At 63.3% G+C, this 229,290-nt stretch carries 203 protein-coding genes, 1 tRNA gene and 2 other RNA genes (2 of these 206 cut by a window edge); 102 read left to right on the plus strand and 104 right to left on the minus strand.

Annotation, left to right across the window (positions count from 1 at the left end):
- On the plus strand, positions 1-1,185 hold the 3' portion of the coding sequence (locus AC1DDS_RS13910; RefSeq protein WP_477479440.1) for an HPP family protein. The gene continues 18 nt to the left of window position 1, outside the view; only the last 1,185 of its 1,203 coding nucleotides appear in the window; its start codon lies beyond the left edge, outside the window; its stop codon occupies positions 1,183-1,185.
- A gap of 244 nt (positions 1,186-1,429) precedes the next feature.
- Here AC1DDS_RS13910 and AC1DDS_RS13915 read toward each other — a convergent pair whose 3' ends face one another.
- A complete protein-coding gene (locus AC1DDS_RS13915; protein ID WP_477479661.1) occupies positions 1,430-2,005 on the minus strand; it encodes a BA14K family protein in 576 nt (191 codons plus the stop codon).
- A gap of 212 nt (positions 2,006-2,217) precedes the next feature.
- Between AC1DDS_RS13915 and AC1DDS_RS13920 the strand changes: the two genes are divergently transcribed.
- The 8 genes from AC1DDS_RS13920 (at position 2,218) to AC1DDS_RS13955 (ending at position 10,810) form a co-directional block, all read left to right on the plus strand.
- Positions 2,218-2,586, plus strand: a complete 369-nt coding sequence (locus AC1DDS_RS13920) for an EF-hand domain-containing protein (protein ID WP_477479441.1) — start codon at positions 2,218-2,220, stop codon at positions 2,584-2,586.
- 332 nt (positions 2,587-2,918) lie between these two features.
- Positions 2,919-4,034 carry a transporter substrate-binding protein gene (locus AC1DDS_RS13925; RefSeq protein WP_477479442.1) on the plus strand — a complete coding sequence of 372 codons (1,116 nt, stop codon included), beginning with the start codon at positions 2,919-2,921 and terminating at the stop codon, positions 4,032-4,034.
- Complete coding sequence (locus AC1DDS_RS13930; protein WP_477479443.1) at positions 4,031-4,636, plus strand: ANTAR domain-containing response regulator; 606 nt, start codon at positions 4,031-4,033, stop codon at positions 4,634-4,636. The genes AC1DDS_RS13925 and AC1DDS_RS13930 overlap by 4 nt, the downstream gene beginning before the upstream one ends.
- Complete coding sequence (locus AC1DDS_RS13935) at positions 4,614-5,513, plus strand: ABC transporter permease (protein WP_477479444.1); 900 nt, start codon at positions 4,614-4,616, stop codon at positions 5,511-5,513. Before AC1DDS_RS13930 ends, AC1DDS_RS13935 begins: the two co-directional genes overlap by 23 nt.
- Positions 5,510-6,430, plus strand: a complete 921-nt coding sequence (locus AC1DDS_RS13940; RefSeq protein ID WP_310416016.1) for an ABC transporter permease — start codon at positions 5,510-5,512, stop codon at positions 6,428-6,430. Before AC1DDS_RS13935 ends, AC1DDS_RS13940 begins: the two co-directional genes overlap by 4 nt.
- A gap of 18 nt (positions 6,431-6,448) precedes the next feature.
- On the plus strand, positions 6,449-8,086 hold the full coding sequence (locus tag AC1DDS_RS13945; RefSeq protein ID WP_477479445.1) for an ABC transporter substrate-binding protein: 1,638 nt from the start codon (positions 6,449-6,451) through the stop codon (positions 8,084-8,086).
- The gene (locus AC1DDS_RS13950; RefSeq protein WP_477479446.1) at positions 8,076-9,020 is read left to right on the plus strand and encodes an acetamidase/formamidase family protein; all 945 of its coding nucleotides are present in this window, start codon (positions 8,076-8,078) and stop codon (positions 9,018-9,020) included. Before AC1DDS_RS13945 ends, AC1DDS_RS13950 begins: the two co-directional genes overlap by 11 nt.
- Positions 9,017-10,810, plus strand: coding sequence for an ABC transporter ATP-binding protein (locus AC1DDS_RS13955; protein ID WP_477479447.1), 1,794 nt, complete (start codon positions 9,017-9,019; stop codon positions 10,808-10,810). The genes AC1DDS_RS13950 and AC1DDS_RS13955 overlap by 4 nt, the downstream gene beginning before the upstream one ends.
- Positions 10,811-10,968: 158 nt before the next feature.
- Here the strand turns inward: AC1DDS_RS13955 and ugpC are convergent, their stop codons facing one another.
- The 4 genes from ugpC to ugpB form a co-directional block, all read right to left on the minus strand.
- Positions 10,969-12,021, minus strand: coding sequence for a sn-glycerol-3-phosphate ABC transporter ATP-binding protein UgpC (ugpC, locus tag AC1DDS_RS13960; protein ID WP_477479448.1), 1,053 nt, complete (start codon positions 12,019-12,021; stop codon positions 10,969-10,971).
- Complete coding sequence (gene ugpE / locus AC1DDS_RS13965; protein ID WP_477479662.1) at positions 12,021-12,869, minus strand: sn-glycerol-3-phosphate ABC transporter permease UgpE; 849 nt, start codon at positions 12,867-12,869, stop codon at positions 12,021-12,023. The genes ugpC and ugpE overlap by 1 nt, the downstream gene beginning before the upstream one ends.
- A gap of 40 nt (positions 12,870-12,909) precedes the next feature.
- Entirely contained in the window at positions 12,910-13,821 is a 912-nt protein-coding gene (gene ugpA / locus AC1DDS_RS13970; RefSeq protein WP_477479449.1) for a sn-glycerol-3-phosphate ABC transporter permease UgpA, read from the minus strand.
- A gap of 163 nt (positions 13,822-13,984) precedes the next feature.
- On the minus strand, positions 13,985-15,295 hold the full coding sequence (gene ugpB, locus AC1DDS_RS13975; RefSeq protein WP_477479450.1) for a sn-glycerol-3-phosphate ABC transporter substrate-binding protein UgpB: 1,311 nt from the start codon (positions 15,293-15,295) through the stop codon (positions 13,985-13,987).
- A gap of 330 nt (positions 15,296-15,625) precedes the next feature.
- Here ugpB and AC1DDS_RS13980 point away from each other — a divergent pair, with 330 nt between their 5' ends.
- Both AC1DDS_RS13980 and AC1DDS_RS13985 read left to right on the plus strand, forming a co-directional pair.
- Positions 15,626-16,720: a branched-chain amino acid ABC transporter substrate-binding protein gene (locus tag AC1DDS_RS13980; RefSeq protein ID WP_477479451.1), complete on the plus strand. Its 1,095-nt coding sequence runs from the start codon at positions 15,626-15,628 to the stop codon at positions 16,718-16,720.
- Positions 16,721-16,813: 93 nt separating this feature from the next.
- Positions 16,814-19,267 (plus strand): adenylate/guanylate cyclase domain-containing protein, encoded by a 2,454-nt coding sequence (locus tag AC1DDS_RS13985; protein ID WP_477479452.1) that lies wholly within the window; start codon positions 16,814-16,816, stop codon positions 19,265-19,267.
- A 303-nt stretch (positions 19,268-19,570) separates the two neighbouring features.
- Here the strand turns inward: AC1DDS_RS13985 and acs are convergent, their stop codons facing one another.
- The 6 genes from acs to AC1DDS_RS14015 form a co-directional block, all read right to left on the minus strand.
- Positions 19,571-21,526 (minus strand): acetate--CoA ligase, encoded by a 1,956-nt coding sequence (gene acs / locus AC1DDS_RS13990; protein ID WP_477479453.1) that lies wholly within the window; start codon positions 21,524-21,526, stop codon positions 19,571-19,573.
- Between the two features lie 13 nt (positions 21,527-21,539).
- Positions 21,540-22,301 carry an ABC transporter ATP-binding protein gene (locus AC1DDS_RS13995; protein WP_310416042.1) on the minus strand — a complete coding sequence of 254 codons (762 nt, stop codon included), beginning with the start codon at positions 22,299-22,301 and terminating at the stop codon, positions 21,540-21,542.
- Complete coding sequence (locus AC1DDS_RS14000; protein WP_477479454.1) at positions 22,298-23,071, minus strand: ABC transporter ATP-binding protein; 774 nt, start codon at positions 23,069-23,071, stop codon at positions 22,298-22,300. Before AC1DDS_RS14000 ends, AC1DDS_RS13995 begins: the two co-directional genes overlap by 4 nt.
- Before the next feature lie 11 nt (positions 23,072-23,082).
- On the minus strand, positions 23,083-24,225 hold the full coding sequence (locus tag AC1DDS_RS14005; protein WP_477479455.1) for a branched-chain amino acid ABC transporter permease: 1,143 nt from the start codon (positions 24,223-24,225) through the stop codon (positions 23,083-23,085).
- A 6-nt stretch (positions 24,226-24,231) separates the two neighbouring features.
- Complete coding sequence (locus AC1DDS_RS14010) at positions 24,232-25,260, minus strand: branched-chain amino acid ABC transporter permease (RefSeq protein ID WP_477479456.1); 1,029 nt, start codon at positions 25,258-25,260, stop codon at positions 24,232-24,234.
- A 197-nt stretch (positions 25,261-25,457) separates the two neighbouring features.
- On the minus strand, positions 25,458-26,801 hold the full coding sequence (locus tag AC1DDS_RS14015) for a substrate-binding protein (protein WP_477479457.1): 1,344 nt from the start codon (positions 26,799-26,801) through the stop codon (positions 25,458-25,460).
- A gap of 143 nt (positions 26,802-26,944) precedes the next feature.
- On the opposite strand from AC1DDS_RS14015, the gene AC1DDS_RS14020 reads away from it, so the two are divergent.
- On the plus strand, positions 26,945-28,468 hold the full coding sequence (locus tag AC1DDS_RS14020) for a helix-turn-helix domain-containing protein (RefSeq protein ID WP_477479458.1): 1,524 nt from the start codon (positions 26,945-26,947) through the stop codon (positions 28,466-28,468).
- Here the strand turns inward: AC1DDS_RS14020 and AC1DDS_RS14025 are convergent.
- From AC1DDS_RS14025 to AC1DDS_RS14065, 9 genes are all read right to left on the minus strand, one after another.
- Positions 28,465-31,209, minus strand: coding sequence for an ATP-binding protein (locus AC1DDS_RS14025; protein WP_477479459.1), 2,745 nt, complete (start codon positions 31,207-31,209; stop codon positions 28,465-28,467). The genes AC1DDS_RS14020 and AC1DDS_RS14025 overlap by 4 nt on opposite strands.
- The gene (locus tag AC1DDS_RS14030) at positions 31,206-31,439 is read right to left on the minus strand and encodes a hypothetical protein (protein ID WP_477479460.1); all 234 of its coding nucleotides are present in this window, start codon (positions 31,437-31,439) and stop codon (positions 31,206-31,208) included. Before AC1DDS_RS14030 ends, AC1DDS_RS14025 begins: the two co-directional genes overlap by 4 nt.
- A gap of 55 nt (positions 31,440-31,494) precedes the next feature.
- Complete coding sequence (locus AC1DDS_RS14035) at positions 31,495-31,890, minus strand: response regulator transcription factor (protein WP_310416063.1); 396 nt, start codon at positions 31,888-31,890, stop codon at positions 31,495-31,497.
- A 514-nt stretch (positions 31,891-32,404) separates the two neighbouring features.
- Positions 32,405-32,480 (minus strand) — tRNA-Lys (locus AC1DDS_RS14040).
- A gap of 246 nt (positions 32,481-32,726) precedes the next feature.
- On the minus strand, positions 32,727-33,644 hold the full coding sequence (locus AC1DDS_RS14045) for a PhzF family phenazine biosynthesis protein (RefSeq protein ID WP_477479461.1): 918 nt from the start codon (positions 33,642-33,644) through the stop codon (positions 32,727-32,729).
- Between the two features lie 255 nt (positions 33,645-33,899).
- Positions 33,900-35,003: an endonuclease/exonuclease/phosphatase family protein gene (locus AC1DDS_RS14050; protein ID WP_477479462.1), complete on the minus strand. Its 1,104-nt coding sequence runs from the start codon at positions 35,001-35,003 to the stop codon at positions 33,900-33,902.
- A gap of 206 nt (positions 35,004-35,209) precedes the next feature.
- Positions 35,210-36,430 (minus strand): aminotransferase-like domain-containing protein, encoded by a 1,221-nt coding sequence (locus AC1DDS_RS14055; protein WP_477479463.1) that lies wholly within the window; start codon positions 36,428-36,430, stop codon positions 35,210-35,212.
- Between the two features lie 138 nt (positions 36,431-36,568).
- A complete protein-coding gene (locus tag AC1DDS_RS14060; protein ID WP_477479464.1) occupies positions 36,569-39,145 on the minus strand; it encodes a putative bifunctional diguanylate cyclase/phosphodiesterase in 2,577 nt (858 codons plus the stop codon).
- 127 nt (positions 39,146-39,272) lie between these two features.
- Positions 39,273-39,827 carry an RBBP9/YdeN family alpha/beta hydrolase gene (locus AC1DDS_RS14065; RefSeq protein ID WP_477479465.1) on the minus strand — a complete coding sequence of 185 codons (555 nt, stop codon included), beginning with the start codon at positions 39,825-39,827 and terminating at the stop codon, positions 39,273-39,275.
- 157 nt (positions 39,828-39,984) lie between these two features.
- Here AC1DDS_RS14065 and AC1DDS_RS14070 point away from each other — a divergent pair, with 157 nt between their 5' ends.
- A complete protein-coding gene (locus AC1DDS_RS14070; RefSeq protein WP_477479466.1) occupies positions 39,985-40,785 on the plus strand; it encodes a DUF2189 domain-containing protein in 801 nt (266 codons plus the stop codon).
- Positions 40,786-41,380: 595 nt separating this feature from the next.
- Here the strand turns inward: AC1DDS_RS14070 and ilvC are convergent.
- Positions 41,381-42,400: a ketol-acid reductoisomerase gene (gene ilvC / locus AC1DDS_RS14075; protein WP_477479467.1), complete on the minus strand. Its 1,020-nt coding sequence runs from the start codon at positions 42,398-42,400 to the stop codon at positions 41,381-41,383.
- Positions 42,401-42,445: 45 nt separating this feature from the next.
- A complete protein-coding gene (locus AC1DDS_RS14080; RefSeq protein ID WP_477479468.1) occupies positions 42,446-43,132 on the minus strand; it encodes a TetR/AcrR family transcriptional regulator C-terminal domain-containing protein in 687 nt (228 codons plus the stop codon).
- 157 nt (positions 43,133-43,289) lie between these two features.
- On the opposite strand from AC1DDS_RS14080, the gene AC1DDS_RS14085 reads away from it, so the two are divergent.
- From AC1DDS_RS14085 to AC1DDS_RS14095, 3 genes are all read left to right on the plus strand, one after another.
- The gene (locus AC1DDS_RS14085) at positions 43,290-43,526 is read left to right on the plus strand and encodes a hypothetical protein (RefSeq protein WP_477479469.1); all 237 of its coding nucleotides are present in this window, start codon (positions 43,290-43,292) and stop codon (positions 43,524-43,526) included.
- Positions 43,527-43,702: 176 nt separating this feature from the next.
- On the plus strand, positions 43,703-44,086 hold the full coding sequence (locus tag AC1DDS_RS14090; protein WP_477479470.1) for a BRA0787 family protein: 384 nt from the start codon (positions 43,703-43,705) through the stop codon (positions 44,084-44,086).
- Between the two features lie 309 nt (positions 44,087-44,395).
- Positions 44,396-44,605 carry a cold-shock protein gene (locus AC1DDS_RS14095; RefSeq protein ID WP_192245584.1) on the plus strand — a complete coding sequence of 70 codons (210 nt, stop codon included), beginning with the start codon at positions 44,396-44,398 and terminating at the stop codon, positions 44,603-44,605.
- Between the two features lie 173 nt (positions 44,606-44,778).
- Here AC1DDS_RS14095 and AC1DDS_RS14100 read toward each other — a convergent pair whose 3' ends face one another.
- A complete protein-coding gene (locus AC1DDS_RS14100; RefSeq protein WP_310416786.1) occupies positions 44,779-45,243 on the minus strand; it encodes an Lrp/AsnC family transcriptional regulator in 465 nt (154 codons plus the stop codon).
- 176 nt (positions 45,244-45,419) lie between these two features.
- On the opposite strand from AC1DDS_RS14100, the gene AC1DDS_RS14105 reads away from it, so the two are divergent.
- Entirely contained in the window at positions 45,420-46,142 is a 723-nt protein-coding gene (locus AC1DDS_RS14105; RefSeq protein ID WP_477479471.1) for an aspartate/glutamate racemase family protein, read from the plus strand.
- Positions 46,143-46,303: 161 nt separating this feature from the next.
- Here the strand turns inward: AC1DDS_RS14105 and AC1DDS_RS14110 are convergent, their stop codons facing one another.
- On the minus strand, positions 46,304-47,056 hold the full coding sequence (locus AC1DDS_RS14110; RefSeq protein ID WP_477479472.1) for a pyridoxine 5'-phosphate synthase: 753 nt from the start codon (positions 47,054-47,056) through the stop codon (positions 46,304-46,306).
- A gap of 334 nt (positions 47,057-47,390) precedes the next feature.
- On the opposite strand from AC1DDS_RS14110, the gene AC1DDS_RS14115 reads away from it, so the two are divergent.
- On the plus strand, positions 47,391-48,494 hold the full coding sequence (locus tag AC1DDS_RS14115; protein ID WP_477479473.1) for a hypothetical protein: 1,104 nt from the start codon (positions 47,391-47,393) through the stop codon (positions 48,492-48,494).
- 211 nt (positions 48,495-48,705) lie between these two features.
- Positions 48,706-49,380 (plus strand): MerR family transcriptional regulator, encoded by a 675-nt coding sequence (locus tag AC1DDS_RS14120; RefSeq protein ID WP_477479474.1) that lies wholly within the window; start codon positions 48,706-48,708, stop codon positions 49,378-49,380.
- Positions 49,381-49,513: 133 nt separating this feature from the next.
- On the opposite strand, the gene AC1DDS_RS14125 is transcribed toward AC1DDS_RS14120, so the two are convergent.
- Positions 49,514-50,641, minus strand: coding sequence for an ATP-dependent DNA helicase (locus AC1DDS_RS14125; protein WP_477479475.1), 1,128 nt, complete (start codon positions 50,639-50,641; stop codon positions 49,514-49,516).
- A 254-nt stretch (positions 50,642-50,895) separates the two neighbouring features.
- Between AC1DDS_RS14125 and AC1DDS_RS14130 the strand changes: the two genes are divergently transcribed.
- The 4 genes from AC1DDS_RS14130 to AC1DDS_RS14145 all read left to right on the plus strand — a co-directional run bounded on the left by AC1DDS_RS14130 (position 50,896) and on the right by AC1DDS_RS14145 (position 53,768).
- On the plus strand, positions 50,896-51,918 hold the full coding sequence (locus AC1DDS_RS14130) for an AbrB family transcriptional regulator (protein WP_477479663.1): 1,023 nt from the start codon (positions 50,896-50,898) through the stop codon (positions 51,916-51,918).
- A gap of 134 nt (positions 51,919-52,052) precedes the next feature.
- Entirely contained in the window at positions 52,053-52,427 is a 375-nt protein-coding gene (locus AC1DDS_RS14135; RefSeq protein WP_477479476.1) for a COG4315 family predicted lipoprotein, read from the plus strand.
- A complete protein-coding gene (locus AC1DDS_RS14140; protein WP_405030185.1) occupies positions 52,411-52,989 on the plus strand; it encodes an RNA polymerase sigma factor in 579 nt (192 codons plus the stop codon). The genes AC1DDS_RS14135 and AC1DDS_RS14140 overlap by 17 nt, the downstream gene beginning before the upstream one ends.
- Positions 52,986-53,768 (plus strand): anti-sigma factor family protein, encoded by a 783-nt coding sequence (locus AC1DDS_RS14145; RefSeq protein WP_477479477.1) that lies wholly within the window; start codon positions 52,986-52,988, stop codon positions 53,766-53,768. The genes AC1DDS_RS14140 and AC1DDS_RS14145 overlap by 4 nt, the downstream gene beginning before the upstream one ends.
- Before the next feature lie 13 nt (positions 53,769-53,781).
- Here AC1DDS_RS14145 and AC1DDS_RS14150 read toward each other — a convergent pair whose 3' ends face one another.
- Entirely contained in the window at positions 53,782-54,375 is a 594-nt protein-coding gene (locus AC1DDS_RS14150; protein WP_310416120.1) for a LysE family translocator, read from the minus strand.
- A gap of 119 nt (positions 54,376-54,494) precedes the next feature.
- Between AC1DDS_RS14150 and AC1DDS_RS14155 the strand changes: the two genes are divergently transcribed.
- Positions 54,495-55,337: an aldo/keto reductase gene (locus AC1DDS_RS14155; protein WP_477479478.1), complete on the plus strand. Its 843-nt coding sequence runs from the start codon at positions 54,495-54,497 to the stop codon at positions 55,335-55,337.
- 22 nt (positions 55,338-55,359) lie between these two features.
- Here AC1DDS_RS14155 and ilvN read toward each other — a convergent pair whose 3' ends face one another.
- Positions 55,360-55,932 carry an acetolactate synthase small subunit gene (gene ilvN, locus AC1DDS_RS14160; protein ID WP_310416127.1) on the minus strand — a complete coding sequence of 191 codons (573 nt, stop codon included), beginning with the start codon at positions 55,930-55,932 and terminating at the stop codon, positions 55,360-55,362.
- A gap of 22 nt (positions 55,933-55,954) precedes the next feature.
- Positions 55,955-57,733, minus strand: coding sequence for an acetolactate synthase 3 large subunit (locus AC1DDS_RS14165; RefSeq protein WP_477479479.1), 1,779 nt, complete (start codon positions 57,731-57,733; stop codon positions 55,955-55,957).
- Between the two features lie 331 nt (positions 57,734-58,064).
- On the opposite strand from AC1DDS_RS14165, the gene AC1DDS_RS14170 reads away from it, so the two are divergent.
- A complete protein-coding gene (locus tag AC1DDS_RS14170; protein ID WP_477479480.1) occupies positions 58,065-60,116 on the plus strand; it encodes an ATP-binding protein in 2,052 nt (683 codons plus the stop codon).
- Positions 60,117-60,163: 47 nt separating this feature from the next.
- Here the strand turns inward: AC1DDS_RS14170 and miaA are convergent, their stop codons facing one another.
- Positions 60,164-61,072: a tRNA (adenosine(37)-N6)-dimethylallyltransferase MiaA gene (gene miaA, locus AC1DDS_RS14175; protein WP_477479481.1), complete on the minus strand. Its 909-nt coding sequence runs from the start codon at positions 61,070-61,072 to the stop codon at positions 60,164-60,166.
- Between miaA and serB the strand changes: the two genes are divergently transcribed.
- On the plus strand, positions 61,071-61,973 hold the full coding sequence (serB, locus tag AC1DDS_RS14180) for a phosphoserine phosphatase SerB (protein WP_477479482.1): 903 nt from the start codon (positions 61,071-61,073) through the stop codon (positions 61,971-61,973). The two genes, miaA and serB, sit on opposite strands and share 2 nt — an antisense overlap.
- On the plus strand, positions 61,970-62,554 hold the full coding sequence (locus tag AC1DDS_RS14185) for a GNAT family N-acetyltransferase (RefSeq protein ID WP_477479483.1): 585 nt from the start codon (positions 61,970-61,972) through the stop codon (positions 62,552-62,554). Before serB ends, AC1DDS_RS14185 begins: the two co-directional genes overlap by 4 nt.
- A 106-nt stretch (positions 62,555-62,660) precedes the next feature.
- Here AC1DDS_RS14185 and AC1DDS_RS14190 read toward each other — a convergent pair whose 3' ends face one another.
- From AC1DDS_RS14190 to AC1DDS_RS14225, 8 genes are all read right to left on the minus strand, one after another.
- A complete protein-coding gene (locus AC1DDS_RS14190; protein WP_477479484.1) occupies positions 62,661-64,211 on the minus strand; it encodes a DegQ family serine endoprotease in 1,551 nt (516 codons plus the stop codon).
- Positions 64,212-64,382: 171 nt separating this feature from the next.
- A complete protein-coding gene (locus AC1DDS_RS14195) occupies positions 64,383-64,568 on the minus strand; it encodes a DUF2065 domain-containing protein (RefSeq protein ID WP_310416148.1) in 186 nt (61 codons plus the stop codon).
- A 10-nt stretch (positions 64,569-64,578) separates the two neighbouring features.
- The gene (gene hflC / locus AC1DDS_RS14200) at positions 64,579-65,496 is read right to left on the minus strand and encodes a protease modulator HflC (protein WP_477479485.1); all 918 of its coding nucleotides are present in this window, start codon (positions 65,494-65,496) and stop codon (positions 64,579-64,581) included.
- On the minus strand, positions 65,493-66,602 hold the full coding sequence (gene hflK / locus AC1DDS_RS14205) for an FtsH protease activity modulator HflK (RefSeq protein WP_310416155.1): 1,110 nt from the start codon (positions 66,600-66,602) through the stop codon (positions 65,493-65,495). The genes hflC and hflK overlap by 4 nt, the downstream gene beginning before the upstream one ends.
- A gap of 168 nt (positions 66,603-66,770) precedes the next feature.
- Complete coding sequence (locus AC1DDS_RS14210; protein WP_477479486.1) at positions 66,771-67,292, minus strand: dihydrofolate reductase; 522 nt, start codon at positions 67,290-67,292, stop codon at positions 66,771-66,773.
- The gene (locus tag AC1DDS_RS14215; protein ID WP_477479487.1) at positions 67,293-67,889 is read right to left on the minus strand and encodes a glutathione S-transferase family protein; all 597 of its coding nucleotides are present in this window, start codon (positions 67,887-67,889) and stop codon (positions 67,293-67,295) included.
- A 28-nt stretch (positions 67,890-67,917) separates the two neighbouring features.
- Entirely contained in the window at positions 67,918-68,712 is a 795-nt protein-coding gene (locus AC1DDS_RS14220) for a thymidylate synthase (RefSeq protein ID WP_477479488.1), read from the minus strand.
- A gap of 101 nt (positions 68,713-68,813) precedes the next feature.
- On the minus strand, positions 68,814-69,125 hold the full coding sequence (locus AC1DDS_RS14225; protein ID WP_310416167.1) for a DUF2853 family protein: 312 nt from the start codon (positions 69,123-69,125) through the stop codon (positions 68,814-68,816).
- A 145-nt stretch (positions 69,126-69,270) separates the two neighbouring features.
- Here AC1DDS_RS14225 and ssrA point away from each other — a divergent pair.
- From ssrA to AC1DDS_RS14245, 4 genes are all read left to right on the plus strand, one after another.
- Positions 69,271-69,628, plus strand: a transfer-messenger RNA (tmRNA) gene (ssrA, locus tag AC1DDS_RS14230).
- A gap of 169 nt (positions 69,629-69,797) precedes the next feature.
- On the plus strand, positions 69,798-70,316 hold the full coding sequence (locus tag AC1DDS_RS14235; protein WP_477479489.1) for an SspB family protein: 519 nt from the start codon (positions 69,798-69,800) through the stop codon (positions 70,314-70,316).
- A 15-nt stretch (positions 70,317-70,331) separates the two neighbouring features.
- The gene (locus tag AC1DDS_RS14240) at positions 70,332-70,526 is read left to right on the plus strand and encodes a DUF4169 family protein (RefSeq protein WP_477479490.1); all 195 of its coding nucleotides are present in this window, start codon (positions 70,332-70,334) and stop codon (positions 70,524-70,526) included.
- 105 nt (positions 70,527-70,631) lie between these two features.
- Positions 70,632-70,877, plus strand: coding sequence for a ribbon-helix-helix domain-containing protein (locus tag AC1DDS_RS14245; protein WP_477479664.1), 246 nt, complete (start codon positions 70,632-70,634; stop codon positions 70,875-70,877).
- Between the two features lie 61 nt (positions 70,878-70,938).
- On the opposite strand, the gene AC1DDS_RS14250 is transcribed toward AC1DDS_RS14245, so the two are convergent.
- On the minus strand, positions 70,939-74,652 hold the full coding sequence (locus AC1DDS_RS14250; protein WP_477479491.1) for an AsmA family protein: 3,714 nt from the start codon (positions 74,650-74,652) through the stop codon (positions 70,939-70,941).
- Between the two features lie 130 nt (positions 74,653-74,782).
- Positions 74,783-76,195 carry an FAD-binding oxidoreductase gene (locus AC1DDS_RS14255; protein WP_477479492.1) on the minus strand — a complete coding sequence of 471 codons (1,413 nt, stop codon included), beginning with the start codon at positions 76,193-76,195 and terminating at the stop codon, positions 74,783-74,785.
- A gap of 175 nt (positions 76,196-76,370) precedes the next feature.
- Here AC1DDS_RS14255 and AC1DDS_RS14260 point away from each other — a divergent pair, with 175 nt between their 5' ends.
- The gene (locus AC1DDS_RS14260) at positions 76,371-76,616 is read left to right on the plus strand and encodes a dynamin (RefSeq protein WP_477479493.1); all 246 of its coding nucleotides are present in this window, start codon (positions 76,371-76,373) and stop codon (positions 76,614-76,616) included.
- A gap of 101 nt (positions 76,617-76,717) precedes the next feature.
- Here AC1DDS_RS14260 and AC1DDS_RS14265 read toward each other — a convergent pair whose 3' ends face one another.
- On the minus strand, positions 76,718-79,900 hold the full coding sequence (locus tag AC1DDS_RS14265) for an efflux RND transporter permease subunit (protein ID WP_477479494.1): 3,183 nt from the start codon (positions 79,898-79,900) through the stop codon (positions 76,718-76,720).
- Positions 79,900-81,087: an efflux RND transporter periplasmic adaptor subunit gene (locus tag AC1DDS_RS14270; RefSeq protein ID WP_477479495.1), complete on the minus strand. Its 1,188-nt coding sequence runs from the start codon at positions 81,085-81,087 to the stop codon at positions 79,900-79,902. The genes AC1DDS_RS14265 and AC1DDS_RS14270 overlap by 1 nt, the downstream gene beginning before the upstream one ends.
- Before the next feature lie 172 nt (positions 81,088-81,259).
- Here AC1DDS_RS14270 and AC1DDS_RS14275 point away from each other — a divergent pair, with 172 nt between their 5' ends.
- From AC1DDS_RS14275 to AC1DDS_RS14290, 4 genes are all read left to right on the plus strand, one after another.
- On the plus strand, positions 81,260-81,667 hold the full coding sequence (locus AC1DDS_RS14275) for a carboxymuconolactone decarboxylase family protein (RefSeq protein ID WP_477479496.1): 408 nt from the start codon (positions 81,260-81,262) through the stop codon (positions 81,665-81,667).
- 229 nt (positions 81,668-81,896) lie between these two features.
- Positions 81,897-82,613, plus strand: coding sequence for a L,D-transpeptidase (locus tag AC1DDS_RS14280; protein ID WP_477479497.1), 717 nt, complete (start codon positions 81,897-81,899; stop codon positions 82,611-82,613).
- A 160-nt stretch (positions 82,614-82,773) separates the two neighbouring features.
- Positions 82,774-85,374, plus strand: coding sequence for an ATP-dependent helicase (locus AC1DDS_RS14285; RefSeq protein ID WP_477479498.1), 2,601 nt, complete (start codon positions 82,774-82,776; stop codon positions 85,372-85,374).
- A 145-nt stretch (positions 85,375-85,519) separates the two neighbouring features.
- Positions 85,520-85,954 carry a hypothetical protein gene (locus AC1DDS_RS14290; protein WP_310416200.1) on the plus strand — a complete coding sequence of 145 codons (435 nt, stop codon included), beginning with the start codon at positions 85,520-85,522 and terminating at the stop codon, positions 85,952-85,954.
- Positions 85,955-86,175: 221 nt separating this feature from the next.
- On the opposite strand, the gene AC1DDS_RS14295 is transcribed toward AC1DDS_RS14290, so the two are convergent.
- The 3 genes from AC1DDS_RS14295 to AC1DDS_RS14305 all read right to left on the minus strand — a co-directional run bounded on the left by AC1DDS_RS14295 (position 86,176) and on the right by AC1DDS_RS14305 (position 89,518).
- Complete coding sequence (locus AC1DDS_RS14295) at positions 86,176-87,360, minus strand: DUF2778 domain-containing protein (RefSeq protein ID WP_477479499.1); 1,185 nt, start codon at positions 87,358-87,360, stop codon at positions 86,176-86,178.
- 413 nt (positions 87,361-87,773) lie between these two features.
- On the minus strand, positions 87,774-87,977 hold the full coding sequence (locus AC1DDS_RS14300) for a DUF1059 domain-containing protein (RefSeq protein ID WP_477479500.1): 204 nt from the start codon (positions 87,975-87,977) through the stop codon (positions 87,774-87,776).
- 119 nt (positions 87,978-88,096) lie between these two features.
- Positions 88,097-89,518 carry an amidase gene (locus tag AC1DDS_RS14305; protein ID WP_477479501.1) on the minus strand — a complete coding sequence of 474 codons (1,422 nt, stop codon included), beginning with the start codon at positions 89,516-89,518 and terminating at the stop codon, positions 88,097-88,099.
- Positions 89,519-89,696: 178 nt separating this feature from the next.
- Between AC1DDS_RS14305 and AC1DDS_RS14310 the strand changes: the two genes are divergently transcribed.
- Positions 89,697-90,446, plus strand: a complete 750-nt coding sequence (locus AC1DDS_RS14310) for a copper homeostasis protein CutC (RefSeq protein WP_477479502.1) — start codon at positions 89,697-89,699, stop codon at positions 90,444-90,446.
- A gap of 64 nt (positions 90,447-90,510) precedes the next feature.
- Positions 90,511-90,996 carry a CreA family protein gene (locus tag AC1DDS_RS14315; RefSeq protein WP_477479503.1) on the plus strand — a complete coding sequence of 162 codons (486 nt, stop codon included), beginning with the start codon at positions 90,511-90,513 and terminating at the stop codon, positions 90,994-90,996.
- 55 nt (positions 90,997-91,051) lie between these two features.
- Here the strand turns inward: AC1DDS_RS14315 and AC1DDS_RS14320 are convergent, their stop codons facing one another.
- The 3 genes from AC1DDS_RS14320 to AC1DDS_RS14330 all read right to left on the minus strand — a co-directional run bounded on the left by AC1DDS_RS14320 (position 91,052) and on the right by AC1DDS_RS14330 (position 92,864).
- Positions 91,052-91,546 carry a hypothetical protein gene (locus tag AC1DDS_RS14320; RefSeq protein WP_477479504.1) on the minus strand — a complete coding sequence of 165 codons (495 nt, stop codon included), beginning with the start codon at positions 91,544-91,546 and terminating at the stop codon, positions 91,052-91,054.
- A gap of 78 nt (positions 91,547-91,624) precedes the next feature.
- Positions 91,625-92,257 (minus strand): bifunctional nicotinamidase/pyrazinamidase, encoded by a 633-nt coding sequence (pncA, locus tag AC1DDS_RS14325; RefSeq protein ID WP_477479505.1) that lies wholly within the window; start codon positions 92,255-92,257, stop codon positions 91,625-91,627.
- A 142-nt stretch (positions 92,258-92,399) separates the two neighbouring features.
- A complete protein-coding gene (locus AC1DDS_RS14330) occupies positions 92,400-92,864 on the minus strand; it encodes a chemotaxis protein CheW (RefSeq protein WP_310416219.1) in 465 nt (154 codons plus the stop codon).
- Positions 92,865-93,153: 289 nt separating this feature from the next.
- Between AC1DDS_RS14330 and AC1DDS_RS14335 the strand changes: the two genes are divergently transcribed.
- The 6 genes from AC1DDS_RS14335 to AC1DDS_RS14360 all read left to right on the plus strand — a co-directional run bounded on the left by AC1DDS_RS14335 (position 93,154) and on the right by AC1DDS_RS14360 (position 99,105).
- Positions 93,154-93,312 carry a hypothetical protein gene (locus tag AC1DDS_RS14335; RefSeq protein WP_477479506.1) on the plus strand — a complete coding sequence of 53 codons (159 nt, stop codon included), beginning with the start codon at positions 93,154-93,156 and terminating at the stop codon, positions 93,310-93,312.
- Positions 93,313-93,446: 134 nt separating this feature from the next.
- On the plus strand, positions 93,447-94,046 hold the full coding sequence (locus AC1DDS_RS14340; protein ID WP_477479507.1) for an SCO family protein: 600 nt from the start codon (positions 93,447-93,449) through the stop codon (positions 94,044-94,046).
- A gap of 12 nt (positions 94,047-94,058) precedes the next feature.
- Positions 94,059-95,189, plus strand: a complete 1,131-nt coding sequence (locus AC1DDS_RS14345; protein ID WP_477479508.1) for an FAD-dependent oxidoreductase — start codon at positions 94,059-94,061, stop codon at positions 95,187-95,189.
- A 94-nt stretch (positions 95,190-95,283) separates the two neighbouring features.
- A complete protein-coding gene (locus AC1DDS_RS14350; protein WP_477479509.1) occupies positions 95,284-96,162 on the plus strand; it encodes a 50S ribosomal protein L11 methyltransferase in 879 nt (292 codons plus the stop codon).
- Between the two features lie 617 nt (positions 96,163-96,779).
- Positions 96,780-98,621 carry an aminopeptidase P family protein gene (locus AC1DDS_RS14355; protein WP_477479510.1) on the plus strand — a complete coding sequence of 614 codons (1,842 nt, stop codon included), beginning with the start codon at positions 96,780-96,782 and terminating at the stop codon, positions 98,619-98,621.
- Positions 98,622-98,661: 40 nt separating this feature from the next.
- Positions 98,662-99,105, plus strand: a complete 444-nt coding sequence (locus AC1DDS_RS14360) for an acetyltransferase (RefSeq protein ID WP_477479511.1) — start codon at positions 98,662-98,664, stop codon at positions 99,103-99,105.
- Positions 99,106-99,167: 62 nt separating this feature from the next.
- On the opposite strand, the gene AC1DDS_RS14365 is transcribed toward AC1DDS_RS14360, so the two are convergent.
- Both AC1DDS_RS14365 and AC1DDS_RS14370 read right to left on the minus strand, forming a co-directional pair.
- Positions 99,168-99,482 (minus strand): AzlD family protein, encoded by a 315-nt coding sequence (locus AC1DDS_RS14365; protein WP_310416240.1) that lies wholly within the window; start codon positions 99,480-99,482, stop codon positions 99,168-99,170.
- Position 99,483: 1 nt separating this feature from the next.
- Positions 99,484-100,194: an AzlC family ABC transporter permease gene (locus AC1DDS_RS14370; protein WP_477479512.1), complete on the minus strand. Its 711-nt coding sequence runs from the start codon at positions 100,192-100,194 to the stop codon at positions 99,484-99,486.
- A 140-nt stretch (positions 100,195-100,334) separates the two neighbouring features.
- On the opposite strand from AC1DDS_RS14370, the gene AC1DDS_RS14375 reads away from it, so the two are divergent.
- Complete coding sequence (locus tag AC1DDS_RS14375; RefSeq protein ID WP_477479513.1) at positions 100,335-100,589, plus strand: DUF2164 domain-containing protein; 255 nt, start codon at positions 100,335-100,337, stop codon at positions 100,587-100,589.
- Between the two features lie 6 nt (positions 100,590-100,595).
- Here AC1DDS_RS14375 and panB read toward each other — a convergent pair whose 3' ends face one another.
- Positions 100,596-101,426, minus strand: coding sequence for a 3-methyl-2-oxobutanoate hydroxymethyltransferase (gene panB / locus AC1DDS_RS14380; RefSeq protein ID WP_477479514.1), 831 nt, complete (start codon positions 101,424-101,426; stop codon positions 100,596-100,598).
- Positions 101,427-101,439: 13 nt separating this feature from the next.
- The gene (panC, locus tag AC1DDS_RS14385) at positions 101,440-102,303 is read right to left on the minus strand and encodes a pantoate--beta-alanine ligase (protein ID WP_477479665.1); all 864 of its coding nucleotides are present in this window, start codon (positions 102,301-102,303) and stop codon (positions 101,440-101,442) included.
- A 296-nt stretch (positions 102,304-102,599) separates the two neighbouring features.
- Between panC and AC1DDS_RS14390 the strand changes: the two genes are divergently transcribed.
- Complete coding sequence (locus tag AC1DDS_RS14390) at positions 102,600-104,648, plus strand: DEAD/DEAH box helicase (protein ID WP_477479515.1); 2,049 nt, start codon at positions 102,600-102,602, stop codon at positions 104,646-104,648.
- A 220-nt stretch (positions 104,649-104,868) separates the two neighbouring features.
- On the plus strand, positions 104,869-105,600 hold the full coding sequence (locus AC1DDS_RS14395; RefSeq protein ID WP_477479516.1) for a PAS domain-containing protein: 732 nt from the start codon (positions 104,869-104,871) through the stop codon (positions 105,598-105,600).
- Positions 105,601-105,620: 20 nt separating this feature from the next.
- Here AC1DDS_RS14395 and ligA read toward each other — a convergent pair whose 3' ends face one another.
- From ligA to AC1DDS_RS14435, 8 genes are all read right to left on the minus strand, one after another.
- On the minus strand, positions 105,621-107,774 hold the full coding sequence (ligA, locus tag AC1DDS_RS14400) for an NAD-dependent DNA ligase LigA (protein ID WP_477479517.1): 2,154 nt from the start codon (positions 107,772-107,774) through the stop codon (positions 105,621-105,623).
- Between the two features lie 312 nt (positions 107,775-108,086).
- Complete coding sequence (gene recN, locus AC1DDS_RS14405; RefSeq protein ID WP_477479518.1) at positions 108,087-109,757, minus strand: DNA repair protein RecN; 1,671 nt, start codon at positions 109,755-109,757, stop codon at positions 108,087-108,089.
- 20 nt (positions 109,758-109,777) lie between these two features.
- Positions 109,778-110,641 carry an outer membrane protein assembly factor BamD gene (locus AC1DDS_RS14410; protein ID WP_477479519.1) on the minus strand — a complete coding sequence of 288 codons (864 nt, stop codon included), beginning with the start codon at positions 110,639-110,641 and terminating at the stop codon, positions 109,778-109,780.
- A 162-nt stretch (positions 110,642-110,803) separates the two neighbouring features.
- On the minus strand, positions 110,804-111,754 hold the full coding sequence (gene lpxC, locus AC1DDS_RS14415) for a UDP-3-O-acyl-N-acetylglucosamine deacetylase (RefSeq protein ID WP_477479520.1): 951 nt from the start codon (positions 111,752-111,754) through the stop codon (positions 110,804-110,806).
- Between the two features lie 310 nt (positions 111,755-112,064).
- Positions 112,065-113,804 carry a cell division protein FtsZ gene (gene ftsZ, locus AC1DDS_RS14420; RefSeq protein WP_477479521.1) on the minus strand — a complete coding sequence of 580 codons (1,740 nt, stop codon included), beginning with the start codon at positions 113,802-113,804 and terminating at the stop codon, positions 112,065-112,067.
- A 104-nt stretch (positions 113,805-113,908) separates the two neighbouring features.
- Positions 113,909-115,240, minus strand: a complete 1,332-nt coding sequence (gene ftsA, locus AC1DDS_RS14425) for a cell division protein FtsA (protein WP_477479522.1) — start codon at positions 115,238-115,240, stop codon at positions 113,909-113,911.
- Positions 115,237-116,169, minus strand: coding sequence for a cell division protein FtsQ/DivIB (locus AC1DDS_RS14430; RefSeq protein ID WP_477479523.1), 933 nt, complete (start codon positions 116,167-116,169; stop codon positions 115,237-115,239). The genes ftsA and AC1DDS_RS14430 overlap by 4 nt, the downstream gene beginning before the upstream one ends.
- On the minus strand, positions 116,157-117,080 hold the full coding sequence (locus AC1DDS_RS14435; RefSeq protein ID WP_477479524.1) for a D-alanine--D-alanine ligase: 924 nt from the start codon (positions 117,078-117,080) through the stop codon (positions 116,157-116,159). The genes AC1DDS_RS14430 and AC1DDS_RS14435 overlap by 13 nt, the downstream gene beginning before the upstream one ends.
- Positions 117,081-117,816: 736 nt before the next feature.
- Here AC1DDS_RS14435 and AC1DDS_RS14440 point away from each other — a divergent pair.
- Entirely contained in the window at positions 117,817-119,127 is a 1,311-nt protein-coding gene (locus tag AC1DDS_RS14440; RefSeq protein ID WP_477479525.1) for an MFS transporter, read from the plus strand.
- A gap of 77 nt (positions 119,128-119,204) precedes the next feature.
- On the opposite strand, the gene murB is transcribed toward AC1DDS_RS14440, so the two are convergent.
- The 12 genes from murB to mraZ form a co-directional block, all read right to left on the minus strand.
- On the minus strand, positions 119,205-120,179 hold the full coding sequence (gene murB / locus AC1DDS_RS14445; RefSeq protein WP_477479526.1) for a UDP-N-acetylmuramate dehydrogenase: 975 nt from the start codon (positions 120,177-120,179) through the stop codon (positions 119,205-119,207).
- A complete protein-coding gene (gene murC / locus AC1DDS_RS14450) occupies positions 120,176-121,591 on the minus strand; it encodes a UDP-N-acetylmuramate--L-alanine ligase (protein ID WP_477479527.1) in 1,416 nt (471 codons plus the stop codon). The genes murB and murC overlap by 4 nt, the downstream gene beginning before the upstream one ends.
- The gene (murG, locus tag AC1DDS_RS14455) at positions 121,588-122,712 is read right to left on the minus strand and encodes an undecaprenyldiphospho-muramoylpentapeptide beta-N-acetylglucosaminyltransferase (RefSeq protein ID WP_477479528.1); all 1,125 of its coding nucleotides are present in this window, start codon (positions 122,710-122,712) and stop codon (positions 121,588-121,590) included. The genes murC and murG overlap by 4 nt, the downstream gene beginning before the upstream one ends.
- 6 nt (positions 122,713-122,718) lie before the next feature.
- Positions 122,719-123,873, minus strand: a complete 1,155-nt coding sequence (ftsW, locus tag AC1DDS_RS14460; protein WP_477479529.1) for a putative lipid II flippase FtsW — start codon at positions 123,871-123,873, stop codon at positions 122,719-122,721.
- Positions 123,874-123,883: 10 nt separating this feature from the next.
- The gene (gene murD, locus AC1DDS_RS14465) at positions 123,884-125,284 is read right to left on the minus strand and encodes a UDP-N-acetylmuramoyl-L-alanine--D-glutamate ligase (protein ID WP_477479530.1); all 1,401 of its coding nucleotides are present in this window, start codon (positions 125,282-125,284) and stop codon (positions 123,884-123,886) included.
- Between the two features lie 4 nt (positions 125,285-125,288).
- A complete protein-coding gene (mraY, locus tag AC1DDS_RS14470; RefSeq protein WP_477479531.1) occupies positions 125,289-126,389 on the minus strand; it encodes a phospho-N-acetylmuramoyl-pentapeptide-transferase in 1,101 nt (366 codons plus the stop codon).
- Between the two features lie 209 nt (positions 126,390-126,598).
- Positions 126,599-128,032 (minus strand): UDP-N-acetylmuramoylalanyl-D-glutamyl-2,6-diaminopimelate--D-alanyl-D-alanine ligase, encoded by a 1,434-nt coding sequence (locus tag AC1DDS_RS14475; RefSeq protein WP_477479532.1) that lies wholly within the window; start codon positions 128,030-128,032, stop codon positions 126,599-126,601.
- Complete coding sequence (locus tag AC1DDS_RS14480) at positions 128,029-129,480, minus strand: UDP-N-acetylmuramoyl-L-alanyl-D-glutamate--2,6-diaminopimelate ligase (protein WP_477479533.1); 1,452 nt, start codon at positions 129,478-129,480, stop codon at positions 128,029-128,031. Before AC1DDS_RS14480 ends, AC1DDS_RS14475 begins: the two co-directional genes overlap by 4 nt.
- A 68-nt stretch (positions 129,481-129,548) precedes the next feature.
- Positions 129,549-131,300 carry a peptidoglycan D,D-transpeptidase FtsI family protein gene (locus AC1DDS_RS14485; protein WP_310416304.1) on the minus strand — a complete coding sequence of 584 codons (1,752 nt, stop codon included), beginning with the start codon at positions 131,298-131,300 and terminating at the stop codon, positions 129,549-129,551.
- Positions 131,300-131,695, minus strand: a complete 396-nt coding sequence (gene ftsL, locus AC1DDS_RS14490; protein WP_477479534.1) for a cell division protein FtsL — start codon at positions 131,693-131,695, stop codon at positions 131,300-131,302. The genes AC1DDS_RS14485 and ftsL overlap by 1 nt, the downstream gene beginning before the upstream one ends.
- A 3-nt stretch (positions 131,696-131,698) precedes the next feature.
- Complete coding sequence (rsmH, locus tag AC1DDS_RS14495) at positions 131,699-132,724, minus strand: 16S rRNA (cytosine(1402)-N(4))-methyltransferase RsmH (RefSeq protein WP_477479535.1); 1,026 nt, start codon at positions 132,722-132,724, stop codon at positions 131,699-131,701.
- A gap of 14 nt (positions 132,725-132,738) precedes the next feature.
- Complete coding sequence (gene mraZ, locus AC1DDS_RS14500; protein ID WP_477479536.1) at positions 132,739-133,179, minus strand: division/cell wall cluster transcriptional repressor MraZ; 441 nt, start codon at positions 133,177-133,179, stop codon at positions 132,739-132,741.
- Here mraZ and AC1DDS_RS14505 point away from each other — a divergent pair.
- The gene (locus AC1DDS_RS14505) at positions 133,178-133,324 is read left to right on the plus strand and encodes a hypothetical protein (RefSeq protein ID WP_477479537.1); all 147 of its coding nucleotides are present in this window, start codon (positions 133,178-133,180) and stop codon (positions 133,322-133,324) included. The two genes, mraZ and AC1DDS_RS14505, sit on opposite strands and share 2 nt — an antisense overlap.
- 261 nt (positions 133,325-133,585) lie before the next feature.
- On the opposite strand, the gene rnpB is transcribed toward AC1DDS_RS14505, so the two are convergent.
- The 4 genes from rnpB to AC1DDS_RS14525 form a co-directional block, all read right to left on the minus strand.
- Positions 133,586-133,981: RNase P RNA component class A (gene rnpB / locus AC1DDS_RS14510), an RNA gene on the minus strand.
- 111 nt (positions 133,982-134,092) lie between these two features.
- Complete coding sequence (locus AC1DDS_RS14515) at positions 134,093-134,614, minus strand: lytic transglycosylase domain-containing protein (RefSeq protein WP_477479538.1); 522 nt, start codon at positions 134,612-134,614, stop codon at positions 134,093-134,095.
- A 314-nt stretch (positions 134,615-134,928) separates the two neighbouring features.
- A complete protein-coding gene (locus tag AC1DDS_RS14520) occupies positions 134,929-135,702 on the minus strand; it encodes an N-acetylmuramoyl-L-alanine amidase (RefSeq protein WP_477479539.1) in 774 nt (257 codons plus the stop codon).
- Positions 135,699-136,412 carry a TerB family tellurite resistance protein gene (locus AC1DDS_RS14525; protein WP_405030188.1) on the minus strand — a complete coding sequence of 238 codons (714 nt, stop codon included), beginning with the start codon at positions 136,410-136,412 and terminating at the stop codon, positions 135,699-135,701. The genes AC1DDS_RS14520 and AC1DDS_RS14525 overlap by 4 nt, the downstream gene beginning before the upstream one ends.
- Positions 136,413-136,567: 155 nt before the next feature.
- Here AC1DDS_RS14525 and AC1DDS_RS14530 point away from each other — a divergent pair, with 155 nt between their 5' ends.
- The 4 genes from AC1DDS_RS14530 (at position 136,568) to AC1DDS_RS14545 (ending at position 140,642) form a co-directional block, all read left to right on the plus strand.
- Positions 136,568-137,539 carry a DMT family transporter gene (locus AC1DDS_RS14530; protein ID WP_477479540.1) on the plus strand — a complete coding sequence of 324 codons (972 nt, stop codon included), beginning with the start codon at positions 136,568-136,570 and terminating at the stop codon, positions 137,537-137,539.
- A 114-nt stretch (positions 137,540-137,653) separates the two neighbouring features.
- Positions 137,654-138,868 carry a pyrophosphate--fructose-6-phosphate 1-phosphotransferase gene (locus AC1DDS_RS14535; RefSeq protein ID WP_477479541.1) on the plus strand — a complete coding sequence of 405 codons (1,215 nt, stop codon included), beginning with the start codon at positions 137,654-137,656 and terminating at the stop codon, positions 138,866-138,868.
- Positions 138,869-138,965: 97 nt separating this feature from the next.
- Complete coding sequence (locus AC1DDS_RS14540; RefSeq protein ID WP_477479542.1) at positions 138,966-139,601, plus strand: LysE family translocator; 636 nt, start codon at positions 138,966-138,968, stop codon at positions 139,599-139,601.
- Positions 139,602-139,736: 135 nt separating this feature from the next.
- Positions 139,737-140,642, plus strand: a complete 906-nt coding sequence (locus tag AC1DDS_RS14545) for a lytic transglycosylase domain-containing protein (protein WP_477479543.1) — start codon at positions 139,737-139,739, stop codon at positions 140,640-140,642.
- 6 nt (positions 140,643-140,648) lie between these two features.
- On the opposite strand, the gene AC1DDS_RS14550 is transcribed toward AC1DDS_RS14545, so the two are convergent.
- The gene (locus AC1DDS_RS14550) at positions 140,649-142,031 is read right to left on the minus strand and encodes a serine hydrolase domain-containing protein (RefSeq protein WP_477479544.1); all 1,383 of its coding nucleotides are present in this window, start codon (positions 142,029-142,031) and stop codon (positions 140,649-140,651) included.
- A gap of 178 nt (positions 142,032-142,209) precedes the next feature.
- Between AC1DDS_RS14550 and AC1DDS_RS14555 the strand changes: the two genes are divergently transcribed.
- The 6 genes from AC1DDS_RS14555 to AC1DDS_RS14580 all read left to right on the plus strand — a co-directional run bounded on the left by AC1DDS_RS14555 (position 142,210) and on the right by AC1DDS_RS14580 (position 148,457).
- On the plus strand, positions 142,210-143,457 hold the full coding sequence (locus AC1DDS_RS14555; RefSeq protein WP_477479545.1) for a BtaA family protein: 1,248 nt from the start codon (positions 142,210-142,212) through the stop codon (positions 143,455-143,457).
- On the plus strand, positions 143,457-144,134 hold the full coding sequence (locus AC1DDS_RS14560) for a class I SAM-dependent methyltransferase (protein ID WP_477479546.1): 678 nt from the start codon (positions 143,457-143,459) through the stop codon (positions 144,132-144,134). The genes AC1DDS_RS14555 and AC1DDS_RS14560 overlap by 1 nt, the downstream gene beginning before the upstream one ends.
- A gap of 140 nt (positions 144,135-144,274) precedes the next feature.
- A complete protein-coding gene (locus AC1DDS_RS14565; RefSeq protein WP_477479547.1) occupies positions 144,275-144,931 on the plus strand; it encodes an outer membrane protein in 657 nt (218 codons plus the stop codon).
- Between the two features lie 163 nt (positions 144,932-145,094).
- Entirely contained in the window at positions 145,095-145,871 is a 777-nt protein-coding gene (locus AC1DDS_RS14570; RefSeq protein WP_477479548.1) for a glycoside hydrolase family 25 protein, read from the plus strand.
- 135 nt (positions 145,872-146,006) lie between these two features.
- The gene (locus AC1DDS_RS14575; RefSeq protein ID WP_477479549.1) at positions 146,007-147,221 is read left to right on the plus strand and encodes a lytic murein transglycosylase; all 1,215 of its coding nucleotides are present in this window, start codon (positions 146,007-146,009) and stop codon (positions 147,219-147,221) included.
- A gap of 288 nt (positions 147,222-147,509) precedes the next feature.
- The gene (locus AC1DDS_RS14580) at positions 147,510-148,457 is read left to right on the plus strand and encodes a DMT family transporter (protein WP_477479550.1); all 948 of its coding nucleotides are present in this window, start codon (positions 147,510-147,512) and stop codon (positions 148,455-148,457) included.
- A 547-nt stretch (positions 148,458-149,004) separates the two neighbouring features.
- On the opposite strand, the gene metF is transcribed toward AC1DDS_RS14580, so the two are convergent.
- From metF to AC1DDS_RS14600, 4 genes are all read right to left on the minus strand, one after another.
- Positions 149,005-149,922 (minus strand): methylenetetrahydrofolate reductase [NAD(P)H], encoded by a 918-nt coding sequence (gene metF, locus AC1DDS_RS14585; protein ID WP_477479551.1) that lies wholly within the window; start codon positions 149,920-149,922, stop codon positions 149,005-149,007.
- Position 149,923: 1 nt separating this feature from the next.
- Positions 149,924-150,937 carry an ArsR/SmtB family transcription factor gene (locus AC1DDS_RS14590; protein ID WP_477479552.1) on the minus strand — a complete coding sequence of 338 codons (1,014 nt, stop codon included), beginning with the start codon at positions 150,935-150,937 and terminating at the stop codon, positions 149,924-149,926.
- A gap of 415 nt (positions 150,938-151,352) precedes the next feature.
- A complete protein-coding gene (ettA, locus tag AC1DDS_RS14595; protein ID WP_477479553.1) occupies positions 151,353-153,002 on the minus strand; it encodes an energy-dependent translational throttle protein EttA in 1,650 nt (549 codons plus the stop codon).
- Between the two features lie 193 nt (positions 153,003-153,195).
- Positions 153,196-153,930 carry a ribonuclease T2 family protein gene (locus AC1DDS_RS14600; protein ID WP_477479554.1) on the minus strand — a complete coding sequence of 245 codons (735 nt, stop codon included), beginning with the start codon at positions 153,928-153,930 and terminating at the stop codon, positions 153,196-153,198.
- A 212-nt stretch (positions 153,931-154,142) separates the two neighbouring features.
- Here AC1DDS_RS14600 and AC1DDS_RS14605 point away from each other — a divergent pair, with 212 nt between their 5' ends.
- From AC1DDS_RS14605 to AC1DDS_RS14620, 4 genes are all read left to right on the plus strand, one after another.
- Positions 154,143-155,102, plus strand: a complete 960-nt coding sequence (locus AC1DDS_RS14605; RefSeq protein WP_477479555.1) for an alpha/beta fold hydrolase — start codon at positions 154,143-154,145, stop codon at positions 155,100-155,102.
- Positions 155,099-156,052 carry a DMT family transporter gene (locus tag AC1DDS_RS14610; protein ID WP_477479556.1) on the plus strand — a complete coding sequence of 318 codons (954 nt, stop codon included), beginning with the start codon at positions 155,099-155,101 and terminating at the stop codon, positions 156,050-156,052. The genes AC1DDS_RS14605 and AC1DDS_RS14610 overlap by 4 nt, the downstream gene beginning before the upstream one ends.
- Positions 156,053-156,184: 132 nt before the next feature.
- Positions 156,185-157,393, plus strand: a complete 1,209-nt coding sequence (gene caiB / locus AC1DDS_RS14615) for a succinate--glutarate CoA-transferase (protein WP_477479666.1) — start codon at positions 156,185-156,187, stop codon at positions 157,391-157,393.
- A gap of 32 nt (positions 157,394-157,425) precedes the next feature.
- Positions 157,426-159,075, plus strand: coding sequence for a thiamine pyrophosphate-binding protein (locus AC1DDS_RS14620; protein WP_477479667.1), 1,650 nt, complete (start codon positions 157,426-157,428; stop codon positions 159,073-159,075).
- 297 nt (positions 159,076-159,372) lie between these two features.
- On the opposite strand, the gene AC1DDS_RS14625 is transcribed toward AC1DDS_RS14620, so the two are convergent.
- Together AC1DDS_RS14625 and AC1DDS_RS14630 are read right to left on the minus strand one after the other, a co-directional pair.
- Positions 159,373-159,711, minus strand: a complete 339-nt coding sequence (locus AC1DDS_RS14625) for a protein tyrosine phosphatase family protein (protein ID WP_477479557.1) — start codon at positions 159,709-159,711, stop codon at positions 159,373-159,375.
- 91 nt (positions 159,712-159,802) lie between these two features.
- Positions 159,803-160,657, minus strand: a complete 855-nt coding sequence (locus AC1DDS_RS14630; RefSeq protein WP_477479558.1) for a DUF4432 family protein — start codon at positions 160,655-160,657, stop codon at positions 159,803-159,805.
- A gap of 205 nt (positions 160,658-160,862) precedes the next feature.
- Here AC1DDS_RS14630 and AC1DDS_RS14635 point away from each other — a divergent pair, with 205 nt between their 5' ends.
- The 9 genes from AC1DDS_RS14635 to AC1DDS_RS14675 all read left to right on the plus strand — a co-directional run bounded on the left by AC1DDS_RS14635 (position 160,863) and on the right by AC1DDS_RS14675 (position 172,807).
- Entirely contained in the window at positions 160,863-162,503 is a 1,641-nt protein-coding gene (locus tag AC1DDS_RS14635; RefSeq protein ID WP_477479559.1) for an amidohydrolase, read from the plus strand.
- Positions 162,504-162,567: 64 nt separating this feature from the next.
- Positions 162,568-164,163 carry an ABC transporter substrate-binding protein gene (locus AC1DDS_RS14640; RefSeq protein ID WP_477479560.1) on the plus strand — a complete coding sequence of 532 codons (1,596 nt, stop codon included), beginning with the start codon at positions 162,568-162,570 and terminating at the stop codon, positions 164,161-164,163.
- Between the two features lie 190 nt (positions 164,164-164,353).
- A complete protein-coding gene (locus AC1DDS_RS14645) occupies positions 164,354-165,289 on the plus strand; it encodes an ABC transporter permease (protein WP_477479561.1) in 936 nt (311 codons plus the stop codon).
- Between the two features lie 4 nt (positions 165,290-165,293).
- Complete coding sequence (locus AC1DDS_RS14650; protein WP_477479562.1) at positions 165,294-166,115, plus strand: ABC transporter permease; 822 nt, start codon at positions 165,294-165,296, stop codon at positions 166,113-166,115.
- Complete coding sequence (locus tag AC1DDS_RS14655) at positions 166,112-167,092, plus strand: ABC transporter ATP-binding protein (RefSeq protein WP_477479563.1); 981 nt, start codon at positions 166,112-166,114, stop codon at positions 167,090-167,092. The genes AC1DDS_RS14650 and AC1DDS_RS14655 overlap by 4 nt, the downstream gene beginning before the upstream one ends.
- Positions 167,085-168,047, plus strand: a complete 963-nt coding sequence (locus tag AC1DDS_RS14660) for an ATP-binding cassette domain-containing protein (RefSeq protein WP_477479564.1) — start codon at positions 167,085-167,087, stop codon at positions 168,045-168,047. The genes AC1DDS_RS14655 and AC1DDS_RS14660 overlap by 8 nt, the downstream gene beginning before the upstream one ends.
- Positions 168,048-168,425: 378 nt before the next feature.
- Entirely contained in the window at positions 168,426-169,793 is a 1,368-nt protein-coding gene (locus AC1DDS_RS14665) for a L,D-transpeptidase family protein (protein ID WP_477479668.1), read from the plus strand.
- A gap of 434 nt (positions 169,794-170,227) precedes the next feature.
- Positions 170,228-170,938 carry an AAA family ATPase gene (locus AC1DDS_RS14670; protein ID WP_477479565.1) on the plus strand — a complete coding sequence of 237 codons (711 nt, stop codon included), beginning with the start codon at positions 170,228-170,230 and terminating at the stop codon, positions 170,936-170,938.
- Between the two features lie 345 nt (positions 170,939-171,283).
- Positions 171,284-172,807: a methyl-accepting chemotaxis protein gene (locus AC1DDS_RS14675; RefSeq protein ID WP_477479566.1), complete on the plus strand. Its 1,524-nt coding sequence runs from the start codon at positions 171,284-171,286 to the stop codon at positions 172,805-172,807.
- A gap of 136 nt (positions 172,808-172,943) precedes the next feature.
- On the opposite strand, the gene AC1DDS_RS14680 is transcribed toward AC1DDS_RS14675, so the two are convergent.
- Entirely contained in the window at positions 172,944-174,344 is a 1,401-nt protein-coding gene (locus tag AC1DDS_RS14680; protein WP_477479567.1) for an MFS transporter, read from the minus strand.
- 68 nt (positions 174,345-174,412) lie between these two features.
- On the opposite strand from AC1DDS_RS14680, the gene AC1DDS_RS14685 reads away from it, so the two are divergent.
- On the plus strand, positions 174,413-174,838 hold the full coding sequence (locus AC1DDS_RS14685) for a helix-turn-helix domain-containing protein (protein ID WP_477479568.1): 426 nt from the start codon (positions 174,413-174,415) through the stop codon (positions 174,836-174,838).
- 112 nt (positions 174,839-174,950) lie between these two features.
- Here the strand turns inward: AC1DDS_RS14685 and AC1DDS_RS14690 are convergent, their stop codons facing one another.
- From AC1DDS_RS14690 to AC1DDS_RS14720, 7 genes are all read right to left on the minus strand, one after another.
- The gene (locus tag AC1DDS_RS14690; RefSeq protein WP_477479569.1) at positions 174,951-176,096 is read right to left on the minus strand and encodes an iron-containing alcohol dehydrogenase; all 1,146 of its coding nucleotides are present in this window, start codon (positions 176,094-176,096) and stop codon (positions 174,951-174,953) included.
- The gene (locus AC1DDS_RS14695; RefSeq protein ID WP_477479570.1) at positions 176,093-177,478 is read right to left on the minus strand and encodes an aldehyde dehydrogenase family protein; all 1,386 of its coding nucleotides are present in this window, start codon (positions 177,476-177,478) and stop codon (positions 176,093-176,095) included. The genes AC1DDS_RS14690 and AC1DDS_RS14695 overlap by 4 nt, the downstream gene beginning before the upstream one ends.
- A gap of 180 nt (positions 177,479-177,658) precedes the next feature.
- On the minus strand, positions 177,659-179,023 hold the full coding sequence (locus AC1DDS_RS14700; RefSeq protein WP_477479669.1) for a glutamine synthetase family protein: 1,365 nt from the start codon (positions 179,021-179,023) through the stop codon (positions 177,659-177,661).
- Between the two features lie 106 nt (positions 179,024-179,129).
- Positions 179,130-180,197 (minus strand): TRAP transporter substrate-binding protein, encoded by a 1,068-nt coding sequence (locus AC1DDS_RS14705; RefSeq protein ID WP_477479571.1) that lies wholly within the window; start codon positions 180,195-180,197, stop codon positions 179,130-179,132.
- Positions 180,198-180,325: 128 nt separating this feature from the next.
- Complete coding sequence (locus tag AC1DDS_RS14710; RefSeq protein ID WP_477479572.1) at positions 180,326-181,654, minus strand: TRAP transporter large permease; 1,329 nt, start codon at positions 181,652-181,654, stop codon at positions 180,326-180,328.
- The gene (locus tag AC1DDS_RS14715; RefSeq protein WP_477479573.1) at positions 181,651-182,163 is read right to left on the minus strand and encodes a TRAP transporter small permease subunit; all 513 of its coding nucleotides are present in this window, start codon (positions 182,161-182,163) and stop codon (positions 181,651-181,653) included. The genes AC1DDS_RS14710 and AC1DDS_RS14715 overlap by 4 nt, the downstream gene beginning before the upstream one ends.
- 109 nt (positions 182,164-182,272) lie before the next feature.
- Entirely contained in the window at positions 182,273-183,043 is a 771-nt protein-coding gene (locus AC1DDS_RS14720) for an N-formylglutamate amidohydrolase (RefSeq protein ID WP_477479574.1), read from the minus strand.
- A 180-nt stretch (positions 183,044-183,223) separates the two neighbouring features.
- Between AC1DDS_RS14720 and AC1DDS_RS14725 the strand changes: the two genes are divergently transcribed.
- The 6 genes from AC1DDS_RS14725 (at position 183,224) to AC1DDS_RS14750 (ending at position 189,152) form a co-directional block, all read left to right on the plus strand.
- Entirely contained in the window at positions 183,224-184,096 is an 873-nt protein-coding gene (locus AC1DDS_RS14725; RefSeq protein ID WP_477479670.1) for a MurR/RpiR family transcriptional regulator, read from the plus strand.
- A gap of 125 nt (positions 184,097-184,221) precedes the next feature.
- Positions 184,222-185,328 carry an ABC transporter substrate-binding protein gene (locus tag AC1DDS_RS14730; protein WP_477479575.1) on the plus strand — a complete coding sequence of 369 codons (1,107 nt, stop codon included), beginning with the start codon at positions 184,222-184,224 and terminating at the stop codon, positions 185,326-185,328.
- A 116-nt stretch (positions 185,329-185,444) separates the two neighbouring features.
- The gene (locus AC1DDS_RS14735; RefSeq protein WP_477479576.1) at positions 185,445-186,320 is read left to right on the plus strand and encodes an ABC transporter permease; all 876 of its coding nucleotides are present in this window, start codon (positions 185,445-185,447) and stop codon (positions 186,318-186,320) included.
- Complete coding sequence (locus AC1DDS_RS14740; protein WP_477479577.1) at positions 186,317-187,108, plus strand: ABC transporter permease; 792 nt, start codon at positions 186,317-186,319, stop codon at positions 187,106-187,108. Before AC1DDS_RS14735 ends, AC1DDS_RS14740 begins: the two co-directional genes overlap by 4 nt.
- A 13-nt stretch (positions 187,109-187,121) precedes the next feature.
- Positions 187,122-188,183 (plus strand): ABC transporter ATP-binding protein, encoded by a 1,062-nt coding sequence (locus AC1DDS_RS14745; protein ID WP_477479578.1) that lies wholly within the window; start codon positions 187,122-187,124, stop codon positions 188,181-188,183.
- 171 nt (positions 188,184-188,354) lie between these two features.
- Positions 188,355-189,152 (plus strand): DUF1194 domain-containing protein, encoded by a 798-nt coding sequence (locus AC1DDS_RS14750; protein ID WP_477479579.1) that lies wholly within the window; start codon positions 188,355-188,357, stop codon positions 189,150-189,152.
- Here AC1DDS_RS14750 and AC1DDS_RS14755 read toward each other — a convergent pair.
- The 5 genes from AC1DDS_RS14755 to AC1DDS_RS14775 all read right to left on the minus strand — a co-directional run bounded on the left by AC1DDS_RS14755 (position 189,129) and on the right by AC1DDS_RS14775 (position 192,790).
- Entirely contained in the window at positions 189,129-189,842 is a 714-nt protein-coding gene (locus tag AC1DDS_RS14755) for an LssY C-terminal domain-containing protein (protein ID WP_477479580.1), read from the minus strand. The genes AC1DDS_RS14750 and AC1DDS_RS14755 overlap by 24 nt on opposite strands.
- 180 nt (positions 189,843-190,022) lie before the next feature.
- Positions 190,023-190,751 carry an RNA polymerase sigma factor gene (locus AC1DDS_RS14760; protein ID WP_477479581.1) on the minus strand — a complete coding sequence of 243 codons (729 nt, stop codon included), beginning with the start codon at positions 190,749-190,751 and terminating at the stop codon, positions 190,023-190,025.
- A 37-nt stretch (positions 190,752-190,788) separates the two neighbouring features.
- The gene (locus AC1DDS_RS14765) at positions 190,789-191,118 is read right to left on the minus strand and encodes a cupredoxin domain-containing protein (protein ID WP_477479582.1); all 330 of its coding nucleotides are present in this window, start codon (positions 191,116-191,118) and stop codon (positions 190,789-190,791) included.
- A gap of 9 nt (positions 191,119-191,127) precedes the next feature.
- Positions 191,128-191,649, minus strand: a complete 522-nt coding sequence (locus AC1DDS_RS14770) for a DUF4142 domain-containing protein (protein WP_477479583.1) — start codon at positions 191,647-191,649, stop codon at positions 191,128-191,130.
- Between the two features lie 166 nt (positions 191,650-191,815).
- Positions 191,816-192,790: a GlxA family transcriptional regulator gene (locus tag AC1DDS_RS14775; protein WP_477479671.1), complete on the minus strand. Its 975-nt coding sequence runs from the start codon at positions 192,788-192,790 to the stop codon at positions 191,816-191,818.
- 111 nt (positions 192,791-192,901) lie between these two features.
- Here AC1DDS_RS14775 and bcoG point away from each other — a divergent pair, with 111 nt between their 5' ends.
- The 12 genes from bcoG to AC1DDS_RS14835 all read left to right on the plus strand — a co-directional run bounded on the left by bcoG (position 192,902) and on the right by AC1DDS_RS14835 (position 207,220).
- Positions 192,902-193,804 (plus strand): 3-dehydrocarnitine:acetyl-CoA trimethylamine transferase BcoG, encoded by a 903-nt coding sequence (gene bcoG / locus AC1DDS_RS14780; protein ID WP_310416458.1) that lies wholly within the window; start codon positions 192,902-192,904, stop codon positions 193,802-193,804.
- Positions 193,805-194,023: 219 nt separating this feature from the next.
- Complete coding sequence (locus tag AC1DDS_RS14785; RefSeq protein WP_477479584.1) at positions 194,024-195,514, plus strand: carnitine 3-dehydrogenase; 1,491 nt, start codon at positions 194,024-194,026, stop codon at positions 195,512-195,514.
- Between the two features lie 249 nt (positions 195,515-195,763).
- On the plus strand, positions 195,764-196,924 hold the full coding sequence (locus AC1DDS_RS14790) for an acyl-CoA dehydrogenase family protein (RefSeq protein ID WP_477479585.1): 1,161 nt from the start codon (positions 195,764-195,766) through the stop codon (positions 196,922-196,924).
- Between the two features lie 8 nt (positions 196,925-196,932).
- Positions 196,933-198,987: an acetate--CoA ligase family protein gene (locus tag AC1DDS_RS14795; protein WP_477479586.1), complete on the plus strand. Its 2,055-nt coding sequence runs from the start codon at positions 196,933-196,935 to the stop codon at positions 198,985-198,987.
- A 4-nt stretch (positions 198,988-198,991) separates the two neighbouring features.
- Entirely contained in the window at positions 198,992-199,774 is a 783-nt protein-coding gene (locus AC1DDS_RS14800) for a carnitinyl-CoA dehydratase (protein ID WP_477479587.1), read from the plus strand.
- A gap of 295 nt (positions 199,775-200,069) precedes the next feature.
- Positions 200,070-201,659 carry an ABC transporter substrate-binding protein gene (locus tag AC1DDS_RS14805; protein WP_477479588.1) on the plus strand — a complete coding sequence of 530 codons (1,590 nt, stop codon included), beginning with the start codon at positions 200,070-200,072 and terminating at the stop codon, positions 201,657-201,659.
- Between the two features lie 95 nt (positions 201,660-201,754).
- On the plus strand, positions 201,755-202,786 hold the full coding sequence (locus tag AC1DDS_RS14810) for an ABC transporter permease (protein ID WP_477479672.1): 1,032 nt from the start codon (positions 201,755-201,757) through the stop codon (positions 202,784-202,786).
- Positions 202,783-203,610 (plus strand): ABC transporter permease, encoded by an 828-nt coding sequence (locus AC1DDS_RS14815; protein WP_310416474.1) that lies wholly within the window; start codon positions 202,783-202,785, stop codon positions 203,608-203,610. The genes AC1DDS_RS14810 and AC1DDS_RS14815 overlap by 4 nt, the downstream gene beginning before the upstream one ends.
- On the plus strand, positions 203,603-205,234 hold the full coding sequence (locus tag AC1DDS_RS14820; RefSeq protein WP_477479589.1) for an ABC transporter ATP-binding protein: 1,632 nt from the start codon (positions 203,603-203,605) through the stop codon (positions 205,232-205,234). The genes AC1DDS_RS14815 and AC1DDS_RS14820 overlap by 8 nt, the downstream gene beginning before the upstream one ends.
- A gap of 71 nt (positions 205,235-205,305) precedes the next feature.
- The gene (locus AC1DDS_RS14825) at positions 205,306-206,277 is read left to right on the plus strand and encodes a threo-3-hydroxy-L-aspartate ammonia-lyase (protein ID WP_477479590.1); all 972 of its coding nucleotides are present in this window, start codon (positions 205,306-205,308) and stop codon (positions 206,275-206,277) included.
- Between the two features lie 120 nt (positions 206,278-206,397).
- Positions 206,398-206,784, plus strand: coding sequence for a lipocalin-like domain-containing protein (locus AC1DDS_RS14830; protein ID WP_477479591.1), 387 nt, complete (start codon positions 206,398-206,400; stop codon positions 206,782-206,784).
- Between the two features lie 37 nt (positions 206,785-206,821).
- Positions 206,822-207,220, plus strand: coding sequence for a cupin domain-containing protein (locus tag AC1DDS_RS14835; RefSeq protein ID WP_477479592.1), 399 nt, complete (start codon positions 206,822-206,824; stop codon positions 207,218-207,220).
- Between the two features lie 10 nt (positions 207,221-207,230).
- Here the strand turns inward: AC1DDS_RS14835 and AC1DDS_RS14840 are convergent, their stop codons facing one another.
- Positions 207,231-208,025 (minus strand): helix-turn-helix domain-containing protein, encoded by a 795-nt coding sequence (locus AC1DDS_RS14840; protein ID WP_477479593.1) that lies wholly within the window; start codon positions 208,023-208,025, stop codon positions 207,231-207,233.
- Between the two features lie 122 nt (positions 208,026-208,147).
- Here AC1DDS_RS14840 and AC1DDS_RS14845 point away from each other — a divergent pair, with 122 nt between their 5' ends.
- The 3 genes from AC1DDS_RS14845 (at position 208,148) to AC1DDS_RS14855 (ending at position 212,577) form a co-directional block, all read left to right on the plus strand.
- Complete coding sequence (locus AC1DDS_RS14845; RefSeq protein ID WP_477479594.1) at positions 208,148-209,737, plus strand: ABC transporter substrate-binding protein; 1,590 nt, start codon at positions 208,148-208,150, stop codon at positions 209,735-209,737.
- Positions 209,738-209,763: 26 nt separating this feature from the next.
- On the plus strand, positions 209,764-211,764 hold the full coding sequence (locus AC1DDS_RS14850; RefSeq protein ID WP_477479595.1) for a CocE/NonD family hydrolase: 2,001 nt from the start codon (positions 209,764-209,766) through the stop codon (positions 211,762-211,764).
- Positions 211,765-212,118: 354 nt separating this feature from the next.
- A complete protein-coding gene (locus tag AC1DDS_RS14855) occupies positions 212,119-212,577 on the plus strand; it encodes an SRPBCC family protein (protein WP_477479596.1) in 459 nt (152 codons plus the stop codon).
- 71 nt (positions 212,578-212,648) lie between these two features.
- On the opposite strand, the gene AC1DDS_RS14860 is transcribed toward AC1DDS_RS14855, so the two are convergent.
- Positions 212,649-213,062, minus strand: a complete 414-nt coding sequence (locus tag AC1DDS_RS14860; RefSeq protein WP_477479597.1) for an ACT domain-containing protein — start codon at positions 213,060-213,062, stop codon at positions 212,649-212,651.
- Between the two features lie 86 nt (positions 213,063-213,148).
- Positions 213,149-215,755, minus strand: a complete 2,607-nt coding sequence (locus AC1DDS_RS14865; protein WP_477479598.1) for an AMP-binding protein — start codon at positions 215,753-215,755, stop codon at positions 213,149-213,151.
- Between the two features lie 150 nt (positions 215,756-215,905).
- On the opposite strand from AC1DDS_RS14865, the gene AC1DDS_RS14870 reads away from it, so the two are divergent.
- Positions 215,906-216,814, plus strand: coding sequence for a LysR family transcriptional regulator (locus tag AC1DDS_RS14870; protein WP_310416502.1), 909 nt, complete (start codon positions 215,906-215,908; stop codon positions 216,812-216,814).
- Positions 216,815-216,859: 45 nt separating this feature from the next.
- Here the strand turns inward: AC1DDS_RS14870 and AC1DDS_RS14875 are convergent, their stop codons facing one another.
- A complete protein-coding gene (locus tag AC1DDS_RS14875; RefSeq protein ID WP_477479599.1) occupies positions 216,860-217,453 on the minus strand; it encodes a CatB-related O-acetyltransferase in 594 nt (197 codons plus the stop codon).
- A 260-nt stretch (positions 217,454-217,713) separates the two neighbouring features.
- Between AC1DDS_RS14875 and AC1DDS_RS14880 the strand changes: the two genes are divergently transcribed.
- The 6 genes from AC1DDS_RS14880 to AC1DDS_RS14905 all read left to right on the plus strand — a co-directional run bounded on the left by AC1DDS_RS14880 (position 217,714) and on the right by AC1DDS_RS14905 (position 224,082).
- On the plus strand, positions 217,714-218,874 hold the full coding sequence (locus tag AC1DDS_RS14880; RefSeq protein WP_477479600.1) for an ABC transporter substrate-binding protein: 1,161 nt from the start codon (positions 217,714-217,716) through the stop codon (positions 218,872-218,874).
- Between the two features lie 281 nt (positions 218,875-219,155).
- Positions 219,156-220,154, plus strand: coding sequence for an ABC transporter ATP-binding protein (locus AC1DDS_RS14885; protein ID WP_477479601.1), 999 nt, complete (start codon positions 219,156-219,158; stop codon positions 220,152-220,154).
- Positions 220,151-221,101, plus strand: a complete 951-nt coding sequence (locus AC1DDS_RS14890) for an ABC transporter permease (protein WP_477479602.1) — start codon at positions 220,151-220,153, stop codon at positions 221,099-221,101. The genes AC1DDS_RS14885 and AC1DDS_RS14890 overlap by 4 nt, the downstream gene beginning before the upstream one ends.
- Positions 221,091-221,903 carry an ABC transporter permease gene (locus tag AC1DDS_RS14895; RefSeq protein ID WP_310416516.1) on the plus strand — a complete coding sequence of 271 codons (813 nt, stop codon included), beginning with the start codon at positions 221,091-221,093 and terminating at the stop codon, positions 221,901-221,903. Before AC1DDS_RS14890 ends, AC1DDS_RS14895 begins: the two co-directional genes overlap by 11 nt.
- A gap of 31 nt (positions 221,904-221,934) precedes the next feature.
- Complete coding sequence (locus AC1DDS_RS14900) at positions 221,935-223,362, plus strand: gamma-aminobutyraldehyde dehydrogenase (protein WP_477479603.1); 1,428 nt, start codon at positions 221,935-221,937, stop codon at positions 223,360-223,362.
- A gap of 213 nt (positions 223,363-223,575) precedes the next feature.
- Complete coding sequence (locus AC1DDS_RS14905) at positions 223,576-224,082, plus strand: hypothetical protein (RefSeq protein WP_477479604.1); 507 nt, start codon at positions 223,576-223,578, stop codon at positions 224,080-224,082.
- 35 nt (positions 224,083-224,117) lie between these two features.
- On the opposite strand, the gene AC1DDS_RS14910 is transcribed toward AC1DDS_RS14905, so the two are convergent.
- On the minus strand, positions 224,118-224,696 hold the full coding sequence (locus tag AC1DDS_RS14910) for a cysteine hydrolase family protein (protein WP_477479605.1): 579 nt from the start codon (positions 224,694-224,696) through the stop codon (positions 224,118-224,120).
- Positions 224,697-224,812: 116 nt separating this feature from the next.
- Between AC1DDS_RS14910 and AC1DDS_RS14915 the strand changes: the two genes are divergently transcribed.
- Positions 224,813-225,259 carry an Lrp/AsnC family transcriptional regulator gene (locus AC1DDS_RS14915; protein WP_477479606.1) on the plus strand — a complete coding sequence of 149 codons (447 nt, stop codon included), beginning with the start codon at positions 224,813-224,815 and terminating at the stop codon, positions 225,257-225,259.
- Between the two features lie 104 nt (positions 225,260-225,363).
- Here AC1DDS_RS14915 and AC1DDS_RS14920 read toward each other — a convergent pair whose 3' ends face one another.
- The 4 genes from AC1DDS_RS14920 to AC1DDS_RS14935 form a co-directional block, all read right to left on the minus strand.
- Positions 225,364-226,908, minus strand: a complete 1,545-nt coding sequence (locus AC1DDS_RS14920) for a trimethylamine methyltransferase family protein (RefSeq protein ID WP_477479607.1) — start codon at positions 226,906-226,908, stop codon at positions 225,364-225,366.
- 40 nt (positions 226,909-226,948) lie between these two features.
- Positions 226,949-228,178 (minus strand): aromatic ring-hydroxylating oxygenase subunit alpha, encoded by a 1,230-nt coding sequence (locus AC1DDS_RS14925; protein ID WP_477479608.1) that lies wholly within the window; start codon positions 228,176-228,178, stop codon positions 226,949-226,951.
- A 90-nt stretch (positions 228,179-228,268) separates the two neighbouring features.
- Complete coding sequence (locus AC1DDS_RS14930; protein WP_477479609.1) at positions 228,269-229,099, minus strand: isocitrate lyase/PEP mutase family protein; 831 nt, start codon at positions 229,097-229,099, stop codon at positions 228,269-228,271.
- Positions 229,096-229,290, minus strand: the end of a protein-coding gene (locus AC1DDS_RS14935) for a GcvT family protein (RefSeq protein WP_477479610.1). The gene runs 2,253 nt beyond the window's last position; only the last 195 of its 2,448 coding nucleotides appear in the window; the start codon falls outside the window, past its right edge — the gene reads right to left on this strand; the stop codon is at positions 229,096-229,098. The genes AC1DDS_RS14930 and AC1DDS_RS14935 overlap by 4 nt, the downstream gene beginning before the upstream one ends.

Below are 229,290 nucleotides of genomic sequence, written 5' to 3' on the forward strand. Positions count from 1 at the left end.
TTTCTGAAGCGACTGATCCCCTCCCTCGCTCCTGTCAGCCATACCGAAAGGCTTCGCGCCTCGCTGGGCGCGCTGACCGGCATTCTCCTGACCGGCTTCGTCAGCACGATGGTTCTCGGCTCCAGCATCAGCCTGCCGTTGCTGATCGCTCCGATGGGCGCTTCCGCGGTGCTGCTCTTTGCGGCACCCGCAAGCCCCCTGGCCCAGCCCTGGTCGATCCTCGGCGGAAATACCGTCGCGGCCTTCATCGGCGTGACCTGCGCGCTTTTCATCGGCGACGCGATCATTGCCGCGGCTGTCGCCGTTGCGCTCGCGATCGCCGTCATGATGCTGCTCGGCTGCTTGCATCCGCCGAGTGGCGCGGTCGCTCTGACCGCCGTTCTCGGCGGCCCGGCAACGCATGAGGCAGGATACTGGTTCGTCCTGACGCCTGTCGGCGTCAACTCCGCACTGCTTCTGGCGGTTGCGCTGCTCTTCAACAACGCGACCGGCCGCCGCTATCCCCATCTGGCACCCGCAGCGCCGGCAAATCCGCATCACACGGCCGACCCGGTTCCCACGCAGCGCATCGGTGTCGCACCGGACGACCTGCAGGCGGTCCTTGCGCAATATGACGAAGTGCTGGACGTCAGTCCCGACGTACTCGACGCGGTCCTGCACCAGGCGCAAATCCGCGCCTACCATCGTCTTTCCGGCGAGATTACCTGTTCGGACGTGATGTCGCGCGACGTTGCAGTGGTATCACCGGAAGACACGCTGCGGGACGCCTGGGCGCTGTTGCTGGCGCACCGGATCAAGGCGTTGCCGGTGGTGACGAAGGCCGATGGCCTGGTCGGGATCATCACCCAGACCGACTTCATGCACCGCTCGGTTCTCGGCAGCCACGGCAGCTTGCGCCTGACGTTCGGAGACAAGGTTCGGGTCGCGCTTGGCGGACGCACGAAGCCGCGCATCGTCGCCGACATCATGACTAGGCGCGTTCATTCGGCGATGCCCGAAACCATGATCGCCAAGCTTGTTCCGCCGATGGCGGATTTGGGCCTCCACCATATGCCGGTGGTCGACGAACGCAATCGCGTCGTCGGGATCGTGACGCAGTCCGACCTCATCGCTGCGCTCTTCCAGCGCGGGCTCAACAGCACGCCAAATTCTGGTGATGAGCCAGATCGGGCCAACGTCGCCTGAATCGTGTAGCTGCGAACGGCGCCGGAAATGAAAAAGGCCGGGCGAAATCGCACCGACCTTCTCAGTCACATCCTGTCCCTGCCAGTACATCCGTGGTCAAGGACTCCGAGTGACGTAACCTCGCGAGCATTTGCAAATAAAGATCATGCTCAAACAGCGAGGCTGATGACCAATATATAGGAGTGCAATGTGTTGAAAACAAGCCCCGCTTGCTCAGGTCGGCACATACACTGTCACCTGCCCCCTAATAGGGCGCAATGCATTGCCGGCGCGGCCCGTAGTACGGCTGGAAAGTGTTGTCGTATGCCCGATACGAGCGATAGCGCGAGTAGCACCAGCTGGCGTGACTGTCTGTGCCATAGTAGCGCGGCGCGCCGTAGTACCTCGGCGCATAGTATCCGGGCGCATAGTAAGATCCATAATAGGGCTGCGCTAACAGGCCGCCGATGATCGCACCTGCCGCCAGCCCGCCGAAAACGGCACCGAAGTCATCATCGTGGTAATGATTATTATAATGACCGTAGTAGCCACCGTAATGACCACCGTAGTGCCCACCATACCAACCGCGGCCGCCATACCAACCACGGCCACCACGACCACCGACCCAGTATCCGCGGCCACCATCGTTGTCGCCCCGGTTAACGTATCGTCCCATGTTGCCGCGGTTCCAGCCGTGTCCGCGGTACCATTTATATTTCACCTGCTGCACATCGACCGAAGCCTGCAGCCCTGGGTCTGGAATCGGAGGGAAAGCCTGCGCCGGGGCAATACCCGACACCGCCGCTGTCAGCGAAAGGCCAATGATTGCAAGGGTCTTCATTTGCATCACCACTTCCTTTGTACAGCATAACGCATCGCGCGATTTTTTGTGCCGCACCGCAGGTTGGGTAACAGAATTGTGAATGCCCCACGCATCGGTTCGAAAAGGTACTGACCGAAAGCAAGGTGGGCGGCGTCGATCTGTGCTACCTTTTTGGGCGCAAAATGGATTGCTCACGCCACCCAATTCCGGAACCGATAGGAGAATGGAAAATGGCCCCGGCAAAACTGGCATGCATGGCAACGGCTGCCATGGTCCTTTCGATCAGCCCAATCAACCCGGTCCTCGCCCAATCGTCCGACAGCACGGCGCAACCCCAAGCTGAGCAGCCGGACCAGAGTGAAATGCCCGACGCCATGATGGGTGGCGGGGGGCATCGCATGATGGGCAGGATGGGGATGGGGCCGATGCGCGGTCAAATGATGAAGATCATGTTTGCGGTGGCCGACACAGATGGAGACGGTGCCTTGTCGTTCGAGGAAGTGATGGCCGTCCACAAGCGCATATTTGACACCGTGGATGCAAACAAGGATGGCAAGGTGACATTGGACGAGATGCGGACCTTCATGCAGGGGCAGTAGCCGCAGGAAGAATGCACATTCCTCCCCAGGCGCGCCCCTCGACGGCGGCGTACGGATTCGGACGGCTTGCGTGTGTCGCGACCTTGTGAGCGCCCTGCTCTCTTCCTGGCGGTTCGAACGGGCGCAGGCCGGTGCTGTTTGCGCGGCTTGTTCGTGGATAACCGGCGCCCGGCGACGCCCGGCGCAGGTTCGGCCGCTATCCCCACTTGACTGCACACGTTAACTGACTAGTCTTACAATTAAATATCGGCTTGGTTTGCCGAGCGGCAATAGTGCCTCGTAGCTTCGCCCCCGGGCGAGCCTGCGGGGTTTTTTCATTTTTGGGGGACGGATTGAAGCGCCGCATCGAAATCGGCATTCTCTATTCGCGTTCCGGCAATTATCGGCTCGTCTCCGATGCTTGCCGCAATGGCGCGCTGTCCGCCATCGCGGATATCAATGCCGATCCTGCAAGGCCCGTCGCTTTCGTCCCGGTGGAGTATGATCCGGAGGGCAACGCCGACGGCTATGCGGCCGGATGCGCCGACATCCTGCAGAAGAGCAGCGCCCGGCACATCGTCGGCTGCGTCACCTCCTGGAGCCGCAAGGAAGTCATTCCCGTGCTGGAGCGGGCCGGCGGCACCCTCTGGTATGCCTGCCCTTATGAGGGCTTCGAGACGAGCGATCACGTCGTCTACATGCATGCCTGCCCCAACCAGCAATTGCTGCCGCTGTTTTCCCATGTCGTGCCGCGGTTCGGGCCGAACGGTTTCCTTCTCGGCTCCAACTACATCTGGGGATGGGAGATGAACCGGGTGGGGCGCGACCTCATCGCCGATGCCGGCGGAGAGGTGCGCGGCGAGCGTTATCTGCCACTCGGCGAAACGGACGTGGCCCGCCTGATCGAGGAGATCCGGGCGACCCGCCCCGATTTCGTGTTCAACAACCTGATTGGCTCCTCCTCCTATGCCTTCCTCCGCGCCTATGCGGCGCTGGGGCAGGAAGACGGGCATTTCCTGCCGCAGAACTGCCCCGTCGTCTCCTGCAACCTGACGGAATGCGAGCTTGAGGCGATCGGCGCCGCCGGCAAGGGGCACCTTTCGGCCGGTCCCTATTTCCACGAGGTCGGCGGCAAGGCGGCGCGGGGCTACAACCCACGCAGTTCGTTCGAGGCGGCCGCCTATGCGAGCGTTTGCGTGCTGGCCGATATCCTCGCCGACAATCCCGATGCCGGCTGGGAAGACCTGCCGGGAGCTTTTGCCGCCCGCCGCTTCGAAACCCCGTTCGGCTCCACGGCCATCGATACACGCACCCAGCACGCCACGCTGCCGGTGGTCATCGGGGAAATCGACGGCGACGGCTTCCGCATCGTCAGCCGGGAGCGGGAGGTGGCGCCCGATCCCTATCTGTCCCGCTATGACCGTACCACCCAGTTCGGCAAGGCGCGTTTGCGGGTGGTGGGACCATGAGCCGCCGTGCGCGCATTCCCAATCTCGGCGGCGCGACCGCCTATGTGCTGCACCGGCCGCATCCGACGGCGCAGACACTGGTGCGGCAATTGTCGGCCATCGGGCTGACGGCGATCGATTGTTGGCCGGAACTGCCGCCGGCGGCGCTTTCGGCGGATTTCGTGTTCTTCGACGTCGACCTCGGCTTCGACGAGCAGTTCCCGTGGCGCGCAGGCGAGGCGCCGATGCCAATGATCGCGCTGATCGGTTCGGAAGCGCCGGGCCGCATCGAATGGGGGCTGTTCACCCACCGGGCCAACGCGCATGTGGTCAAGCCGGTCGGTACCGCCGGGATCTACAGCAGCCTGTTGATCGCAAGACAGAATTTCGAGGAACGCAAGCAGCTTGCCGCCCGCATCGACGCGCTGCAGATGCGCGTGGCCGAGCGCCATACCATCGTGCGCGCGGTCGCCGCACTCGCCAGGGACAGCGACCACGAACAGGGTTTCGCGCGGCTGCGCCTGTTGGCCATGAACTGGCAGGTGAGCCTCGAGGAGGCGGCCGGACGCGTCGTCGCCATGGCGGAAAATGAGGACGGGAATGACGAACGCCACCACGCCTGACATCCAGCCGGTCGCGAGCCGGCCGCGCAACGGAGCCCTCGGCAAGCTGCTGAAGCGGCCGCTGGCGCTCATCGGCCTGGCGCTCATCGCCATCGTCGTCGGCGGAGCGGCGCTGGCGCCCTATCTCACCAATTTTCGCCCGGACGAGCAGATCTTCGATGGCCTCACCCTTTCGGGCGAGCCGCTGCCGCCCAACGCGACCTACTGGCTCGGCACCGACCTCTTGGGGCGCGATCTGCTGACGCGCATCCTCTATGGCGCACGCACCTCGCTGTTCATCGGCATTATCGCCAATGGCATCGCGCTCGTGATCGGCACGCTGGTCGGTGTCGTCGCCGGCTACTATCGCGGCTGGATCGGCGGCGTGCTGATGCGCTTCACCGACCTGATGATGGCCTTTCCGGCCCTGCTGCTGGCCATCTGCCTTGCCGCCGTCTTCCAGCCGAGCCTGTGGATCGTGGCCCTGGTCATCGCCCTTGTGAACTGGGTGCAGACGGCGCGCGTCATGTATACGCAGACCAGTTCGCTTGCCGAGCGCGAATTCATCGACGCCGAACGCACCATCGGGGCGAGCAGCGCGCGCATCCTGTTCCTGCACATCCTGCCGCATCTCGTGCCCACCATCATCGTATGGGGCACGCTCGGCATCTCCACTACCGTGCTGCTGGAGGCGACCCTGTCCTATCTCGGCATCGGCGTGCAGCCGCCGACGCCGTCGTGGGGCAACATCATCTTCGAAAACCAGACCTATTTCCAGGCGGCCCCCTGGCTGGTCTTCTTCCCCGGCATCGCCATCCTCGCGCTGGCGCTGGCCTTCAACTTCGTCGGCGATGCCCTGCGCGACATTCTCGATCCGACCCAGCGGGGGCGTTCATGATCTCCTATCTCGGCCGCCGGCTGATCCAGTCCGCGCTGATCCTGCTCGGCGTTTCCCTCATCACGTTTGCGCTGCTCTATCTGTTGCCGGCCGATCCCGTGCGCCAGATCGCCGGCCGCAGCGCCACGCCGGCGACGGTCGAAAGCATCCGCCGCCAGCTCGGCCTCGATCAGCCCTTCCTCGTGCAATACGGCCGCTACCTGATGAGCCTGTTGCAGGGCGACCTCGGCCGCTCCTACATCCAGCGCTCGGAAGTCTCGCAACTGATCGTCGCCCGCCTGCCGCCGACCCTGCTGCTGATGGCCGGCGCCATCGTGTTCGAGCTGCTGATCGGCCTGACCATGGGCCTCATCGCCGCCGTGCGGCGCGGCACCCGCACCGACCAATCGCTGATGGTGGTCTCGTTCATCGGCGTCTCGGCACCGCAATTCGTCGTCGGCCTGCTGCTGCTCTACGCGTTCGCCGTCAAGCTCGGCTGGTTCCCGATCGGCGGCTACGGCACGTTTTCGCATCTCGTGCTGCCCTCGCTCACCGTCGCGGTGATGAGTTCCGGCTGGTATGCCCGCATGATGCGCTCGTCGATGATCGACGTGCTGCGCCAGGACTATATCCGCACCGCCCGGGCCAAGGGGCTCGGCCGCGCCGCGGTGCTGCTGCGGCACGCGCTGCCCAACGCCATATTGCCGATCATCGCGATGATCGGCATCGACATCGGCATCCTGATGGGCGGCATCGTCGTGGTCGAGAGCGTGTTCGGCTGGCCCGGCATCGGCCAGCTCGTCTGGCAGGCGATCCAGCGCGTCGACATTCCGATCATCATGGGCGTGACCCTCGTTTCGGCGTTCGCCATCGTGCTCGGCAACCTGCTCGCCGACATCATCGCGCCGCTCATCGATCCTCGCATCAAACTCCGATAACCAACGAAAGGGAACAATATGAAGACCTATCTCGCTTCAACCGTAGCCGTAGCGGCGCTGGCACTCGGCCTGTCGCAGGCTTCCGCGCAGGTCGCGGCCGATCCGGACGCCAAGCAGGGCGGCTCCATCACCATCACCTACAAGGACGACGTCGCCACGCTCGACCCGGCGATCGGCTACGACTGGCAGAACTGGTCGATGATCAAGAGCCTGTTCGACGGCTTGATGGACTATGAGCCGGGCACGACGAACCTGACGCCGGATCTCGCCGAAAGCTACGACATTTCGGAAGACGGCAAGACCTTCACCTTCAAGCTGCGCCCGGGCGTGAAGTTCCACAACGGCCGCGAGATGACCGCGGAAGACGTGAAGTACTCGATCGACCGTGTCGTCAATCCGGTCACCCAGAGCCCCGGCCAGGGCTTCTTCGCCTCCATCAAGGGCTATGACGAGGCCGCGGAAGGCAAGGCCGACGGCGTATCCGGCATCACCGTCGTCGATCCCCTAACCATCAAGTTCGAGCTGACCCGCCCCGACGCCACTTTCCTGCATGTCATGGCCATCAACTTCAGCCATGTCGTGCCGAAGGAAGAGGTCGAGAAGCACGGCGCCGACTTCGGCAAGAACCCGGTCGGCACCGGCGCCTTCAAGCTGGGCGAATGGGCACTCGGCCAGCGCGTCGTGTTCGAGAAGAACGCGGACTACTGGAACAAGGGTCTGCCGCATCTCGATGCCATCACCTTCGAGATCGGCCAGGAGCCGATCGTGGCGCTGCTGCGCCTGCAGAAGGGCGAGATCGACATTCCCGGCGACGGCATCCCGCCGGCAAAGTTCCAGGAAGTGATGAACGACCCCGAGCAGAAGGCCCGGGTGGTCGAGGGCGGCCAGCTGCACACCGGCTACCTGACGATGAACGTCAACATCCCGCCCTTCGACAACGTGAAGGTGCGCCAGGCCGTCAACATGGCCATCAACAAGGAGCGTATCGTCCAGCTCATCAACAACCGCGCGGTGCCGGCCAATCAGCCGCTGCCGCCCTCCATGCCGGGCTACGCCAAGGACTATCCGGGCTACGCCTATGACGCGGAGAAGGCCAAGGCGCTGCTGGCCGAGGCCGGTGTTGCCGACGGCGTCGAGACCGATCTCTACGTCATGAACACCGATCCCAACCCGCGCATCGCGCAGGGCATCCAGCAGGATCTGGCCGCCATCGGCATCAAGGCAAACATCCAGGCGCTGGCGCAGGCCAACGTCATCGCCGCCGGCGGCGAGAAGGAAGGCGCGCCGATGATCTGGTCGGGCGGCATGGCCTGGATCGCCGACTTCCCGGATCCGTCGAACTTCTACGGCCCGATCCTGGGTTGCGGCGGCGCGGTTCCGGGCGGCTGGAACTGGTCCTGGTACTGCAACGCCGAGCTCGACAAGAAGGCCGAAGAGGCCGACTCCATCGTCGATCCGGCCAAGGCCGAGGAGCGCAACAAGCTGTGGAGCGACGTCTATGTGAAGATCATGGAAGAAGCCCCGTGGGCGCCGATCTTCAACGAGCAGCGCTTCACCATGAAGTCCACGCGCATGGGCGGCGCCGACAACCTCTATGTCGACCCGGTCCATATCCCCGTCAACTACGACCATGTGTATGTGAACGATGTGCAATAACTGCAACTACACCATCCACGGACGCCATCACCATTTTGGCTGGGACAACTCGTTTGTCCCGGCCGAGAAGGTCGCGCCCGGCTCGACGATCTTCTTCGAATGCCTCGATTCCTCCGGCGGACAACTTTCGCCGGAGAGCACGGTCGAGGACATCGCCAAGCTCGACTTCGCCAAGATCAATCCGGTTACCGGACCGATCTTCGTTGATGGTGCGGAGCCTGGCGATGCGCTGAAGGTGACCATCGAGGATTTCAAACCGTCCGGCTTCGGCTGGACGGCGAACATTCCGGGCTTTGGCCTGCTCGCCGACGACTTCAAGGAGCCGGCGCTGACGATCTGGAAATACGACGCCTCGACGCTGGAGCCGGCCCTGTTCGGCAAACACGGCCGGGTGCCGCTGAAGCCGTTCGCCGGCACCATCGGCAATGCGCCGGCGGACAAGGGGCTGCACTCCATCGTGCCGCCGCGCCGGGTGGGCGGAAACCTCGACATCCGCGATCTTGCCGCCGGCACCACGCTCTACCTGCCGGTGGAAGTGGCGGGCGCGCTGTTCTCCGTCGGCGACACCCATGCTGCACAGGGTGACGGCGAGGTCTGCGGCACGGCCATCGAGAGCCCGATGAATGTCGTCCTGACCCTCGATCTGGTGAAGGGGGCGAACCTCAAGACGCCGCGCTTCACCACGCCGGGACCGGTCACGCGCCATCTCGATGCCAAGGGCTACGAGGTGACGACCGGGATCGGGCCGGACCTGATGGAGGGCGCAAAGAGCGCCGTCGCCCAGATGGTCGATCTTCTGGCCGGCCGCTACAACCTCGATCCGGTCGACGCCTACATGCTGGTGTCGGTCTGCGGCGACCTGCGCATCAGCGAGATCGTCGACATGCCCAACTGGGTCGTGTCCTTCTACTTCCCGCGCTGCGTCTTCGAATGAGCGCGGGCGGCATCAACACGGCGGCGGGAGCTTCGGCCCCCGCCGCGTCACGCGAGCCAGTCCTGACCGTTTCCGGGCTGACGATCAGCGTGCGTGGCGAGGACGGCGGGCGCGACGTGGTGCGCGACCTGTCGTTCACGCTGGCGCGCGGCGAAACACTGTGCATCGCCGGCGAGTCCGGCTCCGGCAAGTCGATGACGTCGCTGGCAGTGATGGGCCTCCTGCCGCAACCGGCCGCCTATGTCTCGGCCGGCTCGATCATGCTGGGCGACCTCGACCTCGCCCGCCTTGGTGAGGACGGAATGCGTCGCATCCGCGGCAATCGCGTGGCGATGATCTTCCAGGAGCCGATGACCTCGCTCAACCCGGTGCTGAGCATCGGCCGGCAGCTCGTCGAAGCCATCGAGACCCATACGTCGCTGTCGCGGGCGGAAGCGCGCGAAAAGGCGATCGAAGCCCTGCGGGCCGTGCGGATTTCCGAAGCCGAAACCCGCATGAAACAGTTTCCCCACGAGCTCTCCGGAGGCATGCGCCAGCGCGTCATGATCGCCATGGCGCTTGCCCTCAATCCCGACGTGCTGATCGCCGACGAGCCGACCACCGCGCTCGACGTGACGGTGCAGGGAGAGGTTCTCGAATTGCTGCGTGACCTGCAACGCAGCCGCGGCACCAGCATCATCCTCATCACCCACGACATGGGCGTCGTCGCCGAGATGGGCGACCGCGTCATCGTCATGCGCAATGGCGCCATGGTCGAGGAAGCGCCGGTGGCGCAGATCTTCGAGGCGCCGCGTACGGATTATACGGGCGCCCTGCTGGCCGCCGTTCCGCGCATCGGCGGCGGCGCCGGGCGGCAGGAAAGTCGGCCTACCACCAGTGCAGAACCGATCGCGGCCGTCAGCGACCTGCGGGTGCGGTTCGACCTGCGCGGCGGGCTGCTCGGCCGGGTGCAGCGCCGCGTCCATGCGGTGGAAGGCGTCTCCTTCGCCATCCGCCCCAACGAGACGCTGGCGCTCGTCGGGGAATCGGGTTGCGGCAAGTCCACCACCGCCAAGGCGCTGGCCGGGCTGGTCCCCTATGCGGGCAACATCAGCGTCGGCGGGCGCGATCTCGCCGGCCTCGACAAGCAGGCGCGCAAGACGGTGCGCCGCGACGTGCAGATGGTGTTCCAGGACCCCTTCGCCTCGCTCGATCCGCGCATGCGCATCGGCGACCTCGTGGCCGAACCGCTGCTCATCCACAAGATCGCCACCAAACGCGAGTGCCGAGACCGGGTCGCCGCCCTGTTCGAGCGGGTCGGCCTGCCGGCCGATGCGATGGAACGCTATCCGCACGAGTTTTCCGGCGGCCAGCGCCAGCGCATCTGCATCGCCCGCGCGCTCGCCCTGCAGCCGAAGCTGGTGATCGCCGACGAGAGCGTTTCGGCGCTCGACGTGTCGGTGCAGGCCCGCGTGCTGGAACTGCTGCGCGAGTTGCAGCAGGAATTCGGCATGGCCTATCTGTTCATCTCGCATGACATGGCGGTCGTGGAGAACATCTCCGACCGGGTCGCGGTGATGTATCTCGGCCAGATCGTGGAAATGGGTACGCGCGACCAGGTGTTTTCCAACCCGGCGCATCCCTATACGCGGCGCTTGATCGAGGCGGTACCAACGCCCGATCCGGCGCAGCGGCGCACGAATTTCGCCCGCATGGATGGCGAAATCCCGAGCCCCACCCGCGCCGTTGGCGACGAGCCGCAGCGCGTCACCCTCAAGGACATCGGCGGCGGCCATCTGGTCGCCGCCTGACGGAGGAACGGGCGACCTGGGAAAAGGAGTCCTGTGAATTCGCAGAACGAAGCAGCCGCGCTCCAGTTCGAGTGCGGGGACGCTAGGCGCTACAGGCTGGCCCCAAGCGTCCCTCGGCTTCGTTCAGATCGCAACGATCACGGGTATGCCCACACGGCCTAGACCCTTTTGCCGTCACTGCCGAAGAAATGCAGCTTCTCGCACCGGGCGAACACCGGCAACTGGTCGCCGGGCTGGAGTTCGGTGCGGCCGGGCACGCGCACGACGATGCGCCCGCCGGCAGCCCGGCAGTAGAGGAAGCTCTCCGCCCCCACCGGCTCGACGCCTTCGACCTGAGCCAGCAGGCGCAGCGCGCCATCTGAGGCGACGCCGTAGGCCTCGATACGCACCTCGCAATCTTCGGGACGGAAGCCGAGCGTCTCGGCATTGGCGGGGACGGCCGGCAGCGTCACGGCACCTTCGAACTGGCCGTTGCCGAGTGGCAGGAGGTTCATCGGCGGCGCGCCGATGAAGGAGGCCACGAATGTCGAGGCCGGCTTCTCATAGATGTCGAGCGGCGCGCCCGACTGCTCGACCAGGCCGGCATTCATCACCACAAGCACGTCGGCTAGCGTCATTGCTTCCAACTGGTCGTGGGTGACATAGACCGAGGTGACGCCGAGATTGCGCTGCAGGTTCTTGATCTCGACGCGCATCTGGCCGCGCAGCTTTGCATCGAGGTTCGACAGCGGCTCGTCGAACAGGAAGACCTTCGGATTGCGGACGATCGCCCGGCCCATGGCGACGCGCTGGCGCTGGCCGCCCGAAAGTTCGCGCGGGCGGCGTTCCAGCAGGTGCTCGAGTTCCAGTGTCTTTGCGGTGGCGCGCACCCGCTTGTCGACCTCGTCCTTCGGTGTGCCGCGGTTGCGCAGGCCGTAGGCCATGTTGTCGTAGACCTTCATATGCGGATAAAGCGCATAGTTCTGGAACACCATGGCAATGTCGCGCTCGGTCGGACCGACGGCGTTGACCACCTTGCCGCCGATCGCGCAGCTGCCGGCCGAAATGGTTTCCAGGCCCGCGATCATGCGCAGAAGCGTTGACTTTCCGCAGCCTGACGGGCCGACCAGAACGCACAGCGCCTTGTCAGGAATGGCGATGGAGACGCCTTTCACGGCTTCGACGCCGCCGGCATAAACCTTGCGGACGTCCTTGAGATCGACGGTTGCCATTATTTCTCCGTTTCGACGAGGCCGCGGACGAACCAGCGCTGCATCAGCACCACGACGATGATGGGGGGCACGATTGCAAGCATGGAGGTGACCATCACCAGATGCCACTCGGTGTCGGCATCGGCAAATGAGATCATCTTCTTGAGCGCAATCACGATGGTGTTCATGTCATTGCGGTTGGTGACGAGCAGCGGCCAGAGATATTGCGTCCAGCCATAGATGAAGAGGATGACGAAGAGTGCTGCGATGTTGGTGCGCGACAAGGGCAGCAGGATATCCTTGAAGAAACGCCAGGGGCCGGCGCCATCCACACGTGCCGCCTCGACCAGTTCGCCGGGTATGGTGAGGAAGAACTGGCGGAACAGCAGCGTCGCCGTGGCCGATGCGATCAGCGGCACGATCAGGCCCGTGTAGGTGTCGATCAGGCCGAGATCGACCATCACCTTGTAGGTGGGCAGGATGCGCACCTCGACCGGCAGCATCAGCGTGATGAAGATCAGCCAGAAGAAGAACATCCGGCCGGGAAAGCGGAAGAAGACGATGGCATAGGCCGACACGATCGAGATGATGATCTTGCCGACGGCGATGCCGAGAGCGACGATCGTGGTGTTGATGAGCAGCGTCGCGACGCTGACCCCGCCGATGCGGCCGACACCGCCGAACAGCGCCTCCGAATAGTTCTCGATGAAGCGGTCGCCGGGCAAAAGCGGCAGCGGCGGCCGCAGGATCGTCTGCAGCGAATGTGTCGAGGCGACGAAGGTGTAATAGATCGGGAACGCCACGATCAGGATGCCGAGGATCAGGACGGCGTGCGCCAGCCAGATGCCGGCAGCCGACTGGCCGATCATCAGCTTGTCATGGCCGCTTGCGGGCGGAAGCGTTGACGGCTCAGCCATAATGCACCTTCCTCTCGACGTAGCGGAACTGGATCGCGGTGAGCGCTATGACGATGGCCATCAGGATCACCGACTGGGCGGCCGAATCGCCGAGGATGAGATTGACGAAGCCGTCGTTGTAGACCTTGTAGACCAGCGTCTCCGTGGCCTTGCCCGGCCCGCCGCCGGTGACGGCGTGGATGATGCCGAAGGTGTCGAAGAAGGCATAGACGGTGTTGACCACCAGCAGGAAGAAGGTGGTCGGCGCGAGCAACGGGAAAACGATCGTCCAGAAGCGCTTGTTCTCGCCGGCGCCGTCAATGGCGGCAGCCTCGATCAGCGTCTTCGGGATCGCCTGCAGCCCGGCGACGAAGAACAGGAAATTGTAGCTGATCTGCTTCCACGATGCGGCCGCGACGACCAGAACCATCGCCTGGTTGCCGTTGAGCAGCGGATCCCACCTTATGCCGAGCCAGCGCAAGCCATAGGCGAGCGAGCCGATCGAGGGATTGAACAGGAACAGCCACAGCATGCCGGCAATCGCCGGCGCCACGGCATAGGGCCAGATCATCAGCGTGCGGTAGAGCCCGCGGCTGCGCACGACCTTGTCGGCCATGACGGCGAGCAGGAGGGCGACACTCATGGCAACCGCCGCGGTGGCGACGGAGAAGACGATCGTGACGTGAACCGAATTGAGGTAGTTCGGATCCGACAGCACCTTCCTGAAATTGGCGAACCAGACGAATTTGGAGGACAGCCCGAAGGGGTCCTCCCGGAGCATCGACTGGTAGAGCGCCTGGCTGGCCGGCCAGTAGAAGAACACCAGCGTGATCGCCAGCTGCGGCGCGACCAGCAGATAGGGAAGAATCTTGTTGGGAAAGACGACGCGTGGGGACAATGCGAGCCTCTTCGGCGGCTGGGTCATCGGCTTGTTCGTGGAGGCCCACACCGCAGCTCGGTGCGTGCAGCACCCTCGCCCCGGCCGATCGGACGAGTGACGATGCCATGCTAACGTTGCGATGCCTCTCTCCGCGGAAAAAGGTGGTGAGCGCGGCGAACCCGATTCAGGGGCCGCCGCGCCCACGGCATCAGTTGTTGATCGCGTCCTGGATCGCCTTGTTGCCACGCTCAACGGTATTGTCGAGCGCCTGCTGGGCGGTCTGCTGGCCGGCGAGCATCTTCTCGAGCTCCTCGTTCTCGATGTCGCGGACCTGCGGCAGGTTGACAAGGCGGACGCCCTTCGAATTCTCGGTCGGCGCCTTGCCCATCATCTGCTTGATCGGGATCTCGCGGGCCGGGTTCTTGTCGTAGAAGCCCGACTTCTTGGTCTCCTCGTAAGCGGCGAGCGTGACCGGAAGGTAGCCCGACACCTGGTGCAGGCGTGCCTGGATCGGCGTCTGCGACAGGAAGTTGAAGAAGGTGGCGACGCCCTTGTACTGCTCGTCCGGCAGGCCGGCGAAGACCCACAGCGATGCACCGCCCGGGATGGTGTTCTGCGGCGCGCCCGCTGCATCCGCCTCGTAGGGCAGCTGGCCGGTGCCGTAGTTCATGCCCGACTTGACGATATCGCCGAGACCGCCGGAGGATTCGGTGAAGATGCCGCATTCGCCGGCGAGGAAGATCTGCTTGGCTTCCGACGTGCGGCCGCCGTACTTGAACGTTCCGTCCTTGGCGAGCTCGGCGAGTTCCTGGAAGTGCTTGACGAAGGTCGGGGCATTGATCTTTAGCTCGACGTCCGTGCCGCCGATGCCATTCTCGTTGGTGCCGTAGGACAGGTTGTTCCAGGCGGCGAAATTCTCGGTGTGGATCCAGGTCAGCCAGGTCGAGGTGAAGCCGCAAGGTGCGGCACCGCTCGACTTGATCTTCCTGGCCGCATCCCAGACCTCGGACCAGGTCTTCGGCGGGTTGTCGACGTCGAGGCCGGCCTTCTGGAAGATGTCCTTGTTGTAGTAGAGGATCGGCGAGGACGAGTTGTACGGGAACGACAGCATCGTGCCATCGGGCTTGGAATAGTAGGAAACGATGCCCGGCAGGTACTGGCTCTTGTCGAAGGCCTGGCCGCCCATCGACAGGATCTCGGCAACCGGCTTGATGGCGCCCTCGGCGGCCATCATCGTGCCCGTGCCCGCATCGAAGACCTGCATGATCGCCGGCGGTTGCTTGGCGCGGAAAGCGGCAATACCGGCATTCAGCGTCTCGGGATAGGTGCCCTTGAACACCGGAACGACCTTGTACTCGCTCTGGCTCTCGTTGAACTCCTTGGAAAGCTGCTCGACCACCTCGTTGTTGGCTCCCGTCATGGCGTGCCACCACGAAATCTCGGTGACCGCGAATGCGGAAGTGCTGGATAGCAACGTGAATGTGGCGGCAACTCCGGCCGCGAAGCCTACGATCTTCATGTCTCGCTCCCGTTCTGGTTGGCGAAAGGTTTAGTCTCGCGGAGAGCAGTATTGTCAGTTTATGACAGCCATACAACAGTTTTGTATCGCCACATGAAAGTCGCATGCGAAGCTTCTCGATGGTGATTTCAAGTTGCAGCGTTATACCCATACCGTATAGCAAACCCATGCGCTCAACATCCGCGCCGCCCGCAACCCGTATTTGGTTGTCCTGATGTCACCCCTCCAGGTGTCCCGTGCTTGTGGCGGATGCACACCCACGGCTCCTTTGGGCACAGACAAGTAGCCGCACCTGTTGATCCAGAGTATATTGAGAAAAGGAGGTGCGTCATGCGCCGACCTTTCCCATTAGCAGTCGCTTTGGCATCGCTGATCGGCTTTCACGCTCAGGCCGAGATTCTGATCGGGGCCGCCGGCCCGATGACCGGCAAGCTGACCTGGATCGGCGAGCAATTGCAGCGAGGCGCAGAGCTTGCGGTTCACGACGTCAATGCTCAAGGGGGCGTGCTCGGCCAGTCGGTTCGGCTCATCATTGCCGATGATTTTTGCGACCCGGATCAGGCCACTGCAGCGGCCAAAAAGCTGGTGGCCGACAGAGTCGTCTTCATCGTCGGGCACTACTGTTCCGGCGCATCGATTCCGGCGTCTGGGGTCTACGAGGCGGCAGGAGTGCTGCAGATATCTCCAGGTTCCACAAATCCACTCCTGACGGAGCAGGGTCGTGCCAATGTCTTCCGCGTCATTCCACGCGACGATGCGCAGGGTGCGACCGCAGGGGACCTTCTCGCCGACCGGTGGGGCGGGAAGAAGATTGCGATACTTCATGACGGGACCACCTATGGCAAAGGCCTGGCGGAGCAGACGAAGAAGCGGCTGAACAGCCGCAACGTGACCGAAGCAATCTACCTTCAATATGAACCGGGCAAGAGCGACTATGCAGCGGAGGTTGCCAAGCTCAAGGAACAAGGCATCGACGTGATCTATGTGGGCGGGTACCATACTGAGGTCGCATTGATGGCGAGCGCCGCTCGCGATGCCGGTTACCCGGTTCAGTTCGTGTCCGGCGATGCCATGGCGACCGAGGAACTGGCGCTGATCGCGGGGCCTGCCGCTGAAGGCCTTCTTTTCACCTTTACACCGGATGCGCGCCGAAACGCCGAAGCCGCTGCGGTCGTCGCCCGCTATCGCGCGGAAAATTATGAGCCCTATGCCTATACCCTGCTGACTTACGGCGCCATCCAGGTCTGGGCCCAGGCTGTCGCCAAGGCCGGTTCGCTGGAGATCGGACGGGTGATCGACGCACTCCACAAGGGCGAGTTTTCGACCGTGCTCGGACCGATCGCTTTCGACGACAAGGGCGATCTGACGCGGCAAGTCTGGGCGTGGTACGTCTGGAAGAATGGGGAGTATGTGCCCGTAGAATAGGCCCAGGATCAGGATTGGCAAACTGCTGGCGGGCCGGCGAATTTTGAGCATCCGGCGCGACAGAGGCGAGCCGCATCAGCCGGAATGGAGGCGATGCATAACCGTCTCGGCATACGTGGCCGCTTGTTGCTTGCATTCTTCGCTCTCAGCGCCATCAGCATGCTGTCGAGCGCCGCTGCGATCTATGCGCATCGGGAAGTCGGCTCCGTCGTCGCGCACATCACGCAAAGGCGGATGCCCTCTGCCCTTGTTGCGCTGCAATTGTCTCGACAAGCCGAACGGGTAGCGGCCGCCGCGCCGTCCATGCTCGCCGCAACGAGCGCGATAAAGCGTGCCGAGGTGTCCGCCGCCATCTCGGTCGAGATGGCACGTCTCGAAACGCTGCTCGGGTCACTCAAGGGCAGCACGCTTGGAACCGAGTCCGCAGAGATCGAAAGTGCGGTCCTTGGCCTGGAACGAAACCTGCGGACGCTCGACGATCTGGTTGCGACGAGGCTGACGGTTGTCGACCGGAAGCAAGAGCTGTTGCGCCGGTTGGGTGCTGCGTCGACGGCGGGCCTGCGTCTGATCAATGCCGGCACGCTGGTTGCGAACTCGAAAATGGCGGCCTGGCAAAAATTGGTCGCTGGCTCTGACGCACCGCCCGAGCAGCGCGCCGCAGCGGCAGAGAGCGCCTTGCTGGCGATCGTAGGTTATCTTCCCCAACAGAAAGCCCAACAGGAGATTGCCGCGGTCAATGATGCGCTGCTGAAGGCCGCCAATACGCCAACGTCCGGCGATCTTGCGCTGAGCATCTTTCCACTGCAGCGTTCCCTAAACAGCCTCGAGGCGATCGTCCAGCAGATCGAAGCCAAGTTGCAGGCCCGCTTTCGGGATCGAGTCGCCGAGTTCAGGGCATTGGCCGAAGGCGACGCCGGAATTCCGGCCGTTCGCGGACGCGAGCTGGCCATTCTGGCCGAGGGCGAGAAGCTCGTGGCCGAGAATGAGAGGCTTTCCCGGGACCTCACCGCTGCGGTTGATCGTCTTGTAACCGCTGCTCACCGTGAGATCGCCGATGCCGGACGAGAAACGTCGGCCGTACAAGCTTTCGGGACGGGGGTCGTTCTCGGCTCCGCCCTGCTGACGCTCGTCAGCTCGATCATGGTCGTCTGGCTCTACGTCGACCGCAACCTTCTCGCCCGGCTTGCGAGCGTCAGTCAGAGCATGCTGGCCATTGCCGGGGGCAATCTGCGAGTGCAGCTGCCCAGGCCGGCGAGCGACGAGATTGGCCGCATGGCCGAGGCGCTGCGGCTCTTTCGCGACACTGCGATCGAAGTGGAGGAGAAGAACCTGCGCGAAGTCGCCGAAGCCCGCCAGCACCTCGTCGACGCGATCGAAAGCATTTCCGAGGGTTTTGCTCTCTACGATTCGGAGGACATGCTCCTCCTCTGCAACAGCCGCTACCGCGAAATTCTCTATCCGGACATGGATGATACCGTCATTTCGGGCGCCCGGTTCGAGGCAATCATCAGGGCGGCTGCGGAGCGCGGGCTTATAGAGAATGCGGTTGGTCGCGAGGAGGAATGGATCGCCGAGCGCCTGCTCGCGCATCGCAATCCAACCGGAACGCATGTCCAGCGCCGCAGTCCGGACCGCTGGATCCAGATCAGTGAGCGCCGGATCTCGGGCGGCGGGACGGTTGCGGTCTATTCCGACATCACCGAGCTGAAGCGTCGAGAGCAGGATCTGTCCGAAAAGTCGATCGCCCTCGAGGCGCTTTCGAGCAAACTGGCCAAGTATCTCGCACCTCAGGTTTATAATTCGATCTTCAGCGGCCAACAGGACGTGAGGATTGCGAGCCAGCGCAAGAAGCTGACGATTTGCTTTACCGATATTGCCGGTTTCACCGAAACAACCGACAAGATGGAGTCGGAGGAACTCACGCAGATCCTCAACCAGTACCTGTCCGAAATGTCCAAGATCGCCTTGGAGTTTGGCGCTACAATCGACAAATATGTCGGCGATGCCATCATGATGTTCTTCGGCGATCCCGAGACGCGCGGCATCAAGGAAGACGCCATTGCCTGTGTCTCGATGGCGCTTGCGATGCAGAAGCGAGTGGGCGAACTCGGCGAGATCTGGCGCAGCGTCGGAATAGAAACGCCGCTCCGCTGCCGGATCGGTATTCACACGGATTATTGTACCGTCGGCAATTTCGGCAGCGAAGACCGGATGGACTACACGATCATCGGGGGTGCCGTGAACCTGGCCGCAAGGCTGGAGCAGGAGGCAGCCCCCGGCTCCGTCCTTATCTCCTACGAGACCTTCGCGCAGGTGAAGGATGTGATCCATTGCGAGGAGGTTGGCCCGATCCAGGTCAAAGGCATTGCTTATCCAACTGCCGCCTACCGTGTCGTCGCTTCCAAGGCAAATCTTTCAAGAGCAGAGGAAATTCATAAGGACATGCCGCATCTAAAGCTCGATTTGGAGCCAGAACTCATGTCGAGCGGCGAGCGTGAGAGTGCAGCTGCCGCCCTTCGCGACGCGCTCGATCGGCTTGGCCACTAAGGTCGGGAACGATGGAGGATGAGTTCCGGGCTGACGGCGGTCGTGGTCTCTCGTCTCACATGCCGTGGCCGGCGCTTGGCCGATGCTCCGGTAAATGCCGCCACAGCTTAATCACGTGGCCGGATGACGCTCTCGGTTTCCGGCACTCATGCTCGTGGTTGCTGGCACTGCTCTCCGTCATCGCCGTTTCGGCTCGCCCTGGGCGTTTGCAGCGCAGGCCCGGCCTGTAGGGGCATCAGAAGTTCAAGTCGCTGACGGGGCGGCAGCGAGGCTCCAAAGGTCTCCTCGCGGCCGCGCTTGCTTTCAGGCTTTCCTGTTTTGCCGGTTTGCGATGAGGTCGTCGACGACCGAGGGGTCGGCGAGCGTCGAGGTGTCGCCGAGCGCGGAGAAGTCGTCCTCGGCGATCTTCCGCAGGATGCGGCGCATGATCTTGGCCGAGCGTGTCTTCGGCAGCGCCGGCGCGAATTGGATCTTGTCGGGGGCCGCGATCGGCCCGATCTCCTGGCGCACATGGGCGATCAGATCCTTGCGCAGCGCGTCGCTCGGCTCTTCGCCCTCCATCAGCGTGACATAGCAGTAGATGCCCTGGCCCTTGAGGTCGTGCGGGTAGCCCACCACCGCCGCTTCCGACACCGTCTCATGCGCCACCAGCGCCGATTCCACCTCTGCCGTGCCCATGCGGTGGCCCGACACGTTGATGACGTCGTCGACCCGCCCGGTGATCCAGTAATAGCCGTCTTCGTCGCGCCGGCAGCCGTCGCCGGTGAAGTATTTTCCCTTGTAGGTGGAGAAATAGGTCTGGATGAAGCGATCGTGGTCGCCGAACACCGTGCGCATCATGCCCGGCCACGGCTGCGCGATGCACAGGTTGCCCGAGCCCACCCCCTCGATGACCGCGCCGTCATTGTCGACGATCTCCGGCACCACGCCGAAGAAGGGCCGGCTCGCCGAGCCCGGCTTCAGGTCGGTGGCGCCCGGCAGCGGGGCGATCAGGATGCCGCCGTTCTCCGTCTGCCACCAGGTGTCGACGATCGGGCAGCGGCCCTCGCCGACGACGTTGTAGTACCATTCCCAGGCCTCCGGGTTGATCGGTTCGCCCACCGAACCCAGCAGGCGCAGGCTCTCGCGCGAGCTCCTCTTCACCCAGTCGTCGCCCGCCCCCATCAGCGCCCGGATCGCGGTGGGCGCGGTGTAGAAGATGTTGACCTTGTGCTTGTCCACCACCTGCCAGAAGCGCGAGGCGTCGGGATAGTTCGGCACGCCCTCGAACATCAGCGTCGTCGCGCCGTTGGCCAGCGGTCCGTAGAGGATGTAGGAGTGGCCCGTCACCCAGCCGACATCGGCCGTGCACCAGTAGATGTCGCCGTCATGATAGTCGAAGATGTATTCATGCGTCATCGACACATGCACCAGGTAGCCGCCGGTGGTGTGCAACACCCCCTTGGGGCTGCCGGTCGAGCCGGAGGTGTAGAGGATGAACAGCGGGTCCTCCGCATTCATCGGCTCGGCCGGGCACACGGGCGAAGCCGCCTCGGCCGCCTCGCCCAGCCACACGTCGCGCCCGTCCACCCAGTTGATCGCTCCGCTGGTGCGGCGCACCACCAGCACCTTATGCACCGGATTGCCGGCCGCCGCGGCGATCTCGGCCGCCTTGTCGGCATTGGCCTTCAGCGGCACCTTGCGGCCGCCGCGCAAGCCTTCGTCGGCGGTGATCACCACATGCGATTCGCAGTCGACGATGCGCCCGGCCAGCGAATCGGGCGAGAAGCCGCCGAACACCACCGAGTGAATCGCCCCGATGCGCGTGCAAGCCAGCATCGCGTAGGCGACCTCCGGGATCATCGGCATGTAGATCGTGACGCGGTCGCCTTTCTTCACCCCCTGCGTCTTCAGCACGTTGGCATAGCAGCACACCTGCCCGTGCAGCTCGCGGTAGGTGATCTTCCGGTCCTCGGCGGGATCGTCGCCCTCCCAGATGATGGCGACCTGGTCAGCGCGCGTGTCGAGATGCCGGTCGATGCAGTTGTGGGAAAGGTTGAGCTCGCCGTCCTCGAACCACTTGATCGACACCTCGCCCTCGAACGAGGCGTTTCTGACCTTGGTGTAGGGTTTGAACCAGTCCAGCCGACGCCCGTGCCGACCCCAGAACCCGTCCGGGTCGCGAACGCTCTCCGCATACCAGGCAAGATAGGTCTCGTTGTCGATCAGAGCATCCTTCTTCCAGGCGGCCTGAACAGGGTGAACAATTTCCTTCGACATTCTCTCCCCCGCCTCAGATCGCCAGATACTCGTTGCGGAGGTCCTCGCTTTCGAGAAGCTCCTTGGCCGACCCGGCAAAGACCAGCTCGCCGGTGTCGAGGATGACGGCGCGATCGGCGAGCCGAAGTGCGGCGACGGCGTTCTGCTCGACGATGATGGTGGTGATGCCGCGCTCCTTGATCTGTTCGACGATGCGCTCGATCTCCTTGACGATGACCGGCGCCAGTCCCTCATAGGGCTCGTCGAGCAACAGCAGCTTCACCTCCCGCGCCAGCGCCCGGGCGACGGCCAGCATCTGCTGCTCGCCGCCCGACATGGTGACGGCCTCCTGCTTGCGCCGTTCGGCCAGTCGCGGGAAATGCTCGTAAAGCTCGTCGAGCGACATGCCGTGGCCGGGCGCCACCTGCGCCAGCACCAGATTCTCCTCTACCGTCATGCCGGGGATGATCCGCCGGTCTTCCGGTACCAGCTGGACGCCGGCCTGCGCCGCCTGCCAGGACTTCATGGCGTGCAGCGGCTGCCCCTCCAGCCAGATTTCGCCGGAGCGCAGGGCGGGATTGTCCATGCGGGCAATGGTGCGCAAGGTGGAGGTCTTGCCGGCCCCGTTGCGGCCGAGCAGCGCCAGGATTTCGCCCTTCTTCACGTCGAGCGTGACGCCTTGCACGATGTAGCTCTCGCCGTAATAGGCGTGGACATCGCGCACCGCGAAAAAGGCCTTGGAGGGATCGGCCTCCGTGGCGGCCGAAATCGCTTCCCGTTTCATCGCAACGTTCATTGCACGCTCCCGCCCAGATAGGCTTCCTGCACGCGCGGATCTTCCTTGATCTCCTGGGGAAGACCCGACGCGATGATGCGGCCCTGCGCCAAGACGGAAATCCTGTCGGCCAGCGAAAAGACGACATGCATGTCATGCTCGATGATGACCTTGGTCATGCCGCTGGACTTGATCTTGCGCAGAAGCTCGATGGTGGTGTTGGTGTCGTGCCGGCTCATGCCGGCCGTCGGCTCGTCGAGCAGCAGCAGGCGCGGCCGCTGGATCAGGCACATGGCCAGTTCCAGCCGGCGCTTGTCGCCGCGCGACAGCGAACCGGCATGATCGTCGCGGCGGCCATGCAGGCCGATATCGTCGAGGATGTCTTCCGCCTCCTGGCGGATTTCCCGCTCGGAATCGATGCTGCGCAGCATGTTGACGCGGAAGGCGCCGTCGCGCCGCGCAAAAGCGGGCGCCATGACATTGTGCAGCACCGGCAGGTCCGGAAAAATTTCCGGCGTCTGGAACACGCGCGAAATGCCGAGCTGGTTGATCTCGTGCGGTGCCTTGCCGGTCAGCACGGTGCCATCGAACACCACCGCACCGCTGCTGGGCGGAATTCGGCCGATGATGACATTGAGCAGTGTCGACTTGCCGGCCCCGTTGGGGCCGATGATGGCGTGGGTCTTGCCCTTCTCGATCTGCAGGTCGATGTCCGAGAGGGCACGCAGGCCACCGAAATTCTTGTGAACGTCGGCCGCGTGCAGGATGATGTTGGGCGTTGCTTCAATCATGACGCGTTCTCCTATTCCGCCGGCTGGACCGAGGCGACGCCGTCAGACGCCGCCTTTCGGCGTTTCAGACGTGCCATGAGGCGATGGAAGCCCTCCACCAGACCGCCGGGCAGGAAAACGACGATCAACACGAACATCAGGCCAAGCGTGAGATGCCAGCCCTCGCCCACGAACTTCGACAGCACCGTCACGACGACGTTCTGCAAGCCATCGGGCAGGAACGACAAGGCACTGTTGAGCATGTTGGTGTTGATGGCCGAGAAGATGTTTTCGAAGTATTTGATCAGCCAGGCGCCGATCACCGGCCCGAACAGGGTTCCGACACCGCCCAGAATGGTCATGAGGACCACGTTGCCGGACTCGGTCCACTTCATGCGCTCGGCACCCGCTAGCGGATCGGTGATGGACAGCAGCGCGCCCGCCAGACCGGCGAACATGCCGGAGATGACGAAGGCCGCCAGCATATACGGCCGCGTGTTGAAGCCGGTGTAGTTCATGCGCGTCTGGTTGGACTTGATGCCACGCAGCGCCATGCCGAAGGGCGAGGCGAAGATCTTCTGGGAAATGTAGAAGGCCAGGATCAGCACCGCGGCGCACAGATAGAAGCCTGAATAGCCGCTGACCGAACTGCCGAGCAGCGTCGGCTGCGGCAGGCCGGCGACACTGGCCTGTGCGCCAACGATCGCATCCAGATAGCGCGGATCGTTTCGCGCCAGCAGCAGGCCCGTTTCGCCATTGGTGATCGGTGTCAGCACCGAATAGGCGAGGCTATAGCTCATCTGGGCGAAGGCGAGCGTGAGGATGGAGAAATAGATGCCGGTGCGGCGCAGGCTGAAATAACCGATCAACAGCGCGAACAGGCCGCTGACGAGGACGGCGAAGACCATGGCCGGCATGATGTCCATCGTCAGCAGCTTGAACGACCACACCGTGGTGTAGGATCCGACCCCCAGGAAGGCGGCATGTCCGAAGGACAGATAGCCCGTGAGGCCGAACAGGATATTGAAGCCGATGGCGAAGATCGCATAGATCGCGAACTTCTGCATGAGGCCGGGATAGGCGGCGCCAAGGGGCGACAGCCAGATCGGCATGGTCAGCACGATGGCAGCGAAGACTGCGAGTGCTGCGAGGTCCTTGCGAGAAAGCGAGAACATGGTGGATCAGCTCTCCATGATTCCGCGCCGTCCCATCAGGCCGCGCGGACGCACGAGCAGGATGACGACTGCGACGAGATAGATGATGACCTGGTCGATGCCAGGGATGAGGGATTTGATCCCGGTCATCGACGCGAAGGACTGCAGGATGCCGAGCAGGAAGCCGGCCGCGACCGCGCCGGGCAGCGAGCCCATGCCACCGACCACGACGACGACGAAGCTCAGGACCAGGAAGTCCATGCCCAGGTGGTAGTTGGGCGCCAGGAGCGGCGTGTACATGACGCCGGCCACACCCGCCACCACCGCCGCCAAGCCGAAGACGATGGTAAAGCGCCGGTCGATGTCGATGCCCATCAGCCCGACCGTCTCCCGATCGGCCATGCCGGCGCGCACCACCATGCCGAACGTGGTGAATTGCAGGAACGCGAACACGCCGCCGATGACCAGGGCGGAGAACAGCAGGTAGATCAGGCGCCACCACGGATAGGTCAGCGTATGGGCCGCCATGCCGAACCAGACGCCGATGTCGGCCGCGCCGCGCAGGTCGGTCGGGATCGGCTGCGGCACCGGATTGGCACCGAAGAAGCTCTTGACGATCTCCTGCAGCACGATGGCGAGACCGAAGGTGACGAGGATCTGCTCGGCGTGGCTGCGCTTGTAGAAATGCTTGATGAGACCGCGCTCCATGGCGATGCCGATGAGCAGCATCACTGGAATGGCGAGCAGGATCGAGATCGGCACCGAATAGTCGACCAGCACGGCGCCGAAATCGCCGAACCAGTTCTGCACCAGTGGCGTGCGCACCTCGACCGGCGAGCCCCAGGGCGACAGCTTCTCCGGATCGAAGGTCACCGTTTCAAGGGTGATGAGATAGCGGAAGGTGACGGCGCAGAAGCAGCCGAGCATGAACAGCGCGCCATGGGCGAAATTGACGACGCCCAGCGTGCCGAAAACCAGTGTGAGGCCAAGGGCGATCAGCGCATAGGCGCCGCCCTTGTCCAGCCCGTTCAGCAACTGGGCCAAGAACACGTTCATCTAAGTAATCCTTCGATGCGAGACGGTGCGCATTGCAAACGTCCTTGACCGCCCGCGTCCCGCTGGACGCATGCTGGCGATCTCTCTGCTTGATCGGGCATCGCACCATTCGCTTTTAGGTGCGATGCCCTGAGTGGGCAGGCAAAGGGCTGCGCCCCGCCCGCTGCAATCAGGCGAGGCGCGATGCCGCTATGTCTTCAGCACGCGTTGGGCTCGTAGGGCCCAAGCTCTCCGCCGAAGATCGAGGCGTCATAGGTGACGTCCTCGCGCGTCGTCTTGCCGATCACGTTGAGCACGTCGAAGCGGCTGGTCGGGTTCTCGTTGCCGCGCACGACCAGAACCTCCTTGAGGCACTGGTGGTCGGTGTCGCGGTAGACCGTATGGCCGTTGCCCATGCCGTCGAACTCGAAGCCTTCCAGCGCCTTGATGACTTCCGGCGGATAGAAGGTGCCGGCCCGCTCCACAGCGTCGGCGTAGAGGATGGCCTGCACGTAGCCGGTGTGGGCCGACTGGGACGGCGGTTGGCCATAGGCCTCGCCATAGGACTTGGTGAAGGCCTTGGTGCCCTCGTCGTCCAGCGACCACTGCCAGTTGGAGGTGCCGATGATGCCCTTCACCGCTTCACCCGCGCCCACCGCCATCAGTTCGGAGAACATCGGCACGACGATCTCGAAGTTCTTGCCGTTGGCCTGCCGCTCGCGCAGGCCGAACTGCACCGCCTGCGGCAGCGAGTTGACCATGTCGTGGCCGTAGTGGTTGAGGATGAGCACGTCGGCGCCCGAGTTCAGCACCGGGGTGAGATATTGCGAGTAGTCGCCGAGGCCGAGCGGGGTGCGCACCGTGGCCACCGTCTCCCAGCCGAGCGCCTCGGTGGCGTTCTTGATCGATTCTTCCTGCGTCCAGCCCCAGGTGTAGTCGGCGGTCAGGTGATAGGCCCGCCGGTCGGTGCCGTATTCCTTGGCCAGGAACGGCGCGATGGCGACGCCCGACTGATAGGCATTGAAGAAGTGCCGGAAGCCATAGCGGCGCTTGTCCTTGCCGGTGGTGTCGTTGGAGTGGGTCAGGCCGGACATGTAGATGACGCCCATTTCCTGACACAGGCTCTGCTGGGCGATCGCCTCGCCGGAGGTAACCGAACCTGTGACCATGATGGCCTTGTCGCGTTCGATCATGCGTCGCGCACCGTCGCGGGCCGCGTCAGTGTTGGTCTGGGTGTCGCCGGTCACGTATTCGACCTTGCGGCCGAGCACGCCGTTGCCCTTCAGCGCCACGGGCTTCAGGGTCTGGAGCAGGCCACCATCCCCCTCCCCGTTGATGTGCTTTACGGCCAGTTCGTAGCCCTTGAGCTGCTCCATCCCCTCTTCGGCATAGGAACCGGTCTGCGGCACGTTGAAGCCGAACACGATCTTGCCGCTGGTCGGGTCATTGCAGAAATTCTGCGCCCAAGCTCCCTTGGTGAAAATATGAGGCGTGCTGAGCGCAACGATGCCAGCACCGGCCCCCTTGAGCAGGCTTCGCCTGTTGGTACGAAAAATGGTCATTTCATCTCCTCCACGCGGCCAAGTCGTTGGGTCGCGCAAAGAGACTGTCACAGAATGTTATATTCTCAATAAGTATTTGACATTACATAGATTTTTTGTTACAAAATGGAATTTGGTAAATTCACATTTGTAAAGAATTTACAATGGTCAAGTTCAGGACGCCGATCGGGGCGCGCATAAGGCGCAAGCGTGTCGCCGCAGGCCTGTCGCAGGTGGCGCTGGCGCGGACGCTGGGGATTTCCGCCAGCTATCTCAATCTCATCGAAAGCAACAAGCGCAGCATCGGCGGCAAGCTCCTGCTGCGCATCGGCGAGCGGCTCGGTATCGACCTCGAGCACCTGTCGGGCGAGAGCGAGGCCCGCACCATCGCTGCACTCGGTGACTTGATGGCGGAGCCGCTGATGCGCGGGATCGAGATCGAGCCTCAGTCGATCCGCGATCTCGTGGCGCGATTTCCGGAAGCCGGAACCGCGCTGGCGCGCCTACACCGGGCTTATGCGGACGCCACGATGGAAATCGAAGTGCTCCGCCAGCGATTGAAGTCGGATCCGCTGCTGTCTGAAATCCTGCACGAGATCCTGAACCGCATCGCAGGTATCAAATCCGGCGCGGAGATCCTGGCCGATATCCCGGACATTACGGAGGATGAACGCAGGCGCTTCATCACTACCATCAACACCGAGGCGCGCGAGCTGGTTCCGACCACACAGAGCCTGCTCGCCTACTTCGACCAGACCTCCGCCCGCCAACGGCCGGTTTCGCCGGTGATGGAAGTAGACGAGGCGCTCATCACCCATAACAACCATTTTCCGGAGTTGGAGACGATCGCCGAGGCCTTACGTCGAGAACTCGCCGGGAGCGGTCCGATCGATGAAAGGCAGCTCGCTGCGGCACTGGAGCGACGGTTCGGCATCTCGTGCCGTATCGGCAACGCCGCTGCGGCATCGGCAGACGCGCCCGAGCTCGTGTTTTCAGAGACGATACCCCGCCCGGCCCGGATTTTCCGCATGCTGCGCGCCTACGCCTCGAAAGCCTCTGCCTCCAGCCTTGCGCAAACCACGGAGCAGCTCGAACTGTCGACCGAGGAAGCCAGAGGGTTAGCGCTGCGCGCGCTTTCCTCCTACGTCGCCGGGTCCATCATGATGCCCTACGACGACTTCCTGCGCATGGCGGAGGACAACCGTTATGATGTCGAGCTGCTGAGCGGCATCGCCGGTGTCAGCTTCGAGCAGGCCGCGCATCGGCTGGTGACGCTGCGTGCCAGAGGGCGCGAAGGCCTGCCTTTCGGCTTCCTGCGCGCCGATCGCTCGGGCCGCCTCACCAAACGCTTTCCCCTGCCCGGCCTGACCATACCGGGCTTCGGACATGGCTGCCCGCTCTGGCCGATCTATGATGCGTTCTCGACCGGGGGCGTGGTGCGGCAGGTCTCTGTCTTTCCCGGCGGCGGCCGCTTCCTGCTGGTCGCGAAGACGGTATCCAAACAGGCCGCCCGGTTCGGGCAAAAGCCGCTGACCTTCTCCATCATGCTGGCCTGCGATGTCGTCCATGCGGACCGCACCGTCTATGGCGATGGCCTCGACCTCAGTGCCGCGCCGGTCGAGGTCGGGCCGTCCTGCGCCCCCTGCCCGCGCCTGAGCTGTGCCCACCGGCAGGAGATACCGCTCTAAGCCTGCTCCGGGACCGCGGCGGTGTCCGCCGGCTGCCAGATCGGCAGGACGATTCGGAAGCATGCGCCCGGCAGCACGCCCCTGGTTAACTCAAGCCGCCCGTTCAGCTTGCCGACGATCTTGTGGCTGATGTTGAGACCAAGGCCAAGACCTTGGGAATCGTGCATGCCGTCCGGCTCGGCGCGCACGAACTTGTCGAAGATCTTGTTGTGATAAACCGCCGGAATGCCGGGGCCGTTGTCGGAAATAGCGACAATGTAGCCCTCCTCGGATCGGCCTGAGGAAACGTGGACCACGGGGTTCTTCGCATCATTGTGCGAGATCGCATTGGCGATGATGTTGATGAATACTTGGCTGAGCCTGCCGGTATCGGCCAGCACAATGCAGCTTCCGGCCCGCACGCCGTTTTCGATCGAAACGAAGCGCTTGCGCGCCAGCGCCTCGCAGACAGCAATGGCCTGCTCGAGAACCTGCTCCGCATCAACCGGCACATTCTCCCAGTCGCGCTCCCCTTGCTCGAGCGCGCTGAGGTCGAGGATTTCATCGAGCAGTTTGGTCAGCCGCACGCTTTCGTTGTGGATGGTGCTGACGAAGCGGACCCGCTGTTCGGGTGTGAGGTCTTCGGGCACCATCAGGATCTCGGCGAAGGAACGGATCGAGGTCATCGGCGTGCGCACTTCATGGCTGACCTGCGACAGGAATTCGTCCTTCTGCTGATGCAGTTCCTTCAGCAGTGCGTTCGCCTCCTTCAGCTGCTGGGCGGTGAAATGCAGTTCCTGCGACTTCAACTCCAGCGCATGGGAATACTCGATCGCCTGCTGCGTTTCGTCTGCGATCTGCATCATCTCCTCCAGCGAGATCGCATCGCCGGCAATGGCCTTGGTGAGCAGGATATGCGCTGATGCCGAGCCGATCGAGCCGGCCAGCTCGCGCTCCAGCCGGGCAATGAAATCGGCCGGAACCCCTTGCTGCGGCGCCGTCTGCCGGTGCGGCACGCCGGCCGAATCGAACAGTGCCCGCGCCCGGCTCCAGCCCAGGACCCGCTCGGCCACGAAGAACAGTTCGCTGGTGGTGGCCGAGCCTCGCAGGATGCGCGGCTGGAAAGAAGCGGAGCGCCGGAACACATCGACGAAGAGCGCTGCCTGGATACGCTCCAGGGCGTTCTGCCTGGTCAGCGCCGAGACACACAGCAGCATCGAGACATTCGCCAGCATGCTCCAGAACACGGAGTGAACCAGCGGATCCATGCCTTCCATGCCGAACAGGGCCTCTGGCCGCAAGGCCCTGATACCCCAGGTTCCGTTGGCCACGACGTCGGCGACGATCGGGCTGAACGTAGCGAAGGACGGCAGGAACAGTGTCCAGGCCCAGACGACAAAGCCACAGGAGATCCCCGCCAGCGCCCCCTTCATCGTGGCCGTGCGCCAGTAGAGCGCTGCCAGCATGGCGGGCAGGAACTGGGCGACGCCGCCAAACGAGATCAGTCCGATCGGCGCCAGCGCATCCGAACCTTGCGTCAGCCAGAAGTAGAGAAAGCCGAGCAGCAGCATCAAGGCAATCGAGATGCGGCGGCTGCGCAGCAGCAGCCTGGCGATGCCGCGATCCCCGGCCTCCTCTCCCAGTGAGGCCGCCCGCAGCGCCAGCGGCACGACGATATGGTTCGACACCATGATCGACAGCGCGATGGAGGCGACGATAATCATCGAGGTGGCGCTGGAAAAGCCGCCGATGAAGGCGAAAAGCGCCAGCGCGTCATGCCCGGTCTTCATCGGCAGGGTCAGCACGAACATGTCCGGGTTCGATCCCGCCGGCATGGTCGACTGACCATAGAGAGCGATCGGCAGGATGAATACGCTCATGGCGAGCATATAGCAGGGAAAGGCCCAGCTTGCGGTACGCAGATGGTCCTCGTTGGAATTTTCGACCACGGTGATCTGGAACTGGCGCGGCAGGCAGATGACCGCGCAGGCGGACAGGAACAGCACGGCGACCCAGCGGCTGCCAAACGGCTCGTTTTCATGGATGCGCACGCCGGCCTCCACGGCGCGCACATAGATGTCGGAGATGCCGCCGCTGACGCCAAAGACCACGAAGATCCCGACCGCGACCAGTGCTAGCAGCTTCACCACGGCCTCGAAGGCAATGGCCGCCACGACGCCGGGATGGTGCTCGCGCGCGTTGACGTTGCGGGTGCCGAACAGGATGGTGAACACCGCCATGCCGATGGCGACGCCGAGCGCCAGCGTGACCTCGTCGAGCGTTGCCAGGTGATCGGTTCCACCTCCCTTGGCGACCGACACGGTCTGGATGGAGGTGGTGATCGCCTTGAGCTGCAGCGCGATATAGGGGGTGATGCTGACCACCGCGATCAGCGTGACCAGGACCGCCAGCCGGCTCGATTTGCCGAAGCGTGACGACAGGAAGTCGGCGATCGACGTGATGTGCTGGCTGTGGGCGATGCGGATGAGCTTGCGCAGCAGGAACCACCAGCCGACGAAGACCAGTGTCGGGCCCATGTAGATTGCCATGAACTCCAGCCCGCTGCGGGCCGCGGTGCCCACGGCACCGTAGAACGTCCAGCTCGTGCAGTAGACCGAGATCGACAGCGTGTAGACGACGGGCGAGCGCAGGAAGCCGGCATTGCCCGCCTTGGCCCGCGCATCGGACAGATAGGCGAGCAGGAACAACAGCCCCACATAGCCGACCGCCGTCAGGATGACGAAATCGGGCGACAGCATCATGCTTGGCGGCCCGGTGGCTCTAGGGGCGGTGGGGAGGCCTGGTCCGCTTCTGCTGCGGGCGTCGCTTCGCGAAACTGATGGCGGCGCGAGAGCAGCACCGCCGCTGCGATGACAAGGAGCCAGACTCCGAACAGGTACAGCACTTCGACCGGCACGCCGAATGCGGTGCGTAAATCCCCGAACAGGTTCAGAAGCGGCGGCAGCAGCAGGACGACGCCGAAAAAGGGCACCAGAAACGCGACGTCCTCACGCTCCGCGTGCTCCTCCTTCGAAGTGCCCGGTGGACTAGGCATGGGCGACCGAGGCGGGGCGTGGCCGGCTGTCGAGAATGCGGCGGACGGCGTCCACCACGTCACCATTTGCATAAGGCTTGGTGATGAAACCGTCCGCTTTCAGATCCATCGCCGCCTGCCGGTCATATTGCTGACCGCGCGCGGTGAGGATGAGAACGGCGGTCGACGCCAGCGCCGCGTTGGAGCGCAGTATCTTCAAGACGTCGAGACCGCCGCGCTTGGGCAGCATGATGTCCAGCAACACGAGGCGCGGCCGGAAATGCAAGACCGCCTGCAACGCGGCCTCGCCGTCGCGCGCGACACCGACGGACCAGCCACAACGGGTCAGGATGAATTCAAGCGATTCCAGAATCGCCTGTTCATCTTCGACAATGAGAACGTCCGTCATCACAGCAGCCCCTCCCAAAGGCTGTGAACGGTTTTGCCGCGCCCCCCCCAACAGACTGCGGCTGCCGGAACCTGAAAATGTCCGGTCTTCTTCTTGTAGGCCCCTATCCCAGTCCAAATCGGCCGCTAAATCAAGCCATCATAGGCGCAAGCCCGGCAGGACGAGCCCGCCGCGCGGTCAATCCATCCAGCAAGTGCGCGTAACCATGTCTTATGCCGTGGTTGTCAAGTGCGCGATTCGCCCGCGGGCGGCCGACATAACGCGCGAGAGCGGCCGCCGCCTCGAGCTGCGCCTCTCAGGGCTCCAGGTCGATCGAGCGTGATGACACGCGTAACCGGCTGACGCCCATCGGGGTATCAATGCAGCCGTTGCTCGATGCGCAGGGCCGGATGCTAAAGGCTGTCGAGAAGGACCGTTACCAGGTCGAAAGAAGCCGCGTCTCGTGCGACTTCCGGAAAGCCTCACGGGTCCCAAAAAGAAGATTGGGAAATCGTGAATTGAAATTGAAAGTGTTTGGTGGGTGATCACGGGCTCGAACCGTGGACCCGCTGATTAAGAGTCAGCTGCTCTACCAACTGAGCTAATCACCCGTCCAGAACCGCGTCGCTGCGGTCTGGTGCGGCGTATAATGGGGTTCACCGGGCTTGTCTAGCCACTCTCCGAATTTTTCTTCGGCACAGCAACATTTTTTTGATGCGGCCCGCCGGCGGCATGTTTTTCGATGCAGATGCCAGGACATGACGTGGTCGGGCGACCGGACAAGAGATTGAATTGATGCGGAAACCTGCCTGGCGGGAGTTGAAACAACGCAGCCACGGCAGCCCGTCCCCCGGCCGCTACAGTTCCAGGACACCGGAGGCGATGCGAATGGCCTGTCCGCCGATCCGCGCTCCGGCGATCTGCCCCGCGGCAATGTCGAGATGCAGGTGGATGAGCGAGGGGCGGCCCATCTCGACCCCCTGCTCGACAAGGATCGGATGATGTCCGTCGACCATCTGGTCGAAGAACTGGATGGCGCCGGACAGCGCGGCCACCGCCGCCCCGGTCGCGGGATCTTCCTTTATTCCCATCTCAGGGGCAAACATCCGCGCATGGAAACGGGCGAGATGATTGACCCCGCCGCGGCAATAGAGATAGGCCGCCGCGAGCCGCCCCTCCGCGAACGGAACGCAGCGCTGCCAAATCGCCGGGTCAAACTCCGCGTCCGACGCGGCGAGAAGATCGTGGACCGGTACCATCACGAACGCGACGCCGGCACTCCACAGAGAGGGCACGTGGTTCTCGAAACCGATCTGCGTCGGCTTCAGGCCGAACGCTTCGGCGATGCTCTGGCGCTCCAGGACGGCGTCCAGGTGCACGGACTTGCGCGGCAGGTCGAACTCGGCGAAGGAGGCTCCCGTCGCCGGGATCGTCACTGCACAGCGTACCGGGCCGATCTTCTCCTCCAAAACACTGACCAGATCGAGCGGTCTGGCGTCACCGCCGTTCAGCATCTCCGCGATCGCGATGGCCGCACCGACCGTTGGATGACCGGCGAAAGGCAGTTCGTAGCCGGCCGTAAAGATACGCACCTTCGCGGTATGGGCCGGATTGTTCGCCCGCTGCACGAAAACCGTTTCGGACAGGTTGAATTCGCTTGCAATCGCCTGCAATTGAACATCGTCCAGCCCATCGGCATCGAACACGACGGCAAGCGGGTTGCCTGCAAGCCGACGGTCGGTGAAGACGTCATAGATGGCGTATCGGCGCGACACCAATTGCTCCTTGGACGATCGTATCGCCCGGCAAACTGCACGAGCTTTCCGCTCGCGGCAAGGGTAAATCACCCACCGCCCATGCTCGAAGGACCAGCCGCGACCAGCGGCTGCCCGCGAGTTCGCTTCGATTGGGGACACCCGCTTCAGCCGAAAGGGACGCGACTTTCTCACGTCCTGGATGCACACCTGCAAGATAGTGAAGGCCTCCCCGTTCCGCGAACGCTCCCGGACGTTTCGAAGGGGGCTCACGCGTCATATGTCGAGGGTCATGACGACCGGGCAATGGTCGGACGCTTTCGGCCGGTCCCAGCCGATGCGTGGATAGCGCTCGACCGCCTGCCCTGGCGGAAAGGGTGTCCGAAATGGCTGTCCGGCGCGGATGATCTCCGGAACCCTTGTATGGTTGCGGCGCGACAGCGCCGGCGAGAGCAGGATGTAGTCGAGCTGGCAAAGATGCCGGTCAGCCGGCCCCATGTTGTGGAAGAGCGTCCAGCGATCGTCTTCCGCCCGGCGCAGCACCGGGTTTTCGACGAAGCCGTCCCAGGTGAAGGCATCGATGCCGCTCCGCGCCTCCTCGACCCGCCTGAACGTGTAGCCGTTGCGGCGGTCGCCCTCGACGGCGAGTTTTTCCTGGTAGTCGTTCATATCGCCACAAATGGCGAAGTGCTTGTTGGCCGTGTTGCCGGCACCGAAGCGGTCCTCGATGATGCGCCGCACCGCTTTCGCCTCGGCCGTGCGCACCGGCATCGTGGCCGACCGTCCGTCGAGGCCCCCGTTCCCCGGCCCCATCGACTTGAAATGCACGACATAGAGGGTCAGCGGCCGTCCGCCGATCCTCAGGTCGAGTTCCAGGCAGTCGCGCTTGAAGACGCGATCGTCCGGCATGAGCGGTGCAAGCTCGGGGCCATAGAGATCGAGGTCACGATAGGTGACCGCGGCATGGCTGCGCACGTCCACGCATTCGATCTTCTGGCCGTCGAGGGTTTGCTCACGCATCAGCACCGCCACGTCGATGCCGCGCTTGTCGTTCCCCTCGATCAGGTAGCGTTGCCGATAGCCGTTGCCGACCATCTTGAAGAGATAGCCGTACTCGAAGGCCTGCAAGGCCTCCATGTTGTCGACCTCCTGCAGGCAGAGGATATCGGCGTCGGCATCGGCGATCGCAAGCGCGGAGTGCTGGCGGGCGTCGTCGGTCAGCGCGATCGTGCGCGCCTCCTCCAGGCGTTGATACTCCGCCTCACTGCGAATTTTGAAGAGGCGCAGCACCCGATCCTGACGCGTCTGGTTGCGAAAACCGACGGACTCGAATCGGGACATGAGATTTTCAATATTGAAGGTGGCCAGTCGAAGAGACATGAGGATACAACCGTTGCAGTGAAGCGGAGTGTATACGCCGCCGGCCGAATGGGAAGCCTCCAGAAATCTGCCGGAAGGATGTAGAACCGCATGTCCCTGCGCTTCGCCGCAGCAGCGTCGAGGGCCATCGCGTGCGGCGCCCCGAGGGCTAGACCACGCCCGCGGAGCTCCCGATCGATATAAACACCTCTGGCACGACTCGCTGCTTAGGCGAGCTCTTCGCCGATCAAAGCCCCCAGACGGGAAATGCCCTCGTCAATCGTCTTTTCGTCGGCACAGGAGAAGGAGATGCGGAAGGTGTTGGCGCCGCTTCCGTCGGCGTGGAACGCCTTGCCCGGAACGAAAGCGACCTTCTTCTTCTCTATTGCCTTGGCGAGCAGGCTGGCGCCGTCCATGCCTTTGGGCAGCGTCACCCAGATGAACATGCCGCCCTCCGGCCGCGTCCAGTTGACGCCTTCGGGCATGTATTTGGCAAGTGCCGCCAGCATCGCATCACGCCGCTGGCTGTACGCCGCCTTGATCTTCTTGACCTGTGCGTCGAACCCGCGCTCGGCGACGTGGGCGATCGCCATCTGGTTGATCGTCGAGGAGTGCAGGTCAGCCGCCTGCTTCATCAGCACGAGCTTGCGGATGACGTCCGAATTGGCAACCACATAGCCGACGCGCAGGCCCGGCGCGAGGGTCTTGGAGAAACTGCCGCAATAGATGGTGCGGGTGGAATTGATGTCTCCGCCCTTGCGCGCCAGTTCCAGCGCCAGAATAGGCGGGATCGCCTCGCCATCATAGCGCAGCGACTGGTAGGCGGCGTCCTCGATGATGGCGACATCCAGTTCCTCGGCGAGATCGATCAGTTTCTCGCGGCCGGCCCGGTCGACAGTCTCGCCGGTCGGGTTGGAGAAATCGGCCGAAAGATAGGCAAATTTGACTTTGCCGCCGGCCTCCTTCGCCGTCTGGCGGTAGCCCTCCGGTGTGCGATTGCCGTTCAGCGTCAGTTGGTCGTAGTTCGGCTCATAGGCGTTGAAGGCCTGGAGCGCGCCGAGATAGGTCGGCCATGTGACGAGGGCGGTGTCGCCGGGAGAAAGAAACAGCTTGCCGAGGTAGTCCAGCCCCTGCTGCGAGCCGGAGACGATGAAGACGTTGTCGGCGGAACAGGCGACGTCGAGCTTCTTCATCTCGCCTGCGATCCACTCGCGCAGCGGCTTGTAGCCCTCGCTGACCGAGTACTGCAGCGCGGCGTTCACGGCGCTACCGGAGAAGATGTCGGCGTATGCTGCCTTGAAGTCCTGGTCCGGAAACAGCGCCGGGTCGGGAATGCCGCCGGCGAAGGAAATAATGTCCGGACGGTCCAGGAGTTTCAGCAGTTCGCGGATTTCCGACGCCTTCATCCGGGACGAACGCGTGGCAAAGATATCTTCCCAGTGCAACATGGGGCCTTCCTCGGAATTTCGTAATGAGGGAGAGAATCACACGGACCAATTTAAGTCAACGGTACTGACCTATAACCGTACTCTCCACCGGGGCCGTACTACCGCGAATTCGCAGCGGCAAGAGCCCCGGCCCCGACTTCAATTGCCGATTTTCCGCTTCAGTCGTTCGTGCAGGTCGCGTGCCGTGGCAAAGCCCTCCCGCCAACCCTGGGCGCCCACAAAATCGGGAATGGCCGATGCCGGCATCGGTCGGGCCAGCGCATAGCCCTGCAGAGTGTCGCATCCCATGTCGCGCAGCATCTGCACATGGATGGCCGTCTCGGCTCCCTCGGCCGTGACGGCGATATCCAGCGAACGGCCGATTTCAATGATCGTGCCGACGAGCCGGCGCTGCGCCATCGAATGGACGATCGGCTTGACGAGTTGGCGATCGATCTTCAACCGACGGGGCAAGAGCCGTATCAGCCCGACGATGGATGCGTGTCCGGTACCGAAATCGTCGATCTCGATATCGATGCCGCGCTTGCGGATTTCCGCCAGATTATCGAGTACCGTTTGATCGCACTCATCCAGAAAGATCGACTCCAACAGCTCGAACGAAAGGCGCCCGGGCTCAATCGGAAGTGCGCGCAAGGAAACTCCCAGATCGGGATCATGCAGCCGGCGGGACGAAACGTTGACGGACAGCTTTGGGATCCCAAGTCCGGCGTCATCCCATGCCTGGAGATCGCGAACGGCCCGCTCCAGGATCTGCCGGTCGATCGCCGCAACGGCGTTGAGCTCCTCGGCAATCGGAAGGAACGTATCAGGCGCCAGGATACCCCGTTCGGGATGATGCCAGCGCGCCAATGTCTCGACGCCGACCAGATCAAGCGTGCGGGCGCAGAACTGCGGCTGGTAATAGGGAACGAATCGATGTTGCTCGAGCGCCGCCATGATCTCGTCGGCATTTTTTCTGCTGGTCTCGATTTGCGCCTGAAAGTCGCGCGTGAAGAACTCATGGCGCCCGCGCCCGCCGTTCTTGGCCCGGTAGAGGGCAAGGTCGGCATCGACAAGCAGTTGCTTGCCATCGATCGAGGGGTCGGCAGCGCTGGCAATGCCGATGCTGGCGCCGACGCGGCAGATATTGCCCTGGAACGGCACGGGTTTGCACATGGCCCTCACTATTCGATCGGCGAGGTCCCCGAGATGGCGCTTAGGCGATCCACACACCAGAAAGACGAACTCGTCCCCGCCGATCCGGGCGACGAAATCCTCCGGCCCCATCTGCGCGGTCAGAACGCCGGCCGCATGCGTCAGCATTCGGTCCCCGGCCGTATGACCGAGCGTGTCGTTTACCTCCTTGAAGCGATCGAGATCGATGTGGAGAACCGACAGGCGCGTTCCATTCTGCGCGGCGGTTCGCGCCCGCTCCTCCAGCGCCGAATCGAGATAGCGTCGATTCGGCAGGCCGGTCAGATGGTCATGCAGCGCGGTGTACTCGATCCGCGCCCTCGCCTCCTCCAGCGCCGCGCTGCGGGCCTCGGCGAGATCCTTGGCGCGTTGAAGCTCCTGCTGCAGCAAAACGTCTTCGGTAACATCCCAATTTGCGCCGATGAGCCGCCGCACGCCATTGACGTCGACGAACGGCGCACCCCGGGCGCGGATATGGCGTATCTCGCCGCTCCGCACGATCCGGAAGGCATGGCTGTATGGCGCACCATCCGCAACCGATCGCTCTACAACAGCGGTTGCCGATTGCCGGTCATCCGGATGGACCGAATCCTGCCAATCTGTCGGTCCGACGGGTTTGCCCCCCTTGCCGTACATCTCCCGCACGCGCTCGTCCCAGCTGACGGCTTGGGTGTCGAGATCGACCTCGAACACACCGATGCGCGAGATATCCAGCGCCAGTTCCAGTCGCCGCGACAGTTGCGCAAGTCGCTCCTCGGCCGTCTTGCGCTCCGTGATATCGGTATCGGTTCCGGCAATCCGCGACGGTCTGCCGTCTGGTCCGTACTCGACCACCGCACCCCGGCTTTCAATCCAGATCCACTGGCCGTTGCGATGCCGCTCGCGATAGGAAAAGACGTTGAAGATCGCTTCGGCGCTTTCCTGTCTGCTGATTTCCACGAGAACCCGCTCGCGGTCATCCGGGTGAACGCTCTCGATCCAGGCCCCGAGCGATCCGTCGACGGCCTCGTCCGGCGCCAATCCGCGTATCGCTTTCCACCGACGGGAATAGAACATTTCGCCCTTGGCGAAGTCGTGGTCCCACACACCCTGGCCGGCGCTCTCAAGCGCGTGGTTCCATCGGCTTTCGCTGTCGGCCAGTTCGAGTTCACGGCGCTTGCGCTCATCGATGTCGACGAGGTGCACGCCGAGGCGCCCCTCCTCTCCTTCGCCGTAACGCACGATTGACAGCAGGCACCAGAACGACGTTCCGTCCTTGCGCTGCAGACGAAGTTCCAGGGGCTGCCGCGTAGAGTCATCGCCGGCATTCGCCGCGGCCACCGCGTCTGCAAGAACACGTCTGTCGTCGACATGCGCAATCTGATCAAGTGCGGGCAGATCCCCCACGTTGGCGACGCAGAACATATCCAGCAAGGCCGGGTTGGCGGCGGCAAATTTCAGAGAAGGATCAACGCTCCCGAGCCCAAATGGCGACAGTCGGGCAAACATGCCAAGCGGATCGCTCTTGCACGAATTCAACTCTTGATCGACCAATAAACCCATGTGCTCGGCGCCTGCATGCGGAATACAAACGGCAGCATCTGAGAATTGGATGAAGTTCCGATTAATGCCGGAGACTGAAGTTGAATCTGTTGTCTCCCGCATTTGTTGCATGCAGAGACGGACGAACTCAGACCTTCAGGCGGCCGAGGAATTGCGCGAACACCATGCCGCCTTCCGGCCAGGGGCCATGACCGGATTCGGTGTTGATGTGTCCCGACTGGCCCGCATCGACGAAGAGCGATCCCCAGGCATTCGCAATGTCTTCCGCGTGCTCGAAGCTGCCAAAGGAGTCGTTGCGGCTTGCCACCATTAAAGAAGGAAATGGAAGCGGGTCGCGCGGATAGGGGCCGAATGTCATCAGGTGTTTTGGTCGAATGGCGGGATTGGCAACGTCGGGGGGAGCGACGAGAAAGGCGCCGACGATCTTGTGGCCCACCGTCGGCACCGCATGGATCGCCGTCGCGACGCCGAGCGAATGGGCGACGATCACCACCGGCTTCTCCGCCGCCTCGACTTCTTCGACGACGCGTCGCACCCAATCTTCCCGCACCGGCTTGGACCACTCGGCCTGCTCGACGCGACGCGCGGTCGAAAGCTTCGCCTGCCACCGGCTTTGCCAGTGTCCAGGCCCGGAGTTCGTGTAGCCGGGTATGATGAGAATATCTGCTTCAGACGCTTTCATAATGCAGCGATGTGCGTTCGCAATGCCCTGGAGTCAAGGGGCAGGACAACCCGGTTCAACGATGTTATGGTTTAGCGACATCTAAAAGACCTCCGTGAGGCGGCCCATGGTTTGCCCACGGCGGCCCTGACGGCTCAACCGGCAAGGAGGACTGAGTATGGCCACATTTCACGTGATGTCGGGCGCACAACAGGGAGCCGCCCAGCCCGTGGTCCGCAAGATCAGCATCGGCGAGGTCTGGGACGCGTTCTGGCTGGGTTTTGACGACTTTCGAGAAAAGCCGTCGCACTACGTTTTCCTCTGCCTGATATTTCCGATATCCGGCTTGGCCCTCATCACCTGGAGTTCCGGGGCCAATCTCCTGCCGATCATCTTCCCGCTGATGGCCGGGTTCGCGCTGCTCGGGCCTGTCCTTGCGTTGGGCCTCTATGAAGTCAGCCGCCGCCGAGAAGCCGGTCTCGACAGTTCCTGGCAGCACGCGCTCGAGGTCCGGGATTCCCCCGCCCTGCCGGCCATCCTGGCGGTCGGCGCCTTACTGCTCGCGCTGTTCATTACCTGGATCCTCGTTGCGCAGTACCTCTACGCGAGCCTCTTCGGCCCAGAGCCGCCGACCTCGTATTCGGTCTTTCTGTCCCAGATCTTCGGCACCACCGCGGGATGGACGCTGATCGTCCTCGGCAATCTCATTGGCTTCTGTTTTGCGGTTATTGTTCTCGCGATGACGGTCGTGGCCTTTCCGCTGCTGCTCGATCGCGACGTCGGTGCGGTATCCGCCTTGGAAACCTCGCTTCGCGCGACCATGACCAACCCCATCCCGGTCGCCTTCTGGGGACTGATCGTCGCCATCTGCCTGTTCATCGGCACGATCCCGGTCTTCGCCGGTCTCGCCGTCATGATGCCGATCCTCGGCCACGCCACCTGGCATCTGTATCGCAAGCTGGTCGTCGCCGAAAAGTGACCTAGCTTGGCCTGCCATGCCGCGTCCTGGGATGGACGATGGAGATTGCCGTCGTCCATTTCGAGACCGTCTGCGTGCCGGCCAACGCGAGAGAGTGGTCGCTAACAGGAAAATTGCGCACCACCGACCCGGGTAAATGGGGTCCGATGGCGACCGCTTCAGGCCTTGCCTTCCCCGCCATAGAGGCTTGCAAGCACGAGCGCGGCGATCGCACTCAGGATCATCACATCGAACCAGGCGAAATAAGAGAAAAACGTTGCCATCACACTATCCTCCCCGATCGTGAAACGACACTGAGAAGAGTGTGTTCCCTTCGCGCGATGATTGCAACGGCCATTTCTCCCGACAAAACCGCGGGATAGCGTAGCGCTGACCACTGGCCTTACGTAACCGAACCGCCAAAGCAGGCGATGAATGGCGCGGCGAAGCAATTCTCAACGCACCATCCCGAAAACGATCCGCAGGCAGCCCGCACGCGGAAAAGAAAAAGCCGGGACAATGTCCCGGCTTCTTCGTCTTTGAGCTAGTTTCCGAACCACCACCGCTCGCATTCGCATCGACGGATGCGACGATGAAGTGGCAGCCGATCGAGGGCTTAGTTGACGGCCTTGTCGACCAGCTTGTTCTTGCCGATCCAGGGCATCATGCCGCGCAGTTTGGCGCCGACTTCCTCGATCTGGTGCGAGTCGTTGTTGCGGCGAATGCCCTTGAAGCGTGCGCCGCCAGCCTTCCATTCCTGCATCCACTCGGAGGTGAACTTGCCGGTCTGGATGTCCTTCAGGACGCGCTTCATTTCGGCCTTCGTCTCGGCGGTGATGATGCGCGGGCCGGAGACGTATTCGCCCCACTCTGCGGTGTTGGAGATCGAGTAGTTCATGTTGGCGATGCCGCCTTCATAGATCAGGTCGACGATCAGCTTCACTTCGTGCAGGCACTCGAAATAGGCCATTTCCGGTGCGTAGCCGGCCTCGACCAGCGTTTCGAAGCCGGCACGGATCAGTTCGACCAGACCGCCGCAGAGAACGACCTGCTCGCCGAACAGATCGGTTTCGCACTCTTCCTTGAAGTTGGTCTCGATGATACCCGAACGGCCGCCGCCGACGCCGCAGGCGTAGGAGAGCGCGAGGTCGAGGGCGTTGCCCGAAGCGTTCTGGTGAACGGCGACGAGGCAGGGAACGCCGCCGCCCTTCTGGTATTCGCCGCGAACCGTGTGGCCCGGGCCCTTCGGCGCGATCATGACGACGTCGACCGAAGCCTTCGGCTCGATCAGGCCGAAGTGGACGTTGAGGCCGTGGGCAAAGGCAATGGCGGCGCCGTCGCGGATGTTGCCGGCGATGTCGGCCTTGTAGATGTCGGCCTGCAGTTCGTCCGGGGTCGCCATCATCAAAAGGTCGGCCCACTTGGCGGCTTCGGCAACCGTCATGACCTTGAAGCCGTCGGCTTCGGCCTTCTTGATGGTCGGCGAGCCGGCCTTGAGCGCGATCACGACGCCCTTGGCGCCGGAGTCCTTCAGGTTCAGCGCGTGGGCGCGGCCCTGCGAGCCGTAGCCGACGATGGCGACGTTCTTGGCCTTGATGAGGTTGAGATCGGCATCACGATCATAATAGACGCGCATTGATGTTTCCTTCCCTTGCTTGTCCGTTTTCCTCGAGCGAACGCCCTACGCGTCCGCCATTGCTTCCACGCCGTAGAGAGCGAGGAAGGACGTCACCGCCCGATCCGCCCGCCCGGCGAATTCCTTTTCAAGTGTCTTCGGGTCCTCACCGAGCAACATGCGCAGATGCGCGTCGGTAACGATCAGTCCATACAGCGTGCCGTAGGCCGCGTCGGCATCATCGAAGGACAGCAGCCCCGCCGTGCGCCCGGCCTCCAGCAGCATCGCCGCCCGACGCCCGATCTGGCGCCGGCCACGCTCCTCCAGCAGGCGCCCGAGCGTCGGCGCGCCGCGACCGGTTCCGCCACGGTTCGTCTTGCCCACCGTCTGGCCGATCGCCAGCCGGTTCAACGCCAGCGACACATCGCCGGACAGAACGTCGAGCAGATCATGCGCGAAGGCCGCCAGGTGCCGGCGCAAGCCGTCGGCAGTCAGCGCCTCGGCATCGACCTCGACGGTGCGGACCTTGCCCGCCTGATAGGAAATCATCGCCGACAGCAATCCGTCGCGGTCGCCGAACCATTTGTAGAGGCTTTCCTTGGAGCAATTGGCGGCGCGCGCAACGCCAGCCGTGGTCACGGCCTTCTCGCCGCCCTCGACGAGCAGATTGAGCGCGCTTTCGAGCACGGCATTCTGGCGGTCGGTCAAGCCGGCCCGCTCCCCTGTCCCCGCGCTCTTTTGGGCGATCTGCATGTGCCTATCCTTGCGTACCGTACGGTACGGTTCGGCATCGTTCTAGGCCATCTTGGCGCCGGCGGTCAACAGAAAATATTGCTCCCGCCGTTCGGCAAATCGTACCGGCCAATCGAGGAAAATCGCACACCGCAGCGGCATGAATGTGGTGAATTCAATGGAAGGCATCACGCCCCTCGCGACTCAGTCGGACGCGCTCGCGGTTTCGCAGCCATTCGCAGAGGCGCCGCCCGCCACTTGGAACCCCATCAAACACTTGGAGCTATCGCCTGATGGCGGCCACCCGACCTCCGGGACGCAGGTGATTCTGAAACGCGAACACAGGATTCCGTCCAGAAAATCGCAAAAAGAAGAGCATGAATCACAACATGCACAGATCGTCTCAACCGTTTGAACTGAAACAAAATTCCCTGAATTCGGCCCAAAAACATATATTCGCGCATCATTTTTCTCTTCCCAAGACATTTCATCTCGATAGAATTGGTGAGGCCACCGCGCGATTGCGAGTTCGAAATCGTGCGGCGCCGCTGCAGGAGTACGCAGCCAACCCCGACGCCAAGGAGACAGAAAATGCTAAATTTCCTGCCGGACCTTCACGAAGGACACGCTCCCATCACCCTGCAACACCTGTTTCGCGATGCCATCGACGCCTTCGTCGACTGGAAGGTTGGCGAGGCCGAGCCATATGTAATGCACGATGGCATGCTGGTACCGATCAATACGGTTTTCGACGCCTTGCGCGACTGCACCGACATCGTCCCCAAGACCGTCAGGGAAATGGTGACCGAGCGACTGACCAAACCCTGGGACGGCGAAGGCCCGCTGGATGCAATGAGTTTCTCCACCGCTGCGCGCGTGATGGGTGTCCTGATCCGCAAACGCCGCCTTCAGGAGGGACTGAACGAGACGGTCTTCGTGACAAGTGAGCGCCGCGCCGCGCCGCCACTTCACTAACGATCCGCACACTCCCGGGCCCCCCCGCGCACGCTGGCGCGGCGGTGGCCTTTTCCGTTTCGACGGGAGGGGAACCGATCCGCGATGCGCCCAAAGTATGCAAAGTGTCGACGATCAAAGCACTTTTCGGACTCATCTTGACCTTTACAGTAAAACCCCCTATGTGACGGCGATCGAGATTTGAACGACGACTTTTGCTTTTGCGCTCTCGGCGCTGTTGACGAACTTCCCCTTCAAATTCGACCAAGCTGGATCATCGGTCGGTTTGGCCGGTTATCCGATAATGATTTGCCGAGGAAAGGTTTCGTCATGGCAACTGGTACTGTCAAATGGTTCAACACCACCAAGGGTTACGGCTTCATCGCTCCCGATAGCGGCGAGCCGGATGTATTCGTGCACATTTCTGCTGTTCAGCGTGCAGGCCTCGCAGGCCTGAACGACGGCCAGAAGGTAAGCTACGAGCTCGTCCGCGACCGCAAGTCGGGCAAGATGTCTGCTGACCAGCTGGAAGCAGCCTAAGCACCCTTGAGGTGATTTCCGCCGTTGACCACGGATGTACTGGCAGCGGCAGGAAAGATGGAAGGCCGGATTTTTCCGGCCTTTTTTGTTGCCTGTTTTCCGGCCTGAAGCATGTCTCCCGAAAGTGGGAACCGGTTTCGGGACAAAGACATGCAAAAGAACAGGTGGCGCAGCTATCTCGCGTAGCCGACGGGAACCGCGTTTCCGCTTTTGAGCACCTCCATCGAGATCGACGCCGACACGTCGAACAGTTCGACCTTCCGCACGATCTCCTTGTAGATGACATCATAGTGCTCGACCCGCGGCAGGACGATCTTCAGGATGTAGTCGTAGTTGCCGGTCAGCCGGTGCGCCTCGACGATTTCGGCAATGCCGCTGATGGCCTTGCGAAAGAGCTCGATCCACTCGTCGCTATGGTGCGCCGTCTTGATCAACGCAAAGACCGTCGTCGGCACCCCCATCTTCTCGCGGTCGAGAACGGCAACGCGTCCCATGATATGACCGCTCTCCTCGAGCTTCTGGATGCGCCGCGCGCAAGCCGACAGCGACAGGTTCACCCGCTCGGCCAGTTCCGCGACCGGAACACCGGCATCCGCCTGCAGCAACGACAGAATCTTCGTGTCACGTTCGTCGAGAATCATGCGTTCAGCTCCGACTGGAATCGATGTATGCGCGAATAATTCGCGCATATGATCATGCCCGCAACAAAAATGATGCATAGCGGTCTAGATTGGCGCCGCATTTCGCGAACAATTGCCGCCGCGCCCGTTGCATATTGCCTCCATCATCCTTTGGACAGTGAGGGGCAGGACATATGAAGACGATCGGTCTCATCGGCGGCATGAGTTTCGAGAGCACGGCGGTCTACTACCGCATGATCAACGAGGCCGTGCGCGAACGGCGCGGCGCGCTGCACTCCGCTGAGATCGTCCTCCATTCCGTCGATTTCCAGGGTATCGTCGACTTGCAGAAGGCGGGCCGATGGGACCTCGCCGGTGAACGCCTCGGTAGCGTCGCCAAGGGCCTTGAGAACGCCGGGGCGGGTTGCGCGCTGATCTGCACCAACACGATGCATCTCGTCGCCGACACCGTTCAATCCGCCGTAAATGTCCCGGTCATCAACATCATCGACGAGACCGCGAATGCGCTGAAGGCGGCCGGCAAGCAGCGGCCCCTGTTGCTTGCAACCCGCTACACGATGGAGCACGGCTTCTATACGGAGCAGATGGCTCGAAATGGCCTCTGCGCCATCGTGCCGGAAGCCGACGATCGTGCAATTGTCCACGACGTGATCTTTCAGGAGCTTTGCGCCGGCCGGATCCTGGACGAGTCACGAGATCGGCTGCTCGGGATCATCGAAAAGGCCAAAATCGATGGCGCCGACAGCGTCATTCTGGGCTGCACCGAGATCTGCCTTATCCTGGATCCCGACAACCTTCCCCTGCCCGGCTTCGATTCCACCGCAATCCACGCCGCCGCCGCGGTTGACTTTGCCCTCGGCGGAGCGATCCGTACGCACCCGACATTGGCGGCCTGACGCCACGACTGCGTTTGTCTTTGACTATAAAGGCTGAAGTGCCGACCGGGCAGTAATCGGCCAAACCGATTTTGCCAGTCGGCTGCGCGGGTGCGGGCCGCGTCCCAGTCGTCACAGAGCTGCGCGCCCCTGATCAGCACGTAATCCGCAGGTCAGCCTGCTCAGACATTCTGCCCGCAAGCGCGACGGAAGCGGCGCACCGTTTCCGCCATGCCGTACATCAGCGCATCCGCGGTCAGGCCGTGTCCGATGGAGACCTCGGCAAGTGCGGGGATGCGCGCGACCAGCGCGGGGAGGTTGGCGACGGTCAGGTCGTGGCCGGCATTGACGTCGAGGCCGAGATCGAGGGCAATCTCAGCAGTCTGCCCCAGCGTCTCCGCCACTCTCGCCGCTTGCGCCGGGTCATCATAGCAGCCGCCATAAGGCCCGGTGTAGAGCTCTATGCGATCGGCGCCAACGTCCTTGGCAATCTTCAATGCCTCGCGATCCGGATCGCCATCGGCAAACAGCGAGACCCGCAGCCCAAGCTGCTTGACGCGGCCGATCACTTTCTCCAGCAGCGCACGATCCTTGCGGAAGTCCCAGCCATGATCGGATGTCGCCTGCGACGGATCATCCGGAACCAATGTTACCTGTTCCGGTCGATGCTCTTCGACCAGGCGTAGGAAACCCTCCTCCGGAAAGCCCTCCATGTTGAATTCGGCACCGGGGAAGGAACCGTCGATCAAGGTCCGGATCGGAGCGAGGTCGGAAAAGCGGATGTGGCGCTGGTCGGGCCGCGGGTGCACCGTCAGCCCGCTGGCACCGGCTTCAAGAGCGATGCGACCCAGACCCGTGACACTGGGCCACGGCAGGTCGCGCCGGTTGCGGAGCATTGCGATCGCGTTCAGATTGACCGACAGTTTCGCAGCCATGACAGCACCTTCCTAGTTCTCGGAGGAAAGGTCTAGCCTGTTGTTTCCTTTCGTTCAATCCGCGTTTATCCGGTATTGAGCACTCGCGGATGGATTGGCGCGTTCAATCGCTCTCCACACCCAACCGCAGCACGGCAGCAACACTGAGTTGCTTTTTGATGATCTGCGACCAGACAACAACTTGCGCGCTCGGAAGTTTCACCGATAGGTTCGGCACAAAGATACGTACCTATCAACTCGCTAATGAATGACGACGAATGAGCAGCAACATGGTCGCAGCGGCAAAATCGCGGTGAAAGGCTCGGAAGCATCCGCCGAGACGGTTAAAGCCTGCGTGAAAGACATCCTTGCAAGCCGGGTGTTTTCACGGTCTGGACGGCTGCGCGCTTTCCTGCAGTATGTGGTCGAAAGCGAATTGGCGGGCAAGGCCGGCCAGCTCAAGGGGTATACGATCGGCGTCGACGTCTTCGGACGCCCGACCGGTTTTGATTCGGGCAGCGACCCGATCGTGCGCGTCCAGGCAGGCAAGCTCAGAAAGCTGCTCGAGGAATACTACGCGGACGAAGGAGCAAACGCACCGCTACGCATTCGTATTCCGACCGGCAGCTATGTTCCCGAATACGAAATAGTGGCGGCGAGCAGCGAGGAGCCCGCAAAACCGGAACCGGTGAACGCCGCGTCCGACCGGCCCGGGAAACAAAGGAGCTGGCGCCACGGCAAGCCCGCACCGGTCTCATCGCATCTCGCGCTTCTGACACTGTTGCCCTTGTTCGTCCTCGCGCCGGCGACCTACCCGAGGACCGCACTCACCACGATTGCAGATGCCAAATTTTCGATCGAAGCAACAAGTGCCGAATCCGACCGCGGCACCGCATTGCCAACTCTGCGGATCGAATCCTGCCCGCATGGGGGCACTAAGTGCCGCGAATTCGCCGAGGCGATAGCAAACGCGGCTGGCTACTACCGGACGATTCGCTTGGAACCAGATGCCGCCGACGATCGGCCAGGTCCGCTCTTCTACACCCTTCGCCTCGAAGCCGGCAGCAAGCGCGACGCCGTCTTTGCGCGCCTTGTGCATGACGAGAGCGGCGCAACGATACACGCGGAGCATTTTCCTGCCGGGGAGCTGGATGACAAGATCGGGGCTGCCTATGAAGCCGTCTCGTTTGCCGGCCGAATTCTTGCCGCGAACGGCCGGATCTATCAGCATGCGGCTCAATCGGGCACCGTCAACGGCTTGATGACCTGCCTGCAGGAGGAAGCCCGGCAACGCTCGTCTGATGGCGTCCCTGCCTCCTGCCGCCCCTCGCCTGGCCTTGATACCTCGTCGGCTCCCCTGCCCGCCGCAAGCCGTGTCGGCCATCCGCGCCAGGAGTACAGGACAACATCCGTTTCCGCACGCACCGATAACCATATGCCGAGTCGGATGCACCCCTAGATATAGGGGTATGAAAGCGTGCGCGCAGCGGTTAGTCTTTTCACATCCTGCAATACGGGCCCACGTCAACGGTGACGGCTGCCCTCGCGAGCGGGATGGAAAATCGAATTTCGATCGGGGACTTGTCGAATGCTTCGGCTCAGCAAGCGGTACCTCGATCCTGTAAGGCAGACGGGGATATCGATGCTGGCATTTAGCCAAGGTGGTTTTCATGATCTCGCGTGAGTCACGAAAAAGCACGACGCCAGGTGGCCGTGCTATCCGCTTTCTGCCTGCTGCCCCCCTGCCGGACAATCTCCCGGAGGGCCGGCTTGCGATCGCCGACATGGCGAACGCCTTCGGCGTCACCCACCGCACGCTGCATTTCTACGAGGAGAAGGGCCTGCTGACCGCCATGCGCGTCGGCCCGATGCGCGTCTACGGACCGGAAGAGATCCAGCAGATGGCGCTGGTCAATACCTGCCGCGAGACCGGCATGCCCGTAGCAGCCATTCAGGAAATGCTCGAGGCGCTTTGCGATGCCGGTTGCCAGCAAGAGGCCGACAGGATTTTTCGCGACGCGATGATCGCGCGCAAGCGGGAACTGACAGCGCAGCAATCCACCATTCGCCGCCAGATGCAGCAGATCAGCGAACTGCTCGATTTCGGCGCCGGACAGGAGAGCGGATCAAACGACACGGGCCAGCACGAAGCGCTGTCCGACGTTGAACTGCGTTGTCTGACCCTGATGGCCGAAGGCTATCCGACCACCCGCATCGCTCGCGCGCTCGAGGTCGAGGCCGGCCAGGTGCAGGCGATGGAGAAGGACATCATTCGCAGGTTCGACAGCAACAATCGCTTTCAAGCCGTCGCCAAGGCCGTTCTGCTCGGCGTCATCGGCAACTAGCGGTCGCCGGAACGCCGTATCGGCTGCCCGTCGGAAGCGCTGCCTGCCGGGGGCATCGTCGACAGTCTTGGTCCGCGCGCCGCGTTTCAGGTCTTTGGTCCCGAAACCCGTTCGCACCTTCGGCAGACATGCTTCAGCGAACGATGGTCAGGGTTTCCGCCGCGCGGGTGATCGCAGTATAGAGCCAGCGCTCGCGCGTGTCGCGGAAGGCCCAGCTCTCGTCGAACAGCACGACATCGTTCCACTGCGAGCCCTGCGCCTTGTGCACGGTCAGGGCATAGCCGTAGTCGAACTCGTCGTAGCGCTTGCGCGTCGACCAGGGAATCTCTCCCTCGCCATTCTCGAAGGCCGCCTTCAGGAGCTTGATCTTCGCAGCGCCCCTGTCCATGTCGTCGTCTTCGGGACGGATCATCAGGTTGATCCCGGGCTTCACCGTCTCCTTCGACGAGGTCATGACCTGCCACAGCGAGCCGTTGAGCAGGCCCTTGGCGGGATCGTTGCGCAGGCAGACGAGCTTGTCGCCCGATTGCGGGTACTCGGTGGAAAACCCCTTCAGCTCGCGCAGCCGCGTGTTGTAGCGCCGCCGCGTCTTGTTGGTGCCGACGAGCACCTGGTCGGCGTCGAGCACGAGCTCCTGCGTCACCTCGCCCTTCGAAATGACCTTCGCCGTGCCCCAGTCGCCATGCATGATCTCCTTGCCCTCGCGAACATGCATCGCGAGCTGGATGATCGGGTTGTCGCGGGCCTGGCGGTGAATGTCGGTGAGCAGATAGTCGGGCTCTTCGTTCGTAAAGAAACCGCCCCCCGAGACCGGCGGTAGCTGGCCGGGATCCCCGAGAACGAGGATCGGCGTGCCGAAGCTCATCAGGTCCTTGCCGAGGGCCTCGTCCACCATCGAGCACTCGTCGACGATGATCAGTGCGGCCTTGGCGACCGGCGACTGCCGGTTGATGGAGAACATCGGCGCGATCGAGGTCTTGCCGGTTTCCTCGTCGGAGACCTCCTCCTCGCCACGCGGCCGGTAGATCAGCGAATGGATGGTGCGGGCGTTGCTGGCGCCCTTCGAGCGCAGCACCTGCGCGGCCTTGCCGGTGAAGGCGGCAAACAGCACGTCGCCGTCCACGTGCTCGGCAAAGTGCCGCGCTAACGTGGTCTTTCCGGTACCGGCATAGCCGAACAGCCGGAACAGCGGCGAGCGGCCTTCCTTCAGCCATCGCGAGACTGCCTTGAGCGCCTCGTCCTGTTGCGGTGCGAATTCCATGGCCGGGACTTGGCAGGATTCGGACCCTCGATGCAAGGAAAACAGCGCCTCTCGCCGAAAGATCGGCGCTGGCGCAGCCTTTGCGGATCTTCCGCATGCGCCGCGCGGGCTTCTCAACGGCGTGAAATAGCTCTGGCGCGGCATCCAGCTTCGCAATATGTACGCCACATGAGCCGCCGCCCGGACAGCGCGCCGTGAGCGCCCCTTCTCCTTCCGAGACAATCGAGGTCTCCGGCTTCGGGCGTCTTTCCGCGATGGCGCAGTGGCTGCTGCTGCTCGTCCTGTCCTTGCCACTTACCGCCTTCCTGTACCTCGTCGAACTTCCGGCGGGCCTGTTGATGGGGCCACTGCTGGCCGGCATGATCGTCGGCATGAACGGCGGGACGATCCGTCTGCCGGGCAGCTTCTTCTTCCTGGTCCAGATCGTGCTCGCCATGATGATTGCCGGCATGGTGTCGCCGAGCCTCGTCGACACCTTCATCGTGCGCTGGCCGCTGTTTCTGGCGATCGTTCTTTCGGTCATCTTCATGAGCACGCTGTGCGGCTGGATGATCACCCGTACAGGGGTCCTGCCCGGAACAACCGCAATCTGGGGCTCGTCGGCCGGCGCTGCCTCGACCATGCTTTTGATGGCAGGGGCCTATGGCGCCGACGTCCGGCTGGTCGCCTTCATGCAGTATATGCGGGTGGCGTTCGTCGCGACGCTCGCAACCCTGATCGCGCATTTTGGCGGGCATCAGGCGATCGCCGATCAGCAGGCGGCATTCTTCGGCCCGTTCGACATGAAAAACTTCGGACTGACGCTTGCGGTCGGCATCATCTGCGGCTTTGCCGGACGTCACCTGCGGATCCCGGCAGGAGCGTTCCTGGCACCCTTCGCCGTCGGCTCGGCACTCAGCCTCACCGGTGCGCTTGCCGTCGACCTGCCGCAATGGCTGCTGGCGATCTCCTTCGCCCTGCTCGGCTGGAACATCGGCCTCGGCTTCACGCGGCAGATCCTTCGCCACGCCCGCCGCGCACTTGTGCCGACCATCCTCTCCATCGTCGCGCTGCTGACTTTCTCCGGCCTGCTGGCCATGCTGCTCGTCTGGGTGCTCGGCATCGACCCGATGACCGCTTACCTGGCGACAAGCCCGGGTGGGCTGGATTCGATTGCCGTGATCGCCGCTTCCAGCAATGTCGACATCTCTTTCGTCATGGCACTGCAGACGGCACGGCTGGTGATCATCACTCTGATCGGTCCTGTCATCGCCCGCTTCGTCGCCGACCGCGCCTAGCTGGAGCAGCACTGGCGTTTCACATCGCCTGCCCTTTTCTCCACCTGGGCGGGAATATCACGTGGCCTCCCGGTGTCTCATGGCTGTTCCCCGCAGTGACGGGCCAGATCCACGCGACACAGGAAACTAGTGAGATGAAAACACTCCCCCTCGCGATTGCCGCTTTCGCCGTTGCCGCCACGGCAGCCTTTGCCGCAGCTCCCGTCAAGACCGTAAAGACGGATAAAGGCGAGGTGCTTGCCGGAGAGAACGGCATGACGCTCTATGTCTACAAGGACGACACCAAGGGCATGTCGAACTGCTATGAGAAGTGCGCCGTCAATTGGCCGCCGCTCAAGGCCGAAGCCAATGCGGCAGCCGAGGGTGTCTACACCGTCATCGATCGCAAGGACGGCACGAAACAGTGGGCAAAGGACGGCATGCCGCTCTATTATTGGATCAAGGACAAGAAGGAAGGCGACGCCACCGGCGACGGTGTGGGAGGCAAGTGGAATGCCGCAAGGCCCTGACTTCACAAGCGGGTTCGGCACGGACGAAAACAGCGAACTGATGGGGACCGGCGCCGCGGCGCCGGCCACCTTCGAGAGCGCCCTGCTCGCGCTCATACCGGGCTTGCGGCGCTACTCGCACAGTCTGTCGCGTTCGGACGCCGACGGTGAGGACCTGCTGCAGGATTGTGTCGAGACGGCATTGACCCGCCGCGCGCAATGGCGCGGCACCAATCTTCGTGGCTGGGCCTTCACCATCATGACAAATCTCTATCGCAACCGACATCGCCAGGCGATCCGCCGGCCGACCGCTGCGATAGAGGATGCCGAGCAGGTTGCCCAACCCGACCAGATCGGCGATCCGTTGGAGCGCGCACGCATCCGTGCCGCGCTGGAGACGCTGTCATCGGATTACCGCACGACCCTGATGCTGGTCGTGGTCGAAGGCTACAGCTATCAGGAAACGGCTGACCTGCTGGCAATCCCGATCGGAACCGTCATGTCGCGGCTGTCGCGGGCCCGGCATCAACTCACCGAGCGGCTGGCGAAGGACAACATCGTCGCCCTCAGGAGACCTAAATGAGCGAAGCAAAGAGCATGGTGGCGGAAAACGAGTTGCACGCCTATGTGGACGGCCTGCTGAACGAGGAACGCCGCGCCGATGTCGAGGCCTGGCTTGACCTCCACCCCCAGGATGCCGAGCGGGTCGCAAGCTGGTCCATGCAGAACGAACGCATTCGCGACGCGTTTTCAACCGATTTTGTTTCGCATGGCGACGACCGGCGGATGTTGCAGCCGAAGCGCCCGGCCGTCCTGGCGCGCTTGCTGCGCCCGACGGCGGCAGCAGCCGCTGCCTTGCTCATCTTCGCCGGGGGTTACCAAGCTGGCCGCCTGCAGATACCGGACATATCCACCGCACCGGCCCCAGCGACCGCCGGCTTTCCCAGCGAAGCGCGCTCCGCCTTCCTGATCTACACGAGCGAAGTCCGTCATCCCGTCGAGGTCGGTGCCGATCAACAGGAGCATCTTGCCGCCTGGCTCGGCAAGCGCCTCGACTATCGCCTGCGTCTGCCGGACCTCTCGACGCTCGGCTACAGCCTCGTCGGCGGACGGCTTGTGCCGGTGGGCGGCAAGGCCGGTGCGCTGCTCATGTACCAGAATGCCAACGGTCAGCGGCTGACGATGATGATCGGCCGCAACGCCGAGAACCGTGAAACGAGCTTCCGTCTCGATGCGGAAGGACCCGTGCGCACCTTCTACTGGATCGACGGGCCTGTCGGTTATGCCGTCACGGGCGAGATCTCGGCTGACGCGCTTCGCGCGGTCGCCGACGAATGCTACCGGCAGATGGAGGAGGCGTGAAAGCGCTGCCAGCCTAGCGGAGCATCGGCCAGAGACTTGCGACCAGAAGCAGCGCCATCGACACGTTGAAAGCCTTCAGTCTGGCCGGTACCGACAGCCATTCGCGCAACGCCGAGCCGAACCCGGCCCAGGTCGAAACACTCGGGACGTTGACGAGCGCAAAGGCCACGCCAACGAGAAGCACGCTCGCCGTGTAGTTGGCCGGCATCGTGTAGGTCGCCATGGCTGACACCGCCATCACCCAGGCCTTGGGATTGACCCACTGGAAGGCGGCGGCCTCGAGGAAGGTCATCGGCCGCCCGCCTGCCTTCCCTTCGCTCAATGTATCGGAGGTCGCGATCTTCCAGGCGATCCAGACAAGATAGGCACCGCCAAGGAATTTCAGCGCCGTATAAAGCAACGGCACGGAATCCAGGATCGCGCCGAGCCCGAACCCCACCGCCAGCAGCAGCGACAGGAAGCCGGCGCCGATGCCGATCATGTGCGGAATGGTGCGCATGAAACCGAAATTCACGCCGGAGGCGAACAGCATCATGTTGTTCGGGCCGGGGGTTATCGATGTGGTGAAGGCGAAGACGACGAGTGCGAGAAAGATTTCGATCGGCAAGGCGCCCTCCAGGCGCAGTTTCGGACATATCTTTTGATAGGGCATGCAAATGGCAACACCAGACAAATCTTGTCATACTGGCATTCGTTGAGTTGATGAATCGCCGTTAGGAGTTTCGAATGAACAGCTTGCCGGAAGCAGCCTTTCCCGATGGACGCCGTGTCGCAGCCCTCGGCCAGGGAACGTGGCACATGGGCGAAAGCCGCGCCTCGGCTTCAGACGAGGTTCGCGCGCTTCAGATCGGCATCGATCACGGCATGACGCTGATCGACACCGCCGAGATGTATGCCGATGGCGGCGCCGAGACCGTTGTCGGCGAAGCGATCAAGGGGCGGCGCGACACGGTCTTCCTTGTCAGCAAGGTATTGCCCTCGAATGCCAGCCGCAGCGGCACGATCGCCGCCTGTGAGGCCAGCCTGAAGCGACTCGGCACCGACCGGATCGACCTCTATCTTCTGCACTGGCGCGGGCGCTATCGGCTTGCGGAGACAGTCGCGGCTTTCGAAGAACTCAGGGCAACCGGCAAGATCGGTGCCTGGGGCGTGTCGAACTTCGACGTTGACGACATGGAAGAGCTGCTTGCGGTGCCGGGCGGCGGCAATGTCGCCACGAACCAGGTACTCTACAACCTCGCCCGCCGCGGCATCGAGTTCGATCTGCTCCCCTGGAGCGATCGCCGCGGGATTCCGACCATGGCCTACTCACCGCTCGACGAAGGACGCCTGCTGCGTCATCCGACCCTTGCGCAGATTGCTGCCGCCCACGGTGCCACCGCCGCACAGGTCGCCCTCGCCTTCGTCCTGTCGCGCGACAACGTCGTCGCCATTCCGAAATCGGGATCGCCGGCGCGCGTCGAAGAAAACCGCAAGGCGGCCGACCTCAAGCTGACAGCCGAGGACGTCGCGGCGCTGGACGCCGCCTTCCCGCCTCCGCCAAGAAAGCGCCCGCTGGAAATGATTTAGGGCCGTTTCCGGCCCCAAATTCCTACATCCCCTGTGGGCCGCGGTTCATCGCCGCAATGCCGGTGCGGCAGACCTCGATCAGACCGAGCGGCTTCATGATGGCGATGAACTGATCGATCTTCGATACCTTGCCGGTGATCTCGAAGACGAAATGCTCGGTGTTGGCGTCGATGACGGATGCACGGAAGGCATCCGCCAGCCGCAGCGCCTCGACGCGGTGGTCGCCGGTGCCCGAAACCTTGACCAGTGCCAGTTCCCGCTCGAGCGGACGCTCGTGGCCGAGATCCTTGGCCCGCACCGTCAGGTCGACCACGCGGTGAACAGGCACGATGCGCTCGAGCTGTGCCTTGATCTGCTCGAGCACGTGCGGCGTGCCGCGCGTGACGATGGTGATGCGGGAGAGATGCGCCTGGTGCTCGGTCTCCGAGACCGTCAGGCTCTCGATGTTGTAGCCGCGGCCGGAGAAGAGGCCGATGACTCGGGCAAGCACGCCCGGCTCGTTGTCGACCAGCACCGAAAGCGTGTGGTTTTCGGAAACCTGGGTCTCGGCGGCGATGAAATAGGCCGAGCCGGTCGGCTGAAGATGTGCACTCATGATCGGTGTTCCTGCCTTTTCATCAAACCAGCTGGCGGCCCTTGGCGTCGATGGCGTTCGCCACCGCCTCGTCGGTCGCTTCGTCTGGCAACAGCATCTCGTTGTGCGCCTTGCCCGACGGGATCATCGGGAAGCAGTTGGCGAGGTTGGCGACGCGGCAGTCGAAGATCACCGGCTTCTTCACCGAGATCATCTCCTCGATAGCCCCGTCGAGGTCGCCCGGCTTTTCGCAACGCAGGCCGACCGCGCCATAGGCCTCGGCCAGCTTGACGAAGTCCGGCATCGCTTCCGTATAGGAATGCGACAGCCGGTTGCCGTGCAGAAGCTGCTGCCACTGGCGCACCATGCCCATGTACTGGTTGTTCAGGATGAAGATCTTGATCGGCGCCTCGTACTGGATCGCCGCCGACATCTCCTGGATGCACATCTGGATCGAGGCGTCACCGGCGATGTCGATGACGAGCGCGTCGGGATGGGCGATCTGCACGCCGAACGCCGCCGGCAGGCCGTAGCCCATCGTGCCGAGGCCGCCGGAGGTCATCCACCGGTTCGGCTGCTCGAAGCCGAAGAACTGCGCGGCCCACATCTGGTGCTGGCCGACCTCGGTGGTGATGTAGGTGTCGCGGTGCTTGGTCAGCTCATACAGGCGCTGGATCGCATATTGCGGCATGATGACATCGTCGCTCGGCTTGTAGGCCAGCGAGTTGCGCGCGCGCCACTTGGTGATCGACGCCCACCAGTCGGCCAGATGTCCCTTGCCGGGGGTCTGCGTGCCGGCACGCCACAGCCGGACCATGTCTTCCAGAACGCGGCCGACATCGCCCAGGATCGGCACGTCGACACGGACGTTCTTGTTGATCGAGGACGGGTCGATGTCGATGTGGATCTTCTTCGAGTTCGGAGAGAACGCGTTGAGGCGGCCGGTGATGCGGTCGTCGAAGCGGGCGCCGATGCAAAGCATGACGTCGCAGTCGTGCATCGCCATGTTCGCTTCATAGGTACCGTGCATGCCGAGCATGCCGAGCCAGTTCTTGCCCGAGGCCGGATAGGCGCCGAGGCCCATCAGCGTGGAGGTGATCGGAAAGCCCGTCAATTCAACCAGCTCGCGCAGGAGATGGGAGGCTTCCGGACCGGAATTGACGACGCCGCCGCCGGAATAGATTACTGGCCGCTTGGCGCCCTGCATCAGGGCTATGGCTTCGCGGATGCGGTCGAGATCGCCCTGGACTTTCGGCTGGTAGCTGTGCTGGGCCGGAACCATCGACGGCGCGACATAGGTGCCGGTGGCGAACTGGATGTCCTTCGGCACGTCGACGACGACCGGACCCGGACGGCCGCTCTGGGCGACGCGGAAGGCTTCATGGATGATCCGCGCCAGTTGGTTGACGTCCTTGACCAGCCAGTTGTGCTTGGTGCAGGGCCGCGTGATGCCGACCGTGTCGCATTCCTGGAAGGCGTCGGAGCCGATGAGTGAAGTCGGAACCTGGCCGGTGATGCAGACGAGCGGGATCGAGTCCATCAGCGCGTCCTGCAGCGGCGTGACGGCGTTCGTCGCACCCGGGCCGGAGGTGACGAGCATGACGCCCACCTTGCCGGTCGAGCGCGCATAGCCTTCAGCGGCGTGTCCCGCCCCCTGCTCGTGGCGCACGAGGATGTGCTGGATATCGTCCTGCTGGAAGATCTCATCGTAGATCGGCAGCACGGCGCCGCCGGGATAGCCGAAGATATGCTTGACGCCGTTGTCCTTCAGGGCCTGGAGGACGATTTCGGCGCCCGTCATCTGGTTTTCTGTTCCACTCATCCGAATGTTTCCGTCCGTTTCGGTTTTGAAAGTGTGATTAGCGAAATCGCGGGCATAAAAAAAGGCCCCTTTCGGAGCCTGCTTACTGCGCATGGGTGCTTTCGCCCGGTGGTTACACCACCTTGCCCATGCGCCGTCCCACCACGAGAATCTTGGTAACGATTGAATTCATGGGCCGGATTGATAACCGCTAAAGTGCAGACCGTCAACGCCCTTCAGCTCTTTCGCGTGCCCGCGACAGTTCGGCAACCCTTGATCGCCGGTCGCCACACTCCGCAACGCATTGTTAAGCGACCGCTATTATTCTCTGCCAAAAGCAAGGAGTCTTGCGTTGCGCAGCACTGATTATCAACGCTCGATCATCGCCGACGAACAGGACAGAAGAGACGGCGACGCCCCCGGCAACCGTCTCCTCGGGCGGGTCGTCGCCTGCGGCGGATCCCGCGCCACGATCAGCGCCGTTGCCGAGGCCGGCGAGACTGAGCTGACGGAACTCTGGTCCGTTGGCCGGCTCATTTCGATTGCCGTCGGAGAGAACCGGGTCGTCGCGCTGGTTTACGCGATGACCACGGACCAGCAGAGCTGGGCCGAGAACCGGGATACCGTGTTCCGGGTCGAGGTGGAGCTTCTGGGCGAGGTTCATGTTGATGCGGACGGTCGCGAGGAATTCTCCAGGGGCATCAGCAACTATCCCTATCTCGGTGCCATCGCCCATCGCATTCGCGCTACGGACCTGGCCAAGGTCTACGACACAGGACTCAATGACATCTGCGTCGTCGGCAAGCTGACCCAGGACGACACCCTCGACGCCACGATTCACATTCCGTCGATGCTGTCGAAGCACTTCGCGATCGTCGGGACCACGGGTGTCGGCAAGTCGACGGCCGTCACGCTCCTCCTGAACAAGGCGATCCAGGCCGACCCGAAACTGCGCGTCTTGATCCTCGACCCGCACAACGAATTCGCAGCCGCATTCCCCGATCATGCGGTCGTCATCGAGACCGACACGCTCGACCTGCCGTTCTGGCTGTTCCGACTGGAGGAATTCTCCGAGGTGATCTTCCGCGGCCGACCGGCTGCTCCGGAAGAAATGGACGCCCTGCGCGACCTTATCCCCGAGGCGAAGAAAGGTTTTCGCGGTTCGAGCGAACCCGGCCTGATGCGCCGCAACCAGGAGAAGAGCTCGATCACCGTCGACACGCCGGTTCCCTACCGCATTGCCGACCTTCTGGCGCTGATCGACGAACGCATCGGCAAGCTTGAGGGTCGTACGGAGAAGCCGTATCTGCGCTCGCTGAAAGTCAAGATCATGTCGGCGATCAACGACCCGCGCTTTCACTTCATGTTCTCCACAAACACGATCACCGACACGATCCTCGACACGATTGCACGCATCTTCCGTATTCCGGGCGAAGGCAAGCCAATCACAACCTTTCAGCTGGCCGGCATTCCATCGGAGGTTGTCAACTCGGTCGCCTCGGTGCTTTGCCGCATGGCCTTCGAGATCGGCCTCTGGAGCAATGGCGCGGTGCATATGCTGGTGGTTTGCGAGGAAGCGCACCGCTATGTGCCGGCTGACCCGACTCTCGGCTTCCTGCCGACGCGCCAGGCAATCGCGCGTATCGCCAAGGAAGGCCGCAAATACGGTGTGTCGCTCGGCATCATCACGCAGCGGCCCGGCGAACTGGATCCGACCATCCTGTCGCAGTGCTCGACCGTCTTCGCCATGCGCCTTGCCAACGATCACGACCAGGAAATCATCCGTTCGGCGATCCCGAATTCCTCATCGTCCACGACCAGTTTCATCTCGTCGATCGGCAATGGCGAAGCCATTGCATTCGGCGAGGCCGTATCCGTGCCGATGCGGATGAAATTCACCCGCATCCCGGAAAATCGACTGCCGAAGGCCAATGGCGCAAGCGTCAGGGCGACCGAGGACAATCCTCACTCCGTCGACCTGCGATCCATTATCGGCCGGATGCGGTCCGCTTCCGGGCCGGATATTTCAGCTTTTCAGGATTCTTACCGCGCGGCCGAAGGCGTCCCGGGTCGCCGGCAGCTTGAAACCGACTATGCGCCGTCCGCCCCGCACGCTGAGGCAGGCCATGCCATGCCCGACGATGATACCGTCGAAATCCAGCCCTACAGCCCCGACATGCTGCCTCGTTCGCCGGCCGGACCGTCGTCGGTTTCGGCACATGATCGGTTCGAAGCACTGCGGCGTGAACTGAACGCGGAAAACCGCGCGGAGAATCGGCCGACCGAACCTGCTGGTCCGTCGCCCCGTCCAGCGTTCGGCAACAGCGACACCGACATCCGTCGGGAAGGCTCGATCCGCGACCAGCTCCTGAAGAAGCCGCTAAGCAGCCTGCTTCGCAAATAGCAGCCTTCGAAACCTGCACGGTCGTACCGATTCTCAACAAGCCTTTGTCAAGGCAGGGCAAGACCGTCCGTCCGGATCCAGCTTTCATCCATCTGGTTGCGGAACCAGGTCATTTGCCGCTTGGCATATTGCCGGGTGGCGGCAGCCCCGCGCTCGATCACCTCGGCCTCACTCATCGTTCCCTCCAGATACGCTGCAATCTGCGACACCCCGATCGCCTTCATAACCGGCATCTCCGACGACAGATCGAGCGCCAGGAGCGCTCTTACCTCCTCCACCGCACCTGATTGCAGCATCCGTTGAAAGCGGTGATCGATGCGCTGGTGGAGGAGCTTTCGGTCCGGCAGGACCACCAGTTTCGTCGCGCGGGCCGGATCGATGACCGCAGGTCCCGCGGCAGCCTGAAATTCGCGGATCGAACGTCCGCTGACCTCGAAGATTTCCAGCGCGCGCAGGATACGTTGACCGTCAGCCGGCCGAATGGCCGCCGCTGACTCCGGGTCACGCTGCTGCAGCACATCGTGCAGCGCCGCCGGCCCTTCTTCCGCAAGTCTTGCCCGCAACGCTGCCCGCACCTCCGCCGGCACGGGTGGCATATCTGAAAGGCCGCCGGTCAGGGCCTTGAAATAGAGCCCCGTGCCACCGACGAAGACCGGGAGCTTGCCGCGACCGCGAAGTTCAGCCATGACCTCTGCGGCCTGCCGCAGCCACTCCCCGCTCGAATAGGCTTGGCCCGCCGGCACATGGCCATAGAGCCTGTGCTCTATGCCGCCCATCTCTTCCGGCTGCGGTCGGGCCGTCAGCACATTCAGCGTGTCGTAGACCTGCATGCTGTCGGCGTTGACCACCACCCCGCCATGATCTTGGGCAAGCCTCACGGCGAGCGCAGACTTGCCGCTCGCAGTCGGGCCGGTTATCAGGATCGCGTCGGTCTCAGCTTCAGGAATTCTCATCATGGCTCTCGTTGCCACGCTTATCGCCAATCCGTCAAATCCGGTTCTCTCGCCATCGATCGGCGAGCGGGCGGCGGATGCGGTGAACGCCTCCGGCCTATACTGGCTTGCCGACGGCGTCGCCTGCGACATCGCGTTGCGCGATGGTACCGATGCGGCGGCGGCACGCGAGAAACTGCATGCCCTCATCAGCGGCGCCCCGATCGATCTGGTGGTCCAGGAGGCCGAAACCCGGCGCAAGAAGCTTCTGATCGCCGACATGGACTCCACCATGATCGGCCAGGAATGCATCGATGAGCTCGCCGCCGAGGTCGGCCTGAAGGAGCGCGTCTCTGAGATCACCGCGCGGGCCATGAACGGCGAGATTGCATTCGAGCCGGCGTTGCGCGAGCGCGTGGCGCTTCTGAGGGGCTTGCCGCTTTCGGTCGTCGACGAGGTCATCGCAAAACGCATCACCCTTACCCCGGGCGGTCCGGAACTGATCGCCACGATGAAGGCCAATGGTCATTATACCGCGCTCGTCTCCGGCGGCTTCACCGTCTTTACCAGCCGCATCGCCGAGAGGCTCGGCTTCGATGAGAACCGCGCCAACACGCTACTCGAGGACGGCGGGCTCCTCACCGGCGAAGTCGCCGAACCGATCCTTGGCAAGCAGGCAAAGGTGGATGCGCTCATCCAGATCGCTGAACGCCTCGCGATTTCGACCGAAGACGCGATGGCCGTCGGCGATGGTGCAAACGATCTGGGAATGCTGCATGTGTCGGGTTCGGGCGTAGCGCTGCATGCCAAGCCGGCGGTGGCCGCGGAGGCAAGGATGCGGATCGACCACAGCGACCTGACGGCGCTGCTTTACATCCAGGGCTATCGCAAATCGGATTTCGTGATACCCGGGATGGCCAAATGAATGGCGTTATCGTCGAAACGCCGCGCCTGACGGTCCGGAACTGGATCGAAACAGACCGCGATCTCTTCCACGAGATCAACTCCGATCCAGAGGTCATGGCCTTTTTCCCGTTCCGTCGCAACCGGGCGCAGTCCGACGAACTGTTCGACCGGATCCGCCGCACGATCGATGACACCGGCTTCGGCTTTTTCGCGATCGCGCAGCGTGATGGCGACAAGCCAATCGGCTTTTGCGGTCTGGCGCGAACCGACCTGGAACCGCTGCTGCCGAACGGCACCGTCGAAATCGGCTGGCGCCTGGCGCGCCCGTTCTGGGGCCAGGGCTACGTCTCCGAAGCGGCAACCGCCCTGCTCGGCCATGGCTTTGACCAATGCGGGCTCGCCGAAATCGTTTCATTCGCCGTTTCGGACAACACCCGCTCGACCGCAGTCATGGCTCGCATCGGCATGGAACCCGAGCCATCACGCGACTTCGACCATCCGCGCGTTCCGGACAGCCACCCACGGCTTGTCCGCCATGTGCTGTACGCGATCACTGCCGACGAATGGCGCGCGCGGACGCCGATCACCAGCCGCGCCTAGGCCGTTCGCGCACCGTCTCGCACCGACCGGCCCACCTGAATCAAATCATGAAGGCGGTGAATCATCTTCACCGCCTTCATTCATAAACGCCTGATATTAAAGATAACTATTCGACCCGAACAGTGACGAAGCGCAGTGCACCGGTCTTGTCGGCAAGCATCAGAAGGGCGTTGCGGCGATCCTGAGACTTGAGTGCCGCGATGCGCTTGGTGACATCCTCGGGCGTAGTCACCGCCTCCTGCCCGATCTCGACGATCACGTCACCGGGCTGGATCTGTCGTTCTGCAGCCGCCGAACTCGGATCGACCGCGGTGATCGCCACCCCCTTCACCGCCTCCGCGACGCCGTAGGTCTTGCGCGTTGCCTCGTCCAGCGGGCTCAGCGTCATCCCGAGCACGACGGGAGCGGACTGCTTCTCGGCGTGTTGATCCGGGGCTTTCTCACCCTTCGGCTCGGTCGTTTCCACGCCCGATTGGGCAATCTTCTCGCCGTCCTCGAGGCGGCCGAGCGTGACCTTGACGTTGACTTCCTGGCCGTCACGGACGACCACGACGTCGACGGCCTTGCCGACCGGGCTCTCGGCCACGACGCGCGGCAGGTCGCGCATCTCATCGACGTCCTTGCCGTCGAAGCGGATGATCACGTCGCCGGTCTTGATGATACCGTTATCGACGGGACCACCCTTGATCACACCGGCGACCAGTGCGCCCTTTGCCTCCTTCATGCCGAGGCTTTCGGCAATGTCGTCCGTCACCGGTTGAATACGGACACCGAGCCAGCCGCGCCGTGTCTCCCCGAACTCCTTCAACTGCAAGATGACGTTCTCGGCCAGTTCCGTCGGAACCGAGAAGCCGATGCCGATCGATCCCCCGGACGGCGAGATGATCGCCGTGTTAACACCGATAACCTCGCCCTTCATGTTGAAGAGCGGTCCGCCGGAGTTGCCCCGGTTGATCGCCGCGTCGGTCTGGATGAAGTTGTCATAGGGACCGGCATTGATGTTGCGGCCACGGGCGGAAATGATGCCGACCGTTACAGATCCGCCGAGGCCGAACGGGTTGCCGATCGCCATCACCCAGTCGCCGATGCGCATTTTCCGGGAATCGCCGAAGGGCACGGCCACGAGCGGCGCCGCCGGCTCGACCTTGAGCAAGGCCAGGTCCGTCTTGGTGTCCACGCCCACCAGCTTCGCCTTCAGCTTCTTGCCGTCGGCGAAATTGACCTCGATATCGTCGGCGCCCTCGATCACATGGTTGTTGGTGACGATGAAACCGGCCGGGTCGATGACGAAACCGGAACCGAGCGAATTGACGGTACGCGGTCCGCCCTCGCCCTCCTGGCCCTTGAAGAACTCGTCGAAGAAGTCCTGGAACGGCGAGCCCTCCGGCACCTGCGGCATCGGTGTCTGGTCGTCTTCCTTCACGTTCTGCGAGGTCGAAATGTTGACGACGGCGTCGAGCAGCTTTTCCGCCAGATCAGCGACCGACTGTGGTCCTTCCGGCGCCTGAAGCGGAATTTGGGCGCCCTGTACCTGAATGTCAGCCTGCGCCTGGGCATACGCCTGCACGGGTCCAAGCCCTGTGCCTGCGACGAGCATCGAAAGCCCCGTCGCCAGCGCCCGCGCGCCGATTTGTCGTGACCTGATGCTCGCTACCATCTGCGCTGTCCTCTTGATTTCTTATAAACCATCTTCGCCACGGATGCGGCGGAATTTGGGATTCCGAATCCGGGCGGTCGGAACACCCACCCTGACCGGCATGGCCACTGTTGCCTCTTCATCCTGCATCCGGCAAGGGCCGAAGACTTCCGACGACCGCGCCTCCGGCTGCTATCCCCGGATCATCCAGACCAGGCCGACGCCGGCGACCAACGAGATGAGGCCAAAGAACCGGAGCTGCCCGTCAGGAATGCCTGGCAGCAATGCCGCCATCCGCTTCAAAGACGAAGGGGCCAGTGCGTACACCAGCCCCTCGATCACGAGAAAGAATGCAATTCCCGTCAGGAAATCCGCCATTCGAACGAACTCAGTTTCCTGTCGCGGTCGCGCCGCCCGTGGCCGGCTTGCCCGCCATATCCCCGAAGTAACGGAAGAACTCCGTATTCGGGTTCAGGACGAGCGTCGTATCGTTAGAGCCCAGGCTCTGACGATAGGCCTCCATCGAGCGATAAAAAGCGAAGAAGTCCGGATCCTTCGAAAAGGCCTCGCCGAACACCCGGTTCCGTTCGGCATCGCCCTGACCGCGGACGATTTCGGATTCGCGCCGGGCCTCGGCAAGAATCTCGACGACCTGGCGGTCGGCGATCGCTCGGCGGGCCTGACCCTGCTCGTTACCGCGGGCGCGGATCAGTTCGGCTTCCGCAAGGCGCTCGGCCTTCATGCGCTCGAACGTCTGCTGGGAAACCTCCTGCGTCAGGTCGGTCCGGCGAATGCGGACGTCCGTGACGGTCAAGCCGAGGTTTTCCGCATCGGGGGTCAGCTCGTTGCGAACTTCCCGCATCATCGATGCGCGCTCTTCGGAAAGAGCGGCCTCGAAGCCGCGCAGACCGTAGACCCGGCGAAGCGCCGAATCGAGACGGGTGCGAAGACGCGCTTCGGCGGCATCGCGGTCGGCTGAAACGGCCTCGCGGAACCGGCGCGGATCACTGATGTGGTAGACCACGAAGGCATCGACCTCGTAGAACTTGCCACCCGAAACCTGGACACGGATGTTATCGAGATCAAAGCGTAGCGCCTGGTCCGACACGTACTGGACTCTGTCAGCGTCCATGAAGGCGAAGGGCAGCTTGAAATAGATCCCCGGCTCCGACTTGACGGACTGGATTTCACCGAACCGGACGACGATCGCCTGCTGGCGCGCGTTGACGACGAAGACCGACGAGTAGGCCAGGAACAGGATGACGGCGAGGCCGACAAGGATGGCTGACAAACGGTTACCCATCACTGCGTGCCTCCGGCCTGGTGTTGCTGCGTCGTCTTGCCAAGCTCGTTGAGCGGCAGGAACGGAACGACACCCTGTCCACCCTGCTTTTCATCGATGACGACGGTCTTGGAGCCCTTCAGGACACCCTCCATGGTTTCCAGGAACATGCGCTTGCGGGTCACGTCCGGTGCGAGTTTGTATTGGTCGTAGATCGACACGAAGCGCTGGGCTTCACCTTCCGCCTCGTTGACGACGCGGTTCTTGTAGGCGGCCGCCTCTTCGCGGACCTGTGCAGCCTGGCCTCGCGCGAGACCGAGCTTCTGGTTGGAGTATTGGTTGGCCTCTTCGACGAAGCGGTCCTCGTCCTGCTCGGCACGCTGCACTTCGTCGAAGGCGTCGGCCACTTCACGCGGTGGCGCGGCATCCTCGATGGCAACGGTATTGATCGAAATGCCCGCACCAAAGGAATCCATGGTCGACTGGATCGTGGTCTTGACGGCTTCGGCAATCGCCTGACGGTTATCGCGGAAGATGTCTTGCGCCGGCCTTCGACCGACAACCTCGCGCATCGCGCTCTCGGAGACCTGCTGCAGCGTTGCGGACGGATTCTCGAGGTTGAAAAGGTAGGCCTGGGGATCGGTCACGGAATAAAGCACCGAGAACTGAACATTGACGATGTTCTGGTCGCCCGAGAGCATCAGACCGCTGTCGTCGGCGTTTACGGAAGCGCCCTTGCGGCCGATATTCTGCTGTTGCTCGGTGATCGTGACCATTTCCACCCGTTCAAGCGGCCAGAAATGGAAATGCAGGCCCGGCATGGAAATCTCTTCCTTGGGCTTGCCGAAGCGCAACTCGACGCCACGCTCGTCCGGCTGGACCGTGTAGATCGCGTTCATCAGCCAGAAGACGCCGATCAGCAGCGCCGCGATGACGAGGATGCCGCCGTTGAAGCCACCGGGGACCACGTTCTTCAGCTGATCCTGCCCGCGCCGGATAATCTCTTCGAGATCGGGCGGACCGCCGCTGCCGCTGCCGCGGGGGCGGTTCGGTCCCTGCCCCCATGGTCCCTGATTGTTGCCGCCGCCGCCCCAAGGGCCGCCGCCGCCGTTCTGATTGCTCCAGGGCATCAATACCTCTTTCTCTGGTCACTCCCATTGCCATGCGCGCGCGAAGCCCCGCAGCGTCACATGGTGTGACCCCCGTTATATGTATCCCCCATGCCGCTTTCAACGGAGACGGCTCAACTTCGGCGCCATTGCGGCAAAATAGTTCGTGAACAGGCGCTTAGGACACTGTCAGGCAGCAGATCGCCGTCTGAAACTGACAAGACGCATGGCATGACTGTCCTTCTCGCCCTGCGGAATTTCCTCTTCATGCACGATTTCAAAGAGCGCGGGGTCAACCGGCGGGAAGCGCGTGTCTCCGTCCACCTCCGCCTGCACCTGAGTCAGATGCACGAGATCCGCCATCGCGATGGTTTGGCGGTAGATATCGCCGCCGCCGATGACGCAGATTTCATCGACGCCGAGGGTCTGCGCCTCCCGTCGCGCATAGACCAGCGCCTCGTCGATCGAGCGCGCAACGATGACGCCATCCGGGCGGAAGGCGGTGTCACGCGTGACCACGATGTTCGGCCGCCCCGGCAGCGGCTTGCCGATCGACTGATAGGTTCTGCGCCCCATCACGACCGGTTTGCCGATGGTCAGTTGCTTGAAGCGCTTGAGGTCGGAAGGCAATCGCCACGGCAGGTCTCCTTCGCGGCCGATCACGCCGTTCAGCGCCGCGGCCACCACCAAAACGATCTTCGGTTCACTCATTCACTTGCCTTCCATTCCGTCTTTCGCTTGCGCCTTCGCCAGTGCCGGACGCGCCGCCATCCGCGCGAGATAGTCGTCAACCGCGCCGCTCTCCGGCAGGAGCGCGCGCATCCACATCAGCGAACTGGACAGGATGACATCGACTGAGCACGGCCGGTCGCCAATCAGGTACGGCTGCTTTTCCAGCGTCGATATCACGTGGTCGCACATTGCCTTGTGCAAGCGCGCGGCCTCCGCGTTACCCGCGGTCCAGCCATTCATGTGGGTGATCGCGGCGGGCTCGATCACCCCGGCATAGTAGGCGAGCCAGGACAGATACGGCCCGCGCTCATGTGTGCCGGTGTCCCGCCCCATTTCGCAGCCGGGAAACAGGTCGGTCAGATACAACGCGATCGCGGTCGATTCCGTGACGACCGTTCCGTCGTGGATCAGCGCCGGGACCTGGCCGTGCGGATGCGGATTGTTGGGATCGGTGCCACCCGAGCCGTCGCGCCGATGGATCGACACGGCGCGGATGTCGTAGTCGGCTCCGAGTTCCTCGAGCAGCCAGAGAATGCGGAACGAACGCGACTGCGTCGCGTGGACGAGCGTCAGCATGGCTTCCTCCCTGAAACCGCCGGCCGCGCTAGACCGCGATCGGCGCCTTGATGTTCGGGTCGGCTTCATAGCCGACCAGCTCGAAATCCTCGTACTTGAACGAGAACAGATCGTTCACGGCCGGATTCAGCTTCATGAACGGCAATGGTCTCGGCTTGCGCTCCAGTTGCAGCGCCACCTGGTCGAAGTGGTTGTGGTAGATGTGCGCATCACCGAGCGTATGCACGAAATCGCCGAGCCTGAGATCCGTCGCTTGCGCCACCATCATCGTCAGCAGCGCATAGGAAGCGATATTGAATGGCACGCCGAGAAAGATGTCTGCGGAGCGCTGGTAGAGCTGGCAGGAGAGCTTGCCGTCGTTCACGTAGAACTGGAACAGGCAGTGGCAGGGTGGCAGGGCCATCTCGTCCACCAGCGCCGGGTTCCACGCCGATACGATGTGGCGGCGTGAGTGCGGGTTCTTGCGGATGCTCTCGACCACAGCGGCGATCTGGTCGAGATGGCGGCCGTCATGGGTCGGCCAGGACCGCCACTGGTAGCCGTAGACCGGACCGAGCTCGCCGTTTTCGTCCGCCCATTCGTCCCAGATGGTAACGCCGTTCTCGCGAAGATAGGCGATATTCGTCTCGCCCCTCAAAAACCACAGCAATTCGTGAATGATCGAGCGCAGATGCAGCTTCTTCGTCGTCAGGACGGGAAAGCCTTCGGAAAGATCAAAGCGCATCTGATGGCCGAAGACGGACCGCGTGCCGGTGCCGGTGCGATCGGAACGATCGGTTCCGTTTTCCATCACATGGGCGAGAAGATCGAGATATTGCTGCATTGGGTAGGCCGCCGGTTGGAATTCACTCCCCAATCTAGGGCGAACGCGGCGACCGACCAATGGCAAAGACTGGCTTTTCCCGCCTTTTCGGCGCCACTGCCTCAGGCGAGCGCGGAGAGCTTGCCCAGTTCCTTGGCTGCCAGGTAATAGAAAGTCACGCGCGACTTCGAGCGGTCGTCTGCCATCGTGGCGCAAACCTTTTCCACAGCCTTGTCCGCTGCTTCCCCGGTGACGCCGAGTTTCTTGGCGCACCACTTCTCCTTGACCCGCTCCAGTTCCTCGGGATCGCTGCAGGAAACCAGAGCGGAGTCGCGGTTTCGCAGCGCAATTCCCAGGTGGCTGACGATCTTCTTCACCACGGCCTCATCGGCGGCACTGTCATATTTGCGTACGTCTGCGAGATAGTCGGTCATGCTGTTTCCCCTATCGTTTCGCGTCAAAACCGGTACGGCATATGAACCATCAGCAACAGTCTTTTCGCGCCAAGATGGCAAGTCAAGCGCAAATGAACGCGATCTACGCGTTCCTTGGTCGAACACCCGGAAGAATTGTCACGAGGACCTTTTCATAGGCCGCGGAAACTCCTATATGTCGGGTGCTGCCTTGGCAGCTATGGCAATAAACGGGCGGTGTAATAAACCCATTGGACCCGGGGGCGGTACCCGGCGCCTCCACCAAAAACCGATCGGTTGCAGATCGGCTTTTGCTGGGGGCGAAATAGGATCGACAAGGGCGTAAAGATCGACTTTTTGCTCGGCATGATACCACCGTTATCGGGTCAAAAATGTAGTTGCAAACGACAACTATGCTGAAGCACGTCTCGCTGCTTAATCGCAGTGCGACACTTCAAATCAAGCCCTTGCGGGTAGCACCGTAAGGCGGGGTCCGAAGGCACCTGGCAACAGAAGCCTTCACCTTCTCCCCTCATTCGAAATGGTTTATAGCTGTCCTCTAAGATGACTCGCGACGCTCCGGCGCGGCTTGTTCCGGCAGATAATTGACTGGAAGCAGCCGATCGACGTTTGACGCCGTCGACGGTTTTCGGCAAAAGGCGAAAAAGAGACAAGCAAGAAAGACAGGCTGTAATGGCGCAAGACCACATCCGCTACGACATATTGGCTCAGGACGCTCTTCGCAGCGTCATCCGCAAAGTCCTGAGCGAAGTGGCGGCAACCGGCCATTTGCCGGGCGAACATCATTTCTTCATCACCTTCCTGACCGGCGCCCCCGGCGTGCGCATTTCGCAGCACCTGAAGGCCAAGTATCCCGAGCAGATGACGATCGTCGTCCAGCACCAGTTCTGGGAGCTCAAGGTGACTGAGAGCCTGTTCGAGATCGGCCTCTCCTTCTCCGACACGCCGGAAAAGCTGGTGATCCCGTTCAACGCCATCCGCGGCTTCTATGATCCCTCCGTCAGCTTCGAACTCGAGTTCGACGTTGCCGCAGGCGAGGAAGAAGAGACCGAGTCCGCCGAGATCACGGCATACCCGACCGAGAAGGCCGAGGACACGGCCGACGAGCCCCCAAAAACCGGTGGCGACGACGACGGCAAGAAGCCGGGCGGCTCCGTCGTCTCGCTCGATTCGTTTCGCAAGAAGAACTGATCGATTGGAGGCGGCATGAGCGACCTGGTCAATCTCCGCCAGTTCCGTAAACAGAAGGCCCGCTCGGAAAAAGAGCGCCAGGCCGAGCAGAACAGGATTTCCTTCGGCCGTACGAAAGCCGAAAGGAACCTGACGCGGGCTTTGAACGACAAGGCGGAGAAAACGCTCGATCTGGGACGGATCGAGAAGCCGGAAGGCCGCTCCGATTGACGGCCCGCCTTGCGCGCGACGCGCGAACATCGCGTCTTTTCAATACCTTGCGATAGCCCCCTGAATCGATCCTCCAATACGTTGAATCGGAATGTGAGCCAAGCGGTGATCCGCAAGCACTCCGCCACACTGCACGGACACCGGACCAGCTTCTCCCTGGAAGAGCCGTTCTGGGTGGAACTCAAATCCATTGCTGCCAGGCGCGGGGTCCCGCTTGCCATGCTCCTGTCGGAGATCGACGATTCGCGTCCGGCCGACAGCAATCTGTCCTCGGCGCTGCGAGTCTACGTGCTGGAAGCGATAAAGGCCCAGAGCAGGGAAGCTGGCACGGCCGATGAACGCTCCGGCTAACGCGGGAGATGGAAGCCGTCCAAGTAGCCGCGGGCTTCACTTGCCGCCTTGCTGCAATTGATCAGTTCACGCCAGGCAGCGCATCAAAATTGAGGTTCTGCCCGCCGATCGGCGGCAGATCCTCACGGATCACGCCTTCGTTGGGGCTGACCCTGAAGCCGGTGCCAGGCTCGACTGACTGTCGCGCCTGCTCTGCCGCCCGGCGCTCCGCCTCAATCCTCGCCTCGCGTTCCTGACGCTCGCGCTCGGCCTGTTCCTTGGCCGCCTGGCGCCGACGCTCCTCCTCGATCGCCTGGATGCGCATGGCTTCGGCCAGCGCCGCCCGTTCCTGCGCCCTTGAGCGATAGAGTGCCGCTTCGCGCCGCAACCGCTGCTTCTCCAGAACGGCAGCCTGCAGCATCTCGACCCGGCGCCGCTCACGCTCGAACTTGCGCAGCGACAGATAGTTGCTGAGCGGCTGCGCATCGATGCGCATCGTCGGTGCGGCGATCGGCCCATCGAAGGCGAGCACGATTTCCGGCTCGCCGCCTGTTACCGCCTCCTCACCCGCCTTCAGCCGCATGGCAATCCGGCCCGACAGCATGCGGCCAGGCAGATCTAATTCAGCCCCTCCGGCGAAGTCTGCCGCACCATCCTCGCCTGTGACGGTCTCGGCTCGAAGCTTTCCCGAAGCGATGGTGAAGGGGATCGTCACGCCGTCGAGGCGTGTTTCGCCGCGCAAGGCCTGATTGACCGCAATCGCGTCGACCTTCGTCTCGGTGATGTCGCCCTCGATGGCGTCGGCCGAGGCGAGGATCGCACCGAAGGCGTCGCTCGTCATCCCGCCCAGCGTCAATCCGTCGATTTGCACTTCGCCCGAGCCGCTTGCGGCCTCCAGCATCGAGGCAACGTTCTTGCCGGAGGCATCGAGGGCCAGGGTCATGTCAGCCCTCCCCGCCGCCACCGGGCCGTCGGCTCCCGCCCATACGATCCGCGAGACATCGGCACCGTTCAGCTTGAGGCGGGCTTCCAGCAATCCGTTGCCCTCGGCATTGGCAAGGGTCAGCCGCCCGGCCACCGAACCGCCGAGCCAGTCTCCGGCCAGGTCGTCGAGGCTCAGGCCGCCGCCCGTCCAGTTCAGCGCAGCGTTGAAATGTTCCACCGGTTCGTAGAGCCCCGTCCAGAACTGCTCCGCGGCGAGCCGAATATTGAGATCGGCGTTGTCACGGGTCGGAATGCCCAGCGCCGAGGCATTAAACCCTTGGCCACCGGGATCCTCGATCGGCCCCAATACGCCTTCGGCCAGCCAGGCCAGATCGATTGTATCAAAGGTCAGGCTTCCGCTGCCCGTGAGGGTCGGCGCCGCGCGGTCCAGGACGAGCATTCCCGACAGGCCGTTTCGGTCGATCTTGCCGTCGATATCTTCCAGCCGGACCGAGGCAGCGTCGATTACGGCTTTCGCTCTCAGCGCGACGGGCAGTCCTGATCCGGTCTGCGGCGGCACGACACCGTTCATCACAAGATAGGGCTCGATGTCTCCGGAACTGGCGGTGATATCCAGTTGTCCGTCGAGGAAATGGGAAGCTGTCAGGTCGACGCTGCCATCCGCACTGATGGATGTGCCGCTCGTGGTGAAGGAGAACGTCACGTTGGCTGGACCGGACAACGGCTGCACGATCTTCACCGCCGCAATACCATTCGGTTCCGCATCGAACGGCAGCGGTTCGAGCCCGAGCTGGCCGGCCAGCGCAACGGTGCTGGGGTTTTCCAGCGTCCCTTGTGCCTCGATGTTGCCTCCGGCAAGGAATTCGCTGAAGTCCCGGGCAGACAACCGTGCGTCGACACGCCCTCCGTTCACGCTTCCCGCCAGGAGCATGCCCACCGGACCATCCTTGTCGCCCGGCAGCGCCAGCGTCATCTTCAGATCGGCGTCGTCATAGTAGCCGGCGCTGCTGACCAAGCGGGCGAGCACGGGATGCGGCGGCAGATGCCGCGCGAGCAGGTCAATCACCGGCTGCATTCGCCCGGCGCGCAGCGACAGGTCGAGCCCCGCGGAAGGCGAGGCAACGGTTCCGCCAACCTGCCCCTTGACCGACACGGTCGCCCCGGCGACCGAACCCACATCGAGGCGACTGACGTTCAGCATGCCGCCCTGCAACGACAACACGGCCCTGACGTCGCGTGCCTCCTCGCCGAATGCGGCGAAGTGCTCCGCCTTCAGGTCAAGCGCGATGGAATGGTGCAGCAGCACCGCGGTCGAGGCGTCGCCGGCCACCAGACCGGCAAGGGCCTTAAGCGTTTCAATCTCCACGCGGTTGCCGCCAAGTTCGATCGACAGGGCCGGCGCCTCCCCCTGGCGCGACTGCCGCTCGATCCGGCCCTTGAGGGTTGCAGCACCGGCCGCGAGCTCAAGGTTTTCGAACCGCTGCAGTTCAGCGGTCAGGTCGACCTTGGCGGCGAAGCCCGCACTCTTCAGCTTGCGGATCTCGGGGTCGACGGAGCCTGCGAGCCAGGCGGCAAGGCCCGAAGGCTGGTTGGAGGCAACGAGCAGATCACCGGTGAAACGGCGGCTGCCCTTGAGTGTCAGACGCCCTTTCGCCTCCACGGTCGTGCGACCGGGGAACTGCGCAGTGCTGCGGGCGACGATCCAGCCGTCTCCGTCAGGCTCGACATCGAGCATCACCTCGCGGACCGTGGTGTCGCCGATCACGATCGCCGGCAGCTTCAGGCTCGCCCGACCGGGCACCTGCGGCACGGGGATATCGGCCAGGATCGCCAGCAGACCCTGCAGGCGCTGGCGTGCAGTCGCCTCCGGGTTGCGCCCCGTCTTACCGCGCTCGCCGTTGTTGCCGATCCGGTTGACGTCGATCTGCTGGCCGTCGGCGATCAGGAGGAACTCCGGCGCCTTGCCGGTGTCGAGCGTCGCCTCGCCCGTAACGATGTAGGGATCGGTGGGATCCCCCGCCTCGAGATGGTACTGCGGCACTCGCAAGCGTTCGTTGGAAAGCTCGAAATCCCCTGAAACGCGAACCGGATTGTCGGGATCACGACCGTCCGGTTTCTTCTTCTCGGCAAGCGCAAACGTGCCGTTATACTGGGGCCTGAAGTCGACGACCTTCAGGTCGCCGTCGAGATCGGCGGTAAACGACAAACTGTCCGGCACGATCCGCGCCTTGAGCTTCAGCACGCCGTCGTCCAGTTGCCCGGTCGACATCTGGAACGAGCCTGTCGTGCCATCGACCGCGCCGCGACCGTCGACGCGCCAGGGCCCACCGAGCGAGCGCGCCGACAGCCGAGCGTCCAGCCCGGTGAAGCGGCGCGTGCGGCCGGCCTGTTCATCGACAAACTCGATCTCGCCGCCCGTCACCTCGACATTTTCCAGAACGACGGTTTTGGCCGGAATATCGGCCTTGCGTCCGCGCGCCCAGTCCAGCGTGCCATCGGAAAGCAGCTTCAACCGCACCTTCGGTTCCTCGACGCGCATGTCGAAGATCAGCGCCTCGCCGCTGAGGATCGGCGCCAGTTCCGCATCCATCGAGAAGCGGCGGATGGTGACCGACGGTTCGGTCCCGTCCTCCTCGCCGACGCGCACGTCGTTCAGGGTGACGGAGGGAAACGGAATGAGGCGGGCGTCGACGCTGCCGTGAACGACGACCTTCCGCCCGACGATCCGGCTGGCCTCGCGTTCGAACTCCTGGCGGAAGCCGGTCCAGTCGACGAAAAGCGGCGCCAGCAGGGCTGCAAACAGCGCCAGCACCACCAGTCCGCCTATCGCCAACATTACCCGCGAGAGCACGCCGCCAATCCCGAGATCACCCAATTCATACGCATCGCCCAGACCCGGCTTGCGCTCGCATCATGTGCGTTTGCGCCGCCCCCAGCGGACATCTTCGGCCCGACTATACGCAGGATCACCGCCATCTGTCTCATGACAAGGGAAAAATCTTTCCCGGATTGAAGATATTGTCAGGATCGAGCGCCCGCTTGACCTGCCGCATGACGTCGACCGCCTCGCCGAGCTCCTTGGGCAAAAATGCCTGCTTGCCCTGACCGATGCCGTGTTCGCCGGTGCACGTCCCGTCCATCGAAAGTGCCCGCGCATTGAGCCGCGCCACGAAGGCCTCGACCCCATCGATTTCGGCCGGATCCTTGTCGTCGAAGACCACGCTGACATGAAAATTGCCGTCGCCCGCGTGCCCGACGATCGGCGCGAGCAATCCGTGCTGTTCAATGTCGTCTTCCGTCTCCGCCACGCAGTCGGCAAGGCGCGAGATCGGTACACAGACATCCGTTGCCAGTACGGACGCGCCGGTCCGCAGCGCTTTGGCCGCCCAGTAGACGTTATGGCGTGCCTTCCACAACTGTGCCCGTTCGTCCGCATCCGACGTCCACTGGAAGTCCCCGCCGCCGCATTCGGAGGCGACCTCGCCGAATTGGCGCGACTGCATGGCGACGCTTTCTTCGGTGCCGTGGAATTCGACGAATAACGTCGGCTGCTCGGGCAGCGTCAGGCCGGAATAGGCGTTGCTGGCCTTGATCTGCAGCGCATTGACAAGTTCGATCCGCGCCACCGGAATACCGAGCTGGATCGTCATGATCACGGCGTTGCAGGCGTCCTTCAGTGTCGGAAAGCCGCAGATGCCGCCGGCGATCACGTCCGGAATGCCCTGCAGCCGCAGGGTGACGGAGGTGAGCACGCCGAGCGTGCCTTCCGAGCCGACATAGAGCCGGGTCAGGTCGTAACCGGCCGAGGACTTCCGTGCCCGGCGCGCCGTGCGGATTTCCTCGCCCCTGGCGGTCACCACCGTCACCGCCAGGACGTTGTCCTTCATCGTGCCGTAGCGCACCGCGTTGGTCCCGGATGCCCGCGTCGATGCCATCCCGCCGATCGAGGCATTCGCCCCCGGATCGATCGGGAAGAACAGGCCGGTGTCGCGCAGGTGCGCGTTCAGTTCCTCGCGGGTGATGCCCGGCTCCACGGTGCAATCGAGATCCTCAGCGTTCACTTCAAGGACACGATTCATCTTGCTGAAATCGATGGAAATGCCGCCATTTGGCGCGTTGACCTGCCCCTCGAGCGAGGAGCCGGTGCCAAAGGGGACGATCGGAATCTTGTGTTCGGCGCACAAACGCACCGCTGTCTTTACATCATCGGCGCTCTCGGCGAACAACACACCGTCGGGAAGCTGTGCGGGAATGTAGGTGGTCGTGTGGGCGTGCTGCGCACGAATGGCCTCGCCCGTATGGAAGCGCAGACCGAATTCCTGTCGAAACGCCGAGACCGCGGTCGAGATCGCTTCTTCGTTGCGCAGACCCGCCCTGATATCCGATAGCGCCATCGCGTCCTCCGCACTTCTTCGCGGCGTTATGGGCAAATTTCCATGCGCGTGTCCATAGTAAGTTTCGACCGCGGACAGAGCCAAGCCATTCGGCCAGAACGACGCTATCTTATTAAATAGCAATATACATCGCGTTGGTTGATAATTGCACGCGGGGATGGAAAGGAGTTCGACCATGACGCGCAACATATGGACAATCTTCGCCCTCATCATCGTCCTGATGATTATCTTCTTCGGGTCCAGGATGTTCCCTGGACGCACGACGACCGCCACGAGCACGGCGCCGGCGCCGGCGCCGGCAACCGAACAGTCGGGCTCCGCCCCGGCTACGGGCACCGCGGCACCCGCGACGCCGGCACCCGGCACTACGACGACGGAAACGAAACCGGCGGAGGGTTCACAGACCGGAACGGGCAACTGACGCGAACTGACCCTCCGGCGACGCAGCAGCCAAGGCAAGGCGACGAGTCCAGTTGCGTCAGGGATATCGACCAGTTTTCGCAGGCAACCCGGCTACGCATATCATTCCGCTGCCTGCGATCCCGGCAATGCGCCCCGTTCCTCCACCTCGACTGGCCGCAGCTTCGGCCGGCTGGCCGCGTCCATTTCCATCTGCAGCCGCTTCTCTTCGTCCGCTTGCGGCTTGGTAAACCGGGCGATGGTCAAATAGGCGACCGGGGTCAGGTATAGCGTGACGACGGCCGCCAGTCCGAGCCCGCCGACCAAGACCCAGCCGAGCGCGATGCGCGCTTCCGCGCCCGCTCCGCTCGCCAGCACAAGCGGCAACGCACCGACGATCGTCGCGATCATCGTCATCATCACCGGGCGCAGGCGGATGTTGGAGGCGTTTTCGATGGCGCTGCGCACATCCTGCCCGCGGTCGCGAAGCTGGTTGGCGAACTCGACGATCAGGATGCCGTTCTTGGCCATGATGCCGACGAGAAGGACGAGCCCGATCTGGCTGTAGATGTTGAGCGACGTGCCTGTCAGGATCATCGCGAAGACGGCGCAGGCAAGGCCGAGCGGCACCGTCGTCATGATGATCAATGCGCTGACGAAACTCTCGAACTGGGCCGCCAGCACGAGGAAGATGATCACGAGAGCGAAGCCGAAGGTGATGAACAGCCCGTTCGCGTTTTCGCCGAGCGTCGCCGCCTCGGCCATCGGAATCAGGCGGGATCCTTCGGGAAGCAGCGGCTCTGCCATCTGCTCGACCATCTTCAGCGCATCACCGAGCGCAAGCCCGTCCTTGAGGCCGGCCGACAGTGACACGGCGCGCAACTGCCGCTCACGCGACAGTTGCGGAGCCACGGCCTGCTCCTTGAGCGTCGCGATCGAGGACATCGGCACGATCTTGCCATCGCCCGTTTTCAGGAAGGTGTTTTCAAGGTCGGTCGGATCGTTGACCGGATTGGTCGTCGAGGACAGGATCACCGGATAGGCCTGCCCGTCCACATAGACGTCGACGATGCTCGACCCATCGATGATGGCCTTCAGGGCGGAGGAAAGCCCGTTGATGTCGATGCCGAGGTCCGAAGCCCGTTCGCGATCGATGGTCACCGAAAGCTGCGCCTGGTTGGCCTCGTAGTTCAAGCGCACGTTCTCGAAGCGGCCGCTGTCCTCGATCTTGCGCACCAGTTCGGCGGCAGCATTGCCGAGCTTGTCGTAATTGTTGCCGACGAGGGCCACCTGCAGCCCATTGCCGGCACCGCGGATGCCGAGGCTGTTCGGCTGGATCGCGAAGGCGCGGACGGACGGAACCTGCGCGGCGGCCGCATTGATGTCGGCGACGATCTGCTGCTGTGTGCGATCGCGCTCGCCCCACGGCGCCAGCGTCAGCACCATGAAGCCGCTGTTGCTCGAGCCGCCCATTCCAGACACGTAATAGATGTTGACGATTTCGCCGCTGTCATAGAGCGGTTCAAGTTTCTCCTCGATCAGCCGCATCTGTTCCTGGGCGTATTCGAGAGAGACACCCTGCGGTGCGCTGATCCGCATCATCACCAGCGAGCGGTCCTCGCTCGGTGTCAGCTCCGACTTCAGAGTTAAGAAGGATCCAGCGCCGAAAGCGGTAAACAGCAGTGCCACCATGAAGACAATCAGCGGCGCATTCAGGCAGGCCGTCAGCGTCCGGCGATAGAAGGCGGCGCAGAGATTGCCAAAACGACCGAGAATGCCGCCATGCCCATGCTCCGTCGCTTCCTTCGTCAGCATGCGCGAGGCAAGCATCGGGCACAGCGTCAGCGCCACGAAGCCGGAGAGCAACAGCGCAAACGCCAGCACAAAGCCGAATTCACGAAAGAGCCTGCCGGTCTGCCCCGGCAGGAACGAGAGCGGCACGAAGACGGCGCAGAGTGTGGCCGTCGTCGCGATGACGGCGAAGAAAACCTCCAGCGTTCCCAGCACGGCGGCCGCCCGCGGTCCGAGCCCTTCGGCACGCCGACGCACAATGTTCTCCAGCACGACGATCGCGTCGTCGACGACGAGGCCGGTGGCGAGCACGATCGCCAGAAGGGTCAGAATGTTGATCGAAAAGCCGGCGAGATAGATCGCCGCGATCGTGCCGATCAGGGCAATCGGCATGCTGATCGTCGGGATCAGCGTCGCCCGCCAATCGCGCAGGAAGAGATAGATCACGAATGTCACGATCAGAACGGCGGCCAGGAGAGCGATCTCCACCTCGTGCAGCGCGCCCTCGATGAAGACCGCGTCATCGCTGGTGACGCGCAGTTCGGTCCCCTCCGGCAGGATCGTCTTCAGTTGTTCGACCGTCGCCTTGATGCCGGCGGAAATGTCGAGCGTATTCGATTGGGCCTGGCGAATGACGCCGAGGCCGATGCCCTGGCGCCCGTTCGAGCGCAGCGCCGTGGTGCCATCGTCCGGCCCGAGCGTGATCGTCGCGAGGTCGCCGAGCCTGACGCGGTTCTGCAGCATCAGGTTCTCGAAGTCGGCCGTCGTCGCGAGGTCCGCCGTCGCGCGAACCGTGATGTCCTGGTTCATGCTGGTGAGCGAACCGGCGGGCACGTCGAACGAAGCGGTCTTCAGCGCCGTGCTCAGATCGCCGATCGTCAATCCGCGGCTTGCGAGCTTCGCCTGGTCGATGTCGACGCGGAACACCTTCTCCTGCTCGCCTGAAACGTCGATATCGGCCACACCCTCCACGGCCGCCAGCCGGTCGGTGATCTCGTTCTCCGCCAGTAGCGTCAGGTCCTCCATCGAGAGGCGATCGGAGGTGAGCGCAAGACGCATGATCGGCTGGCTGTCCGCGTCGGCCTTGACGACGCGCGGCTCCTCGGCGCCGTCGGGAAGCTGGTTGGCCACACGCCCGAGCGCATCGCGCACGTCGTTTGCCGCCTGGCTCACGTCGGTCGTGTCGCTGAACTGCAAAGTCACGCGGCTCCGACCAAACGACGAGGTGGAGGAGATGTCCTTGATCCCCTGCACCCGCGACACGGCCCCCTCGACGACGTCGGTCAGTTCGCGGTCCACCGTCTCCGGCGAGGCCCCCTCGAATACCGTCGTGACGGTGATCACGGGCTGATCTACCGAGGGCAGTTCACGGATCTCGACGCCGTTGAAGGCGGCAAGCCCCGCAACGACGATCAATGTATTGATGACGAGCGCAAAGATGGCCCGGCGCACGAAAAGCGCGGTAAAGCCCGCCTGACCACCACGGACGTGAGTTTCGCCCTGCCGTTCCGCCATCACGTGCCCTCCGCGACCGGGGGCTGTTGCGCCTCCTTGCCGACGCTGAGGATCTTGACCTCGCTGCCGTTTCGCAGCCGTTGCAAGCCCTCGATCGCCACAGCGTCGTCCTCAGCCAGTTCGGCGTCAACCAGAACCTTGTCCGGGTTACGCTGGATGATCTTGACCGGGATCTTCTCCGCCTTGTCATCGACGATGCGCCAGACGTAGGAGCCGTCGGCACTCCACTGCAGCGCCAGCGGATCGATGCTCGGATAGCGATCGCCCTCGAAATGCATGGTCACGGAAAAGGACATGCCGGCGCGCAGGATGTCTTCCGGATTGTCGATGCGGGCGCGCACCCGCAGCGTCCGGCTTGCCTGGTCGATGCGATTGTCGACGGCCTCGACGGAACCGGTGAAGATCTCGCCCGGCCGCGCGATCGCCGTCGCCGACACCGGGCCGCCCACCCGGATCTTCGTCACGAAACGCTCGGGCACCCAGAAGTCGACAAGAATCTCGGAGCGGTCGTCGATGCGCGCAATTTCGCTGGAGGTGGTGACATAGTCGCCCGGATTGACCGAAATGATGCCGACAATACCGGCATAGGGCGCGTTGATGTCGCGGCGGCGCAGGTCGAGTTCGGCCCTTTGCAATGCAAGTTCGGCGGCCTTCAACTCATCGCGCGCGTCCTGGATCGCAACATCCGTGACGGCTGCGGCCGCCTTGAGGTTTTCGTAGCGCTTCAGCTTGTCGGTCGCCCGGTCGAGGGTCAGGCGGGCCTGGTCTGCGGCGATCTTTTGCTCGTCGTTGTCCAGTTGGGCGATCAACGCGCCCTGCGTGACGCGGTCGCCGGACTTCACGACGACCTGCGTCAGGTTGCCGCTCGAATAGGGGGTGACGACCACGGTCCGGATTGCTTCGCCGTCGCCGATGGCGCTGAGCCGGTCGTTGACGAGTGTCAGTTGTACGGGTTTCGTCACCACCAGCGTCGGCCCACCGAAACCGCCGCGCTGGCCATTGCCCTGCCCGCCTTTGCCCGCCTTGTCGCCATTGACGGCGCTGCTCGGTGCCACAAGCGCGACCAGACTTTCCGGCAGGCCGGCCGCCTTCAGCGTGTCGCCTGCTCCGGGCGCGAGCCGCCCCCAGACGAGCAGGCCCGCTCCGACCACGGCAAGGCTGACAAGAACTTGTTTCCAAAGGCGCATTGAATTCTCCGGGCAAGGGTCGACGCTCCGCGTCGGCGCGGTTGCCGTATAGGGCAAGTATCGTGTCTTGCCCATGAACCGGCAATGAAAGAATGCGATCATTACGGAATTGTAAGATTTGCGCGAAGGTTCGATTGCAACCACTATAGATCGCAGTGCAAGGAGCCACGCCATGAGCACCGTCAAGCCCGCCGCCGACCTTGAGACCGATCCGCGCGTCAAGGCCGTCTTCGACGACATCCGCACCACGCGCAATTCCGACTTCATCAACAATATGTGGCTCTATCTCGCCTTCGATCCTGCCCTGCTGGAAAACACCTGGCGCGAGGTCAAGGCAATCATGGCAACACCTTCGACACTCGACCCGCTCGTCAAGGAAATGCTCTACATCGCCGTGTCGGCCACCAACGGCTGCAGTTACTGCGTCCACTCGCATACGGCAGCGGCAAAGGCGAAAGGCATGAGCCCCGCGCAACACGCCGAACTGATGTCGATCATCGCGCTCGCCGCCAAAACGAACCAGCTCGCAACCGCGCTGCAGATCCCGGTCGATCCGGCATTCGACGCCGACCGCAGCTGATTCGGCAACGCCCCATCCAAGGCGGACCCGGACGATCCCTGTCCGTGCCGCGCTGCCCGTTGGCCGCTGGCCCCTTTCGCCCGCCTCCGCGGCATTTCAGACACAATCATTGGCGACATCATTCCCATGACAAAGTTGTGATCGCCCTCCAGCCTTGTCATGCCGTCGGGAACATGGGTAGGCATCGGCCTGCACACACCCCCCTTCCCCCGGAAAGAACCTCCCCTAAATGTCGGCTGCATCTCTCACGTCACGGAGAACATTCATTTTGACTGCCGCTGCCGCGGCGCTGGCGGGCTGTACCACCACAACACCGAGCGGCAGGGACGCGCCCATCCCACAGGCACCGCGTCGCCCGACCGTACCTCCGACGAATCCCGAACTGGATGCCATGTACGGCGCGATCGAGGACGGCGGTCACTCGATTCCGGCGGTTCCGTACCAGCAGATTGATCCCAAGTTCTACAGACAACGCGTTGAAAACCCAACCGGAGAGCCGGCCGGAACTGTGGTCGTCGACACGCCGTCGCGCTTCCTCTACCTCGTCGAGCCGGGCGGCACGGCGATGCGCTACGGCGTCAGCATTGGCCGCGACGGCTTTTCCTGGCAGGGCGAAGGCATCATCCACTGGCGCCAGCACTGGCCGCGCTGGAAGCCGCCGAATGAAATGATCAAGCGCCAGCCGGAGCTCGAAAAATACTCCATCGCCAACGGCGGCATGGAGCCCGGCGTGAGCAACCCGCTCGGGGCGCGCGCGCTCTATATCTTCCAGAACGGCAAGGACACGCTCTATCGGCTGCATGGCACCCGGGAATGGAAATCGATCGGCAAGGCCGTCTCGGCCGGCTGCGTGCGCCTGATGAACCAGGACGCGATCGACCTTTACAACCGCGTGCCGTACCACGCCCGGATCGTCGTCCGCCAGGAAACCCTTTATCAGACCTGACGCGCCTTGCCGGTGCAGGCAGTTGCAGTTGCCCGGCACCGGCAGTGGAGCGGCTGACGGGTGCATGGCTATCCACACCTTCGTTCTTGCGATCGAAAGACCGGAATAAAAGAAGAACACAAAACTGGCCTTTCGCCCCCGAATCACTACATTGGGCCGCATGATGAGCGGTTACGACGACATTCCCTTCTTCGACGACGAGGATCCGGCGCTGAAGAAGGCCCCTGACCCGAAGTCCGGTCACGCGCCGACCGGCGGCATTGCCGCGCGGGCCATGGCCGCCCGCGACGCGCACCGTGCGCCCGACTATCTCGCCGGCCTCAACCCCGAGCAACGCGAGGCGGTCGAGACGCTGGACGGCCCGGTGCTGGTGCTCGCCGGCGCCGGCACCGGCAAGACGCGCGTGCTAACGACCCGCATCGCCCATATCCTCGCCACCGGCCGCGCCTTTCCCTCGCAGATTCTCGCCGTGACCTTCACCAACAAGGCCGCCCGCGAGATGAAGGAACGCATCGGCCTGCTCGTCGGCGGCGCCGTCGAGGGCATGCCCTGGCTCGGCACCTTCCACTCGATCGGAGTCAAGCTCTTGCGCCGCCATGCGGAACTGGCCGGGCTCAGATCCGATTTTACCATTCTCGACACCGACGACGTCGTGCGGCTGATCAAGCAGTTGATCCAGGCGGAGGGCATGGACGACAAGCGCTGGCCGGCCAAGCAGTTCGCCGGCATGATCGACACCTGGAAGAACAAGGGCCTCGATCCGGCGCAAATCCCCGAGGGCGACGCCCGCGCCTTCGCCAACGGCAAGGGCCGCGAACTCTACGCCGCCTACCAGAACCGCCTGAAGACGCTGAACGCCTGCGACTTCGGCGACCTGCTGCTGCACCCGATCCGCATCCTCCGCGCCAATCCGGATATCCTGCGCGAGTATCACCAGAAGTTCCGTTACATCCTCGTCGACGAGTACCAGGACACCAACACCGCCCAGTACATGTGGCTGCGGCTTTTGGCGCAGCGGTCGCCGGGATCAAGCGCGGCACGGGGTCCGTCCGAAGGACGGCAAGACCAAGTGGCCGTCGCGCCCGATGGCGCGCCCCCGCGGAGCGAGCCGCGCAGCGGCGACAGCGCGAGCGCAAAAGAAAACCAGCAGATAAACATCTGCTGCGTCGGCGACGACGACCAGTCGATCTACGGCTGGCGCGGCGCCGAGGTCGACAACATCCTGCGCTTCGATAAGGACTTTCCGGGCGCCAAGGTGATCAAGCTGGAGCGCAACTATCGCTCCACCGCCCATATCCTCGGCGCCGCCGGGCACCTGATCGCCCACAACGAGGGCCGGCTCGGCAAGACGCTGTTCACCGACCGCGTCGATCCGGAGGACGGCAAGGTCATCGTGCATGCCGCCTGGGATTCCGAGGAGGAGGCCCGCGCCGTCGGCGAAACGATCGAGACGCTGCAGCGCCCGGACCGCAACGGCAAGCGCCACAATCTCAACGACATGGCGATCCTGGTGCGCGCCTCCTTCCAGATGCGCGAATTCGAAGACCGCTTCGTCACGCTTGGCCTGAACTACCGCGTCATCGGCGGCCCGCGCTTCTACGAGCGGCTCGAGATCCGCGATGCCATGGCCTACTTCCGCCTCGTCTGCCAGCCGGCCGACGACCTCGCCTTCGAGCGCATCGTCAACACGCCGAAGCGCGGCCTCGGTGACACGACAATCCGAAATCTGCATGACTACGCCCGCGCCCGCAACATTCCGATGCTGGCGGCGGCCAGCGACATCATCGAGACCGACGAGCTGAAACCGAAGGCGCGCAAGGCGCTGTTCGACGTCGTCGCCGACTTCAAGCGCTGGCAGGCGCTGCTGGAGACCATGCCGCACACCGAACTCGCCGAGCAGATCCTTGACGAGAGCGGCTACACGGCCATGTGGCAGAACGACAAGTCGGCCGAAGCACCGGGGCGGCTGGAGAACCTGAAGGAACTGATCCGCTCGATGGAGCAGTTCGAGAGCCTGCGCGGCTTCCTCGAACACGTCGCGCTCGTCATGGATGCCGAGCAGAACGAGGATCTCGACGCCGTCTCGATCATGACGCTGCACTCCGCCAAGGGGCTCGAGTTCGAAACGGTCTTCCTGCCCGGCTGGGAGGAAGGGCTGTTTCCGCACCAGCGCGCCCTCGACGAGGGCGGACGCGCCGGCCTGGAGGAAGAGCGCCGCCTCGCCTATGTCGGCATCACCCGCGCCAAGCGCAACTGCCACATCTGGTTCGTGTCCAACCGCCGCATCCATGGCCTGTGGCAGTCGACCATCCCCTCGCGCTTCCTCGACGAACTTCCCGAGGCGCATGTCGAGGTGGCCGAATCCGACCAGTCTTACGGCGGTTATGGACGCGGTGGCGGCTATGGCCAATCGCGCTTCGACAAGCAGGAGCCGTTCCAGAACAGCTACTCTACCCCCGGCTGGCGCCGCGCGCAGCAGAACAAGACCGACGCCACCCGTGACAACTGGGGCAACCGCTCCGGCCATGCGGTCGAGCGCATCGGTTACGGCGAAAGCGGACCCCGCGCCCGCACCATCGAAGGCGAACTCGTCGCCAAATCGACCACGACCGAACCGTCGCGCTTCTCAGTCGGCGACCGCGTCTTCCACCTCAAGTTCGGCAACGGCAATGTCGCCGCCGTCGAGGGCAACAAGCTGACGATCGATTTCGACCGCGCCGGCCAGAAGAGGGTGCTGGATGGCTTCGTGGAGCGGGCGTAAACGGCGCGTCCACCGCAGGGCGAGCATTCTTTTTTGCCCGCCTTCGATCGTGATTGGACATCTGTTCGCAGTGGAGTCACCCTTCACCTAGGGGCTGCATGAGCATTGGGGGGCGGAGCATCCATCCTCTGAATGGGAGTCCAAGATGAAGCATCAAACAGTGGAACAACTGCGGCTTGTTGCAGAAGTCGAGACCTATCCGGCTCAGACAATGACCCGCAAGGAGCGGCTGGAACGCTGGGCGGAACTCCTCGAGAAAAATCCGCACTGGCACCTGTCGACCCTGCGCCAGACCGAGCATCAGTCACCGAGTGTCCGCGCGAACATGCGCGGCGATGGTTCGCCGATTTCCGTCGCCTACGCCGATCCCGTCCTGCGTGCAGCCGGGCTGGCAGACGATACCTATGGCGAAGCACGGCGTTTCTTCGACCTCTCGGACGACGAGTTGCACGAGGTCATCTGCTATTGCCATTATGGATCGGCTGTAAGCGCAGCAACGGCAGCGGCACAGATCCGGGTAGTCCTTGCACCCAAGTCGCCCGGCTTCTTCGCCACGCTGCGTCGGTTGTTCATGGCCTAGCGCCCGGCCTCGGAGACCGGAAGCGATCTTCGGACACAGGATTGCATGCGGGCACGAAGCGCGAAAGCGGCTTTCGTGCGCGGCGCTGAGGCTGCGGGCGCGGATGTTGTCAGCGTCGCCGGATGTGTGAACGCGGCGTGATCAAGTGTGCGCGCTGCCGATGACTTGGAGCCGCCGGTCACAGTTTGACCGGCGGAGTTTCTATGTGGTCGTGCTCCTGTTCACCCCTGTCTGCCAAACAGTGAGGCAAACTGGCTCTTGCCGGCATTCATATTCGGCACGACGACAAGCGTGTCGATCTCGCCGCGCTTATAGGCCGCCAGGAAGCGGGGATAGTTCTTGAACGCGACGCAACCGTGCGAATTGCCATTCCTGCCAAGCAGGTAGGAGTGCGTGAGCAGACCGGTGCGTCCATGCGGATGGACACCGTCGACCGGCGTCATGCGCAACGCCTGCACGCCATGAAAGAGCTTCTCGCGCATCGTCAGCTTGAAGGTGCCTGGAGGTGTCGATCCGCGCATCTTCATGTGCACGTATTTCGGATTGTCGCGCATCTGACCGATTCCGGAATGCGCCTCGAGCCGCTCCCCGTTCGGAAGATGAACGACACCGGCTGCAATGTCGTAATAGGCGGTGCGCCCACGGGCGCGATTGCGCGAACCGAACAAGCTCGGCCGCACCTTCTCGCGCACCTCGTCGTCGGTGTCGACCTGCGCCGGGCTGGCGTAAGCGAGTTCTTTCACGGATGGCTTGACCTCGCGCCGGTCCGGCTTGTCTTCCGTGGCCTTTGCAAGCACCTGCGGACGCCCCTCGGGCAGCGGGATCGTATCCGGGAGTGGATGCGCCTCCTCGCTCAACACGAGACCGAAGGGCTTTGCCAGCGCTGCGTCACGCGTCGACCCGGGATCGACGAGGGCCGTCACGAGTGAGGCCTGCACCTGGGCGCGCGCTTCGGCGACAACGCCGTTCTGGACCTGCGAGGCGGCAGCGACGGTCAGCGCATTCTGCTTTTGCGCCGTTTCCATCGCCAGCCTCATCGTCGCCATCGCGTTCTTCTTGCGTTGATGCGATTTGATCGCTTCGGCGGTGAGGCCGGCAGGCCAAAGCTGGTCTGCCGGCGTTTTCGAAAGCCGTTCGAACTTCCGGACCCGGATGTTCCGCTGGACCGGCACCTCATGTTCCACGGCGGGAAGATTGAGGGAAACCTGCAGGCGCCTCTCCTTTTCGGCCGAAGCAGCCGGCGTCACCGCCTGCACCGTGGCCAAAGCTCCGATGACCCAGGACGACGTCGCGACACCAAGGCAGCCGACAACCGCTCCGAATAACAGGCCACGTGATTTCTTGAGGAACTGGAAAGCCCCCCGACGGGGCTGGAACTCACTGCACGCAACGATGACAGACGCCATGATACTCGTTACCCAAGGTACTGGTGACTCGATCCGGCGCCAATCAAACTGATTGTCGTCGGGACCGGTATTTGGCGTCGACACGCCCGGAAACTGAGCGCCCCGTGCCATGCGGACCGGTCGAAACAATGACGGAAATGGTGTCAAACTATGGTAAGCAATTCCTTTACGGGGATTGACAAAAAGCGCGGACTACCAGTGTAAGAGCGACTCGCTCATCCAAAAAATCACGTCTTTTCAAGGACTTTTGCGACGAGATTCAAATTTTGCGGCAATCTGTCGATTTGCCGCTTCGGTCGCTAGTGATGTCTGGATTTTTTCGCGCGTTAACCATCTGAACGGTCAACGTCTACCCCGCGCCGAACATGCCGAAATGCCGGCGCTAGATGGGCGCATTCACGCCAACTGGACGTTCAGGCCACTTTCAGCGGCGGCATGCCGTCATGGACGGCCTTGCGGATTTCCGCGCGGAACGCGGGCGTATCATGCTCGCCGTGAATGGTGACCGCATGCTGCACGGCCGCGTTGATCAGTTCGTCTTCGCTGTCGGCCGATATCGCGATCGTGCACTTCATGTCACTCGGAAATTCCCGGCAGTCGATGTACTTCCGACCCATCGAACCCTCCCGACAATCTATGATCGCCGGCGGCGCGCCACAGTCATGGTCGCGCGCCGGCCACCGAAAGGATACGTCGCACGGAAGAAATCGACAAATCACAAACGGTCGCCTTCCGCTCAAGCGATTGACGGCAGTCTCCGTAGCCAGTCCACCTGCGCCTCGTAGGCTGCAGCCATCTGCAGCACCAGCTTGTCTGCCCGTGGCCGCCCGATGATCTGGATGCCGGCCGGCAGGCCGTTGTCGCCGAACCCTGCCGGCATGGCGGCGACCGGCAAGCCTGCCATTGTCGGCCCGATCACCACCTCCATCCACCGGTGGTAGGTGTCCATGGCGCGCCCGGCGATCTCCTTGGGCCATTCGAGCGTCACGTCAAAGGGAAAGACTTGCGCCGATGGCAGGATCAGGAAATCAAAGGTCTGAAACAGTTCAAGGACGTAGCGGTACCAATCGCTCCTGATCGCAGCGGCAGCGAGTACGTCGCGGGCCGAAAGGTCCTGCCCGTTCTCGATCTCCCAGATCATCGCCGGCTTCATTCTTGCTCGCCTGGCAGCGTCCGCGTGGTCAGCCCCCTGCCCGCCGGCGACGAGAAGATGACGGTAAATCCGCCAGCCCCACCAGAGGCGGTCCATGTCGAAACCCGCCTGCACGTCCGAAACGGAAGCGCCGAGCGCGGAAAAGACGCCAAGCGCCTCGCGGCAGAGCTCCAGCACGCCCGGTTCGAAGGCCAGATGGCCGCCATGGTCGCCGAGCCACCCGATCTTCGCTCCGGAAAAGTCGGTGCGCTCGACCGGTAGCATTTCCTCGGTCGGCAGGGACAGCGGGTCGCGCGCATCATAGCCGGCCTGGGTCGCAAGCAGCGCCGCCACGTCGGCAACACAGCGCCCCATCGGCCCGTTTACCGCGTGCTGGCCGAGATAGAGCTCGTTGCCGAGCGACGGCACGCGGCCGAAGCTCGGCCGGAAGCCGATGACGTTGTTGAACGCAGCCGGGTTTCGCAGCGACCCCATCATGTCACTGCCGTCCGCCACCGGCACAAGCCGCGCCGCAAGCGCTGCCGCCGCCCCACCGGAGGAGCCGCCGGCGCTTTTGGTGTGATCATATGGGTTGTGCGTGGCGCCGAAGACGTCGTTGTAGGTGTGCGAACCGAGCCCCATCTCCGGCGCGTTCGTCTTGCCGATGATGATGGCACCGGCGGCACGGATACGCTCGACGTGGATGTCGTCGAAGTCGGGCACAAAATCCCGATAGGTCTGCGACCCGTAGGTGCAGTGGAGCCCCTTCACCTCGGACAGGTCCTTGACGGCAAAGGGAATCCCGTGAAGCCATCCCCGCGAGCATCCCTCTGCAAGCGCGCGGTCTGCAGCTTCGGCCTCGGCCATCAAGTCGGATTCGTCGCGCAGGCTGACGATCGCGTTGATTTTCGGATTGAGCGCCTCGATCCGCGCCAGATAGGCCGCCATGACGGATCGGCACGATAGGTTGCCCGCGTGAATGGCCGCCGACAGCTCCACGGCGCAAAGGTCGGTGATGTTGTCCAAGATGCGCTCCCCCTGACACGTCTTGCCAGATGGATAGCGCAGCGCGCGCCCATAGGAAATGGCAGCTCCGCTCCCATACACGGTTTCCCTTTGCAGGGCGCGCGGCGTGGGCAAAGACCCATTGCCCATGCGACCGCGCCGCCATAACGTGCCTTCGAATCAGTTCAGGGGTATCGTCATGACTGTGCCGCTCATCGAACTCTGCGTCGAAGGCATTGATGGATTTCTGGCCGCCCAGGAGGCCGGCGCCGATCGCGTCGAGCTCTGCGCAAGCCTGGTGGAAGGCGGGCTGACGCCGAGCCTCGCGACCATCCGTGCGGCGGTCAAGGCGGCCCGCATCCCGGTCCACGTGATCATCCGGCCGCGCGGCGGCGATTTCCTCTATTCGCAGACCGAGTTCGAGACGATGCGCGACGACATCCTGGCCCTTCGCTCCGAAGGTGTCGCCGGCGTCGTCATCGGCTGCCTGACCCCGGACGGCCGCATCGACGAGGAGCGGACGAAGGCACTGGTCGAGGCGGCGCGGTCGATGTCGGTGACCTGCCACCGTGCCTTCGACATGACGGCCGACGCCGGAGAGGCACTGGAGGCGTTGATCCGCTGCGGTATCGACCGCGTCCTGACCTCCGGCCAGCGCGGCACGGCGCTCGAGGGACTGGAAATCCTCAAGAAGACGACCGAGCAGGCAGGCGACCGCATCGTCATCATGGGCTGTGGCGCGCTCGATGCCACAAACATCAAGGCCGTGCGGGACGGCGCGGGATTGAAGGAGATGCACTTCGCGGCGCTGAAGACGGTTGCAAGCGGCATGCGCTTCCGCAACCCGTATGTCGGCATGGGCGGCACGGAGAAAGACCGCGAGTACGAACTGACGCTGACGGATCGCGACGCCGTGCGTGCGACGATCGCCGCGGCCAAGAGCCCCTGACGCGGCGTTGCAAAGTTGCTCCGTCCACCTACCTGAAAGGGATAGCCCCGATGGAGACCGACCGATGACCGCCCTGCGCCTCGCCCTTGCCGCAAGCCTATGCCTTTTCGCCACAGCAGCCTCCGCCGACACCGTCGGCGAGGTCGGCGTGGACTGGATGGGCAACGACATCATGATCGATGCGGTGAGCGATCCGGAGGTCTCCGGCGTGACCTGCCACATCACCTATTTCGACAGGGGCGTTCTCGACCGGCTCCAGAAGGGCAACTGGTTCGAGGATCCCTCCAACAATGCAATCTCCTGCCAGCAGACCGGTCCGATCACGATCGGCGACATCAGCCTTTCAAAGGGTGGCGAGGAGGTCTTCAAGGCGGGCCTGTCGCTGATCTGGAAGAAGCTCGTCGTGACCCGGATCTATGATCGCCAGAACGACACGCTGATCTATCTGGCCCATTCGCGGGAACTGACGGACGGATCGGCAAAGATGTCGATCTCCACGGTGCCGCTGTTTGGCGAACAGGTCACGTGGTCGAAGGGAAAGCCGCGGTAGTTGTTGGCGGGCCTTTCTGACCTCCCGCCAAGGCTGACCGCGGTGCGGCCACTGCTCACATGACGATAAAGGTCACGCTGCCGTCCCCATTCTGTTGGATGGAAATGACTTTGGTGATGTCGACCTGTTGCGCCTCCAACGCGGCGGCAAGGTCGGGATTCGACCGGATATCGGTCTGCAGCTTGCGTACTTCGGCCGACTTCCCATCGGGCAGACGACGGTACTGGTCACGCGTGTCCTCGTCCGGAATCTCGTCGACGCGCATTACCGCGATCTTGGTGATGTCCACCGCCGTGAAGTCACCAATGCCCGAAACGGCAGGGTTGATGGCGCCTGTCGTCATCGCATCGGTCCCTGCCGCGCTCACCGGCGGCGTGACCGTCGAACCGGACGCGTCGTTACCTCCGGTCGTGGCCTGCGCCGTCTGTATGTGGGCTGGGCGCGGTGTCGGAACCGGCACTTTCCTGCTCTCGACCGTCTTTGCCGCAAATGCGGGCCCGACAAGAGTGGCAGTCAGCAGGATCGACGAACACGTGGCGAGCAATTTCATGGCTCTCTCCCTTCAGCGTCTTGCGCATTCAAGAGGGAAATGTCCGCTCGTCCCGATAGTTCCGAACTGCGTTGAGTGTCAGCTAGCCTCGCGCAGGATCTCCGCGGAGGTCACCGAGTGTACGCCGGCGGCTTTCATCGCCTCCTCGGCTGCCTTGATCGTGGCTGGATCGATGCCTCGGCTGAGGTCCTTTACGAAGCGGACCCGCACACCGGGCAGCATCTCCACGGCGTCGATTGCCGAGGCCTGGACGCAGTAGTCGGTTGCAAGCCCGCCGATATCGAGTTCGGTGACGCCGCGTCCCTTCAAGAAGTCCGCCAGGCCGGTATGCGCCGTGCGGTCGTTGTCGCGAAACGCCGAATAGCTGTCGACCTGTCGGTTCATGCCCTTGCGCTGGACGTGGGCGATCTTCGACTGGTCAAGGTCGGGATGCAGCGCGGCGTCATCCGTGTGCTGGACGCAATGATCCGGCCACAGCATTTGCGGCTTGCCGGCCAGTTCGCCCATCTCGAAGGGTTTGCTGCCGGGATGATTGGACGCGAAGCTGCCGTGATCGGTCGGATGCCAGTCCTGCGAGGCGACGATCAAATCATAGCCGCCCTCCGCCATCAGCCGGTTCGCCACGGGAATGACCTCGTGACCGCCGGCAACGGCAAGATTGCCGCCAGGGCAGAAACCGTTCTGGAGGTCAACAAGCAACAGGCATTTCATGGTCAGTACTCCGACTGTCGGGAAGATACCTGCCCGACCGGGAAGGATGTGGCATCCTAGCGCAGGGAATCAACAAACTGAATGGCAAAGACCCCGGCGGTGTTCCGGCCGGGGTGCTGGATGGGATCCGCGATTGGTCTGATCAGGCGGCCTGCGCCAGCTCGTCGGCAATGACCGTATCGAGGTTGAGGAAGCAAACCATCGTCTTTTCCAGCGCGACGATGCCGCGGCAGAAGGCGCGCTGGGCTTCGGGAATGATTTCCGGCGCCGGCTGCAGGTCTTCGCTCTTGATGGTCATCATGTCGGAGACCTGCTCGACGAGCAGGCCGACCAGCTTGCCGCCGATGTCCGTGACGATGATGGCGGAACGCTCGGACGGCTCCGTCATCTTCATGCCGAGGCGGCAGGCCATGTCGATGACCGGGATCACCGCACCGCGCAGGTTGATCAGGCCGAGCACGTAAGGCGGCGTATGCGGCATCGGCGTCACCGGCGCCCAGCCGCGGATTTCCCGGATGGCCATGATGTCGATGCAGAATTCCTGGTCGCCCAGGTGAAACGAAACAATTTCGAGATAGGCACCGGACTGCTTGATGGCGTTGGACATGGCTCGGACTCTTCCCAGATTTCGGCGGCAGGATCGCAAATGCGCGAGAGGCCCTGATGGCCTGCGGACCTCATGCCCGAACGGCCGTTTCCGGCCCCATACGCCCCGGGAGCCTTGCAGAGAGAGATTAAGCAAACCCTAACCGCCTGCCCCCGCAGAGGCGGATTTCGAGGTGTTTGCGGCGAACTATCCGGCCGCCGTGCCGATCGCATGTGACGGTCGCGTCACACGCGCAAAAGGTTCGCGCTCCCTCATTCCCGTTCGGATCAATCTACGCTAGGTTAAACATATGACTACAAGCCGCCTCACCGTCCGTTCCGGCATCACGCTCGCTCTGGCGTTTGCGTTGCTCGCCGTGCTGTTTTCGATGGCCTTCGCCGGGTGGGTCGATCATGGATCTTCGATCCTGCTTACTATGGCGGAGACAGGTCTCTCCTGGTGCTTTTGAGTTTGTCGTGATCACATTGCCGCGAGCACGCGGTTGCGGCGATACGCGCATTTGCGGACAAGCGCCCAACGAACTATGACTCCAGTCAGTTCGCCCACAACCGGGACGACAGCCACATAATCGCGGATAACTCGATGAAAACCGTACGTTTTGCGCTCTGGATCGCCATAGCCCTTCTGGCCGGCCTGCTCGGCTGGCTGACCCTGGAAATGTCCAAGAGCGGCGAGAAACTCGCCGAAGGACCGTTCGGCGTCCCCTTTGCGCTCGTCGCCCAGGATGGTCAGCCGATCACGGAAAAGGCCTTCACCGGCAAGCCCACGGCGCTGTTCTTCGGCTTCACCCACTGCCCGGAAGTTTGCCCGACGACCCTGTTCGAACTCGATGGTTGGCTCGCCAAGGTCGACCCCGACGGCACGAAGATGCAGGCCTATATCGTCACCGTCGATCCGGAACGCGACACACCGGAAATCCTCGGAGCCTATGTTTCCAACGTTTCCAGCCGGATCACCGGCATCTCCGGTCCGGCCGACCAGGTCATGGACATGGTGAAGGGATTTCGCGTCTATGCGCGGAAAGTCCCGGTCGATGAGAAGGATCCGACGGGCGAGTACACGATGGATCACACCGCCTCGGTCTTCCTGCTCGACCGCGATGGGCGCTTCCGGGGCACCATCTCCTATGGCGAGAACCCCGATGTTGCCGTACAAAAGCTGGAGAACCTCATCAAAGGATAAGGATCTCCGCTCATGGTTTCACGCGCCGACATTTCGATCCTCATCGCCGGCGCGGGACCAGTTGGTCTCACACTTGCGCTCGAACTGGCCAGACGGGGAATCAAGCCGCGGATCGTGACCCAGACCGATGGGCCCGTCTCGGAGAGCGAAAGCCGGGCGCTCGGCGTCAATGCGCGGACACTGGAACTGCTCGAACCGTCCGGCGTTGCCGGACAGATCCGCGAGCAGGCGATAGCGATCGAGGGGCTTCGGCTCACGTCGCGGGGCACCCCGCTGCTGACCATTCACACGAACAAGTTCCGCGGTCAGGCCCCGGCCTTGAGCATCCTGCCGCAGGGCGCCACGGAACGACTCTTGCTGGAGCACCTCCGTACCTTCGAGGTCGAACCCGAGTGGCACACGACGGTGAACACCGTGGAGGGAGGCGCGGACACGCCCGAGGTGACGCTCATTCGCAAGGACGACAGCGGCGAAACGGTGAAGCCGACGATCCTCGTGGGGGCCGACGGCGCCCATTCGATCGTGCGCAATGCCTGCGGCTTCACCTTTCCAGGCGAGGCGCTGGAGAACGCCTTCTTCCTGGCCGACTATGCCTATGACGCCCCGGTCGACGTCAGCTATGCGCGCGTGGATTTCATCAATCCCGGCGTGCTTGGCTGCATTCCGGTCCGTGCCAACGTATTGCGCTACATCTCGACGCTGCCGGACTTCGAGGACCGGATCGTCCATCCGCATGATCCGCTCGAGCAGACCTGGCGATCGGATTTCAAGGTGAGCTTCAGGCATGTCGAGGCGATGTCGATCGGTCGCGTCTATCTCGCCGGCGATGCGGCCCACATCCATTCGCCGATCGGGGCGCGCGGCATGAATCTCGGCATCGAGGATGCCTGCTGGCTCGCCTGGCTCATTTCCGAGGGGCGCGAAACAGAATATTCGGCTTTGCGCCTGCCGGCCGTACGCGGTTTGCTGCGCCAGACCCGGATGCTGACGGCGCTTGCCACCCTGGAGCGCCCGGCAGCCCTCATGCTGCGCCAACGGCTGCTGCCGCTGATGACGTACCTCCCCTTTGCCGAGCGCCGGCTCGTGTCGGGAATCGCCGGCATGGACACGCCCCATCCGCCCTGGATCACCAGAACGCACTGAACGACTTTGCGCGGTGCCCCGGACATGCTAGCGCATGCGCGAAACGAAACGGTCGGCGACACCGGCCCGCCCAGCTTTGCAGGAACAGCCTCACGTGAGCGAGATCCGTCTTTTCATCACCACGACCGAGCGGAACGCCGATGCGATCCTCAACTTGATGACTGATGTCTTCGAGGAAGAGGGATACGCCATCGCCACAATGGAGATCGATGAGAAGGCGGACAGATGGGAGGCGTCCGTCTATCTAATGGCCGACGAGGAAGACGAGGTCCGGGAACGCTTCGCCGCGCTGCTGCAGGACGATTTTCCCGATGCGATGATCGAGCGAGAGGACATCCCCGACGTCGACTGGATCGCCAAGTCGCTGGAGGGCCTGCAGCCGGTGCGCGCGGGCCGCTTCGTCGTCCACGGCTCGCACGACCGCGGCACGGCCCGAGCAGGCGAGATCGCCATCGAAATCGATGCCGGACAGGCTTTCGGCACCGGCCATCACGGCACGACGGCCGGTTGCCTAGAAGTGATCGAGACGGTCATGCGTACGGCGAAGATCCGCTCCGCGCTCGATCTCGGCACCGGCAGCGGCGTGCTGGCGATCGCCGCCCGAAAACTCGCCCCCATTCCCGTCCTTGCGACCGACATCGATCCGATCGCGACGAAGGTGGCCCGCGAAAACGTACGCCACAACGGGATCGCCAGCGGCATCACGCTTGAGACGGCGCCGGGATTTCACCACACGGCCTTCCGCCGCCACGGCCCGTTCGACCTGATCATCGCCAACATCCTGGCCCGTCCGCTGATGCGCATGGCGCCGCAGCTCGTCGCGCATCTGGCCCCCGGCGGGCACGTCGTCCTGTCCGGCATTCTTGCCAACCAGCGCTGGAAGGTCTTGTCAGCCTATAATGGCGTGGGCCTGCGGCATGTGCGCACGATCTGGCGCAACGGCTGGGTGACGATCCACCTCGACAGGTCCTAGAATCGCATCAGACTGGCCCTAAAATCGCGTCGCGGCCTCTCTGATTCGGTCGCGCGCCTTAGCCTTTTGCCACCCCGCATGTCTTTGTCCCGAAACCGGTTTCCACTTACGGGAGACATGCTTGGAAAAGAAAAAACCTCCCGGCCGTGCAGGGATACGGACGGGAGGTTCTGGAAAGAGAAAAGGCGGTGCCAGTGGCACCGCCTAGGACCGGAAAACCGGCCTGTCCGCGAGCCTTAAGGAGGAGGAGAGCTCAAGCGGACCCTATGTGTTCCGAACGCCTACCCGGAGGAGGGAGGAGGAGTGACCGGACAAGCGTCTGATCGGAACACCTAGCAGCATCGCCTTTCGGCGAAACTTTCGTTTACTTTCGTTTGAAGCAGAACTCGCGTTCGCTTCGTTGCGGGCTTTATAACCGAAGCAAAAAATAAGGACAGGATTAATTGGACATGGGAGCTATGCACGCAGCGCATGGACGCGGGCAAAGCCCTCTGCCTCCCGGCAGAACTGCGACTCGGGCCGGCCGCCCGGAAAGCGGATTGTCCACGACCACGATTTCACTTCGCCGGCAGTTGTTCTAGAGTCGCGCGAGTCCAGTTCCAGCCGGAAGCCAAATCATGTTTCAGAGTTTCGACGTCACCTCCACCCCGCAGTTCGGCCGCGAACGGACCGACGCACTGCGCGCCACCTTCGACACGCTTGGCATCGACGGCTTCCTCGTGCCGCGCGCCGACGAATTTCAAGGTGAGTATGTGCCGAAAAGTGCCGAGCGGCTGTCTTGGCTGACCGGCTTCACCGGCTCGGCGGGTGTTGCGCTGGTCACGCGCGGCGAAGCGGTCGTGTTCGTCGACGGCCGTTACGTGACGCAGCTCGCCGAACAGGTGGATGGCAGCGTCTTCAAAGGCGGCGACTTGGTCGGCGAACCGCCGCACGTGTGGATTCCGAAGCACGTCGCGAAAGGCTTCCGCCTCGGCATCGATCCCTGGCTCCATACCGGCGCCGAGGTGCGCAAGCTGGAGAAGGCGCTGAAGGAAATCGGCGGCACGCTGGTTCAGCTCGATCACAACCCGCTCGACCGCATCTGGACCGGTCGACCCGCAGAGCCGCTCGGACGGGTGCGCATCCAGCCGCAGGAATTTGCCGGCAAACTGGCCAAGGACAAGATCGCGAAAATGGTGGCGAAGGTTGGCGAGGCAGGGGCCGACGCGCTGGCCGTGACCGATCCGTCGACGATCGCCTGGCTGTTTAATGTTCGCGGCAGCGATGTCCCGCACACCCCTCACCCCCTCGCCCGCGCCATCCTGCATGCGGACGGCAAGGCGGAACTCTTCATTGACAAGCGCAAGACGGGGATCGAGGAAGAGGCCTACCTCACCCAGCTTGCCGACTTCCTGCCGCCGTCGGAGTTCGGCAGCCGGATCACGGCTCTTTCCAGCGCCGGCAAGAAGATCCTGATCGACCCGGACCAGGCCCCTTTTGCGCTCGCCGAAGCAATTCGTTCCGCCGGCGGCACGGTCATCGAAGCGGCCGATCCCGCCCGCCTGCCCCGCGCCTGCAAGAACGAAATCGAACTGGCCGGCTCGGCCAAGGCTCACCTGCAGGATGGCGCAGCGATGGTAGAGTTCCTCGCCTGGCTCGACGCCAGCCGCCCGGGCACGCTGACCGAGATCGAGGTGACGAAGAAGCTGGAGGCCTGCCGCGCCACCGTCGGCGAGCGCATGCAGAACCCGCTGAAGGACACCTCCTTCGATACGATTTCCGGCGCCGGCGCGCATGCCGCGATCATGCATTACCGCGTGACGACCGATACCGATGCGAAGATCGAAGGCGGGACGCTGTTCCTGATCGATTCAGGCGCGCAGTACATCAACGGCACGACCGACATCACCCGCACGGTTGCGATCGGCGACGTGCCGGAGGAACAGAAGCGCTTCTTCACGCTCGTCTTGAAGGGCATGATCGCCATCAGCACCGCGCGCTTCCCCAAGGGTACGCGCGGCTGCGACCTGGATCCGCTCGCCCGCATCGCGCTGTGGAAGGCCGGGGCGGATTTCGCCCATGGCACCGGCCATGGTGTCGGCTCCTATCTCTCCGTGCATGAAGGACCGCAGCGCATCTCCCGGCTCTCGACGCAGGAACTGCTGCCGGGCATGATCCTCTCCAACGAACCCGGCTACTACCGGCCGGGAAGCTTCGGCATCCGTATCGAAAACCTGATCCATATCCTGCCGGCTGCTCCCGTCAATGGCGGCGACATCGACATGCTCGGCTTCGAGACGCTGACCTTCTGCCCGATCGACAAGCGGCTGATCGTAACGGAACTGCTGACCCGCGAGGAATTGCACTGGGTCGACGAGTACCATGCGCAGACGCGCGCGGCGCTGATGCCGCTGCTCGAGGACGCCAAGGTGCGCGACTGGCTGACATCCGCGACCGCGCCGTTCAGCCACGGGGTGTAGGAAACCCATTCAGTTAATTACCACCTGCTAGGGAATTTGTGTGATAGCGATCAGAGTATCAACACCGCGAGACGGTGAGCGCGTAGTCAACATTTGGCGTGACGCCGTCGACGCAACGCATGACTTTCTGACCCCGGAGGATCGCGCCGAAATCGAGAATGAAGTGCGCGATTTTCTTCCGGCCGCCCCCCTTTGGTTGGCCGTGGACGCTGACGACCGTGCGCTCGGGTTCATGTTGCTGGATGGCGGACATATGGAAGCTCTATTCGTCGATCCGGCGAATAGAGGCCTGGGTATCGGCCGGGCGCTTGTCCTTCATGGCTTGTCACAGCATACCACGATGACGACCGACGTGAACGAGCAGAACGCGCAAGCGGTCGGCTTCTACGAGCGAATGGGGTTTAGGCGGATCGGGCGCTCCGAAAAGGACAGCCAAGGCCGCGACTATCCGCTATTGCACCTTCGCTTCGATCGCACAGTCTAAGATCCTCCTGGCCAGAGGCCCACATTCTGTTGGGTCTGCTGGTCTCTTTCGGCTCGCCGGCCTTACCCGCCGAACGCATACCGCATCAGCATCACCGCACACCAGCCGACGAACAGCATGGGCAGCATCGACAGGCGAAGGCTGGCGATCAGGGCGGCGGCCATGGCGACCTGCACATCCGGCCCGCCGGTAAAGAAGGCGGGCGCCACGAGCGTCGTCAGGACGGCCGCCGGCACCGCGTTCAGCGCCGCCTCAAGGCGCGGCGGGATCGACTTCATCCGCGTGATCAGCACGTAACCGCCGATGCGCGTCAGGAAAGTGGCAACTGCGCCGGCGAGGATGATGAGCACCATGTCGGTGTGGAACAACGCCTCCATGTCAGCCACTCCGCGCCGCGCGGCGTTCCGGCTCGCGCTTCACCGGAAGTGCAGCTGCAAGCAGCATGGCGGCGACGGCACCGATGCTGACATGCCAGGGCGAACCGACGGTGTGATAGGCGATCACCGAGGCGGCGCCGCTCATGGCAACGACCGGAAGAAAGTTCGACCGCTTGCGGAAGCCGAGCACCAGCGCCATGAAGTAGATGGGCAGCAACACGTCGATACCGATCACCTTCGGATCGCCGATCAATTTCCCGAAGAAACCTCCGAGCACCGTCATCACCTGCCATGGTACATAGATCATGAGTCCGTAGCCGAGGTACCACGAGAAACTTACCCTACGCCCCGACTCCCCACGATTGACCGTCTCCGCGAATTGCGGATCTGTCAGCAGGAAGAATCCAAAGAACTTCTGGACCGGCGTGAAATGCCGCACATAGGGCGCCATCGCCGCCGAATAGAGAATGTGGCGGAAGTTCACCGCAAAGATCGACAGCACAATGATCCACGGCGCGATCCTCTGGCCGAACAGTTCGATGCCGACGAGCTGACTCGCACCGGCGAACAGTGTGAGGCTCATCAACGCCGCTTCGGCGATCGTCTGGCCGTTGGCGACCGCGACGGCGCCGAACAGGGCACCGAACGGTGCGGCGGAAACACACAACGGCATCGCACCGCGCATGCCTTCGTTAAAATCTGCCTTGCTCAAGGGGCTGCCTCTCGTTAACGGCTCCGTCTATTCCCACCAAGCTTTCAGGGCAATTGAATTAGACTGATATATTCATTAATTTTGCTGAACCGTATCCGTAGGTTTCGCCAACGCATGCCGCTGGTTGCAGGATTGACCCCATGAAAAAAATCGAACTCTCGAAGCAGGAAAAGGCGGACATCATCCGCGCCATTCAGGTCTATTTTTCAGAGGAACTCGATCAGCAGATCGGCGCACTCCCGGCGGAACTGCTGATGGAGTTTTTCACCAAACAGATTGGCCCGCTTCACTACAACCGCGGCCTGCGCGACGCGCACACCGCGCTGATGGGCAAGATGGATGATCTCGCCGACGCCCTCTATCGCCTGGAGGAACAGCGGGACTTCCGGCGCTGACCACCGTCAGGCGTTCTTGCTCTTCACCTGGAATGTGTGCTCCTGCCCCGGGAAGGTCCGAGCCTTGACCTCTTCCGCATAGGCGGCGAAGGCTTCGCTCATCAGGGGCGCCAGATTGGCGAAGCGCTTGACGAAACGCGGCTTGAAATCCGTGAAGATGCCGAGCGCGTCGTCGACGACGAGCACCTGGCCGTCGCAGGCCGGCGATGCGCCGATGCCGATCGTCGGTGCCCGCAGCAGGCCGCTGATTTCGCGGGCGAGCGGCTCGACCGTTCCCTCGACGACGATGGCAAACGCCCCGGCATCGTCGATGGCCTTGGCGTCGCGGCGGATCTTCTCGGCTTCCTTGTCGCTGCGCCCGAGCGAACGATAACCGCCGGTGGTATTGATCAGTTGCGGCATGAGGCCGACATGGCCGAGCACGGGAATGCCGCGCTGCGTCAGGAAGGCCACCGTTTCGGCCATCTCCGCCCCACCTTCGAGCTTGATGGCGCTGCAGCCGGTTTCCTTGAGCACCCGGGCGGCGCTGCGGAACGCCAGTTCCTTCGATTCCTGGTAGGAGCCGAACGGCAGATCGATGACGACGCAGGCGTTGCTGGAGCCGCGCATGACGGCCTGACCATGGGCGATCATCATTTCCAGCGTCACGCCGACGGTCGAGTCGAGGCCATAGAGCACCATGCCGAGTGAGTCGCCGACCAGCATGATGTCCACGTGCGGATCCATCAACTTGGCGATTGGCGTCGTATAGGCCGTCAGGCTGACGATCGGCCGCTGACCCTTGAGGGTACTGATATCGGCAGGGGCAAGACGCCGTTTCGTTACATGTACGCTCATCGTCAGGCTACCTTTACTGCTTGACCGTGTTCGTGCCGATGACCCGGTTGTCGAGCAGCTTCGTGCTCCCAAACCGGATGAAAAGCAACAATAGAACGGGTTTCTCGCCGATTTCGGCGATTTCCGCGAGCGTCTCGGGGTCGCGCAGCGCGACGACCTCCGGCTCCGCCAGCGGTTCGGTTGAGAAAAAGGCCCGTACGGCCGCCTCGACCCTGCTCGCGTCCCGCTCGCCGCCTGCAATCAATCTTGCAGCCTCGTCGAGCGCACGCGGGACGATGACGGCGGCGGCGCGCTGATCCGGCGAGAGGTAGACATTGCGCGAGGAACAGGCGAGCGCATCTGCCTCACGCACGGTCGGCACCCCGATCACCTCGATCGGCTGCGCCAGGTCTTCGGCCATGCGGCGGATGATCGCGAGTTGCTGGTAATCCTTCTCGCCGAAGTAGCCACGGTGGGCGCCGACGATATTGAACAGCTTGGTGACGACGGTGCAGACACCGGCGAAATGTCCTGGCCGTACCTCGCCCTCAAGTTTGGAGCCGAGTGTGGGCACATCCACAACCGTCTCCATCGGGCGCGGATACATGTCTGAGACGCCGGGCGCGAAGAGGAAATCGGCGCCGCCCTGTTCGAGCATCGCCTGATCGCGCGGCAAGTTGCGCGGATAGCGCGCAAGGTCCTCGTTTTCGCCGAACTGCAGCGGATTGACGAAGATCGAGGCGACGACGATGTCGTTTTCGACGCGGGCGCGGCGCACCAGTTCCATGTGGCCGATGTGGAGATAGCCCATGGTGGGTACGAGCCCGATCGTCTTTCCGGCGGCACGATGGGGTGCAAGTGCCTCACGCAATCCTGCGATCGTGGTGATGGTCTGCATCCGGCGGATCCTCCAATCCATCGACACCCTCTCCCTGGGCGCTCGCCGCCGTAGCATCTGGGCTTTTTTGCGGCAGCGCCGCTTTCTATCTTGTGCAGCGCAAAAAGACAATCGTTAACCTGGTAGCGAAGCCTGCCCGGAGCGACGTTCGCATATGCAATATTGTTGCTGTACTTTTCGGCCGCTTCGCAGTAGGAACGCCGCCAAATGGTCGGCCACGTGTGGGCCGATGCGCGGTCCGGCACCATCGTGATCCACCAGGGTGCTGCGAAACGACATTATCCGAAAGACCTGAGATGACCGAATACGAAGGCCTCGCTCCGGCGATGGCAAGCGCGTTGGCAAAACGCGGTTACACCACCCTGACCCCGGTGCAGAAGGCCGTTTCCGACCCGACGCTGAGCGGTGCGGACGTCCTGGTCTCCGCGCAGACCGGCTCGGGCAAGACCGTTGCCTTCGGCCTGGCGCTGGCCCCGACGCTGCTAGAAGGCGAAGACCGCTTCGGCCCGGCCGCAGCGCCGCTGGCGCTGGCGATCGCCCCGACGCGGGAACTGGCGCTGCAGGTGAAACGCGAACTCGAATGGCTTTACGGCGAGACGGGCGCGGTAATCGCCTCCTGCGTCGGCGGCATGGACATCCGCAACGAACGCCGGGCGCTCGATCGCGGCGCACAGATCGTCGTCGGCACGCCGGGGCGGCTGCGCGACCACATCGACCGCGGCTCTCTCGACCTCTCCGGCCTGCGCGCCGTCGTCCTCGACGAAGCCGACGAGATGCTCGACCTCGGTTTCCGCGAGGATCTGGAGTTCATTCTCGACGCGGCGCCCGAAGAGCGGCGCACGCTGATGTTTTCCGCAACGGTGCCGCGGGCGATCGAGGAACTGGCGCGCAGCTACCAGCGCGATGCCATCCGCGTATCGACGGCGGCCGAACGCGGCCAGCACGTCGACATCGAGTACCGTGCCCTGGCGGTGACGCCATCCGACCGCGAGAACGCCATCATCAACGTGCTGCGCTATTATGAGGCGCAGACGGCGATCGTGTTCTGCTCGACGCGCGCGGCCGTCAATCATCTGACCGCCCGCTTCAACAATCGCGGCTTCTCCGTCGTGGCGCTCTCGGGCGAGCTGTCGCAGAACGAACGCACCCATGCGCTGCAGGCGATGCGCGACGGCCGTGCCCGCGTCTGCATCGCCACCGACGTGGCCGCGCGCGGCATCGACCTGCCGAACCTCGAACTCGTCGTGCACGCCGACCTGCCAACGAATCCGGAAACGCTGCTGCACCGCAGCGGCCGCACCGGCCGCGCCGGCCGCAAGGGCGTCAGCGCGCTGATCGTTCCCCTCCCCGCCATCCGCAAGGCCGAGCGCCTGCTTGCCGGCGCCAGAATCAAGGCGGAATGGGCCTCACCGCCTTCTGCCGACGAGATCCTGCGTCGCGATGACGAGCGGCTGCTGGCCGATCCCCTCCTCAGCGAGCCGATCGCCGAGGATGAAAACACCTTCGTCGACACGTTGCTTTCCGCCATCGAGCCCCGGCAGATCGCCGCTGCCTTCGCGCGGCTCTATCGCGCCGGCCGTTCGGCGCCGGAAGACCTGAGAGAGGTCAACCTCGATCAGCGGCGCGCGCCGCGGGAACGCACACATGCAGACGGAGCGGAGCCGACACCACGACGCCCGCGCGAAGAATTCGGTCCGGCGCGGTGGTTTTCCATTTCCGTCGGACGCAAGCAGAATGCCGAGCCCCGCTGGTTGATCCCGATGCTGTGCCGGAACGGCGACCTCACCAAGAACGAGATCGGCGCGATCAAGATGCAGCAGGACGAGACCTATGTGGAGCTTTCCGCAGACGTCGCCGACGCATTCCTCGCCAAGATCGGACCGAAGCGCCTACTGGAGAAGGGCATTCGCGTCACGGAACTGGACGGCACACCCGACCTGACGGCCAAGCCGCGCGGCAAACCTGCCTTCGATAGGCCTGCGTTCGATAAGCCGGAGCGCTTCCGCAAAGAGCGCGATTACGGCGACGAGCGTGACGGGGGCAAGCCGAAGCGCAAGTTCGACAAATTCGAAAAGCGCCCCGCTACCGCAGAAGCTGGCGACAGACCATTCCGCAAGGACGCGTCCAAGGGCCCGCGCACGGCAGGAAATTCCGACGAAGCCCCCGCCTGGAACAAACCAAGTTTCGGCAAGAAGCCCTCCCAGGGCAAGGAATTCCATGGCAAGGAATTCCAAGACAAGGGCTTCAAGGACGCCGGTTTCAAGGGCAAGGGGCCGCGTGCAAAGGGGCCGCAGGGCGACGCTCCGTTCGTCAAGAAGAAGAAGCCCAAGAAATCCAACGGCTAGACGAGCCGTGCGTGAGATGTCGCCCCGCTCCAGATGAAGCGGGGTGGCGCGATCGCATCTGATCAAGCCCGCCTCGTCGTGCCCCCACGGCCACAGCCTGCCGCGACAAGCAAAGGCTAGAGCGAATCCCACTTCTCCAATGGGGCGAACCCGCCTATCTTCCTTGCAACTGGAAGGGTCATCGAGTCGGGTAACGGCGATTTCATCGTCGGTGGGGCGAATGGCAGATAGGGAAACGCTTAGGGGCCACACGGGGCTTTGCGTCACGGAGCGCCTTACCGAGGCTTTCTGGGAGCAATATCGCCGCCTGCAGGACGCCGTATTAACCGACAACGCCCCACTCGTCTGCCGTCTCGATCGCGAACTGACCTCCTCCCTGACAACGCTCGTCGATCACCAGACGAACGATACCGCAGGACAGCAAGTCCAGTTCATGGCACTGCTGCGGCTGCTGCGCGAAGAAGCGGACGACGCCGCAAGTGTCCGAAGCAACGCGGATCTGATCGAAGCACTTCTCCGGCGCTACATCATCGTGCGCACACCCACCGACACCGGCGGCCTCCCCGCATTGTCAGCGCCGATCCGCAACGGCGTGCTTGACGTGGGCCAGTTGGACACCTTGCCAGAACGCGTTTCGGTCGTGACGACCGATTATCGCTACCTTTATGCCAACTCGACCGATGCGGCCCGACTAAACCGCAAGCCGCACGAACTCATCGGCCGCCATGTGCGCGACGTCGTCGGCGCAGAACGGTTTGACAGCCGGATCAAGACCAATCTCGACCGTTGTTTTTCAGGAGAGACGGTAGAGTATACGAATGCACGGGAAACGGACGGCAAGGTCGTGGTGATCCGGCGCAGGCTGACACCCTGCTATGCAGAGGACCAGCCATTGATCGGTGCGCTTGTCGTCATCCAGGAAGGTCCCGACCGCCGCCAGCGTGCGGGTTGAACTTCAGCAGCGAACAGAACTCATGGATTGATCCGTTCGAACCATTGGTCCTCGTCGATCACTTCGACGCCGAATTCGCGCGCCTTGTCGAGCTTCGAGCCCGCCCCCGGTCCCGCGACGACGAGATCGGTCTTCTTGGAGACCGAACCGGACACCTTGGCGCCAAGCCGTTCGGCCATGGCCTTGGCCTCGTCGCGTGACATCTTCTCCAGCGAGCCGGTGAAGACGACGGTCTTGCCGGCGACGGGGCTATCGCTCGCGACCGGCACTTCCGCCGCCTCGGGCATCACCTCCAGAAGCAAGCGCTCGATGACGTCGAGATTGCGCGGTTCCTTGTAAAACTCGACGATGGAACGTGCCACGACCTCGCCGATCCCGTCGATGCGGTTGAGCTCGTTCCAGGCCTCGCCGCTGAGAGAGACGGCCTCCTGCATCCCAGCCTCGAAGGCTTGATATGTTCCGTACGCACGCGCCAGAAGTTTCGCCGTCGTCTCGCCGACGTGGCGGATTCCGAGCGCGTAGATGAAGCGATTGAGCGCGATGGTGCGACGCGTATTGATCGCGTCGTAGAGCTTGCGCACGCTGACACGCCCGAAGCCCTCGATGTTCTCCAGTTTGGTCAGGGAATCGGCCTGGCGCTTCTCAAGCGTGAAGATGTCCGGTGCCGTTCGGATCGTGAGTGCCGGATCATCCGCCTCGAAGAAGAAGTCGATCTGCTTGGAGCCGAGCCCCTCGATGTCGTAGGCGTTGCGGGAGACGAAGTGCTTCAGGTGCTCGACCGCCTGGGCCCGGCAGACAAATCCACCGGTGCAGCGGCGCACCGCGTCGACCTTGCCGGATTTCTCGTTGATGTCACGCACGGCATGGCTGCCGCAAATTGGGCAGGTCTTGGGAAACTCGTACGGCACCGCGTCCGTCGGCCGCTTTTCCATGACCACGTCGACGATCTGCGGGATCACGTCGCCGGCGCGCTGGACGATCACGACATCGCCGACGCGGATATCACGCCCCTCGCGGATCGGTTCGCCGCTGTTGCCCACCCCGCGGATATAATCCTCGTTGTGCAGCGTCGCGTTGGTGACGACAACGCCACCGACGGTCACCGGTTCAAGCCGTGCGACGGGCGTGAGTGCACCGGTACGGCCGACCTGGATATCGATCGCCGTCAGCGTCGTCAGCGCCTGTTCAGCCGGGAACTTGTGCGCCGTCGCCCAACGTGGAGAGCGCGAACGGAAACCGAGGCGCGCCTGCAGGTCGAGTTGGTCGACCTTGTAGACGACGCCGTCGATGTCGTAGTCGAGGTCCGGACGGGCAAGGCCGATCTCGCGGTAGTGGGCGATGATGTCCTCGACCTTGAACAGCCGCTTCATCAGCGGGTTGACCGGGAAGCCCCAGGACTTGAACGCTTCCACCATGCCAAACTGCGTGTCGGCCGGCATTTCCGACATCTCGCCCCAGGCGTAGGCGAAGAAGCGAAGCTTCCGGCTCGCGGTCACCGAGGCGTCGAGCTGGCGCAGCGACCCGGCGGCCGTGTTGCGCGGGTTGACGTAGGTCTGCTTGCCCTCCGCGGCCATCTGCGCGTTCAGCGCCTGGAAATCGCTCTTGGCCATGTAGACCTCGCCGCGCACTTCAGCGATTGCCGGAGCGCCGGCGGGAAGGCGCTTGGGGATCTCATTGATGGTGAGAATGTTGGCGGTCACGTTCTCGCCGGCGCTGCCGTCGCCTCGCGTGGCGGCATTGACGAGACGGCCGTTCTCATAACGGATCGACATGGAGAGCCCGTCGATCTTTGGCTCGGCGGTAAAGGCGATCGAGTCATCCGGCAGACGGCCAAGGAAGCGATAGACGGCTGCGATGAAGTCGCGCACATCGTCGTCGGAGAAGGTGTTATCGAGGGACAGCATCGGCCGGGCATGGACGATCGGGGCAAAGGTCGGCAGCGGTGCTGCACCGACGCGGCGCGACGGACTGTCGTCACGAACGAGCGCCGGGAAGCGGGCCTCGACTTCCTCGTTGCGGCGCTTCAGCGCGTCATAGTCGGCATCGGAGATCTCAGGCTGGTCCTTGCCGTGGTAAAGCTCATCATGCCGGGCGATCTCCGCCGCCAGATAAGCGAGTTCCGCCGCCGCCGCCTCCTCGGTCAGATTTTCGACGGGGATCTTTTCGATTGCCATGGCCCACTCCGCGATTCCGAGAGATCGGTTTTAGAGCAACTGCGATGAAAGGGAAGACGATTGCGAAGCGCACACGTCTACAGGCAGCGCGCATAAGACGCCTCTGCGCTCTTCGCTGCCCCTCACCCTACCCCTCTTTCCGCAAGCGGGGGGAGGGAATGAGTTTGCGTCTGGCCTCGCCGGCAAGGACAAACTGCGGCGGGGCGGCATTGCGCCCTTCTCCCCGCCTGCGGGGAGAAGGTGCCGGCAGGCGGATGAGGGGCTACTAAGACATAGAATAGAGCCGAATGACGATCACGGCCGGCCGCGATCTCAGCCCCCGCCCGACAGCAATCTTGCCGCCGCCGCCCTCGCCTCTTCCGTCACCGACGCGCCGGCCAGCATGCGGGCAATCTCCTCGGTGCGGGCGCCGTCGTCCATCCGGGCGACGCGGGTGGCGACCGCCTCGCTGCCTTCGATCGGCCCCTTGGAAATCAGAAGGTGGGTGGCTGCGCGTGCGGCCACTTGCGGCGCATGCGTGACGGAAAGTACCTGCACCGTCGAGGACAGGCGCTTCAGCCGCTGGCCGATCGCATCGGCGACCGCGCCGCCAACGCCGGTATCGATTTCGTCGAAGACCAGCGTCGGCGCAGAGCCGCGGTCGGCAAGTGCCACCTTGAGCGCCAGAAGAAAGCGCGAAAGCTCACCGCCCGACGCCACCTTCATGATCGGTCCGGGGCGCGTGCCAGGGTTGGTCTGGACATGGAACTCGACGGTGTCGATGCCATCCTCGCCACCGCCGTCAGGATCGGTGGTGATGTTGACCATGAAGCGTGCGCGCTCGAGCTTCAGCGCCGGAAGCTCCGCCATCACGGCCGCGGCAAGAGCCTCGGCGGTATGGTGGCGGCGATCCGAGAGCGCGCGCGCCGCAACGTCATAAGCCGCCCGCATATCGGTCACGTGCTTCTCGAGTTGGACCAGCTTCTCCTCGCCGGCGTCGAGATCGGCGAGATCGGCGATCATCTTTGCGGCGAGCGCGGGGAGCCCGGCAACGGGAACGGAGTATTTGCGCGAGGCGGCGCGCAGCGCGAACAAGCGCTCTTCCGTCCGCTCCAGCAGCTTCGGGTCGAATTCGGTCTTGCGCAGCGCCGCATCCACCGCCATCTGCGCATCGGAAAGCTGGTCGACGGCGCGGCCAAGAAGCTCGACGGTTTCCTCCAGCAGGCCCGGAGCCTCCTGGCTCTTGCGTTCGAGCCTTCGAACCATCGAGGCGATGACCGGCACGGGCGAAGCATTGCCGTTGAGGAAATCGCTCGCCTCGTTGATGTCGCCGGCGATGCGCTCCGCCTTCATCATGCGGGCACGATCCTCGGCGAGCAGTTCCTCCTCGCCATCCTGCGGGGAAAGCTTCTCCAGCTCCTCGACGGACGAGCGCAGGTAGTCCGCTTCGCGCGCTGCCGCCTCGACCCTTTCACGATGGCGCCGAAGCGCGCGTTCGGCCTCCCGCCAGCGCTGGTAGAGGACTGCAACCTCGCCCGCCGGCTCGCCCAGCCCGCCGAAGGCGTCGAGCAGGATCCGGTGGGCATCGGTGTCGATCAGCGCCCGGTCGTCGTGCTGGCCATGGATCTCGACGAGTCGCTGGCCGGCCTGGCGCATCAATTGCACTGAGATCGGCTGGTCGTTGACATAGGCCTTGGTGCGCCCATCCGCCGATTGCACGCGGCGGAAGATGAGATCGCCGTCGTCATCAATGCCGTTGGTGCGCAGCAACGTACGCGCCGCATGGCTGGACGGCACATCGAACACGGCGGTCACCTGGCCCTTGTCGAGACCGTGGCGTACGAGCGCGCCGTCCCCTCGCCCGCCGAGGGCGAGCGACAGGCTGTCGAGCAGGATGGATTTGCCGGCGCCGGTTTCACCGGTCAGCACGGACAGGCCGGCATCGAACCCCAGATCAAGCCGTTCGATCAGGACAATATCGCGGATCGAAAGCTGTGCCAGCATCCGGGACCATATCTCTTTTCTCAGGCGCCGATGAGCTTCTTGCCGGCGCGCGAAATCCAGGAACCAGCGTTTTCACGCGGCTCCAGCCCCTTGGACTGGAGCAGCTTGTAGGAATCCGCATACCACTGGCTGTCCGGGTAGTTATGACCGAGGACGGCCGCAGCGGTTTGCGCCTCGCTGGCAAGACCCATTGCATAATAGGATTCGACGAGACGCGCGAGAGCTTCTTCGATCTGGTTGGTGTTGCCGTACTGCTCCACGACCGTGCGGAAGCGCGTGATGGCAGCGAGGTATTCCTTCCGCTCCAGATAATAGCGCCCGACCTGCATCTCCTTGCCGGCCAGCTGGTCACGCGCAAAGCGGATCTTGGTCTGGGCGTCTTCGACATACTCCGACTTCGGATACTTCGTGACGACGTTCTGCATCGCCTCGATCGTCTTGGTGGCCGCCCGCTGATCCTGCGTGACGCTCGGGATCTGCTTCGCATAGGCGAGGCCGACGATGTACTGCGCGTAGGCCGCATCCTCCGATTCGGGATAGAGGTTCAGGTAGCGGTTGCCGGCGGCAATCGCCTCCTCGGTCTGCCCCTGGCGGTAGCTGACGAAAGCGTTCATCACGAGTGCCTTGCGGGCATATTCGGAGAACGGATGCTGACGGTCGATGGCCTCGAACTTCCGCGAGGCTTCCGTGACTTTGCCCGCGTTCAGGTTGGCTAGGCCCTGGTTGTAAAGAACTTCAGGCGGATCGGTCTCGCCGGCCAGCTTGGTAATGTCGATGTCGGGATCACTCTGGCAAGCCGTCAGCGCAACCGGCGCTGTCAACAGGAAGGCGACGCAGGCAATTCGCGTCCAATGCTTCGCACCAACAGTCCCTGCAATATTCATCTGACAATCCCAAAATCAGCGCGGCGCCCTTGCCGAGCGCCGTCAATAGCCTTGCGTTCTATCCTCAAACTCGCGCGGACCGCAACGCCATGCAGGCGCATTGACGCAATTTTGTGGCAAACTATGTGTGAAAACACCAAGATGTGGGAAACATCCCCGGCCTTATGCAGACCAGGGAGCAAACCCGGGTGCGTTGACGGCCGTGAGCTCCCGCTTGCCGGCGCGGCGCGGTGCAGTTGCCTCCACCACTTCATAGGCGGTGCGATCGTTCAGCAACGCCTTCAGCGCATGCGCATTCATCTTGTGGCCACCGCGATAGGAGCGGTAGCAGCCGATGAACTGCGCCCCGGCAAGCGCCAGATCGCCGACCGCGTCGAGCGTCTTGTGACGGGCAAACTCGTCCCGGTAGCGAAGGCCCTCGACGTTGATCACCGCATTGTCGTCGGAAATGACCACCGAATTCTCGAGTGACGACCCGAGCGCGTAGCCGGCGGCCCAAAGCCGCTCAACATCGCGCATGAAGCCGAACGTGCGGGCACGCGAGAGTTCGCTGCGGAAGGTTGCGGGCGTCAATTCCCCCTTCCAGGCCTGGCGACCGATCAGCGGGCAATCGAAATCGATTTCCACTTCAAAGCGCGTGCCGTCGTGCGGCAGAAACTCCGCCCAGGACGCACCGGCTTCAACGCGAACCGGCTTGACGACGCGGATATAGCGGCGCTTGACGGCGAGCGGGCGCAATCCCACCTGGTCGATCGCGTCGATGAACGGCGCTGAGCTGCCATCCATGATCGGCATTTCGGCGCCGTGAACCTCGATCAGGACGTTGTCCAGCGAAAGCGCATAGAGCGCTGCCATCACGTGCTCGACGGTCGCGATCGACTTGTCCGGCGAAAAGCCGAGAACGGTGCAAAGATCCGTATTGCCGACCTGCCCGGAGACCGCGCGATATTCGCTGACGCTGCCGTTGTCATGCACGCGTTGAAATACGATGCCACTATCGGCCTCAGCCGGGTGGAAGGTGATCGAAACGACGGCGCCGGAATGGACGCCGGTTCCCGAAATCGTGACCGGGCTCGAGATCGTCGTCTGAAAACCCAGCAAGCTAATGGACATTTCCTATTGCCTTGTTCTGCACTGGCACCACGCCAGTCGTCTTTATCTGTCGAGCGCGCCTTGCAACCACTGAGATCCGCGTTTGAGGCTGCGCTACCGAGGTCACCGCCGGGCGGTAAAAATCGCCCTTGAATCAAGGCCATGCCCTCGTTTTCGGCCGGAATGTAGTTGTGCGCCTCTTCCCTTACAAATCACTGTTTCTTTCGATATGTTACGCCTTGACCACCAAACTTAAATGTTTGATTAAAAACGATAAAAGCAAAAGACCCGGATCACGGATCCGGGTCTTTTGACATCTTCCGTTACAATTTCAGTTCGACTGCCGGCGCAGGAACGCAGGGATCTCGAGTTGGTCGTCCTCGCTGAGTGCGCGCGGCTGCGGATTGGCGCGGCCGTGGTCGTCGAGCTGGCCGCGACGCGGCGCATAGAGGCTCGCCTCAGGCGACAACGTCCGGCGCTGCGGCGCGGGCGCGGCCTCTGCCGCGGCCTGTGGCTCCTCCTCCTCGCGGCGCGAGAGCGACGAGGTAAGGCGTCTCAGCAGGCCCATCGGACCGCGCTCCTCGGCCTGAACCTGCGCCGGCTGGCTGCGGTGCTCAACCTCTGCCTGGACGACGGGTGGGAAGTCCTCGATTCGCGGCATGCGAGTCGCGACCGGCTCCTGGCGGATGACCGGTGCGGCCGGCTCTGCCCGCGGGGCGACCGGCGCTGCGGCGACCGGCTGCTGGAACTGCGGCTGCTGGATCGGCGCCGGGCGTGCGGCGACCGGGGCCTCCGCGACCGGAGCTGCGGCAAAGAGGCGACTCTGCGGCCGGAATTCCTCCTGCGGAGCTGCAGCCGCCCTTGCCTCCGGCAGAGCCAGTTCGCGCTCGAGGCCGAGTTCCGCCGCCAGGATCGTCTCGGAGATCGGATCGGCAGTGCGGAGCGGCTGGGCAGCGACAGGCTGAGGTGCCGCCGGCTGGCTCATCACCGGAGCCGGTGCAACCGGCTGCGACACCTGAGGCTGAACCGGAACGGCAGCGGACGGACGGATCAGCGGCTTGCTTGCGCCACGAAAGTCGGCGTTCTTGCCAGACATTTCCGCGGCGGCGCGATCGATGCCGGTGGCAACGACGGAGACGCGGATCAGCCCCTCCAGTTCCTCGTCGAAGGTCGCGCCGAGAATGATGTTGGCGTCCGGATCGACTTCCTCGCGGATGCGGGTCGCCGCCTCGTCGACTTCGAACAGGGTCAGGTCGCGGCCGCCGGTGATCGAGATCAGCAGGCCCTGGGCGCCCTTCATCGAGGTTTCGTCGAGCAGCGGGTTGGCGATCGCCGCTTCGGCGGCCGCCATTGCGCGGCCCTCGCCGGAAGCCTCGCCCGTGCCCATCATCGCACGACCCATCTCGCGCATGACCGAGCGGACGTCGGCGAAGTCGAGGTTGATCAGGCCTTCCTTGACCATCAGGTCGGTGATGCAGGCGACGCCCGAGTAGAGGACCTGGTCGGCCATCGCGAAGGCATCGGCAAACGTCGTCTTGTCGTTGGCGATGCGGAACAGGTTCTGGTTCGGGATGACGATCAGCGTGTCGACCGACTTCTGCAGTTCCTGGATGCCCTGCTCGGCCAGCCGCATGCGGCGACCGCCTTCGAAGTGGAACGGCTTGGTGACAACGCCGACGGTCAGGATGCCCTTGTTGCGGGCGGCCTGGGCGACGATCGGAGCAGCACCGGTGCCCGTGCCGCCGCCCATGCCGGCGGTGACGAAGCACATGTGGGTGCCGTTCAGATGGTCGATGATCTCGTCGATGCACTCCTCGGCGGCCGCACGGCCGACCTCGGGCTGCGAACCGGCGCCGAGACCCTCGGTGACCTGGGCACCCATCTGGATGATCCGTTCGGCCTTCGTCATGGTCAGTGCCTGGGCGTCCGTGTTGGCGACGACGAAATCGACGCCCTGCAGCCCTGCGGTGATCATGTTGTTGACCGCATTGCCACCGCCGCCACCAACACCAAAGACGGTGATGCGGGGCTTCAGCTCAGTGATGTCGGGCTTCTGCAGCTTGATCGTCATTGTACCTGTTCCTTTGTCTGTTCTGGCCTGCATCGCCACACCGGCCAATATCCCAAAAACTCGATTCCGTTTTTCCCGCTACGCACGCACTCGCGGCAAACCCGTCAGAAACTCTCCTTCAGCCACTGCCCCATCCGGGCGATGCGGCTGTTACCGCCTGCAAGCGACGCAAGCATGCCGCCTTGCGTCGCATGCGTTTCCAGCTCCGCAACCTGCGGATAGATCATAAGCCCCACTGCTGTGGAGAATGCCGCCCCCTTGGCCGCGGCCGGCAGGCCAGACACGCCAAGCGGACGCCCGACGCGAACATTACGCGCAAGAATCCGGCGCGCGGCTTCCGGCAACCCCGTCAGCTGGCTTGCGCCACCCGTCAACACGATCCGCTTGCCGACGATCGGCGAGAAGCCGGAGCGCTGGATGCGGTCGCGAATCAGTTCGAGCGTCTCCTCGATCCGGGCACAGACAATGCGAGAAAGCAGCGCGCGCGGCACATGCGTCGGCTGGTCCCGGTCGTCTTCGCCAAGCGCAGGCACTGCCACGATGTCGCGCTCGTCGGAGGCATTCGGCAGCGCAGAGCCATGCACGACCTTCAGCCGTTCGGCATCCTCGATGCGGGTAGACAGACCGCGGGCAATGTCGGTCGTTACGTGATGGCCGCCAAGCGCGACGGCGTCCGCATGGACGAGCTTGCCTTCGGCGAAGACGGAAATCGTCGTTGTTCCGCCGCCCATGTCGATGCAGGCGCAACCGAGTTCGACCTCGTCGTCCACGAGCGCCGACAGGCCGCTCGCGTAGGGCGTGGCCACCATACCCTCGACCGAGAGGTGGGCACGGTTGACGCAGAGTTCGAGGTTCTTCAGCGCGGTCCGCTCGGCCGTCAGCACATGCATGTCGACGCCCAGCACATCGCCGTACATGGAGAGCGGATCACGGATGCCGCGCTCGCCGTCGAGGGAGAAACCGGTCGGCAGGGAATGCAGGATGGCGCGATCCTGGCGCAGCGAGCGCTGGCCGGCCGCAGCCAGCACCTTGCGCAGGTCCGCCGCTTCCACTTCCTGGCCACCGAGATCGATCGTGCCGGTATAGATGTCGCTTTGCAGGCGACCCGCGGAGACGTTGACGATCAGGCTGTCGATCGTCAGGCCCGCCATGCGCTCGGCGGCATCGACGGCAAGGCGAACAACGCTTTCAGCCGCGTCCAGATCCGCGATCACCCCGTTTTTGACGCCCCGCGAGCGGTGGTGTCCGATGCCGATAACCTCGATCGAGTGCGTCCGGCCGGGAAGGATTTCGCTTTCCGGTCGCGGCGTCAGCTTGCCGATCATGCAGACGACCTTGGTCGAGCCGATGTCGAGCACCGAAACGACGTGCGACCGCTTGGAATTGAGCGGCTTCAAACGCGGCAGGCCGAAATGGGAGGAGCCGAAGATACTCATGAGCGATCGGTCACCTTCTTGAGTTCCTTGGTGCGCTGCTCCAGCACCACCTTGCGGCGGGCGGCGGCCCCTTCAGTCAACTGTATCGTGGTGCGGTCCTCGAGCCGCAGGTCGACGGCGGCGATGTCGCGCTCCAGGAGCCCATGCTCGACGTCGAACCGGGACAACACGTCCATAGCCCGGGCGATGTTGGTTTCCGGCAGTTTGACGACAATGCCGTTGTCGAGACGGAGGTCCCACCGACGGCCGGCCACTCGAACGTATGCCTTCACGCGCGCCTTGATTTCCGGCCAGTTGTCGAACTGCTTGTCGAAGCTCGCCGCCGCCGTCTCGGCATCGCGTCCGACGAACAGCGGCAAGGCCGAGAACTTGTTGTCACGGAGCGGCGCGATGACGCTGCCATTCTTCTCGATCAGCGAAAGATCGTCGCCGTGCTGCCAGATGGCGAACGCCTCGCGTTCCTTGAGCGCGACCTCGATCGTGCCCGGATAGACCTTTCGGACGGAGACCTGCTCCACCCACGGAAGCTGCGCAAGCTTGCCGCGCACGTCCTCGACGTCCACCGCCACAAGCGAGGTGGTGCCATCGAGACCGAGATGCGCGAGAATTTCGATTTCCGACGTTTCGCGCGCACCGGAAACCTTCACGTCGTCGATGGCAAAGCCCGCTGCCGCCGTCGTCGCCTGAGTGAAATCCTGCGTGTGGCCGCCGAGCGACATCCCGTAGAAACCGGTCGCTGCCAGGAAAGCGATCGCGGCAACCGTGCCCGTATGGCGCGCTATCGGCACGCGCCCGACGGCGAGGCTGACGGTGAACCGCACGATCCTGCGCAGCGGACGCGGCAATACGCGCCCGGAATCAGCATCGACGAGACCCGCAGCGCCCTGCCGAGCCGCCTTGCTCCTCTTTCTGCCGATCAACGCAAGCACGACGCGTCCTCCACCATCCAACTCAAGAATTCACCAAAGGAATGACCGGCATGAACGGCCATCTCGGGCACCAGCGACGTCGGCGTCATGCCGGGCTGGGTGTTGACCTCCAGCCACACAACCTCGCCGTTCTCGGAGAAGCGGTCGTCATATCGAAAGTCCGATCTGCTGACGCCGCGACAGCCGATCGCCTGATGCGCCTTGAGTGCTAGTGTTTGTATTTTTTGGTAAATATTTGGTGAAATTTGCGCAGGAAGGACGTGCCTTGAGCCCCCTTGCGCGTATTTCGCGTCATAATCGTAGAAGCCGTGTCCCTGCGGCACCACCTCGGTGACACCAAGGGCAACATCACCCATGACTCCGCACGTCAATTCCCGGCCGTAGACGTAGCGCTCGACCATGACTCGATCGCCATAACGCCAGTCATCGGAGGTAATGACCTGCGGCGGATGCGCCTGATCTTCCTTGACGATGACGACACCGAAGCTGGAGCCCTCGCGTACCGGCTTGACCACATAGGGTGGCTTCATCGGGTGCCTGGAGGTGAATTCAAAGCGATCCATCACCTTCGCTTCAGCAACGGGAATGCCGGCCGCCTTGGCGACGATCTTCGCCTGCGCCTTGTCCATTGCCAGCGCAGAAGCAAGCACGCCGGAATGCGTATAGGGAATCCTTAAGAATTCGAGGATGCCCTGAATCGTACCATCCTCGCCGAACGGGCCATGCAGGGCATTGAAAGCCACATCCGGCTTCAGGTCCGAAAGCACCGTCGCGACATCATAGCCGACATCAACACGGGTTACGCGGTAGCCGACGGCTTCGAGCGCATCTGCACAGGCGTTGCCGGACGAAAGGCTTACGGGCCTTTCGGAGGAAACTCCGCCCATCAGCATGGCTACATGCTTGCTCATCTGCACCCCCGGACTCTCTCGCACACTGACCGACCTCGCTTGTGCGGACCTGATCCCTCAAGGAACCGACTCGGACATTCGAGACGATGTAACTAAAGCTGCATTATGGTTAATGAAGCGTTTACTTTCGTTAACCGACATGCGCCGCAAACAGTGGCGGCCGCGCCCCGAATCGAAACACTTCATCGAATATCGCCTTAGAATCAGAGAGTTGCCGGCGATGCAAGCCTTCGTTGCCAGCCGAACGAAATGCGAGACCGAGGCTAATGCATGTTACCGTCGGCGCTGGTCGACCTGAGCCGTTCGTCCACTGCCCTTAGATAGCGGACGCGCAGGCCCGGGATCGAAGACAAAGCCGAACAAGGGGCAGTATGCCACCATGTCTCTGCCCGCTGCTGCGCAAGCAAGATTTGAAACCGAGACGACTGGACGCGCCGGGCGGCCTCATTGGGCGAGAGCCGGCACAAATGCACGGCGAACTCACGCTCAATCATGTCGGCTCCGAAGGCGCGCGGATCCAGAGGCGGGCGGCGTTAACAAGTTGCCGTCTTCACCAACGCCTCCTTGGCGAGCCATTCAAGATATGTCGCGGACAGATTGCAATTGTCGCAAAAATTACAAGAACACGGCTAATTTAGCATTATTTTTGTTTCAACGCCGGGTTCGATGCCCTAAGAACGGTCTCGCTGCCTCCCAAGACGGCAAGAACAATCCAACAACAGGTATGAGAAAAAAAATGAGTGACACTTCCATGACGGTGTCACCGACCGCAACGCATTCGACTACCTCCGCCGTGAACTCCCCGGCGCGTGTCCTTTTTGCAAGCCTGGTCGGGACGACCATCGAATTCTTCGATTTCTACGTCTACGCAACCGCCGCGGTGATCGTCTTCCCGCACCTTTTCTTCCCGTCCGCCGATCCGACCTCGGCGATGCTGCAGTCCTTCGCCACCTTCTCGATCGCCTTCTTCGCGCGTCCGTTCGGCGCCGTGGTGTTCGGGCACTTCGGCGACAAGGTCGGACGCAAGGCGACACTCGTCGCCGCCCTGATGACGATGGGCGTTTCCACCGTCGCGATCGGCCTGCTGCCGACCTATGCGACGATCGGCGTCTGGGCGCCGCTGCTGCTGGCGCTGTGCCGGTTCGGCCAGGGGCTTGGCCTCGGCGGCGAATGGGGCGGTGCAGTGCTGCTCGCCACCGAAAACGCCCCGCCCGGAAAGCGTACCTGGTATGCGATGTTCCCGCAGCTCGGCGCGCCGATCGGCTTCATCCTCTCGGCCGGCACCTTCCTGGTTCTCGGAGAGACGCTCAGCAACGAGGACTTCCTCGCCTGGGGCTGGCGCCTGCCGTTCATCCTCAGCGTCCTGCTCGTCATCATCGGTCTCTATGTCCGGCTGAAGATCACCGAGACGCCGGAGTTCCAGAAGGCGATCGACAAGCACGAGCGCGTGCAGGTGCCGATCACCCAGATCCTGAAGTGGCACAAGCGCAGCCTCGTGCTCGGCACCTTCGTGGCGCTCGCGACCTTCGTGCTGTTTTACCTGATGACCGTCTTTGCGCTTTCCTGGGGCACGGCCAAACTCGGCTATTCGCGCGAGCAGTTCCTTGTCATCCAGATGACCGGCGTCGTCTTCTTCGGCCTGATGATTCCGGTCTCGGGCATCCTGTCCGACCGTTATGGCCGTCGATTGATGCTCGTACTGACGACGATCAGCATCGCGGTCTTCGGCGTCTTCATGGGGCCGATGCTCGCCGGCGGCCTCGCCGGCGCCTTTGCCTGCTCGATCATCGGCCTCGGCCTGATGGGCATGACCTACGGCCCGATCGGCGCGGCGCTCGCGGCCCCCTTCCCGACCTCGGTGCGCTACACCGGCGCCTCGATGACGTTCAACCTCGCCAGCATCTTCGGTGCTTCGCTCGCGCCCTACATCGCGACCTGGCTCGCCACCGCCTACAGCCTGAACTACGTCGGCTACTATCTGGCGGCGGCCGCAGTGATCACACTTGTCTGCCTGCTGTTGTCCTCGGAAGACGAAGTCTCCGGCTGACGATCGACGACGACTGCACGAAAAAGGGCCGCGCCGGTATCCCGGCGCGGCCCTTTTATTTTGGACTTGCGCAAATCTCAGGCGGTGGCCGTGCCGAGGAATTCCTTGATCTCGTAGCCCGGCATGAAATTGCCGATGCGCCTGATCTCCCATTGCAGCATGATGCCGGAATGCTCGAGCACGCGGCTGCGGACGGTCTCGCCCAGATACTCGAGCTCGTAGCCGGTCGCCTGTCCGGTGTTGATCATGAAGTTGCAGTGCATCGGCGACATCTGCGCGCCGCCGATCATCAGCCCACGGCAACCGGCCTCGTCGATCAGCTTCCAGGCCGAGTGGCCTTCGGGGTTCTTGAAGGTCGAGCCGCCGGTCTTTTCACGGATCGGCTGAACGGTCTCGCGGTGCTGGCGCACCGCGTCCATCTTCTCACGGATCTGCGCCTTGTCGCCGGCATGGCCCTGGAAAATCGCATGGGTGAAGATCAGGCCGTCGGGTGCTTTCGAATGGCGATAGCTGTAGCCCATGTCGGCATTCGACAGCACGTATGCGTTGCCCTTGCGATCGACGGCGTGAACTTCGACGACGAGATCCTTCGTCTCGCCGCCGTTGGCGCCGGCGTTCATCCGCAGCGCCCCGCCGATCGAGCCGGGAATGCCGTAGAAGAACTCGAAGCCGGCGATGCCGTTGTCGAGCGCCATTGCGGCAATGTTCTTGTCCGGGCAGATCGCGCCCGCCTTGATTCGGTTCTCGCGGACCAGTTCGAGATCGCCGAAGCCCTTGGCCGAAAGACGGATGACGACGCCGGGAATCCCTCCGTCGCGCACGAGAAGATTCGAGCCGACACCGACCACCGTCAGCGGCACATCGTCCGGCAACAGCTTCAGAAAGGTGACGAGGTCCTCGGTGTCGTGCGGCTGGAACATCAGTTCGGCCAGTCCGCCGGCCCGAAACCATGTGACGCGGTCCATCGGCGCATCCGGCGTCAGCCGCCCGCGCACGTCCTTGATGCCGTCGCCAAGAGACGCCAGCAACTTTTCGCCATTCACCTGTTTCATGCCATCATTCCCGAAATGCCTGCGAGTTCCTTTGGCAGCGCTCCAGCCCAATGGGTGATGCTACCTGCTCCCAAGAGAACCACAAAGTCGCCAGGCTTAGCAATGGTGCCAATGGTGGAGGCCAGGTTCTCCGGCCCCTCCAGATAGCGCGCGTCGCGGTGTCCGCTCGCCTTGATCCGGGAAACCAGGGTTTCTGCGTCGCTGCCCTCGATCGGTTCCTCACCCGCCGCATAGATCGGCGCGATCATGATCGTGTCCGCATCGTTGAAGCAGCCGGCGAACTCCTCGAACAGACTGTGGACGCGCGAGTAACGATGGGGCTGATGAACCGCGATGATTCGCCCCTGGCAGGCCTCGCGCGCGGCCTTCAGGACCGCCTTGATCTCGACCGGGTGGTGGCCATAGTCGTCGTAGACGCTGACGCCGTTCCACGTCCCCGTGAGCGTAAAGCGTCGCTTGACGCCACTGAACGAAGCGATGCCGCGCGCAATGTCTTCCGGCGAGATCCCGAGCCGTTGCGCAACTGCGACCGCGGCGGTGGCATTGGAAACGTTGTGGCGGCCGGGCATGGGCAGGCGAAGATCCTTCAGTTCGATCACCTGGCCGGTCCGGCGCCGGCGGATCTCAACGTCGAAGACCGATGTCGCCCCGTCCATCCGCACATTGCCGAAGCGCACGTCGGCCTGCGGGTTCTCGCCGTAGGTGATGACCTTGCGATCCTCGATGCGGCTGACCATCGCCTGCACTTCCGGATGATCCAGGCACAGGACGCCGAAGCCGTAGAACGGCACGTTCTCGACGAACTGGCGAAACGCCTCGCGCACCGCGTCGAAACTGCCGTAGTGATCCAGATGCTCCGGATCGATGTTCGTCACCACGGCGACGTCGGCCGGCAGCTTGAGGAACGTGCCGTCGGATTCGTCGGCCTCCACCACCATCCACTCGCCCTCGCCCATGCGCGCGTTGGTGCCGTAGGCGTTGATGATGCCGCCGTTGATGACGGTCGGGTCCAGCCCGCCGGCCTCGAGCAACGCCGCGACCATCGATGTGGTCGTCGTCTTGCCGTGTGTGCCGCCGATCGCGATCGCATTGCGGAATCGCATCAACTCGGCCAGCATCTCGGCCCGGCGGACGACGGGAAGCAGCTTTTCGCGCGCCGCGATTAGCTCGGGATTGTCCTTCTTGATCGCCGTCGAAACGACCACCACCTCGGCGTCACCAAGGTTCTCGGCCTTGTGGCCAACGTGAACGGTGATGCCCTTCTCGCGCAACCGCTGGACATTGGCGCTGTCGGACTGGTCGGAGCCCTGTACACGGTGGCCGAGATTGTGCAGCACCTCGGCAATGCCGCTCATGCCGATGCCGCCGATTCCGATGAAATGAACGAGCCCTATGCTCTTCGGCATCTTCATGCGCGTTCTCCTTTGAATTCCGCTATCGTCTTGCCGCCCGCAATAGCTTCCACCATGGCGGCGAGCAAGCGTGCGGCACCCGGCTTGCCCGTCTTTCGGGCGTTCTCCGCCATCTCGGCCATCCGATCCGGATGCTTGATCGCATCGGTGATGATCAGCGCAAGCTTCTCGGGAGAAAGCTCGGACTGGGTGATCACTTGCGCCCCGCCATTGGCGGCGAGTGCTGCAGCATTCGCCGCCTGATCGTGATCGAGGGCATAGGGATAGGGCACCAGCACGGCCGGCCGGCCAATGACGGACAGCTCCGAAACAGTCGAGGCGCCGGAACGGCTGACGACAAGATGCGCGTTTGCGAGGCGGTCCGCCATGTCGGTGAAGAAGGGCGAAACGTCTGCGGCGATTGCGAGCCTCTCGTAAATGGCCTCGACACCTTCACGATCCTCGGGCCGGGCCTGCTGGGTTATGCGCAGGCGTGCCCGCTTGGCTTCGCTGAGCCGGCAGACAGCCTGCGGAACGGCCTTGGAAAAGAACTGCGCCCCCTGGCTGCCGCCGAAGACAACGAGGCGGAATTCGCTGTCCGGTTTCGCCGGCTGATAGGGCACTTCGGCCGCCGCGAGTACGGCCGGGCGGACCGGATTGCCGGTCGTGACCGTCTTTGCCGCATACGCGCCCTCGCCGTCCGGCAGGAACCCGCCGGCAATCGCCTGCACGCGGGCGGCAAGCGCCTTGTTGGCGCGGCCCATCACGGCGTTCTGCTCGTGGATCATCGACGGTATGCGCATGCCGGTCGCGGCCAGCAACGGCGGCAAGGTCGGGTAGCCGCCGAACCCGACGACGGCGCTGGGTCGAAGCCGTGCCAGCAGCCGCCGCGCCGCCCGCAGGCCCGTCCACAGCGTCCACAACGACGAGACGACCTTCACCGGGTTCTTCGAGCCGATCGTCGCCGACGGCACGACGTGGATTTCGTCGGCCGGGAATTTGCCGGCGAAGCGCTCGGCGCGGCTGTCGGTGACGAGATGCACAGACCAACCATTCGCCTTCAATTCATGCGCCAGCGCCTCGGCCGGAAAAAGATGGCCGCCGGTGCCCCCGGCGGCGAGCAGGATGATGCCTTTGCTCATTCGATATTACTCCGCGGGAGAAAGCATGCCGGAGCGGAAGAGGCTTCGCTCGGCGGCACGCTTTTCCGGCCGGTGACGCGTCAAGGCAAGGATGAAGCCCGCCGTGACGCAGATTGCGACCATCGACGAGCCGCCATAGGAGATGAGCGGCAGGGTCATCCCCTTGGCCGGCAGCAGTTCGAGGTTCACGCCGATGTTGATCATAGACTGGATGCCGATCAGGAGCACCAGCCCGGCGACGGCGAAACGGGTGAAATCGTTGCGCTCCTTGAACGCATGGTTCAAGCCGCGCATCACGACGAAGGCGAAGACCGCGACGATGACCATGCAGAAGACGATGCCGAACTCTTCTGCCGCGACCGAAAATATGAAGTCGGTATGGCTGTCCGGAATGATGCGCTTGACGATACCCTCGCCCGGGCCCTTTCCGAACCAGTCACCACGGATGATCGCCTCGCGGGCGGTATCAACCTGGAACGTGTCGCCTTCGCCGGTGAGGAACCGATCGATACGGCCGGAGACGTGGTCGAAGAGATAGTAGGCGGAGACGAATCCCCCGATCGCAACGCCGCCGAGCAGAATGATCCAGATCCACGGCATGCCGGCCATGAAGAACATGCCGCCCCAGACCGCCGTGGTCAGGACCGTCTGACCAAGGTCCGGCTGCGCCACGAGGAGAGCGGCAACGATCCCGAACATCAGAATGGCGAAGAGGTTGCCGGGGATTTCCGGCTGGCGCGCGTGTTCGGAGAAAAGCCAGGCACAGATCACGACGAAGGCGGGCTTCATGAACTCCGACGGCTGGATCGACAGGCTGCCGATCGAGATCCAACGCCGCGCGCCCTTCACCTCGACGCCGATGAACAGTGCCAGCACCATCATCGCCAACGACACCACAAGCAGGATCGCCGCGGTTCGCCGCACCTGCCGGGGCGTTAGAAACGAGATGCCCACCATCGTCGCGATTGCCGGAAGCAAGAACAGGGCATGGCGCTTGACGAAGTGGAAGCTGTCGAGGTTGAGGCGCTCGGCCACTGCAGGGCTCGCGGCGAAGGACAGCATGAAGCCAATCCCCATCAGGAGGATGAAGGCGGCGAGAAACAACCTGTCTATTGTCCAGAACCAATCGGCCACCGGACCACGCTCGGCACGACTAACCATGGCAATCCCCCTAACCGTTTGCCTCGATCAGCATGGTCACGCCGGGAAGCGCCGCGACATGGCCGACAAAGGCATCGCCCCTGACTTCAAAATTCTTGTACTGGTCGAAGCTTGCGCAAGCCGGGGACAGCAGGACTGCCACCGGCCCACCCTCCTTCTCCGCATCCGCCGCCGCATGCAGAACGGCGCGCTCCAGCGTGCCGGAAATCTCGTAGGCGACCTGGTCGCCGAGCGTTGCGGCGAAGGCGGCGGCGGCTTCGCCGATCAGATACGCCTTTGCGATCCTGGGAAAGAAGCCGGAGAGGCTGGTGATGCCCCCCTCCTTCGGCAGTCCGCCTGCGATCCAGTATATCCGGTCATAGCTCGACAAGGCCGGGGCTGCCGCCTCCGCGTTCGTTGCCTTGGAATCGTTGACGAAGACGACGTCGCCCTTTCGGCCGACCGGCTGCATGCGGTGCTTGAGCCCGGGGAACGAGGCGAGGCCAGCGCGGATTTCGTCCTCGCTGACACCGACGGCAAGACAGGCGGCAATCGCCGCTGCCGCGTTCTGTGCATTGTGGCTGCCGCGCAGTGTCTGGATTGCGGAAAGGTCGGCGATTCCGCGTGAAGTGCCACCCCGCGCGATCCGGATGTGCGCGTCTTCCGCGTAGAGGCCGTTCGCCAGCGGTTGGCGGCGCGAAACGCGGACCACCTTTGTGCCGGAGCGCTCGACCCGATCGGCGATCAGTGTGGTGTAGGTGTCGTCGACGGCGATGACGGCCGTCTCGCTGCCGGCGACCAGTCGTTCCTTGACGTCGGCATAATGTTGCATGGTGCCGTGCCGGTCGAGGTGATCCGGAGTGAGGTTAAGGAGAAGGCCCGCCGTCGGATTGATCGTGGGTGCGAGATCGATCTGGTACGACGAGCATTCGACCACGAAGAACCGGCCGGCCTTCGGCGGATCGAGGGTCAGGACGGCCGTGCCGATGTTGCCGCCGAGTTGCGTATCACGCCCGCTCGCCTGCAGGATATGGGCGATCAGGGCGGTCGTCGTCGACTTGCCGTTGGTGCCGGTGATGGCGATGAACGGGCAATCGGGCGCATGGGCGCGACGCTCGCGCACGAACAGCTCGACGTCGCCGATGATCTCGACGCCGGCCGCACGCGCCAGATCCACGCTCCAATGCGGCTTCGGATGGGTCAGCGGCACGCCGGGGGACAGGACGAATGCCGAAATCGAATCCCAGTCGATCTGACGCAGGTCGCCGGTCGCAATGCCCGCATCGCTGGCTTTGGCAACGCTGTCGGGATTGTCGTCCCAGGCCATGACCTTCGCACCACCGGCGACGAGCGCCTCGGCCGTCGCCAGCCCCGAGCCCCCGAGCCCGAAGAGCGCGACGTTTCTGTCCTTGAAGGTCGTGACCGGGATCATCGGGTCACCGCAGCTTCAGGGTCGAAAGGCCGACGAGCGCGAGGATCACGGCGATGATCCAGAAGCGGATCACCACCTGGCTCTCCGTCCAGCCCTTTTTCTCGAAATGGTGGTGGATCGGCGCCATCAGGAATACGCGCTTGCCAGTAAGCTTGAACGAGCCGACTTGGATGATCACCGACAGCGTCTCAATCACGAACAGACCGCCGATGATTGCCATGACGATCTCGTGTTTGGTCGCAACGGCCACGGAGCCGATCAGGCCGCCCAGGGCCAGCGAGCCGGTATCCCCCATGAAGATTGCCGCCGGCGGCGCATTGAACCAGAGGAAGCCGAGGCCGGCGCCGATGACGGCGCCGAGGATGACCGCCAGTTCGCCGGTGCCGGGAACGAAGTGGATCTGCAGATAGTTCGCAAAGACCGCGTTGCCCGCCAGGTAGGCGATGATGCCGAACGACGCTGCGGAGATCATCACCGGGACCGTGGCAAGGCCGTCAAGGCCGTCGGTGAGGTTGACGGCATTGCCGGCCGCGACGATGACGAAGCCGCCGAACAGGACGAAGAAGATACCGAGGTTGAGCAGCAGGTCCTTGGCGAAGGGAAAGGCGACCGAGGAACCGAGCGTCGAGCCGGGGGTACCCACGGATAGGGCCGCCCGCATCATGAAGAAGGTGGCGATCCCGGCAATGATGAATTCCAGGCCGAGACGCGCCTTGCCGGAAAATCCCTTGTCCGTCTGCTTCGTCACCTTCAGGTAGTCGTCGTAGAAGCCAATCGCCCCGAAACCGAGGGTCACCAGCAGCGTCGCGACAACATAGATGTTGGAGAGATCGGCCCAGAGCAGCGCGCTGCCGACGATGCCGGCAAGAATCATGATGCCGCCCATGGTCGGCGTGCCGGCCTTCTTGAAGTGGGTCTGCGGCCCGTCGGCGCGGATCGGCTGGCCCTTGCCCTGGCGTACGCGCAACGACGCGATGATCGCCGGACCGAACAGGAAGACGATGGCGGCGGAGGTGAACAGCGCTGCACCGGTGCGGAACGTGATGTAGCGGAACAGGTTGAAGACCTGGATCTCTTCCGCCAGTTCGACAAGCCAAAGCAGCATTCTAGACCTTTCCCCAAGGGCTTTGCGGGGGTCGTGGCCGACGGAAATGGTCCCTATCGGAGCGTGACCGCACCAGATTCGAAGAATGGAGTGCACGGGCGAACATGCCCGGCGTGCCCCTCGCACATGTGTCCCGATGCGGTTCGCATCCGGGACCATGCGCAAATGCAAACGTCAAAGTGCCGGGTGCCCGATGGGCAGCCGGCGCCTCATTCGGCGCGCTCCGTGTCGGAGAATGGCTCGTACTTGTCAAGCAATGCGCTGACGATTCGACTGAAACCCGTGGATTTCGAGGATTTCACTACGATCACGTCCCCTGGCCGCACCGCCTGAAGCACGAATTCCTGCATGCCATCCGCGTCAGGTCGGTATTCGAGGCCCGTCGCGTCGGACAGCGCGTCGCGCAGCGCCACCATCTCCGGGCCGCCGATCCAGACGTCCTCGATTCCCGCCTCGCCAAGCGGTGAGGTGAGGTCTGCGTGCACCTGCGCGGAGAATTCGCCCATTTCAAGCATGTCGCCGAGCACGGCGATGCGGCGGCCGCCCTCGCCCGGTACCGTATCGCGCAACAGCGCGATCGCTGCCCGCATCGAGGCGGGATTGGCGTTGTAGCTCTCGTCGATCAGCGTGAAATATCCGCCATCGATTGCCAGCCGATAGCGACGCCCGCGCCCCTTCTCCGGCTGCATCGTGGCGAGCGCGTCCATCACCCTCTCGATATCGGCCCCGACGAGATGGGCCACGCCAAGGACGGCGACCGCGTTCTCCGCGATGTGGCGGCCGGGCGCTCCCATGGGAATTTCGAGCGTCTGCCCGCCGACCGACGCCCACAACACGCTGCCCTGCGGACCGGGCACAAATTCGATCAGGCGGAATTCTGCCTTCGCATCGGCTCCGAAGGAATGGATGTGCTCGACGCCGGCGACCTTGGCCGCTTGCTCCAGCACGGCGAATTGCTCATTGTCGCGGTTGAGGAGCGCGTGGCCCCCCGGCGCCAGCCCGTCGAAGATTTCCGCCTTTGCCATGGCAATCTCGTCGAGGCTCGCGAAGTTGCCGAGGTGAGCGGCGGCGATCGTGGTGACGAGCGCCACATGCGGACGGACCATCTTCACCAGCGGCCGGATTTCGTCCGGGTGGTTCATGCCGATTTCGAACACGCCGTAGGCCGTGTTCTCCGGCATCCGCGCCAGCGTCAGCGGCACGCCCCAGTGATTGTTGAAGGACGCCGCCGAGGCGTGCACGCTGCCGCAGGCCGAAAGCGCGTGGCGCAGCATTTCCTTCGTCGTCGTCTTGCCGACCGAACCGGTCACCGCGATGACTTTCGCTGCACTTCGGTCGCGGGCCGCACACCCCAGATCGACGAGGGCCTGCAGCACGTCATGCACCACAAGCATCGGTGCGGTGAGGCGTCCGAGCGCCGGCAGCTTGCCTTCGCTCACGACGAGAAGCGCGGCCCCATTGGCAAACGCGAGGCTCGCGAAGTCATGGCCGTCCACCCGGTCGCCCTTGATGGCAAAGAAGGCTTCGCCAGGACTGATCGAGCGACTGTCGATCGAAATGCCGGTGATCCCCGCCGGCATGCTCCCGATGGGGCGGCCGTTGGTTGCCGCAATCAGGTCCCCGATTGTCCAGAGCATCGTCAAAGGTCGAGTTCCTCCAGGGCTTTGCGGACTTCCGCGTGGTCGGAGAACGGCAGCGTGACACTACCGATCGTCTGCCCCTCTTCATGCCCCTTGCCGGCGACGATCAATGTATCCCCCGCCGACAGCATCGCGACGGCGGCACGGATTGCCGCGGCCCGGTCGCCGATTTCCGTCGCGCCCTTGGCGGCCGCCATGATCTCGGACCGGATCACTTCGGGAACCTCCGAGCGCGGATTGTCGTCGGTGACGATGACCACGTCGGCAAGCCTCGTGGCGATCTCGCCCATGATCGCCCGCTTGCCCTTGTCGCGATCGCCGCCGCAGCCGAACACCACGATGACGCGGCCGGACGTAAAGGGGCGAACCGAGGACAGCACGTTCTCCAGTGCGTCGGGCTTGTGGGCGTAGTCCACATAGGCGAGCGCGCCGTTCTTGGCGTGGCCGACGAGTTCGAGCCGACCGGAAGCGCCGACCAGATGACCGAGCGCCGCCATCGCGTCCTTCGCCGAAACGCCGGTGGACATTGCAAGGCCTGCGGCAACCAGCGCGTTGGCGATCTGGAAATCGCCCGCAAGCGGGATGTGCACCTCGTAGATGTCGTCACCGACGTGAACCTCCGCCATCTGCTTGTGACGGAAATGCTCGACGCGCTTCAAGGTAAGATAGCTTCCCTTGCGACCGACCGTGCGAACGTCCATGCCCGCATCCTCAGCCGCCTTGATGGCGGCGCCCGACCACTCGTCGTCGGCAAAGATGACGGCAGGCGCGCCTTTCGGCAGCAGCGTGTCGAACAGGCGCATCTTCGCAGCCATGTAGTGCTCGACGGTCGGGTGGTAGTCCATGTGGTCGCGGCCGAGATTGGTGAAGGCCGCCGCAGACAGCCGGACGCCATCGAGGCGCGCCTGGTCGAGGCCGTGGCTGGAAGCCTCCATTGCCGCATGGGTGACGCCGGCATCGGCCAGTTCGGCCAGCAGCTTGTGCAGCGAAACCGGATCGGGCGTGGTCAGCGAGCCGTAGTCCTCGCGGCCCGGAGCCGTGACGCCCGTCGTGCCGATCATGGCTGCCGCGTGGCCCGCATGTGCCCAGATCTGCCGCGTGAAAGAGGCGACCGAGGTCTTGCCGGCCGTACCGGTGACGGCGACCATGGTCTCCGGCTGACGGGCAAAGAAACGCGCGGAGGCAAGCGCCAGGAAGCGGCGCGGTTCGTCCACCGCGATCACCGGCACGCTCGCCGCGACATGCGCTTCGCGCCCGACGACGACAGCGGCGGCCCCGCGCGCGACCGCATCTGCGACATAGGCCGCCCCATCGTTCTTCGAGCCGTTCACGGCGACGAAAAGATCACCCTTGTTGACCGTGCGGCTGTCCGCCGAAATGCCACCCACCTCGATCGCGGAGGCGTTACCCAGGTTTGAAACTTCGGGGCCGGCAAGGTCAGTGATCTTCATGTGCAGCTCTGTTTCTGTCGAGTTACGCCGAATCGTCCGCGAATCGGCTCTTCCCGTTCATTCTGCGCTCAATAAGACACGAGCAAGGCAGAGCCGTCCTCCCCGAATTTCGGCTTTACACCGAGAAGTGGGGCGCTTCGGCGGATGATCTCGCCGACCATCGGTGCCGCATTGAGGCCTGCCGTCCGCCCGCCGCCCTCACCTGTCTTCGGCGCGTCGATGAAGCTCAGCACCATGTATTGCGGATCATCGATGGGAAAGGCGGAAAGGAAGGCGTTGAAGTTAAGCCCATTCTTGGCGTAGCGGCCGTTGACGACCTTGTCGGCCGTCCCTGTCTTGCCGCCGACGTTGAAACCCGGCACCAGCGCCCGCTTGCCCGAGCCGATCATCGCGTTCACGCGCATCAGGTAGCGCATATCGTCGCTTGTGCTCTGCTTGACCACCGCCTGGGCCATGGCGTCGGCTTCCTCCCGGCTGCGCGGCAGGAACGTGGGCGGCAGATACTTGCCACCGTTCATCAGCGTGGCGCCGGCGACCGCCGTCTGCAGCGGCGTGGTCGAGACGCCGTGGCCGAAGGAAATCGTGATCGAATTGATCTTCTTCCACTCGCGCGGCTGGCTAGGCGTCTTCACCTCCGGCAACTCGGTCTGCATCTTCGACAACAGGCCGAGTCGGGTGAGGAACTCCTTGTGGGCAGGAATGCCGACGATATCGGCCATCTTGGCCGTGCCGATATTCGACGAATACTGGAAGATCTCCGGCACCGTCAGGACGCGGTGCTTGCCGTGGAAATCCTTGATGGTGAAGCCGCCGATGCGGATCGGGAAGCGGGCGTCGAAGCTGTCCTTCAGCGTGACCTTGCCCGAATCGAGCGCCATCGCCGTCGTGAAGGTCTTGAAGGTCGAGCCCATTTCGAACGTGCCGTCCGACATGCGGTTGAGCCAGCCGTCCTTGGCGCTCTCGGCGGGGTTGTTCGGGTCATAGTCCGGGACCGACGCCATGGCCAGAATTTCGCCCGTGTGCACGTCTAGCACAACGGCGCCGGCGGCCTCCGCCTGGTATTTCGCCATCGAGGCCACGATCACATCGTGCAGCATCGATTGCACGCGCAAATCGATCGACAGCCGCACCGGCTCCATCTTCGCGTCGCTGGTCATGCCGATCGCTGCAAGATCGGCAAGGCCCTGATTGTCGATGTAGCGCTCCATGCCGGCAATGCCGCGGTTGTCGATGTTGACGTAGCCGACGATGTGGGCGGCGGCTGAGCCGCTCGGATAGAAGCGGCGCTTTTCGGGACGAAAGCCGACACCGGGTATGCCGAGCGCCAGGATGCGGCTTTGCTGCTTCGGCGTCAGCTGCCGCTGCAGCCACTGGAAGCGCGAGTTGGCGGTGAGTTTCTTGTAGGTTCCCTTCGGATCCAGGTCAGGCAGCACCGTCTGGAGCATTTCGAGCGCCTCGTCCGCATCCACGATCTTGTGCGGCTCGGCATAGAGCGAAACGGTGCGAATGTCGGTTGCCAGGATCTCGCCATTGCGGTCGACGATGTCGGGGCGGGAAGCGAGCAGATTGTCGGCGGGACCAATGCTGGAAACCGATTCCGACATGGTCACGCCATATTGGACAAGACGTCCGCCAACCACGCAATAGGCCAGTCCGAAACATGCCATGAGAACGGCAACCCGGCTGCGTGCCTGCTTGCCGCTGCGCTTGCGATGCCCCTGGAAGGCCGTGGCATCCGGCCGGTCCGCCGGGCGGCCGGCGCCGCCATGCGAGAAGTGAGCCTTGCTCTTCACATCCATAATGCGGGAGAGAAACGACATCAGCGCGCCACCGAACCAGTTGCCATCTTATCAGTCCCCTTCACGCCGTCCTTTGCCTTGGCGACATTCTTGCCTGCCCCGTCCTCGTCCTCGACGGCGGGAAGCTCGGCAGTGCGCATCGGCAGTTCCACCGGCTGTGCGAGTTGGGTCGATTCCGTCGGCAGCAGCTGAAGATCCTGATCGTAGACCTTCACCAGGCGGTTGAGGCGGGCCGGCTGGGTCAGAAGCGCCCAATCGGCCCGCAGGAGATCGATCGTGTGCTCCTCGAGCCGGATCTCGGCGTCGAGCTTGCGTACCTCCTCGAGCTTGTTCTCAGCCTTGTGCTTGATCGTGTAGGTCACGGTCGCGGCGGCGGTCATGACGACGACGAGGATGGCATCAAAGGTACGGAACATCCATCAGCCTCCAATCTTCTCAAGACTTGCCAGCTCGGGCAGCTCGAAAATGGACAGGTCATCCGCTCCGGCCGGCGCCTCCGTGCGTTCGCCGGCCCGCAGCTTCGCGGAACGGGCACGCGGATTGGCCGCCGCTTCCTCTTCACTGGCGGCGATCATGGACTTGCCAACTGGCGCGAAGATTACGTCTTTCTTGATTAGCTCCGGCAGATGACGCGAGCCCGTCGTGCGGCCGGAACGATCCTGGAAGAATTTCTTGACGATCCGGTCCTCGAGCGAGTGGAAACTGACGACGACGAGACGCCCGCCTGGCTTGAGCACACGCTCGGCGGCAAACAGCGCCCGTGCCAATTCTCCCAGTTCGTCGTTGACGAAGATCCGCAGTGCCTGGAAGACGCGCGTCGCCGGATGGATCTTGTCCTTCGCCTTGCGGGGCGTGACAACCTCGATCAGTCCGGCAAGGTCACGGGTGTTGGCGAAAGGCTGTTCCGCCCGGCGCTTCTCGATCGCGCGTGCAATCCGGCCCGCCTGCTTCTCCTCGCCGAGGAAGCCGAAGATGCGGATGAGGTCGGAGACCTTTGCCCGATTGACGACGTCGGCGGCGGAAACACCGGCGCTCGACATGCGCATATCGAGCGGACCGCTTTTCTGGAACGAAAATCCCCGCTCGGCTTCGTCGAGCTGCATGGACGATACGCCGATATCGAGCACGACCCCATCGAGCCCGCCGGGAGGCGCATGGCGAGCAAGCTCGGAGAATTGCGAATGGATCAGTGACAGACGGCCACCGGATGCAGCGACCAGTGCCTGCCCGGCCTCGATCGCGCTCGGATCGCGGTCCAGCGCGATCACCGAAGCCCCCGTGCCCAGGATGGCGGAAGTATAGCCACCGGCACCGAACGTGCCATCAAGGATGACCTGACCGGGCTGCGGATGGAGCGCTTCGATCACCTCGCTCAGAAGAACCGGGATGTGCCGGACCGGTCCGCCATCGGCATCAGGATTGCCTCCGCCATTTTCCGTCGACATCCCGCTTCTCCATCTTACTTCGAGCCCAGACCTCGCAATCTGCGCTCCGTCCTGGCCGCCGCCTGCATCGCCTCGAACGTTTGCGGCGCCCAAAGCTGAAAGTGATCGGACCGACCGACGAAGGTGACATCCATCGTGATGCCGGTGTAGTCGCGAATAAAATCCGTGACCATCAACCGCCCCTCGGAATCGAGCCGCATGAAGACCCCGCCCCCGTGAATCAGGAGCGACATCTCGTTCGCCTCCGGCGAAAAAGGATCCTCGGTGGCTATCTGCCGCTCGAAGCGATCGAGCAGATCCGGACCACCGACGCTGATCGCCGGGAAAACAAAATCCTGGAAGCAATAGAGCTCCCGGACGTCGCGCTGCGCAAGGACCGCCCGGAAGGCTGAAGGCACCGAGACCCTCCCCTTCGCATCGATCCTGTTTGTCGCATTCGACAGGAACCGGTTCATGACGCCTGACAGCCGCTTCCCTGACCGGCACCAAAACAGCAAGCACCGGAAAATCCACACAGAACTCAACCACACGAATCGCGCCTGGAACGACGGCATCACGCCGCGCCAGCCCCTGCCGGGGCACCTCTGCACTTTGCGATGAACGGGCGATCATTCGCCCCTGTGCGGTATGTTGATGGGATACCATGGGACCATTTGGGCGTCAATGGGAACGGGTGGGTTCCCGGAGTGAGACCATCAAATGTTTATGAGCCGTTAAGTTTAACGAATGGTTACGGCCCGCCCTGTCAAAGCGCTGGATTCAATAGAAATTCGGGATCGTAAGCTGGGCTGGAACGGCTGGTTTGCCGGCGGCGCTGCCGTGCAGATCGGAATGCGCGCTATGGGTCATACGCGGAGAGAATACGCCAGTTGGCCTGTAAGCCGGGTTCTGTATGGCTCCGACTAACGCCGGAACGTGGCAGCCATTCATCTGGGACCGGACTTGCGCCCGGCCTCTTGCAACCCACCCGGATGACCGGCCCGGAAACGGGCTGGAAGGCTTGCGCCGTCCGCGTCATCCCTATTCGGTCTTGCTCCCGGTGGGGTTTACCGTGCCGTCCATGTTGCCATGGCCGCGGTGGGCTCTTACCCCACCCTTTCACCCTTACCTTCCAGAGAAGGCGGTTTGCTTTCTGTGGCACTTTCCCTAGGGTCGCCCCCGCCGGACGTTATCCGGCACCGTGTTTCCGTGGAGCCCGGACTTTCCTCCCCCCGCAGCCTTTCGGCCGTAGCGGGGCGCGGCTGCCCGGCCAACTGGCTCGCGTTCCTTAGCGAAAGGGAACTGCGATGACCAGAAAAATCGCCGGCACGGACAAGTCGAGCAACATCGCGTGGGGGCTACTCCGCAACGGATGCCCCCAGCCATGTGCTAGTCGAGCAGGCTCTGGACCTTGCCGCAGTAGCGCTTCGACACCGGGTTCATGCGCTTGGCGCCATGGCCGGCATTGTACTTCAGGATTGTGCCACAGGTCGTGCCACCGCTGAGATCGTGCGCCACGGCGAGGTACTTCATTCCGAATTTGATGTTCGTTTCCGGGTCGTAGAGGCCCGTGGCGTGGCCCTGGTAACCCATCATGCGGGCCGTCGCCGGCTTGATCTGCATCAGGCCGATCTCACCCGCGCTGCCACGCGCTCTTGGATTGAAGTTGCTTTCCACGCGGACAACGGCATGAGCAAGGTCGACCGGCACGCCGTATTGCCGCGCATAGGTCTTGATCAGCGTTGAGTAACTGGCCGGCGCCCCCATCAACGGGTAGCCGGTGGTCCGGGTCACGGTCTTTAGGGGCTTGCTGACAGTGACGCCGGGGAGATCATCAGCCTTGGCCGATACCGTCTGTGTCAGAAGGGCAATAAGGCAAGCCGCCCCTGCGGCCGTAAACGAATTCTTCATGTGTTCTAATGTCTCCGTCCATATGGGCGCACGGCTAGGCCTTGGGGAACCGGCCCATCGACCGAAACCCCGCGCAGTGATTCAAACATCGTGAAGCGGTCCAAGGCTCTTCAGAACAGCGGACCCAGGACAGTCGCGGAAGAGGCCCTACCTCCCGCCGGCGAACGCCTGAACCTCGATCCGTCTCGTCGGAAGGTCGTTGGGAGCAACCTGTGACCGACCGGATCGAAGGCAGCGGGAAAAGACAATCCCAATCCGGTCAGGATGTGGCGAAAAGCTAAACTTGCGTTACAGAATGAAATATATCGTGAGAATCAGACGGACTGATCACGGCGTTTCGGCAAGGCCGTCAACAGCCGATGCAGCGTGTCGATCGTCGAGAAATCAGCGATTCCATCGACCCGTTCGGGCCGAAAATGGCGCTGGAAGGCGGCGACGTCGCCCTCGGTGGGGGCGTCGAAAACGCCCGTGATTCCGGTAGCATAACCGTAAAGCGCAAGCATCGCCTGCAGCGCCTCGACGGGGGGCCCCTGGTCACCGCGCTGGAAGAAGCGGCCTCCAGAGATGGTCGCAGGCTCGACCCAATGGCCGATGCCTGCCGCATGCAGCCGCGCCCAAGGGAAATTTTCACCCGGATCGACCTTGCGGATGGGGGCGACATCGCTGTGCGCAAGGACCCTTTCGGGGACCACCCCCCACCTTTCGACACAGTTCCGACACAGTTCGGCAACGGCCGCGACCTGCGCTTCCGGGTATTCGGGCAATCCGCCCGGGTGCCCCGGATTGACGATTTCGATACCGATCGAGGCCGAGTTGATGTCCGCCTCGCCCTTCCATTGGCTCTTCCCCGCGTGCCAGGCTCGGCGTCCCTCGGGGACAAGCTGCAACACGCACCCGTCCTCATGCACGAAATAATGGCTGGAGACCTGGCTTTGTTCCGAACACAGCCAGGCGAGAGCGCCGTCCGCACTGTCCATGCCGGTATAGTGGAGGACGATCATATCCGGACGCCGTCCGTCCGCGCGTTCGCCGTGATTGGGAGACGGCACGACCGTGGCACCGGGAAAGTCGGGAACAAACGCCGTCATGCCGCCTGGCGGTCTTTCTCGATCGCCGCATAGGCGGCATTGAGGGCGGCCATCCGGTCGTTCGCGATCCGCTGGAACTCGGCGGGAACGCCGCGCGCCATCAAACTATCGGGATGATGTTCCGAGGCCAGGACACGGTAGCGTTTGCGAATGGTCGGGAAGTCGTCCTGAGGCGAGACTCCGAGCACCTTGTAGGGATCACGGCCGCCGACATGCAGATGCCGCTCGGTGATCTGCTCAAATCGCTCGTCCGCCATGCCGAAGATTTCGGCGATCCGCGACAGAAACGCCATTTCACGCTCGTGGATCAGTCCGTCCGCCTTGGCAATGTGGAACAGGCCGTCGATGATATCCTCAAGGATCGGGCAGTTACGCTCGCAAGAGACACAAAGCGCGGCCATCTTTTCGGCATAGGCCTCATACCCGGCGACGTCCTGGCGGGCGAGATTATAGAGGCGCGCGACGTTGGCCGCCTGGTCGGAAGGAAATTTGAAGATGTCCCTGAAGGCGTCGACCTCGGCGGTTGTGACGACCCCATCGGCCTTCGCCATCTTGGCCGATAGCGCGATCATGGCGACGGAAAACGCGACTTCCCTGCGGGTTTCGGGGTCGCCCTCGAACAATGTACGCACCGCCTCGACAACGCCCGAAAGCGCATTGCTGGCCGCCTCCGCGACCATACCAACCAGTCGGTCCCAGATGGAAGACATCAAGCAACTGCCCATGTGTGAGAACATACAGTGATCTTGAGCAGACATTGATGGCGAAAGCAAGCCGGGGCCACGCGGCCGCTACCTGATTCACGAAATTTTGATGGCCCTCATCAAGTGGATGCATTCCAATTCTTGATCGCACGATCAGCACAATGAATTTGACGATCGCGCCCGCGAGTGTGAGCAGGGCATTCGATTACGAGCGAGGTGACCGCAACGTGCGCTATCTGTCCAATCAAGCCGCAGGCATGTTGCTGGGTCTTGTCGCAGTGACGATCTTCGGCGCCACGCTGCCGATGACCCGCCTGGCACTCGAGGGCTTCAGCCCTCTGTTCATCACTTTCAGTCGGGCCCTGATCGCGGCCTCGGCGGCCGGCGTGGCCCTCCTTGTCTTGAAACGGCCGCTGCCGCGCAAACATCTGCCGACCCTTGCCGGCGTCGGTGTCTGCGCGGTCTTCGGCTTTCCGATCTTCTCCTCGATCGCGCTGCAGACGATCCCTGCAAGCCATGGCGGTGTCGTGCTCGGCATTCTTCCGCTCCTGACCTCGATCTTCGCCGCAATCATCGATGGAGAGCGTCCGGGGGCTATGTTCTGGCTGTGCGGAATCGCCGGCGCGGCCCTCGTTGCGATTTTCTCGCTGGGTGAAAACAGCTTTCATCTCGGCCCCGGAGACTTTTGGCTGTTCCTCGCCGCGGTCGCGGCCGCGCTATCCTACGTGCTCTCCGGGAAGCTGGCGCGTGAACTGCCGGGTTGGGAAGTCATCGGCTGGGCGCTCGTTCTTTGCGCGCCCTTCACGCTTGCCGGGACGCTGTTCGTTGCCGACTCCGGCATTTATATGCCGGGATCCGCGCAGTACGGCGCGATCCTCTATCTCGGCCTGCTGTCGTTGTTCGGCGGGTTCATCTTCTGGAACGTGGGCCTCGCTCTCGGCGGGATAGCGCGGGTTGCGCAGGTCCAGCTGTTCCAGACATTTGTCACGCTTGCGATTTCTGCGCTCCTGCTCGGCGAGGCGGTCGGGATCTCGACCGTCGGCTTTGCACTCGCCGTCGCCTTCGTCGTCTGGCTCGGTCGCAAGGCAAAGATCTCCCGAACGGCGGCGGCAGCGATCCCGGGCCGGGCCTGATCGGGCCGTACAATCCGTCACCGAAAGCGGCTATGTACTGATCGGTGATTCCCCTGTTGCGGAATCTGGAGTAGACATCCGCCGACCGACCTGATCGTTCGGCGAGGAGGTATCATGGCCAAACAAAAAGTTGCAATGCTCACCGCAGGGGGCCTGGCGCCCTGTCTCTCATCGGCAGTGGGCGGGCTCATCGAGCGTTACACCGACATCGCACCGGAAATCGAGCTGATCGCCTATCGGTCGGGATATCAGGGCGTACTGTTGAGCGACAGCATCGCAATCACGCCACAGATGCGCGAAAAGGCCCACCTGCTTCATCGCTATGGCGGCTCGCCGATCGGCAACAGCCGCGTCAAGCTGACGAACACCGCCGACTGCGTCAAGCGCGGCCTCGTCAAGGAAGGCGAAAACCCCCTGCGTGTCGCAGCCGAGCGGCTCGCCAGCGACGGCGTGACCATCCTGCACACGATCGGCGGCGACGACACCAACACGACCGCGGCCGACCTGGCGGCCTATCTCGGCGCCAACGGCTACAACCTCACCGTGGTCGGCCTCCCCAAGACGGTCGACAACGACGTCGTGCCGATCCGTCAATCGCTCGGCGCCTGGACGGCAGCCGAAGTCGGCGCCGGCTTCTTCGACAACGTCTCCAACGAACAGAGCGCCGCCCCGAAGACGCTGGTCGTGCACGAGGTGATGGGTCGCCATTGCGGCTGGCTCACAGCCGCGACCGCCCGCGCCTACCTGCAAAAGACCGCCGGCAATGAATATGTCGAGGGCTTCATGATGGATGCGCAGTTGAAGAACATCGACGGCCTGTACCTGCCGGAAATGGCCTTCGACCTGCAGGCCGAAGCCGAGCGCCTGAAGAAGGAGATGGAGAAGAACGGTTTCGTCACCCTGTTCGTGTCCGAAGGCGCCTGCCTGGACGCGATCGTCGCGGAGCGTGAAGCTGCCGGCGAGACGGTCAAGCGCGATGCGTTCGGCCACGTGAAGATCGACACGATCAATGTCGGCAACTGGTTCTCCAAGCAGTTTGCCGCCCTTCTCGGCGCCGAGCGCGCGATGGTGCAGAAATCCGGCTACTATGCCCGCTCCGCCCCCGCCAACCGCGACGACCTGCGTCTCATCCAGAGCATGGTCGACCTCGCCGTCGAAAGCGCCCTCAACAAGGTGTCGGGCGTGACCGGCCATGACGAAGGCCAGAACGGCAAGCTGCGCACGATCGAGTTCCCGCGCATCAAGGGCGGCAAGCACTTTGATACCAGCGCGAAGTGGTTCGGCGAGATGATGGACGCCATCGGCCAGAAGTGGACGCCGGCCGGCTGAGGACACTCAGCCCCCCCCCGGGGCCGAAGATTGCATCTTGACGCCATCTCGCGCAGATGGCTTGCTCCCCTCTACCAACGTTCAGGGGAGCTTTTTCATGTCCTTCGAGCACTGGCTCGCCTTTGCCGCGGCCTCCTCCATCATGCTGGCGATCCCCGGACCGACCATCCTGCTCGTCATCTCCTATGCACTGGGACACGGCCGCAGGACCACCGGGGCGACCGTTGCCGGCGTCGCCCTCGGCGATTTCACCGCGATGACCGCCTCCATGCTCGGTCTCGGCGCCCTGCTGGCAACGTCGGCTGCGATCTTTACCGTTCTGAAGTGGGTCGGCGCGGCCTATCTCGTCTGGCTCGGCATCAAGCTGTGGCGAGCGCCGATCGCTGGAACGGGCGGCATGGAGAATGGGACGGCGACGGAAGAGCAACCGTTCCGCATCTTTGCGCATGCCTACGTCGTGACGGCGCTGAACCCCAAGAGCATCGTCTTCTTCGTCGCCTTCCTGCCTCAGTTTCTCGACCTGTCGCGGCCGGTCCTGCCGCAGATGGTGATCTTCGAGATCACGTTCCTTGTGCTCGCCACGGCGAACGCCACAGCCTATGCACTCATGGCGTCGGCGGCGCGCGGCACGATCCGCAAACCCAGTGTCCAGAAGGTGGTCAACCGCGTCGGCGGATCGCTACTGATCGGAGCAGGCCTGCTGACCGCCGGGCTTCGACGGGCGGCGGCGTGACACTTGGCACAGCGTCTCGGGTTGCCCGAGGCCCCCCGATCGGCTATTTGACGAAGCACGGTCGAAGCGCCGTTGATTTGCATCCACGCCGGAAACGCTCCGTTTCCGAGCCTCAAGGCAGAACGAGAGCGACTGATGGCGGACAGATTCCCAATCCCTGCAAAACGTTTTTTGTCGGCCGGGTGCGCCACGGCCCTGCTGGTATTGGGCGGCTGCGCCAGTGTGATCGAGACCCCGGTCGAGGAAATGGCTTCGGCGCAGACGGTGATGCCGATCGCCAAGCCCGGCACGGAAATGACCGCCTATGCCCTGCCGGCACCGATTGTAGATCCGGCAACGGAAAATGATGGCGCGCAGACGACGGCAGCCATCGAAGCGACCCGCGCAAGCAACGCAGAACTGGCGATTGCTTCGGCCGCACCCGACGCGGCAACCGAAACGGCTGCAGTCGCTTCGGCAGTTCCGGTTCCGACCAGCACGACCCCCTCCTCCCAGAAATTCATGCCGGCCTCGTTCGAGGCGGCGGTGATGGAGCCCGGCTTCGACACCGGTGAACCGGAGGGGCTCGAACAGTTGGTCGCTTCGCACCAGATCATCCCGATGGCGAAGCCGACGTTGCAGCCGGTGGCCTTTGCGGCGACCCAGGCCAAGCCGGGCGTTCCCCAGGCTTCGCAAGCCTTCGAGAAATCCGGAACGCCGATTGATGCTCTCATCACCAAGTACGCAGCCCTTTATGAGATCCCGGAAGGACTGCTGCATCGCGTGATCAAGCGCGAGAGCCGATACAATCCCAAGGCTTACAGCCGGGGCAATTACGGCCTCATGCAGATCCGCTACAACACGGCCAAGGGCATGGGATATACCGGCGCGCCGGACGGCCTCTTTGACGCCGAGACGAACATCAAGTATGGCGCAAAATATCTCCGCGGCGCCTGGATGGTGGCTGAGAACCAGCACGACGGCGCGGTCCGCCTCTATGCCAGCGGCTACTACTACACCGCCAAGCGCAAGGGCCTTCTCGAAGAAACCGGCCTGAAATAGGCGAGATCACGTCCCACGGTCGAGTGCGTCGACGATCCGCTTCACGAGTTCCTGCGGACGATAACCGAGAGCGGAAGGCGTCAGCCCCAGGCGGACGACGGCGAGTTTTCTGGACGGGATCACCGCGATCGCCTGGCCGTCATGGCCGAGCATCCAGAACGTGTCCTTCGGCAATCCGTACTGCGCGTTCGGCACGTCGCCGGGCCCGTGGATCCAGCTTTGCGCATGACTGTAAGCCCCGTCAGAGGCGGGCGTCGGCGTTCCCATCGCAGCCACGTATCCCTCCGGCAGCAACCGCTCCCCATTCCATTGGCCGTCATTGAGCAAAAACTGGGCAAAGCGCGCCCAGTCGCGCGCCGTCGCATACATGTAGGACGAACCGGCAAAGATGCCCGTCTCGTCCGTCTCCATCACGGCGCTGCGCATGCCGAGCGGCGCGAACAGGGCCGTGGTCGGATAGGACAGCGCCCGCCACCGATCCCCCACCGCGTTCATGAAGACATGGGAGAGCAGGACCGCGGTACCGCTGGAATAGCTGAACTTTTCTCCCGGATTGGACGCGAGCCGAAACGAGGCGGCAAAACGGGCCATGTTCGGCTCCAGAAAGAGCATCCTCGTCACATCCGTGACGTCGCCATAGTCCTCGTCGAAGACCAGACCGCTTTGCATGGCCAGCAGGTCGGCCACGGTGATCTTTCCGCGCGCGTCGACCTGCCACTCAGGGAAGAGAAGAGCCTGTGCCGGCGACAGCCGCCCTTGCAGGATCAGACGGCCGACGAGCGCCGCATTGACCGTCTTGGTCAGCGACCAGCCGATCAGCGGCATATCGACGGAGTACCCGTCGCCATAGCGTTCGCCCACGAGCTGGCCGTCATGAATCACCACCACACCTCGAACGCCCGGTCCGAGCAGGGCCGGATCGTCCAGAATGCTTGCGAAGCGCGGATCGCTCCCGCCATGCTCCCCCGCCGGCCATGGCTGATCGGCGGGTCCGGCCGCGATTTTCGGAAGAGGCACCTCGGCCACCACCTGCCGGGCCGTCAGCAAATCGCCATCCGGAACCGACGTGCAACCGAAGCCTTCGCGGTAGGCCGCATATCCCGGCGCGAACAGCCCGAGCAGCGACGCGGTGACCGTCATTTCCGAATAGTCGACGGACTGGCGCATCAGCCGCAGCAACGGATGGCCGGGCGCTTGCACGTCTTCATCGAGCACGGCGGCGGCATTGCGCCGCGCAATGAAGACATTGGAGCAAACGATCTTGGCCGCATAGGACGATCCTACCCGCAGCAGTTCCGGAGGCCGAACGATCAGCCAACTGCCTGTGACGACCAGAAACACGCAGCTGCCGAACAGTGCCTTCGCCGCAGCCCGCCGATATCGTGCCATTGCCTACCCTCGTTCGCTCGCAGACAATCAGGAATTGGCCCGCAAGAAAAGCCCCATGCCGTGACAGAAATATTGCGGTGGAACGCGAGCGCTTGCTGCCGCATGCCGCTGGCGGCAGTCATCAAACTGTAGCCGACGGCAGATATCGCTTCCGCAGATCCACCGAATGGGATGTGTCATGAGCGAACTGGCCAGAAACGCGGGATACGGGCGCAACAAGAAGCTGAAGGCGGCGCTGCTTCAACATCGTGCCGGCACACTGGAGGGGCTGTCCGAACGCCTTTTCGGATTGCTGTTCTCCGGCCTCGTATATCCGCAGATCTGGGAAGATCCGGCCGTCGACATCGAAGCAATGGAGCTGTCCGCCGGACACCGCGTCGTGACGATCGGCTCGGGTGGCTGCAACATGCTCGCCTATCTGTCCCGCACCCCGGAAGCGATCGACGTCGTCGATCTCAACCCGCACCATGTCGCCCTGAACCGGCTGAAGCTGGCAGCCTTCCGGCACCTGCCGTCGCATGCCGACGTCAGCCGCTTTTTCGGCGGAAACCACGCCACAACCAACCGCGAAGCCTACAGCCTGTTCATCGAACCGATGCTTGATGCGCAGACGCGTGACTACTGGAATGGGCGTGGCGCTTTCGGCCGGCGCCGCGTCGACGTCTTCAGCCGCAACATCTATCGCACCGGCCTGCTCGGCCGCTTCATACTGCTTGGCCACATCGTCGCGCGGCTCCACGGTCTCGATCCGCGGGAGTTTGTCGAGGCTCGTTCGTTGCGCGAGCAGCGCCAGTTCTTCGAGACCCGCCTCGCTCCCCTCTTCGATCGTCCGCTGATTCGCTGGATGACATCACGAAAGGCGTCCCTGTTCGGGCTCGGGATCCCGCCGCAACAGTTTGACGAACTGGCGAGCCTCAGCGACGACAACTCACTGGCGCCGGTTCTGAGGCGGCGGCTTGAGAAGCTGACCTGTCACTTCCCGCTGAAGGACAATTATTTCGCCTGGCAGGCGTTTGCGCGGCGCTATCCGGAGAAGCAGGAAGGCATGCCGCCGGACTATCTGCGGGCCGATCACTATGCCGCAATTCGCGCCAATGCCGGCCGGGTTCGCGTCCACCACGCAAGTTTCACCGAGCTTCTGGCCGGCAAGCCGGCAGGTTCCGTCGATCGCTTCGTGCTGCTCGATGCCCAGGACTGGATGAACGAAAACCAGATCAACGCGCTCTGGAGCGAGATCTCCCGAACCGCCTCCCGAGACGCGATCGTCATCTTCCGGACAGCGGCGGAAAGAAGCATCCTGGACGGCAAGCTCTCCCCCGCCCTACTCGACCTGTGGACCTATGAGCGCGAACGCTCGATCGAACTCGGTATGCGGGACCGTTCGGCCATCTACGGAGGCTTCCACATCTACAGGAAGCGGGCCTGATGTCGGCGGACTTCGAACTGCACCCGCTACCTGCCGATACGAGCCATGCCGAGCGGATGGACCGGCAGTATCGCTATCAGCGCCACCTCTACGACCTGACGCGCAAATACTATCTGTTCGGGCGCGACCGGCTGCTTAAGCAGATCCCAGCAGAGGCGGGACAGTCGATCCTGGAAGTCGGCTGCGGCACCGGACGCAATATCGAGCACATGGCGCGCCTGTACCCGCATGCCCGCTTTTTTGGTCTCGACATCTCGAAAGAGATGCTGGAGACGGCGCACAGGCGGTTTGCTCGCAAGGGAGTCAGCGCGCCGCGACTGCATGTCGCCGATGCCGCGAGTTTCTCCGCCGGAGAATTCGGCGAAACCGGATTCGATCACATCGTCATTTCCTATGCCCTGTCGATGATCCCCGCATGGGAACGCGCCGTCGAATGCTCCCTCGCCGCTCTGAAGCCCGGCGGGTCGCTGCATGTCGTCGACTTCGGCCAGCAGGAGCGCCTGCCGCTCCTCTTCCGCCGCCTTTTGCGGGGTTGGCTCGAACGCTTTCACGTCCAGCCACGCGCCGACCTGTTCGAGGTGATGCGCAGCGCAGCGCAGCGACGAGGAGCAACGCTGCAGACGGCGACGCCCTATGGCGGCTACGCCTGGATCGGTGTTGCAAAAATGCCAGCCTGACCCGCCTTCTGCCCCAACCTGTCTGCCTGCCCGATTTTGCGCTCCTTTCTGTGTGACCCCTCGACTGAGAGGGGTGGTGTATCTCGTTTGCTGACGCTTGGGGCTGCGTTTGCATGGTTCGAAGCAGAAGGAAGACAACCATGAAATCACTCTACATCGGTGCTGCCGCGCTCGTATTCGCTACTGCGGCAACGTCGGTCCGGGCGGCCGATCTCGCCCCGGTCGAGGCCCCGGTGGCGCCAGTGATCACCGAAGTCTCAGGTATCTATGACTGGAATGGCTTCTATGTCGGTGCGATGACCGGCTACGACTGGACCGAGGCCGATACGGATGACGCCGGCGTATCCGCCAGCCCGGGCTTGGACGGCTGGGCACTGGGCGGCTACACCGGCTACAACTACCAGATGGGTTCGTGGGTCATGGGCCTTGAAGGCGACGTGAAGTACGACTGGAACAGCGACAAGTTCGATCTCGGCGGCATCCCGATGGAGCTCGAGACGAACTGGAGCGGATCGCTGCGCGCCCGCGTTGGCTATGCCTTTGATCGCACCCTGGTGTACGGGACTGGCGGCTATGCCTTCACCAACGCCGAACTGCGCGATCGCGAGACTGGCGACAGCGATAAGAAGACCTTCAACGGCTGGACGATCGGCGCCGGCCTCGAGCACGCCTTCACCGACAACCTGATCGGCCGCGCCGAATATCGCTACACCGACTACGGCGACAAGAACCTGATGGGCGTCAACACCGACCTGAGCAGCAACTCGCTCATGCTCGGCGTAGGCTGGAAGTTCTGACATTGCGGTGGCCGGCCGGCGGACCTCAGTGCCGGCCACTGCGCCCAGCCACTGGAAATTTGCCACAATCAAATGAGAGGGGCCTCGTGCAGCAAGCGCGGGGCCCCTTTACCGAATCTCGCATGACAGGCAGTATCCCGGAAATTCTATAGCTAGGACATTCATGCGCCGGTTCATTGTGGCCCTTCTGCCGCTTGCCCTTCTCACGGCATCGTGCACGATGACCGACTACGATCTCGTTTCCACCACATCGACGCAGCCGCGCTTCAAGGACAAGGATCCCCAGGATTTCGGCGCGCGCACCCCGCATGCCCACCAGGTTCACGGCATCGACATATCCAAATGGAACGGCGACATCGACTGGCCGACCGTGAAGGACTCGGGTGTTTCGTTCGCTTTCATCAAGGCGACCGAAGGCACGGACCGGATCGATCAACGCTTCGACGACTACTGGCGCGGTGCAAAGACCGCCGGGGTCGCGCACGCGCCATACCACTTCTACTACTTCTGCTCGACGCCCGACGACCAGGCGGACTGGTTCATCAGAAACGTCCCGAAGAGCGCCGCATTGCTGCCGCCGGTGCTCGATGCCGAATGGAACCCGGCATCGCCGACGTGCCGCAAGCGCCCGCCGCCCGAGGTCGTGCGCGCGGATCTGCAACGCTTCCTCGACCGGATCGAATCCCACTACGGCAAGCGGCCGATCATCTATACGACCGTCGATTTCCATCGCCAGAACATGGTCGGTTATTTCGGCAACTATCATCTCTGGCTGCGCTCGGTCGCGGACCATCCGGAGAATGTCTACGGCCGCAAGTGGACCTTCTGGCAATACACCAGCACCGGCGTCGTTCCCGGCATCAGCGGCGATACGGACATCAACGTCTTTGCCGGCTCGGCCAAGAATTGGAACAGATGGGTCGCCGAGGTCGCAAAGTAGAGACGGCAACCGTCGCGGGCAGTCGTGGCATCACGAAAGATTTGATCGAGCGGCGACGAAGCGCCGCCCTTTTCCTTCTTGCTTCCGTCACATTATTCTGAGAAGCCGGGGCAACCCAATGAAAGGACCCCCGCGATGCAATCGAGAATTCTGCCGATCGGCGCCCTCCTGGCGTTGTTTCTTTCCGGCACTGCTCTTGCGCAACAGAACAACAATCCGGCCGAGCCTGCCCCTGTGGCCTGTGGCGGCGATTTCAACGCCTTCCTGCAGGGCGTAAAGACCGAAGCCGTCGGAAAGGGCGTGCCGGCCGATGTGGTCGATCGCGCGCTCGCGGGCGCGAGCCTGGACGAGAAGGTGCTATCGCGCGATCGCGCGCAGGGCGTCTTCCGGCAAACGTTTTTGGAATTCTCCAAGCGCACGGTAAGCCAGTCGCGCCTCGACATCGGCCGCAAGAAGCTGCAGGAACTATCGGATGTCTTCCAGCGCGCCGAACATGAATTCGGCGTCCCGGCTCCGGTCATTGCCGCCTTCTGGGCAATGGAAACGGATTTCGGCGCCGTCCAGGGCGACTTCAACACGCGCAACGCGCTGGTGACGCTGGCGCATGACTGTCGCCGTCCGCAACTGTTTCGTCCGCAGTTGATCGCGGCGATCGAGATGGTGCAGCACGGAGACCTCGACCCTGCAGCGACGACGGGCGCATGGGCAGGAGAAATCGGCCAGGTGCAGATGCTGCCCAAGGATATCATCGCCTTTGGTATCGACGGCGACGGCGACGGCCATGTCAACGTCAAGCAGAGCGCCCCGGATGCAATCCTGACGGCGGCGAAGTTCATCCAGCATCTCGGCTTCACCAAGGGCCAGCCGTGGATCCAGGAAGTCTCACTCCCGGAAAACCTCCCCTGGGAGAAGACCGGCTTGCAGCCCGGCATGACCGCCGGCGACTGGTTTGCCTTGGGTGTGACGCCGCGCGACGGCGACACCCGCTTTGCAAACCTCGCCTCGTCGCTGGTGCTGCCGCAGGGACGCAAGGGCCCGGCCTTCATCACCTATCCGAACTTCGACGTCTATCTCGAATGGAACCAGTCGTTCATCTACACGACGTCGGCGGCCTATTTCGCCACCCGCCTCGCTGGCACTCCCCCCTATGAGAAAGGCCAGCCGGAGCTGGGCCTGGATGACGGCAGCATGAAGGCGTTGCAGACGCGGCTTGCCGAACTCGGCCACGACGTCGGCAAGATCGACGGCATTCTCGGTGTCGGCACGCGCACGGCGATTCAGAAGGAACAGCTGCGCCTCGGCATGCCCGCCGACGGCTGGGCGACCCCCGCCCTGCTCGGCGCGCTCTGATTCCAGCGACAGACCGGCCTGACCGGTTACGGCACGCGCTATCGCATACGGCGCCGCGGGACTCCCGCGGCGCTTTTTTTGCTGTGGGAACGCGGAGCGCCGCGAAAGGCTGGCTTTGTGCGGCGGCTTCAAACATGATCGCCCCGACCGCCCCGTTCCATGCCGGAATCGGGTGGCAGGGTAGCGCCCGGAAGGCTACCTCGGATATCAGTACGAAACCGCCCTACGGCGAAACGAGATCGTGTCCTCTGATACAGGCACAGCACGGCAGCAGAAGGTGACGGCATCATGAACCAGCACGCAAGCCTCAATCCGGGCTATACGATGACGCCCAAAACCTGGGCCATGCTGTTCCTGCTGGGCCTGATCTGGGGCGGCTCGTTCTTCTTCGCCCGCGTCGCCGTGCAGCACATACCGCCGATCACGCTCGTGCTCTTGCGGATCGGCATCGCGGCACTTGCGATCCATCTCTATCTTGCCGGGCGCTTCGGCCTGTATCCGGCGCTACGGCAGCGCTGGCGCGAATTCCTCGTCATGGGACTGATCAACAATGTCATCCCGCACATCTTCATTTTCACTGGCCAGACCCAGATCGGCGCCGGGCTTGCGGCGATCCTGAACGCGACGACGCCGATCTTCACCATTCTCATCGCCAACCGGTTGACCGCCGACGAGAAGATGACGCCCGCCAAGGTCATGGGCTGCCTGGTCGGGCTTGTCGGGACGGCCGTATTGGTCGGTCCGCGCGCCATTGCCCCCTTCACCGGCGAGACCTCGGGGCCACCGCTGTGGGCGCTGCTGCTGCCGCTGGCGGCCGCGATGTCCTATGGCCTCGCCGCGACCTACGGCAAGCGGTTCCGCGGCGTCGCCGCACCTGTGACTGCGGCCGGTCAGTTGACCGCGGCCACCGTCATTCTCCTGCCACTGGCCCTCCTTGTCGATCACCCCTGGACCCTGCCGATGCCGCCGATGAACGTCGTGCTGTGTGTCCTGGCCCTGGCGCTCGTTTCCACCGCCTATGCCTACATTCTCTTTTTCAGGATCATGGCGGCCGCCGGTGCCACCAATACATCGCTCGTCACCCTGCTCGTTCCGCCGAGCGCAATCGTCGCCGGAATGCTCTTTCTCGGCGAACAACTGTCGCCCTCGGGCGCGACCGGCATCGTTCTGGTGCTTTTGGGTCTCGTCATCCTCGACGGCCGGGTCTTGAAGCGCCTCCGCCCTTCGGGCGTTTAGCGCATATCGCCCAAACTCGAATGTGACGCATGGTGTGGAGCGCAAGCTCCTTCCCGCGCAGCGTCGCTGGACGGGAAGCATCATCGCGCCGGACGATTCGCCCAAAGCGGCCTGAAATCACCTCACGCACGTTAACGTTCGCGAAACTTTTGTGAACTTTCCGTAATCGGAAATTCAGATGAAAGAACAACCATTTAGGCCTGTGGAAAAATTGTGGCGAGCGCTATGATGCCGCAGCGCAACACATAAACAACTTTTCAAGCGGGATTTTTACGCCTTATTATGGCCACGCAACGCAAGGAGGTAAGCCATGGGACTCACACATTCCTTGAATGTTCTGATGATCAGTGCAGCGTTCCTCTTCGTCGCCGGCATGATTTTCATCTGAGCGGCAGCGTCGTCCAAAGGACAAAAAACGCAGAGAAGTTATTCCTGATTACTTCACGAAACGCATGACCCCGCAAGGTCATGCGTTTTTTACGTGGCCTGCCGAGCAACAGTCCGGGCATGGAAGCCGCATCGGAACGCGGCCGCGCCGTTCTGCCGCTCACGCAGCAGCGCCTGCCGCCGGCTGTCGCACCGTATTTTCCCGCCGTTCGAACCCGACCTGGTCAAGCACCGACGACACGAGCGTCGACCGGTTCATCGTATAGAAATGGAATTCGTCGACGCCGAGCGCGATCAGCCCCTCGACCTGACGGGCCGCCAGGTCCGCAGCAACCCTGGCACGCTCTTCGGGCTGGCCGTCCAGCGGCCCGAGGCGATCGGCAAGCCATTGCGGAACCGTCGCGCCGCATAGCCCCGCAAACTTCTGCACCTGGGCCAGATTATGGACGGGCAGGATACCCGGCACGATCGGGATGCGAATCCCGGCAGCACGGACCCGCTCGAGGTAGCGCTCATAGTGGATGTTGTCGAAGAAGAACTGCGTCAATGCCCGGGTCGCACCCGCATCGACCTTGCGCTTCAGCATATCGATATCCGCCGCCACGTCGAAGCTTTCGGGGTGTTTTTCCGGATAGGCAGAGACCGACACCTCGAAATCGCCGATCGCGCGCAGTCCAGCGGCCAGTTCGGCGGCGTTGGCATAGCCTCCCGGATGGGGCTGGTAGGCGGCACCGATGCCGCTGGCCGGGTCGCCGCGCAAGGCCACGAAATGGCGGACGCCAACCGCCTGGAACTCGTCAATGACGGCATGCACCTCCTCCTTCGTCGCGCCGACGCAGGTCAGGTGCGCCGCCGCCGAAAGCGGCGTGTCGCTGATGATGCGCGCCACGGTGGCGAGCGTCGGCGCGCGCGTGGATCCGCCGGCCCCGTAGGTGACCGAGACGAAACTCGGTGCATAAGCGGTCAAAGCGTCGATCGTCTCCCAGATCTGGCGTTCGGCCTCTTCGGTCCTGGGCGGAAAAAACTCGAAGGACAGCGTGGGGGCGTGGCGTTGGCGCGCGGCTTGGCCAATCGTCATGTCAATTCCTCCCGCCAATGGCGATCAGCGGTTCGACGCCATCGGCACCCTCTGCCGGTCGCTGGTCGCGCGCCAGCCATATCGTGACCGTCAGCGCTTGCGGACCGCCCTCGGCGGGGGTGAGATCGATCGTCTTTTCGAGTGCCAGGCCCGCCTGCTCCAGCCACTCCTCGACGATCTGGTGGGAAAACCCCAGTCGCAGATGGGCGTGCTCGTCCCGCAAATGCTCTATTTCGTGCGGCGCAAGATCGATGATCACCAGCCGTCCGCCCGGCCGGAGCATGCGTGCAGCTTCGGCGATGGCCGCGTCCGGTTCGTCGAGAAAGTGAAGGACCTGATGAATGGTCACCACGTCGAACTCGTCGCGCTCCAAAGGCAGATTGAAGATGTCGCCGTGCCGGATCGAGGCCTTGGTGATGCCGGCGCGGTCCAGATTGGCGCGGGCGACCGCGAGCATGTCGCGGCTGGCATCGACGCCGACGCCGCGCCGATAAAGCCCCTCGAACAACTGCAGGATACGGCCGGTGCCGGTGCCAAGGTCGAGAAACGCATCGACCGGCTGCTCGCCGATCAGTCCGAGGAGCGCTGCCTCGACCTCCGCATCGCTCACATGAAGGCGACGCAGTTCGTCCCATTCGGCGGCGTTCCGGCTGAAATAGGCTTGCGCCTTTTCTGCGCGCGCCTTCTTCAGCACCGCAAGCCGTTCCGCATCCCTGGACAGGACCGGGTCGCTCCCGTCGATCCGGTCGAGCAGCAGGCGCGCCAGCGAGACGGCGGCACCATCGTGCCTGAGCCGGAAATAGGCCCAGGCGCCCTCCTGGTATCGTTCGATCAGCGCCGCCTCGGCGAGAAGCTTCAGGTGCCGCGAGATACGCGGCTGCGACTGGCCGAGGATATCGGTGAGATCGGTGACCGTCAGATCGCCGCGGGAGAGAAGGGCCAAGAGGCGCAGGCGGGTCGACTCGCCCGCCGTCTTCAAAACCTCTACAGCGTCGTCCAAGCCGAGCTTCACCATTCCCGCCCTCAATCCAATCAAGACATAAAGATATGTTTATGTCATGAGTTGCGCAAATGCAAGCCGCAATCTCCGGGCTCGCTTCGAAGCTGGAAGTAAGGCGATGCAGCCGGACACGTGGGATCCGGGCCGTGTGCATCCGCAGATCGACCAGATCACGACAAACAGACTGCTTGCGTGCCGGGCGCGCAATCTCCGAAGGGAGGCCGCCCGAATGCGTCGCCACGTCCGCTCGGCGCCACACTTGCAGTCGGCGAGTTGCCGGAGTGCACCGTCGAGGCGGCGCGATCGAACCGCACCCGTAATGACAAGCCATAATGACAAGCCGCCACGCTGTGTCCAGCGTGGCGGCTTGGTGGAGATCCCCACAGAGCAAGCGGCCGCTCGACGGACCGTGTCGCCTGCCCTTTGATTCTCAGCGGGTCAGGCGCTTGTAGGTGACGCGCTTCGGGTTGACCGAATCCGGGCCGAGGCGGCGGATCTTGTCCTGCTCGTAGTCCTCGAAGTTGCCCTCGAACCATTCCACATGGCTGTCGCCCTCAAAGGCGAGGATGTGCGTCGCAAGCCGGTCGAGGAACATGCGGTCGTGGCTGATGATGACCGCGCAACCGGCGAAGTTTTCGAGTGCGTCCTCAAGAGCCGCCAGCGTTTCGGTGTCGAGGTCGTTGGTCGGCTCGTCGAGCAGGATGACGTTGCCGCCGGCCTTCAGCATCTTGGCGAGGTGGACGCGGTTGCGCTGGCCGCCCGAGAGCGTGCCGACCTTCTGCTGCTGGTCGCCGCCCTTGAAGTTGAAGGCGCCGCAATAGGCGCGCGAATTCACCTCGTGCTTGCCAAGCTTGATGATGTCGTTGCCGCCGGAGATTTCTTCCCAGACAGTCTTGTCGCCAGCGAGCGCATCACGGCTCTGGTCGACGTAGCCGAGGTCGACCGTGTCACCGACGCGGATCTCGCCGCTATCGGGCTGCTCTTGGCCGGTAATCATCCGGAACAGCGTCGTCTTGCCGGCGCCGTTCGGACCGATGACACCGACGATGCCGCCGGGCGGCAGCTTGAAGGTGAGATTCTCGATCAGCACGCGGTCGCCATAGGACTTGGTCAGGTTCTCGGCCTCGATCACGACGTTGCCGAGACGCTCACCGACCGGGATCACGATCTGCGCGTCGCCGGGACGACGATCCTCCGCCGCCCTGACCAGTTCGTCGTAGGCGCGAATACGGGCCTTCGACTTCGCCTGTCGGGCCTTGGGGCTGGAAGCGATCCACTCCTGTTCGCGGGAGATCGCCTTCTGGCGCGTCGCCTCCTCACGACCCTCCTGCTGCATGCGCTTGGCCTTGGCCTGGAGGTAGGCCGAATAGTTGCCCTCGTAGGGGATGCCGCGGCCGCGGTCGAGCTCGAGGATCCAGCCGGTGACATTGTCGAGGAAGTAGCGGTCGTGGGTGATCATCAGCACGGCGCCCGGATACTCGCGCAGGTGCTTTTCCAGCCAGGCGATCGTCTCGGCGTCGAGATGGTTGGTCGGCTCGTCGAGCAGCAGCAGGTCAGGCTGCGACAGCAGCAGCTTGCAGAGCGCGACGCGGCGCTTCTCACCGCCGGACAGATTGGCGACGTCCGCATCGCCCGGCGGGCAGCGCAACGCGTCCATGGCCATCTCGACCTGGCTTTCGAGATCCCAGAGGTTCTGGCTGTCGATGATGTCCTGGAGCTTGGCGCCCTCTTCGGCCGTCTCGTCCGAATAGTTCATCATCAGCTCGTTGTAGCGGTCGAGGATCGCCTTCTTGCCGGCGACACCCTCCATCACGTTCTCCAGCACGTTCTTCGCCGGATCCAGCTGCGGCTCCTGCGGCAGGTAGCCGACGGTCGCGCCCTCCGCCACCCAGGCTTCGCCGGTAAATTCCGTGTCGAGACCGGCCATGATCCGCAGCACAGTCGACTTACCCGCGCCGTTCGGGCCGAGAATACCGATCTTCGCGTCCGGGTAGAAGGAAAGGTGAATATTCTCCAGAACCTTCTTGTTGCCATAGGCCTTGTTGAGCCCTGCCATGTGATAGATGAACTGTCGTGCCATTGCGCGCCTGCTCCGCATTCAAAGAAAAATTTGCCCGCTATGTAGGCGAATTCCCCGGCAGCGGCAATGCAGCGCCACCAAGACAGCGGGAATTGTCTCGTTGCAGCCCAAGAGACCGGGCAGCAACGGTCACCCTATCGCGTAGGAAGCAGACATGCCCGGGCGCAGCACCCGCATCGCCCGGCTCAACTGATCAGTCACCGCCCGCGCGAACCAGCAGTCCGCCGGCGCATCTGGACTTGGTGGCCGAAGCGCCCCGAATGAGCCCGGCGAGTTCCCCCTCGTCCGAATTCAGCCCAATGGTCAGCCCGGTAACGATCTTCTCGTCGCCGACCGTACGGCAGCGCAGTTGCACCCGCTCGCCCGTTCCGGCGCCGAATGCGGCATCAAAGGCGGCAGCGAGCTCGGCGATCGTCACCGCCTTCCCCGCCTTCGTTTGGAAAAACACGCCCACTGCGGAGCCGTTGACGGTGTCCAGCAACTCCAGGGATCGCGCATAGTAATCCTCCGCCGTCGTCGCATGGCAGGTGCCGTTCATCATCCACTGATGGCGGTCGAGCCCGGAGGCGACACCGGGCATGGCCGCGGCAAGGCGCATCGCCGTAGTCTCTGAAAGTGCCAATTTGGGCAGATCCGTCCATTTGCTGGAGCGGTGGAGCTTTTTCAGCTCGGCATCGATACCGCAGTAGCTCTTCCTGACCCGCCACAACCCGTGCAGCGACAGGCGTGTCGCCTCCTCGGCGCCCTTCAGAGGCCCGGCGCATTCCGGAGCCTTCGGCTTCGTCAGGCAGAAACCCGGCTGCCAGGTCAGTGCCAGCACATGAGCGGTCTTGGACTTTCCACCACCGCCCTCGGGGCCGCCCTGCAGTGTCATCGCGGCCGCAGGTGCCGCCAGCGCCAGAAAGAGGAACATTGCAGTCATTTGCATGCATGTGGATCCGGGCCTTGTCATGACACCTCCCCAAACAAGAACAAACCATAAACATTAATCAACATTCGCGGGAAAATTGCAACTTAAAATTTTGACGACGCAGACAGCTGTGGGTGCGCCCTGCACCCGCACGAAGCGCAATTTGCATTTGGATGGAAAATCAATTTCATGCTGCCACTACCAGTCTCGTCATGACATCCCGGAGCAACATGGTCTGCACAACGCGGCATCTGCAAAGTCCGACGGGCGCAAGGCTCGCCTACCGCCACGAACCATCGCGCGGTCGCGCCGAGGGCGTGGTCCTGATCAGCCATGGGCTTGCCGAGCATTCGCGCCGCTACAAGGCCTTCGCAGAGCGTTTGGCGGTGGAGGGCTTCCACGTCTATGCCCATGACCATCGCGGGCACGGTGATACAACCGCGCCGGACGCGCCGATCGGCCGCTTCGCCCATCGACACGGACTACATTTGGCGCTCGAAGACATGGCCGCGATACGCGAGTTGGCCGTCGCCGCCCATCCGGGATTGCCGATCATCCTGTTCGGACATTCGATGGGGGGACTTCTCGCGCTGCTGTTTGCAGAAACGCATCCGCAAAAGATCGACGGACTCGCGGTCTGGAATTCCAATCTGAACCCGGGCTTCGCCGGTCGCGCTGCGCAAGCCGCTCTGCTGGCCGAGCGGATGCTGAAGGGATCGGACGTGCCGAGCGAGATCTTGCCGAAACTCACCTTCGCGGCCTGGGCGAAAAAAGTCTCGCACCGGCGAACCGACTTCGACTGGCTCTCGCACGATGCAGCGGAAGTCGACCGGTACATTGCCGACCCGCTCTGCGGTTTCGACGCCAGCGTGTCGCTCTGGCTCGACGTATTCGCCATGACGTTTGCCGCCGCGAAGGCGAACGCAATCGCACGCCTACGGACCGGATTGCCGATCCATCTCGTGGGTGGCGACGAAGACCCGGCGACCGATTTCGGCCGCGCCGTCACCTGGCTCGGGGACCGGCTGAAGACGGCGGGGCTTTCCGACGTGACCTGCCTCGTCCATCGCGGATTGCGCCACGAAACGCTGCTGGAACGGCAGGACCTGCGAGAAATGCCGATTGCGGATTTCTGCAACTGGTGCCAAAGGATTGCGCTGACTGAACGCCGAACCGGTGGATCCAAATGACCGCACATGCATCGACATCTCCCTCCACGCTCCATCAGGAGGTGCGGCTGGGGCTCGTCCTGATGGTCATTTCGGTCCTTATAGCGCCGGTCATCGATCTCTTCTCCAAACTCGCAGTGGCAGAGGTTCCGGCGGCCGTCATCACTCTTTGTCGCTTTATGTTCCAGGCGGCGACGCTTCTCCCGGTCGTTCTCTGGCGCGGCACCCTGCTCGACCTGACCTGGAAGAAGTCGGCCCTGCATGCGCTCCGCGGCCTAATGGCTGCGACCGTGATGATTAGTTTCGTCATGGCTCTTGCCGTGATGGAGATTGCAGACGCACTCGCGATTTTCTTCGTCGAGCCGATCATCCTGACGATCCTCGGGGCGATCTTCCTGAAGGAAACGATCGGCTGGCGGCGTTATACCGCCTGTGCAGTGGGCTTCCTCGGCGCCCTGCTCGTGATCCAGCCAAGCATGCAGGAGGTCGGACTGTTTGCATTGCTGCCGGTCGTGTCCGCGTTCGGCCTTGCCGTGTTCTATCTGATCACACGGCTGGCAGCGCAGAGCGAGGACCCCTGGTCGATGCAGTTGCATACCGGCCTCTGGGGCGCAGCTTTTGCCGGGATCGCACTTCTGGTCGGCAACCATTTTGACTGGACGGCGTTCACTCCGGTCATGCCGCACGGCATTTCCACGCTGTTCATCATCTGCGCCGGCATTGCCGCCACCATCTCCGGCATTTTCGGCGCCTATGCCTATCGCAGCGCCCCGGCCTCGGTGCTGGCGCCGCTGCAATATCTGGAGATCGTCTCCGCCACCATTCTCGGTTGGTGGGTGTTCGGTCACCTGCCCGATCCGCTGAAATGGGGTGGCATCTCCATCATCATCGGCTCCGGCCTCTACGTGATCTGGCGCGAGCACCAGTTGCGAAAGCGTCCGACCATTCCCGCGATGCCGCCGCTCGTCTGAGCCGAGCGCAACCCGATTAAGTCCGGACGCGCATCAACCCATGCCCGGTTGATGCTATCTCGCGATGCGCCTTTTTGTTATCCAGCACCCATTGCCGAGGATAGATTGCCGTTGACGACGAACGGTGTCGGCATGGAGGAAACGATGGACAACAAGAACTTGCCGCTTGCCGGAATCCGGGTCATCGAGCTCGCGCGCGTGCTCGCCGGTCCCTGGGCCGGACAGATGCTCGCCGACCTCGGCGCGGACGTGATCAAGGTCGAGAATCCCGAAGGCGGCGACGACACCCGCGCCTGGGGGCCTCCCTTCGTGACCGGCAAGGACGGCGAGAACCTGTCCGCCGCCTACTACCACTCCACCAACCGCAACAAGCGCTCGATCACCGTCGACTTCCGGACGAAAGAAGGCCAGGAAATCGTCCACCGGCTGGTGCGCACAGCCGATGTCGTGATCGAGAACTTCAAGGTCGGCGGGCTTGAGAAATATGGCCTCGACTACAAGAGCCTCGCACCGGAAAATCCGAAACTCGTCTATTGCTCCATCACCGGCTTCGGCCAGGACGGCCCCTATGCCGCCCGTGCCGGCTACGACTACATCGTCCAGGGCATGTCCGGCTTCATGTCGGTGACCGGCGCGCCGGATGGCGAACCGATGAAGGCGGGCGTAGCGATTGCCGATATTTTCACAGGCATCTACGCGGTAACGGCCATCCAGGCCGCGCTTATCCATGTGATGAAGACGGGCAAGGGCCAGCAGATCGACATGGCGCTGCTCGACGTGCAGTCGGCCGTCATGGCGAACCAGAACATGAACTATCTGGTTTCCGGCACCGCTCCCACCCGCCTCGGCAACGCCCATCCGAACATCACCCCTTACGAGGTGATCGAAACCGCGGATGGCCACATGATCCTCGCGATCGGCAACGACGGCCAGTTCCAGCGGTTCTGCGCGTTGCTCGGCATGGCCGATCTCGCCTCCGACGAGCGCTTCGCCACCAACAAGTCGCGGGTCAAGTTCCGCGGGGAACTTCGTCCGCTGATCCTCGAGCGCAGCCGCAAATGGATGAAGTCCGACCTTCTGGCCGCCTGCGAAGAGAACGGCGTACCGGCCGGCCCGATCAACTCGATCGCGGAAACCTTCGACGACCCGCAGATCAAGGCGCGTGGAATGCGACTGGACCTGCCAGATCGCGACGGCAACCGCATCCCGAGCGTGCGCACGCCGATCGTCTTTTCCGAAACGCCGCTTGCCTATGAACACCCGAGCCCGCGGCTCGGCGAACACACCGACGAGATTTTGGCCGAACTCCAGAAACTGGAAGCCGGGAGGAAATCCGCATGACAAACACCGCAATGAGCACACAGGGAAAAACCATGAGAACCGGTGGACAACTGATCGTCGATGCCCTCGTCGCCAACGGCGTCCGCCGCATCTCCTGCGTGCCCGGCGAAAGCTACCTCGCGGTACTCGATGCCCTGCATGACACCGACATCGACGTGCTCGTCTGCCGCCAGGAAGGCGGCGCGGCCATGATGGCCGACTGCTGGGGTCGGCTGACCGGCGAGCCTGGCATCTGCATGGTCACGCGCGGCCCCGGCGCCACCAACGCCTCTGCCGGCCTCCATATCGCCAGGCAGGATTCGATCCCGATGATCCTCTTCATCGGCCAGGTCCAGCGCGAGGCCCGCGAGCGCGAGGCCTTCCAGGAGATCGAATACCGCCGCGCCTTCACCGAGGTTGCCAAGTGGGTAGCCGAAATCGACGATCCGAAGCGCATCCCTGAATTCGTCACCCGCGCCTTCGCGGTCGCGACCTCGGGACGGCCGGGGCCCGTGGTGCTGGCGCTGCCGGAGGATATCCTGACCGAGACGGTCGAGGCGCCGGTTGCAATCCCCTACACGCCGGTCGAGGCCCATCCCGGCCCGAAGCAGATCGCCCAGTTGCAGTCGCTGCTGGAAAAGGCCGAGCGGCCGGTCGTCGTCCTCGGCGGCACGCGCTGGAACGAGGAGAGCGTCGCCGGCATCGCCGCCTTTGCCGAGCGCTGGGCGCTGCCGGTCGCCTGCTCGTTCCGTCGGCAGATGCTGTTCGACCACCTGCACCCGAACTATGCGGGCGACTCCGGCATCGGCGTCAACCCGGCGCTCGGCAAGGAGATCCGCGAGGCGGACCTCGTCCTCATGCTCGGTGGCCGCTATTCGGAGATGCCGTCCTCGGGCTACACGCTGCTCGACAGCCCCTACCCGAAGCAGACGCTGGTGCATGTCCATCCCGATGCCTCCGAACTCGGCCGCGTCTACCGGCCGGAGCTTGCGATCTGCGCCAGCGCTTCGGACTTCGTCGCCAGCCTCGCCGATCTCGCCCCCGCCTCCCCGCCGCGCTGGGCGGAGCGGACGAAGGCGATGCACGCGTCCTATCTCGCCTGGTCGACACCGCCGGCCTCCGGCCCCGGTGACGTGCAGATGGGGCCGATCATGACCTGGCTCGAGGAGAACGTGCCGGCGGATGCGATCTTCACCAACGGTGCCGGCAACTACGCCACCTGGGTGCACCGGTTCCACCGCTTCCGGCGCTTTGCCACGCAAGCGGCGCCGACCTCGGGCTCGATGGGCTACGGCCTGCCGGCGGCGGTGGCTGCCAAGCAACTGTTCCCGCAGCGGGAGGTCATCTGCTTTGCCGGTGACGGCTGCTTCCTCATGCACGGGCAGGAATTCGCGACAGCCGTGCGTTATCGTCTTCCGATCATCACCGTCGTCGTCAACAACGGCATCTACGGCACGATTCGTATGCACCAGGAACGGGACTACCCGGGCCGCGTCAGCGCCACCGACCTGACCAATCCGGATTTTGCGGCATACGCCATATCCTTTGGCGGCCATGGTGAAACGGTCACCAGGACCGAGGAGTTCGCTGCCGCCTTCCTGCGGGCGCGGTCGAGCGGCAAGCCGTCGATCATCGAGGTCAAGCTCGATCCAGAAGCGATCACCCCGGCACGCACGCTCTCGCAGATCAGGGATGGTCGTTAAGCGCTTAAAAAACAATGCCGCACGTCCTTGAGATCGGACGTGCGGCATTCAGACTACTGCCTATTCGCGAGGCTCCACGCTTCGTCACCCCGGACCTGATCCGGGATCTAGCCGCGCCGCGTCTGCGGCGCGAGAGTGTCCTTTTCGCTGAAAGACTTGAGCGCGCTGGCTGCCGGATCAAATCCGGCATGACGGCCCGCTGCCCTAGCAAAAGGGCGAAGTGGGGATGTCAGCCAATTTGAACGCCGCGCGACCATCTCGGCAAGCGCGGTGTTATCCGTTCGTGTCTTGCCGACCTCAGCCGCGGATATGCTGCGTCTGGGCGTAGATGTTCGTCGAGCGGGCGCCGGAGCGGCAATAGCCGAGCATCGGCCGCGGAAGTTCGTCCAACGCATCGACCATGTCGCGCACGGCGTCGGCCGTCACCCCCATCGATCCCACCGGCACATGGGCCATGTCGATGCCCAGTTCCTTTGCCCGTGCCGCGATGGTCGCGAACTCCGGCTGGTCGGGCGCCTCATGGTCCGGCCGATGGCAGACGATCGACTTGAAGCCCAGCGCCTTGACCTCGTCCAGATCCTCGACGGTGATCTGGCCGGAAACCGAGTATTCGTCGTTGATCGCGCGGATATCCATGATGCGTGCCCTTCGTGAAAACGTGTGGCCTTCGATTTAGGTGCGCCCGACCCGGGCGTCAATCGGCGACGAAGTCGATCTTTGTTCGAGCCTATCGCAACTCGAACGACAGGCCGTAGTCGACCGTCTCTCCGGGCCTGAAGTCCGCCATCTCGCCGGACGCGATGAGTTCGTTCCGTCCCGCGAGCCGATGAGACACCGGCTCCAGTCCCATCACATGACAACCCGGAGACTGGTTCCGCCAGACCTGCAGGTAAGGCAGCGTGTCGACGCGGAAGCGCAGGTGCAGGCTGCGTCCGCCGAGCGAGGCCATCGGGCCGATCGCGATGACGGCCCAGCCATTCTCCGCAGTCTCCGTTGTAGAGACGCAGAAGATCCGCATGTCGCCGTCACCGAACCGCCACGGCAGGCTTCCGCCTTCCAGCATCGCCCCGGTCAGGCGCGTGGTTTCGTCGAAGAGGCGGGTGTTGAAATTGACATGGTACATCGCTACCGGCGGCCATGGGCGAATGCCGGTGTTGGTGACGTCGTCCTCGAGGGTGATCAGGCCGGTCTGGCGATCGGCCCGCCAGCGTCGCTGCAGTTCCGCCGTCTCGCCGTTAGCAAGCTTCATCGGCACGCGCGCCGAGCAGACGACCTCGCTCTCATCTTCCTCAAAGAAGATGTCCTTGGCCGGATGGGACGACAGCGATCCGTGCAGCGGATAGCGCCTGCCGTCTGCCGCGTCCTCGACCGCCTCCGGGTGGCGTATGTGGTCGGGACCGCACGTGAACATGAACCCGGGCAGTGCCCGGTCGATGCGCGGGTCGCCATCCGACGGGATCGCCGAACCGGGCGCCAGATTGATGCCGCGAAAGATGGCCTCGCGCAGGTCGAGTGCGGACTGGGAGTCGAGTGCGATATCGAAACTATGCACGCCGTTTTCTGCGGTCAAAGCGAGGGTCATGGGGTCTCCCGGATTCGGTTTGCGCGCATGCTAGCGCACGCTCGACGGAACCGGAATCGATTTTGGCGGCGCACCCGTAAGGCCGCCGGCGTTATGCAAAAATTGCATGGGAAACGGAAAAGATTGCATAGGCAAACACTTGATTGCCCCTGTTTTTGATGGAAGGCTCGCTGAAATAATGTGCTCTTGGGAGGGGGTTCAGCGCGTGGCAGAGAGTTCGCAGATTCAGGCAGACACGATTCTGTATAACGGTGTCATCTGGCGTGGCCTCGACGAAGGCACGACCGAGGCGTTGGCGATCTGGGAGAACAAGGTTCTCGCCGCGGGTTCGAACGACGAGGTCCTGTCGCTGAAGGGTGAACGCACAAAGCTCATCGACCTGCAGGGCCAGTTTGCCACACCCGGCCTGAACGACGCCCACCTCCACCTCATCTCCATCGGCCTTACACTCAACTGGATCGATGCGACGCCGGCAGCCGCGCCGACGCTCGATAGCCTGTTGCGGGCAATCAAGGAACAGGCGGCAAAGACGCCGCCGGGCACCTGGATCCGGGCGCGCGGCTACGACCAGACGAAACTCGATATTGGCCGTCATCCGCACAAATCCGAACTGGATGCGGTCGCGCCCGAACACCCGGTAATGGTGACGCGCGCCTGCGGCCATGTGTCGATCTTCAACACGGCTGCGTTCAAGCTCGCTGGCATCGACGAGGCGACGCCGGTGCCGGAAGGCGGGCTGCTCGAGCAGAAAAACGGCGTGCTGACCGGCATGGTGGCAGAGACCGCACAAGGGCTGGTGCGCGCGGCGATACCGAAGGCTTCGACCGAAGAGATGATCGACGCGATCGACGCCGCCGGCAACATGCTGCTGTCCTACGGCATCACCAGCGTCATGGACGCGGCTGTCGGCATGCTGTCGGGCTTCGACGAGATCCGCGCCTACAATCTTGCCAAGCTGCGCGGCAAGCTGCCCGTGCGCGCCTGGCTGGTGCTGCTTGGCGATCCCGGTGTTTCCATCGTGCCGCAATGCCATGAGGCGGGCCTCGTTTCCGGCGTCGGCGACGACATGCTGACCATCGGGGCGGTCAAGCTTTTCCTCGACGGCTCGGCGGGCGGCCGCACCGCCTGGATGACAAAGCCCTATCTCGGCGACGACAACACCACCGGCGTGCAGATCCTTTCCGACGCGGAACTCGAGGCTCTGGTGTTCGATGCCCATGGCAAAGGCTACCAGCTCGCCTGCCATGCGATCGGCGACGCTGCCATCGAGCAGTTGATCACCGCTTACGAGAAGGCACTGGCGGCGATGCCGGACGCCGATCGGCGCCACCGCATCGAGCATTGCGGTTTCTCCACCGATGCCCAGCACCAGCGCATGGTCAAGGCCGGGATCTACCCCTGCCCCCAGCAGGTGTTCATCTATGATTTCGGCGACGCCTACATCAAGGTGCTCGGCGAGGAGCGGGCGATCCCCAGTTATCCGTTGAAAACCTGGAAAGAGCTGGGGTTCAAGCCAGCGACGGGCAGCGATTCGCCGGTCTGCCACCCCAATCCGTTCCCGAACATCTACAGCATGCTGACGCGCAAGACCGGCAAGGGCACGGTGATGGATGCCCGCGAGCGGGTGACGATCGAAGAGGCGCTACAGGTCTACACGGAATACGGCGCGTTTTCGCAGAAGCTCGAAAACGTTAAGGGCAAGCTGGTCCCCGGGCAGGTCGCCGATATCGCGGTATTCTCCCGTAATATGCTGACCGCCACAGCGGAAGAAATTCTGAACGACACCCAGTGCAACCTCACCATCCGGGGCGGCGAAGTGGTGTTCGCAAGAGATGCGCAGCAATAACGACAGGTATCAATAACGATAGAGACTGACGCCATTCCAATTAGAAAAGAGAGGGAACTAAAACATGAAGAGAATTGCATTGGTGGCAGCGTTGGCCACAGCCTTGCTTTCAGGTGTCGCTTCGATCGCCTCGGCCGAAGAGCCGCGCGCGGGCGGAACGATCAACTTCGTGGCGCCTTACGGCTCCAGCTTCTCGTCACTGGACATCCATGCCTCCGCGCAGGTTCAGGACGAGTTCTGGGCCAAGGGCATCCACCGCTCGCTTTACCAATGGAACGCCAACGAGAACAAGCCTGAGTTGTCGCTGGCGACCGACGTTTCGATGTCGGACGACAAGCTGACCTACACCTACAAACTGCGCCAGGACGCCTTCTTCCACGACGGCAAGCAGATGACTGCCGACGACATCATCTACAGCTATACCCGCATCATGGATCCGGCGAAGCCCTTCCCGGCGGCGCAGTACATCAGAGTCATCAAGGGCGCGGACGAATACAATGAAGGCAAGGCCAAGGAAATTTCCGGCCTGAAGAAGATCGACGATTTCACGCTGGAAATCACGCTATCCGCACCGATCAACCCTGGCTTCCAGTTCATGCCCAATTACACCGCGATCTACCCCGTCGGCGCGGCGGAGAAGGACGGTTACTTCACCCAGCCGGTCGGCCTTGGCCCCTACAAATTCTCCGAGTACGTGCCGGGATCTCGCCTTACCGTCGTGAAGAACGACCAGTACTACGAAAAGGGCAAGCCTTACGCCGACAAAGTCAATATCATGATCATGGAGGATGCGGCTGCCCGCGACGTGGCGTTCCGCAGCAAGGAAGTCGACGTCTCAGTTCTCGGCCCGGCGCAATATGTCGCCTACAAGGCAGATCCGGAACTGTCGAAGAACATCATGGAAGTCGCGGAAGTCTATACCCGCTATGTCGGCTTGAGCGCCGATTTCAAGCCGTTCCAGGACAAGCGCGTGCGCCAGGCGATCAACTACGCGATCGATTCCGACCTGATCATCAAGCGGTTGGCGAAGGAAAAGGCTTATCGCGCCTCCGGCTGGCTGCCGACATCGTCGCCCGCCTATGACAAGGACGCCAAGCCTTACCCGTACGATCCTGAAAAGGCCAAGGCACTGCTGGCAGAAGCCGGCTATGCCGATGGCTTCGAGTTCGAGCTGACCGCCACCCAGAACGAAAGCTGGGGCCTGACCATTGTCGAGGCGATCATTCCGATGCTCGAAAAGGTCGGCATCAAGGTCAAGGCCAAGCCGGTGGAGAGCTCGGTTCTTTCCGAGGCGGTGCCGGGCGGCGATTTCCAGGCCTTCATGTGGTCGTCGGAAAGCGGGCCGGACTCGCTGACGGCGCTGCGCTGCTTCTACTCCAAGACGCCGCAGTCCTCGTGCAACTATGAGAAGTTCAACAACGCCGACTTCGACAAGCTGTTCGAAGCGGCGACCAGCGCCAAGACTGAAGACGAAAAGAACGACCTGCTGCGCCAGGCCAACAATCTGCTGCAGGAAGAAGCGCCTGTGTGGTTCTTCAACTACAACAAGGCGGTCATGGCCTATCAGCCGTGGCTGCATGGCGTGCAGCCCAACTCGCAGGAAATGGCGATCCAGGCTTATGAACAGCTCTGGGTCGACGACACCGTACCGGCCCGGTAAGCAAGGCTGAAAAGTCGGATGCCGGTGCAATGCGCTCCGGCATCCGGTGCCTGCACCGTCGCGACTCCTCCGGAGCGCAACCGGTCCAGGCACCGCCATCGGTGTCCATGAAACCCCCCGATGCAAGGACAGGGCTTTCCGGCTCGCCGGACAGCCGCCCTTCTGCATCGCAGGCGGAGGAGAATCCCCGGTGCTACGTTTCGCCCTGCGCCGCCTTCTGCAGATGATCCCGACGGTCGTCGCGGTATCTCTGCTGATCTTTGTGATCTTCAGTGTCGTGCCCGGCAGCATCGCCTCCAGCATGATTGCCGATGGCCGCGGCGCCAACGACCCCAAGCTGGTCGAAAAGATGAACCAGGAGTTCGGCCTCGACCAACCGGTCCATGTCCGGTTCGGCAAGTATATCTGGAAGCTGGCGCAGTTCGATCTCGACACGTCCTTCCGCACCCGCCAGCCGGTCATTACGATGATCAACGAACGCATGTGGGCGACGCTGAAACTGGCCTTCGCAGCCATGCTGGTGGCGGTCGTCGTCGGCGTTCCGCTCGGTTTCGTCGCAGCACTCAGGCCCGGCAGCCTGTTCGACAGCCTGACCATGATCAGCGCGATTTCCGGCCTGTCGCTGCCGCAGTTTTGGCTTGGCCTTCTCTTCATGTATCTGTTCGCGCTGACGCTTGGCTGGTTGCCGAGTTTCGGCTACGGCGACGGCGGTCTGCGCAACCTGATCCTGCCGGCGCTGACGCTCGGTGTAGCCCCGCTGGCGCTTCTCGCCCGCACCACGCGCGCCGCCGTTCTCGAGGTAATGAGCGCCGACTATGTGCGCACCGCCCGCTCCAAGGGCGTGAGCAGTTTCCGTCTGGTCCAGGGGCATGTCCTGCGCAATGCCCTCGTGCTGATCATCACCACGATCGGCCTGCAGTTCGGTTCGATGATGGGCCAGGCGGTGGTGATCGAGAAGCTGTTTTCCTGGCCAGGCATGGGGTCGCTTCTGATCGACAGCGTGGCATTGCGCGACATCCCGGTCGTCCAGGGCTGTATTCTGGTGATCGTCCTGTGGTTCCTCTTCATCAACACGGCGGTCGACATCCTCTACGCCATCATCGACCCCCGCATCAGCCACGAGTAGACACATGCGATTGCGATTCAACCTCGCCATAGGGGCACTGCTCTGTCTGATCATCATTACCGCCGCGATCTTCGCACCGTGGCTGGCTCATTTCGATCCGGTCGCCGACGCCGACCTCATGAACGCAGAACTGCCGCCCGACCCGACCTTCTGGTTCGGAACGGACGCGCAGGGCCGCGACATTTTTAGCCGGGTCCTCCATGGCGCCCGCGTCTCGCTCACTGTGGGCATCGGCTCACAGCTGATCAACACCGCGATCGGCCTGGCACTCGGCGTCTCGGCCGGCTATTTCGGCGGCTGGTGGGACGATTTCGTTTCCGGCCTCACCAACCTGATGTTGGCGATCCCCTCGCTGATCTTCGCGCTTGCGATCATGGCCATCCTCGGGCCGGGGCTTGGCAGCCTGCTGATCGCGCTCGGCCTGACCAACTGGTCGTGGACCTGCCGCATCGCCCGCAGTTCGGCGTTGTCCTTGAAGAAGCAGGGCTACGTGCAGGCGGCCAAGACGCTCGGCTACAGCGACGTGCGCCTCATGGTGACGCAGATCGTGCCCAACATGATCGGGCCGATTCTCGTCATCGGCACGCTCGGCATGGGCGACGCCATCCTCGCGGAAGCAGCACTCTCCTATCTGGGCCTCGGCATTCGCCCGCCGTTGCCGAGCTGGGGCGGCATGCTGACCGATGCGCGCAATCTGATCGTTCTGGCGCCATGGGCGGCGATCTTTCCGGGCATAGCGATCTTCGTGACCGTGCTCGGGCTCAACTTGCTCGGCGACGGCCTTCGCGACATCCTTGATCCCCACATGAGGACGCGTCGCGCATGAGCAGTACCCCGCTTCTTGAGGTCAGCGACCTCAACATCGACATGCTGGCCGGAAGACGGCGGCTGAACGTCGTGGAAAACGTCTCCTTTTCGATCGGGCGCGGCGAGACCTTCGGCCTGGTCGGCGAAAGCGGCTGCGGCAAGAGCATCACCGCGCTGTCGATGATCGGCCTTTTGAAGGCGCCACTGGCCGTCTCCAGCGGCGTCATCCGGTTCGACGGCCAGGACCTGCGCACCTTGCCAAAGCGCGCCATGCGCCGGCTGCGCGGCAGCCGCATCGCGATGATCTTCCAGGAGCCGATGACGGCGCTGAACCCGCTGTCCCCGGTCGGCCGGCAGATCGCCGAGATGTTCGTGCTGCATCAGGGTGCCACCTGGGCAGAGGCCGACAAGAAGGCGGTGGAGGCTCTTGCCAGCGTCCACGTACCGGCACCGGACAAGCGTGCGAAGGCCTATCCGCATCAGCTGTCCGGCGGCATGCGCCAGCGCGTGATGATCGCGATTGCGCTCGCCTGCGATCCAGACCTTCTGATCGCCGACGAGCCCACGACGGCGCTCGACGTGACGGTCCAGGCGGAAATCCTCAAATTGATCCAGGAGCTTTGCACTGCCCGTGGCACTGCGGTTCTGATGATCAGCCATGACCTGGGTGTCATCGCCAAGATGTGCCAGCGGGTCGGCATCATGTATGCCGGCAACCTCGTCGAGGAGCGCCCCGTCTCAGACATCTTCCGGCAACCGCGCCACCCCTACACCAAGGGCCTGCTCAACTCCCTGCCCCGCCTCGGCACCCGCGAACTGCACGAACGCAAGCGCCTCCAGGAGATCGAGGGTATCGTGCCGCCGATCACGGCGTTCCCGGTCGGCTGCCGTTTCGAGCCGCGCTGCGGTCGCGCCAGCGAAATCTGCGTCGCGCAGAAGCCCGACCAGACGCCCTTGGATCACCACGGTTTTGTCAGGTGCCATCACCATGAATAGTTCCGCCGAACCGCTTCTGCGCATCGACGACCTCAGCGTCCACTTTCCGGCAAGCAACGGTCTTTTCGGTGGCCGGCAGGTGCTGCATGCGGTGAACAACCTCAATCTGACGCTGAAGAAGGGCGAGTGCCTGTCGATCGTCGGCGAATCCGGATGCGGCAAGTCGACGCTTGCCCTCTCCATCGTCGGCCTGCAGAAACCGACGACCGGCGCCATCTATTTCGAAGGCCAGGAGATCACCGGCAAGAATCCGCCGTCGCGGCTGGAGCGCGCGCGCATGGCGCAGATGGTGTTCCAGGACCCCTATGCCTCGCTCAACCCACGGCAGACGATCTACACGTCGCTCGCCGCTCCGCTGAAATTGCACGGAGTGACAAACAGGAGTGAGCTTGACGGACGCATCGAGGAAATCCTGCGCCACGTCGGGCTTAAGCCGGAACAGGCGAAGCGGTTGCCGCACGAATTTTCCGGCGGTCAGCGCCAGCGCATCGGCATTGCCCGCGCGCTTGTGCTCAATCCGAAGATCATCGTGCTCGATGAGCCCGTGTCCGCGCTCGACGTCTCGATCCGCGCCCAGATCATCAATCTGCTGTTGGAGTTGAAGGAAGAGCTGTCGCTTTCCTACATCATGATCAGCCATGATCTCAGTGTGGTGGAGCACATGAGCGATCGCGTCGGCGTGATGTTCTTCGGGCAGATCGTCGAGCTCGGATCGTGGGACAGGATTTTCACCAACCCGACGCACCCCTATACCCGCCGCCTGATCAGTGCGATTCCCGACCCCTTCATGGAAGTGGCCGACGAAATGCCACTCGAGGACGTCGCGCCGTCACCGCCGGCCGGCTCCCGCTTCTACCCGGACACGTTCACCGGCCACGACGTCTACAGCGCGCCTGCGCCATCCGAACTGGTCGAGATCGGCGAGCGCCACAAAGTGCGGGTTGCGGCGTCCTGACAATCGAATCGTTTGCACGGCTGATCCGGCGGCTGCGCCTAATTACCGACCGCTCCGCAGTGTCCGCGAACACGTTGCCGCTGATTCTCTCTTGAGGAGCAGCGCCCACGCAGTCACGTCATTCTCCTCCCAGGGAACCCGGTATAACTGGGCGACGTTGTATTTCTGCCCCTAACGCCTTTTTCACCGGAATCGGACGTCGGCACGGTTACGTGATACGATTGTTAGTAGTCGATTAACCCTCGTTTCACCTTTTCCATATTAACGTCGAAATTCGGTGCCACGTCCCGGGAACAGCTTTGACCACAGGTAGATTCCGTGAATTCCGTTTTCAAAACAAGCATTTCCCTGATCACTCTAGCGACGCTTCTCGTTGCGGTGCCCGCCGCCGCGCAGGATGTGTATGGCCTGCGGCGCGAACGGGCAGTGCTTGTGACGCCGGAGGGCGACCTCCTGGACTACATTCCCGCCGATGGCAGCGTGCGCGCGGCGCGTGACCGCCAGGGCCGGCAGGTCTACATCGATTCCTGGGGCAACCTCATCGCCACGGTCATGCCAGCCGAGCGCTATTTCGCGCGCTACGGCACACGCGACTATCGCCGTGACCGCTATCGGCCGGTGGAGGGTTATCCGGAAACGTCACGCGATTATTTCCCGCCTGCTCCGGACGAATATGGCGACGATCTGACGACCGGCTCGGTTCCGGATTTCCGCAGCCGGGAGCCGGGTGCAGTCGATCGCTCAGAATTGCCCGAGCCGTTGCCGGGCGATGGATATTCCGACAGCGAACAACTGCCGGACGGCTGGGGCGGCGAAGACATGGCGTCCCTCCCGGACGGATCGATGGACTCCGAGATGGTCCCGGGCCCGCGCTTCCCGACTGCCACGCCGATCGGCAAGAAGACCTCCGCGGAAGTGACCGCACTGCAGGTATTCCTTGACCGCGAGGGTTTCTCGCCCGGCGTCATCGACGGCAGGAAGGGCTCCAACGTCACCAAGGCGATCGAAGCCTGGCAACTGGCGACTGGCCAGACATTGGATCCAAACGATACGGACTGGATCCTTGAGCAGCTTCATCTGAACGGCGGCATGCCGTTCACGACCTACGAGATTACCGCCGCGGATGCGGCCGGCCCCTACGTCGCGTCGATCCCGGACGACTACGCCCACAAGGCTGCGCTACCGGCGCTGTCCTACACCTCGACCGTGGAGATGCTCGCAGAGCGTTTCCACATGGACGAAGCCTATCTGAAGGAAATGAACCCCGGCGTCGACTTCACCATACCCGGCACGCTCGTCAAGGTGATCAATGTCGGCCAGCCGAAGAAGGCGAAGGTCGCGAAGATCCTCGCCGACAAGGCACGCAAGCAGTTGCTCGCCTACGACGAGACGGGCGCGCTGATCGCCGCCTATCCGGCCAGCATTGGCTCGGCCGACACCCCCTCCCCGTCCGGCACGGTGACGGTGGAACGCATCGCCTTCAATCCGAACTACACCTACAATCCGAAGATCAACTTCCAGCAGGGCGAGAACAACAAGGTCCTGACCCTGCAGCCGGGTCCAAACGGCCCCGTCGGAACGATCTGGATTGCACTATCGAAGCCGACCTACGGCATTCACGGCACGCCCGAGCCCTCCAAGATCGGCAAGACCCAGAGCCACGGCTGCATCCGTTTGACGAACTGGGATGCAACCGAACTGGCGAAGATGACCTCGCAGGGCGTCACCGTCGAATTCGTCGACTGATCCCCGCCGGCGGACCGAGTTACGACGGCCCGATTTGGGCTGGCTCCTTTTCAAATCCCACGCAAGCGCCACCGACATGGCGGACCTCCAGATCTGAGGACCGCCTGTCGCATTCGTTTGCTCGTGACCAACAAGTATGTCCGCAAGCGGCGATACTTTTGGGGCGTCGAGTCCTTCGTCTCAACGGTTGGCTATGGCTTGCAAAACCGCTTCAAGCGGTTCAAGCGCCGCGTTTCGGACATCACCGCTGGTGGAAGCCATGACTTGCGTTCTGATCGCCAGCTGCGTCTTCGGTCTATCTCCCGCCAAGTTCGCGAACGCATCTTTGCAATTCATTAACCATCTTCTGAAAGGATTGGTTAACCGGGCGCCATCCCGCTTCGCGTCCGTGAAAGGGCGATGGGGGCTCGTGTTACGGACATAAGGAATTCGAAATGCCGGTAATCACATTTGCCAACGCCAAAGGTGGAGCAGGAAAGACCACCGCAGCGCTCATCCTCGCCACCGAACTGGCCGCGCAGGGCCACCGCGTCACCATTCTCGACGCCGATCCGCAACGCTGGATCACTCGTTGGCACGAACTGTCGGGCAGGCAGCGCAACCTTAATGTGATTTCGGAAGTCTCCATGGGGTCGCTGCAGACGCATATCCGCGAGAACCGCGACAACACGGACTATTTCATCGTTGACCTCGCCGGCGCGCGCGACGCGCTGGTCGCGACCGCGATCGGTCTGTCCGACCATGTCATGATTCCAATTCAGGGGTGCGCGATGGACGCGCATGGTGGCGCGCAGATCCTCGAACTTTTGCAGCAGCTGGACCAGCGGGCCGGGGTGCGCATTGACCACTCCGTCGTCCTGACCCGCATGAGCGCCGTCGTCACCACCCGGGCCATGGTGGCGATCAAGCAGCTTCTCACCGAACGCGGCGTGGCCGTTCTCGACACGACCATCGCCGAGCGCGCCGCCTTCCGTGACATCTTCGACTGTGGCGGCACGCTGCGGACCATGGATCCGCTGCGGGTCTCCAACCTCGACAAGGCCCGTGAGAATGCGCGTCTTCTGGCAGAAGAGGTCCTCCGTCGCGTTCCTGCCCGGCGCCCGTCGACCTCCCGGCTCGTCCACCGTCTCACGCGCGCCGCGTGAGTGATTGCTGAAAATCAAGACCGCAGCTTCGTCCGCAGGATTATAGCCTCCGCTCGGGTAAGAACCCCGGCGGAGGTTTTGCCACGATGGCCCACAGAAATGACGAAGCGCAACTTTAGCGCGGAATAACTGCATTTCCTTAAATGCAGATTGCATCGTTTCCCATAACCAAGCGTTTACCAACCGGGTTTACTGGTGGTGACGAAAGCCAATTTCAGGCCGGGGATTTGTTTCTCCGAGCTGTGCCATGAACGGCGCGAAGGCCGCTCATCGCTCCCGCCGGAGCGGGCGGTGTTTCCGAAAATGGGCTTCGTTCCGAAACACCGAATGGCATGGAAATACCCTATGAGCGCAGCTACCTCCGTTTCCAGCAACAACCATGATCTCGAGCGGCGTCTGGACTATCTAGGCCTCGACGCAAGCGCCCGCAAAGAACTGCGCACCCTCAAGCCATTCCTGGAAAAGGAGCTGGGCCCAGCGCTCGACCGGTTCTACGCTGTCGTGCGCAAGAGTCCCGAAATCAGCCATCTGTTCTCCAGCGATAGCCACATCGCGCATGCCAAAGGAGCCCAACTCGGTCACTGGGGTAACATCGCCAACGGCGATTTCAATTCGGACTATGCGAACAAGGTGCTCACGATCGGCAAGGTCCATGCCCGCATCGGCCTGGAACCCCGCTGGTATGTCGGCGGCTACGCGCTGGTCGTCGAGCATCTGCTGACCGCGGCGTTGAAGGAGATGTGGCCGAAATCCGGTTTCTTCTCCCGCCCGGACGTTTCTCCCGAGGCGGCGGCGGCAAAGCTGTCCAGCCTGATCAAGGCTGTCTTCCTCGACATGGATCTGTCGATCTCCGTCTATATGGATGCGTCCGATGTGGCGAAGCAGAAGGAAGTGCAGGCCCAGGTTGTTGCCGAGGAACGCAAGATCGTGAGCGACAGTTTCGGTGCCGCATTGAAGCTCATCGCAGCCGGAGATCTCACAGCACGGATCGAAGGCGCGTTGCCGGAAGCCTACGAGACGCTTCGGGACGACTTCAACCAGGCGGCCGTCGCTCTCTCCCAGGCGATCGGCAACATCAACGCCGGTGCCGGTTCGATTCACATCAGCGTCCAGGAGATCGCCGCGGCATCGGACGATCTTGCAAAGCGCACGGAGCGCCAGGCTGCCAACCTCGAAGAGACTGCGGCCGCAGTCGAAGAGGTCACGACCACCGTGCGCCAGACCGCAAAGAGCGCGGACGATGCAAATGCTCTCGTTTCCGCCGCCCGCGGCAATGCCGAGCGCAGCGGTGAGGTGGTCGAGCAGGCCATCACCGCCATGCAGGAAATCCAGCAGTCCTCGGCGAGCATCGCCAGCATCATCGAAGTCATCGATGAAATCGCCTTCCAGACCAACCTGTTGGCGCTGAATGCCGGGATCGAGGCCGCCCGCGCGGGCGAAGCTGGCCGGGGCTTTGCTGTCGTTGCCTCCGAAGTTCGCGCGCTGGCGCAGCGTTGCGCCGATGCCGCGAAGGATATCCAGGGGCTCATTGCTAAGTCGCACGGCCAGGTCGAAGACGGCGTGCGATCAGTCAACGAGGTCGCCGACACGCTGCGGCAGATCGTCAGCCAGGTGGTCGAGGTGAGTTCGGTCTTCTCGGCGATCCGGGCGAGCACGGCCGAGCAGGCGACCGGCCTGCAGGCCGTCAACCAGGCGATCAATGCAATGGACCAGATCACGCAGCAGAACGCCTCCATGGTCGAGCAGGCCAATGCTGCAAGCCAGGCACTGACGCAGGAAGCGGCGTCGATCGCTGCCCAGCTCAGCAGCTTCCGCACGAGCGGACGTGCGGCGGCAGCGTCCGCCCAGGGCTATGTCCGGGCCGCATAACGTGGTGAGTTGGACTGGCCGGCCAATGGCCTGCTAAAGCATGTCTCCGGAAAGTGGGAACCATTTTCGGGACAAAGACATGCGAAAGAACAAGGATCTAAAGCGTGGCGGCGAATCTGAAAGATCGCGACACGCTTTAGGCCTCCGCGGTCGCGGGTTGACCGACGATTGCAACGATCAGCGCCAGCAAGGTCAAACCGGAGGCGGACAGGAACGTCGTCGTGAACGCGTCTGCGATGACGTCCGGAGCCGTCGCGACGATGTCGATTGACCCGACCGCGGCCGCGAACAATGTGGCCATCACCGAGGCACCCGTCATGAAGCCCAGGTTTCGCGACAGGCCCAGCAACCCGGACAGCAGGCCGCGCTGGTCGTCCCGTACGGCGACCATCACGGAGGTGTTGTTCGCCGTCAGGAACAACTGAAAGCCTGGCGTCAGGACGATCAGGGAGGCTGCAAATCCCGCGACACCCAGGAACCTCGGCAGGACAGCCAGGCAGACGAGGCCGACGGTCATCTCCACGAGGCCGGCGGCCAGGACGGAGCGTGCACCGAACCGATCCGTGACGCGTCCCGCCAGAACACCGGACAACGCTGCCGTCACAGGTCCGATCGCCATGACGAGGCCAACCACGGCCTCATTCAAGCCGAGGCTGAAAGACAGAAAGAACGGGCCTACCACCAAAGTCGCCATCATGACGGTGCTGACCAGAATGTTCATCGCAAGCGCCGACCCGGTTGCCCGTTCAAGCAGGACCGAGACGGGCACCAGCGGTGAAGCCGACCGGATCTCGACGAAAATGAAGAGCGCGAGCCCGAGGATTGCGGCGGGCAAGAGCATACCAGCGCCTGGGATCACTGCTGCGGTTCCGCGGGCGGTCGCGAGCCCATAAAGGATCAAGGTTACTGTGAGCAAGGCGACGCCGGGCCAATCCATCCGTCCTTCCACCTGGCGCTCTGGAACGGGTGTCGGCGGGATAGCCCGCGACGCGATGCCTAGCCCCAAAAAGCCGGCACCGGCCAGCGCGACGAAGGCCGCTCGCCAGCCGAAGCCGGCGATCAGTACGCCTCCCAGGGAAGGGCCAAGGGCGGTTCCGATCGCCGACATCGTGCCAAGCAGCCCCATCGCCGAGCCGGTGCGTTCCCTCGAAACCGTTTCGCGAATGAGCGAAAGCGGTAGCGCCATCAGGATGGCACCGCCAATGCCCTGCATCGCGCGACCTGCAATCAGCAGTCCAAGCGTGGGGGCTGCAGCGCACAGCACGGAGGCGACTGCAAACAGTGCCAGCCCGGCGATCAGCACGCGGCGTTGCCCGAACAGGTCTCCAAGCCGCCCCGCCAGCACGATCGTCACGGTCACCGCGATGAGATAGGCGAGAACGATCCACTGCACGGTCGCGACCGGCGCGGAGAATTCCCTCGTCAGCGTTGGAAGCGCCACCGTGGCGATACTGACGCCGAGCGAGGCAAGCAGCATCGCCCCTGCAAGTGCTGCGAGCGCGGATGGTTTCGGCTTGGTTCGGATCACGGCATTCATGGGACGTCCTCTTGTCGCTTTTTCGAGTCCCGGCTACAGTGCCACTTCAAGTCGACTTGAGGTCAAGGATGAAACTTCTCGATATCGGCGTGCTGTCGGAGCGCAGCGGCGTACCGCCCTCAACGCTGCGCTACTACGAAGAGGTCGGACTGATCGAATCGCTGGCACGGCACGGGTTGCGGCGCCAATACGGGAGCGAGACTCTGACCCAGCTTGCCTTGATATCGCTTGGCAAGACCGCAGGATTCAGCCTCGGCGAGATGAAGAATATGTTCGGCAAGGATGGAGTTCTCGATCTGCCGCGCACAGCCCTACGCGCCCGTGCCGACAAGCTCGATGTTCAGATACGCAAGCTGACCACGCTCAGAAACGCGCTTCGCCATGCGGCTGAGTGCCCGGCGGAAAACCACATGGAATGCCCGAAATTCCGCAGGCTGTTGCGCGTTGCGTCGCATTCGCGCCCCCAGCGAGCGCCTGACGATCCAAAATTCTGACCGTGGAGGGCCGTTTCGGCGGGATCGATCTCAACATGTGCACATGGTCTGGCACTTGCTTACAAAAAAGCCCGGCATCGGGATGCCGGGCTTTATGATCAACACGTTTGGCTCAGATGCACTCGGCAAAGAGCCTTTTCGCCGCGTCGAGCGTCAGTTCGACCGGATTGCCACCCGCGGTCGGATCGACGATCGCCATTTCGCTCATCTCATCGATCCGGTCCGTCCCGACGCCGAGTGCCGACAGCTTGTCCGGCACGCCGAGTTCGGAGCGCAGCGAAAGCACGTACTCGTAAAAACCATCGAAACCGCCGGCGATACCAAGATAGGCGGCGGCGGCTGCGATCCTGCCTTCAATGGCCGGACGATTGAAGCGCAGGACCGGCGGCATCACGACCGCATTGGTCATGCCATGGTGCGTGTTGTAGATGGCGCCTACCGGATGCGACAGCGAGTGGATTGCGCCGAGGCCCTTCTGGAAGGCGACGGCGCCCATGGCGGCGGCCGACATCATGTTGGCACGGGCCTCGATGTCGGTGCCGTCCTTGTAGGCGCGCGGCAGGAACTCCTTGACCAGACGCATGCCTTCCAGCGCGATCCCCTGGCTCATCGGATGGTAGAACGGCGAGCAGTAGGCCTCCAGGCAGTGGGCGAAGGCATCCATGCCGGTGCCGGCGGTAATCACCTTCGGCATGCCGACCGTCAATTCCGGATCGCAGATCGTCACCGACGGCAGGAACTTCGGGTGGAAGATCACCTTCTTCGTATGCGTCTCGGAATTGGTGATCACCGAGGCGCGGCCGACTTCGGAGCCGGTGCCGGCCGTCGTCGGAACGGCGACGATCGGAGCGATGCCGTCGGAGTTGGCACGGGTCCACCAGTCGCCGATGTCCTCGAAATCCCAGACCGGGCGGGTCTGCCCGGCCATGAAGGCGACCGCCTTACCGAGGTCGAGACCCGAACCGCCGCCGAAGGCAACGACGCCGTCATGGCCGCCGTCCTTGAACGCCTTCACGCCGGCCGCGAGGTTCTTGTCGTTCGGGTTCGGATCGACATCGGCGAAGATCGCCCGGCCGAGCCCGGCGGACGCCAGGATGTCGAGGGCGTTCTGCGTGATCGCCATCGGCGCAAGGCCGCGGTCGGTCACCAGCAGCGGCTTCTTCATGCCGACGGCCTTGCAGTGATCGGCAAGTTCCTTGATGCGCCCTGCCCCGAACTTGATGGCGGTCGGGTAGCTCCAGTTGGCGGTGATGCTCATGCGAGTGCTTTCCTGAGGTGGTAGGACTTCGGGCGGGTGAGGTTGTGGAAGCCGATGACCGAGAGCGAGCCGCCACGGCCGGTCTCCTTGACGCCGGTCCAGCACAGCGCCGGATCGAGGTAGTCGGCCCGGTTCATGAACACCGTGCCGGTTTCCAGGTCGCGGCCGAGGCGGGCGGCGCGCTCGGCATCCTTGGTCCAGAGCGAGACCGTCAGTCCGTACTGGCAGTCGTTCATCAGTTCGAGCGCTTCGGCGTCGTTTCTGACCTTCATGATGCCGACGGCCGGGCCGAAGGTTTCTTCCTTCATGAAGGGCATCGAGTGGTCGACGTTGACGAGCACCTGCGGGGCGAGATAGGCGCCGCCGTCGTCCTGCGGGAACAGCTTCGGATCGACCAGCGCCTTCGCGCCGCGTGAAACAGCATCGGCCACCTGATCGCGAACGACAGCGGCAAAGCGCTTGTTCGCCATCGGACCGAGCGTCGTATCCGGGTCGAGCGGGTTGCCGAGCTTGTAGTTCGATACCCAGGCGACCGACTTCTCGACGAACGCGTCATAGAGCGATTCATGCACATAGATCCGCTCGATGCCGCAGCAGCACTGACCGGAATTGTAGGTGGCGCCGTCCATCAGCGTATCGACGGCGGCGTCGAGATCGGCGTCCTCCATCACATAGCCGGGATCCTTGCCGCCGAGTTCGAGGCCGAGCGGGGTGAAGGTACCGGCGGCCGCCTGCTCGATCGCCCGCCCCCCCTGAACCGAGCCGGTGAAGTTGACGAAGTCGAAGCTCTTGGCCGCGAGCAATGCCGAAGTCGTGTCGTGGTCGAGGAAGATGTTCTGGAAGACATCGTCCGGTACGCCCGCCTCGACGAAGGCGCGCACCATCCGCTCACCGACGAGCAGCGTCTGCGCCGCATGCTTGATGATGACGGTATTGCCGGCCATCAGCGCCGGAGCGATCGTGTTGATCGCGGTCATGTAGGGATAGTTCCACGGCGCGATAACGAAGACGACGCCGTGCGGCTCGCGCTCGATGCGGCGCTCGAAGCTGGCGCTTTCCTCGATCACGATCGGCGCGAGCGACGAGCCGGCAATTTCGGCCACGTAGTTCGAGCGTTCGTTGAAGCCCTTGAATTCACCGCCATAGCGGACAGGCCGGCCCATCTGCCAGGCCAGTTCCGGGACAACGTCGTCCTTCATCTCGTTCAGCCGGGCGACGCCCTTCAGCACGAGTTGGACGCGGTCTTCCAGCGGCCGCTTCGCCCAGGCCTTCTGGGCCTTGCGGGCGCGTGCGACAACCTCTTTCGCCGCCTCCAGCGGCATCGCCTGGCGCTCGGCATAGACCGAACCGTCGACGGGTGAAATGCATTTGATCACGGTCATGATCGTCTTCCTGTCAGTTGCATCAAAAATTCAGTCTTGGCATCTTGCGACGCCACCATTCGCCATCATCTGGCGTTGTGCAAGGAGCACCCACATTCTTTCAGGCCCGCCGGCAAACGACAGCCGCCCTGACCTCCGCGCTTGCGGAAAAGGCCAGAGCGAGTGTCAGCCACAGAATTGTTAGGCCCGCTCGAAGCCGCGCGCCACCTCCCAGTCCGTCACACGCCGGTCGTATTCCTCCTGCTCCCAGCGGGCGGTGCGGGTGTAGTGGTCGATGACGTCCTCGCCGAAGGCCTCGCGCAGCATCTTCGATGTCGTCATGAACTCGGTCGCCTCGCGCAGGGTCTTCGGAACCTCGCGGATGCCCTTGCCGCCATAGGCGTCACCCTCGAAGGGCGCTTCCAGTTCCAGCTTCTGCTCGATGCCGGCGATGCCGGCCGCAAGCAGCGCTGCCATGGCAAGATAGGGGTTGAGGTCCGAGCCGCCGACACGGCACTCGATGCGGATACCCTTGGTGCCCTCGCCGCACAGGCGATAGCCGGCCGTGCGGTTGTCCTTGCTCCAGATCGCCTTGGTGGGCGCGAAGGTGCCGGCGACGAAGCGCTTGTAGGAGTTGATGTAGGGCGCAAGGAAATAGGTGATCTCGCTCGCATAGGCCAACTGACCCGCCACATACATCCGCATCAGGTCCGACATGCCGTATTTGGCGTCCCCGTCGAAGAATTTCGGCTCCTTGCCGTCCGCGCTCCACAGCGACTGATGGATATGCGAGGAGGAACCGGCAGCGTTGTAGTTCCACTTGGCGAGGAAGGTCACGGACTTGCCGCGCTGCCAGGCGATTTCCTTGCAGGCGTTCTTGATGATCGAATGCCGGTCGGCCATCGTCAGGGCCTCGGCATAGCGGACGTTGATCTCCTCCTGGCCGGGCGAGGCCTCGCCCTTGGAATTCTCGACCGGAATGCCGGCGCCCTGCAGGCCGTTGCGCAGCGCCCGCATGACATCCTCCTCCTTGGTCGTCTGGAAGATGTGGTAGTCCTCGTTGTAGCCCCCGGCCGGGATGAGATCGCGATAGCCGCCCACGCGGGCGTCGTCGTAGGTCTGGTCGAACAGGTAGAATTCGAGCTCGCTCGCCATGAACGGCTTGAAACCCAGGGCTTCGAGGCGCTTTACCTGCTTCTTCAGAACCGCGCGCGGCGAGTGGGGCACGTCCTTGTGGGTGCGGTGGTCGAGCACGTCGCAGAGCACCAGCGCCGTGCCGTCGAGCCAGGGCAGCTTGCACAGCGTCGCAAGGTCCGGCTTCATCGTATAGTCGCCGTAGCCTGCCTCCCAGCTTGTCGAGCGGTAGCCGGGAACGGTTTCCATCTCGATGTCGGTCGCCAGCAGATAGTTGCAGCTATGCGTCTCCTCATGGCCGCCGTCGACGAAATACTGGGCGTGGAAGCGCTTGCCCATCAGGCGCCCCTGCATGTCGACGAGACACACGAGAACGGTATCGATGCGGCCGTCGGCCACATCCTTCTTCAACTCATCAAAACTATAGGTCACGGTCATCGGGCGGTCCTGGAGTTGTGCTGTCGTGCCGAACCGGGCGACACCGCCCGGTTCGATCTCCTCAGGCCGCAGAAGCGGCCGGCTTGCGCTTCGCCCCGGCTCAGCCGTAGCGATACGGAGCGCCCGCGTTGCGCATGGTGTCCTGGTACTTCTTCAGGATCTCCACCACCTTGGCGTTGCGCGGGCTCTTGGCGGCGATCTCGTCCCAGAAGGAAAGCGCCATGTCCTCGACGGTCTTCCACTCGGCCTCGGGGATCGTGGTGAGTTCCAGCTTGCCGCCGGTCGTGCGGTAATGCGCCTCGCCCCACCAATACCAATGCTGGCGATAGTAGTGCGAGGAATCCATCGTCAGCCTGAAGATCTCCTTCAGATGATCGGGAACCGCATTCCACTTTTCGGTGTTGGCGAAGAACGAGCCTGACCAGGCGCCGGAGATGTTGTTGGTGAGGTAGTACTTGGTTACCTCCGCCCAGCCGACGCTGTAGATTTCGGTCGCGCCGCACCAGGCGATGCCGTCGATCTCGCCGGTCTGCAGGGCGACTTCGATGTCTTCCCACGGCAGCGTCACCGGGACGACGCCGAGGCGCGAAATGAACTGGCCGCCGGTCGGGAACGTGTAGACACGCAGCCCCTTCAGATCCTCAAGGCTGCGGATCGGCTTGGTGGTGGCGAAGTTGCAGGGGTCCCATGCGCCGGCACTGAGCCAGGTCACGCCGGGAACCTCGTTATAGGCCTCCTCCCAGATCTCCTTCAGGCCGTACCAGTTCCACAGAACCGGCACGTCGAGGCTGTAGCGCGAGGCAAACGGGAAATAGGCGCCAAACACCGACACATCGACCGGCGAGGCCATGGAATCGTCGTCGCTCTGCGCGGCATCGAGCGTGCCAGCCTGCACGGCGCGGAACAATTCGCCCTGCGGCACGAGCTGGTCGGCGGTATAGAGTTCGATGACCATCTCGCCGTTTGCGGCCTTGTTGAAGGCATCGATCGCCGGCTTGACGACGTGGTCGGCCAACGCCGGGCCGGCATAGGTCTGGAGCCGCCACTTGATCGGGCTTTGCGCCTTGACATAGGGCGCGGCAAGCGTAGTCGCACCGACGGCGCCGGCGCCCGTCAGGACGGACTTCCGCAGGAATTCGCGCTTGTTCATGGATTTGGTATCGGTCATTTCAAATTCCCCCTCGAAGTAAATTGAATCAACTCGGTTGCGGCGGCGGGCTGAGCGCGGTCAGCGCCCTCCCCGTCTCCTACTCGTTGCACGCCTCGCTCCATGGTTCCTCCCCAAGCAGTGAACGTTTACCTCTTCCCGGAATAGACCTCCGGCAACCACATCGCGATGTCCGGAAACACCATGATGATGATCATGCTCAACACCATCAGAAGAAAGAACGGGATGATGGATTTGTAGATGTCGACGATAGTGATTTCCGGCGGCGCCATCGCCCGCATCAGGAACAGGTTGTAGCCGAAGGGCGGCACGATGTAGGCGATCTGGCAGGTGATCGTGTAGAGGATGCCGAACCAGATCAGATCGAACCCGAGCAGCTTCACCAGCGGGATGTAGAGCGGCGCGACGATGACCAGCATGGCGGTGTCGTCGAGGAACATGCCGAGGATGATGAAGGAGAACAACATCATCCCCAGGACACCCCAGGGGCTGAGATCCCAGGTGTGCAAGAGCAGGTTCTCGATTGCCTTGATGGCGCCCAGCCCGTCATAGACGGCGCTGAAGCACAGGGCGCCCAGGATGATCCAGAGAAACATCGCCGAGACCGCCAGCGTGTTGCGCGTCGTCTTTTCGACCACCTTTACGCTCAATCGTCCCGTTGCCCACGCGGCCAGCAGCGCCAACAGCGCACCGACCATCGAGGTCTCGACGAGGCTGGTGGTGCCGGTCAGGAACAGTCCCATGATGGCGGCGAACAGGCCGAACGGCAGCAGCCCTTCGCGCAGCAGCACGAGCTTTTCTCGCAGTGTGAACTGGGCGCGTTCCTCCGGAGGCAGCGCCGGGCCCAGCTCCGGCTGCAGGCGGCAGCGGATGTAGATGTAGGCGGTGAAGATGATCGCCATCAGGATGAACGGGCCGATACCGGCCAGCCACAGCTGCAGCACCGGCTGGCGCGCGATCATCGCGTAGAGGATGAGCACCACGCTCGGCGGCCCCATGATGCCGAGCGACGACCCGCCCTGGATGACACCGGTGATCATCACCTTGTCGTAGCCGCGCCGCAGCAGTTCCGGCAGCGCCACGGTCGCACCGATCGCCATGCCGGCGACCGACAGGCCGTTCACCATCGAGATGACGATCATCAGCCCCATCGTGCCGATCGCCAACCCGCCGCGGACCGAACCGAACCAGACGTGGAACATCCGGTAGAGATTGTTGGCGATGCCGGACTCCGAGAGCATGTAGCCCATGAAGACGAAGAACGGCACGGTGATCAGCGGATACCAGTTGAGGACCTGGAAGGCCGCATTGAAGGGAAGCTCGAAAGACCCATTTCCCCAAAGCCACAGCGCTGCGGCGGCCCCCACCGCGCCGATGACACCGTAGACGCGCTGTCCCGTGCCCATCAGCACGAGCATGGAGGCGAACATGAAGATGGTGATAAATTCGGAGCTCATGCGATCGGCTTTCCGCGCGCTTCAGCGACATCTTTGAAGAACTGGGCAATGGTCTGGAGCAGCATCAGGAAGATGCCGAGCGTCATGATGACCTTGACGGGCCACAGGACCGGAGCCCAGGCCGTGTAGTTCTTCTGATTGTAGGTGATCGAATATTCCGTCGAGGAAACGCCGCCCCAGAACAGCACGATCAGGTAGAAAATGACGAACAGGATCGTGAATGAATCGGTGATCGCCCGCGTTTTCGGCTTCATCATTCCGTAGAAGAGATCCATGCGCACATGCGCGTCCAATTGCATGGAGTATGCACCACCGAGCAGGTAGTAGGCCGACAGCATGAACTGCGACATCTCCATGACCCAATTGATCGGGTAGCCGAAGGCGACGCGCATCACGGTCGAGTAGAGCAGGATCAAACCCATCGGGAAGATCAGGTACATCGCGAAGATACCGATCCTCCGGTTCACCGTATCGACGATGCGCACGTAATGCTTGATGATCTTAGGCATGGCGCGTGTCTCCGCTCACGACAGCCACATCGCTAGCCAGGCCGCCCCGTCCATATCGCAACAAAGACATCCCTCCCCTTCCCTTCTGCCATCGCGCCCGGAAATCCGCTCAGCGCAACTCCCGCGACGACAGTCCCTCGACAAGCAGACCTGCAAGATAGTTGGCGACGGCTCGTTCGCCGGCCTCGTCCTTGATCAGGTCGTTTCGCACCTCGATCATCACATTGGCGATGTCATTGGCGAGACCGTGCTCCTTCAGCGTATGCGTCACGCCGTCCGCCGGCCCGTAGGGCTCGTTGCGACGGATGTCGTAGCGCCCGCCCGCCCGGCCCGCCGCGGCAAGCATGGCGTCGGCCAGCCGGCTGTCGCTATCGTGCAGGACACCGATCTCCACGGCGCGCGGCTTGCCGAAATAGACCGGCGTGAAACTATGGACCGTCACGATGACCGGCGCTCGATCCTCCGCGATCCGGCTTTTCACCAGACGCGAAAGCGCCCCGCGGAACGGCAGGTAAAGTGCTTCGGTGCGAGCATCGCGTGCCGCCTGGTCAAGGCCGGCATTGCCGGGAACGTCGAAGATTTCGCTCTTCTCCGGCATGGCGGCCGGTGATTCCGGCGGGCGATTGCAGTCGTAGACAAGGCGCGAAAAGCGCTGGAACACCAGTGTCGCGTCGAGCTGTTGCGCCATCAGCCGGGCAACGGCCAGCGCCCCCGGATCCCAGGCGATGTGGCTTGCGAGCGCTTCCTCGGACAGGCCGAGCGTGCCGAGCGCTTTGGGGAGCAAGCGCGACGCGTGTTCACAGACGAGGATGACCCGTCCACGCGCAGCAGCATTCTCCAGGGCGACAGGGTCGCCCTCCTCTCCAGTCAGAATTCCCATTTGGCTGATCCCCTCGACCGGCCGTTCTTTATTGTTTGAAGAGAATTCTTCACCAAACACCCTCTGTCAAGTGGGCAATGAAGAAACCTCTTCAAAAAATCATTTGACTTCAAATGTGACAGCGATGTTTAATTTTGTTCGAAGCCGACAGAGAGCGGCAGACAGGGGAATGAATTGACGTTGAATCAGGCATCCATGACGGTGTCGGACGTGATCAACGCCCATTTCGACGCGTTGACGCGCGCCGAAAGGCAGTTGGCGGCATCGCTTCTCGACAACTATCCCGTCTCCGGCCTCGGCAGCATCACGACTGTCGCGGAGAATGCCGGCGTTTCAACGCCCACCGTCGCCCGTATGGTCCAGAAGCTCGGCTATCGTGGCTTCCCGGACTTCCAGGCACACCTGCATCATGAACTTGAAGCGACGCTCTCGAGCCCCATCGCCAAGCACGACCGGTGGGCCGCCAATGCCCCGGGAACGCATATCCTCAATCGTTTCGCCGACGCGATCATGAACAACCTGCGCCAGACGCTGTCGCAGATCGAAATCGAGGAATTCGACGGCGCGGCCGCGCTGATCGCCGATCGCAAGCGCAATATCTATGTCGTCGGGGGACGCATCACCAAGGCGCTCGCCGACTATCTCTTCACCCACCTGCAGGTGATTCGGCCCAACGTTACCCAGTTGGCCTCCAATCCGAGTGCCTGGCCGCACTACGTTGTGAACATGAAGGCCGGCGACGTCATCGTCATCTTCGACATCCGCCGCTATGAGCAGGAGATGGAGACCTTCGCCCGCATCGCCCGCGCCCGCGGCGTCGAGATCGTCCTGTTCACCGACCAATGGGCGTCGCCCATCGCCAAATTGGCTGCTCGGGTCTTTCGCATCCACATCGAGGCACCGTCCGCGTGGGATTCCTCCGTGGTAACGCTGTTCGTGGTCGAAGCACTGATCGAGGCAACACAGAGCGCAAACTGGGGAGAAACACGCGAACGGATAAAATCCTTGGAGGAACTGTTCGAGGCCAGTCGGTTGTTCCGAAAGCCGAGATGAAACTGTCGTAAGTCAATCAATAGCCGGCGAAGCCGGAAAAAGCATTTAAAAACTGTCACATAAGCTTCATGCCGCACCAGTATCAGCTTCGCCGAAGCTGACTGACACACAAAAGGAGAACACCCGTGATGTCACGTACCCGCAGACTGCTCTCGCTCTCCACTGCCATACTGGTGGCCTCCACGGCCATTGCCGCTGCCGAGCCGAGTGCCGAACTGATCGAAGCCGCCAAGAAGGAAGGCATGCTGACCACGATCGCCCTGCCCGCCAGCTGGTGCAACTACGGTGAAGTGATCTCCAGCTTCAAGGCGAAGTATCCGGAGATTCAGGTCAACGAACTCAACCCGGATGCCGGCTCGGCCGACGAAGTCGAAGCCATCAAGGCCAACAAGGACAACAAGGGCCCGCAGGCTCCTGACGTCATCGACGTCGGCCTCTCCTTCGGTCCGCAAACCAAGACCGAAGGCCTGCTGCAGCCTTACAAGGTCTCCACCTGGGACGAAATTCCGGACAGCATCAAGGACCCCGAGGGCTACTGGTACGGCGACTACTACGGCGTTCTGTCGTTCATCGTGAACAAGGACCTCGTCCCGAACACGCCGACCGACTGGGCTGACCTTCTCAAGCCGGAATATGCGGGCCAGGTCGCCCTCGCCGGCGACCCGCGCGCCTCGAACCAGGCCATCCTCGGCGTGCTCGCCGCCGGCCTTTCCAAGGGCGCCAAGCCCGGCGAGGAAGCCGGCAAGGCTGGCCTCGATTATTTCGCCGAACTCAACAAGGCCGGCAACTTCGTTCCGGTCATCGCCAAGGCCGGCACCATTGCCCAGGGCGCGACCCCGATTGCGATCGCCTGGGACTACAACGCACTGGCCTGGCGCGACGAACTGAAGGGCAACCCGCCGGTCGAAGTCGTCGTTCCGAAGACCGGCGTGTTGGCCGGCGTCTACGTCCAGGGCATCTCCGCCTACGCTCCGCATCCGAACGCTGCCAAGCTGTGGATGGAACACCTCTACTCGGACGACGGCCAGAACCTGTGGCTGAAGGGCTATTGCCACCCGGCTCGCTTCAACGCCATGGCCAAGGCCGGCAAGATCCCGCAGGCGCTGATCGACGCGCTGCCGCCGGCAGCAAGCTATGAGGCGGCCGTCTTCCCGTCCGTCGACGAGCAGAACGCCAACAAGGCTGCCGTCACCGGCAGTTGGGACGGCGTCGTCGGCGCAAACGTCCAGTAAGGTGAAGCTGTGACGCAAGCCCCGGCCCCAACACCGGGTCGGGGCTTGCCATTTCCCAAACCGCTGCCTTACTTTGGTCAATATCGAAGAAGGCGCTTCCCTAACGATCCAGGACGATGAACCGAGCCCTCGACACGCTACGCCAGCGATTTCCGCTTACATGGTTGGGCCTGATGCCCTTCGTGATCTTCGTTGTGATGTTCCTGGTGCTGCCGACGATGCATATCGTCATCGGCGCATTCCAGACGCGCGACGGCTCCTTCACGCTGCAGAACATCATTGACCTGAACACCGGGACCATCCCGTCCAGCTACTGGATCTCCATCAAGATTTCCGTGGCTTCGGCCGCGATCGGCAGCCTGATCGGCTTTGCGATGGCGGCCGCCGTCGTCTTCGGAGCGGTTCCCCGCTGGATCAAATCGCCGCTCCTCACCTTTTCCGGAGTCGCGTCGAATTTCGCCGGCGTGCCGCTGGCCTTTGCCTTTCTTGCCACCTTCGGGCCGGTTGGCCTGGTCACCGTCTTCCTGCGCCAGAACTTCGGCATCGTGCTGCAGCGGGACCTTGGCTTCAACATCCTCAGCTTCTGGGGCCTGACGGTCACCTACCTGTTTTTCCAGATACCGCTGATGATCCTGATCATCGCGCCAGCGCTTGAGGGACTTCGCCGCGAATGGCGCGAGGCCGCCGCGATCCTTGGCGCAAGTTCCCTGCAATACTGGCGCATGGTCGCGCTACCGATCCTGTTCCCTTCACTGCTCGGCACGTTCGCGCTTTTGTTCGCCAACGCCTTCGGCGCCGTCGCCACAGCCATCGCGCTCACCGGCTCCAGTCTCAACATTGTGCCGATCCAGCTGTTTGCCCAGATTCGCGGCGACGTGCTGGGTAACCCGAATCTCGGCTACGCCATGGCCTTCGGCATGATCGTCATCACAGCTGTCGCCAATGTCCTCTACATCTGGCTCCGCGTGCGCGCTGAGAGGTGGCTGAAATGAGTCTCTGGGCACGCATCGCCGGCTGGGCGGCACTGATCTTCGGCCTGCTCTACTTTTTCGTACCCCTCGGCGGCCTGTTCGAGTTCTCGCTGAGGGCTCGACGCGGGGTCTACAGCTTCGACGCCTATGTCCGCGTGCTGGCCGATCCGCAGTTCCAGGCGACGTTCTCCTTCTCCGTCGTCATGGCACTGGTGACCATCGTCATCGGCATCCTGATCGTCGTGCCGACCGCATTCTGGGTGCGGTTGAAAATGCCCTGGGCACGGCCTTACGTCGAGTTCCTGACGCTGATGCCGCTGGTCATCCCGGCAATCGTGATCGTCTTCGGCTATATTCGCCTTTACAACACGTCGAGCTGGCTGCCGCTCACCGGCTCGGTGTTCGGCACCAACGTGCTGCTGGCCTTCGGCTACACCATTCTCGCCCTGCCTTACATGTATCGCGCCGTCGACACCGGCCTGCGCACCATCGACGTCGCCACGCTCACCGAAGCGGCGCAGATCCTCGGCGCCGGCTGGGCGACCATTCTCGGCCGTATCATCCTGCCGAATGTGCTTCCCGCGGTGCTGTCCGGAGCCTTCCTGACCTTCGCGATCGTCATCGGCGAGTTCACTTTGGCCGCCCTGCTCGACCGGCCCGCATTCGGCCCGTATCTGCAGCGCATCGGCGCCAACAAGCCCTATGAGCCGTTTGCGCTTTCGGTGATTGCATTCGGTATTACCTGGGGCTGCCTTGCGCTGATCCAGCTCGTCACCCGTTTCCAGAAAACCGCGCCCGTGAAAGCCTGAGGACATCCTCCACATGACGTTTCTTTCTCTCAGCCACATCCAGAAGTCCTTCGGACAGGTGCAGGTCGTCAGCGATTTCAACATGGATATCGAAAAGGGCGAATTCGTCTCGTTCCTCGGTCCGTCGGGCTGCGGAAAGACGACGGTTCTGCGCATGATTGCCGGCTTTGAGACGCCAAGCGGCGGGACGATTACGGTCGCCGGCAAGAACCAGTCCGGGCTGAAGCCGAACCAACGCAACATCGGCATGGTGTTCCAGGCCTATGCGCTCTTTCCGAACATGAACGTCTCCGACAACGTCGCCTTTGGCCTCAAGGTCGCCGGTCGTCCCAAGGACGAGATCGCCGCGCGCGTCAAGGAGATGCTCGGCCTCATCAAGCTCGAACACCTCGCCGACCGCTTCCCCTACCAGCTCTCCGGCGGCCAGCAGCAGCGCGTGGCGCTGGCCCGCGCACTCGCGCCGAAGCCGCAGGTGCTACTGCTTGACGAACCGCTTTCGGCCCTCGACGCCAAGATCCGCGTGTCGCTGCGCGAGGAAATCCGCATGATCCAGCAACAGCTTGGCATCACCACGGTTTTCGTCACCCACGACCAGGAAGAGGCGCTGTCGATCTCCGACCGCATCGTCGTGATGAACGCCGGCTGCGCCGACCAGATCGGCACGCCTGCCGAAATCTACAACCGCCCGACGACCCGTTTCGTCGCCTCCTTCGTCGGGACGCTGAACCTGATCGAGGCAAAGGTGATCGATCCGGCCACCAACCGCGTCGCGATCGGCGACCAGGGCGTGACGCTGCGCGAGCCGCTCGGCCCGGTCAAGGCGGGCGACACGATCTCGCTGGCGCTGCGCCCTGAAGCCGGCTCGATCGCGGAGGGCGCCAAGGGCGACACGGCCCTGACCGGGGAAGTCGTCAGCAGCAATTTCCTCGGCTCGGTCGTGCGCACCCGCATGCGGGTCGGCACCAGTGTCATCTCCTTCGACATGTTCAACAGCCCCGGCCTCGTCCCGCCGGCTGTCGGCGAAACCGTCACCCTGCGGTTCACGGCCACCGATCTGTTGGTCATCAACGACTGAGCGCCGCGGGCCGAAATTCCTCTGGCCCTCAATCCACCCAAAGCCCGCTGCTGAGCGGCAACCGGCAGAGATTAGTCGGGCCAGGCGTCAGGTTGAAGCAACCTCTTCACGCTTGGCCCTCCTCCTGCAAGCGCGTATATTGAAGCCTTGCGAACGCGGATGGGGGACGCCGTGCCCACGCTGTTCCTGTGGCTCCTTTTCGTGGTCATATTCCATGTTCCGGCCCATGCCGCGAACGTCGACGCCGCGATTGTGTTTGCTGTCGACATCTCGGCCTCCGTCGACCGTGCCACTGCAAAGCTGCAACGCGATGGACATGCGATGGCGATTGCCGAGCCGGCGGTCATCGCGGCCATTTCGCGGGGCCCGAACGGCTGCATAGCCGTCACCTACCTGGAGTGGGCGAGCCGCGGCCAGGCAAGATCGGTCCTGCCCTGGAGGCGCGTATGCGGCATGGAAGACGCTCTGGCAGTCGCAGGCGCGATACGCCGGCTTGCAAGCGACGGCGACGACTGCTCCGGATACTGCGCGACCTCCATATCCGATGCCATTGACTCCGGCAGCGACCTGCTGGACAGGTATGAGGGCGCCGCCCTGGCCAGGATCATAGATATTTCGGCAAACGGAACGAACAATGATGGCGCACCGCTCTGGTCAAGTCGTGCACGGGCGCTTGCCCGCGGCTACACGATCAACGCGATCGTCCTTCCGCAGATCCACTATGGCGTGCCCTACCCTCTGACCGACTATTTCAACGATTTCGTGATCGGCGGCGATGGTGCCTTTGTGATCGAGCCGGATACGGCGGACGACTACGTTTCGGCCCTGCGGCGGAAACTGATGAGCGAAATCAGCTCGGCAGTGGAGCCGGGACGGGCAACACGTTCCGTCGGCAACGCTTCGCCGTCTCCAGCCCACCCCTCCGCATTAACGGACCAAAGCGCGTTATTGACCGGGTGGGGACAATAAGACGCCGACAAGTGCCTTTCCATCTGTGAAGTAGGGATCGCCCCCACCGTTGCGGCCGCTTTTGGTCGCGCCGATGCCGGCAATCTCGTATGTCGAGGTGATCTGACCGGCCACGCGCAAGTCGTCGATGACGAGGTTGCGCTCCGCGTCGACATCGGGCCCGATGTGGTGGGTGATCTGGCCGGTGTCGTGGCTCAGGCCGACCCCGCGATCAAAGCTTGCCGACCCCAGCCAGAGTGGCCGACCGTCGGTGCCGGTGCGCTCGGTCAGCCAGAAGCGGACATGGTTGCGCTCGTCGGCACTGCGTCCCACCGGCTTTTCGAAGGCAAGGTCCTGCTTTCGCCCCTCGAAGAAGAGCGGACTGACCGGCGCGTCGAGGTCGGGGCGATCGAGCACCACACTCAAGCCGATGTCGACCGATGAGCGCAAGGTGATCTTGTCGGCCGGATCCCAGCCGGCCGCCGCGAAGGCGCGGATCACCTCTTCCTTGGAGCCGACGAGACCGACATTGATCGGATCGCCCGGAATGTCATCGGCGGTCGTCGTGACCATGCTGCTCAGGCTACCGATCCGGCGGGAATCGCGGAAGATCCATATCTCCGGCAAGAGGAAATAGCTGACGAGAAAATAGGCCGCCAGCAGGACCGCGAGGCTGGCAAGGGCAAAGCGGATCGTCGTGCGTTGACGCATTCGACACTCCTCGGCTGCACCGGCACTTAGGGGGAGGAGCAGCGTGCACCACACTGCGATGCGCTCCCCGGACCGTACGGCCGAGTTTGCCTTGCCCTTCACGCGATGTCGAGAAGAGTCACAACCGGGATCGGCGAGAATATTGTACCCGAGAAGAGCGCGCGGAGAGACGCTCGCGGCTCAACGCTCCGCGCCCGCCCCCCTCGCGTTCAGCGCCTCCACCACCCGGTCCGCCATCGACGCGCAACGCGCACCGTCGAAGGGAAACAGGGCGGAAAGCGATCCCGCAAGCTGCCGTTCGATGGACGTGCGCATCAGCTTGCGGGCCCGATGCAGCCGCGTCTTGACCGTCGCGCTGCGGAGATTGAGGTGCGCCGCCGTCTCGTGCGTGCTCATCCCCTCCACATCCCGCAAGATAAAGACTGCCCGAAACTCGGCAGGCAGGTTGTCGACCGCACGCTCCAGCAGGAACCGAGCCTGGCTGCGCGAAAGTTCGGTCTCCGGATCGCTTGCCCAGGGGGACGTCGGAAACCGCAAGACCTCACCGCCGCCCGAACCGTTGCGTTCCATCTCAAGTTCCTCAAGCCCCGCGGTGGTTCTACGGCGGCGAACGCGACCAAGCGCTTCGTTGACCGCGATCCGCGTCAACCAGGTCGAAAACTGCGCCTCTCTGCGAAAGGCGCCCAGATGGGTGAATGCCTGTACATAGGTCGCCTGGACGACATCCTCCGCCTCGGCATCATTGTGGACGATCGCCCGCGCCACCCTAAACAAGCGGCGATTGTGACGTTGAATGAGGGCGCGGATGGCCGCCTCCTCATCCGCTCTAGCAAGATCGACAAGATCGGTGTCGGAAACAGCGGCGAAGTCCGCGCGCCGCTGCTCGATCCTTGCGGACGTCCCGGTCATGGACATCTCTCCGCTCGTCTGCTGCAAAAATCCACCGTCACGGTTCGACCTCCAGCTTTCCCTTCATCGCGGGATGGAAGCGGCAAAAGTAATCGACTGGCCCGGCCGCGGTTATCGTCACGCGCTTTTCTGTCTTCGGCGGCAGGTCGACGTCAAAACTGCCGCTGCGTGCGGTGGCCGTATGCCGAAACATATCATCATTCTTCCAGATGACCACGTCACCCGCTTTCAACGCCATCGACGCCGGGATGAACTTCATCCCGGCAATCGTGATCTGGTGTTCTGCGGCTGCCGCAGACGACACCGGAACGAAGAGCAGAGCCATCAGCGCGCCGGCGATCGCTCCCCTGCTGAGGATTCGATCCATCGGTGCACCTTAGTCGATCGTCGAGGCGAGGTGCTCGGCATGGGCCTGGTGCTGCTGGAAGAGCGTCAGCCCGGTCTCGAGCAAGGCCTTCAGCTCTGCGTTCTGCGCCGATGGAATCAGGGTATCCGCCAAGGCGCTGTTGACCGCCTTGTGGTAGGCCACCTCATTGGCAATGTAGGCCTTGTCGAAGGCAGCCCCATCAAGCGATGCGAGTGTCGCGCGCTCCTTCTCGGCACCGGCGGTCAGCGACTGGCTGATGGCGTTGTCCTCCGGCGTGACATTGAGCTTCTTGACGAGCGCCAGCGCCTGGTCGTTGACGGCCTTGTGGTCCCGCTCCATAGTCTTTGCGAACTCCACTACGTCGGCATTCTTGCTCTTTTTCAGTGCCTGTTGGGCGGCCTCGACGTCGATGTTTCCGGCCGTATAGGCAATGTGGGCGATCTGCGGATCGCTCGGCTTGGCATCTGCCGCAAACGCAACACCGCCGAGTGCCGCTGCCAGAAAGGTTGCGGCGAGAAGTCGTTTCAGCATGATCTTTCTCCTTGAGGCCATGATCGAGTGATGCCGCAGCTCTCACTTTCGGGCTGCTGGCACACATTGGATGCGGATCGGCTCAAAAGGTTCCCGACAATTTTATCTCGTGCGACGAAGCGGGCTTTGCTTCGCGATACGCGCCGAGCCGATACGCCGGGGCGGGCTACCCTTTCCCCGCCGTCCGCAACCTGCGGCGCGTCTCGGTCGGGCTTTCGTGGTAGTGGGCGCGATAGCTGCGCGAGAAAGCGGAAGAGGAATTGAACCCTGTCGCAGCGGCGATGTCGGCGAATTCCAGCTTCGTCTCGATCACCTTCCGTCGCGCAGCGTTGAGCCGCAGGGCGAGATAGTGCTGGTGCGGCGCAACCGCCATCGTTTCATGAAAGAGATCCTGCAAGTGGCGGGCGCTGATCCCGACGCGGCGGGCCAGCCGCGTCAGCGCCATCGGCGCCTCCACCGTTTCCTCCATCAGCCGCACCGCCTGGCTGACCCGCTGGTCGGCGACCCGCATGTTGCCGAGCGCCGGGACCTGCAGGAGCCCTCCGGTGCGCTCGTGCTCGTAGATGAACAGGCGCGACACCTCGAGCGCCAGCGAATAGCCTTGCCGGCGGCGGATGATCTCCAGCATCAGGTCCAATGTCGGCAGGGAACCACCGGTGGTGATGCGCTTGCCGTCGATGACATAGCGCTCCCTGAGCACGGCGATCTGCGGATAGGCGGCGGCGAAGTCCTCCATGTCCTCCCAGTGGATCGTCACCGAGTGGCCGTCGAGCAGGCTCGCCTCCGCCAGGAGCCAACTGCCTGATTCGATGCCGGCCATCATCGTCCGGTAACGGGCGGTTCTCGACAATTGCATGCGCAACGCTGGCGTCGCGCTCTGCTGCCATTGGTAGCTGGACAGGATGAACAGTGGCGCCGTCTCCTGCTCCGGTCGAAACGGCCCGTCGACGGGAACGGGAATGCGGCTTCGCGTCTCGATTGCCGCACCGTCCGGCGAAAAGATCCGCCAGCGGTAGAGTTCCTGACCCGAGATGCGGTTTGCAGCGCGAAGTGGCTCGATCAGCGAGGCGACAAGGATCAGGTTCGTTTCCGGCAGGACCAGAATGTCCATGTCGAGCGTCTCGTGCGACGGATCGAGCATTTGTGTAATCCCCCTCAAATCTCCTAATGTGTAAAGGATGATGCCGATAATGAAAAGCATGACCAGTTTCCTTGGCCCGTAATGGGCGGGAGGAAATTTGGGAGAAATGAAATGCCCCTCGCTATGAACCGCGACGTCTTTATCACCTGCGCCGTCACCGGCTCGGGCGACACAGTCGGCAAATCCAAGAACGTGCCGATCACGCCGAAACAGATCGCCGAAGCCGCAGTCGAAGCCGCAAAGGCCGGTGCGGCAATCATCCATTGCCATGTCCGCGACCCGGAGACCGGCGCGCCGAGCCGCCGCAACGACCTCTACAGGGAAGTCACCGACCGCATCCGCCAGGCCGAGGTGGACATCGTGCTGAACCTGACCGCCGGCATGGGCGGCGACATGATTTTCGGCGATGTCGAAAACCCGCTGCCGCTGAAGGAAAAGGGCACCGACATGGCCGGCGCCACCGAGCGCGTCTCCCACGTCGCCGAATGCCTGCCGGAAATCTGCACGCTCGACTGCGGCACGATGAACTTCTCGCTCGGCGACTATGTGATGACCAACACGCCGTCGATGCTGCGCGCCATGGCCAAGCAGATGACCGATCTCGGCGTCCGTCCCGAAATCGAGGCCTTCGACACCGGCCACCTCTGGTTCGCCAAGCAGCTCGTCGAGGAAGGCCTCATCGAGGATCCGGTGCTGATCCAGCTCTGCATGGGCATTCCGTGGGGTGCGCCGGATGACCTCAACACCTACATGGCGATGGTCAACAACGTGCCGCAGAACTGGACGTTCTCGGCGTTCTCGATCGGCCGCAATGCGCTCGCCTACCCGGCCGCGGCCGTGCTCGCCGGCGGCAATGTCCGCGTCGGTCTGGAAGACAATCTCTACATCGGCAAGGGCCAGTTCGCGACCAACGGCCAGCTCGTCGAAAAGGCCGTGAATGTCATCGAGAACATGGGCGCCCGCGTCATCGGCCCGGCCGAGGTACGCGAAAAGCTGAAGCTGACGAAGCGCTGAACAACGCTTGAGGCATGCCCCTCATCCGCCTGCCTGTCCCTTCTCCCCGCGTGCGGGGAGAAGGGACAGGTGGCCCGCTTCTGCCCCTCTATCTAAGATGTGCGATTGCGGCAGCTGCAGCCGTGTCCCATTTCCCGCGAGCGGGGAGAGGGCTACGGTGAGGGGCAAGACCTCCCGAAAAGACGTCCAACAACAACTGAACACGACGGGAACGATCACATGTCCAAAATCAACAAGGCCGCCTGCATCGGCGGCGGCGTCATCGGCGGGGCCTGGGCGGCGCGCTTCGTGCTCGCCGGCATTGACGTCAACATCTTCGATCCCCATCCCGAAGCCGAGCGCATCATCGGCGAGGTGATGGCGAACGCGGAACGTGCCTATGGCATGCTGACCATGGCGCCGCTGCCGCCGAAGGGAAAATTGACGTTCTGCAAGAACATTGAAGAAGCCGTGCAAGGGGCTGACTGGATTCAGGAAAGCGTGCCCGAGCGACTGGAACTGAAGCGCGGCGTCATCACCCAGATCGACGCAGCTGCCGATCCGAAGGCGCTAATCGGCTCGTCCACCTCGGGCCTCATGCCGACTGACCTGCAGCGCGACATGAAGCATCCCGAACGGATGTTCGTCGCCCACCCCTACAATCCGGTCTACCTGCTGCCGCTCGCCGAACTCGTCGGCGGCCAGAAGACGGCGAAGGAGACCCTTCAGGACGCCAAGGCGAAGCTCGCCACCATCGGCATGAGGGGCGTCATAATCAACAAGGAGATCGAGGCCTTCGTCGGCGACCGCCTACTCGAAGCCGTCTGGCGTGAGGGTCTCTGGCTGATCAAGGACGACATCTGCGATACCGAGACTCTCGATGACGTGATCCGCTACTCCTTCGGCATGCGCTGGGCGCAGATGGGCATGTTCGAGACCTACCGCATCGCCGGCGGCGAGGCCGGCATGCGCCACTTCATCGCCCAGTTCGGTCCCTGCCTCTCCTGGCCCTGGACGAAGCTGACGGACGTCGTCGATCTCACCGATGAACTGGTCGACAAGATCGCCAACCAGTCCGACGCCCAGTCCGGCGCCCGCGGCATCCGCGAGCTGGAGCGCATCCGCGACCAGAACCTCGTCGGCATCATGCATGCGCTGAAGTCCGGTGACGACGGCCGCGGCTGGGGCGCGGGCAAGCTGCTCGCCGAGTTCGAGGACCATCTCTGGGCCAATGCCAAGAAGCCGGAGGCCGACCTCGGCGAGATCAAGCCGCTGCGTGTCCTCGACACCAAGGTCAACGCCGCCTGGGTCGACTACAACGGCCACATGACCGAGCACCGCTACCTGCAGGTGTTCGGCGACACCTCCGATGGCGTCCTGCGCCTGATCGGTGTCGATCTCGACTATGTCCGCGACGGCCACAGCTACTATACCGTCGAGACCCATATCCGCCACCTCGGCGAGGCCAAGCTCGGCGACGCGCTCTACACCACCTGCCAGATCCTGTCCTCGGACGACAAGCGCCTGCAGTTCTTCTCGACGATCTACAACGCCGAGACGAACGAGCCAGTCGCCACCGCGGAGCAGATGATGCTGCACGTCGATTCGAAGGCCGGCAAGGCCATGCCTGCACCCGGCAAGGTTCTGGACAAGCTGGCGGCGCTGACCAAAGCCCATGCCGGGCTGCCGGTGCCCGAAGGCGCCGGCCGGCATGTGGGGCAGAAGCGCTGACGGTTTCATCCCTTCCCTTGCAGGGAGGGTCACCTGGAGGGCCGGAAGGGGGGCGACTGCCCCTCATCCCGCTGCCGCGGCCTTTTCCCCGCACGCGGGGCGAAGGGACAAGACGCAACCGCCCAGCGCTTCGCGGGAGAACGAGGCGCCGCCGAAATTACCTTTCCCCCGACGTGCGGGGAGAAGGTGCCGGCAGGCGGATGAGGGGCAGATCAACCTGTCCTACAAAGGAACACGAGGGAGAACGCCATGAATTTCGCACTGACAGACGAACAGCAGATGATCGTCGACACGGTCCGCTCGTTCGTCGAGACCGAGATCTACCCGCACGAGAACGAGGTGGAGCGCACCGGCTTCGTGCCGCCGGAACTGGGCCAGGAAATCGCCCGCAAATGCAAGGAGATCGGCTTTTTCGGCTGCAACTTCCCGGAAGAAGTCGGCGGCGCCGGGCTCGACCACACCTCGTTCACCCTGGTCGAGCGCGAGCTCGGCCGCGGTTCGATGGCGCTGACGGTCTTTTTCGGCCGTCCCTCGGGCATCCTGATGGGCTGCAACGCCGAGCAGCGCGAAAGGTACCTGCTGCCGGCCGTGCGCGGTGACAAGTTCGACGCGCTTGCTATGACCGAGCCGGATGCCGGTTCCGACGTGCGCGGCATGAAGTGCTTCGCCAGGAAGGATGGCGACGACTGGATCGTCAACGGAACCAAGCACTTCATCAGCCATGCCAACATCGCCGACTTCGTCATCGTCTTCATCGCCACCGGCGAGGAGGACACCCCACGCGGCCCGAAGAAGAAGATCACCTGCTTCCTGGTCGACCGCGGTACGCCCGGCTTCGAGATCCGCGACGGCTACAATTCCGTCTCCCACCGCGGCTACAAGAACTGCATCCTTACCTTCGACGATTGCCGCCTGCCGTCGTCGCAGATCCTTGGCGAAGTCCACCGCGGCTTCGAGGTCGCCAACGACTGGCTCTACGCCACGCGGCTCACGGTCGCCGCCACTTCCGTCGGCCGCGCGCGGCGCGCTTTCGACTACGCTCTCTCCTATGCCGCCGAGCGCAAGCAGTTCGGCAAGCCGATCGGCGCCAACCAGGGCGTCTCCTTCAAGCTCGCCGACATGATCACCGAGATCGACGCCGCCGACCTTCTGACGCTCTCGGCCGCCTGGCGCCTCGACCAGGGCCTGCCGTCGAACCGCGAGATTGCCTCGGCCAAGGTCTACGCCACCGAAATGCTCGCCCGCGTCACCGACGAGGCGATCCAGATCTACGGCGGCATGGGCCTGATGGACGACCTGCCGCTCGCCCGCTTCTGGCGCGACGCCCGCGTTGAGCGCATCTGGGACGGCACCTCCGAGATCCAGCGGCATATCATCAGCCGCGATCTGCTGCGGCCGCTGGGAGCGTGAGTGCCGACATGACCCGTTCCCTGGACCGCCTTATCCGCCCCCGCTCCATCGCCGTGTTCGGCGGCAAGGAGGCGGGCCGCGTCGTCGAGCAGTGCGACAAGATGGGCTTTACCGGCGACATCTGGCCGGTGCACCCAACCAAGGACGAAATCCGCGGTCGCAAGTGCTATCGCTCCGTCGCCGATCTTCCCGGCGCGCCGGATGCCTCTTTCGTCGGCGTCAACCGCCAACTCACCATCGAGATCATCCGCGACCTTTCCGCCCGTGGCGCCGGCGGTGCTGTCTGCTACGCCTCCGGATTCCGCGAGGCCGTGACCGAGCTTGCCGACGGCGACGACCTGCAGAAGGCGCTGGTCGAGGCCGCCGGCGACATGCCGATCCTCGGCCCGAACTGCTATGGTTTCATCAACATGCTGGACGGCGCGCTGCTCTGGCCCGACCAGCATGGCATGGTGCGCGTCGAGAAGGGTGTGGCCGTTCTCACCCAGTCCTCCAACATCGCCTGCAACGTCTCCATGCAGATGCGCGGTCTGCCGCTCGCCTACATCCTGACGGCCGGCAACCAGGCCCAGACCGGGCTTTGCGACCTCGCCTGCGCGGTTCTGGAGGATCCGCGCGTCACCGCCGTCGGCCTGCACATCGAAGGCTTTGACAGCATCGCCTCCCTCGAACGGCTTGCCCACCGCGCCCGCGAACTGAAAAAACCGGTCGTGACTCTCAAGGTCGGCAAGTCCGAGCAGGCGCAACTTGCAACGGTGTCGCACACCGCCTCGCTAGCCGGCAACGACGCCGTTTCCTCCGCTCTGCTCGCCCGCCTCGGCATCGGCCGCGTCGAAACGCTGCCGGAGCTGCTGGAGACGCTGAAGCTCCTGCACCTGCGCGGGCCGCTCTCAAGCTTCGACATCTCCTCGATGAGTTGCTCGGGCGGCGAGGCCTCGCTGATGGCCGACGCCGGCGTCAAGCGGAAGACTGTCTACCGCGAACTGCGCGAGGAACAGCGCCAGCCCCTGCGTGAAGCGCTCGGGCAGATGGTGACGATCTCCAATCCGCTCGACTATCACACCTTCGTCTGGGGCAATCGCGAGAAGCAGACCACCGCCTTCACGGCGATGATGCAGGGCGACTACGCGCTGAACCTGATCGTGCTCGACTTTCCGCGCCAGGACCGCTGCGACGCTGCCGACTGGGTGACGACCTGCCATGCCGTCATCGACGCCTCAAGGGCGACGAATGCGGTCGCCGGCATCGTCGCCAGCATGGGCGAGAACATGCCGGAAGAGACGGCGCTGATGCTGATGGAGAACGGCGTCATCCCGTTCATGGGCATCGACGAGGCGCTGGCCGCCGCGGAAACCGCGGCGACGATCGGCGCGACCTGGGCAAAGCCCCTGCCCGCTCCGCTCGTCAAGATTGCGGCCGCCGACGGCGAGGCTGTCACGCTCACCGAACACGAGGCCAAGCAGGCCCTTGCCGCCCATGGCCTCCAGGTTCCGCAGGGTCGCGCCGTCGATACCGCCGAGCAAGCGGCAGACGCAGCCGAGGCGCTCGGCTTCCCCGTCGTCCTGAAGGGGCTCGGCGTCGCCCACAAGACGGAAGCCGGGGCGGTGAAGCTGAACCTGCAAAGCCGCGAAGCCGTGCTGGAAGCGGCCAAGGCCATGGCCGGTGTCGCTTCCGGCTATCTGGTCGAGAAGATGGTCGGCAAGCCGGTCGCGGAACTCATCGTCGGCGCCATGCGGGATCCGGTCGCGGGCCCTGTGCTCACCGTGGGCGCAGGAGGCATCCTCGTGGAATTGCTGGAAGATTCCGCGATCCTTACGCTTCCGGCCGACGAAGCAGCCATTCGCGAGGCAATTTCCGGCTTGAAGGTCGCAAAACTGCTGAAAGGCTATCGCGGCGCGCCTGCCGGAGACGTCGACGCGCTGGTGGCCGCCGTCGCATCGGCAGCATCCTATGTCGTTTCAAACGCTTCAATTGTCGATGAACTCGATATCAATCCTATCATGGTGCTTCCGCAAGGCGATGGCGTTGTCGCAGCGGATGCCCTGATCCGTCTGAGGAAGTGAGCCAATGACCGGACCGATACGCAAACGCCGTGAAGGCGGCATTCTCGAGGTCACCATCGACCGGCCGAAGGCGAACGCCATCGACCTGGTGACGAGCCGCATCATGGGCGAAATCTTCCGCGACTTCCGTGATGATGACAGCCTGCGCGTCGCCATCATCACCGGCGCGGGAGAAAAATTCTTCTGTCCCGGCTGGGACCTGAAGGCGGCCGCCGGCGGCGACGCGGTCGATGGCGACTACGGCGTTGGCGGTTTCGGCGGGATGCAGGAACTGCGCGACCTGAACAAACCGATCATCGCCGCCGTCAACGGTATCTGCTGCGGCGGCGGCCTGGAGATTGCACTGTCGACCGACATGATTCTTGCGGCCGAACATGCGACCTTCGCGCTGCCGGAGATCCGCTCGGGCACGGTCGCCGACGCCGCCTCGATCAAACTGCCCAAGCGCATCCCCTATCACATCGCCATGGACATGCTGCTGACGGGCCGTTGGCTCGACGTGCAGGAGGCGCACCGCTGGGGCTTCGTCAACGAGATCCTGCCGGCCGACAAACTGCTTGACCGGGCCTGGGAGCTTGCGCGTTTGCTCGAAAGCGGACCACCGCTCGTCTATGCCGCGATCAAGGAAGTGGTGCGCGCTGCCGAGGGTGAGACGTTCCAGACGACGATGAACAAGATTACCCGCCGGCAGTTCAAAACCGTGGATATCCTGTATTCGAGCGAGGACCAATTGGAAGGCGCCCGTGCCTTCGCCGAGAAGCGCGACCCGGTGTGGAAGGGCCGTTGAGCCGGCGATTTCACGCAAGTTATGGCATTGCCCGCAGGCCTTGCGGGCAATGCCATAAGCGGGGCTTTTGGTAAAAACCGGAAATTTGAGGCGTTACATTCGCAGCGGATGCGATAAGTTCGCCCACGGAAGAGAGCGCCGCCGGCGGCGCACGGCAAGGAGGAGCAAGAAGAAAGCAAGGCGCCCGGTGAGGCGTCACCGCAACGCCGATGCGGAAAGCCTTCGGCGCAAGGCCAGATAATTCTGCCAATTAAAACAACAGGCCGCCAACGGCCCAAAGAGAGGGAACAGTGGAATGACCGACTACAAGAATTTTCTCACGCAACAGGTCATGCTCGGCAAGATGAATCGCCGTGAGTTCATGGGCAGAGCTGCCGCCTTCGGCATCACGCTCGCCGCCGCCGGCACGATGTTCGACACCGCAGCAAAGGCGCAGGAACCCAAGCGCGGCGGCCATCTCAAGCTCGGCCTCGAGGGCGCCGCCGCCACCGATTCGAGGGATCCGGCCAAGAATCTTTCCCAGTTCATGTTCGTCACCAGCCGCACCTGGGGTGACATGCTCGTCGAAACCGAGCCGCTGACCGGCCAGCCCGTTCCTGCTCTTGCCGAATCCTGGGAGCCCTCGGCGGACGCAGCCACCTGGACCTTCAAGATCCGCAAGGGCGTCACCTTCCATGATGGCAAGGAATTGACGGTCGACGACGTCGTCAAGACGCTGCAGCGCCACACCGACGAGAAGTCGGAATCGGGCGCGCTCGGCGTGATGAAGTCGATCAAGGAAATCAAGTCGGATGGCGACCATCTGATCCTCGTGCTGACCGAGGGCAATGCCGACCTGCCGCTGCTGATGACCGACTACCACCTCGTCATCCAGCCCAACGGCGGGCTCGACAATCCCGACGCGATGATCGGCACCGGCCCCTACAAGGTCACCAGCTTTGAGCCCGGCGTACGCGCCACCTTCGAGCGCTACCAGAACGACTGGCGCACCGACCGCGGCTTCGTCGACACGGTCGAATTGATCGCCATGAACGACGCGACGGCTCGCATCGCCGCACTGTCCTCGGGCCAGGTGCACTACATCAACCGCGTCGATCCGAAGACGGTCGATCTTCTGAAGCGCGCGCCGAATGTGGATATCCTCTCCACCTCCGGCCGTGGCCACTACGTCTTCATCATGCACTGCAACACCGCCCCGTTCGACAACAACGATCTGCGGATGGCGCTGAAATACGCCATGGACCGCGAGACGATGGTGCAGAAGATCCTCGGTGGCTACGGCAAGGTCGGCAACGACTTCCCGATCAACGAGACCTATGCATTGTTCCCGGAAGGCATCGAGCAGCGCGCCTACGACCCCGACAAGGCCGCCTTCCATTACAAGAAGTCCGGCCATAGCGGCCCGGTCCTGCTGCGCACGTCCGACGTTGCCTTCCCGGGCGCCGTGGATGCGGCCGTGCTGTACCAGGAGAGTGCCAAGAAGGCTGGCATCGAGATCGAGGTCAAGCGCGAACCCGGTGACGGCTATTGGTCCAACGTCTGGAACGTCCAGCCGTTCTCGACCTCCTACTGGGGCGGCCGTCCGACCCAGGACCAGATGTACTCGACCGCCTATCTGTCGACGGCCGACTGGAACGACACCCGCTTCCTGCGCCCGGACTTCGACAAGATCCTGCTCGAAGCCCGTTCGGAGCTGGACGAGGCAAAACGCAAGGAGATGTATCGCACCATGGCAATGATGGTCCGTGACGAAGGCGGCTTGATCCTGCCGATGTTCAACGATTTCGTGAACGCGTCGACGAAGCAGGTAAAGGGCTACGTCCACGACATCGGCAACGACATGTCGAACGGCTATGTCGCAACCCGCGTCTGGCTGGACGCCTGATGGCGGGCGGATCGACACAGGGTCCGGAACTGACGCTGCCGGCGGCTGCGGGTGAAAACCCGCAGTCCGCCGGTGCCGCCGGATCGAATGCTTCCATGGCGACGAGCACCGCTTCCACCGGTGCCGCAGCCAACCAGGGCGCACTGTCCCCCTGGGCCAGACTTGCCAAACGCAGCCCGCTCGCAGCGCTGATCCTTCAGCGGCTCGGCCTCAGTGTGGCACTTCTCTTTGCCGTTTCGCTGTTGATCTTCGGCGGCGTCGAGGCGCTGCCAGGCGACTTTGCCACGACCTACCTCGGCCAGTCGGCCACGCCACAGGCGGTGGCGAACATCCGCAAGGAACTCGGTCTCGACCAGTCGGCGACGACCCGCTACTTCCAATGGCTCGGCGGCGCCCTCCAGGGCGACTTCGGCACCTCGTGGGCCTCGAAGAAATCCGTCAGCGAGCAGATCGGCAAGCGGCTCGGCAACTCGCTCTTCCTCGCCTTCTTCGCCGCGATCATCTCCATTCCGCTTGCCGTCGGGCTCGGCATGCTGGCGGTGCAATTCCGCGACCGCATGCCCGACAAGATCATCAACGTGGTCTCGCTGGCCGCCATCTCCCTTCCGGAGTTCTTCATCGGCTACCTGCTCATCATGTTCTTCGCCGTGCAGACGGGCATCGCAACCTTCCCGGCGACTGTCTACGACACCATGAGCTTCGGCGAGCGGCTGTCGGCGATCGCGCTTCCCACCGCGACGCTGGTACTGGTCGTTCTCGCCCACATGATGCGCATGACCCGTGCTGCGATCCTCAACGTCATGTCGTCCGCTTACGTCGAAACGGCTGAATTGAAGGGCTTGAGCGGCCTGCGCATCATCGCCAAGCACGCCGCGCCAAACGCGGTGGCCCCCGTCGTCAACGTGATTGCGCTCAACCTCGCCTATCTCGTCGTCGGCGTCGTCGTCGTCGAGGTCGTGTTCGTCTATCCGGGCATGGGCCAGTACATGGTCGATGCGGTGACGGTGCGCGACATGCCGGTGGTGCAGGCCTGCGGCCTGATCTTCGCCGCCCTCTACATCTTCCTCAACATGATGGCCGACATTATCGCTATCATCGCCAATCCGAGATTGAGGCACCCGCGATGAGATTGAAATCCATCCCCTTGAGCGCCTGGATCGGGCTTGTCGGCATCGCGATCGCGCTTTTCTGCGCCCTCTTCGCGCCCTGGATCGCTCCGCATGGCGAAAGCGAAATCGTCGGCGAGGTCTGGCTGCCGATCGGTGGCGAACATCTCCTGGGCACCGACAACCTCGGCCGGGACCTGCTGTCGCGGCTGATCTACGGCGCCCGCACGACCATCTTCGTCGCGCTCGCAGCAACGGTCCTGTCGTTTTCGCTCGGCATGCTGCTGAGCTTTACGGCCGCCGTCACCGGCGGGCTGGTCGACCAGACGTTCTCGCGCTTCAACGACCTGATGATGGCGATCCCGACGCTGATCTTCGCACTCGTGGTCCTTGCCGTGCTGCCGCAGGCGCTATGGATCCTGATCCTCGTCATGGCCGTGCTCGATTCCACCCGCGTCTTCCGCATCGGCCGGGCGGTTGCGCTCGACGTTGCGGTAATGGAGTTCGTCGAAGCGGCAAAGCTGCGCGGCGAAGGCACCGGCTGGATCATCTTCCGCGAGATCCTGCCCAACACGCTGTCGCCGCTTTTGGCTGAGTTCGGCCTGCGCTTCGCCTTCTCGATCCTGTTTCTTTCCACCCTCTCCTTCCTCGGTCTCGGCATCCAGCCGCCGGCCGCCGACTGGGGCGGCATGGTCAAGGACAACAAGGACGGCATCATCTTCGGCATTTCCGCAGCCCTGATCCCGGGCGCTGCGATCGCCTCCCTCACCATCTGTATCAACCTGGTCGTGGACTGGCTGATGAAGCGGACCTCGAGCCTGAAGGGAGGACGCGGCGATGCCTGACCTGCTTTCCGTCCGCAATCTGAAGATCGAAGCGACGAGCTATCCGCCGGGTGAGGCGCCGAAGACCGTCACCCTTGTCGAGGGTGTTTCCTTCGACGTACAGAAAGGCAAGGTGATCGGCCTCATCGGTGAATCCGGTGCGGGCAAGTCCACCATCGGCCTGACGGCGCTGGCCTATGGCCGCGGCGGTGTGCGGATCACCGGCGGCGAGGTGAAGCTGAACGGCCAGGACCTATTGAAGCTTGGTCCCGCCGGCATCCGGCAGGTGCGCGGCGCGAAGGTCTGCTACGTGGCACAGTCCGCGGCGGCCGCCTTCAACCCGGCGCATCGCCTCGGCGACCAGGTCATCGAGGCTACGCTGAGGCACGGCATCATGAGCCGGGCAGACGCGGAGAAGCGCGCGCTCTACCTCTTCAAGGTGCTCGGCCTGCCGAACCCGGAGACGTTCGGCCGGCGCTATCCGCATCAGGTTTCCGGCGGCCAGCTCCAGCGCGCCATGACGGCGATGGCGCTTTGCCCCAATCCCGAACTGATCGTCTTCGACGAGCCGACGACCGCGCTCGACGTCACGACCCAGATCGACGTGCTCGCCGCGATCAAGCATGCGATCGAGGAGACGCGCACGGCGGCCATCTACATCACCCACGACCTGGCCGTCGTTGCCCAGATCACCGACGACATCCTCGTGCTCCGGCACGGCAAGATGGTCGAATACGGCTCGGTCAGGCAGATCATCGAGGCACCGGCGCAGGACTATACCCGCGCGCTCGTCAATGTCCGGGGTGCTGCCCGCGAGGAAGCCAAGGATCAGACCGGTTCCCTGCTGAAGGTCGAGAACGTCACCGCCGGCTATTCGAACGGCTTCAAGGTCCTGCAGGACGTCACGCTGCACCTGCCGAAGGGCCAAACGCTCGCCATCGTCGGTGAAAGCGGCTCGGGCAAGTCGACGCTCGCCCGGGTGATAACCGGGCTGCTTCCGCCGCAGGAGGGAACCGTCAGCTTCGACGGCAAGCTGTTGCCGCGTGCGCTCAAGGGGCGATCGCGCGACGAGCTTCGCCGCATCCAGATGATCTACCAGATGGCGGACACGGCGATGAACCCGCGCCAGACGGTGCGCGACATCGTCGGCCGGCCGCTCAGTTTCTACTACGGCATGCATGGCCAGGCGAAAACGGCACGAGTGAAGGAACTGCTCGACCAGATCGAAATGGGCGAACGCTTTCTCGACCGCTATCCGGCGGAGCTCTCCGGCGGGCAGAAGCAACGCGTGGCCATCGCACGCGCGCTTGCGGCCAAACCCGACCTGATCCTGTGCGATGAACCGACCTCGGCACTCGACCCGCTGGTGGCGGAGGGCATCCTGAAGCTGTTGCTAAGGCTGCAGGAGGAGACGCAGGTCTCCTATATGTTCATCACCCACGACATCGCGATCGTCCGGGCCATCGCAGACTCTGTCGCGGTGATGCACCGCGGCCGCCTCGTCCGCTTCGGCCCGAAGTCGAAGGTGCTGTCGCCACCGTTCGACGACTACACCGACCTGCTGCTGAAATCGGTCCCGGAGATGGAGATCGGCTGGCTGGAGAAGGTGCTGACGACGCGCCGGATGGAGAGCGCCGGAAACTGATCGCAAACTGGATATTGCCGCGGAGGTTACGCCGCGGCAATATTGCGCCTCCACCAGAATAGGGGTTTCCCGTGGCCGCATTGCGTATCCCGACATTCGATGACGTGCGGGCGGCGCAGGCCCGTCTTTCCGGCATGGCGCACCGAACCCCGGTTCTGACGTCGCGAACAGCCGACGCACGAACCGCGGCGACGCTCTTCTTCAAGGCAGAGAACCTGCAGCGCGCCGGTGCCTTCAAGTTCCGCGGCGCCTACAATGCGATCGCCGCCCTTGAAACCGCCGTGCGAAACAATGGCGTCGTCGCCTACTCCTCGGGAAACCATGCACAGGCGATCGCCTATGCCGCCATGCTTCAGGGCGTCCCTTCGACCATCATCATGCCGCGTGACGCCCCGGAGATAAAGGTGGCGGCGACGAAGGGTTATGGCGCGGAAGTCGTCTTCTACGATCGATACAACGAGGACCGCGAGGAGATCGCCGGGCGGCTGGCAAGGGAGCGCGGCGCATCTTTGATTCCGCCATACGACCATCCGGATGTCATCGCCGGACAGGGAACTGCGGCACTCGAACTGATCGAGGAGGCAGGCGAGATCGACATGTTGGTCGTCCCCCTTGGCGGCGGCGGACTTCTGGCCGGGTGCGCGCTAGCGGCGAAGGCGCTCTCCCCCAATTGCGCCATCCTAGGCGTCGAACCGGAGGCCGGCAACGACGGACAGCAATCGCTGAGAAAGGGCGAGGTCGTGCACATCCCCGTGCCGAAGTCGATCGCCGACGGCGCGCTGTCCACCCATGTCGGCTACCACAACTTTCCCATCCTGCAGGACAAGGTGGGCGGCATTCTCACCGTTTCGGATGCGCAGTTGGTCGATACCATGCGCTTCTTCGCCGAGCGCATGAAGATTATCGTCGAGCCGACCGGCTGCCTCGCCGCAGCGGCGGTGCTGCACGGCATCGTGGCGTGTGAAGGCAAACGCGTTGGCATCATCCTGAGCGGCGGCAATGTCGACCTTAAGGTCTTCGCCGCCCTCGCGGCCAGCGAGTAACCGGCCCCCGCCCGACAGCGCAACCTGTTCATCCCAGCTGGCCTTTGTTATCCTCGCAACGTGCAACGGCGCATTGGGTGACACATGACGCATGCAGCCGCACTTCTTGGAACATGGAAAATGATCTCCTGGACGCGGCAATCCGTGGCGACCGGGCAGATCAGCGACGCAATGGGCCCGAACCCGCTGGGCTACCTCGCCTACCATGCCGACGGGAGGATGATGGCGGTGGTGTTTGGCGGAGACCGTCCCTTGAATGGTCCCGTGCCAACGGATGAGGAGAAGGCCGGCCTATTCGACACCATGCTGGCCTACTCGGCTTCCTACACCCTGGAAAATGGTCGTGTCATCCACCACGTCGATGGCGCCTGGAACCCCGCCTGGAAGGGTGCGCTGATCCGACCCTACAGAGTCGAGGGCAACAGGCTGTTTATCAGCGGAGCGCCCGGCAAGGATCCGAGGACCGGCGAAGAGGTGATCTACGATCTGGAATTCGAGAAGGTCTAGGTGCAACGAGAAAGTATCGCCGACGTAGTGGGCCCAGATGAAAGCGATCATTCACGCGGAACAGGCCTGGGAGCAATGGCGCGCAGGAGTGCGGACGCGGAGACATGTTGCTGCCTGCGACGGTGCGACCGCGATTTGTATCTTCGAGCAGTGGATCGATCCTGGCGCGGGCGCCCCAGCCCATTTTCATCCGGCTGAGGAAGCCCTGACAGTGCTCAGCGGCAAGGCAGAATTCTGGCTCGACCAGCATCGCAAAACACTCTCGAAGGACGCCTCGCTGATCGTGCCCGCCTGGGTGAAGCACGGCTTCAAGAACGTCGGGACGACCGTGCTCCATATCCACGCCGTGCTCGCCCTGCCGCATTTCGAGGCGCATTTCGAAGGGATCGACGATCCGGTTCGCCGCTGGGAGATGACATCTGCGTTCCCTGCGTAATCGACCTGCCTCAATACTCCGCCGGCACCGTCAGCACCTCCGCTTCCGGTGTATCGAGAAAGTTCCTCACCGTCGCGGGCAACTGCCGCGATGCGAACGACAGCACGCCGCAGCGCGACAGCATCTGGCGCAGGTCCGGTTCCTGGCCAATATGGCGCCAGATCATCCGCGAGGCATAGGGCAGATTTTCCTTGCGCCAGGAAACACCCATCGTCGTGCCTCGCAGGTAGACCCGCTGGTGCACCTCGAACGGGATCAGGATCGTCTGCGACAGCATCGGCTGACGTCCGACGCTGCGTTCGGCGATGAAGATGCGGTTGCGCCAGAAGGTGGCGAGGCCGACATATTTGGAGAACTGCCAGATTTCATTGGCGGCATCGCGGATGCGCTCAATCGACTTGACGCGGATGGAGCCGCTTTCCTCATAGACCCTGGCGCAGGAACAGACGACCAACCCCGGCCAGGAGGGTGAAATGTGGTAGGTCTGATAGTAGCCGATATGCCGGCGAAGCCCCGCAATATCGCCCGGAAAACCTTCAAGCAGCAGTCCCGCTTCCGAGCGATGCCCGTCCGGCCGCCTCAGGCGAGTCTCAAAGAGCTTTGGAGACAGATCGAAATCCTGAGGCGAAAGGCCGAAGAAGCCAGCGATGCGCGCAGCATTGTGCGCCGAGGGGCGCGCTTCGCCACTGATGTAGCGATTGAACTGCTGCCGGTTGATGCCAATCTCGCGGCAGATCTGCGAGATCGATCGCCGTGTCGCGCAGGCGCTGCGCAAGTTCAGGGTAAAAGTGTCAAAATCCGCCACGGCTCTCTCCGCAATTGCGAAAACAGCGTAAACTAGCGAAAATCAGCGTCAAGTCGCGAAATTGTGTACCGTCTATGACACGCTAGGTTTTCCCTGAAACACCAAATTAAAGGGAACCGACCATGACCGAATTCACGAAACGCCCCGATGGCCTGCTCGTCCCCGCCGGCGTCAATCGCCGCGGCTTTCTGGCCGGAACGGCCGCGCTGGGGCTCGCCGCCGGCCTGGGCACCACGCTTGTCGCCGGTGAAGCCCGAGCCGACGAGCCGAAGCGCGGCGGCCATCTGAAGCTCGGCCTCAAGGGCGGGGCTGCTACCGACGTTCTCGACCCCGCCACCTACAGCGCCTCCGTCCTCTTCGTCATCGGCCGCCTCTGGGGCGACACGCTGGTCGAGACCGATCCGAAGACCGGCTCCCCCCTTCCCTCGATCGCAACCTCCTGGCAGCCATCCGCGGACGCCTCGGTCTGGACGTTCAAGATCCGCAACGACGTCGCCTTCCACGACGGCCAGAAGATGACGATCGCGGACGTCGTCGCCACCTTGAAGCGCCACTCCGACGAGGGCTCGAAGTCGGGCGCACTCGGCCTGATGCAATCGATCAAGTCGATCGAGGACAAGGGTGGTGACCTCGTCCTGACGCTGACGGAAGGCAACGCCGACCTACCGTTGCTGCTGACCGATTACCACCTGGTCATTCAGCCGAATGGCGGCATCGACAACCCCGCTGCAGCCGTCGGCACCGGCCCTTACAAGTTGACCAGTTACGAGGCGGGCGTGCGCGCCACCTTCGAGAAAAACGCCGACGACTGGCGCTCGGATCGCGGTTTCGTGGACAGCGTCGAGATCATCGTCATGAATGACGCGACCGCCCGCATTGCCGCGCTTTCTTCCGGCCAGGTGCACTTCATCAACAACATCGACCCGAAGACCGTTCCGCTCCTGAAGCGCGCGCCCAAGGTCGAGATTCTGCGCAGCGCCGGCAAGGGCTTCTACAGCTTCCTGATGCACTGCAACACGGCGCCGTTCGACAACAACGACCTGCGACTGGCGCTGAAATATGCGATCGACCGTGAGGCGATCCTCGACCGGGTGCTTGGCGGATACGGCACGCTCGGCAACGACTACCCGGTCAACGGCAACTACGCGCTCGCGCCGACCGACATCGAACAGCGCACCTACGATCCGGACAAGGCCGCCTTCCACTTCAAGAAGTCCGGCCACGACCTGCCGATCCTGCTGCGCACCTCCGACGCCGCCTTTGCCGGCGCCGTCGATGCCGCAGTCATCTATCAGGAAAGCGCGAAGAAGGCCGGCATTGAGATCGAGGTCCGTCGTGAGCCGGAAGATGGCTACTGGACCAACGTCTGGAACGTCCAGCCGTTCTGCGCGTCCTACTGGGGCGGCCGCCCGACGCAGGATTCGCGTTATTCGACTTCCTATCTTTCGACCGCCGAGTGGAACGACACCCGCTTCCAGCGGGAGGACTTCGACAAGCTCCTGCTGCAGGCGCGTTCCGAACTGGACGAAACCAAGCGCAAGGAACTCTACCGCACCATGGCGCTGATCGTGCGCGACGAGGGCGGCCTCATCCTGCCGGTGTTCAACGATTATGTGATGGCGGCCAACGCCTCGCTGAAGGGCGTCACCGACGACATCGGCAACGACATGTCGAATGGCTATATTGGCAGCCGCGCTTGGTTCGACGCGTAATGGACGGAATGGATCGGACAAGAACGATGTCGGAACGCACTTTCACCGTTATCGAAAACGAATGGATCACGCTGGCGGACGGAACCCGGCTCGCCGCGCGCATCTGGATGCCGGATGGAGCGGACAACGATCCCGTTCCGGCCGTCTTCGAATTTCTGCCCTATCGCAAGCGTGACGGAACCTGCGTGCGCGACGAATCCACCTATCCGGTCTTTGCGGCCGCCGGCATCGCCGGCGTCCGCGTCGACATTCGCGGTTCGGGTGAATCCGACGGTGTCATCGACGGCGAATACACCCCGCTTGAGCTCGCCAACGCCTGCGAACTGATCGCCTGGATCGCTGCGCAGCCCTGGTCGAACGGCAGTGTCGGCATGATGGGGATCTCCTGGGGCGGCTTCAACTGCCTCCAGGTCGCCGCCCTCAAGCCGCCGGCTCTCAAGGCGGTCATCTCGATCGCCTCGACCGTCGACCGCTACAACGACGACATCCACTACAAGAACGGCACGCACCTCTCCGCCCAACTGTCCTGGGCGGCGACGATGCTCGCCTACCAGTCGCGCTCTCCCGATCCGGAGGTCGTCGGCGACCGCTGGAAGGAGATGTGGATGGAGCGGCTGGAGAACGAGCCGTTCTTCATGGAAGAGTGGCTGCAGCATCAGCGCCGCGATGCGTTCTGGAAGCACGGCTCGATCTGCGAGGATTTCGGACGCGTCCAGGTGCCTGCGCTCGTCATCGCCGGCTGGGCGGACGGCTATCGCAACACACCGTTGAAGGCGGTGGAGGGCATCGGCCCGAGCGCCAAGGCCCTGATCGGCCCGTGGGTCCACAAGTATCCACACTTCGCTTGGCCCAAACCGCGAATGGACTTCCTCGCGGAAGCAATCGCCTGGTGGAACCGGTGGCTGCGCGACGAGCAGAACGGTGCGGAAAATTGGCCACAGGTCCGAGCCTACATTCAGGACGGGCCGAAGCCGTCACTGCGGCGCGAATTCGATCCCGGCACCTGGGTCGCGAAGTCGGACTGGACCACCCCGGAGATGGATTGCTTCTATGTCGAGCAATTCGGAACGTTGGCGCCCGGCATGCCGATCGCTGGCGCCAAAAACCACGATCACTATCTGCGCTCCCCGCTCGACACCGGCACCATGGCCGGCGAATGGTTCACGCTGAAGCCGGACGCGGAGATGGCGCTCGACCAGCGCATCGATGACGCCGGCTCGCTGGTGCTGGAAACGCCGCCGCTTGCCGAGGCGCGCGAATACCTCGGCCAGCCGGTGCTGGACCTGGAACTCTCCTGCGACGCGGATCTCGCCAATCTCTGCGCCCGTATCGTCGACGTTCACCCCGACGGCACGGCGACCCGCGTCACCTTCGGCGTGCTGAATCTCGCCCATCGCGGCGGCAATGCCGATCCGAAGCCGATGCGCAAGGGCGAGAAGACGGAAGTCCGCCTCGTTCTCGACGCGATGGGCTATCGTTTCCCCGCCGGCCATCGCATCCGGCTGTCGCTGTCGACCTCGTACTGGCCGATGGTGCTACCGCCGCCGACCGATCCAGGCCTCACGCTCGACCTCGCCTCGCTGGGCCTCGCCTTGCCGAAGCTCGGTGCGCACGAGGCGGTGACCTTGCCGGAACCGGCCAACCCTGATCCGTTGCCGAACTATCCGGAACTGTCCCCGCCAGAGAGCGCCCGCGGCGTCGAACGTGATCTGACGAATGGCCTGACGGAGTATACGATCTACGAGGACACAGGCCTGCACGAGCACCCCGACACCGGCCTCGCGACGCGGCAAGTTCGCGATGAACTCTGGTCGATCGTCGAAGGCGACCCGCTGTCGGCAACTGGAACCGCCACGTGGATCTGCGACATGCAGCGTCCGAACTGGTTCGTCCGCACCATCTCGTCCGCCACGATCGCCTGCACCGCGACCGACTGGTTGATCTCTGCCAGCGTGCGCGCCTTCGAGGGCGAGACCCAGGTGTTCGAGAAGTCGTTCGAGAAAGCCGTCCCGCGGGACCTGATGTAGCCTTGGCGGCGGGCAGGCACGCGGTTGCGGATCGCACCGCGTGCCTGTATGCCGACCTCATTCCACTGCTTCACATTTGCAGTGTCCGCGACCACGAAATAGTGTTCGTCCGACCCATCACAGGTCGTCGCCGTGCCCCCGGATCGCCACTTTTCAGTTTCACCCTGCGCCTCAAATCGTTGGCCGGGAACGTGATGTCCGGCCGATCGATAGGAACTCACGGAAGCTGGCTGCGTGTCGACACCGGGGGACCTCCCTTCTCCCGGCGCAGGCGCGTTGCGCCTTAACTTCCTGACGCTGACTTCTGACCGGCACCCGCTCTCGGAACATCCGGCCGATCCTCGGGAGAACGCAATGACGATCCGTGCTGCTCCACCGGCAGAATTCCTTGTCATCGAACGACGCTTCGATGCACGCCCCGCCGTGGTGTTCCCGCTCTGGGCAGCGCCCGACCGCCTGGCCCAGTGGTGGGGGCCGCGCGATTTCACACCTCACGCGATCGAAATGGACTTTCGCCCCGGCGGAAAGTGGCGCGCGGTTGTCCGCTCGACGCTGGGCGACGACGTTGCCATGTTCGGCGTCTACCGCGAGATCGTTGAAGACAAACGCATCGTCTTCACCTTCACCGCAGAGGGTGGGGGCGAGACGTTGGTGACCGTCACTCTTGTAGACGTCAACGGCACCACCCGCCTTGACCTTCATCAGGCTCCCTTCGCCCACCAATCCGAAGTCGAGACGCACCAGCAAAGCTGGAACGAGTGGCTCGACAGGCTCGAATCCTACCTGCTTCGACACCACTGGAACAATCGTTGATCGGATGCCCCGTATTAATTGCGGAACGCAAACGCTGCGGATCTGTGCGTAGCGCTGGGTGACAGCGTCCGCTATTCCTGGGTCCCGTCCCGCGACAGCGCCTTCAGCGCAGCGAGCGCGCGTTCTGCATCGCTCGCCGGGACGAAGACGTGGTCGTGGTGGAAGGCCGCAACCACGTTGGCGCTGATCCCCTCCCGCGTCAGTGCCGTCGCGACCGCCGCCGTCAGCCCGACGGCCTCCAGCGAGGAATGCACGGTGAGAGTGATCATGCGCATCGGCGCGCTGGCGGAAAACCCGTTCTCCGCAGCGACCCTCGCGGGCACGATCATGCTCAGACCCTCCTCCTCACGAAACGTGGCAAGCGGCTGGAGACGATGGCAGCGCTCCGCCTGCGCGAGCGGAACAACGCAATAGACATACGTCCCCTCTCGCAGTTCGGGCTGCATTTCCGCCAGCAAACGCTCGATATCGGTGATGCCGCTCATGCGCCTTGCCTAGGGGCGGTCAGCGTTCGGTTCGGCCGTGTCATCGCCATGCATGCTCCCGAGATTCCGTTGCGCGGTACGACCACTTAGGTCGACCGCTGGCCACGAACCTCATTATATGTCGGAAGGACGTGCAGAATCCCATTGCCTTTTTCACGCGCGAGAAACGAAAGCAGCCTCCCCTGCAACCACCAGACGATTACGCCGAGGCCGACGCCGCCGGCAATCGCAACGAGCGAAAAGAGCCCTGGCGGAAGAACGGTGCCCAGCGGCGCCATGACGAGTTCCGGCACGAACCGGTGGAGAATGTAGATGTGGAAGCTTGCCGCCGATAGCGGCAGCACGATCGCCTTCAGCCGAAGCGGCAGCCGGACCCGCGGGCAAAACAGCAGGCCGGACAGGACGGCGATCTGCATCAGGTACTTCACCCTGGTGCCGATCCATACGCTCTCGTAGAAGGCAAAGGTGGTGAAAACGGCGACACCGATCGCCATCAGCAGGAGCTTTCGCCTCGTCGTGCTGGCGAAGGCGGCCGACCAGCCGAACGCCGTCAGGTAGAAGATCCATGGCAGCGTGAATATCTGGCGGTTGCCCATGTCGAGCAGCGGCGGGATGGCGATTCTCGCGCAAAGCGCCAGGGCTAGGAACGACAGGCCTGCAACGAATGGATCCGTCGCCGCGAAACGGCGCACGGCGGGCAGGCAGAATAGACCGGCTATCACCAGCAACATCTGGCAATAGGCTTCAATGAACCAGTAGAGATAAGGCACCATGCTGTGCCTTTCCGGCGCCGCAAAACCGAAATTGCCGACCAGCAGGACCGAGGCCCAGGGCACTTCCCCCCAGACGGCGGCGTAGACGGCAACAATCAGATAGTAGGGCACCAGCACTTGCAGCGCCGGCCGCAAGACGCGCTTGACATCGCCCGCCATCAGCGCACCGGACTGGAAGCGCGCAAGTCCGAAGCCTATCAGGACGATCATTGCTGCCGACCCGCCCGGTATCGGCCAGAGCGTCTGGTGATGGATAACGACCAGCAGAATGGCGAGCGCCCGGATCAGCAGATCGGCACCGATCGCCGGCTTCTTGTCCGCGACTGGCTTCAGATCGGATAGTTGGGTCACGGTCATCGTTTCCCACCTCACAGGCGGTTCGCCGAGGATCTTCTCCAACGCAAGCGAGAGTTGCACGAAGCGCAGCGAGTCCCCACCAAGCGTGACAAAGCTGTCCCGCATACCGGCCTTCTTCGGATAAAACACCTGGTCGAACGCTTCGCGGATGCCCGCCGCCTGCTTTGGTTGCCGATGTTCCGCCTTGTGGCGCGCCTGCAGAGCGGCATAGTCGATCTTGCCCGAAGGCAGCCGCGGCAAGAATTCGATCCGCTTTGATCCGACCTGCAGGAGCGTCAGGCCAGCGGCCGCTGCGAGGGCCTTGTTGACCTCGCCCTCTTCCTGCGCTCCGCAAAAGAAGGCGTGCAGCGCTTCGTCATCGCCCACGACCACCGCGCGGATGCCAAGCCGTTCCAATGCCTCTTCCAGCACGTCATGACCGATGCGCCGGCCGGCCACCTTGGAAATCCGCTTGGTCCTGCCGAGGATGCGGAACAAGCCCTGCTCGTCGATCGCTGCGAGGTCTCCAGTTCTGAGCGCTACGGTCGCAGGCTCTCCGGCCAGATCCGCCTGTCCGGCGGCATACCCCATCATGACGTTCGGGCCGCGATAGACCAACTCGCCCACCCGTCCGGGCTGGCGTATCTCTTCGCCTTCGGCGTTCTCGAGCGAGAGTGAGCCGTTTGGCACCGCGACACCGATACAATCCTCGTTTCCTTCGAGCCGCGCCGGTGGAACATAGGCGATGCGCGCCGTCGCCTCGGTCTGTCCGTACATGACGAAGAAGGCACCGTCGTGTGCGCGCATATGCCGGTTGTAAAGGCGGACGGTATCCGGCGGCAGGCGTCCGCCTGCGACGGTCATGAAGCGCAGCCTGGGGAAGCTGCGCTCTCGAAAGCCGACGCTTTCCAACAGTTCATAGGAATAGGGCACGCCGGAAAAATTCGTGCATTCCTGCGCGGCAAGCCCGTCGAGGAACCCCTCGCCCAGAATCGAGCCCTGGGGAAAATAGAGGCTGGCGCCAACAGCAAGGTGCGAGTGCAACACCGACAGGCCGTAAGAATAGTGCAGCGGCAGGACGAGGCAGGCACGATCGGTGCTGGCAAGGCCGAGATACTGCGCGATCGACGCCGCATTGGCATCGATGTTGGCTCGTGACAGCCGCACCGCCTTCGCGCTGCCCGTGCTGCCCGAAGTCAGAAGAAGCAATGCAAGATCCGGATGCAGTTCGCTGCGGGCATTGCGTGGCTGTGGCAAAGCCTCGACCACCATCCAGCGCTCGCCGACCCTGCGGCAGCAAAGGTCGGGTTCGAACGCCAGGTCGAACTCTTCGCTGCGGCTGCAGGTTGCCGGCGGAAGCATTGCAACGGCATGCCCCATCTCGAGGGTGGCGAGATAGGAGACGATGCAGTGCTCGGAGTGCTCGGCCTCGATCGAAATCAGCTTCTTGTCCGCACCGAACTGCTGCATCCGACGCGTGATTGCATCCGCCAGTTCGGCATAGGTGATCGCGGTCCGCCCCGGGAAGATGAGCGCTGGCGCGGCACCGCGCGCGGCAAAGGCCGGAACGAACTTTTGAGACATCGGCTGCAGCTTGGAAAGATATGGAAACGGCTGTCGCTCCTATGCATATCATGACATCAATAATCAAGATTATTCTCATGCGGCCAGCCGTCGCGGTGTGATTGCCAAGGCGGCTTGCTTCGCCCCTTGCGTGCGTATTAACTGCCACCCATGGCCTTTACACTCAGACAGTTGCAGTACTTCGTCGCAGTCGCCGAACAGGGCTCCGTCACACGGGCGGCGCAGATCCTCTCGATCTCGCAATCCTCGATCACCGAGGCGATGAAGGAACTGGAGAATGATCTGGGGGTGGAACTGTTCGAGAGGCATCCGCGCGGCCTGACGACGACGCACAATGGCCACCAGTTCCTGCGCCATGCGACGAAGATCCTTGCCGGTGTCTCGGACGCCCGCCGCTCCTTTTCCGACAACCGGACCACGGAACGGAGCCAGCTCAACCTGGGTGTCACATCTCTTGTCGCCGGCTATGTGCTTTCCGACCTGCTGGCGCGCTATCGCCGCGCCTTTCCCGGCGTCGAGGTCAGCGCCATCGAGGACAACGGTTCCTATCTCGAGCACCTCCTGATCGGCGGCGAACTGGACGTCGCGGTGATGGTCATCTCCAACCTGCGCGACCGCATGGCGCTGCAGGCCGAGATCATCGAGACCTCCCCCTACCGGCTGTGGCTGCCGCTCGGCCATCCGCTGGTCTCGGCCGAGATCATTTCAGTCAGTGACATCGCCAAGGAACCGCTGATCATGCTGACCGTGGATGAAATCGAGGAAAACACCGGCAAGCTGCTGTCCGCCCTCGGTGCGCGCCCCCACGTCGCCTTCCGCACCCGCTCGGTCGAGGCGGTGCGCAGTCTCGTCGCCACCGGGGCAGGCATCGCCCTGCTGCCCGACCTCGTCTACCGCCCCTGGTCGCTGGAAGGCGACCGCATCGAGAGCCGCGACGTCTCCGGCGCCCTGCCGGTGGTGCAGGTCGGCATGGTCTGGCGCAAAGGCTCCAGCCTGCCGCAATCGGCCCGCGATTTCGTCGGCGTCGCGGAGGCACTGCGAAGCGGACGCGGACGGTAGGGGTGATGTGGAAGCAGATCCGCACGAGCAAGCCAGCTCGATCGCTCAGCCATCAGCGCCATGCGATAGTGCCGCAAAATGTTCGATAAAGGCTTCCGATGTGCCGGTCAGCAGGGCTTGATGAGATTGAAGGGTAGCATCATCCCAAGACCACCACTGCACCCGGAGCAAAAGGGCAATCTCTTCCGGAGAAAAGCGATACTTGACGACCTGGGCAGGATTGCCGACGGCAATACCGTACGGGGGCACGTCCTTGGCCACGACGGCCCCGGCCCCGATAACCGCGCCATGACCGATCGTCACGCCGGACAGTATTAGCGCATTGCGGCCGATCCATACGTCGTGACCGACCGTAATCGGTCCCTTGGTTGTCACATTGCTTTCCGTTGAGCCGAACAACCGTCTCGCAAGAGGAAATGACGAGATCCGGCTCAAGTCGTGGTCCGCCATCTGCACAAACACGACGTGCTCGGCAACGGAACAAAAGTTGCCGATATGCACCTGGCACTCGAAGCTCGATCCATGGAAATGCGCGGGGGTTAAGCCGTAGGTATGTCGGCCGATCGTAACCCCTTGTGGAAGAGCGGCGGGTTTCTTTCTCAGGCCCAGCCGTGTTCTCAGTTTGCGAAAGGGTGCCATCGCTATGGTCCCGTCGGCGGATTGAAGCCCGAGCCGAGGGCAAAGAGTACACTAAAATTGAGCGAGAAACCTTGAGTTGATGCGTGGATGCGGCAACGCCGGCACATTGCAAGCGAAGCGCGACCGGACCCGGGTCAACATGAATTCGGAATCTCCGATATCGACTTTCTGTTTAATGAATTTGCGAAAGCGGCCAAAAGGGGGCACCTTTCTCATCGGGAACAATACCGCACATCAAGCGGACAAACCGGGAGACCAACATGAAGCGATTCCTGCATTCCTGCACCGCTCTTACCCTTTCCTTCGCCTTCACCACCGCCGCCGTCGCGCAGGAGCCGCTGAAGGAGCTCGGCAAGGGTGAAGGCGAGGTCTCGATCGTCGCCTGGGCCGGCTACATCGAACGCGGCGAGACCGACAAGAACTACGACTGGGTCACCGACTTCGAGAAGCAGACCGGCTGCAAGGTCTCGGTGAAGACCGCCGCCACCTCGGACGAAATGGTGGCGCTGATGAACGAAGGCGGCTTCGACCTCGTCACCGCCTCGGGCGACGCCTCGCTGCGCCTGGTCGCCGGCAAGCGCGTCCAGCCGATCAACACCGACCTGATCCCGAGCTGGAAGACCATCGACGAGCGCCTGCAGAACGCGCCGTGGAACACCGTCAAGGGCGTTCACTACGGCACCCCCTATCTTTGGGGCCCCAACGTGCTGATGTACAACACCGAAGCTTTCAAGGGCGAAGCGCCGAAGAGCTGGAACGTCGTGTTCGAGGAAATGATGCTGCCGGACGGCAAGTCGAACAAGGGCCGTGTGCAGGCCTATGACGGCCCGATCCATATCGCCGATGCCGCGCAGTATCTGATGGCGCACAAGCCGGAACTCGGCATCAAGGACCCCTACGAGCTCAACGAAGAACAGTACAAGGCAGCCCTCGACCTGCTGCGTGTCCAGCGTACCCTCGTCGGCCGCTACTGGCACGACGCCATGATCCAGATCGACGACTTCAAGAACGAAGGCGTCGTCGCCTCCGGCTCCTGGCCGTTCCAGGTCAACCTGATGCAGGCAGAGAAGCAGCCGATCGCCTCCACCTTCCCGGAGGAAGGGGTGACGGGCTGGTCCGATACGACGATGCTGCACGCTGACAGCCCGCACCCGAACTGCGCCTACATGTGGATGGAGCACTCGCTCTCGCCGAAGGTGCAGGGCGACGCCGCTGCCTGGTTCGGCGCCGTTCCGTCGGTTCCTGCAGCCTGCAAGGGCAATGCGCTACTGACCGATGAAGGCTGCAAGACCAATGGCTTCGAGAACTTCGACAAGATCAGCTTCTGGAAGACGCCGACCTCGCGCTGCGAGACCCAGGGCGAGTGCGTGCCCTACCACCGCTGGGTGTCCGACTATATCGGCGTGATCGGCGGACGGTGATAGCTGTCCCTCTTCACCCCTCGGGGGAGAAGAGGGATAATACATCAGAGGGGTTTTCCCTCGATAAGCAACGAGAACTGCCCCTCACCCAGGCCCTCTTCCCGCTCGCGGGGAGAGGGAAAGCGAAAGCGTGCCCGCCCTCGTCCACAGCGTCCGGGGAAGGCAGATGGATCGCGGCACCTCACCTCTTCTCTCCCCCAGCGGGAGAAGGTGGTCCGGCCGGCTCGATGCGGGGCCGCGACCGGCGGCCCCGCCGGCAAGAAACGAAGACTGGAGTTCCCATGACCGCCGTCCTGTTCGAGAATGTGTCCCGCTATTTCGGTGCCGTACGCGCCGTCGACTGCGTGGATCTCGCAATCGCCGAGGGTGAATTTTTCGCCATGCTCGGCCCTTCCGGCTCGGGCAAGACCACCTGCCTGCGGCTGATGGCCGGCTTCGAGCAGCCGACCGGCGGCCATATCGAGATCTTCGGCGAGACGGCCGAGGGCGTGCCGCCCTATCGGCGCAACGTCAACACCGTCTTTCAGGATTACGCGCTGTTCCCGCATCTTTCGATCCTGGAAAACGTCGCCTACGGCCTGATGGTCAAGGGCGTTTCCAAGGAGGAACGGCTGAAGGCGGCGGAGAACGCGCTCGCCATGGTCAAGCTCCCCGGCTACGGCACGCGCCGCCCCGGCCAGCTTTCTGGCGGCCAGCGCCAGCGCGTCGCGCTCGCCCGCGCGCTCGTCAATCGTCCGCGTGTGCTTTTGCTCGACGAGCCGCTCGGTGCGCTCGACCTGAAGCTGCGCGAGCAGATGCAGGAAGAGCTGAAGGTGCTGCAGAAGTCGCTCGGCATCACCTTCGTCTTCGTCACCCACGATCAGGGCGAAGCGCTGTCGATGGCCGATCGTATCGCCGTCTTCAACGACGGCAAGATCCAGCAGCTCGGCACGCCGGAAGACGTCTACAAGCGCCCGCAGACGCGCTTCGTCGCCGACTTCGTCGGCTCGTCGAACGTGCTGGCGCCGCAATTCGTGCAAAGCCTGGGCTATCCCGCCCGCTTCGCCAGCCTTCGCCCCGAGGCCTTGGCGCTCGGCGAAGGCGGCGCAGACCGCAAGCGCTTCTCCGGCACCGTGGTCGCCACCAGTTTCCTCGGCGCCGCCAATCGTATCACGGTCGATGCTGCCGGCAGCCGCGTCGCCGCCATGGTCCCGGCCTCGGTCGACGTTCCCCCGCAGGGATCCGGCGTCACGCTGTCTTTTGCCGCCGAAGACCTGCACCTGATGGACGAAGCCGCATGAGCGCGATCGCCGAAACACCCATCCTTGCCCGGCGGACGGGCACGCTCGGACGCCTGTCGGACTTTTTCTGGCGTAATCCGAAGCTTTTTCTGCTGCTGATGCTGGCGCCGCCGCTTCTCTGGCTCGGCGTCATCTATCTCGGTTCGCTGTTCGCCCTGCTGCTGCAGAGCTTCTTCTCGATCGACGAGTTCTCCGGGCTCGTCAATTACGAGTTCACGCTCGACACCTACCGGCAACTGCTGATCCCGTCGAATTTCGACATCATCCTGCGCACGATCATAATGGCGGCGCTGGTGACGCTCGCCTCCGCCCTGATCGCCTTTCCGATCGCCTATTACGCGGCCCGATACGCCCGCGGCAAATGGAAGGCGATGTTCTATCTCGGGGTCATGCTGCCGCTGTGGTCGAGCTATCTCGTCAAGGTCTATGCCTGGAAGCTGATCCTCGCCAAGGAGGGCATCCTCAACTGGCTGTTCGGCAAGCTGCACCTGACCTGGCTGCTCGACGCCTGGCTGGCGCTGCCGATCGTCGGCGGCAACTCGCTGTCGATCAGCTACACCGGCACCTTCATCGTCTTCGTCTATGTCTGGATGCCGTTCATGATCCTGCCGATCCAGGCGGCGCTGGAGCGCGTGCCCAGCAATCTGATCGAGGCCTCGGCCGATCTCGGCGGCAACCCGGCGCAGACCTTCCGCCACGTGCTGTTTCCCTTGGCGCTCCCCGGCATCATCGCCGGCTCGATCTTCACCTTCTCGCTGACTCTCGGCGACTACATCATCCCGCAGATCATCGGCTCGTCGCGCCTCTTCATCGGCCAGGCGGTCTATGCCCAGCAGGGCACGGCCGGCAACATCCCGCTCGCCGCCGCCTTCACCGTCGTTCCGATCGTCATCATGGGCCTCTATCTCTGGATGGCCAAGAAACAGGGAGCCTTCGATGCGCTCTGATCGTTCCTCCGCTCCCCTGAGCCTGAAGATCGCCGCAGCCGCAGGCCTGTTGTTCATGCACCTGCCGATCCTCTTGATCTTCCTCTACGCCTTCACCACCGAGGAGAAGAGCTACCAGTTCCCGCCGCCGGGCCTGACGCTCGACTGGTTCGCAGTGGCCTGGAACCGGCCGGATGTCTGGCAGGCACTGGGGCTTTCAGTTCGGGTGGCCGCAATCGCCACCACCGTCGCACTTGTGCTCGGCACGCTCTGTGCCGCCGCCGTCAGCCAGACCCGCTTCTTCGGCCGCGAGACGATCTCTTTGCTCGTCATCCTGCCGATCGCGTTGCCCGGCATTATCACCGGTATCGCCCTGCGCTCGGCCTTCTCGTTTGCCGAGATTCCCTTCTCGTTCTGGACGATCGTGCTCGGCCACGCGACCTTCTGCGTCGTCGTCGTCTACAACAATGCGGTGGCGCGCTTCCGACGCATCTCCGGCTCGCTGATCGAGGCCTCGATGGACCTCGGCGCCGACGGCTTCCAGACGTTCCGCTACGTGATCCTGCCCAATATCGGCACGGCGCTGTTGGCTGGCGGCATGCTCGCCTTCGCCCTTTCCTTCGACGAGGTGATCGTCACCACCTTCACCGCCGGTCAGCAGCAGACGCTGCCGATCTGGATGCTGGAGGAACTCGTGCGCCCGCGCCAGCGCCCGGTCACCAACGTCGTCGCGATGGTGGTGGTGCTCGTCACCTTCCTGCCGATCCTCGCCGCCTACTACCTCACCCGCGAAGGCGACCAGATCGCCGGCGCCGGCAAATGAACACCGACATGAGACAATGGGAGACCTTGTGATGGACAAGCAGATGCTGATCGGCTCGCGCTTCGAGGCCGGCACCGAAAGCGAGGAGCAAATCCTCAACCCGAAGACCGGCGAAACGGTGGTCGGACTTGCGGAAGCCTCGCACGCGCAGATCGACGCGGCCGTCGACGCGGCCGAAAAGGCCTTCGTCTCGTGGTCGATGACGACGCCCGGCGAACGGTCCGGCTACCTGCTGAAGATCGCCGACGCGATCGAGCACGACGCCGACGGCTTCGCCGCCCTCGAGGCGCTGAACTGCGGCAAGCCGATCAACGCCGTGCGCAATGACGAAATTCCGGCGATCGTCGATTGCTGGCGGTTCTTCGCCGGTGCGATCCGCTCGCTGCACGCCACCGTCGCCGGGGAATATCTGCCGGGCCACACTTCGATGATCCGCCGCGACCCCGTCGGCATCATCGGCTCGATCGCGCCGTGGAATTATCCGCTGATGATGATGGCCTGGAAACTGGCGCCGGCGATCGCCGGCGGCAACACCGTCGTCTTCAAGCCGTCCGAGCAGACGCCGCTGACGGCGCTGAAGATGGCAAAACTTCTGGCCGACATCCTGCCGGAGGGCGTGGTAAACATCGTGCTCGGCCGCGGCGAGACCGTCGGCAACGCACTGATCAACCATCCGAAGATCAACATGGTCTCGATCACCGGCGACGTCGCCACCGGCAAGAAGGTGCTGGCGGCCGCCTCCAAGACGGTCAAGCGCACGCACCTGGAACTGGGGGGCAAGGCACCCGTCATCGTCTATAACGACGCAGACCTCGAAGCGGTCGTCAGCGGCATCCGTGCCTTCGGCTACTACAATGCCGGCCAGGACTGCACCGCCGCCTGCCGCATCTATGCCGAGGACGGAATCTACGAAAAGTTCGTCGCCGACCTCTCCTCCGCCGTGTCGAGCATCCGTTACAACCAGGCGGACGACACCGAGAACGAGATCGGTCCGCTGATCTCGAAGCGCCAGCGCGATCGCGTCGCAAGCTTCGTCGAGCGCGCATCCGATGTGAAGCACATCGAAATTACCGCAGGTGGGCGTCCCGGCAGCGACCAGGGCTTCTTCTTCCAGCCCACCGTCGTCGCCGGCGCGACGCAGGAGGACGAAATCGTGCGCCGCGAGGTATTCGGCCCGGTCGTCTCCGTCACCCGCTTCTCCGGCGAGGAGCAGGCGCTCGCCTGGGCAAACGACAGCGACTACGGCCTTGCTTCCTCGGTCTGGACGAAGGACATTTCCAAGGCGATGCGGGCCGCGGCCCGTCTGCAGTACGGCTGTACCTGGGTGAACACCCACTTCATGCTTTGCAACGAGATGCCGCATGGCGGCGTCAAGCAGTCCGGCTACGGCAAGGACATGTCGATCTACGCACTGGAGGACTACACGGTCGTCCGGCACGTGATGATCAACCACGGTTGACCTGGGTTCCGATCGGTCCGGTGGCAGCGCTGCCGGGCCGACCTGGCCACTTGGCCACGTCAAAAACCAACCGCAATCTTTAGCAAACAGCCTCCGTTTTCCACCGCCAGCCTCCCCGGAAACTGCACACGGCTTCGAAGTCCGGGGATGAGTGGTTGCACGGGGCTTTTGGCTTCTCGCGCGTCAGGCTATATGAACGTCAGGAGGACCTTGATGTTCTGGGCATTCGGCGTCGCGGCAGTCACCATTCTTTACCTTGCAGTGCGCTTCAAGCGCTTTCAGAGCTGGGTCGAGCCCGTCCTTACCATTGTCGTCGCGATCGGCCTCACCGTCGCAATCCTGCTCTGGTTCACCGACAACCGCAGCGTCGCCCCCGAGCCTGCGCAGCCGAGAACTGCGATCACCCCGGAAGAAATCGCGCTTTCGGACATGCAGTTCGCGGTCGGCCAGCCGGTGACGAGCTATCGCGTCACCGGGACCGTCACGAACAACAGCGCGATCACGCTGCAGTCCTTCCGCCTGACCGTCGAACTGGAAAACTGTCCCGCCGGCGCCTGCACGCCCGTCGGCACCGACAAGACGCTCATCATCGCGCGCGTGCCGCCCGGCCAGAGCCAGCCCTTCACCACCTTCGTCGTCTTCACCGGCAGCGATCTCCTGCAGATCACCGCTCCACAATGGTCGTGGTCGGTCAGCGACGTGCGTGCTCTGCAGCGGTAACGCCGGATCCGCGGCAACCGGTAGAGGACCAAGATTTAAGCCCGCTCGGCGACACCGAGCGCCTCAAGCACCTCAGCCGTCCGCATCACCGTCGCGAACTCCTGCCGCAAGGTCGCAACGTGGGCGCGATGGATTTCCCGTGCCGGGATTGTGCCACCTTCGCCGTCGGGCAGGTCAAAGCAGTCGCAGGCATCCTCGACAAGGACGACGCGCAGGCCGAGATTGGCGCCGACCCGCACGCTTGTCGACACGCACATGTCGGTCGAGATGCCGAACAGCACCACCGTATTGATGCCGAGACGGCGCAGCCGCAAGTCGAGATCCGTGCCGATGAAGGCGGCGTTCACGCTCTTCGTGACCAGCGGCTCGCCCGACCGAGGCGTAAATCCGGGCCGAAAGGCGTTCCCCGGCGCGCCGGGCCGAAGCGTCGAATTCGGCTCGACGCTATCGTGGCGGACATGGATCAGCGGGCGACCGGCCGCACGCCACGCCGCAAGCAAAGCAAGGCCGTTCTCATCGACCTTGTCGTTCCAGCGCTTCGGCCATGGCGCGGATTCGAAGGCCTGCTGCATGTCGATCGGGATGAGGGCGGCATTCTGAGGTATCGTCGGCATCGGTGTCTCCTTGCGTGGATGTGAATGACCGACGGATAGTTGCTTTTTTGTCCGGTTTCGCGCAGCAAGATGACGGAGGGCCGGACGATTGTCCGGCGGGAGGGGGAATTTTCCGGATGAGCGAACTCGACGAGAAGGACCGGCTGCTGATCGCGGCGCTGCGGGCGGATGCCCGCAAGAGCCTGGTCGAGCTGGCGCGCGACAGTGGGCTTTCACGCAGCGCCGTGCATGAACGGATCCGGCGGCTGGAAGACAGGGGCGTGATCGCCGGCTATACCGTGCGGCTCGGCGCCGACCGCGACCGGCCGGGCGTCGAGGCGCTGATTGCCGTCTGCTTCCAGTCGGGGCGAAATTGCGACCATGTCGTGCCGCATCTGACGGGGATCCCCAGCGTCGTCACCTGCTGGTCGCTGGCCGGCCCGACGGACCTGATGCTTCTCGTCGAATGTGCCTCGAATGCGGACCTCGACACCGTGCGCCGCCAGATCGCGACGACGCCCGGTATCGCCACCGTGCAGACGCATGTTTCGCTGCGCACGCACTTCGACCGCCGTGGCGGGTGACGCTGAAGCGCGACACCATCTCGGTTTCGCTTGGTGCGCGTTAGCTCTTTGTTTTTGCGCATGTCTGTCTCCCGAAACCGGTACCCGCTTTCGGGAGACATGCTTTAGAAATAGATCTTGAACTTCTCGCGCACCGCCAAGTCGGTTGCCCGATCAAACAACGGTCCGCCGGCTTCGGAGAGGATCCGGTTCTTGCGTTCGATCGCCTTGGCCACGAGATCTGGCCTGCCGATCTCGGCCCACTCCTTCGGGCTCGTGCGGTCGGCAACGGCAGGATAGATGTACTCCGTCTGCATCACCGACAGCGTCTGCGGGTCACCGAGATAATGGCCGGGCCCGCCCATGCAGACCGAACGCATCGTCTCGAGCGAGACCGAATCCTCCGTCACGTCGATGCCGCGGACGCAGCGCTGCACCTGGCCGAGCAGGTCGTCACCGAGCACGAGGCTTTCCAGGCAAAAGCCGAGCAGCGAGGCGTGCATGCCGACCGCTTCATAGACCATGTTGAGGCCCGACAGACCGGCCATGACGTTCGAGATCGCCTGTTCCCAGCCAGCCTGCATGTCCGGCAGCTTGGAATCGGCGATGCCGGCGGCAGCCCCGCCCGGCAGGCGGTAGAACTGGTGCATCTGCGCGCAGCCGGCCGTCAGCAGTGCCTGTTCGCCCGAACCGCCGGACATGGCGCCCGTTCTCAGGTCCGAAACGAAAGGCCAAGTGCCGAAGATCGCCGGATGGCCGGGCGCCATGGCGTTGACATAGACGACGCCCGCCAGGCATTCGGCGACGGCCTGCACGATGGCGGTGGCAAGCGGCGCCGGCGCCGTCGCGCCCGCCTGCCCGGCTGAAAGCAGCAGGATCGGCATGCCGGCCCGGATGCAGGCCTCCATGGTGATGCAGCTTTCCTCGGCGAACTTCATCGGTGGCACGACGAAGCAGTTGGAGTTCGACACGAAGGGCCGCGCCCGCCACTTGTCCTCGCCGCCCGCCATCATGTGGATGAGGTCGAAGCAGCCTTCCACATGCGAGGGATCGGAGAAGCTGGTACCGACGTGCTTGGAGGTGCCGGCGCAGCAGCCATAGAGCGTGTTGATGTCCATCAGGAAATTGTCGGCCACGTCGCGGCAGACCATCGCCCGCTGGAAGAAATGGATGTTGTCGAGGTGGTGGACGAGTTGGGCGGCGTTGAAGAGGTCCTTCGCGGTCGACTCGCGATAGTCGCGCTTCTCGACATCGACGATGTGCACGGCAGCGCCGGCCGTGCCGTAGTAGACGCGGGTGCCGGAGAGTTCGAGGTCATACTTCGGATCACGGCCGTAGAGTGTGATGTCGCGGGCGGCGATCGCCAGCATGTCCTCCACCAGCGCCCGCGGGAAGCGGAGGCGCCCATCGTCACCAAGGATGGCGCCGGCGCCGGTCATGATCTCGATGCCGGATTTCGGCGCGTTGGACAGGCCGATGTTTTCAAGCGCATCCAACGCCGCCTCGTGGATACGGCGCACACCCGCTTCCGTCAGCGGCTTGTACTGGCCACCCGGCAGGCCGGGGCGCACCGGACGGATGTTTTCCGCCAAGGGTGCTGCCCGCATGGCGACGCGCGCCGCGCGGCCGCCGGCCCGCCGGGACGTCTGGGTTGCTTCGGCAATGCTCATTCCATTCCCCCTCGTTTGTCCGCGGCAATCTCGGCCCGTTTCAAGGCCGGCCGATCTCGTCCAGATACCAGTCGATGTAGCGAAGTTCGTTATGTTCCATCGGCGCGATCGGACCGGGCACGAAATAGTGCGACTTCACGCCCCGCGCCGTGTGCTCGATGATCGCCTTGTCTTCCACCGTCGTGACCTTCCAAAGCCAGGTGAGCTTTTCGAGGTCGTAGTCGCGGCCCTCCTCGGCCTTGCCGTCGACGAGCCAGATCAGTTCCATCTCGCAGCTTTCCGCCGTCTTCGGGATGAAGCGGTAGATCATGCCGTGGTCGGGATAGCAGACCAGGAAGGTCGTGCCGCCGAGATGGATGGAGGTGACGCCGCCGTCGAAATCGGAAAAGCGGCCCATCAGTGGCGCGACGGCCTTGCCATCCTCACTGCCGCTCTCGACGCCCTCATAAAGCGCGTAGCGGAAGGCATGGATCGCCTCGCGACCCTCGCGCGAGGTCTGCCAGTGATTACCTGAGCCGATTTCGATGCCCAGTTCGCAGGTTCGCTCCTCCATCGCGGCGTTCAGTGCCTCGATCATGTGCAGCGGCTGTTCCAGCGCGTGGGTCTGCGAATACTCCGGATGGGCCGGGCCGCAATGATAGCATTCGACGTAGTTCTCGACGGCGAGCTTCCAGTTGGCGGCGACCGGATAGGTCTCGCGGTGTGCAATCTTGGCGCTCCCCCAGCCGTACTGGCCGCAGGTCGCATGCAGCAGGTGCTCGACCTCAGAGAAGTCGAGCGGCTGGTCGGCGAAGGAGATGAAGACCAGCCCCTCGACGACGCGCACATGGAGCTTCTTCAGCCCATGGTCCTCGCGCTGGAATTCCTTCGGCATCAGGCGGGCGGCGCGAAGGCTGCCATCGTTTCCATAGGTCCAGGCGTGATAGGGACAGACGAAAACGCGTGCATTTCCCTTCTGCTTCGTGCAGACCTCCGCGCCGCGATGGCGGCAGACGTTCAGCATGGCATGGACCGACCCGTCCGGCGCGCGGGCGACGATCACCTGCTCGGTGTCGATGCGGAAGACCTCGAAATCGTTGACGTTCGGGATGACGCTCTCGTGGGCGATGCAATGCCAGTGACGGCGGAAGACGCGCTCCATGTCGCGCCGGTAAATCGCCTCATCGTGGTAGAACGGACGGGTGAGACCGTGGCCCGGTCGGTGCGCGGCTATGAGACGATCGATCGGATCGGCCTCGAGCGGGATATTCGTGTTGTCAGGTCGAAGCATGCCATTCTCACGGGAGGATCGGTACCGGTGCGCCTCGACCGGCAAGGTTATTTCAGCATGTTCATCGGATGCGCCGACGGCGCATCCGCATCAGCCGGCGCCGGCGAGAAGCATCTCGTCGATCCGGCTTCCCGGCGCGGCGGCGGACAGTTTCGCAAAGCTGCCATCCTTCACGATGGCCTCCATCTGCTCGGCGATCGCCGCATGTGTGACGCGGGCGATCATCGAGCCGAGCGAAATGCGGCGCACGCCGATCTCCGCGAATTGCGGCACCGTCAGCTGGCGCAATGGTCCGGCGGCGAGTGCGTTGACCGGCTTCGAGACGGACTGCACGACACGACGCAGTTCCTTCTCACCCGGCGGCACCGGTACATAGAGCAAGTCGGCGCCAGCCTTTTCGAAGGCCTGGATGCGCCGGATCGCCTCATCGAGGTCGTAAACGCCGTTCATCACACCGTCGGCGCGCGCGCAGAGCACGAAGGGCCGGCCAAGTGAACGGGCGGCATCAACGGCGGCACGGATGCGCTCGACGGCGAGGTCGAACGCATAGGCCGGGTTTCCGTCAACCATCTGCGTGTCTTCGATCGAACAACCGGAAAGGCCGACTTCTGCGGCGAGGCGGATCGTCTCGGCAACGCCATCCGGGGCATCGGCAAAGCCGTTCTCGAAATCGCCTGAAACGGGAAGCGGCGTCGCGCGCACGATATCCTCGGCGTGCTTCAACGCTTCCTCGCGCGTCACGCGGCCCATGTCCGGCCGGCCGAGCGTAAAGGCGAAGCCGGCGGAGGTGGTGGCGAGTGCCACAGCGCCGGACGCCGCCATCATGCGCGCTGAGCCGATGTCCCACGGGTTCGGGATGACAAAGCAGCCCGATTGGTGCAGGTCGAAAAAGCGCTGGTGGCGTCCGGCTAGACTTGTCATACGCGTACCCTCTCTGATTTCGGGTCGTACATGGGTACCAGCGAGGCCTCCGCCTTGACGCGAACGCCGGCGATCTCGATCTCGTAGTTCGACGCCAGCACCTGTTCCTCGCTTTCGCCCTCGCAGGGCACGTAGCCCATGCCGATCGCGCCGCCGAGATGGTGGCCGTAATTGCCGGAGGTGATGATCGA

It is taken from the genome of Mycoplana sp. 10N416, assembly GCF_056394765.1.

Bases quoted from the DNA above. Each gene is read 5' to 3' on its own strand.
- AC1DDS_RS13915 (WP_477479661.1), bottom strand. From the start codon at position 2,005: ATGAAGACCCTTGCAATCATTGGCCTTTCGCTGACAGCGGCGGTGTCG.
- AC1DDS_RS13920 (WP_477479441.1), top strand. From the start codon at position 2,218: ATGGCCCCGGCAAAACTGGCATGCATGGCAACGGCTGCCATGGTCCTT.
- AC1DDS_RS13930 (WP_477479443.1), top strand. From the start codon at position 4,031: ATGAGCCGCCGTGCGCGCATTCCCAATCTCGGCGGCGCGACCGCCTAT.
- AC1DDS_RS13935 (WP_477479444.1), top strand. From the start codon at position 4,614: ATGACGAACGCCACCACGCCTGACATCCAGCCGGTCGCGAGCCGGCCG.
- AC1DDS_RS13940 (WP_310416016.1), top strand. From the start codon at position 5,510: ATGATCTCCTATCTCGGCCGCCGGCTGATCCAGTCCGCGCTGATCCTG.
- AC1DDS_RS13945 (WP_477479445.1), top strand. From the start codon at position 6,449: ATGAAGACCTATCTCGCTTCAACCGTAGCCGTAGCGGCGCTGGCACTC.
- AC1DDS_RS13950 (WP_477479446.1), top strand. From the start codon at position 8,076: ATGTGCAATAACTGCAACTACACCATCCACGGACGCCATCACCATTTT.
- AC1DDS_RS13955 (WP_477479447.1), top strand. From the start codon at position 9,017: ATGAGCGCGGGCGGCATCAACACGGCGGCGGGAGCTTCGGCCCCCGCC.
- ugpC (WP_477479448.1), bottom strand. From the start codon at position 12,021: ATGGCAACCGTCGATCTCAAGGACGTCCGCAAGGTTTATGCCGGCGGC.
- ugpE (WP_477479662.1), bottom strand. From the start codon at position 12,869: ATGATCGGCCAGTCGGCTGCCGGCATCTGGCTGGCGCACGCCGTCCTG.
- ugpA (WP_477479449.1), bottom strand. From the start codon at position 13,821: ATGACCCAGCCGCCGAAGAGGCTCGCATTGTCCCCACGCGTCGTCTTT.
- ugpB (WP_477479450.1), bottom strand. From the start codon at position 15,295: ATGAAGATCGTAGGCTTCGCGGCCGGAGTTGCCGCCACATTCACGTTG.
- AC1DDS_RS13980 (WP_477479451.1), top strand. From the start codon at position 15,626: ATGCGCCGACCTTTCCCATTAGCAGTCGCTTTGGCATCGCTGATCGGC.
- AC1DDS_RS13985 (WP_477479452.1), top strand. From the start codon at position 16,814: ATGCATAACCGTCTCGGCATACGTGGCCGCTTGTTGCTTGCATTCTTC.
- acs (WP_477479453.1), bottom strand. From the start codon at position 21,526: ATGTCGAAGGAAATTGTTCACCCTGTTCAGGCCGCCTGGAAGAAGGAT.
- AC1DDS_RS13995 (WP_310416042.1), bottom strand. From the start codon at position 22,301: ATGAACGTTGCGATGAAACGGGAAGCGATTTCGGCCGCCACGGAGGCC.
- AC1DDS_RS14000 (WP_477479454.1), bottom strand. From the start codon at position 23,071: ATGATTGAAGCAACGCCCAACATCATCCTGCACGCGGCCGACGTTCAC.
- AC1DDS_RS14005 (WP_477479455.1), bottom strand. From the start codon at position 24,225: ATGTTCTCGCTTTCTCGCAAGGACCTCGCAGCACTCGCAGTCTTCGCT.
- AC1DDS_RS14010 (WP_477479456.1), bottom strand. From the start codon at position 25,260: ATGAACGTGTTCTTGGCCCAGTTGCTGAACGGGCTGGACAAGGGCGGC.
- AC1DDS_RS14015 (WP_477479457.1), bottom strand. From the start codon at position 26,801: ATGACCATTTTTCGTACCAACAGGCGAAGCCTGCTCAAGGGGGCCGGT.
- AC1DDS_RS14020 (WP_477479458.1), top strand. From the start codon at position 26,945: ATGGTCAAGTTCAGGACGCCGATCGGGGCGCGCATAAGGCGCAAGCGT.
- AC1DDS_RS14025 (WP_477479459.1), bottom strand. From the start codon at position 31,209: ATGATGCTGTCGCCCGATTTCGTCATCCTGACGGCGGTCGGCTATGTG.
- AC1DDS_RS14035 (WP_310416063.1), bottom strand. From the start codon at position 31,890: ATGACGGACGTTCTCATTGTCGAAGATGAACAGGCGATTCTGGAATCG.
- AC1DDS_RS14050 (WP_477479462.1), bottom strand. From the start codon at position 35,003: ATGTCTCTTCGACTGGCCACCTTCAATATTGAAAATCTCATGTCCCGA.
- AC1DDS_RS14055 (WP_477479463.1), bottom strand. From the start codon at position 36,430: ATGTTGCACTGGGAAGATATCTTTGCCACGCGTTCGTCCCGGATGAAG.
- AC1DDS_RS14060 (WP_477479464.1), bottom strand. From the start codon at position 39,145: ATGGGTTTATTGGTCGATCAAGAGTTGAATTCGTGCAAGAGCGATCCG.
- AC1DDS_RS14065 (WP_477479465.1), bottom strand. From the start codon at position 39,827: ATGAAAGCGTCTGAAGCAGATATTCTCATCATACCCGGCTACACGAAC.
- AC1DDS_RS14070 (WP_477479466.1), top strand. From the start codon at position 39,985: ATGGCCACATTTCACGTGATGTCGGGCGCACAACAGGGAGCCGCCCAG.
- ilvC (WP_477479467.1), bottom strand. From the start codon at position 42,400: ATGCGCGTCTATTATGATCGTGATGCCGATCTCAACCTCATCAAGGCC.
- AC1DDS_RS14080 (WP_477479468.1), bottom strand. From the start codon at position 43,132: ATGCAGATCGCCCAAAAGAGCGCGGGGACAGGGGAGCGGGCCGGCTTG.
- AC1DDS_RS14085 (WP_477479469.1), top strand. From the start codon at position 43,290: ATGGAAGGCATCACGCCCCTCGCGACTCAGTCGGACGCGCTCGCGGTT.
- AC1DDS_RS14090 (WP_477479470.1), top strand. From the start codon at position 43,703: ATGCTAAATTTCCTGCCGGACCTTCACGAAGGACACGCTCCCATCACC.
- AC1DDS_RS14095 (WP_192245584.1), top strand. From the start codon at position 44,396: ATGGCAACTGGTACTGTCAAATGGTTCAACACCACCAAGGGTTACGGC.
- AC1DDS_RS14105 (WP_477479471.1), top strand. From the start codon at position 45,420: ATGAAGACGATCGGTCTCATCGGCGGCATGAGTTTCGAGAGCACGGCG.
- AC1DDS_RS14110 (WP_477479472.1), bottom strand. From the start codon at position 47,056: ATGGCTGCGAAACTGTCGGTCAATCTGAACGCGATCGCAATGCTCCGC.
- AC1DDS_RS14120 (WP_477479474.1), top strand. From the start codon at position 48,706: ATGATCTCGCGTGAGTCACGAAAAAGCACGACGCCAGGTGGCCGTGCT.
- AC1DDS_RS14125 (WP_477479475.1), bottom strand. From the start codon at position 50,641: ATGGAATTCGCACCGCAACAGGACGAGGCGCTCAAGGCAGTCTCGCGA.
- AC1DDS_RS14130 (WP_477479663.1), top strand. From the start codon at position 50,896: ATGGCGCAGTGGCTGCTGCTGCTCGTCCTGTCCTTGCCACTTACCGCC.
- AC1DDS_RS14135 (WP_477479476.1), top strand. From the start codon at position 52,053: ATGAAAACACTCCCCCTCGCGATTGCCGCTTTCGCCGTTGCCGCCACG.
- AC1DDS_RS14140 (WP_405030185.1), top strand. From the start codon at position 52,411: ATGCCGCAAGGCCCTGACTTCACAAGCGGGTTCGGCACGGACGAAAAC.
- AC1DDS_RS14145 (WP_477479477.1), top strand. From the start codon at position 52,986: ATGAGCGAAGCAAAGAGCATGGTGGCGGAAAACGAGTTGCACGCCTAT.
- AC1DDS_RS14155 (WP_477479478.1), top strand. From the start codon at position 54,495: ATGAACAGCTTGCCGGAAGCAGCCTTTCCCGATGGACGCCGTGTCGCA.
- ilvN (WP_310416127.1), bottom strand. From the start codon at position 55,932: ATGAGTGCACATCTTCAGCCGACCGGCTCGGCCTATTTCATCGCCGCC.
- AC1DDS_RS14165 (WP_477479479.1), bottom strand. From the start codon at position 57,733: ATGAGTGGAACAGAAAACCAGATGACGGGCGCCGAAATCGTCCTCCAG.
- serB (WP_477479482.1), top strand. From the start codon at position 61,071: ATGGCTCTCGTTGCCACGCTTATCGCCAATCCGTCAAATCCGGTTCTC.
- miaA (WP_477479481.1), bottom strand. From the start codon at position 61,072: ATGATGAGAATTCCTGAAGCTGAGACCGACGCGATCCTGATAACCGGC.
- AC1DDS_RS14185 (WP_477479483.1), top strand. From the start codon at position 61,970: ATGAATGGCGTTATCGTCGAAACGCCGCGCCTGACGGTCCGGAACTGG.
- AC1DDS_RS14190 (WP_477479484.1), bottom strand. From the start codon at position 64,211: ATGGTAGCGAGCATCAGGTCACGACAAATCGGCGCGCGGGCGCTGGCG.
- AC1DDS_RS14195 (WP_310416148.1), bottom strand. From the start codon at position 64,568: ATGGCGGATTTCCTGACGGGAATTGCATTCTTTCTCGTGATCGAGGGG.
- hflK (WP_310416155.1), bottom strand. From the start codon at position 66,602: ATGCCCTGGAGCAATCAGAACGGCGGCGGCGGCCCTTGGGGCGGCGGC.
- AC1DDS_RS14210 (WP_477479486.1), bottom strand. From the start codon at position 67,292: ATGAGTGAACCGAAGATCGTTTTGGTGGTGGCCGCGGCGCTGAACGGC.
- AC1DDS_RS14215 (WP_477479487.1), bottom strand. From the start codon at position 67,889: ATGCTGACGCTCGTCCACGCGACGCAGTCGCGTTCGTTCCGCATTCTC.
- AC1DDS_RS14220 (WP_477479488.1), bottom strand. From the start codon at position 68,712: ATGCAGCAATATCTCGATCTTCTCGCCCATGTGATGGAAAACGGAACC.
- AC1DDS_RS14225 (WP_310416167.1), bottom strand. From the start codon at position 69,125: ATGACCGACTATCTCGCAGACGTACGCAAATATGACAGTGCCGCCGAT.
- AC1DDS_RS14235 (WP_477479489.1), top strand. From the start codon at position 69,798: ATGGCGCAAGACCACATCCGCTACGACATATTGGCTCAGGACGCTCTT.
- AC1DDS_RS14240 (WP_477479490.1), top strand. From the start codon at position 70,332: ATGAGCGACCTGGTCAATCTCCGCCAGTTCCGTAAACAGAAGGCCCGC.
- AC1DDS_RS14255 (WP_477479492.1), bottom strand. From the start codon at position 76,195: ATGGCGCTATCGGATATCAGGGCGGGTCTGCGCAACGAAGAAGCGATC.
- AC1DDS_RS14260 (WP_477479493.1), top strand. From the start codon at position 76,371: ATGACGCGCAACATATGGACAATCTTCGCCCTCATCATCGTCCTGATG.
- AC1DDS_RS14265 (WP_477479494.1), bottom strand. From the start codon at position 79,900: ATGGCGGAACGGCAGGGCGAAACTCACGTCCGTGGTGGTCAGGCGGGC.
- AC1DDS_RS14270 (WP_477479495.1), bottom strand. From the start codon at position 81,087: ATGCGCCTTTGGAAACAAGTTCTTGTCAGCCTTGCCGTGGTCGGAGCG.
- AC1DDS_RS14275 (WP_477479496.1), top strand. From the start codon at position 81,260: ATGAGCACCGTCAAGCCCGCCGCCGACCTTGAGACCGATCCGCGCGTC.
- AC1DDS_RS14280 (WP_477479497.1), top strand. From the start codon at position 81,897: ATGTCGGCTGCATCTCTCACGTCACGGAGAACATTCATTTTGACTGCC.
- AC1DDS_RS14285 (WP_477479498.1), top strand. From the start codon at position 82,774: ATGATGAGCGGTTACGACGACATTCCCTTCTTCGACGACGAGGATCCG.
- AC1DDS_RS14290 (WP_310416200.1), top strand. From the start codon at position 85,520: ATGAAGCATCAAACAGTGGAACAACTGCGGCTTGTTGCAGAAGTCGAG.
- AC1DDS_RS14295 (WP_477479499.1), bottom strand. From the start codon at position 87,360: ATGGCGTCTGTCATCGTTGCGTGCAGTGAGTTCCAGCCCCGTCGGGGG.
- AC1DDS_RS14300 (WP_477479500.1), bottom strand. From the start codon at position 87,977: ATGGGTCGGAAGTACATCGACTGCCGGGAATTTCCGAGTGACATGAAG.
- AC1DDS_RS14310 (WP_477479502.1), top strand. From the start codon at position 89,697: ATGACTGTGCCGCTCATCGAACTCTGCGTCGAAGGCATTGATGGATTT.
- AC1DDS_RS14315 (WP_477479503.1), top strand. From the start codon at position 90,511: ATGACCGCCCTGCGCCTCGCCCTTGCCGCAAGCCTATGCCTTTTCGCC.
- AC1DDS_RS14320 (WP_477479504.1), bottom strand. From the start codon at position 91,546: ATGAAATTGCTCGCCACGTGTTCGTCGATCCTGCTGACTGCCACTCTT.
- pncA (WP_477479505.1), bottom strand. From the start codon at position 92,257: ATGAAATGCCTGTTGCTTGTTGACCTCCAGAACGGTTTCTGCCCTGGC.
- AC1DDS_RS14330 (WP_310416219.1), bottom strand. From the start codon at position 92,864: ATGTCCAACGCCATCAAGCAGTCCGGTGCCTATCTCGAAATTGTTTCG.
- AC1DDS_RS14335 (WP_477479506.1), top strand. From the start codon at position 93,154: ATGACTACAAGCCGCCTCACCGTCCGTTCCGGCATCACGCTCGCTCTG.
- AC1DDS_RS14340 (WP_477479507.1), top strand. From the start codon at position 93,447: ATGAAAACCGTACGTTTTGCGCTCTGGATCGCCATAGCCCTTCTGGCC.
- AC1DDS_RS14345 (WP_477479508.1), top strand. From the start codon at position 94,059: ATGGTTTCACGCGCCGACATTTCGATCCTCATCGCCGGCGCGGGACCA.
- AC1DDS_RS14355 (WP_477479510.1), top strand. From the start codon at position 96,780: ATGTTTCAGAGTTTCGACGTCACCTCCACCCCGCAGTTCGGCCGCGAA.
- AC1DDS_RS14365 (WP_310416240.1), bottom strand. From the start codon at position 99,482: ATGGAGGCGTTGTTCCACACCGACATGGTGCTCATCATCCTCGCCGGC.
- AC1DDS_RS14375 (WP_477479513.1), top strand. From the start codon at position 100,335: ATGAAAAAAATCGAACTCTCGAAGCAGGAAAAGGCGGACATCATCCGC.
- panB (WP_477479514.1), bottom strand. From the start codon at position 101,426: ATGAGCGTACATGTAACGAAACGGCGTCTTGCCCCTGCCGATATCAGT.
- panC (WP_477479665.1), bottom strand. From the start codon at position 102,303: ATGCAGACCATCACCACGATCGCAGGATTGCGTGAGGCACTTGCACCC.
- AC1DDS_RS14390 (WP_477479515.1), top strand. From the start codon at position 102,600: ATGACCGAATACGAAGGCCTCGCTCCGGCGATGGCAAGCGCGTTGGCA.
- AC1DDS_RS14395 (WP_477479516.1), top strand. From the start codon at position 104,869: ATGGCAGATAGGGAAACGCTTAGGGGCCACACGGGGCTTTGCGTCACG.
- ligA (WP_477479517.1), bottom strand. From the start codon at position 107,774: ATGGCAATCGAAAAGATCCCCGTCGAAAATCTGACCGAGGAGGCGGCG.
- recN (WP_477479518.1), bottom strand. From the start codon at position 109,757: ATGCTGGCACAGCTTTCGATCCGCGATATTGTCCTGATCGAACGGCTT.
- AC1DDS_RS14410 (WP_477479519.1), bottom strand. From the start codon at position 110,641: ATGAATATTGCAGGGACTGTTGGTGCGAAGCATTGGACGCGAATTGCC.
- lpxC (WP_477479520.1), bottom strand. From the start codon at position 111,754: ATGTCCATTAGCTTGCTGGGTTTTCAGACGACGATCTCGAGCCCGGTC.
- ftsZ (WP_477479521.1), bottom strand. From the start codon at position 113,804: ATGACGATCAAGCTGCAGAAGCCCGACATCACTGAGCTGAAGCCCCGC.
- ftsA (WP_477479522.1), bottom strand. From the start codon at position 115,240: ATGAGTATCTTCGGCTCCTCCCATTTCGGCCTGCCGCGTTTGAAGCCG.
- AC1DDS_RS14435 (WP_477479524.1), bottom strand. From the start codon at position 117,080: ATGAGCAAGCATGTAGCCATGCTGATGGGCGGAGTTTCCTCCGAAAGG.
- AC1DDS_RS14440 (WP_477479525.1), top strand. From the start codon at position 117,817: ATGAGTGACACTTCCATGACGGTGTCACCGACCGCAACGCATTCGACT.
- murB (WP_477479526.1), bottom strand. From the start codon at position 120,179: ATGAAACAGGTGAATGGCGAAAAGTTGCTGGCGTCTCTTGGCGACGGC.
- murC (WP_477479527.1), bottom strand. From the start codon at position 121,591: ATGAAGATGCCGAAGAGCATAGGGCTCGTTCATTTCATCGGAATCGGC.
- murG (WP_477479528.1), bottom strand. From the start codon at position 122,712: ATGAGCAAAGGCATCATCCTGCTCGCCGCCGGGGGCACCGGCGGCCAT.
- ftsW (WP_477479529.1), bottom strand. From the start codon at position 123,873: ATGGTTAGTCGTGCCGAGCGTGGTCCGGTGGCCGATTGGTTCTGGACA.
- murD (WP_477479530.1), bottom strand. From the start codon at position 125,284: ATGATCCCGGTCACGACCTTCAAGGACAGAAACGTCGCGCTCTTCGGG.
- mraY (WP_477479531.1), bottom strand. From the start codon at position 126,389: ATGCTGCTTTGGCTTGTCGAACTGGCGGAAGAGATCCAGGTCTTCAAC.
- AC1DDS_RS14480 (WP_477479533.1), bottom strand. From the start codon at position 129,480: ATGAAGATCACTGACCTTGCCGGCCCCGAAGTTTCAAACCTGGGTAAC.
- AC1DDS_RS14485 (WP_310416304.1), bottom strand. From the start codon at position 131,300: ATGTCGTTTCTCTCCCGCATTATGGATGTGAAGAGCAAGGCTCACTTC.
- ftsL (WP_477479534.1), bottom strand. From the start codon at position 131,695: ATGTTCCGTACCTTTGATGCCATCCTCGTCGTCGTCATGACCGCCGCC.
- rsmH (WP_477479535.1), bottom strand. From the start codon at position 132,724: ATGTCGACGGAAAATGGCGGAGGCAATCCTGATGCCGATGGCGGACCG.
- AC1DDS_RS14505 (WP_477479537.1), top strand. From the start codon at position 133,178: ATGACGCCTGACAGCCGCTTCCCTGACCGGCACCAAAACAGCAAGCAC.
- mraZ (WP_477479536.1), bottom strand. From the start codon at position 133,179: ATGAACCGGTTCCTGTCGAATGCGACAAACAGGATCGATGCGAAGGGG.
- AC1DDS_RS14515 (WP_477479538.1), bottom strand. From the start codon at position 134,614: ATGAAGAATTCGTTTACGGCCGCAGGGGCGGCTTGCCTTATTGCCCTT.
- AC1DDS_RS14520 (WP_477479539.1), bottom strand. From the start codon at position 135,702: ATGACGGCGTTTGTTCCCGACTTTCCCGGTGCCACGGTCGTGCCGTCT.
- AC1DDS_RS14525 (WP_405030188.1), bottom strand. From the start codon at position 136,412: ATGTCTTCCATCTGGGACCGACTGGTTGGTATGGTCGCGGAGGCGGCC.
- AC1DDS_RS14530 (WP_477479540.1), top strand. From the start codon at position 136,568: ATGAATTTGACGATCGCGCCCGCGAGTGTGAGCAGGGCATTCGATTAC.
- AC1DDS_RS14535 (WP_477479541.1), top strand. From the start codon at position 137,654: ATGGCCAAACAAAAAGTTGCAATGCTCACCGCAGGGGGCCTGGCGCCC.
- AC1DDS_RS14540 (WP_477479542.1), top strand. From the start codon at position 138,966: ATGTCCTTCGAGCACTGGCTCGCCTTTGCCGCGGCCTCCTCCATCATG.
- AC1DDS_RS14545 (WP_477479543.1), top strand. From the start codon at position 139,737: ATGGCGGACAGATTCCCAATCCCTGCAAAACGTTTTTTGTCGGCCGGG.
- AC1DDS_RS14550 (WP_477479544.1), bottom strand. From the start codon at position 142,031: ATGGCACGATATCGGCGGGCTGCGGCGAAGGCACTGTTCGGCAGCTGC.
- AC1DDS_RS14555 (WP_477479545.1), top strand. From the start codon at position 142,210: ATGAGCGAACTGGCCAGAAACGCGGGATACGGGCGCAACAAGAAGCTG.
- AC1DDS_RS14560 (WP_477479546.1), top strand. From the start codon at position 143,457: ATGTCGGCGGACTTCGAACTGCACCCGCTACCTGCCGATACGAGCCAT.
- AC1DDS_RS14565 (WP_477479547.1), top strand. From the start codon at position 144,275: ATGAAATCACTCTACATCGGTGCTGCCGCGCTCGTATTCGCTACTGCG.
- AC1DDS_RS14570 (WP_477479548.1), top strand. From the start codon at position 145,095: ATGCGCCGGTTCATTGTGGCCCTTCTGCCGCTTGCCCTTCTCACGGCA.
- AC1DDS_RS14575 (WP_477479549.1), top strand. From the start codon at position 146,007: ATGCAATCGAGAATTCTGCCGATCGGCGCCCTCCTGGCGTTGTTTCTT.
- AC1DDS_RS14580 (WP_477479550.1), top strand. From the start codon at position 147,510: ATGAACCAGCACGCAAGCCTCAATCCGGGCTATACGATGACGCCCAAA.
- metF (WP_477479551.1), bottom strand. From the start codon at position 149,922: ATGACGATTGGCCAAGCCGCGCGCCAACGCCACGCCCCCACGCTGTCC.
- AC1DDS_RS14590 (WP_477479552.1), bottom strand. From the start codon at position 150,937: ATGGTGAAGCTCGGCTTGGACGACGCTGTAGAGGTTTTGAAGACGGCG.
- ettA (WP_477479553.1), bottom strand. From the start codon at position 153,002: ATGGCACGACAGTTCATCTATCACATGGCAGGGCTCAACAAGGCCTAT.
- AC1DDS_RS14600 (WP_477479554.1), bottom strand. From the start codon at position 153,930: ATGCAAATGACTGCAATGTTCCTCTTTCTGGCGCTGGCGGCACCTGCG.
- AC1DDS_RS14605 (WP_477479555.1), top strand. From the start codon at position 154,143: ATGGTCTGCACAACGCGGCATCTGCAAAGTCCGACGGGCGCAAGGCTC.
- AC1DDS_RS14610 (WP_477479556.1), top strand. From the start codon at position 155,099: ATGACCGCACATGCATCGACATCTCCCTCCACGCTCCATCAGGAGGTG.
- caiB (WP_477479666.1), top strand. From the start codon at position 156,185: ATGGAGGAAACGATGGACAACAAGAACTTGCCGCTTGCCGGAATCCGG.
- AC1DDS_RS14620 (WP_477479667.1), top strand. From the start codon at position 157,426: ATGAGAACCGGTGGACAACTGATCGTCGATGCCCTCGTCGCCAACGGC.
- AC1DDS_RS14625 (WP_477479557.1), bottom strand. From the start codon at position 159,711: ATGGATATCCGCGCGATCAACGACGAATACTCGGTTTCCGGCCAGATC.
- AC1DDS_RS14630 (WP_477479558.1), bottom strand. From the start codon at position 160,657: ATGACCCTCGCTTTGACCGCAGAAAACGGCGTGCATAGTTTCGATATC.
- AC1DDS_RS14640 (WP_477479560.1), top strand. From the start codon at position 162,568: ATGAAGAGAATTGCATTGGTGGCAGCGTTGGCCACAGCCTTGCTTTCA.
- AC1DDS_RS14650 (WP_477479562.1), top strand. From the start codon at position 165,294: ATGCGATTGCGATTCAACCTCGCCATAGGGGCACTGCTCTGTCTGATC.
- AC1DDS_RS14655 (WP_477479563.1), top strand. From the start codon at position 166,112: ATGAGCAGTACCCCGCTTCTTGAGGTCAGCGACCTCAACATCGACATG.
- AC1DDS_RS14660 (WP_477479564.1), top strand. From the start codon at position 167,085: ATGAATAGTTCCGCCGAACCGCTTCTGCGCATCGACGACCTCAGCGTC.
- AC1DDS_RS14670 (WP_477479565.1), top strand. From the start codon at position 170,228: ATGCCGGTAATCACATTTGCCAACGCCAAAGGTGGAGCAGGAAAGACC.
- AC1DDS_RS14675 (WP_477479566.1), top strand. From the start codon at position 171,284: ATGAGCGCAGCTACCTCCGTTTCCAGCAACAACCATGATCTCGAGCGG.
- AC1DDS_RS14680 (WP_477479567.1), bottom strand. From the start codon at position 174,344: ATGAATGCCGTGATCCGAACCAAGCCGAAACCATCCGCGCTCGCAGCA.
- AC1DDS_RS14685 (WP_477479568.1), top strand. From the start codon at position 174,413: ATGAAACTTCTCGATATCGGCGTGCTGTCGGAGCGCAGCGGCGTACCG.
- AC1DDS_RS14690 (WP_477479569.1), bottom strand. From the start codon at position 176,096: ATGAGCATCACCGCCAACTGGAGCTACCCGACCGCCATCAAGTTCGGG.
- AC1DDS_RS14695 (WP_477479570.1), bottom strand. From the start codon at position 177,478: ATGACCGTGATCAAATGCATTTCACCCGTCGACGGTTCGGTCTATGCC.
- AC1DDS_RS14705 (WP_477479571.1), bottom strand. From the start codon at position 180,197: ATGACCGATACCAAATCCATGAACAAGCGCGAATTCCTGCGGAAGTCC.
- AC1DDS_RS14710 (WP_477479572.1), bottom strand. From the start codon at position 181,654: ATGAGCTCCGAATTTATCACCATCTTCATGTTCGCCTCCATGCTCGTG.
- AC1DDS_RS14715 (WP_477479573.1), bottom strand. From the start codon at position 182,163: ATGCCTAAGATCATCAAGCATTACGTGCGCATCGTCGATACGGTGAAC.
- AC1DDS_RS14720 (WP_477479574.1), bottom strand. From the start codon at position 183,043: ATGGGAATTCTGACTGGAGAGGAGGGCGACCCTGTCGCCCTGGAGAAT.
- AC1DDS_RS14735 (WP_477479576.1), top strand. From the start codon at position 185,445: ATGAACCGAGCCCTCGACACGCTACGCCAGCGATTTCCGCTTACATGG.
- AC1DDS_RS14740 (WP_477479577.1), top strand. From the start codon at position 186,317: ATGAGTCTCTGGGCACGCATCGCCGGCTGGGCGGCACTGATCTTCGGC.
- AC1DDS_RS14745 (WP_477479578.1), top strand. From the start codon at position 187,122: ATGACGTTTCTTTCTCTCAGCCACATCCAGAAGTCCTTCGGACAGGTG.
- AC1DDS_RS14755 (WP_477479580.1), bottom strand. From the start codon at position 189,842: ATGCGTCAACGCACGACGATCCGCTTTGCCCTTGCCAGCCTCGCGGTC.
- AC1DDS_RS14760 (WP_477479581.1), bottom strand. From the start codon at position 190,751: ATGACCGGGACGTCCGCAAGGATCGAGCAGCGGCGCGCGGACTTCGCC.
- AC1DDS_RS14765 (WP_477479582.1), bottom strand. From the start codon at position 191,118: ATGGATCGAATCCTCAGCAGGGGAGCGATCGCCGGCGCGCTGATGGCT.
- AC1DDS_RS14770 (WP_477479583.1), bottom strand. From the start codon at position 191,649: ATGCTGAAACGACTTCTCGCCGCAACCTTTCTGGCAGCGGCACTCGGC.
- AC1DDS_RS14775 (WP_477479671.1), bottom strand. From the start codon at position 192,790: ATGCTCGATCCGTCGCACGAGACGCTCGACATGGACATTCTGGTCCTG.
- bcoG (WP_310416458.1), top strand. From the start codon at position 192,902: ATGCCCCTCGCTATGAACCGCGACGTCTTTATCACCTGCGCCGTCACC.
- AC1DDS_RS14785 (WP_477479584.1), top strand. From the start codon at position 194,024: ATGTCCAAAATCAACAAGGCCGCCTGCATCGGCGGCGGCGTCATCGGC.
- AC1DDS_RS14790 (WP_477479585.1), top strand. From the start codon at position 195,764: ATGAATTTCGCACTGACAGACGAACAGCAGATGATCGTCGACACGGTC.
- AC1DDS_RS14795 (WP_477479586.1), top strand. From the start codon at position 196,933: ATGACCCGTTCCCTGGACCGCCTTATCCGCCCCCGCTCCATCGCCGTG.
- AC1DDS_RS14800 (WP_477479587.1), top strand. From the start codon at position 198,992: ATGACCGGACCGATACGCAAACGCCGTGAAGGCGGCATTCTCGAGGTC.
- AC1DDS_RS14805 (WP_477479588.1), top strand. From the start codon at position 200,070: ATGACCGACTACAAGAATTTTCTCACGCAACAGGTCATGCTCGGCAAG.
- AC1DDS_RS14810 (WP_477479672.1), top strand. From the start codon at position 201,755: ATGGCGACGAGCACCGCTTCCACCGGTGCCGCAGCCAACCAGGGCGCA.
- AC1DDS_RS14815 (WP_310416474.1), top strand. From the start codon at position 202,783: ATGAGATTGAAATCCATCCCCTTGAGCGCCTGGATCGGGCTTGTCGGC.
- AC1DDS_RS14820 (WP_477479589.1), top strand. From the start codon at position 203,603: ATGCCTGACCTGCTTTCCGTCCGCAATCTGAAGATCGAAGCGACGAGC.
- AC1DDS_RS14830 (WP_477479591.1), top strand. From the start codon at position 206,398: ATGATCTCCTGGACGCGGCAATCCGTGGCGACCGGGCAGATCAGCGAC.
- AC1DDS_RS14835 (WP_477479592.1), top strand. From the start codon at position 206,822: ATGAAAGCGATCATTCACGCGGAACAGGCCTGGGAGCAATGGCGCGCA.
- AC1DDS_RS14845 (WP_477479594.1), top strand. From the start codon at position 208,148: ATGACCGAATTCACGAAACGCCCCGATGGCCTGCTCGTCCCCGCCGGC.
- AC1DDS_RS14850 (WP_477479595.1), top strand. From the start codon at position 209,764: ATGTCGGAACGCACTTTCACCGTTATCGAAAACGAATGGATCACGCTG.
- AC1DDS_RS14855 (WP_477479596.1), top strand. From the start codon at position 212,119: ATGACGATCCGTGCTGCTCCACCGGCAGAATTCCTTGTCATCGAACGA.
- AC1DDS_RS14860 (WP_477479597.1), bottom strand. From the start codon at position 213,062: ATGAGCGGCATCACCGATATCGAGCGTTTGCTGGCGGAAATGCAGCCC.
- AC1DDS_RS14865 (WP_477479598.1), bottom strand. From the start codon at position 215,755: ATGTCTCAAAAGTTCGTTCCGGCCTTTGCCGCGCGCGGTGCCGCGCCA.
- AC1DDS_RS14870 (WP_310416502.1), top strand. From the start codon at position 215,906: ATGGCCTTTACACTCAGACAGTTGCAGTACTTCGTCGCAGTCGCCGAA.
- AC1DDS_RS14875 (WP_477479599.1), bottom strand. From the start codon at position 217,453: ATGGCACCCTTTCGCAAACTGAGAACACGGCTGGGCCTGAGAAAGAAA.
- AC1DDS_RS14880 (WP_477479600.1), top strand. From the start codon at position 217,714: ATGAAGCGATTCCTGCATTCCTGCACCGCTCTTACCCTTTCCTTCGCC.
- AC1DDS_RS14885 (WP_477479601.1), top strand. From the start codon at position 219,156: ATGACCGCCGTCCTGTTCGAGAATGTGTCCCGCTATTTCGGTGCCGTA.
- AC1DDS_RS14890 (WP_477479602.1), top strand. From the start codon at position 220,151: ATGAGCGCGATCGCCGAAACACCCATCCTTGCCCGGCGGACGGGCACG.
- AC1DDS_RS14895 (WP_310416516.1), top strand. From the start codon at position 221,091: ATGCGCTCTGATCGTTCCTCCGCTCCCCTGAGCCTGAAGATCGCCGCA.
- AC1DDS_RS14900 (WP_477479603.1), top strand. From the start codon at position 221,935: ATGGACAAGCAGATGCTGATCGGCTCGCGCTTCGAGGCCGGCACCGAA.
- AC1DDS_RS14905 (WP_477479604.1), top strand. From the start codon at position 223,576: ATGTTCTGGGCATTCGGCGTCGCGGCAGTCACCATTCTTTACCTTGCA.
- AC1DDS_RS14910 (WP_477479605.1), bottom strand. From the start codon at position 224,696: ATGCCGACGATACCTCAGAATGCCGCCCTCATCCCGATCGACATGCAG.
- AC1DDS_RS14915 (WP_477479606.1), top strand. From the start codon at position 224,813: ATGAGCGAACTCGACGAGAAGGACCGGCTGCTGATCGCGGCGCTGCGG.
- AC1DDS_RS14920 (WP_477479607.1), bottom strand. From the start codon at position 226,908: ATGAGCATTGCCGAAGCAACCCAGACGTCCCGGCGGGCCGGCGGCCGC.
- AC1DDS_RS14925 (WP_477479608.1), bottom strand. From the start codon at position 228,178: ATGCTTCGACCTGACAACACGAATATCCCGCTCGAGGCCGATCCGATC.
- AC1DDS_RS14930 (WP_477479609.1), bottom strand. From the start codon at position 229,099: ATGACAAGTCTAGCCGGACGCCACCAGCGCTTTTTCGACCTGCACCAA.